Raw genomic sequence first — 230686 nt, 5'->3', positions numbered from 1 at the left:
AAACACCAGATCACACGTCACATAGGCATCGACATCCCCGTGAAAGTGCCCGGCACTGCCTGCCAGGGCATCACGTAGCGCCTGCAGGTCGGCGTCGGTACGTCGCAAGGCCGCCAGGCCGATAGCCTCGGTTTCGAGGATATGGCGGGTTTCACGGGCCTGCTCGGGGGTGCAGCGCGACATTGCCTGCACCGCCTGCAGCGGGTCCTGGGCCGTGCGCAGGTAGCTGCCATCACCCTGGCGGATTTCTACCAGGCCACTGAAAGCCAGCACGCGCATGGCCTCACGGACGGTGTTACGGCTGATGCCCAGCTGCAGGGCCAGTTCCGGTTCGGTCGGCAGGCGCTGGCCGACCTGCCAGTCGCCCAAAACGATGCGTTCGCGCATACGTTCAACCGCCAGTTCCACCAAGGAACGCTTGGTCAATTCTGTACTCATGCCACTCAACCAATCATCCGATGAATTTGCGCAGCTTACTGGATAGCGGGCAACGCCGTAAACCACCTGTCATTTCTGCCAGTTGTGGGCATAGGCCTTTGTTGCAACGCTCACAACGTACTCTCAAGGTATACGTTGATGCGACGCGTGAACCTGTTGTTACTGCTGCTCCTGGCCCTGCTGCCGGGCTGCGAGCCGGCCCGGCATCCAAGCCAGCCCAAAGCCTTGTTCATTGGCCTTGGCGGCGTGCAATTGCAGCAGTACCTGCAACTGGGCGACGCCACCAACTTGGCGCAACGGCTTTACTACGGCAAGGCCTACGCCGGTGGCATCAATGGCACGGCCAGCGAACAACCGACCTTGAGCGGTCCCGGCTGGGTCACCTTGCTGACCGGCGTGTGGAGCAACAAACATGGCGTTGACTCAAACGCCGACTCACAGCGGGTAAACCCGGCCTTTCCCAGCCTGTTCAAGCGGTTACGCCAGGCTTTCCCTAACGCTTACCTTGCCAGCATCGTCAACTGGCCCCCCATCAACACGGCATTTCTGCTGGAAGACGCGCACGGCGCCGACGTGCGCGAAAGTGGTTTGACGGATGCACAGGTGACCGAACGTACGTTGCAGATCCTCGGCAATACACCTGCCGACTTCACCTTCATTCAACTGGACGAACCTGACCAAGTCGGCCACAACGAGGGTTACGGCCAGCGCTACCTGCAGGCATTGCGCAAGGTGGACATCGAGATCGGGCATTTACTGGACAAGGTGGACCAGCGGCGCCGCATGTTCCCGCAGGAAGACTGGCTGGTTATCGTCAGCACCGACCACGGCCGGGATTATTGGGGAAAAGGCCACGGCAGCGTTTCAGAGCAGGAGAAGAGCATCTTCATCGCCAGCAGCAAGCCGCTGAATCAGGAACTGACCGAACTGAGCATTCCCGCAGAAATGCCTGGCCCCAACAACCTGTATGGGCTACCTGCGCAAACCTCGGTAGCGCCCACGGTGTTGCGCCACATGGGCCTCAAGCTGCAGCCGGAGTGGCTACTGGACGGCACACCTTTGCTGGGCAACACCGGCGTACGCAAGGTGCGGGCCGATGAGAACACAGGGCGGCTGCGCTGGAACAGCAACGCCGATGGCTACCTGACGATCATCAAGAACGGGCAAGTGGTTGCCCAGGTAGCAGCCAGCGACGGGCAATGGACTGATCCGGAGGGCATGGGAAAGCAGAACGATTATGTGCTGGTGCTCGATGGTACACCGGCGGCGGTGCGCAACCGGCCGGCGGCCAAGGCGTTCGTCACCCCAGGCCGCCCCGCGAAGGCTGCGGATACAGTCAGCTCAACGCGTCCAGCAGCGCCTGGTTCATCTCCGGTGTACCGATGGTGATACGCAGGAACTGGGCGATGCGTGGCTGTTTGAAGTGGCGCACGATCACGCCCTGCTCGCGCAGCCGTGCCGCCAGCTCGCCGGCATCCTGCTGCGGGTGGCGGGCGAAGATGAAGTTGGCCGCTGATGGCAACACCTCGAAGCCCTTGGCCTGCAGCTCGCCGACCAACACTTCGCGGCTTTCGATCACCTTGCGGCAGGTTTGCTCGAAGTACTCGCGATCCTCGAACGCCACCGCCGCGCCGACGATGGCCGCACGGTCCAACGGGTAGGAGTTGAAGCTGTTCTTGATTCGCTCCAGCGCCTCGATCAGGTCGGGGTGCCCAACCGCCAGGCCAACGCGCAAGCCTGCCAGCGAACGCGACTTCGACAGCGTCTGGGTCACCAACAGATTATCGTAGCGGTCCACCAGGCTGATGGCCGTTTCACCACCGAAATCAATGTAGGCCTCATCCACCACCACCACCGAATCACGGTTGGCCAGCAGCAATTGCTCCACCGCTTGCAGCGGCATCAAGCAGCCGGTCGGCGCGTTGGGGTTGGGGAAGATGATGCCTGCATTGGGCTTGTTGTAATCCTCGATGCGGATCTGGAACTGCTCGTCCAGCGCCACCTGTTCGAAGGCGATACCGTACAGGCCACAGTACACCGGGTAGAAGCTGTAGCTGATATCGGGGAACAGCAGCGGTGCATCGTGCTGGAACAGACCGTGGAAGATGTGCGCCAGCACCTCGTCCGAGCCGTTGCCGACAAACACTTGCGCCGGTGTCACGCCGTAGTACTCGGCCACCGCTTGTTTGAGGCGATCACCGTTCGGGTCCGGGTACAAGCGCAGGTTGTCGTTCAACTCGCCACGCATGGCCTCCAGCGCCTTGGGCGACGGGCCATAGGGGTTTTCGTTGGTGTTCAGCTTGACCAGGCGGGCCAGCTTGGGTTGCTCGCCCGGCACGTAAGGCACCAGGTCCTTGACGAAGGGGCTCCAGAATCGACTCATGCTCAGTTCCCCTTGTCTTGGGTCAGGATACGGTATTCGGCGCTACGGGCGTGGGCGGTCAGCGACTCGCCACGGGCCAGGACCGAGGCGGTGTGGCCCAATTCGGATGCACCCTGCTCGGAGCAGAAGATGATCGACGAACGCTTCTGGAAGTCATACACCCCCAGCGGCGACGAGAAGCGCGCGGTGCCGGAGGTGGGCAGCACGTGGTTGGGGCCGGCGCAGTAGTCGCCCAGCGCTTCGCTGGTGTGGCGGCCCATGAAGATCGCGCCAGCGTGGCGAATGTGCGGCAGCCAGGCCTGCGGGTCGGCCACCGACAACTCCAGGTGCTCCGGGGCGATGCGGTTGGCCACATCCATGGCCTGCTGCATGTCACGCACCTGGATCAGCGCGCCACGGCCATTGATCGACTTCTCGATGATCTCGGCACGCTCCATGGTCGGCATCAGCTTGTCGATGCTGGCGGCAACGCGGTCGAGGAAGGCGGCATCCGGGCTAACCAGAATGGCCTGGGCGTCTTCGTCGTGTTCGGCCTGGGAGAACAGGTCCATGGCGATCCAGTCCGGGTCGGTCTGGCCGTCGCAGACCACGAGGATTTCTGACGGGCCGGCGATCATGTCGATGCCTACCTGGCCGAACACGTGGCGCTTGGCGGTGGCAACGTAGATGTTGCCAGGGCCGACGATCTTGTCGACCTGCGGCACGCTTTCGGTACCGTAGGCCAGCGCAGCGACAGCCTGAGCCCCCCCGACGGTGAACACACGGTCGACACCGGCGATGCACGCGGCGGCCAGCACCAGTTCGTTGACCTCACCACGCGGGGTCGGCACTACCATCACCACTTCGGCCACGCCGGCAACCTTGGCCGGGATGGCGTTCATCAGCACCGACGACGGGTACGACGCCTTGCCGCCTGGCACGTACAGGCCAGCACGGTCCAGTGGGGTGACTTTCTGGCCGAGCACGGTGCCGTCGGCTTCGGTGTACTGCCAGGAGTCCTGCTTCTGCCGTTCGTGGTACATGCGCACACGGTTGGCGGCCTTTTCCAGGGCTTCGCGCTGGATAGGGGTAATGCGGGTCAGCGCCAGTTCCAGGCGTTCGCGGTTGAGGATCAGGTCTTCAATCGACTTCGCATCGACACCATCGAAACGCTGGGTGAATTCCACCAGCGCGGCATCGCCACGCTCACGCACGGCCTTGATGATGTCGAGCACGCGCTGGTTGACCGCGTCATCAGACACACTTTCCCAGCTCAGCAGATGATCCAGATGTCGGGCGAAATCCGGATCAGCAGCGTTGAGACGGGCAATTGCAGTGGACACGGTCATGGCGAGGGCCTCGATTATTAGCGAATGCTCAGGCGCCCTAGGCTACCAGTCCATCCGCGCGGGCACCTGAGAAAAATGGCTATGACGCGGATAGACGGGCGCGACAGCGAAGGCCGCGCTCAGGAATCAGCCGCGGTGTCGCGATTCGACCGCTTGGCGCAGCGTGTCGATCAAGTTCTGGATGCGGGCGTGCTGCATCTTCATGGAGGCTTTGTTGACCACCAGGCGCGAGCTGATCGTGGCGATCAGTTCCTGGGGCTCCAGGCCGTTGGCACGCAGGGTGTTGCCGGTGTCGACCACGTCGATGATCTTGTCGGCAAGGTTGATCAGCGGTGCCAGCTCCATCGAGCCATACAGCTTGATGATGTCGACCTGGCGGCCTTGTTCGGCGTAGTAGCGCTTGGCTACGTTGACGAACTTGGTGGCCACACGCAGGCGGCCCTTGGGCTCGGGTGCGCCGACCACGCCAGCGGTCATCAGCTTGCACTGGGCAATCTGCAGGTCCAGGGGCTCGTACAGGCCCTGGCCGCCGTACTCCATCAGCACGTCCTTGCCGGCCACACCCAGGTCGGCAGCACCATGCTCGACATAGGTCGGCACATCGGTGGCACGCACGATCAGCAGGCGCACGTCGTCCTGCGTGGTGGGGATGATCAGTTTGCGGCTCTTGTCCGGGTTCTCGGTCGGCACGATACCGGCCTCGGCCAGCAACGGCAGGGTATCGTCGAGAATACGGCCTTTGGAAAGCGCGATGGTCAACATTGGAACGTCGGTCCTTAAGCGGCTGCTGCCGGCCAGGTCATCGACCTGGCCGCATTCAATTCGAAAGGTGCGTCCTTGCACCAGCGGGCTATTTAGCCCGGTACGCGGCGGATTTTTGCGCCGAGCATCTGCAGTTTCTCTTCGATACACTCGTAACCACGGTCGATGTGGTAGATGCGATCGATCAACGTATCGCCTTCGGCAACCAGCGCCGACAATACCAGGCTGGCGGAAGCTCGCAGGTCGGTGGCCATGACCGGCGCGCCTTTCAGCGCCTTGACGCCGGTGACGATGGCAGTGTTGCCTTCGACCTGGATCTGCGCGCCCATGCGGTGCATTTCGTAAACGTGCATGAAGCGGTTTTCGAAGATGGTCTCGATCACCGCGCCAGTGCCTTCGGCAATGGCGTTCAGCGAGATGAACTGCGCCTGCATGTCGGTCGGGAACGCCGGGTACGGGGCCGTACGCAGGTTGACGGCTTTGGGCCGCTTGCCGTGCATGTCCAGCTCGATCCAGTCTTCGCCAGTGTTGATGTCAGCGCCGGCTTCCTTGAGTTTTTCCAGTACGGCTTCAAGGATGGTCGGGTCGGTGTCCTTGACCTTGACGCGGCCACCGGTCACGGCGGCGGCGACCAGGTAGGTACCGGTTTCGATACGGTCCGGCATCACACGGTAGTTGGCCGAGTGCAGGCGCTCGACGCCATCGATGGTGATGGTATCGGTGCCAGCGCCCTGGACGTTGCCGCCCATGGCGTTGATGAAGTTGGCCAGGTCAACCACTTCAGGCTCGCGCGCGGCGTTCTGCAGCACGCTGCGGCCCTTGGCCAGGGCTGCGGCCATCATGATGTTCTCGGTACCGGTCACGCTCACGGTGTCGAAGAAGAAGTGCGCGCCACGCAGGCCACCTTCAGGTGCCTTGGCCTTGATGTAGCCGCCTTCTACTTCGATCTTCGCACCCATGGCCTCAAGGCCGCGGATGTGCAGGTCGACCGGGCGCGAACCAATGGCGCAGCCGCCAGGCAAGGCCACTTCGGCTTCGCCGAATCGGGCAACCATCGGGCCCAGCACCAGGATCGAGGCGCGCATGGTCTTGACCAGTTCGTAAGGCGCAACCAGGGTCTTGATGGTACGTGGGTCGATCTCCACCGACAGCTTTTCGTCGATCACAGGCTCGATGCCCATGCGCCCGAACAGCTCGATCATGGTGGTGATGTCGTGCAGGTGTGGCAGGTTGCCCACGGTGACCGGGCCATCGGCCAGCAGGGTCGCCGCCAGAATCGGCAGGGCTGCGTTTTTCGCGCCCGAAATGCGGATCTCGCCGTCAAGACGAGCGCCGCCAGTAATAATCAGTTTGTCCATTGGAATCTCGCCGCCAAGTTGGCTCAGGTGCGCTCAGCCCAGGCTGCGCTGCTGAAAAATTTCATGGTTACCGCATGGATGCTGCCATTGGCGATCCACGGATTCAGGTGAGCATAGATCGCCTGCTGGCGTTTGACCGGGCTCAGGCCAGCCAACTCGTCGCTGATCACGTTCAACTGGAAGTTGCAGCCTTCGCCTTCAACTTCGACCCGGGAACCCGGCAATTTCTCTTCAAGGAAGCTTTTAACTTCTACGGCCTGCATGCTCAACCTCAATCGGCGCCCGATGCGCACGGGTCGGCCATCATACAAAAAAGCCCCTCGCCTGCGAAGCCCAACGAAGGCTTCGCTGACCGAGGGGCCATCATCCGCGCCGGGCCATCAGGTTGCCAGCACTTCATCAAGGTCGTAGACCCCGGCAATTTCCCGCATGTCGTCGGGCATGCCACGTACCTCGCACGCCTTGCCGGTGGCCTGCGCGTCGCGAATGTACGCAAGCAATAGCGACAAGCCGACACTCGACGACTTCTCGACAGCCGAGCAATCAAGCACCAGACGTGGCTCGCGAGAACCGTCGATCAGCGCCTTGCCCTGCTTGCGCAAGGCCGGGCCGCTGCGGTAGTCCAGCACACCCGCCAGGCGCAGTACGCCCGGCTCGGCCATGCTCACACCGGCCTCACTCATTGGACGGTCTTCTCTGGCGAGTTGTCGGCCGCCTGCTTGGCCTTGGCCACTTCGCCGGCCCAGCCATCGATGGTCTTGTCCAGGTCGTTGCCGTTGCGCTGCATGGCATCGGCGAACTGATCGCGGAACAGTTTGCCAATATTGATGCCATTGACGATCACGTTACGCACCTTCCACTCACCGCCGATGTTTTCCAGGGTGTACTGCACCGGGTACACGGCACCGTTGTTGCCGGTCACCTTCATGCCGACACTGGCGCGCTTGCCGTCATCGGCCTTGGCCGGATCGACAACGATACCCTGGTTGTTGTATTCGAGCAGGGCATTGCCATAGAACTGCATCAGGCTGCGCTTGAAGTTTTCCTGGAAGCGCTGCATCTGCTCCGGGGTAGCCTTGCGCGAGTACTTGACGGTCATGATGCTGCGGGAAATACCGTCTGCGTCCACCACCGGCCCAAGAATGCGGTTCAGCGATTCATAGAAGGCGTTGGGGTTGGACTTGTACTGCTCCTTGTTGGCCTTGAGGTCGCCGAGCAGTTCATTGGTGGTGCCCTGGACCACATCGTGCGGTGTCTGCGCAGCCATGGTCAGCAAGGGGAAGGCCGCCAGCAGGACCAGCAAGCCACGTCGCAGGATCGAAATCATGGAAACTCCTTAATTAGCCGGTTGCGCTTCTTTCGGTTCCTTGCCAACAGAGTTGAGCAGGAACTTGCCAATCAGATCTTCCAGCACCAGTGCCGACTGGGTGTCATGGATGGTCGCGCCCTCCTTGAGCACCTGGTCTTCACCGCCCACGCTGATGCCGATGTACTTCTCGCCAAGCAGACCTGCGGTCAGGATCGAGGCAGTGGAGTCGGTCGGCAGGTTGTCCACCGACTTGTCCAGTTGCAGCGTCACCCGACCGGTGTAGGAATCACGGTCCAGATCGATGGCGGTGACCTTGCCGATGGTCACACCGGCCATTGTCACTTTAGCTCTGACCGTCAAACCGGCGATATTGTCGAAGTAGGCATAAACTTTATAGGTATCGCTGCTCGGGCTGGCCGACAGCCCGCTGACTCGCAGGGCCAGCAGCAGCAGCGCCAGGATCCCGGCCAGGAGGAACAGGCCGACACCGATTTCCAGGGTGCGGTTTTGCATCAGAAATCTCCAAACATCAAGGCGGTCAGAATAAAGTCCAGACCCAGCACTGCCAACGAGGCATAGACCACGGTCTTGGTGGTGGCACGGCTGATCCCTTCTGAGGTGGGCTCACAGTCGTACCCCTGGAAAACGGCGATCCAGGTTGTGACGAAAGCGAACACCAGGCTCTTGACCAGCCCGTTGAGCACGTCGTCAGTGAATGAAACACTGTTCTGCATGTTGGCCCAGAACGAGCCCTCGTAGACGCCCAGCCAGTCCACCGCCACCCACGAGCCACCCCAGATACCGACCACGCTGAAGATCAGCGCCAGCAGCGGCAGCGAGATGAAACCGGCCCACAAACGTGGCGCAACGATGTACTTGAGCGGGTCGACGCCAATCATTTCCAGGCTCGACAACTGCTCGGTGGACTTCATGTTGCCGATTTCGGCGGTCAACGCGGAACCGGCACGGCCCGCGAACAGCAGCGCCGTCACCACCGGGCCAAGCTCACGCAGCAGGGTCAGGGCAACCATTTGCCCTACCGCCTGTTCCGAGCCGTATTTGGTCAGGATGCTGTAACCCTGCAGCGCCAGCACCATGCCGATGAATACCCCGGACACGACAACGATCGCCAGCGACAGCACACCCACCGAGTACAGCTGCTTGGTCAGCAGTTGGAAGCCGCCGCCAATGCCGCCGCGACCGACCAGCGCATGGAACAGGAACAGGCACGAACGCCCGAGCACGGCCAGCACGTCGATTGCCGAACGGCCCAGCAGACGGACACGTTCGAGTAAGGATTTTCTGCGCATCAACGCGCCCCCAGCAGGTCGGCGCGGTAGTCAGGCGCGGGAAAGTGGAAGGGTACCGGGCCGTCCGGGTCGCCTTTCATGAATTGGCGAATCCGTGGGTTGTCCGAGCCCATCAGCTCATCAGGCGTGCCCTGGCCCAGCACCTGGCCATCACCTACCACGTAGATGTAATCGGCAATGCTGGCGGTTTCTGCCAGGTCATGGGAAACCACGATGCTGGTGATGCCCAGGGCGTCGTTGAGCAGGCGGATCAGGCGCACAAGTACCCCCATGGCGATCGGGTCCTGGCCGACGAACGGTTCGTCGTACATGAGGATCTGCGGGTCCAGGGCAATCGCCCGAGCCAGCGCCACTCGGCGCTTCATGCCACCGGACAGCTCGTCGGGCATCAGGTCGATGGCGCCGCGCAGGCCCACGGCCTGCAGCTTCATCAACACGATGTCACGGATCATTTCATCCGACAGCTGGGTATGCACGCGCAGCGGGAACGCGACGTTCTCGAACACGTCGAGGTCGGTGAACAGCGCGCCGCTCTGGAACAGCACACCCATCTGCTTGCGGGCGTCGAACAGGTCGCTGCGCGACAGCGTCGGCAGGTTCTGGCCGGCCACCCATACCTCACCGCTGGAAGGGCGCAGCTGCGCACCCATCAGGCGGAGCAACGTGGTCTTGCCGCAACCCGATGGTCCCATGATGCCGGTGACCTTGCCGCGCGGGATGCGGATGTCGACGTTGCTGAAAATGCTGCGCGAACCGCGTTTGAAGGTAACCCCCTTCAACTCGACCGCGTAGGCGCTATCCACACTCATCTAGACTCCTTGCTAGTGCAGCCTCGTCCTAATGGACGCCGGCCTCCATCAGGAAGGCACACGCACCCCTGGCAGGCCGAATAGCGGCGAACTATAGCACCGCTGACAGCGCCGCCCCAAGGCCAGGCAAGCAGTCGTTCAGCCCCGAGACAGGCTTTGATGACATTCGCTACAGCAATCGAAGGGGTGAGGGTTTTCTTCATTGCGCGTATAATCGCGGCCTTTTCATCAGGCACTGCTTTTTCGACATGAGCCAATCCAGCGAGCTGATCCAATCCGCCCAACGCACCCTGCGCCTGGAACTCGAGGCCGTAGAGGCCCTGCTGGCGCGCATCGACGACAATTTCGTCAAGGCCTGCGAACTCATCCTGGCCAGCAAGGGCCGGGTTGTCGTGGTCGGCATGGGCAAGTCCGGGCACATCGGCAACAAGATCGCCGCAACCCTCGCCAGCACCGGCACCCCGGCGTTTTTCGTACATCCGGCCGAAGCCAGCCATGGCGACATGGGCATGATCACCCGCGATGATGTCATCCTTGCCCTGTCGAATTCCGGCAGCACTGCCGAAATCGTCACCCTGCTGCCGCTGATCAAACGCCTGGGCATCAAACTTATCAGCCTGACCGGCAACCCGGACTCGCCGCTGGCACAGGCCGCCGAGGTCAACCTCGACGCCCGTGTCGAGCAAGAAGCCTGCCCGCTCAACCTGGCGCCCACCTCCTCCACCACGGCATCGCTGGTACTGGGTGACGCGCTGGCCATCGCCCTGCTCGAGGCCCGCGGCTTCACCGCCGAGGACTTCGCCTTCTCGCACCCAGGCGGTGCGCTGGGCCGCCGCCTGCTGCTGAAGGTCGAGAACGTCATGCACAGCGGCGATGAGCTGCCTCAGGTACCTCGCGGCACCCTGCTCAAGGATGCGCTGCTTGAAATGTCCCGCAAAGGTTTGGGCATGACCGTGATCGTCGAGCCCGATGGCAAGCTGGCCGGGATCTTCACCGACGGCGACCTGCGCCGCAGCCTGGACCGCAACATCGATGTGCACACCACCCTGATCGACCAGGTCATGACCGTTCATGGCAAGACCGCGCGGGCCGAAATGCTCGCCGCCGAAGCCCTGAAGATCATGGAAGACCACAAGATCGGCGCCCTGGTGGTGGTGGACCGCGAGGACCGCCCGACCGGCGCCCTGAACATGCACGACCTGCTGCGCGCCGGCGTAATGTAAAGGAGCGATGGAATGAACCAGGACCTCATGCAACGCGGCAAGAGCATCAAGCTCGCGGTATTCGACGTGGACGGCGTGCTCACCGACGGGCGCCTGTACTTCCTCGAGGACGGCAGCGAATTCAAGACCTTCAACACGCTCGATGGCCAGGGCATCAAGATGCTCATGGCCTCGGGGGTGACCACCGCCATCATCAGCGGGCGCAAGACCCCGGTGGTCGAGCGTCGCGCCAAGAACCTCGGTATCCCGCACCTGTATCAGGGGCGCGAGGATAAATTGGTGGTGCTTGACGGCCTGCTCGCCGAACTGGGCCTAAGCTATGATCAAGTGGCCTACCTGGGGGATGACCTGCCCGACCTGCCGGTGATTCGCCGGGTGGCACTGGGCATGGCTGTAGCCAACGCCGCACCGTTCGTACGCCAGCACGCTCATGGCGTGACCCAGGCACGCGGTGGCGAAGGCGCGGCCCGTGAATTCTGCGAACTGATCATGCAGGCCCAGGGCACCCTGGACGCTGCCAACGCCAACTACCTGTAAGGCTGCCCATGTTCAGCAAGAAAGCCCGAAACATTGTGCTGCTCGGGGCGATCGCCGCCCTGCTGGTAGCCATTGGCTACTGGAATGTCAGCCCGGAAAGCTTCCTCGACAAGCCGGTGGCCCAAGTCGACGAAAGCGCCATCGACTATTACGCGATCAACGCCCACAGCGTGCAGTTCCTGCCCGACGGCAAGCTGCAGTACGAAATGACCGCCGACAAGGTCGAGCACCTCAAGGCCAGCGAAATTACCCTGCTGACCACGCCGGACCTGCACATGTACCGCGGCACCGAATACCCGTGGCACGTACAAAGCACCCGCGCCGAGGTCAACCCGGACGGTACCGAGGTCGAGCTGATCGACAAGGTACGGGTTGCCCGCACCGACGAAAAGCAGCGTGAAACCATCATTACCAGCTCACGCATGACCGTGTTCCCGCAGAAGCAATATGCGCAGACCGAGCAAGCCGTTAGAATCGACGGCGCCGGTGGCACAACTACGGGCAAAGGAATGAAAGCGTATTTGAAAGAAGGCAAGATGGACTTGCTCTCTAACGTAAGAGGACAGTATGAGGCTCGTTAAAACCCTCCCCCTTTTGCTCAGCCTGAGCGCAGCACTGGGAAGCGCGAGCGCCCTCGCCCTGCCGAATGACCGTGACCAGCCTATCCGCATCCAGGCCGATAACGCCCACCTGGATGACAAGCAAGGCGTGGCCACCTACACCGGCGACGTGATCATCACCCAGGGTTCGATGATGATCAAAGGCAACACCGTGACCATCACCCGTTCCGCCTCCGGCGATATCGACGTGGTGACCTCGGTGGGCAACCTGGCCTACTTCGAGCAGCAGCAGAGCGCAGCCAAGCCGGACAAGATGAAGGGCTGGGGCGTGACCATCCAGTACCAGTCGCAGAAGGACCTGGTGATCCTCACCGACCGCGCCAAGGTCGAGAACGAAGGCAACACCACCGAAGGCGAGAAGATCGTCTACAACACCCAGACCCAGGTGGCGACCGCCGGTCGCGGTGGCAACGTGACTACACCGCGTCAGCGTATCGACATGGTGATCCAGCCCAAGAAGAAGGCCGAGTAAATGGCAACCCTCAAAGCCCAGCACCTGGCCAAGAGCTACAAGGGCCGGCAGGTGGTACGTGATGTCAGCCTGTCGATCGACAGCGGCCAGATCGTCGGCCTGCTCGGCCCTAACGGCGCCGGCAAGACCACCTGCTTCTACATGATCGTCGGGCTGGTCCAGGCCGAACAGGGCCGGGTACTGATCGACAACCTCGATGTCAGCCATCAGCCCATGCATGGCCGTGCGCGCGCCGGTATCGGCTACCTGCCGCAGGAAGCTTCGATCTTCCGCAAGCTGTCGGTGGCCGACAACATCATGGCCATCCTCGAAACCCGCAAGGACCTGGACCGCGAAGGCCGCCGCAAGGAGCTGGAAAGCCTGCTGCAGGAGTTCCACATCAGCCACATCCGCGACAACCTCGGCATGAGCCTGTCCGGCGGTGAACGCCGCCGCGTCGAAATTGCCCGCGCCCTGGCGACCGCACCCAAGTTCATCCTGCTGGACGAACCGTTCGCAGGTGTCGACCCGATCTCGGTCGGCGACATCAAGCAGATCATCCACCACCTCAAGGCCAAAGGTATCGGTGTACTGATCACCGACCACAACGTGCGTGAGACCCTGGATATCTGCGAAACCGCCTACATCGTCAACGATGGCCGGTTGATTGCCGAAGGCGACGCCGAAACCATCCTTGCCAACGATCTGGTCAAAGAGGTTTACCTGGGCCACGAGTTCCGCCTCTGACCCGAGGCGCGCCTGGAGTACCGGCAAATAGCCCCAAAACTACGGGTAAAGTTGTTACGGTACTCTAGGCAAACGCTACAATTTAAGGCATAAAACTTGCTTGATCTGGCGCCTCGGCGCCCTCGTGTAGTGGATGGCGCATGCGCGCCGGCGAACAAGGTATTAAGCCCCAGCCATGAAACCATCGCTCGTCCTAAAAATGGGCCAGCAACTGACGATGACACCGCAGTTGCAACAGGCCATCCGTCTGCTCCAGCTTTCCACCCTGGACCTCCAACAGGAAATCCAGGAAGCGCTGGAGTCGAACCCGATGCTCGAACGTCAGGAAGACGGCGACGACTTCGACAACAGCGACCCGATGGCGGACAACGCCGAAAACAAGCCGGCCGCCGAAGCCCAGGACAATAGCTTCCAGGAAAGCACTGTCAGTGCCGACAGCCTGGAAGACGGTGAGTGGAGCGAGCGCATCCCCAACGAGCTTCCGGTCGATACCGCCTGGGAAGACATCTACCAGACCAGCGCCAGCAGCCTGCCGAGCAACGATGACGACGAGTGGGACTTCACCACCCGCACATCGGCCGGCGAGAGCCTGCAAAGCCACCTGCTGTGGCAGCTGAACCTGGCGCCGATGTCCGATACCGACCGCCTGATCGCCGTCACCCTGATCGACAGCATCAACGGCCAGGGGTATCTGGAAGACACCCTCGAGGAAATCTGCGCAGGTTTCGACCCTGAGCTGGATATCGAGCTGGACGAAGTCGAAGCGGTACTGCACCGCATCCAGCAGTTCGAGCCAGCTGGCGTGGGCGCACGTAACCTGGGCGAATGCCTGCTGCTGCAACTGCGCCAGCTGCCCGCCAGCACCCCGTGGATGACCGAAGCCAAGCGCCTGGTCACCGATTTCATCGACCTGCTCGGCAGCCGCGACTACAGCCAGTTGATGCGGCGCATGAAAATCAAGGAAGACGAGCTGCGCCAGGTCATCGAGCTGGTGCAAAGCCTCAACCCGCGCCCCGGTTCGCAGATCGAATCCAGCGAGCCCGAGTACGTAGTGCCTGACGTCATCGTGCGCAAGGACAGCGAGCGCTGGCTGGTGGAGCTGAACCAGGAAGCCATCCCACGCCTGCGCGTCAACCCACAGTACGCGGGCTTCGTACGCCGTGCCGACACCAGCGCCGACAACACCTTCATGCGCAACCAGCTGCAAGAAGCGCGCTGGTTCATCAAGAGCCTGCAAAGCCGCAATGAAACACTGATGAAGGTTGCCACGCAGATCGTCGAGCACCAGCGCGGCTTCCTCGACCACGGCGATGAAGCAATGAAGCCGTTGGTGTTGCACGACATCGCCGAAGCGGTGGGCATGCACGAGTCGACCATTTCGCGGGTTACCACGCAAAAGTACATGCACACACCGCGTGGCATCTACGAACTGAAATACTTTTTCTCCAGCCACGTCAGCACCTCCGAAGGCGGAGAATGCTCGTCCACGGCGATCCGCGCGATCATCAAAAAACTGGTTGCAGCGGAAAATCAGAAAAAGCCATTGAGTGACAGCAAGATCGCTGGTTTACTGGAGGCACAAGGCATCCAGGTAGCCCGTCGCACCGTCGCCAAGTACCGCGAGTCCCTCGGCATCGCACCGTCGAGCGAGCGCAAGCGACTGATGTAGCCCCTGAGATGTGCCACAGCGTTTGTGGGGCAGGTGCAAGACCTGCTTCTTTATGCACGGGCAACAAAGGAGAAGCTGTATGCAAGTCAATATCAGTGGACAGCATGTAGAAGTCACCCAGCCACTTCGCGATTATGTGCTTGAAAAGCTCGCTCGCGTGGAAAGTCACTTCGACAAGATCACCAACGTGCAGGTCATCATGAAAGTCGAGAAGCTGCAGCAGAAGGTCGAAGCGACCCTGCAGATTCCCGGCGGCGAAGTGGTAGCCAACGCCGAACACGAAGATATGTATGCAGCGATCGACGCCTTGGCCGACAAGCTCGACCGCCAACTGAAAAAACACAAGGAAAAACAGCAAAGCCTGCTGCAAGGTGCAGCTGCCCGCTGATCCCCCTCATCCATGATCCGACTTGAAACCATCCTGACCCCCGGCCGTTCCCTTGTGAACGTGCCGGGCGGCAGCAAGAAGCGCGCCCTGGAAAAGGTCGCCACCGTCATCGCCGATCAAGTGCCAGAACTGGAGATGCAGGACGTCTTCGAAAAACTGGTCGCCCGGGAAAAACTCGGTTCTACCGGTTTCGGCAATGGCATCGCCATTCCGCACTGCCGGCTTGAAGGATGTTCCGCTCCTGTCAGCGCCCTGCTGCACCTTGAAGCACCTATCGATTACGACGCCATCGATGGCGCGCCGGTGGACCTGATGTTCGTCCTCTTGGTGCCCGAAGCCGCTACCGATGCGCATCTGGAACTGCTGCGTCAGATCGCCAGCATGCTCGATCGCAAGGAGGTCCGTGATCGCCTGCGTGCGGCCACCAGCAGTGAGGCCCTGTTCCAGGTTGTCCTGGACGTACAGAACGAGCACTGAACATGCGCCTGATCATTGTCAGCGGCCGGTCCGGCTCCGGCAAGAGCACTGCCCTCGATGTCCTGGAAGACAACGGTTTCTACTGCATCGACAACCTGCCGGCCGGGCTGCTGCCGCAGTTGGCGGAAGACGCACTGATCAACACCGAACTGCTGCAACCGAAGGTTGCCGTGTCGATCGACGCACGCAACCTGCCCAGCCACCTGACGCGCTTCCCCGAATTGCTCGAAGAAGCCCGCGCGCGGAACATCCAGTGCGACGTGCTGTTCCTGGATGCCGACGAAGATATGCTGCTCAAGCGCTTCTCGGAAACCCGCCGCCGCCACCCGCTGACCAACGCCAACCGCTCGCTCGCGGAAGCAATCCGCGTGGAAAGCGATTTGCTGGGGCCGATCGCCGACCTGGCCGACCTGAAAATCGACACCACCAACCTGAACCTGTATCAGCTGCGTGACTCGATCAAGCTGCGCCTGCTCAACCAACCCGAGCCTGGCACTGCGTTCCTGGTCGAGTCGTTCGGCTTCAAGCGCGGCATGCCGGTCGACGCCGACCTGGTGTTCGATGTGCGCTGCCTGCCCAACCCCTACTGGAAGCCCGAGCTGCGAGAGCACTCGGGCCTCGACCAGCCAGTGATCGACTACCTGGCTGCCCAGCCGGATGTCGAAGACATGTACAACGACATTTCGGGCTATCTGCTCAAGTGGTTGCCCCGCTTCGCCGCCAGCAACCGCGCTTATGTCACCATTGCCATCGGCTGCACCGGCGGCCATCACCGTTCGGTGTACATCACCGAGCGCCTTGGCCAACACCTGCAGCAAACCCTGAAAAACGTCCAGGTCCGCCACCGCGACCTCTAGCCCAAGGATCCGCCCCACGATGCCCGCCCGCGAAATCACCATCATCAACAAGTTGGGCCTGCATGCCCGGGCGGCAGCCAAGTTCGTCGGCGTGGCCGGCCGCTTCCCCTGCCAGGTACGGGTTGGACGTGCGCCGGACAAGCTGGTGGATGGCAAGAGCATAATGGCGGTGATGATGCTGGCAGCGGGCAAAGGCACCCAGGTGCACCTGCATACCGAGGGTGAGCAAGACAGCGATGCCATGGACGCGCTGGTCGAACTGATCAACAACTTCTTCGACGAAGGCGAATAAAGCCGGCACACTCCTTGTTGGAGTGCGCGCCAACCTGATGATGAATCAGGACATCGCGGTATCCATCACCATCATCAGACAGAAGCCGATACACAACCCCAGGCTAGCCAGCCGATGGTGGCCATTGCTGCGCGACTCCGGGATGATTTCCTGGGTGACCACTAGCAGCATCGCCCCCGCCGCACAGGCCAAACCCAGCGGCAGCAGGAGTTCGGCAACATTCACCAGCCAGGCACAGATCACTGCGGCCACCGGTTCGACCAGCCCTGACGCAGCGCCTATCAGGAAAGCTTTGAAACGCGGCATGCCCGCCCCGGCCAGCACCAGCGCAATCACCAGCCCCTCAGGCACATCCTGCAACGCAATGCCCATGGCCAGGCTGTCGGCGTCGGCCATGCCGCCACCGGCCGACACTCCAATCGCCATGCCTTCAGGGATGTTGTGCGCAATGATGGCAATGACAAACAGCCAGATACGTGCAGCAATCACCGGCTGATTGTCGGGGCCAACCAGCGCTTCTGGCGAGGCGCCAGACACCTTGAGGTCGACCAGAAACAGGCACAGCGCACCGAACAACAAGCCGAAGCTGATCAGGCCACCCGCGCCCCAAGGGCTGAACCCGATGGACTGGGCGGCATCCAACCCCGGAATGATCAGGGAAAACGCGGTGGCTGCCAGCATCACACCGGCGCCGAAACCCAGCAGCGTGTCGGCCAGCGCCACTGGCATGTTGCGAATGACCAGTACCGGTACTGCGCCCAGTGCAGTGCCCAGCGCACATAGCGCACCGCCCTCAAGGGCGCGAAGCATGCGCGGCTCCAGGTCCAGCCAGGCGAGGCCACGCGCTACCAGCAGCGCGGTGCCAGCCAGCAACAGCAAGGTCCCAAGCGCCAGGCGGAACAGGCGCACACTGCTGACAGACATCACCTCAGAGCGCATACCGGTTCGACTCACTTCAGGGCTTCGAGGTAACGGCGCTCCACTTGCGCCCAGTCAATGACGTTGTAGAAGGCGCCGATGTATTCCGGACGACGGTTCTGGTACTTGAGGTAATACGCGTGCTCCCACACGTCCAGGCCGAGGATTGGCGTATTGCCGTGCATCAACGGGCTGTCTTGGTTGCCACTGCTCTCTACCACCAGGGTTTTCTGCGGTGTCACGCTTAGCCAGGCCCAGCCGCTGCCGAAGCGCGTCAGCGCAGCCTTGGTGAAAGCCTCCTTGAAAGCCTCGAAGCCGCCCAGTTGCGCGGTGACAGCTTGCGCCAGCTGGCCCACAGGCTCACCGCCACCCTGTGGCGACATGACGGTCCAGAACAGGCTGTGGTTGGCGTGGCCGCCGCCGTGGTTGGTCACTGCGCCACGCAGGTTTTCCGGAAGTTGCTTGACGGCGCCAACCAGCTTCTCAACCGGCCATTCGGCCCACTCGGTACCTTCGATAGCGGCGTTGAGACCATTCACGTAGGTCTGATGATGCTTGGTGTGGTGGATTTCCATGGTCTGGGCGTCGATGTGCGGCTCCAGCGCGTCATAGGCGTATGGCAATGCAGGCAGGGTATGTGGCATGTCAGTGAATTCCGTAGGCATGGGTTCTGGGTGCCAGGTCCCGCTGGGCAGCGAGCTCGCTGGCCCCGGCGCTGTGGCGACTTAGCAGGCGCTCGGTACGCGGGTACTGGCCGTACTCGGCGATGAAACTCAGCAGTTCGGTGTAGGTGCGCCCGCTGTGGCGCAAGGCCGCATCACGCAGCGCCTGCGGCAGGCGCGTCTCCTGGCTGGCCTGCAGCAGCCGCTGGTGAGCGGCGCACAAGTAGTCGGCGCTTTCCTGCGGCTGGTTCAGGCGCAGGTGCAAGTCGGCCAGGTTATGGTGGGCGATGACGAAAGCGGCCACCGCTTCGTCGACGTCATGCCAGCGCTCGAACAGCACCTGGGCCAGCGCCAGGGCTTGCAGGTAGTGTTCCCGGGCGTCGACCAGCTCGCCTTGATCGAACAGGCGGTTGGCGGTTTCCGTGGTGCGTTTCCAGTGCTGCATGGCAAATCTCCTTGGCGGTGACGCAGGGTCAGATTCCGCCGGCGGTGAGTTTTTCCGGGTCCAGCAGTGCTTCGAGCTGGTCACGCGACAAATCGGTGTGCTCCAGCGCCACATCGATGATCGGGCGACCTTGCTTGTACGCGGTCTTGGCGATTTCGGCGGCCTTGAGGTAGCCGATGATCGGGTTCAGCGCAGTGACCAGGATCGGGTTGCGCGCCAGGGCTTCCTTGAGCTTGCCCTCGTTGACCTTGAAGGTGGCGATGGCCTTGTCGGCCAGCAAGCGGCTGACGTTGGCCATCAGCTCGATGCTTTCCAGCAGGTTGCGGGCGATCACCGGCAGCATCACGTTCAGCTCGAAGTTACCGGACTGCCCCGCGATGGCGATGGTGGCGTCGTTGCCGATCACCTGGGCGGCGACCATGGCAGTGGCCTCCGGGATCACCGGGTTGACCTTGCCCGGCATGATCGAAGAGCCAGGCTGCAGGCCTTGCAGCTCGATTTCGCCCAGGCCGGCCAGCGGGCCGGAGTTCATCCAGCGCAGGTCGTTGGCAATTTTCATCAGTGCCACAGCGGTAGTCTTGAGCTGGCCAGACAGGGCCACGGCGGTATCCTGCGAACCGATCAGGGCAAACAGGTTTTGCCCTGGGGTGAACTCGACTTGGGTCAGGCCACTGAGTTGGCGGGCAAACACGCCAGCGAACCGGGGGTGGGCATTGATGCCGGTACCCACGGCGGTGCCGCCCTGGGCCAGCGCCTGCAGGCTCGGCAAGGTGGCTTCGAGGTGTGCCTTGGCGCCGTTGATCTGTGCCGCCCAGCCATCCAGCACCTGGCTCATGCGCACCGGCATGGCGTCCATCAGGTGGGTGCGGCCCGTTTTCACATACTGATGCACTTGCGCCGACTTGGCCTCGATCACCTGTACCAGGTGCGCCAAGGCTGGCAGCAACTGTTCGTGCAGGGCCAGCGCGGCACTGACGTGGATAGTGGTCGGGATGATGTCATTGCTGCTCTGGCCACAGTTGACGTGATCATTGGCATTGACTGCCTCACCCAGTACGCGGCTGGCCAAGGTCGCGATCACTTCGTTGGCGTTCATGTTCGAGCTGGTGCCGGAGCCGGTCTGGAACACATCGACCGGGAAATGCTGGATGAAGTCTTCGGCCAACAGTTGCTCGACAGCCTTGACGATGGCTTGGCCCTGCGCGGCGGACAGTTGTTCCAGCTCGATGTTGGCCTTGGCCGCGGCTGCCTTGGCCAGCAGCAGAGCACGAATGAACTGGGCCGGCATGCGCTGGCCGCTGATCGGGAAGTTGTCGACCGCGCGTTGGGTCTGGGCGCCGTACAGGGCCTGGGCAGGCACCTGCAGTTCACCCATGCTGTCACGCTCGATACGGGTATCACTCATCATAAAATCCTTGCATCAGTTCATCGGGAGAAATCGACGGCAGCAGGCGGCAATTGGCCAACTGCAGGGCGTAGGGTTGCCAGCGCTGGTTCTGCTCCTGGCGGTCGAGGTTGCGCAGGTCCAGCAGCGGTCGCCAGGCCTGGTCCAGGCACTGGCAGCGCCAATGCCAGGGCAGCATGCGGTCGCAGGCGGTATCCAGCAGCAGGCGGAAGGAGGTCAGTGCCACCGTCCATGACGAGGTTTGCGTACAGCACACCAGGTAGCGGCCTTCGGCCAGGTAATGCTCGATCAGCCGTGGCTCGTCAGGCTCGAGCGCACAGCGAATGCGCCGGCTGAGCCAGCGCCAGTTTTCCAGGTAGGGCAGTTCGCGGAGGACGGGTTTCATGAACATCATCGCCGGGTGACTGGATAATGATATTCATTATTAAGTGATAAATAGAATCACTTCAAGTATCCGTTAGTGAAAGAAAAACCCGGCACGATGGCCGGGTCTTCGATTTCACTGCATGTTTCTGGCGGCAATTAGCTACCCGCGACGGTCATCCGCTCGATCAGCACCGACCCGGTATGGATATTGCTGCGCGTTTCAAGATCGTTACCGATCGCGACAATTTGCTGGAACATGTCTTTCATATTGCCGGCGATGGTCACTTCTTGAACCGCGTGCTGGATCTCGCCATTTTCGACCCAGAAGCCAGCTGCACCACGGGAATAATCCCCCGTCACCATGTTCAGCCCATGCCCCATCAGCTCGGTCACCAGCAGGCCGCGGCCCATACGGCGAATCAACGCGGCCTGGTCTTCGACGCCGTGGGTGACGAACAGGTTGTGCACACCACCGGAGTTGGCCGTGCTTGGCAAGCCCAGCTTGCGCCCGGAATAGGTGCCCAGCAGGTACGACACCAGCTCGCCTTTGTCGACGAACGGCTTGGCGTAGGTGGCCAGGCCATCACCGTCGAACGCGGCGCTACCCAACGCGCGCGGAATGTGCGGGCGCTCGTCGAGGGTAAGCCAGGAAGGGAACAGGCGCTGGCCAATGGTACCTTCGAGGAAGGACGACTTGCGGTACAGGTTGCCGCCGGAAATAGCCGACAGGAAGCTGCCGAACAGGCCACCGGCCAGTTCGGCCGAAAACAGCACCGGCACCTCGCAAGTGGGAACCGGCCGGGCACCCAGTCGGCTGGCAGCACGCTGTGCAGCGCGAACGCCAATGCTGCGCGGGTCGGCCAGCAAGTTGCCCCGACGGTTCACGTCGTACCAGTAGTCACGCTGCATCTGCCCTTCGCCTTCGGCGATCATCACGCAGCTCAGGCTGTGCCGGGTCGAGGCGTACCCACCGATGAAGCCATGGCTGTTGCCATACACGCGGCAGCCCTGGTGGGTATTGAGGGTGGTGCCATCGGCGTTGAGGATGCGCGGGTCGGCATCAAACGCCGCCGCCTCGCAGGCCAGGGCCATTTCGATGGCCTTTTCGGGTTCGATATCCCAATCGTGGTACAGGTCCAGATCAGGAATTTCACGGGCCATCAGCGCCGCGTCGGCCAAGCCCGAACATTCGTCTTCGGAAGTATGCTTGGCAATGGCCAGGGCAGCGGCAACGGTTTCGCGGATCGCGTCCGGGCCACTGGCCGAAGTGCTGGCCGAGCCTTTGCGCTGGCCAACATAAAGGGTGATACCAAAGCCCTGGTCGCGGTTGAATTCGACCGTCTCGACTTCACGCTGGCGTACCGTGGTGGACAAGCCCTGCTCCAGCGAAACTGCCACTTCGCAGGCACTGGCCCCTTGGCGGCGCGCCTCGGCGATGATCGCCTCGACCTGCTCCTGCAATGCTGGCAGGTCTTTCGGACCTACGCTCTGGACTGCACTCATGGTTCTCTCCACTCAAATTCTGCGTACGGCTTGGGGTCATTCTACGACCGGGCCGGACAAGCGGCCCCCGACTGGTTATCATGGCGACGATTTCTAGCGGACTGCCACCATGGTTGATTCAAACAACGACGCCTTCGACGGCGAAAAAAGCAAAACCCAGATCAAGCGCGAACTGCATGAGCTGGTCGAACTCGGTGAGCGCCTTACCACGCTCAAAGCCGATACCCTGGCCCGCCTGCCGTTGACCGACGAGCTGCGCAAGGCCCTGGCCGAGGCCAGCAAGCACACCGCTCATGGTGCCCGTAAACGCCACATGTCGTTTGTCGGCAAGCTCATGCGCGTGCAGGACCTCGATGCCATCCACGCCCTGCTCGAGCAGATGGACAGCTCGAGCCGCCAGTACAACGAGCGTTTCCACAGCCTGGAGCGCTGGCGCGACCGGCTGATCGACGGCAACGACGAGGACCTCGAGCGCTTCGTCAACGAGTACCCCGACACCGACCGCCAGCAGCTGCGCTCACTGGTGCGCCATGCCCAGCACGAAAAGGCCCGGAACAAGCCGCCAGCCGCCGCGCGCAAGGTATTCAAGTACATCCGCGACCTCGACGAGTTGCAGCGCGGGTTGCGCTGACATACGGGACCGATGTGGCAGCGAGCATGCCCGCTGCCACATCGGTCCCCGCAGCCATCACGCCCCGGTACCGCCCACGGTAATCGCATCCAGCTTCAAAGTCGGCTGCCCGACCCCCACTGGCACCGACTGCCCGTCCTTGCCGCATGTCCCTACCCCGCTGTCCAGCGCCAGGTCGTTACCGACCATCGACACACGGCTCATCGCCTCCGGCCCATTGCCGATCAGGGTCGCGCCCTTCACCGGGGCGGTAATCTTGCCGTCTTCGATCAGGTAGGCCTCACTGGTCGAGAACACGAACTTGCCGCTGGTGATGTCCACCTGGCCACCACCGAGGTTGGCGCAGTAGATACCCTTCTTCACCGACGCAATGATTTCCTGCGGGTCGCTTTCGCCGGCTCGCATGTAGGTGTTGGTCATGCGTGGCATCGGCAGGTGCGCATAGGATTCACGGCGGCCGTTGCCGGTCACCGCCATGCCCATCAGACGCGCGTTCAGCTTGTCCTGCATGTAGCCCTTGAGTACGCCGTTCTCGATCAGCGTGGTGCATTCGGTCGGGGTGCCTTCGTCATCCACGCTCAGCGATCCACGGCGGCCTTCCAGGGTGCCATCGTCCACGATGGTGCACAGGCTCGACGCCACTTTCTCGCCGATGCGGCCACTGAATGCCGAACTCCCCTTGCGGTTGAAGTCGCCCTCCAGGCCATGGCCGACCGCCTCGTGCAACAGCACGCCCGACCAGCCCGAACCCAACACCACCGGCAAGGTACCGGCCGGCGCCGGGATGGCCTCCAGGTTCACCAAGGCCTGGCGCAGCGCCTCGCGGGCATACCCCATCACCCGCTCTTCGGTGAAGAAACGGTAATCGGTACGCCCGCCACCGCCCTGCCCACCGCGCTCGCGACGGCCGTTCTGCTCGACGATGACGCTGACGTTGAAGCGCACCAGGGGGCGCACGTCGGCGGCCAGGCTGCCATCGGCCGCCGCGATCAGGATGCGCTCCCAGACTCCGGCCATGCTCACGCTGACTTGCTGAATGCGGGGGTCCAAGGCGCGGGTAGCGGCATCGACACGCTTGAGCAGCTCGACCTTTTCGGCACGGCTGAGCACGTCCAGCGGGTTGTCCGCGGCATACAGGGCAGTCACCTCCTGGCTGCGGAAGGCCTGCACCGTGCCGTTCTGCCCAGCGCGGGAAATCGAACGGGCCGCACGGGCTGCCGAAGTCAGTGCTTCGAGGTTGATGGCATTGCTGTAGGCGAAACCGGTTTTTTCATCGGATTGGGCACGCACGCCCACGCCTTGGTCGAGGTTGAAACTGCCCTCTTTGACGATGCCGTCTTCCAGCGCCCAGGTTTCCGAGATCTGGCCCTGGAAATACAGGTCGGCGGCGTCGATGCCGGGGCCGGCCAACTCACCCAGTACGCTCTGCAGGCTGTCCAGGGTCAAGCCGCCTGGGGCCAGGAGCTGCTCACTGACGGTGGATAACATCTGGCTCATAGTCACTCCGAGGTGTGCGCAGGCCGCAACGCGCCCTGCGAAAAAAAGCGCCGGTGCGAAACCACCGGCATGCGCGCCCGAATGGACGCTTGTTCTTCAATGTCGCGCTCGGCAAGCAGTACCGCTTCGCCTTGCGCCTGTTCTGCGACGATGCGCCCCCAAGGGTCGACGATCGCCGCATGGCCATGGGTTTCCCGTGGGCCTGGGTGGGTGCCTCCCTGCGCCGCAGCCAGCAGGTAGCACTGGGTTTCGATGGCCCGGGCGCGCACCAGCACCTCCCAATGTGCCGCGCCGGTCACGGCGGTAAAAGCAGCCGGCGCAGTGATCAGCTCCGCGCCGGCAGCACGCAATGCGCTGTACAGTTCGGGGAAACGCAAGTCGTAGCACACGCTAAGCCCCAGCCGCCCGACGGGCGTGTCGGCCACCACCACTTGGTCGCCATGGGCGTAGTCGTCCGATTCACGGTAGCGGCCGCGATTATCGGCAACGTCCACGTCGAACAAGTGCAGCTTGTCATAACGCGCCACCACCTCGCCGTGTTCATCGATCAGCAGCGAGCAGGCATGGGCCTTGGACTCAGGCCGGCCGACCGGTGGCAAAGGCAAGGTACCGGCAACAATCCATAACTTGAGGTCGCGGGCGGTGCGTTTCAACCATGGCAGAATCGGCCCATCACCCAAGGCTTCGGCACGGCCAATGGCTGCGGCGTCCTTGCGGCCCATGGCGGCGAAGTTTTCCGGCAGTACCGCCAGCCGTGCGCCGCCCAACGCTGCCTGCTCCAGCAGGGCACCGGCACGCTGCAGGTTGGCCAGCACGTCATCCTGGCTGACCATCTGGATTACCGCTGCCTTCATGGGTACTCCTAGCGGGATTTCTCGAAAGGTTTCACAAATGTGATTCTAGGCTCTTTCCACGGGCCTTCGACACGGTAGTGAACGCTGGCAAAGCGCGACACACGATCACCGATCAGTCGATCGACCAGGAACAGCGCCCCGCCCACAGCGGGTGCGCCGACGATCAGCGCCGCCAGCGGCAGATTATTGGTCACCGGCAGGCTCACCTGCAGGTTGGCATCCACCCGGTCGCGCACCATGTCCAGCGTGCCATCCAGCTCGAAGTTGCTCGATGGGCCGGTCACGGTGATCGGTTCGCGGGTCACGTACACGCCGCTACTGGCTACCAGCAAACCCTTGACCCGGTCATAGGCCAGGCCCTTGTCGAACAGGTCGGAGAAGTCCAGACGCAGGCGCCGGCCAATCGAGTTGAAGTTGAGCAGGCCGAACACCCGCAGTGCCTGGGCGCTGCCTTCAACCTCGACGAATTGGCCCGTACGCAGCGCCGCATCCATGCTGCCCGAAAAACGCGTCAGGCTCACCGCGGCAGGCGAACCCGGCCAGCGGCCATCTACATCCAGGCGGAAGTCGCGGCTGGTCACGGTGGGAGCGAAGCCCCAGGCCTTGAGCACATCCGCCAGGTTCTTGCCGTCCAGACGCCCTTTGTACCAGCTGCTGGTTTTGCCGGTTTCACCTTCCCAGCCGCCACCGCCATCGATGCGCAAGCCTTTGAAGTCAAGGTCGATGTCGCTGGCGGTAACGCCACGCGCAGTCGGCCGCAGCTTGATCGAGGCGCTGCCGAACAGGTCGTCACCGCGGTAGAGCTTGTCGATGCTCAGGTCCAGCGCCGGCACCTTGCGCGGATCGAACGAGGCCAGCGGGTCCGGGCCTTCTTCAGCCTGCTGCTCTGCGGCGCTGGCGGCAGGCAGGCGCAAGGTCTGCATGCGCACGACCATTGGCGCGCCCTTGGCATCCGGTACGCGGGCGTTGCCGATGACTTCCTTGCTATCGAGGCGCAAATCCCAGGCCGGGCCGCCTCGAGCCAGCCGCACTACAGCCTGATTCAGGTCCATGCCGAAGGCTTTCAACTGGCCGATGCTCAGGTCGACGCTTTGCAGGTTCTGCCGCGCACTGCCACCGGGGTCGTCACCGGCCAGGCGGGCCGCCTGTTCTTGCCAGGGAGCCAGGTCCAGCGCCTCCAAACGCCCGCGCACCCTCAGGCCTTGGCTGGCAGGTAGCTGGGCGTCACCGGTACCCAACAGTAGCTCGCCACGGCCCTGTGCCAGCTTGTCGGCCGGTGCGGCATAGGCAAAACGTGCAAGGTCGGTATAGGAGGCATCGAAGCGCCGCTCCGGGCCTTGCAGGTTCATGCTGAAGCGGCTGTCGCGGGTATCCGCCGCTGCTTTGCCGAACGGCGCTGGCAGGTCGATCGCCAGGCCCTTGAGGCTGGAGGTGACGCTCAGGCTGTTTTCCCGGCTGCCCAGGCTTAGCTGCAACTGGTACGGCAGGTCGCCGGACGCCGGCAAGGACGGGGTGAACTGCAGCCAGTCGGTCAACGCTTTGAGCGATACCTGGCCATTGGCATTGATACGGGTCTGCATCTGCCCCGCTTGGCCTTCAGCGGAGATTTGCGCCGTCACTGGCTTGCCGAAGGCCTGCAAGCTGATGCCCTTGCCACTCAGGCCCTTGTCGAAGTCGAAGCTGAAGTCACCCTTCAGGCGGTTCAATTCCAGGCTCGGCGGGGCGACTTTCAGCCGCGCATCGCTGGTGGCGAAGTCCACCTGCACTTTCGGCCGCTGCCCATGGGCCAGCGGGATGTCGAGTTTGACCTTGCCCTTCAGTGGCCCCTCACCTTCCCAGCCGGCGAAAATCTCACCGGTGCCGATTGGTGCTTCCTTGAGGATTTTCAGGCCATCGCCCAGGCTGCCGTCGAAATCGCCATCCAGGTAAAGGTGGCTGTGCTGATCACCCTCGACATGCGGAATATCGACCTGTACATCGCTGACTTTGGTGTCGAGCAACACACCGCGCTGGGCCTTGATGCGCACGCCGCTGTCCTCGATGAACACATCGCCATCCACATGCTGCACCTGCGGCCAACCGGGCTGGAAATCCAGGGCCGCGTCATGCACCTTGAAGAACAGGCTGATACTGCGTGCCTCTGGCACCGCGCCATGATTCAACGACCCCTGGTACTGGAAGTAACCTTCATCCACCGCGCCTTTGACGATGGCGCTGCGCAGCCACTCGTCGAGCGCCGGGCTAAGCACTTCAGGCAGGTATTTGGCGGTATAGCGACCATCGCCCTCGGTCAGGCCGACGCGCAGGTCCATGTAATCCTCGCGGCCTTCCTCGAACAATAGGCGGATCAGGAAGTCACCGGCGATCTTGCCTTCTTCGCCCAGCACCTTGAGGTACGGCGCGATCAGGGTGAAACCGTCTTTGTCCAAGGCCCAGGTCAGCTGTGCATTGGCCTTCTGGTAGTGCCAGGGTTTGGCGAAGATCGGGTACAGATGCAGCATGAACGCATCGGTATCCAGGCGCAGCTCGCCGTGGCCCAGGTCACCACTGATGCTGCCACTGACGTTACCGGCGGCTGGCGCACTGTGATAAGCCTCAAAACCCACCTTCTCCAGGTTGGCGGCGAACTGCAAGCGCTGATCACCCTCGGCCTTGGGCCTGGCCTCGAGGCGCACATTGCGCAGCGCACCGGTCACCTTCAAGCCATTTACCACGTCCATGACGTTGTCTGGCAGCGGTGCCAAGGCATCGATCAACGGGGTCAGCGGCGTGAGGTCGAGACGATCAGCCTGTACCTGCCAGCTTTCATCGGCAGCACTCTGGCCAGGGCGCTGCTGCAACTGCAGGTGCGACTCCCAGCGACGCTTGCCGATGTCCATGGCCAACGAGTCGACCACCACATCGAAGCCCTGCTCGCGACGCTGGAACCAGGCGCCCAAGGCCAGGTTATCAAGCTTGGCGGCCTTTCGTCCGGCATAGGCGCCTTGTAGCTCAGGCGCATTGAGCCGTACTACGGCCTGCTGCAGCTGCCCTTTGCCCCAGTCGACCCAGAACTCACCACCTGCGCGCAGGGTGTCAGCTTGCCACTGTCCCAGCAGACTTGGCGGCAGCCAGTGCGACCAGTCACTTTGCGGCAGGCTCAGATAAGCTTCGACCTCGCCATCGCGCCAGGCCTTGGCCGACATACGGCTGTGCAGGGTGAGTGCCAGAGGCTGGCCGTCAGGCAAGGTCGCCCGCAGGTCCACCGCCTGGCGTGCTGGGCCGGCCTGCAGGCCAGCGCTCACATAAGTCAGGGTAAGCGGGTCGCGCTGCCAGGGGTGCAGGGTGACCTGGCTGTCGAATACATCGACGCGGCCTAGCTGGCGCAGGCGCTGCAACAGGTCGGCCGGGTCCAATGGCGCATCGTCCTTCTTGGGTAGGCCTTCGAGGTCCCAGACGCCCTGCTCGTTCTCACGCAGGATCAACTGCAAGCCGCCCAACTGGATGCGTGCCAGGCGCACTTCGCGGGCGGTGAGGCTGGCCCAGACGTCGGGCACCACCATCACGTCATCCAGGCGCAGCGCGGTGGCGCCTTCGCCCAATTGCAGGTCGCGCACCCGCAGCACCGGTGCCAGCCCGCTCCAACGGCCTTCCAAGGCACCCACATGTACAGGGAGGCCCAGCGCCTGCTCGGCCTTGCGCTCTACATCGGCGCGGTACTCGGCGACCAGCGGCACCAGTTCGCGGCCGAGGCTGACATACAGCGCCACCAAAACCGCCAACAGGGCGCATACGCCCAGCCCCCAGCGGGTCAGGGCGACAAGAACGCGGGTCAGACGTCCCATGGCCATGGCCCTCCAAGTCGTTTATCCATGATGGCCCGTAGTGCCGGTTTTGCCAGCCAGACCATCCAGCTGCGTGTTCGAGAAGACCTCAGAGCAGCACCACGTCGTATTGTTCCTGCGAATACATCGACTCGACCTGGAAGCGAATGGTTCGGCCGATGAAGGCTTCCAGTTCCGCCACGTTGCCCGATTCTTCATCCAGCAGGCGATCGACCACCTTCTGGTTGGCCAGCACACGGTAACCCTCGGCCTGATAGGCACGGGCCTCGCGCAGGATCTCGCGGAAGATTTCGTAACAGATGGTCTCGGGAGTCTTCAGCTTGCCGCGCCCCTGGCAGGCCAGGCACGGCTCGCACAGCACCTGCTCCAGGCTTTCCCGCGTACGCTTGCGGGTCATCTGCACCAGGCCCAGCTCGGTGATGCCGATGATGTTGGTCTTGGCGTGGTCGCGCTCCAGCTGCTTTTCCAGGGTACGCAGCACCTGACGCTGGTGCTCTTCGTCTTCCATGTCGATGAAGTCGATGATGATGATGCCGCCAATGTTGCGCAGGCGCAGTTGCCGGGCGATGGCGGTGGCGGCTTCGAGGTTGGTCTTGAAGATGGTTTCTTCGAGGTTGCGATGGCCCACGAACGCCCCGGTGTTGACGTCGATGGTGGTCATCGCTTCGGCCGGGTCGACCACCAGGTAGCCGCCGGACTTCAGCGGCACCTTGCGTTCCAGGGCACGCTGGATCTCGTCTTCGACGCCGTACAGGTCAAAGATAGGCCGCTCGCCTGGGTAGTGTTCGAGGCGGTCGGCGATTTCCGGCATCAGCTCGCCGACGAACTGCGTGGTTTTCTGGAAGGTTTCCCGCGAGTCGATGCGGATCTTTTCGATCTTCGGGTTGACCAGGTCACGCAGGGTACGCAGGGCCAGGCCCAGGTCTTCGTAGATGACCGTGGGTGCGCCGCAGGTCTTGATCTGGGTGCCAATCTGCTCCCACAGGCGGCGCAGGTAGCGGATGTCCTGCAAGATTTCTTCGGCACGCGCGCCCTCGGCTGCGGTGCGCAGGATGAACCCTCCGGCATCCTTGATGTTCTCGCTGTCCATGCAATCGCTGACCACCTGCTTGAGGCGCTCGCGCTCGGCTTCGTCCTCGATTTTCAGCGAAATACCGACATGGCTGCTGCGCGGCATGTACACCAGGTAGCGCGACGGGATCGACAGCTGAGTGGTCAGGCGTGCACCCTTGGTGCCGATCGGGTCCTTGGTCACCTGCACCACAAGGGCCTGGCCTTCGTGTACCAGTGCGGTGATGTTCTCTACCGCCGAACCTTCGCGCTGGGAAATTTCCGAGGCATGGATGAACGCTGCGCGCTCCAGGCCGATGTCGACGAAGGCCGCCTGCATGCCCGGCAGCACGCGTACCACCTTGCCCTTGTAGATATTGCCGACGATGCCACGGCGCTGGGTGCGCTCGACGTGCACTTCCTGCAGCACCCCGTTTTCCACCACCGCCACACGTGACTCCATCGGCGTGATGTTGATCAGGATCTCTTCACTCATGGCAGGCTCTCGTCAAAGGTCTTTTGTAATGATGGATGGCGTATGCACTGCTGGCTACTACGGGTTTGTTACCTCTGGCGTATGCACGGGCGCTTGCCAGCAGGCGATGCCGAACTGGCCAAGCACGTCGGCCGTTTCACTGAGCGGCAAGCCAACCACCGCCGAGTAGCTGCCGGAAAGGTCGGTGACGAACACCGCGCCCAGGCCCTGGATGGCGTAGCCGCCAGCCTTGTCCGCTGGCTCGCCGCTGGCCCAGTAGCGCTGCGCTTCACCGGCGCTGATAGCGCGAAAACGTACTGTGCTGGTGACGCAAAAACTGTGCACGCGCTGGCCATCATCGAGGGCGACAGCGGTCAGCACCTGATGCTCACGGCCTGAAAGGTCTGCCAGCATGGCCAAGGCATCTTCGCGGTTTTCCGGCTTGCCGAGAATACGACCATCGAGCACCACGGCAGTGTCTGCGCCGAGCACTACAGCGGGGCCATCGACACTGGCCAGGCCGGCCGCAGCCTTGGCCCGAGCCAGGCGTTCGACGTAGGCCGGTGCGCTTTCGTTGGCTAGCGGGGTTTCATCGATGGGGGCGCTGATGACGCTGAACGGCACACCGATCTGGGTCAGCAGTTCACGACGACGGGGCGAGCCGGAGGCCAGGTATAGCGGGTTCATGCAGACATCTCCCTGTCAGTGGCGCGTCGCCGTCAATTGATATGCAAACGTCGGCGCAAATCGCGCAGGGCGAAACTGATCCACGGCCAGAGCAAGGCACTGATCACCGCCGACCAGACTAGCGCCAGGGTAGGCAGGCGATTGCCGGTCAGTGCGCTGAGCCATAGCTGAATCAGCTGGGCGATGCCGAAGATCACCAGGATGACCAGGCTTTGCTGCCACATGGGGAACATGCGCAGGCGTTGCTGCAGGGACAGCACCAGGAAGGTGATGAGGGTAAGGATCAGCGCGTTCTGCCCCAGCAGGGTGCCATACAGCACATCCTCGGCCAGGCCCAGCAAAAACGCGGTGGTCATGCCGACCTTGTTCGGCACGGCGAGGGTCCAGAACGACACCAGCAATGCCAGCCACATGGGCCGGAACACTTCCATGAACTGCGGCATGGGCGAAACGCTGAGCAGCAAGCCGATGGCGAACGTCAGCCAGATGACCCAGCCATTGTTGCGGCGTGATGCAGCCATCATTGCCTCCGGGTGTGAGCGGGTGCGGCCGGCGTGACAGGTGCAGCAGCTGGGGCTGCTGACTGCGCGGGCGGTGTAGCCGGCGCTGCCGGGGTGGCTGGCACGGCAGGTGCAGCCTGCTCGCCGGTAGCGGCCGGCTGGCCAGCAGGCGCGTTGCCCTTGCGGTCGGCCTCTTCCTGGGCAATGGCGGCATCGGTGGCACGCTGCTCCGGGCTACGCCGATCACTGAACACCAGCAGCATATAGCGGCTGCGGTTGAGCGCGGCGGTGGGGATGGCACGGACAATGGCAAATGGCTGGCCGGAGTCGTGGATCACTTCGTTGACCGTAGCCACCGGGTAACCGGCCGGGAAGCGCTGCCCCATGCCGGAACTGACCAGCAGGTCGCCTTCCTTGATGTCGGCGGTGTCGGCCACATGGCGCAACTCCAGGCGCTCCGGGTTGCCGGTGCCGCTGGCGATGGCACGCAGGCCGTTGCGGTTGACCTGCACCGGAATGCTGTGGGTGGTATCGGTCAGCAACAGCACCCGCGAGGTGTAGGGCATCAACTCGACCACTTGGCCCATCAGGCCACGGGCATCGAGCACTGGCTGGCCCAGGAACACACCATCACGCTCCCCCTTGTTGATCAGGATGCGGTGGGTGAACGGGTTGGGGTCCACACCGATGAGCTCGGCCACTTCGACCTTTTCGTTGACCAGGGCCGAGGAATTGAGCAGCTCGCGCAGCCGCACGTTCTGCTCGGTCAGGGCCGCCAGCTTCTGCAGGCGCCCCTGCAGCAGCAGGGCTTCGGTCTTGAGCTTCTCGTTTTCGGCTATCAGCTCGGTGCGGCTGCCGAACTGGCCGGCCACACCTTGCCAGGCACGCTGCGGCAAGTCGGTGATCCAGTACGATTCCATCAGCACCAGGCCCATCTGGCTGCGCACGGGCTTGAGCACGTCGAAGCGCGCGTCGACAACCATCAACGCGACCGACATCACCACCAGAACGAGCAGGCGAACGCCCAGCGAAGGGCCCTTGGAGAAAAGCGGTTTAATGGGCCGTTCCTCGTGGACGACTCAGGAGGTCATTGGACATGGGACAACGCACCAGCCTGGTTGCGGGTTGACGGATACGGCGCCCCAAACGGGCGCCAGCCCAGCACATACAGGTAGCACTGTGCGTACTACCTGTAAACCGGGCGCTCGTGAACAGCGAGTGGGATCACTCGCTGGAGAGCAAGTCCATCGCGTGCTTGTCCATCATCTCCAGGGCGCGACCGCCGCCACGGGCGACACAGGTCAGCGGGTCCTCGGCGACGATCACCGGCAGGCCGGTTTCCTGGGCCAGCAGTTTGTCGAGGTCACGCAGCAGCGCACCACCACCGGTCAGCACCAGACCACGCTCGGCGATGTCCGAAGCCAGCTCCGGCGGCGATTGCTCGAGGGCGCTCTTGACCGCTTGGACGATGGTCGCCAGCGACTCTTGCAGCGCTTCGAGCACTTCGTTGGAGTTCAGGGTGAAGGCACGCGGTACGCCTTCGGCCAGGTTGCGGCCGCGAACGTCGACTTCACGTACTTCGCCACCGGGGTAGGCCGTACCGATTTCCTGCTTGATACGCTCGGCGGTGGATTCGCCGATCAGGCTGCCGTAGTTGCGGCGCACGTAGGTGACGATGGCTTCGTCGAAGCGATCGCCGCCAACGCGCACGGATTCGGCATAGACCACGCCGTTCAGCGAGATCAGGGCGATTTCGGTGGTACCGCCACCGATATCGACGACCATCGATCCGCGAGCCTCTTCGACCGGCAGGCCGGCACCGATGGCAGCAGCCATCGGCTCTTCGATCAGGAACACTTCACGGGCACCGGCACCCAAAGCCGACTCGCGGATGGCGCGGCGCTCGACCTGGGTCGACTTGCACGGCACGCAGATCAGCACGCGTGGGCTTGGCTGCAGGAAGCTGTTCTCGTGAACCTTGTTGATAAAATATTGCAACATTTTTTCGCACACGCTGAAGTCGGCGATGACGCCGTCCTTCATCGGACGAATGGCAGCAATGTTGCCAGGCGTACGGCCCAGCATGCGTTTGGCTTCGGTACCGACGGCGACGACGCTTTTCTGGTTGCCATGGGTACGGATGGCAACAACCGAGGGCTCATTCAGGACGATACCGCGCTCACGCACGTAAATAAGGGTGTTGGCAGTACCCAGGTCGATGGAAAGATCGCTGGAAAACATGCCACGCAGTTTCTTGAACATGGGAAAGTGACCCTGGGGAAAGCGTGGGTAAAAAAGTGCGGCAAACTCTAACAATGGCAGGGATTTTGGGCAAGGAGCCAATATGTTAAATTGGCTGTTTTTCCGAGCACGCCAGCAGAATTTCGCGGCCGTTAGACCGCCAGAAAGCTGACATGTTCCTCACTACGGACCTAAATTCCGTTCTTTGTTTCCCTTGGAGATCCTCATGGCGCTTGAACGCTGCGACGTGGAAAAGATCGCCCATCTGGCCCGCCTGGGCCTCAATGATGGCGAACTGCCACGCATTACCGACGCCCTGAACAGCATTCTCGGCCTTGTAGACCAGATGCAAGCGGTCGACACCACTGGCATCGAGCCACTGGCCCACCCGCTGGAGGCCAGCCAGCGCCTGCGCCCTGACCAGGTCACCGAAAGCAACCAGCGCGACGCCTACCAGGCGATCGCACCGTCGACCGAAAGCGGTCTGTACCTGGTTCCCAAAGTCATCGAGTAAGGGATAGAACCTGCCATGCATCAATTTACCCTGGCCGAGATCGCCCGCGGACTCGCCGACAAATCGTTTTCTTCCGAAGAGCTGACCCGCGCGCTGCTGGCGCGCATCAAACAGCTCGACCCGCAGATCAACAGCTTCATCAGCGTCACCGAAGACCTGGCCCTGGGCCAGGCACGTGCCGCCGACGCCCGTCGCGCCGCTGGCGAAACCGGCGCGCTGCTGGGGGCGCCGATCGCCCACAAAGACCTGTTCTGCACCAACGGCGTACGCACCAGCTGCGGCTCGAAGATGCTCGACAACTTCAAGGCGCCGTATGACGCCACCGTGGTCGCCAAGCTGGCCGAAGCCGGCATGGTCACCCTGGGCAAGACCAACATGGACGAATTCGCCATGGGTTCGGCCAACGAATCCAGCCACTACGGCGCGGTGAAGAACCCGTGGAACCTCGAGCACGTACCCGGCGGCTCGTCCGGTGGCTCGGCCGCTGCAGTGGCCGCGCGCCTGCTGCCCGCCACCACCGGTACCGACACCGGCGGCTCGATCCGCCAGCCAGCTGCACTGACCAACCTCACCGGCCTCAAGCCGACGTACGGTCGTGTGTCGCGCTGGGGCATGATCGCCTACGCCTCCAGCCTCGACCAGGGCGGCCCGCTGGCCCGCACCGCCGAGGACTGCGCCCTGCTGCTGCAAGGCATGGCCGGTTTCGACGCCAAGGACTCCACCAGCATCGAAGAGCCAGTGCCGGACTACAGCGCCAACCTGAACGCTTCGCTGCAGGGCCTGCGCATCGGCCTGCCGAAAGAGTACTTTGGCGCAGGCCTCGACCCACGCATCGCCGAACTGGTCCAGGCCAGCGTCAAGGAGCTGGAAAAGCTCGGTGCGGTGGTCAAGGAAATCAGCCTGCCGAACATGCAGCACGCCATCCCGGCCTACTACGTGATCGCCCCGGCTGAAGCCTCTTCCAACCTGTCGCGCTTCGACGGCGTGCGCTTCGGCTACCGCTGCGAAGAGCCCAAAGACCTCACCGACCTGTACAAGCGTTCCCGCGGCGAAGGCTTCGGCGTTGAAGTACAGCGCCGCATCATGGTCGGCACCTACGCGCTGTCGGCGGGCTACTACGACGCCTACTACGTGAAGGCGCAGCAAATCCGCCGCCTGATCAAGAACGACTTCATGGCCGCCTTCAACGATGTCGACCTGATCCTCGGCCCGACCACGCCAAACCCGGCCTGGAAGCTCGGCGCCAAGAGCAGCGACCCGGTCGCCGCCTACCTGGAAGACGTCTACACCATCACCGCCAACCTGGCGGGCCTGCCGGGCCTGTCGATGCCCGCTGGCTTCGTCGACGGCCTGCCAGTCGGCGTGCAACTGCTGGCGCCGTACTTCCAGGAAGGCCGCTTGCTCAACGTCGCGCACCGCTACCAGCAAGTGACCGACTGGCACACCCGCGCCCCCAACGGCTTCTGAGGAATTCACACATGCAATGGGAAGTTGTGATCGGGCTGGAAATCCACACTCAGCTCGCCACCCAGTCGAAGATTTTCTCCGGCAGCGCCACCACCTTTGGCTCCGAGCCGAACACCCAGGCCAGCCTGGTTGACCTGGGCATGCCCGGTGTACTGCCGGTGCTGAACCAGGAAGCCGTGCGCATGGCGTGCATGTTCGGCCTGGCCATCGACGCCGAAATCGGCAAGCGCAACGTGTTCGCGCGCAAGAACTACTTCTACCCGGACCTGCCCAAGGGCTACCAGATCAGCCAGATGGACCTGCCGATCGTCGGCAAGGGCCACCTGGACATCGCCCTGGAAGACGGCACCATCAAGCGCATCGGCGTAACCCGTGCGCACCTGGAAGAAGACGCCGGCAAGAGCCTGCACGAAGACTTCAGCGGCTCCACCGGCATCGACTTGAACCGTGCCGGCACGCCACTGCTGGAAATCGTCTCCGAGCCTGACATGCGCAGCGCCAAGGAAGCCGTGGCTTACGTCAAGGCGATCCACGCGCTGGTACGTTACCTGGGCATCTGCGATGGCAACATGGCCGAAGGTTCGCTGCGTTGCGACTGCAACGTGTCGATCCGCCCGAAAGGCCAGACCGAGTTCGGCACCCGCTGCGAGATCAAGAACGTCAACTCGTTCCGCTTCATCGAGCGCGCGATCAACAGCGAAATCCAACGCCAGATCGACTTGATCGAAGACGGCGGCAAGGTGGTGCAGGAAACCCGCCTGTACGACCCGAACAAAGACGAAACCCGCTCCATGCGCAGCAAGGAGGAAGCCAACGACTATCGCTACTTCCCCGACCCGGACCTGCTGCCGGTGGTGATCGAGGACAGCTTCCTCGACACCATTCGCGCCGGCCTGCCAGAGCTGCCGCCACAGAAAGTCGAGCGTTTCCAGAGCCAGTACGGCCTGTCGGCATACGACGCCAACGTGTTGGCCTCCAGCCGCGAACAGGCAGATTACTTCGAAGAGGTAGTGAAGATCGGTGGCGACGCCAAGCTGGCGGCCAACTGGGTCATGGTCGAACTGGGCAGCCTGCTGAACAAGCTGGGTGTCGAAATCGACCAGGCGCCGGTCAGCGCCGCGCAACTGGGCGGCATGCTGCTGCGCATTCGCGACAACACCATCAGCGGCAAAATCGCCAAGACCGTGTTCGAGGCCATGGCCGCCGGTGAAGGCGATGCCGACAGCATCATCGACAGCAAGGGCCTGAAACAGGTTACCGACACCGGTGCGATCGACAAGATGCTCGACGAAATGCTGGCAGCCAATGCCGAGCAGGTCGAACAGTACCGCGCAGCCGATGAGGCCAAACGCGGCAAGATGTTCGGCTTCTTCGTCGGCCAGGCCATGAAAGCTTCCAAAGGCAAGGCCAACCCGGGGCAGGTGAACCAATTGCTCAAAGCCAAGCTCGAAGGGTGATTGTTTTACCCCCGTAATGCTGCGAGGGCTTTGCCCTCGTTCGCGGCAACAGCCGCTTCCAAAGCTACGGCGACGCGCCCAAGGGCTGCGCCGTAGCTTTGGAAGCGGCTGTTGCCGCGAATGGCCGCACTAGGAGAGCACCTGACTTGCTAAAACGATCCCTCGGCACACTGGCCCTCTTCTCCTTCCTGGCCGGCTGCGCCAGCCACGACATCGACCCACGCGGTTACGACCAGACGGGCACCGCTTCCTATTACGGCTCGCGCCACCACGGCAAACGCACCGCCAGCGGCGAACCATTCAACCAGCACGGCCTTACCGCCGCCCACCGCAGCCTGCCTTTCGGTACCCGCGTACTGGTCACCAACATGGCCAACCAGCGCAGCGTGGTGGTACGCATCAACGACCGAGGCCCGCACACCCGTGGCCGATTGATCGACTTGTCTCGCGCCGCAGCAGAAAAAATCGGCATGCTCCGTAGCGGAACAGCGCGCGTGCGAGTACAAGGGCTTAGCGACTGACGCGACAGGAGTCCGACCATTTTCGACCTGGCCACCCTTCCCACCTTTAGCCTGCTGCAACTGGGCATTGCCCTGCTGTTGCTGATCGGCGGCGCCGAGCTACTGGTGCGCGCCGCGTTGCGCCTGGCACAGCGCCTGCACGTGCGCCCACTGATCATCGGCCTGAGCCTGGTGGCGTTCGGCAGTACCGCGCCACAATTGACCGTGAGCCTGCAGGCTGCCTACCAGGGAGCACCCGATGTGGCGGTCGGCAGCGTGGTCGGCAGCAACATCTTCAACATCCTGGTCATTCTTGGCCTGGCCGCGCTGATCATCCCGCTGCGCGTGTCACGCCAACTGGTGCGCCTGGACATTCCGTTGATGATCATCGCCAGCGGGCTGGTGTACGCATTGTCCACCAACGGTCACCTGGGCCGAGTGGAAGGGGCACTGCTACTGCTGGGCCTGGCTGGTTACCTGGCAATGCTCTGGCACCAGTCCCGCCACTATGCACGCACTTACCCCGCCCCGGATGCTGCCAGGTCCAGCGCCGGGCGCTTCTGGTCAGGCACGCTGCTGCAGGTGTTGGTCGGCCTTGGCCTGCTGAGCCTGGCGGGCCACTTACTGCTGGAAGCCGCCGTCGAAGTGGCTACCGACCTGGGCCTGTCCGAGCGCATCATCGGCCTGACAGTCGTCGCCGTCTGCACCTCCCTGCCGGAGCTGGCCGCAGCGCTGATTGCCGCCCTGCGTGGCGAACGGGAGATTGCCGTGGGCACGGTCATCGGCAGCAACCTGTTCAACCTGCTGGCCGTGCTGGGCCTGACCGCGCTGATCGCCCCAGAACCGCTGTCGATCTCGCCCAACGCGCTGTCTTTCGACTTGCCTGTAATGCTCGGCGTTGCCCTATTGAGCCTGCCAGTGTTCTATTCCGGCTACCGCATCACCCGCGCCGAAGGCCTGGTGTTTCTTTGCCTGTACCTGGTCTATGGCCTGCATGTGGCAGCCTTTACCATGGGCATGCCGCTGGCCGGCCGCCTGGAACGATTGATGCTGTTCTATGTACTGCCGGTGCTCGCCATGGTGTTGCTGTACACCACCGTACGTGCCTGGCGCCGCCAACACTAAGGAAAACAACATGGCTGATAGCAACAAGACCGGCGAGCAAATTCGCCGTCAGGTAATGGGCGATGCATTCGTCGATCGCGCACTGGGCAATGCCACCGACTTCACCCAGCCGCTGCAGGACTTCGTCAATGAACATGCCTGGGGCAGTGTGTGGGCGCGTGACGGATTACCTCTGAAGACTCGCAGCCTGATTACCTTGGCCACGCTGACGGCACTGAAGTGCCCGCAGGAGCTCAAGGGGCATGTGCGCGGGGCGTTGAACAATGGCTGTACGGTCGAGGAAATCCGCGAGGCGTTGCTGCATTGTGCAGTGTATGCGGGCGTGCCGGCGGCGATTGATGCCTTCAGGGCCGCGCAGGAAGTGATCGACAGCTACCAAGGCTGACGCAGCCTTTTCCAGTACCAGCCTCTTCGCGGTCACGCCCGCGAAGAGGCTGGTACTGCCTTGCCTATTTGGCCTGGCGAGCCTTCTTCAGCTTGAAGGCCACCCACAGTACGGCAATCCAAGCCGGGATCAGCATCACCGAGATGCGAATCGGCGGGGTCAGGTACATCACCACCAATATCAGCACGATGAACGCCAGACACAGGTAGTTGGTCAGCGGGTGCCCCAGGCTTTTGTAGAAGGGGATGATGCCGGCAGCCAGCTTGGCCTTGCGGAATTTCAGATGAGTAATGCTGATGCTCGCCCAGTTGATCACCAGCGCCGACACCGCCAGCGCCATCAGCAAGCCAAAGGCCTCGCCCGGCATCAGGTAGTTGATCAGCACGCACAGGCCGGTCGCGAAGGCCGACACGCCCAGCGCGGTCAGCGGTACACCGCTGCGGCTTACCTTCAGCAGCTGGCGCGGCGCATCACCTTGGCTAGCCAGGCCGAACAGCATGCGGCTGTTGGCGTACACACAGCTGTTGTACACCGACAGCGCAGCCGTCAGCACCACGATATTGAGGATGGTCGCCACCAGGTCGCTGTCCAGCTCATGGAAGATCATCACGAACGGGCTACCGCCCTGCACTACCTTCTGCCACGGGTACAGCGACAACAGCACCGCCAGGGCACCGATGTAGAAGATCAGGATGCGGTACACCACTTGGTTGGTGGCTTTGGGGATGCTCTGGCGGGGGTTGTCGGCTTCGGCGGCGGTGATACCCACCAGCTCCAGGCCGCCGAACGAGAACATGATCACCGCCAAGGCCATCACCAAGCCGCTGACGCCGTTAGGGAAGAAGCCGCCGTACTGCCACAGGTTGGCCACGCTGGCATCCGGGCCGCCATGGCCGCTGCTCAACAGCCAGGCGCCAAAGCCGATCATGCTGACGATGGCCACCACCTTGACCAGGGCGAACCAGAACTCCATCTCGCCGTAGACCTTCACCTGGGTCAGGTTGATCAGGTTGATCGCCACGAAGAAGATCGCCGCGGTGGCCCAGGTAGGAAACTCCGGCCACCAGTACTGCACGTAGATGCCGACCGCCGTCAGTTCGGCCATGCCGACCAGCACGTACACCACCCAGTAATTCCACCCCGAAACGAAGCCGGCGAACTCGCTCCAGTACTGGTGGGCGAAGTGGCTGAAACTACCGGCGACCGGCTCTTCCACGACCATTTCGCCCAACTGGCGCATGATCAGAAAGGCCATCAGGCCGGCGATGGCATAGCCCAGCAGCACGGAGGGGCCGGCCAGCTGGATGGTCTGGGCGATGCCCAGAAACAACCCGGTACCGATGGCCCCGCCCAGCGCGATCAGCTGGATATGGCGATTCTTCAGCCCGCGCTGTAACCGCTCGGGCGTGCTCTGGTCTTGCATGAAGTGTCCTTTAGCTCAGTGAGGCAGTGCTGTTGCTGTTATTTGCAGTCAAGGATCTAGATCCATCCGCCCCACTGCAAGATGAAAATACCAATGTTGGTGGTGATTGCCGCCATTAGCGTGGTAATGACGATGATCGACGCCGCCAGCTCATGGTTACCATTGGCCGCCCGCGCCATCACGTAGCTGGCCGCAGCGGTCGGGCTGCCGATGTAGAGGAACAGGATGCCCAACTCCGCACCGCGAAAGCCACACAACCAAGCCCCCAGGGTACCGAGCAACGGCAAGCAGACCATCTTCACCAGGCTGGCATCGATGGCCAGCCGGCCACAGTCACGCAGCGCCGCCAGCGACAAGGTGCCACCGATGCAGATCAGCGCCAGCGGCAGGGTCATCTGCGCCAGGTAGTCGCCCGAGGTCAGCAGCCAGTTGGGCAACGGCACCTGGCCGTAAGCCATCGGGGTAGCCACCAGCACGCTGATGATCAACGGGTTGCTGAAAATGCTCTTGCAGATGCTCCATGGGTCGGACTTGAGGTCCGGGCTGTACACCGCCAGCACCACCGCCGACAGCGAGTTGTACATGAGGATGACCAGGCCCGCGAGCACCGCCCCCAGGGAAATACCATAGTCACCGTACAAACTGGCGGCCAGGGCCAAGCCGATCACGCCGTTGTTGCCGCGAAATGCGCCCTGGGTATAGATGCCCCGGTCGGCCAGCGGGCTGCGCCAGATGGCCAGGCCCCAGGCAATGGCGAAGCCGACCAGGGTGGCAGCGATGAAGTACAGCATGACACCGGGTTTGACTGCTGCGGCCAGGTCGGCGTGATAGATACCGAGGAACAGCAGCGCCGGCATGCACACGTTGAACACCAGCTGCGAGGCGACGCGGTTGAAGTTGTCGTCGATCAGGTGGATGCGTTTGAGCAGCACGCCCATGAACAGCATGGCGAAAACCGGTGCCGTGATGTTCAGCGTCTGGATAAGAAGGGCGAGCATGCGCAAGCGATCCTGGAGGGGGTTGCCATTAGGCGGCTAATAATACGCCAACGGCCGGAATTTGCGGGGATCGCGGGGTGTTATACATAAATTTCTGTCAGTGCCGGCTTCTTCGCGGATAAACCCGCGAAGAAGCCGGCCCTTTGAGCAAAGAATCAGCGCCGAACCGGCCGTTTCTGCAGCTTGCGCTGCAAGGTCCGCCGGTGCATGCCCAGCGCCCGCGCGGTGGCGGAGATATTGCCCTCGTGCTCGTTCAGAACGCGCTGGATGTGCTCCCACTGCAGGCGGTCGACCGACATCGGGTTTTCCGGCACCAGCGTATCCAGGTCGGTGTGCTCCGACAGCAGTGCTGCCAGCACATCATCGGCGTCAGCCGGCTTGCACAGGTAGTTGCAGGCACCGCGCTTGACCGCCTCCACCGCAGTGGCAATGCTCGAATAGCCGGTCAGGATCACCACGCGCATTTCTGGGTCCAGCTCAAGCAGCTTGGGCAGCAGCACCAGGCCCGAGTCGCCGTCCATCTTCAGGTCCAGCGTGGCGTAGTCCGGCAGGTCCTGCTGAGCCAGGATCAAGCCTTCCTCGGCAGAACTGGCAGTGCTCACGCGGAAACCGCGACGGCTCATGGCCCGGGCCATGACCCGGGTGAAGGTGGCATCGTCATCCACCAGCAGCAGGTGCGGCAGCTCTTCGCTTTCGACCTGGTTTTCTTCGCTCATCATTCATCTCCTCGCTTGCCATAGGGCAGGCGCAGTTCGGTCAGGGTGCCACCCTGTTCATGACTATAGAGTTTTACCGAACCGCCCGCACGGGTCACGCTGGCCTTGCTCAAGAACAGGCCCAGGCCGAAGCCTTTGCCCTTGGTGGTAATGAAGGGTTTGCCGATGGCTTCGGCAATGGCCGGCGGCACGCCGGGGCCGTGGTCGCGGATGCTGATGACGATGTCCTGGGCGTCCCAGTCAAGGCGCACTTCCAGGTCATCGGGGCAGGCATCGGCAGCATTGTTCAACAGGTTCAGCAGCGCCTGGGTAAGGTCCGGTGGCGGTGTCAACCGAGGCACCTTGCCGTCGCGCAGACGCTGGAAGCGGTAACTGGCTTCCGGGCGCATCAGGTGCCAGCGGTTCAGCGCTTCGTCCAGCCATGCAGTCACATCCTGCTCGACGATCGCCAGGCGTCGGTTGGCTTCGGCAGCGCGCACCAGCTGTTGCAAGGTTTCCTTGCACAGCTTTACCTGGTCCTGGAGGATCTGCAGGTCCTCCTGCAACAGCGGGTCGGTATGGTCCTGGCGCATTTCGTTGATCAGCACGCTCATGGTCGCCAGCGGCGTACCCAGCTCATGGGCGGCACCGGCAGCCTGGGTGGCCACGGCCAGCAACTGCTCGTCGCGCAGGCTTTCTTCACGCCGTTCGGAACGCAGCTGCTCCTGGCGGCGCAGCTCTTCGGCCATGCGCGCGGCAAAGAAGGTGATCACGGCCGCCGCCAGGGCAATACTCAGCCACATGCCGTAGACCTGCATCTTGTCCCGCGCCATGGGCAAGCCTTCGAGCGGGTAGAACTGCACCAGCAGCAGGCTGTAGGCCGTCAGGGCGATGCCAGACAGGATCAGCGAATACAGCCACGGCAAGGTCACCGCAGCAATCGCCAGCGGCACCAGGTAATACGAAACGAACGGGTTGGTCGAACCGCCGGAGTAATACAGCAAGGCGCTGTGGATCAGCAGGTCACAAGCCAGCTGCAGGGCATACTCCATTTCGGTGACGGGCAGCGACAAGCGCAGGCGCAGGGCCGTGAAGGCACACAGCAGCGAAGACAAGGCCAAGGTGCCGGCCAGCGACAGCCAGGGCAACGGCAGCAGTTCGGTCCAGTAGGCAACGCCCACCGAGCCAGCCTGGGCAGCCAGGACCAGGACCCGAATGACGGTCAGGCGCCAGAGGTTCTGACGGGTAGCGGACAACGGTTGTACGGCAGCGAGCATGAGCTCTCCTGATGAGTGCTCCAGAAAATCGGCTGGAGTATACCGAAGCCTGGCGCCTAGCTGCAGCGATGCGGCAAAGCGCCACACTTTGTCACAGGTTGATGATGGCACTTTTGAACCCACTACACTGTTGCCGGTCTGATGGGCCATGCGTGGAATGGACAACCAGACGCCACGCCTTTTATTGCCAAGGAGTACCACATGCAAATCCCACGTCGCGGCACCGCCTTCATCCTGTCTTGCGGCCTGCTCGCCAGCCTGCCGGCGCTGGCGGCCGATGAACCGCGTTTCAACCAGGTATCGCTGCGTGCCGAAGTCAGCAAGGAAGTGGCGCGCGACCTGATGGTCGTGACCTTGTACAGCGAAGCGCAGAACAGCGACCCGGGCAAGCTCGCCAAGCAGATCACCGAAACCATGAACAAGGCCGTGCAGCAGTCGCGTCAGGTCAAGGACGTGAAGATCAGCCAGGGAAGCCGCAACAGCTACCCGGTATATGACAGCAAGGGCCAGAAGATCACCGGCTGGCGCGAGCGCGCCGAACTGCGCCTGGAAAGCGCCAACTTCCCGGCCTTGTCCCAGCTGACCGCCGACCTGCTGCAAGAGCTGAAAATGGGCGGCATGGACTTCTCCATCGCCCCGGCCACGCGCAAGGCCAGCGAAGATGCACTGCTCAAGGATGCGGTCGATGCCTTCAAGGCACGCGCGCAGCTGGCCACAGAAGCGCTGGGCGGCAAGGGCTACAAAGTGGTCAACCTGAACCTCAACAGCAGCGGCTACCCACGCCCGTACCTGCGTAGCGCACCGATGGCGATGAAGGCCATGGGGGCTGATGAAGCGGCACCAGCGCCGGATATCGAAGCAGGCACCAGTGAAGTGAGCATGAATGCCGATGGCCTGATCGAAGTGCAGATGCCTTAACGGGTTCACGAAACACCTGTGGGAGCGGCTGCGCTCGCTCTCCCAGGTATCGCGTCAAATTCAGATTTTCAGAAGCTTCCTACGCACCATTAAGGTGCCTCCTACATATACTCCCGCCTCGAAACATCCTGCAAAATGCCATCATTTTGCCCGCGCAAACGTTTAACTTCGCCGAAAGTTATACCGATGCGACATCCATGTACGGCCGTACCACTTTTCCGGCGCCAACTATCCTTCTTCCTGTTGCATTGGGAACACCCCCTGCATAAGTATCCGCAGGTCGGCTCACGAGGCCACCTCATCCAAAAAATGACAACAATGAGGCCACCATGCTCAAACACGCAGTCATTCCGTTCCTGCTTGGCGCAGGCTTGCTCACCGGTGCACCGTCGGCCTTGGCCGCGTCCAACCTGGTGTTCTGCTCCGAGGGCAGCCCGGCCGGTTTCGACCCGGGGCAGTACACCACCGGGACCGACTTCGACGCCTCGGCCGAGACCGTGTTCAACCGCCTGACCCAGTTCGAACGTGGTGGCACGGCCGTCATCCCGGGCCTGGCGACCAAATGGGAAGTGTCCGACGACGGCAAGACCTACACCTTCCACCTGCGCGAAGGGGTCAAGTTCCATACCACCGACTACTTCAAGCCCAGCCGCCCGTTCAACGCCGACGACGTGTTGTTCACCTTCAACCGCATGCTCGACAAGGAGCAACCGTTCCGCAAGGCCTACCCCACCGAGTTCCCGTACTTCACCGACATGGGCATGGACAAGAATATCGCCAAAGTGGAGAAGCTCGACGAGCACACGGTGAAGTTCACACTCAACGAAGTCGACGCCGCGTTCATCCAGAACCTGGCCATGAGCTTCGCCTCGATTCAGTCCGCCGAATACGCCGACCAGCTGCTCAAGGACGGCAAGGCCGCCGACATCAACCAGAAGCCTATCGGCACTGGCCCGTTCGTGTTCAGCAAGTACCAGAAGGACGCGCAGATCCGCTTCAAGGGCAACAAGGACTACTGGCAACCCGATGACGTGAAGATCGACAACCTGATCTTTGCCATCACCACCGATGCCTCGGTGCGCATGCAGAAGCTGAAAAAGAACGAGTGCCAGGTCACTTTGTTCCCCCGCCCGGCCGACATCGAGCCACTAAAGCAAGACCCCAAGCTAAAAATGCCTGACCAGGCCGGTTTCAACCTTGGCTACATCGCCTACAACGTGATGGACAAGATCAAGGGCAGCAACGACGCCAACCCCATGGCCCAGTTGAAAGTGCGCCAGGCGCTGGACATGGCCGTGGACAAGAAAAAGATCATCGAGTCGGTCTACCAAGGTGCCGGTCAGCTGGCAGTCAATGCCATGCCACCCACGCAATGGTCCTATGACACCAGCATCAAGGACGCCCCGTTCGACCCCGAAAAAGCCAAGCAACTGCTCAAGGAAGCTGGCATCAAGGAAGGCACCGAAATCACCCTGTGGGCCATGCCGGTGCAACGCCCGTACAACCCCAATGCCAAGCTGATGGCCGAAATGCTCCAGTCCGACTGGGCCAAGATCGGTATCAAGGCGAAGATCGTCAGCTACGAATGGGGCGAGTACATCAAACGCTCCAAAGGCGGCGAACAGGGCGCCATGCTGATTGGCTGGAGCGGTGACAACGGTGACCCGGACAACTGGCTGGGCACCCTCTACGGCTGCGATGCCGTGGATGGCAACAACTTCTCCAAGTGGTGCTACAAGCCCTACGACGACCTGATCAAGCAGGCCAAGGCCACTTCCGACCAGGCCAAGCGCACCGAGCTGTACCAGAAGGCGCAGCACATCCTCAAGGAGCAGGTACCGATCACACCGATCGCTCACTCCACCGTCTACCAGCCCATGAGCGCCAAAGTGAAGGATTACAAGATCAGCCCATTCGGACTGAACTCCTTCTACGGCGTCAGCGTGGACAAGTAGGCTGACCCGGGCACCCGCTGAGCGGCGGGTGCCCTTCCATCCTTGCCACCCTTTCATGTCGTCCTGCTGCTATCCGCCGCGGGAGCGGCGAACTGTTGCCGTCATTCGTACAACGAGGCGGCGCAAACAGACGAAAAAGGACTTGCCATGCGTCACGCTACCCGCCTTTCGACCCTATTGGCCCTGGGCCTGATCAGCCAGTCCCCGGCCCTGCTGGCCAACAACCTGGTGTTCTGCTCCGAGGGCAGCCCAGCCGGCTTCGACACCGCTCAGTACACCAGCGCCACCGACAACGACGCCGCCGAACCCATCTACAACCGGCTGGTCGAGTTCGAACGGGGTGGCACCGCCGTGCAGCCTGCCCTGGCAACTCGCTGGGAAGTGTCCGACGACGGCCTGCGCTACACCTTCCACCTGCGTGAAGGGGTGAAATTCCACAGCAACAAGGCCTTCAACCCAAGCCGCGAGCTCAACGCCGACGATGTGTTGTTCACCTTCAACCGCATGCTCGACAAGGGTCATCGGTTCCGCCAGGCCTACCCTACCGAGTTCCCCTATTTCATCAGCATGGGCCTGGACAAGAATATCGCTCGCATCGAGAAGGCCGGCCCGCTGACCGTGGTGTTCACCTTGAACACGGTCGATGCTGCGTTCATCCAGAACCTGGCCATGAGCTTCGCCTCCATCCTCTCCGCCGAGTACGCCGACCAGTTGCTGGCCAGCGGGCGCCCCAGCGACATCAACCAGCAGCCGATCGGTACCGGGCCGTTCGTGTTCCAGCGATACCAGAAGGATTCGCAGATCCGCTACAAGGGCAACAAGGACTATTGGGCACCGAATGAGGTGAAGATCGACAACCTGGTGTTCTCGATCAACGTCGACCCCTCGGTGCGCATCCAGAAGCTGCGCCGCAATGAGTGCCAGGTCACCCTGCACCCGCGCCCGGCCGACCTGCCGGCGCTCAAGGCCGACAGCACGTTGCAGGTGTTGCAGCAACCAGGCTTCAACCTCGGCTACATCGCCTACAACACCCAGCACCCACCATTCGACCGCCTGGAAGTGCGCCAGGCAATGGACATGGCGGTGAACAAGCAAGCCATCATCCAGGCGGTGTATCAGGACTCCGGCCAACTGGCGGTGAACGCCATGCCACCCACCCAGTGGTCCTATGACGAAAGCCTCAAGGACGCCCCCTACAACCCGGAAAAGGCCAGACAGCTGCTGCAGCAGGCCGGTGTCAAACCTGGCACCGAGGTCACCCTGTGGGCCATGCCGGTGCAGCGCCCATACAACCCCAACGCCAAGCTGATGGCCGAAATGCTTCAGGCCGACTGGAACAAGCTCGGCTTCAAGGTACGCATCGTCAGCTATGAATGGGGCGAATACCTCAAGCGCATGAAAAGCGGTGAGCACGACATCGCCCTGATCGGCTGGACCGGTGACAACGGCGACCCGGACAACTGGCTGGGCACCCTCTACAGCTGCGATGCCATCGGCAGCAACAACTATTCGCTGTGGTGCGACCCGCAGTACGACAGCCTGGTCAAGCAGGCCAAGCAGGTGACCGACCGTACGCAGCGCACCGCCCTGTACCAGCAGGCCCAGCAGCGGCTCAAGCAGCAGGTACCGATTACCCCGGTGGCGCATTCCACGGTGAACCAACCGCTCAGCGTCAAGGTTTCCGAATTCAAGGTCAGCCCGTTTGGGCGCAATGACTTTTCCGGTGTGAGTGTTGACTGATCTTTAGCCCTCAAGGGCCACTTCGCGGGTGAACCCGCTCCCACAGAGATCTTCACAAACCAGGCGTCTGCGCAGATCCCTGGGGGAGCGGTTTACCCGCGAAAAGGCCAGCACAGGCAGCACGCCCCCCCAACTCAGCCCGGCGATCCCGTGGCAACCCAGGCAACACCGCAACACCCACCCGGCCCACAAGGCCGGCAATAACTAGAAAACAATGGGAGCTTCAACCTTGAGAATATTCACCCTGACCGCACTGGCGTTATCCATCAGTGCCTTATCCACCGTGGCCCAGGCCGACCCGCAAAGCCAGGCCTACATCCCGCTCACCCTCAAAGGCAGCAGCGAGCAGGCGCAGGCCAGCGGCTTCATCGACGGCCAGAGCCTGTCTGGCAGCACCCGCAACTGGTACGCCCGCGAACGCGCCGCACGCGCCCCGCTGTGGAAGTACTACAAAAGCGACGGCACCCGCCACCCCACCCACAGCCGGGAAAACTGGGTACAAGGCAGCATCCTCAACTACAGCTCCGGCTTCACCCAAGGCACCGTGGGCATCGCCGTCGAGGCCGCTGGCTACAACGCCATCGCCCTGCAACAGAGCCGCGAAGCTGTCGCCGGCCCCAACAACCGCACCCTGACCCACAGCGATGGCGACCCCATTGGCCAGTGGAGCAAACTGGGCCTGGGCAACATCAAGGCACGGGTGTCCAACACTACCCTTACCCTCGGCCGCCAGTCGGTTGACACCCCGATGATCGCCTACATCGGCAACCGTGCCCTGCCGTCGAGCTTCCAGGGCGCGTTCCTGCACAGCGCCGAGTTCGATAACCTCAGCTTCGACCTGGGCACCTTCGACCGCGTCTCGCCACGTACCGAGCAGAGCCTCAGCAAGTTCCGCAGCGAATACAGCGCCACTGGCGTGGAAACCGACCGCGCCAGCACCGCCGGCATCAACTACCAGCCGTTCAAGAGCCTGAGCACCAGCCTGTACGCCACCAAGGTCGACGATTTCTGGAACCAGTACTACTTCGGCGCCAACCACGTGCTCGGCGACAGCGCAGTGCTCAGCCTGAGCACCGGCCTGAACTACTACAAGACCGTCGACGCCGGCAGTCAGAAAATGGGCAAGATCGACAACGACACCTACAGCCTGTCGTTCGACCTGACCCACCAGGCCCACACCCTCGGTGCCTCCTGGCAGCAGGTCAACGGTAACGAGTACTTCGACTACCTGCACGAAACCAACGGCATCTACCTGGCCAACTCACTGCTGTCGGACTTCAACGGCCCCAACGAAAAATCGCTGAAGATCTCCTACGTACTGAACATGGCGCCCTACGGCGTACCAGGCCTGAAGTTCAACCTGTACAACGCCCGCGGCTGGGGCATCGACGGCACTCACTATCGCGGTACAGCCTACGACGTGAATGGCCTGGATGGCGAAACCCACTACGAGTGGGGGATCGGCACCAGTTACGCGGTGCAGAGCGGGCCGCTGAAAGACACCAGCATCCGCGCCACCTACACCACCCACCGCGCCAGCAAGGCCCAGGGTGATGGCAGCCTGGATGAGTTCCGCGTGGTGACCACCATCCCATTCAACATTCTCTGACCGCCGGCGCCACGGCCCACTTCGCAGCGGGCCGTGGCGACTACGCTGGAATCAATGCAAGCAGGGAGCCTTCAACCCATGCAGAGAGCTTTCATGAAATCGCTACCGCTACGCCTGGCCCTGGCCGCCCTGGTGCTGGGCAGCACCACGCAACTGGCCGCCAAACCACTGGTGGTGTGTACCGAGGCCAGCCCGGAAGGGTTCGACGTTGTTCAGTACACCACGGCGGTCACTTTCGACGCATCGTCCGAAACCGTGTTCAACCGCCTGGTCGATTTCAAGCCCGGCACCACCGACATCCAGCCGGCACTGGCCGAACGCTGGGACATTTCGCCAGACGGCCTGACCTACACCTTCCACCTGCGTCACGGGGTGAAGTTCCACACCACCGACTACTTCAAGCCAACTCGCGAATTCAATGCCGACGATGTGCTGTGGAGCCTGAATCGCCAGCTTGACCCGAATCACCCATGGCATGACAAGACCAGCGTGGGCTATCCCTACTTTGAAAGCATGGCCTTCAAGGAACTGCTCAAGTCGGTGAGCAAGAGCGACGACAACACCGTGGTGATCACCCTCACCCGCCCGGAAGCCCCGTTCCTGCATGACATGGCAATGGGCTTCACCTCGATCTATTCCGCCGAGTACGGCGACAAGTTGCTCGAAGCTGGCAAAACGGCCGAGCTGAACAGCAAGCCGATCGGCACTGGGCCGTTCATCTTCCAGCGCTACAACAAGGATGCACAGGTCCGTTTCAAACCGAATCCCGAATACTTCCGCGGCAAACCACCCGCCGATGCCCTGGTCTTCGCCATCGCTACCGATAGCAACGTACGACTGCAAAAGCTACGCGCCAACGAATGCCAGGTCGCGCTCTACCCCAAACCGGATGATGTGCCGTCGATCAAGGCTGACCCCAAGCTCAAGGTGGCCGAGATCGAAGCGCTGGTCACCGGTTACATCGCCATGAATACCGAGCACCCATACCTGAGCGATGTGCGCGTGCGCAAAGCCATCAACATGGCCTTCGATCGCCAGACCCACGTCGATCAGCTGTTTGGCAAGGGCAACGCGCTGGTGGGCGTCAATCCATACCCGCCGACCATGATCGGTTACAACACCAGTAACAAGAACCCGCCGCGCGACCTCGACAAAGCACGCGCCCTGCTCAAGGAAGCTGGCGTTCCGGAAGGCACGGTGATCACGCTGTTCACCCGCAACGGTGGCGGCATGACCAACCCTAATCCGCGCCTGTCCGCCGAGATGTTACAGGCCGACCTGAAACAGATCGGGCTGAAGCTGGATGTCCGCGTGATGGAGTGGGCGGAAATGCTGCGCCGCGCCAAGAAGGGCGAAGCGGACCTGGTGTCCACCGGCTGGGCAGGCGACAACGGTGACCCGGATAACTTCCTTACCCCGCTGCTCAGCTGTGACGCGGCCAAAACCGGCGAGAACTACGCCCGCTGGTGCAACTCGAAATTCCAGGAACTGATTACCCGCGCCCGCGAGGTGATCGACAACGACGAACGTGCAAGGCTCTATAGCGAGGCATTGAAGGTGTACGATGACGACCAACCCTGGATCAGCATGGCCCATCCGAAGATGTTCACCGCCATGCGTGACAACGTTGAGGGCTACGTGATCAGCCCTCTGACCAACAACAACTTCGCCACCACCAAGGTGAAGTAGAACAACAACGACCGCCGGCAACCCACACGGGCACCGGCGGCACTGCCGTACCGGGCTGATCGCCCCACGGCCTGATGAGGTAACCCCGACAATGTTGAGTTTTATTGCCCGGCGCCTTGGCCTGCTGATACCGACCTTTTTCGGCATCACCTTGCTGACCTTCGCGCTCATACGCCTGATCCCCGGCGACCCGGTGGAAGTGATGATGGGCGAGCGCAGGGTCGACCCCGAAATGCATGCCCAGGCCATGGAGCGCCTGGGCCTGAACAAGCCACTGCCGGTCCAGTACCTGGACTACATCGGCAAGCTGGCCCAAGGTGACCTCGGCGAATCGCTGCGCACCCGCGAAAGTGTGTGGAACGAGTTTCTCACCCTGTTCCCAGCCACCCTGGAGCTGGCCTTCGCCGCTTTGCTATTCGCCGGCATTGTCGGCCTGCTGGCCGGGGTGATCGCCGCACTCAAGCGCGGTTCGCTGTTCGACCACGGTGTAATGGGCATTTCACTGGCCGGCTATTCGATGCCAATTTTCTGGTGGGGCCTTATCCTGATCATGTTCTTCTCGGTGAGCCTGGGCTGGACGCCGGTGTCCGGGCGCATCGACCTGCTCTACGACATCGAGCCGAAGACTGGCTTCATGCTGATCGATACCTTGCTCAGCGACGAAGAAGGTGCGTTCAAGGACGCGGTGATGCACCTGATTCTGCCGGCCATCGTGCTCGGCACCATCCCGCTGGCGGTGATCGCCCGCATGACCCGCTCGTCGATGCTCGAAGTGCTGCGCGAAGACTACATCCGTACCGCACGCGCCAAAGGCCTTTCGCCAGCCCGCGTGGTGTTCGTGCACGGCCTGCGCAACGCCCTGATCCCGGTGCTGACCGTATTCGGCCTGCAGGTCGGCACGCTGCTGGCCGGTGCGGTACTGACCGAAACCATCTTTTCCTGGCCGGGCATCGGCAAGTGGCTGATCGAAGCCATCGGTGCCCGTGACTACCCCGTGGTCCAGAACGGCATCCTGTTGATCGCCTGCCTGGTGATTCTGGTCAACTTCGTCGTAGACATCCTCTACGGCCTGGCCAACCCACGCATCCGTCATCAGCGCTGAGGCCCTTGCCATGACTAGCCCGATTGCAAAATCCGTGTCGCCGGCCAGCCCGGTGGACCAGAGCCTGCTCTACCCCTCGCCGTACAAAGAATTCTGGCAAGCCTTCGCGCGCAACAAGGGCGCGGTGATGGGCCTGGCCTTCATGTGCCTGGTGGTGTTCTGCGCCCTGTTCGCGCCGTGGGTCGCCCCGCATGACCCGAGCGAGCAGTACCGCGATTTCCTGCTGACCCCGCCGGTGTGGCTGGAAGGCGGCACCTGGCAGTTCATCCTCGGCACCGACGAACTTGGCCGCGACCTGCTTTCGCGGCTGATTCAGGGTGCACGGTTGTCGCTGCTGATCGGCCTGTCGTCGGTCGTGATGTCGCTGATCCCTGGCATTTTCCTCGGCCTGCTGGCCGGTTTCTTCCCGCAACTGCTCGGCCCATCGATCATGCGCCTGATGGATGTGATGCTGGCGTTGCCGTCGCTGCTGCTGGCGGTGGCCATCGTCGCTATCCTCGGCCCTGGCCTGATCAATACGGTGATCGCCATCGCCATCGTGTCCCTGCCCTCCTACGTGCGCCTGACCCGCGCCGCCGTGATGGGCGAGCTGAACCGCGACTACGTCACCGCCGCACGCCTGGCCGGTGCCAGCCTGCCACGGCTGATGTTCGTCACCGTGCTGCCCAACTGCATGGCGCCACTGATCGTGCAGGCCACCCTCAGTTTTTCCTCGGCCATCCTCGACGCCGCCGCGCTGGGCTTTCTTGGCCTCGGCGTACAACCGCCAACCCCCGAGTGGGGCACCATGCTGGCTTCGGCCCGAGACTACATCGAGCGTGCCTGGTGGGTGGTCAGCCTGCCCGGCCTGACCATTCTGCTCAGTGTGCTGGCAATCAACCTGATGGGCGACGGGCTGCGCGATGCGCTGGACCCTAAACTCAAGAACGCCGCCTGAGGAGAACGCCATGTCACTGTTGCAGATCAACAACCTCAACGTGCGCTTCGGCGACGCCAATGCGGTACCGGTCGTCGACGGCCTGGACCTGGCGGTGGAGGCCGGCGAAATCCTGGCCATCGTCGGCGAGTCCGGCTCGGGCAAATCGGTCACCATGATGGCCTTGATGGGCCTGATCGAAGCCCCTGGGCGTATTACCGCCGACGCCCTCACCTTCGATGGCACGGACATGCTCAAGCTCAGCGGCCGGCAACGACGCAAAGTGGTTGGCAAGGATATCGCCATGGTCTTCCAGGACCCGATGACCGCACTCAACCCCAGCTATACCGTGGGTTTCCAGATCGAAGAAGTGCTGCGCCAGCACCTGGGCCTGAAGGGCAAGGCCGCGCGCCAGCGTGCCCTCGAACTGTTGAAAAAAGTCGAGATCCCGGCTGCAGAAAGTCGCCTGGATGCTTACCCGCACCAACTGTCCGGCGGCATGAGCCAGCGTGTGGCGATAGCCATGGCGATTGCCGGCGAGCCCAAGCTGTTGATCGCCGACGAACCGACCACCGCGCTGGACGTGACCATCCAGGCGCAGATCATGGAGCTGCTGGTCAACCTGCAGAAAGAGCGCAACATGGCGCTCATCCTGATCACCCACGACCTTGCCGTGGTCGCCGAAACCGCCAGGCGGGTGTGCGTGATGTACGCCGGCCAAGCCGTGGAAGTGGGCCAGGTGCCGGAGCTGTTCGACGTGCCCGCCCACCCGTACAGCGAAGCCTTGCTGGCAGCAATCCCCGAGCACAGCATCGGCGCCGAACGCCTGGCCACCCTGCCTGGCATTGTCCCTGGGCGCTACGACCGCCCTGTCGGCTGCCTGCTGTCGCCGCGTTGCCCGTACGTGCAGGACACATGCCGGCGCCAGCGCCCGCCTCTCGACCCACAGGCCCATAGCCTGGTGCGTTGCTTCTACCCGCTGAACCAGGAGGTGGCGTAATGGCCGTCGTTCTATCCGCCCGGGAGCTTACCCGGCATTACGAAGTCTCCCGCGGGCTGTTCAAGGGCCACGCGCTGGTCCGTGCGCTGAATGGCGTGTCGTTCGAACTGGAGGCGGGCAAGACTCTGGCCGTGGTCGGCGAGTCCGGCTGTGGCAAGTCGACCCTGGCACGCGCCCTGACCTTGATCGAAGAGCCATCGTCCGGCTCACTGCAAATTGATGGCACCGAAGTGAAAGGCGCCAGCAAGGCTGAGCGCAAGCAACTGCGCCGCGATGTGCAGATGGTGTTCCAGAGCCCCTACGCCTCGCTCAACCCACGGCAAAAGATTGGTGACCAGCTGGCCGAGCCACTGTTGATCAACACCTCGCTGAGCAAAGCCGAGCGCCGCGACAAGGTGCAGAAGATGATGGAACAGGTTGGCCTGCGCCCCGAGCACTACCAGCGTTACCCGCACATGTTCTCTGGCGGCCAGCGCCAGCGTATCGCCCTGGCGCGGGCGATGATGCTGCAACCCAAGGTGCTGGTAGCGGACGAACCGACCTCGGCGCTGGACGTGTCGATCCAGGCGCAGGTGCTGAACCTGTTCATGGACTTGCAAAAAGAGTTCAACACCGCCTACGTGTTCATCTCGCATAACCTGGCGGTGGTACGGCATGTGGCAGACCAGGTACTGGTGATGTACCTGGGGCGGCCGGCGGAAATGGGGCCTAAAGAGGATATCTACGAGAAGCCGCTGCATCCCTATACCCAGGCGCTGCTGTCGGCGACACCGGCCATTCATCCCGACCCGCTGAAGCCGAAGATCCGCATTGTCGGGGAGCTGCCCAACCCGCTGAACCCGCCGGATGGGTGTGCATTTCACAAACGTTGCCCGTATGCGACGGAACGGTGTGCCAAAGAGGTGCCGGCGTTGCGGCAGGTGAGTACGCGGCAGGTGGCTTGTCACTATGCCGAGCAGTTCCTTTAGCCTTTAGATAGCTGGGGCCGCTTTGCGGCCCCAGGTTCTCAATGCATGAAGAACCAGATCAGAATGATCACCGGAATCGGCACCCCAATCATCCAAAGCAGTATCGAGCGCATGGCCTTTCTCCTTGTTCGATGGTGACAAGAAAGGTGCAGCCCTCATGCCAGCTGTATCAAAAAATTACATCCATATGAATCAACGGTTTACTCCAAAGGCCGCTTGAGCGAACCGTGCAATATGCAGGATCCACACCCTTGCACCTGGGTGTTCTGCAATGCACTATCTCCCAATGACCGCCACCGCCCTTCCTGACGGCCCCGAGCAAACCCCGCTCACCGCCGACACCGTGCTGCGCTACCACCTGTGCTGGAAGCACCGCGACCTCGACGGCGTCATCGCGCTGTACCACCCCGACATCCAGTACCACGACTTCTTCCAGAACCGCGTGCTCGGCTACCAGGCGCTGCGCGACTACGTACGCGCCTGCCTGCCCCACGAAGCCGGCGAAGACATCGTCCACAGCGACCGCATCCGCGTCGATGGCTGCACCGCGTTCATCCAGTACCAGGTCACAGTCCAGGGCGGCGACGGCCTGGTGGCGTTCCAGTCCAGCGAAGCCATCACCGTCAAAGACGGGCTGATCTGGCGGGTCAACGAATACGCCACGCTTGTTCGCCAGAACGGCAGCGGCCACGCCGGCAGCGGCCCACGCCCGGCCACCAGCCGCCTGGGCCTGTCACCCCGGCAGTTGTCGACCATGGCCCAGGACCTGGAGCACTACTTCCAGCGCCAGCGCCCCTACCTGGACCCGGAGCTGGACCTGCAGCAAGTGGCCGACGCCAGTGGCTATAGCCGCAACCAAATCTCCTACCTGCTGAACCAAGTGCTGGGGCAAAGCTTCTACCGCTACGTCAACCAGGCCCGCCTGCAGCACCTGATGGCCAGCCTCGACGACGACCGCGTCGAGGCGACGATCGACGAGCTGGCGTTCAGCGCCGGCTTCAACTCGCTGTCAGCGTTCTACAAGTGCTTCCGTGAACACACCGGGCTCACGCCCAAGGCCTACCTGAAGCAAATTTCCCTGCGTGCACGCACGTAAGACAGCCGCCTACCGACATCACTAGGATCGCCCACAGACCTCGATGGACGTGGAGCCGAACCCGATGCAACCCCTGCGCACACTAAGCCTGTGGATGGACCAGCTTGACGAGCCATTGTGCGCCCGCCCGGCCCTGCGCGAAGAGCTGACAGCGGATGTGTGCATCATTGGCGCCGGCTATACCGGTTTGTGGACCGCCTACTACCTCAAGCGCCAGGCGCCACAGCTGAACATCGCCGTGATAGACGCCAACATCGCCGGTTTTGGCGCCTCGGGGCGCAACGGTGGTTGGCTGATGGGTAACCTGCTGGGCGAAGACCGCCTGCTCGCCACCCTGTCGCCGCAACAGCGCCGTGCCAGCATCGACCTGCTGCACGGTATTCCCGATGAAGTGCACAGCGTGCTGCTACGCGAAGGCATCGATTGCGACTACCGCAAAGGTGGCGTGCTGTACTGCGCTGCGCGCTACCCGGAACAGGAGCGCAGCCTGCGCGCATACCTCGACGACTTGTATCGCCAGGGCATGACCGAGGACGACTACCGCTGGCTACGCCCCGAGCAACTGGACGCGCAGCTGCGGGTCAGTAATGCGTTTGGCGCCATCTACAGCCCGCACACCGCGACTATCCAGCCGGCCAAACTGGTGCGCGGCCTGGCTCGGGCAGTGGAGGCGCTGGGTGTACCGATCTACGAAAACACCCCGGCCATCGACTGGCAGCCGGGTGAGGTGCGTACGCCACTGGCACGGATTCGCTGCCAGTGGATGGTGCCCGCCGTGGAAGGCTACGCTGCCAGCCTGCCGCCGTTGGGCAAACATCAGCTGCCGGTACAGAGCCTGCTGGTGGCCACCGAGCCGCTGCCGGAGGCCACCTGGGCACAGATCGGCCTGAGCCAGGGGCAAGCGTTCAGCGAAAGCAGCCGCCAGGTCACCTACGGCCAGCGCACCGCCGACAACCGCCTGGTGTTCGGCGCCCGCGGAGGTTACCGCTTCGGTGGACGCCTGCGGGAAAACTTCAACCTCCACGAGCACGAAGTCGAGCTGCGTCGCTACTTGTTCGGCGAGCTGTTCCCACAGCTCAGGCACGTGCGCATCACTCACTCCTGGGGCGGCAATCTGGGCATGGCGCGGCGCTTCCGCCCGCACATGCTTTGCGACCGCCAACGCGGTATCGCCCTGGCTGGCGGTTACGGCGGCGAAGGCGTGGGCGCCACCAACCTGGGCGGGCGCACCCTGGCCGCGCTGATCCTCAACCAGCACAACGAACTGACCGCACAGCCCTGGGTACTCGACAACCGCCCGCTTTCCAGCCTGGCCAGCTGGCCGCCCGAGCCCTGCCGTTGGTTGGGCTACAACGCAATCATCCAAAGTTTCGTCCACGAGGACCGGACCCTCGCCAACCCCGCCAGCGCGCCGTGGAGGCGGCGCCTGGCCAGCTCGCTTGCGGACTTCATGGAAGGCTTCATGCACTGACTTCCCTTATCACCTGCACAGGATCCACCGGTCATGAGCATCACCCAGTTCAAGAACACCGCCAGCGCCGTGCTGGACAGTTCCAACCCCGTCGCGGTACCGCTCGGCGAGCCCATTGCAGTGGCCTCGGTCACCTGCGTGGAGCGCAGCGATGGCGTCGAAACCGGCATCTGGGAATGCACCCCCGGGCGCTGGCGGCGGCAGATCGTGCAGCAGGAGTTCTGCCATTTCATCAAGGGCCGCTGCACCTTCACCCCCGACGGTGGCGAGACCCTCTACATAGAAGCCGGAGACGCACTGATGCTACCGGCCAACAGCACCGGCATCTGGGACATCCAGGAGACCGTGCGCAAGACCTACGTACTAATTTTCTGATCCGCTGATCGCCTGCCTTCGATAACAACAGACAAAGCAAGGTAAACCCGACATGCGCACGCTCCTTCTCGCACCCCTGATGCTGGCCGCCAGCGTGGCCAGCGCCGCTGAAACGGTGAAGATCTACAACTGGTCCAGCTACGTCGCTCCCGATACGCTGAAAAACTTCCAGCTCGCCAGCGGCATCGTGCCGACGTACGACGTGTACGACAGCAACGAAACCCTCGACGGCAAGCTGATGACCGGCAACTCCGGCTACGACGTGGTGTTCCCTTCCAACCACTTCATGGCCCGGCAAATCCAGGGCAAGGCGCTGAAGCGCCTGGACAAGTCGCAGTTGCCCAACTGGAAAAACCTCAACCCGGTACTGCTCAAGGCGCTGGAAGTGAACGACCCGGGCAACCAATACGGCTTCCCGTACCTGTGGGGCAGCACCGGCATCGGCTACAACATCGACAAGGTCAAGGCTGTGCTCGGCGACAACGCGCCACTGGACTCGTGGGACCTGATCTTCAAGCCCGAATACATGAGCAAGCTGAAAAGCTGCGGCGTCGCCGTGTTGGACAACGGCCCCGAACTGCTGCCCATCGCCCTGCACTACCTGGGCCTGCCGCACCACAGCCAGAACCCGGCCGACTACGACAAGGCCAAGGCACTGTTGATGCAGGTGCGGCCATACATCAGCTACTTCCACTCATCGAAGTACACCGGCGACCTGGCCAACGGCGATATCTGCGTGGTGGTGGGTTTCTCAGGGGATGTGCTGCAGGCGAAAAACCGGGCTGAAGAGGCGAAGAACGGGGTGAAGGTGGGTTACTCGATACCCAAGGAAGGCGCGCCGATGTGGTTCGACATGGTGGCCATGCCGGCCGATGCACCGGATGAGAAGGCCGGGTATGCCTACATGAACTACCTGCTGCAGCCGGAAGTGATGGCCAACATCAGCAACCATGTGCAATACGCCAACGGCAACCTCAAGGCGGACGGGCTGGTGGACCCGGCGATGAAGGGTAATACGATGATTTACCCGAGCGACGAGGTGATGGGCAAGCTGTATGCGCTGGAGGCGATGCCGGCGAAGATCGACCGCATCAGGACGCGGATCTGGACCAGCATCAAAGCCGGAAATTGAAATGGGGCCGCTTCGCGGCCCCAACTCCAATACTCAATGATGCTCGCGGGTAGCGCGGAACTTGATGTCCGGCCAGCGCTCTTCCATCAGCGCCAGGTTGACCCGGGTCGGCGCCAGGTAGGTCAGGTGCCCGCCACCGTCGATGGCCAGGTTTTCCATGGCCTTGGTCTGGAATTCCTCGAGCTTCTTCTTGTCATCGCAGCTGATCCAGCGCGCCGACCATACGGTGATCGGCTCGTAGGCGCACTCGACCTTGTATTCTTCCTTCAGGCGGCTGGCGACCACGTCGAACTGCAGCACACCCACCGCACCGAGGATGATGTCGTTGCTGCGCTCCGGGAAGAACACCTGGGTCGCACCCTCTTCGGCCAACTGCTGCAGGCCCTGACGCAGTTGCTTGGATTTCAGCGGGTCCTTCAGGCGAACGCGGCGGAACAGCTCCGGAGCGAAGTGCGGGATACCGGTGAAGCCCAGCGCCTCGCCTTCGGTGAAGGTGTCGCCGATCTGGATGGTGCCGTGGTTGTGCAGGCCGATGATGTCACCGGCAAAGGCCTCTTCCAACTGCTCGCGCTCGGAGGAGAAGAAGGTCAGCGCATCGCCGATACGCAGGTCCTTGTTCAGGCGAACGTGGCGCATTTTCATGCCCTTCTCGTACTTGCCCGAGCAGATACGCATGAAGGCGATACGGTCGCGGTGTTTCGGGTCCATGTTTGCCTGGATCTTGAACACGAAACCGGTGAACTTCTCTTCCACAGGCTCCACGGTACGCTCGTGGGCAACACGGCCCAGCGGGCGCGGCGCCCAGTCGACTACCGCGTCGAGCACGTGGTCGACACCGAAGTTGCCCAATGCGGTACCGAAGAACACCGGGGTGAGCTGGCCGTTGATGAACTCGTCCTGGTTGAACTCGTGGCAGGCGCCCTGCACCAGCTCCAGTTGCTCGACGAACGAGTCGTACTGGTCGCCCAGGTGGGCGCGGGCTTCGTCCGAGTCCAGGTTCTGGATGATCTTGGCTTCGGTGCGCTCGTGGCCGTGGCCTGGGGTGTACACCACGATGTAGTCACCGGTCAGGTGATACACGCCCTTGAAATCGCGGTAGCAACCGATCGGCCAGGTAATTGGCGCGGCCTTGATCTTCAGAACGGCTTCGATCTCGTCGAGCAGCTCGATCGGGTCGCGAATGTCTCGGTCGAGTTTGTTGATGAAGCTGACGATTGGTGTGTCGCGCAGGCGGCACACGTCCATCAGGGCGATGGTACGCGGCTCTACACCTTTACCGCCGTCGAGCACCATCAGCGCCGAGTCCACCGCGGTCAGGGTGCGGTAGGTGTCTTCCGAGAAGTCTTCGTGGCCGGGGGTGTCGAGCAGGTTGATCATGTGCTCGCGGTACGGGAACTGCATCACCGAGGTGGTGATGGAGATGCCGCGCTGCTTCTCCATTTCCATCCAGTCGGAGGTGGCGTGGCGGTCGGACTTGCGCGACTTCACGGTACCGGCGACGGCAATGGCCTTGCCCATCAGCAACAGCTTCTCGGTGATGGTGGTCTTACCAGCGTCGGGGTGGGAAATAATTGCGAAAGTGCGGCGCTTCGCGACTTCGGCGGCCTGGTTGGTCATGGGAAATCGCCTGACTGGGGGATTCAAAAAGGGGCGATATCATACCTGAAGTTGGGCCCAGACCAAAACTTGCTGAACCAGTGACACCTGTCCCGGCCCTTTCGCGGGCACGCCCGCTCCCACAGGTTCTGCAAAAGGCTTGAGGACAATAGAGAGCCCTGTGGGAGCGGGCGTGCCCGCGAAGGGGCCGGGACAGGCACAACAAATTCAACAGGCAATCGCTTTATCACGACAGATGGCCGCAGCGCAGTTATTTCAACGCCTACAGTGCATTAAGCCGCTGTTTTTTCTCGCCAAAAAACCCACCACCCAGTGATTAACGCTGGCCAAATGCCGCCTCAGATGGGAACCTTTACGCCCACGGAGACGTCCACTCCCCTGCAACCCGCTTCGGTTGGGGACTGGTTTCATCAGCATTTTCGGGCCCGACGGGGTTCGGCTCATGGCCTGATCGCAGCCTTCGGCGTGCGTCACGCTGCTACTCGCGAACACACCAATCGCCGCCAGGACTGGCCGGCAAAAAAGAAGTGTGCTCGCCGACAACACAAGGAGTCCGCCTGTGGCTAAACGCTACGGTAAAGGGCTGTTGGGATGCGCCACCGTGCTCGTCATCCTGGCCCTGCTGATCCACTGGATCGGCATCGACACGATCGCGCGTTATCGCGACGATCTTGGGTTCTACCTGCAAGCGCACCTGATACTGGTGCTGGCTTCGATGGCGGCGGCGTTGGCCGTGGGCATCCCCGCCGGCATTGCGTTGAGTCGACCGCACCGGGTCGACAAAGCCGAGCGCTTCATGCAGTTTTTCAACGTTGGCAACACCATCCCCCCCTTGGCCGTTCTGGCCATCGCCCTGAGTATTCTGGGCATCGGCGCCGGGCCTGCGATCTTCGCACTGTTCCTCGCCTCCCTCCTGCCTATCGTGCGCAACACCTACGAGGGCCTGAAAAACGTCCCCGCCTCGCTCAAGGAAGCCGCCACCGGCATCGGCATGACCCCGCGCCAGCAACTGTGGCAGGTGGAACTGCCCAACGCGGTGCCGATCATCGTCGGTGGTGTACGCGTGGCCCTGGCGCTGAACGTGGGTACCGCACCGCTGGCGTTCCTGATTGGCGCCAACAGCCTGGGCAGCCTGATCTTCCCCGGCATCGCCCTGAACAACCAGCCGCAGCTGCTGCTGGGTGCCGCGTGCACCGCACTGCTGGCGTTGGTGCTGGATGCCGCGGTGAGTTTCTCCAGCAAGCGCTGGCTGGAACGTGGCCTGGCCCAATAAGGATAGGGAACGTTATGAAGAAGAGAATCGCCTTGCTGCTGGGCGCGGCCCTGCTGTTCGCAGGATTTGCCCAGGCGGCGGAAAAACCGCTGATCCGCATCGGCGCGCGGGTGTTCACCGAACAGACCGTGCTTGCCGAAATCACCGCGCAATACCTGCGCGCCAACGGCTTCGACGTACGCGTCACCACCGGCCTTGGCAGCAACATCGCGCGCCAGGCCCAGGAAACCGGCCAGCTCGACCTGATGTGGGAATACACCGGCGTGTCGCTGGTGTCGTACAACCACATCGATGAGCGCATGCCCAGTGCCGAAGCCACCTTCGCCAGGGTGAAGGCGCTGGATGCGAAAAAGGACCTGATCTGGCTGACCCCGTCGAAGTTCAGCAACACCTACGCGCTGGGCCTGCCCAAGCAAGTGGCTGACGCCTACCCGCAGGTCAACACCATCAGCGACCTCAACCAGGTGCTGCGCGACGAAAGCCAGCGTACCCACCTGGTGGCGCTGGACACCGAGTTCGCCAACCGCCCCGACGGCCTGGTCGGCCTGCGCGAGATGTACGGCCTGCCGCTGGACCGGCGCAATATCCGCCAGATGGACGGGGGCCTGGTGTACACCGCCATGCGCAACAACCAGGTGTTCGCCGGCCTGGTGTACACCACCGACGGCCGCCTTAACGCCTTCGACCTCAAGCTGCTGGAAGACGACAAGCACTACTTCCCTGACTACACCGCAGCACCCGTTGTGCGCAAAGCCGTGCTCGACGCCAACCCGCAGCTGGTCGCCCTGCTCAAGCCGCTGGCCGAGCAGTTGGACGACGAAACCATGCGCCAGCTCAACGCCAAGGTCGATGTCGAGCACCAGAACCCCACCGCCGTGGCCACCACTTTCCTGCGTGAGCACCCACTGAACAGCGAGGGCCAGCCATGAACCTGATCGATACCTTCAGCCACCTGGACTGGGCACAGGTGCTGCAACTGACCTGGCAGCACATCACCCTGGTGGGCATTGCCGTAAGCCTGGCAATCCTCGTGGGGGTTCCGCTGGGCATCCTGATGACCCGCTTCCCAACCCTCGCAGGCCCGCTGCAAGCCAGCGCCACGGTGCTGTTGACCATCCCTTCTATCGCCCTGTTCGGCTTGCTGTTGCCGTTCTACTCCAAGTTCGGCCAGGGCCTGGGGCCGTTGCCGGCGATTACTGCGGTGTTCCTGTATTCGCTGCTGCCAATCCTGCGCAACACCTACCTGGCCCTGACCAATGTCGAGCCCGGAATCCGTGAAGCCGCACGCGGCATCGGCATGACTTTCGGCCAGCGCCTGCGCATGGTCGAGCTGCCCATCGCCGTACCAGTGATTCTCGCCGGTGTGCGCACCGCCGTGGTGATGAACATTGGCGTCATGACCATTGCCGCCACCATCGGCGCCGGTGGCCTGGGCGTGCTCATCCTCACCTCCATCAGCCGCAGCGACATGTCGATGCTGCTGGTCGGCGCCGTGCTGGTCAGCCTGCTGGCCATCATCGCCGACCTGCTGCTGCAAACCCTGCAACGTGCCCTGACTCCAGAAGGACTGCGCTCATGATCGAACTGAAGAACCTCAGCAAAACCTTCAACGTCAACGGCAAGGACGTCAAAGCCGTCGACTCGGTAAGCCTTACGGTCAACGAAGGGGAAATCTGCGTGTTCCTCGGCCCTTCGGGCTGCGGCAAGAGCACCACGCTGAAAATGATCAACCGCCTGATCACACCGACCTCCGGCCAAGTGTTCATCAATGGCGAAGACACCACCGGGCTGGACGAAGTGACCTTGCGCCGGCACATCGGTTACGTGATCCAGCAGATCGGTTTGTTCCCCAACATGACCATCGAAGAGAACATCACCGTAGTGCCGCGCCTGCTTGGCTGGGACAAGCAAAAGTGCCATGAACGCGCCCGCGAGCTGATGCACATGATCAAGCTCGAACCTAAACAGTACCTGCAGCGCTACCCACGCGAACTTTCCGGTGGCCAGCAGCAGCGCATTGGCGTGATCCGCGCGCTGGCTGCCGAAGCACCGGTACTGTTGATGGACGAGCCGTTCGGCGCGGTCGACCCGATCAACCGCGAAATGATCCAGAACGAGTTCTTCGAAATGCAGCGGGCGCTGAACAAGACGGTGATCATGGTCAGCCACGACATCGACGAAGCGATCAAGCTGAGCGACAAGATTGCCATCTTCCGTGCCGGCAAGCTGTTGCAGCTGGACCACCCGGACACCCTGCTGGCCCACCCGGCCGATGAGTTCGTCAGCAACTTCGTTGGCCAGGACAGCACCCTCAAGCGCCTGCTGCTGGTGCGTGCCGAGGATGCCGCAGACAACGCGCCGTCGGTAAGCCCGGAAACGCCTGTAAACGATGCACTGGAACTGCTTGATGAACACGACCGCCGCTATGTGGTGGTGACCGATGCGCAGAACAAGGCGCTGGGCTATGTGCGCCGGCGCGACATGCACCGCCAGCAAGGCACCTGTGGCGACTTCCTACGGCCGTTCAATGCCACGGCATCGCACGATGAACATTTGCGCATCCTGCTGTCGCGCATGTACGAGTTCAACCGGGCGTGGTTGCCAGTGCTGGATGCCGAACAGGTGTTTTTGGGCGAGGTGACGCAGGAGTCGATTGCGGCCTACCTGAGTTCAGGAAGGTCGCGCGGGGCGAAGACTTCGATCGTGTCGCCGGCTGAAGCAGTGATTTCCTGAACCGGCCTCTTCGCGGGCAAGCCCGCTCCCACAGGGCTCGCGCTTACCCTAGGCTTTGCGCAATCCTGTGGGAGCGGGCTTGCCCGCGAATCAGGCGACGCGGTGTCAGAACCCTACACTGGCCTGCACATAGAAGGTCCGCGGCTCACCCACATAGATGCCGGCATTGTTGTCGCTGGAGCGGGTGAAGTACTGTTTGTCGAACAGGTTCTTCACCCCCGCCGCCAGCTTCAGGTTGGACATTTCTGGCCCGAACTCATACCCGCCACGGGCATGCCAGGTCACATAGCCCGGAATATCGCCATACTGCCCATCGGCACTCGGCTCGGTAATGTAGTCGCCATTGAAGCTGCCATCGGCATTGATCCCGGTGCCCGGCGCACGCTGCTTGGATTGGGCGTAGGCGTCCAGGTTCCAGGTCCAGCGGTTGACCGCGTAACGCACCCCGGCAGTAGCCACCTGGCGTGAATAGAACGGCAGGTCACGCCCCTTGAAGCCCGGAATATCCCCTTCATAGGTTGCACGGGTGTAGGTGTAGCCACCACTCACCGACAGCCCGTCCAGGCGCGGGTCCAGCCCGGCCAGGTCATAACGTACCGAGGCCTCGATACCCTGGTGCTTGGTGGCGCCGAGGTTGGTCCAACCCACATCGTTGCTGATGTACTGCAGCTCGTCATCGAAGTCGATGTAGAACGCGGTCAGCTCACCGGCAAAGCCGCCATCGTCATAGCGCGTGCCGATTTCGTAGGTCTTGGCCTTCTCCGGCTCCAGGCCATTGGCCGTGTTGTTGCCGCTACCGCCCTGGCCCAACTGGAAGTACTGCAGGCTGCCGAACGAAGTCTCGTAGTTGGCGAACACGTTCCACGCATCGGAGATGTGGTACATCACGCTCAGCGCCGGCAGCGGCTCGTTGCTGGTGATGCTGCGCTTCTTCTCCGGCACCGGGCGGTTGTTGGCATCCAGCACCGGGCGGTCGCGCCAATCGGTGTTGATGTGCTCGAACCGGACGCCAGGGGTGATGGTCCAGTTACCCACGTCGATCTTGTCGTCGATGTAGTAGGCACTGGCCTCGGTGCCGCCGCTGCGGTCCTGGAACACGTGGCCATCGGAAGTCGGGGTATACGTGGGCACGTTGTCGATCAGCGCCAGGCGCGTCGATTGCTCGCGCATCGCTTCCTTCAGGTAGCGATAGCCCACGCTGACTTCCTGAGTAGTCGGGCCAGCGAAGAAGATTCGCGAGACGCGGGGTTCGATGGCGAAGGTGTGGTAGTTGCGCGGGTACGACGACAGGGTCTTCATGTCCCGCGAGGCGATGGCGCTGCCGCGGAAGCTGTCGGTGTAGTAGGTCAGCACTTCGAACTGGGTGGCATCGTCGAGCTGGCGCTGCCACTTGAACGATACATCCTTGCGCCGGCCGGCAAAGTAGTCGTAGTCGCGCAGGGACTGGTACGGGTTGCTGTCGTACTGGGCCTGGGTCAAACCGCCGGGCATGTCGGCACGGCCATCGTAATAATGGAAGTTGAGCCAGAACTCGTCGACGTCGGTGGGCGCCCAGTGAGTCTTGAGGATGACGTCGTCGATGTCGTTGCCGTTGTTGCTTTCACGGTAACCGTTGCCGTTAACCCCGGTGTACAGCAGCGCCACGCCCATGCCGTTGTCCGCCGTGCCGCCGACGAAGGCCGACTCGGTGTGTTTCCAGCCGCCATGCTGGGAGGTTTCCAGGGTGGTAGACAACTCCGCCGAGGCTTTCTCGGGGATTGCCCGGGTCACGAAGTTGATCACCCCACCGACGTTTTGCGGGCCATAGCGCACCGAGCCGGCCCCCCGCACCACGTCGATGCTGTCGAGGTTGCCCGAGGAAATCGGCGCCATCGACAGCTGTGGCTGACCATACGGTGCGAAAGCAGCCGGGATGCCATCGATCAGTACCGTGGAGCGCGGCGACAGGCGCGAAGTAAGGCCACGCACACCCACGTTCAGCGACAGGTCGCTGCCGCCGGTGCCGTTGGAGTCCTGCACTTGCACGCCGGGGATACCGCGCAGCACGTCGCGCACGTTCATTGCGCCCTTCTCCACCATCGCCTCGCGGCGCACCACGGTGCGTGCGCCAGGGTGGTTCTGCACCACGCTTTGCTGGGCATCACCCAGCCAGTCACCGACCACTTTAATGTCGGTGGGTGCCAGCTCCAGGCTGCCGCTGCCCAGCTCAAGGGTGGTCGGCAGAGGCTTTATTACAACGGTGTCCTGGGACATCTCGAAGGTCAGCCCGCTGCCTTGCAGCAACTGTTGCAGCGCCTGCACCGGCGCCAGGTTGCCGGACACCGCAGGGGCCTGCTTGCCGGCGACCAGCTCGGGGCTGAAGAACAGCTGCAGGCTGGTCTGCTGACCGAGCTGGGTCAGCGCCGAGCCCAACGGCTGGGCCTGGATCTGGATGGTGTTGCCGGCCTCTGCGGCCTGGCTGTTGACGGCCACGGCACTGACCGCCAGGGCCAGCGCCAAGGCGCGCAAGCGTGGGAAGGGTTTGTTGTTGTTCACGTCGTCGAAACATCCTGGAGAGCGGAATAAACGCCAACCGCATGCAAATGGAAATGCTTGGCAGTTGCAGCTGGCGAGGAAGACGAACGAGCGAAAAAAAACCTGAATCTATTTCGCGATTATTTCGCTGGAGCCGTCTTCATGGGCCTTGATGGCCACGGGGAGGATGCTCGGCAAGGCCCGCAACAGGGCGTCGGTGTCATCGACATTGAAGGTGCTGGACAGGCGCAGTTGGGCGACTTTACCAGGGGCGACCCGTAATGGCTGGCTACGGTAGCGCGAGGCTTCGGCCACGACTTCGGCGAGGGTGGCGTTGTCGAACACCAGCTTGCCCTGGCGCCAGGCCGTCACAGTGGCGGCATTGACTGCGTAGGGTGCGGTGACCAGGCCTTGTGCATCGATATGCGAGCCCTGCCCTGCCGTGAGCTGCGCCAACGAGGCACCCTTGCCCTGCACACGCACTGAACCCTGCTCCACCGCCACACGGGTGCTGGCCGGGTCCAGGCGCACGTCAAAGCGGGTACCGGTTACCGTCACGCGGCCTTGAGCGGTGTCGATGACGAACGGCCTGTCACTGTCGTGGGCGACGCTGAACATGACCTCACCGGCATTCAGGCGAATATGCCGCTGGCCGGCACTGAAGTCGACCTGCACCTGTGTACTGCCATTGAGCTCCAGCTGCGAGCCATCCGGCAGTTCGACCTGACGACGCTCATTGAAAGCCGTCTGCAAGCTGCCCTGATGGTTCAGATGCTGATAGTGCCAACCGCCCCAACCCAGGCCCAGTGCCAATACCGCGACACTGGCGGCCAACGCCTGGCGCACGAACCGCCGACGTGGCAACTGCTGCACCGGGTCTGGTTGGCACAGCGCCTCCAGGCGCTGGCGTGGAATGAAAGCGGCGGCCTGCCACACGCGGTCGAGGTGTTCGTATTCTTCCCGGTGGCGCTCGTCGCTCGCCAGCCAGGCACGCAACTGTTTCTGCAGCCCGGCATCCCGAGGCGCATCCTGCACGCGGGCAAACCATGCGGCCGCCTGCTCGCGGACGGTATCGGTACCGTGCTGTTTCATCGAAAAGGTCTCCTGACTCATCATGCCGACACATCCAAGTGCTCACGCAAATGCCGGAGCGTGCGGATCATATACTTTTCGACCATGTTCTTGCTCAACCCCATGCGCTCGGCGATCTCGGCCTGGGTCAGGCCTTCGAGCTTCTGCCAGATGAACACCTGCCGGCAGTTGAGCGGCAACTCGGCCAATGCCCGCTCGACGCTGTCGGCCAGCTCCAGCGCATGCACGTAGGCCTCTGGGTCACCACTGCCGGTGCTGCCCTCGTCAAAGGCTTCCAGCGCCAGGGCCTGGCGGCGGTCTTCGCGGCGAAAACCATCCACGGCAATGTTGCGTGCGGTCTGGTGCAGGTAGGCGCGTGGCTGCTCGACCTGCTCGCGCGGGTTTTCCAGTACCCGGACAAAGGCATCATGGGTGAGGTCTTCGGCCTGCTGACGACAGCGCAGCTTGCGCGTCCAGGTGCCTATAAGCTCATGGTAATGGTCGAAGAAGCCTTTGTGTCCGGACACGGTCTGGGTCATCAGGGAGGCGGATAAGGGTGCGAATAGTAATGTTTCTCATCAAAACCAGCAAATCCGCCAGTCGGTAACAAAAAATTTATGGGCCATTTCCTGTACGTGGGTACCAGGAAAATGTGGCCATAAATATGAACACCTACGCCCCCTTCACGGGTAGACATGCAGGCACAGGAACAGCAAAAACCCTGTGGGAGCGGGTTTACCCGCGCGGGGGCCGACAGGGTCCATTCCACAATTTTTTACGCTTGAAACATCGTGGGGAACATCAGCCGGTCACACGAGTCGGTTATTCAAATGGCTGGTCGTCGATCCACGCCGATCACGCCCGGATTGCCTGTTGATTCTGCATTCTTCACGCCCTAAAGTGCGCGCCGAACGTCCATGCTGGAAACGATCCATCCGGCTCAAGTACTGAGTAGGCGAACCAAAGTGGGGATACGGAGGACGTTCAGTTTGCAGCCACTTAATCTTTCAGTTTGCCCATGGAGTCCCTGAGCATGTCGATCCAGGTCGAAGACTATTTCGCGCGTGACACCTTCCAGAAAATGAAGGCGTTCGCCGACAAGCAGGAAACCCCGTTCGTACTCATCGATACCCAGATGATCAGCCAGGCCTATGACGACCTGCGCGCCGGTTTCGAATTCGCCAAGGTCTACTACGCGGTCAAGGCCAACCCGGCCGTCGAGATCATCGACCTGCTCAAAGAGAAAGGTTCGAGCTTCGACATCGCCTCGATCTACGAACTGGACAAGGTGATGGACCGTGGCGTCAGCGCCGACCGCATCAGCTACGGCAACACCATCAAGAAGTCCAAGGACATCCGCTACTTCTACGAGAAGGGCGTGCGTCTGTACGCCACCGACTCCGAAGCCGACCTGCGCAACATTGCCAAGGCCGCACCGGGCTCGAAAGTGTACGTGCGTATCCTGACCGAAGGCTCCACCACTGCCGACTGGCCGCTGTCCCGCAAGTTCGGCTGCCAGACCGACATGGCAATGGACCTGCTGATCCTCGCCCGCGACCTGGGCCTGGTACCTTACGGCATTTCCTTCCACGTGGGCTCGCAGCAGCGTGACATCAGCGTGTGGGACGCCGCCATCGCCAAGGTCAAGGTGATCTTCGAGCGCCTGAAAGAAGAAGACGGCATCGAGCTGAAGCTGATCAACATGGGTGGCGGCTTCCCGGCCAACTACATCACCCGCACCAACAGCCTGGAAACCTACGCTGAAGAAATCATTCGCTTCCTCAAGGAAGACTTCGGTGACGAGCTGCCGGAAATCATCCTGGAGCCAGGCCGTTCGCTGATCGCCAACGCCGGCATCCTGGTCAGCGAAGTGGTGCTGGTGGCGCGCAAGTCGCGTACCGCCGTCGAGCGCTGGATCTACACCGACGTGGGCAAGTTCTCCGGCCTGATCGAAACCATGGACGAAGCCATCAAGTTCCCGATCTGGACCGAGAAAAAAGGCGAAGCTGAAGAAGTGGTCATCGCCGGCCCGACCTGCGACAGCGCCGACATCATGTACGAGAACTACAAGTACGGCCTGCCGTTGAACCTGGCCATCGGTGACCGCCTGTACTGGCTGTCGACCGGCGCCTACACCACCAGCTACAGCGCAGTGGAATTCAACGGTTTCCCGCCGCTGAAGGCTTACTACCTGTAATGCAAGACGGGGCCGCAAGGCCCCGTTTTCAATGCTCGCTCAGCGCCGAAACATTGAATAGCTGTCGAAGTACGGCACGTTCACCTCGCTGATACACATCTGCATGATCAGTTTGTTCGGCGCACCTGCGCTGACATAGTGATCCTCCCACGATTTACGATCACGAACCCCCAGCGGTACGCTACCAACTGCGGCAATCGTCACCCCTGAATACTCGGAAACCTCTGGGATCGCCAGCGCTTGGCCACTGACCCAAATGCGCCATAACAATGGCTTGGCGACTTTCGGGTAGTAACCCACGCAATTTCCGCTGCCCAGGTCCCAGGTATCACGATGGGACGCCCCCGCCTCCGACTCCACGGTGACAATCCTGTAGCCAGGCCTGTCGCCCTCGAAGTAACCAAACCAAAAGCGTTGCTGTGCCCGGACTGAATACGGTGATGCAACGGTGAGCCAGTTGTTACAACGCGAGGCAGGCATAGTTTTGAACTCGACAGAATCGAGAATGCCCTGGTAGCCAGGCGTAGTGGAAGTCAGCGTGGCAATGAAAGAACGTTCTTGAATGAATGACATGTCAGCCCCTCGGGAAATGGGCTTTCAGCATGATCATCACGCGCACCGAAGGTAATGTGGAACGGCTACCGGCGCCCACAGGTACCGGGCAGCCCTTCGGGCCGCGCCATCACGCCCCGCGCCGCTCGATCTCCTCGGCATACCGCGCCGCAAAAGCCATCAACACCGGCCCGGCGGCCTGCAAGGTTACCAACGCAGCGCGCAGGAAGTTCATGTTCCCTTCAACCCGCGCGTGTTCCAGCCACTGCCCAGCCTCGGCCAGTTGCCCACGCTCGACCAGCACCAGCGCCAGGCTGAACATCCCACGGAAATCCCCCGCCTCGGCCGAACGCCGATACCAGCGTACCGCCCGCGCCGGGCTGGGCGCCGTGGCAATGCCCTGCTCCAGGTAACGCCCATACAGGTTCATCGACTTGGCATGCCCCATTTGCGCAGCCTTCTCGTAGCACATCAGTGCCTGCCCCTGATTGGCCGGCACACCGCGCCCGGTCGCCAGTAGGTTGCCCAGGTTGTACAGGCCCCAGTCCAGCCCCGCGTCGGCGGCACGCGCATAGTGAACGGCCGCTTGCGACAAACTCACCTCGCCACCCCAGCCATGTTCCAGGCAACGCCCGAGCATGTTGTGCGCCATGGCACTGCCGCCCTGTGCGGCAATGCCAAACCAACGCCGGGCCACGGTTGCATCTTCTTCAATACCGCGGCCATCCAGCAGGATCTGCCCCAACAGCAACTGCGCCTCGACCGCGCCCTGCCCCGCCGCCGCCAAGATCGCCTGGGCGGCCTTGCCGGGGCTTTCTTCGAGCATGGCCTGCAAGCCGGCCACATCCACCACTTCTTCACGTCGCAACAGATAGGACACGGCTCAGACCTCAGCCCAGCGGCGCAGCAGGTTGTGGTAGGTGCCCGTCAGTTGCAGCAGCGAAGGATGGTCTGGCACATCGGCAGTCAGTTGCTGGATGGCGTTGTCCATCTCGAACAGCAGTGCCCGCTGGCTGTCCTCGCGCACCAGGCTCTGGGTCCAGAAGAATGCGGCATAGCGCTGCCCACGGGTCACCGGGTTGACCTTGTGCAGGCTGGTGCCGGGGTACAGCACCAGGTCACCGGCGGCCAGCTTGACCTGCTGCACGCCATAGGTGTCCTGAATCACCAGCTCACCGCCGTCGTAGCTGTCTGGGTCGCTGAGGAACAGCGTGGAAGACAGGTCGGTACGCACCCGCTCCGGGCTGCCCTTGGGCTGGCGCAGGGCGTTGTCGATGTGGAAACCGAAGTTGCCACCTTCGCGGTAGCAATTGATCAGCGGCGGGAACACCTTGTGCGGCAACGCTGCAGACATGAAGCGCGGGGTTTTCCACAAGCGGTCGATCAGCGCAGAGCCGATCTCCTTGGCCAGCGCGTGCCCTTCCGGCAACTGCAGGTTGTGTTTGGCCTTGGCCGACTGATAACCAGCCGTGACCTTGCCATCGGCCCAGTCGGCCTGCTCCAGCGCCTCGCGGATACGGGCCAGTTCATCAGCGTCGAACAGGCCTGGGATGTGAAGCAGCATGGCGGCAGCACCGTTAGGAAATGTAAAGGCGCCAATGATATTGATTCCCTTTTGCGCTGCACAAGCCCCGTTCGCCGCTTAAGACGTTTCAGCTGTATGAAACCGTAAGGGCAAATTGTAAAGATTGTAAATTCTTCACGAATGGTAACGACTCTCAATTGTTAGTCACAATTGCTTACATTAGTATCCGCCGCCTCAACACCTTGGGGAAGGTCCTAAGCAATGCGCCAGTACGTACCATCTGCAGTGAGTTCGCCACGCCTGATCGTGTCTGCCATCGGTGTCGCCCTTAGCGCCTCGTCGGTGTATGCCGCCGACCCGGCCGCCAGCAGCGCCATTACCCTCGATGCCACCAGCGTCAACGGCAAGGCTGAACAAGCCAGCACCGATTACAAGGTCGAGAAGGCCGCCTCGCAGAAGTACACCGCGCCGCTGGTGGACACCCCGCGCTCGGTCACCGTGATCCCGCAGCAAGTGATCAAGGACACCAATGCCCTGACCCTGCAGGACGCCTTGCGTACTGTGCCGGGCATCACCTTTGGTGCCGGCGAAGGCGGCAACCCGCAAGGTGACCGCCCGTTCATTCGCGGCTTCGACGCCCAAGGCGATACCTATCTGGATGGCGTGCGTGACACTGGCGCACAAACCCGCGAAATCTTTGCCATCGAATCGGTTGAAGTGGCCAAGGGCCCGAACTCGGCCATCGGTGGCCGCGGCGCGGCCGGCGGCACCATCAACCTGGTGAGCAAGCGTGCGCACCTGGGCAACTCGCTGGACGGCGCCTGGACCTGGGGCAGCGACCAGACCCAACGCTACACCTTCGACGGCAACTACCAATTCAGCGACACCGTTGCCGGCCGCCTGAACCTGATGACCCACGAAAGCAACGTCGCCGGCCGCGACAAGGTCAACTACGACCGCTGGGGTATCGCCCCATCGCTGGCCTTCGGCCTGGGCACCCCGACCCGCGTCAACCTCGACTACTACCACCTGGAAAGCGACGACCTGCCGGATTCGGGCATCCCGTACAGCATTCCGACCAATGGCAGCGGTGGACGCACCTCGGCGCACCCGAGCAAACCGGACGACGGCGGCGACAGCGATAACTTCTATGGCTTGACCGGTCGTGACTTCCGCAAGAGCCGCGTGGACATCGCCACCTTCGCCATCGAGCACGACCTGACCGACTCGCTGACCATCAAGAACACCCTGCGTCACGGCAACAGCATGCAGGACTACATCCTGACCCAGCCTGACGACAGCAAGGGCAACGTCAACAACGGTAGCGTCTGGCGCCGTGCCAACACCCGTGTCGGCAACACCGCCACCACCACCAACCAGACCGACCTGTTCGGCGAGTTCTACCTGGGCGGCCTGAAGAACAGCTTCTCCACCGGTATCGAACTGAGCCGTGAAGAGAGCAAGCGCTCCACCTACAACGTCGACACCAATACCCGTGGCTCGACCGCCACCACCTGTAACCCAAGCCTGATCGGCGCGAACAGCGGCTACAACTGCACCTCGCTGGGCAACCCGAACCCGGACGACCCATGGAACGGCGCGATCTCGCGCAACTACGCCGGCACCGATACCAAAGGCACTACGCGCGCCCTGTATGTGTTCGACACCCTGGAGCTAACGCCTGATTGGCTGCTGAACATGGGGCTGCGCTACGACCACTTCGACACCCAGTACCGTACTTATGACGCTGCTGGCGCGACCGTCGTGAACACCAAAGGAATCGCAGCCAAAGGTCGAGACAAGAGTGAATTCGTAACGGGCCAACTTGGCCTGGTCTGGAAGCCAGCCGAGAACGGTAGCATCTACGTTTCCTATGCCACCTCCGCGACACCTCCAGGCGCGATGCTTGGCGAAGGCATGGAAGGCAACCCGCCACCAAACAGCACTGACCGCAACGGCAACCTGTTGAGCAGCGACATGGAGCCGGAAGAAACCACCAACTACGAAATCGGCACCAAGTGGGACCTGCTCGACCAGCGCCTGTCGCTGACCGCCGCACTGTTCCGCACCGAGAAGGAAAACGCCCGCGTCCAGGTGGACACCACCACCTACGAAAACGTCGGCGAAACCCGCGTGCAAGGTATCGAACTGTCGGCCAGCGGCAAGATCACCGACAAATGGCAGGTATTCGCCGGTTACACCTACATGCAGGCTCGCCAGATCGACGGCGGCCCGCTGGGCAAGGCCAACGACGGCAACCAGCTGCCGAACACACCGAACAACAGCGCCAGCCTGTGGACGACCTACTCGATCACGCCGAAGCTGACCGTCGGTGGCGGTGCCTTCTACGTGGATGACGTGTACGGCAGCGTGGCCAACACCACCATGGTCGACAGCTACGTACGCTACGACGCCATGGCCGCCTACAAGCTGACCAAGAACGTCGACCTGCAGTTGAACGTGCAGAACCTGACCAACGAGGTGTACTACGACAAGGCCTTCTCCACCCACTTCGCCAACCAGGCGGCCGGGCGGACTGCACTGTTGACCACCAGCGTCCACTTCTGACGAAACACCCTCAAGCCCCGTTCATTCCTGTGAGCGGGGCTTTTGCGTATCAAGGCATAATGCACGCCGCGCAGTGTGCGGCAGTAAGACAAGGTGATCGATGTGGTGAAGAAGACGCTGTTCCAATTGCACTGGTTCTTTGGCATCACCGCAGGCCTGGTACTGGCCTTGATGGGCATTACCGGCGCCCTGTACTCGTTCCAGGAAGAACTGCTGCGTGCGTTCAATGCCGATGTGCTCAAGGTAGAAGTGCGCGCCGAAGGCGTGCTGCCACCGGCCGAACTGGTGCAGCGGGTCGAAGCCCAGCAACATGACAAAGTGTCGATGCTGTGGGTGGACGTGCGCGAAGGCAATGCCGCACGCATCTTCTTCATGCCACCACCGGGCGAACGCCGTGGCGAGCTGCGCTATGCCGACCCGTACACTGGCGAACTAAAAGGCGAAGTAGCCGGGCAAGGCTTCTTCAATCTCATGCTCAACCTGCACCGTTTCCTGGCCATGGGCGACACTGGCCGGCAGATCACCGGTGCCTGCACCCTGATGCTGGTGTTCTTCTGCCTGTCCGGCCTGTACCTGCGCTGGCCGCGCAAGGCGCTGGACTGGCGCACCTGGCTGACCTTCGACTGGGCCAAGAAAGGCCGTGCCTTCAACTGGGACCTGCACGCCGTGGCCGGCACCTGGTGCCTGCTGTTCTATCTGCTGTTCGCCCTGACCGGGCTGTTCTGGTCCTACGAATGGTACCGCGAAGGCCTGAACAAGCTGCTGGCCGACGCGCCAGCGGCCGGCCAGCAGCAGAAGCGCGGCGAAGGCCGTGGCCGCCACGGGCCGCAGAAAGTCGACAAGAATGCCCCGCCGCTGGTGGTCGACTACGACGCCATCTGGTCCAACCTCAAGGACGCCGCAGGCCCAGGCCTTGCCGCCTACAACCTGCGCCTGCCACCGGCTGGCGGCCAGCCGGCCAACCTGTTCTACCTGCTGGACAACGCCGATCACCCTCGCGCCTTCAACACCCTGGTGCTGGACCCGGCCACCGGCCAGGTGAAAAACCACGACCGCTACACCGACAAATCCTTCAAGGCCCAGCTGCTGCAAAGCGTCTACGCCCTGCACGTCGGTGAGTACTTTGGCCTGCCGGGGCGCATCATCGTCACCATCGCCAGCCTGACAATGCCGTTGTTCTTCGTCACCGGCTGGCTGCTGTACCTCGACCGTCGCCGCAAAAAGCGCCAGGTACGTGAGGCCCGTGGCAACGTCGCCAGTAGCAACGGCAGTGGCGATAGCTGGCTGATCGGTTTTGCCAGCCAAAGCGGCTTTGCCGAACAGCTGGCCTGGCAGAGTGCCGGGCAATTGCAAGCCGCCGGCCTGCCAGTGCAAGTGCGCGCCCTGGCCGAGTTGGGCGAAAACGACCTGCGCCAGGCCCGCCGTGCGCTGTTCGTGGTCAGCACGTTCGGCGATGGCGAAGCCCCCGACAGCGCCCGCGCCTTCGAGCGCAAGGTGCTCGGCCAGCCCTGGGTACTGAACGACCTCAGCTATGCCCTGCTCGCCCTCGGTGATCGCCAGTACCCGCACTTCTGCGGCTTTGCTCGACGCCTGCAGGCGTGGCTGGGTGAGCGCGGTGCCAGCAGCGCCTTCAGCCCGGTGGAAGTGGACAACGCCGACCAGGCTGCCCTGCAGCAGTGGCAGCAGGAACTGGCACAACTAACCGGTGCCCAGCCGGTAGCTGCATGGCAACCGCCGAGCTTTGGCAACTGGTCGCTGGTGCACCGCGAACTGCTCAACCCGGGCAGTCAGGGCCAACCGGTGTACCTGCTAGGCCTGCGCCCAGAGGCGCCTGCCAGCTGGGAAGCCGGTGACCTGGTGGAGATCCTGCCGCTCAATGGTCAGCCACGGATCGACGCGTTCCTCAAGGGCATGGCACTGGACGCCAACACCCAGGTGCAAGTGAATGGCCTGAGCGAAACACTGGCCCAAGCCCTGGCTGGCCGCCAGCTGCCAACACGCCGCGATCACCTGATCGGCTTGCAGCCGCAAGCGCTGATCGACGCACTGGTGCCAATCGGCAGCCGCGAATACTCCATTGCCTCGATCGCCAGTGATGGTGTGCTGGAGCTGATCGTGCGCCAGGAACGCCACGCCGACGGCCACCTGGGCCTGGGTTCCGGTTGGCTGACCGAGTACTTGCCGTTGAACGGCACATTGAGCCTGCGCCTGCGAAGGAACAGTGGCTTCCACCTGCCCGAAACCGCTGCCCCACTGATCCTGATCGGCAACGGCACAGGCATTGCCGGCCTGCGCAGCTTGATCCGGGCCCGGGCAAATGCAGGTGAGCAGCGCAACTGGCTGCTGTTTGGCGAGCGTAACCGAGCGCATGACCTGTTGTGTGGGGATGAACTGCAGGGCTGGCTGGACAGCGGCGACCTGGCACGGCTGGACCTGGCGTTTTCGCGGGATCAGGCCGAGAAGGTGTATGTGCAGGATGTGTTGCTGCAGCAGGCTGACGCGTTCAAACGCTGGGTCGCGGAGGGTGCCTGTGTGTATGTCTGCGGCAGCCTGCAAGGCATGGCTGCGGGGGTAGATGCGGCGCTCAACGGCATGCTTGGGGAAGCCGCTGTGCAGCAACTGATCGAGGATGGGCGGTATCGGCGGGATGTTTACTGATCAGACATTGATGGAAAGGCATCAGGCCCCTTGTGCTACAAGGGGCCTGACCTGCTGTCAGTGCAACTCGAAGGTATCGGCATCCAGGTTGGCCGGGAATTTGGCCCGGTACGCCGCCAGTTCCGCCGCACTCAACACAGCAGTAAATACCCCGTCCGCCTCGCCGGCGCTCAGCAGGCTCTCGCCCTGGAAGTCCAGCACCTGGCTGTCACCCGAATACGCAAAGCCTTTGCCATCCGTGCCCACCCGGTTCACCGCAGCCACATAACACAGGTTCTCGATACCCCGCGCCGGCAACAGGCGGTTCCAGTGCTGGCGGCGCGCTGCCGGCCAGTTGGCGGTGTACAGCAGCAGGTCGGTGTCCTGGGCATCGCGGCTCCACACCGGGAAGCGCAGGTCATAACAAATCAGCGGGCGAATCCGCCAGCCCTTTACCTCGAACTGCACCTGGCGCTCGCCTGGGGTGTAATGCTTGTGCTCACCGGCCATGCGGAACAGGTGGCGTTTGTCGTAATGCAGGATCTCGCCGTCCGGTCGCGCCCACAACAGACGGTTGCGGTGGCTACCATCGGCCGCCTGGATGATTACGCTGCCGGTAATCACCGCGCTGTATTTCTTCGCCTGGGCTTTCAGCCATTTGTAGGTCGGGCCGTTCTCCGGCTCGCACAAGCTTTCCGACTGCATCGAAAAGCCGGTGGTGAACATTTCCGGCAGGATCACCAGGTCCACTTCGCCCACCTGCTCCAGCAACTCCTCGAAGTGTGCATAGTTGGCCTCGCGGTCGTGCCAGGCCAGGGTGGTTTGCACCAGGGCGACTCTCAGGTTCGGCAGTGTGCTCAGATCGCGCATAGTCGTTCCGCTGCCTGACGCAGCGTCTCCTCTCGTTTGGCAAAGCACAGGCGCACCAGGCGTTGCTCGGGGATGGGTTGCTGGTAGAACACCGACACCGGGATGGTCGCCACGCCGTGCTCACGGGTCAGCCACAGCGACATGTCGACATCGTTCAGGTCCGGGCGGATCTGCGAATAATCCACCAGCTGGAAATAAGTGCCCGCCGTGCGGGCAAAGCTGAAGCGCGAGCCCTCCAGCAAACCGCAGAACAGGTCGCGCTTGGCCTGATAGAACGCCGGCAGTTCATCGATATGCTCGGGGTGCTCGGCCATGAAGTCGGCCAGCGCACACTGCAGCGGTGTCACCCCGCAGAAGTTGACGTACTGGTGCACCTTGCGCAGCTCTGCGCTCAGCGCGGGCGGAGCGATCACGTAGCCTGTCTTCCAGCCGGTAACGTGGTAGGTCTTGCCGAACGAGCTGACCACGAAGGCACGTTGGTACAGCTGCTCGTGGGCCAGCACGCTGGCATGGCGAACGCCGTCATAAACCAGGTGCTCGTACACTTCATCGCTGACCAGGTAAATATCGCGGTCGGCAACGAGCTTTGCCAGCTGGTCAAGGTCTTCGCGGGTGATCAAGGCACCGCTGGGGTTGTGCGGCGAGTTGAGGATGACCATGCGCGTGCGCGGGCTCAGCGCATCGCTGAACTTCTGCCAGTCGATACGGAAATTGCCGTCGCTCAGTTGCACATGCACACAGCGGCCACCGGCCAGCTCCACGGACGGCTCGTAGCTGTCGTAGCACGGGTCGAAGACAATCACCTCGTCACCGGCATGCACCACCGCCTGGATGGCACAAAAGATCGCCTCGGTGGCACCCGGGGTGATGGTCACTTCCTGGTCCGCATCCACCCTGGCGCCATACAGGCGCTCGACCTTGGCCGCCACCTGCTGGCGCAGGGCCGGCAAGCCGGTCATCGGCGAATACTGGTTATGCCCGGCGGCCACGTGCCGGCCTACCGCATCGAGCAGTGCCTGCGGGCCATTGAAATCGGGGAAGCCTTGGGACAGGTTGAGCGCGCCAGTCTGCACGGCGAGCTGGGACATGGTGGTGAAGATGGTCGTGCCGACATTCGGCAGTTTGCTGCGGATCATGGAGCCCTCTTTCCTGGGGTGTATCCGGCACGGGGTGGAGTCCGAGCATAGCGGATCGAGCGGTCAGGAAAAAGGTTGAAACAATAGGGGGATTGCGGTGGATCAAAAACGGGGCCGCATAGCGGCCCCGTTATCACTGCTAGCGCTTGTCGCGGCGCTTCTTCTCGGCCTTCTTGTGGTGCGACATCAAGCGGCGCTTCTTGTTGACCTGGCGGTCGGTGAGGGTGTTCTTCTTGCCCTCGAACGGGTTCTCACCGCCCTTGTACTCGATACGGATCGGCGTACCGACCAGTTTCAGTACGCGGCGGTAGGTGTTTTCCAGGTAACGCGAGTACGACTTGGGAATGCTCTCGGTCTGGTTGCCGTGGATCACGATCAGCGGCGGGTTGGCACCCCCGAGGTGGGCATAGCGCAGCTTGATGCGGCGGCCATTGACCAACGGCGGCTGGTGCTCGCTCACGGCATCTTCGAGGATCTGCGTCAGGCGGCTGGTCGGCCAACGGGTGACCGCCGACTTGAACGCGGCCTGCACCGACTTGTACAGGTTGCCTACACCTGTGCCATGCAAGGCGGAAATGAAGTGAATGTCGGCGAAGTCGACGAAGAACAGCCGGCGCTCCAGCTCGGTCTTCACGTAGGCACGCTCGCCCGGTTCCATGCCATCCCACTTGTTCAGGGCGATGACGATGGCGCGGCCGGCTTCCAGGGCGAAGCCCAGCAGGTTGAGGTCGTGGTCAACCACGCCTTCGCGGGCATCCATGACGAAGATGACCACGTTGGCGTCCTTGATCGCCTGCAGCGTCTTCACCACCGAGAACTTTTCGACTTCCTCGTGGATCTTGCCGCGCTTACGCACCCCGGCGGTGTCGATGAAGGTGTACTTCTCGCCATCGCGTTCGAACGGGATGTAGATACTGTCGCGGGTGGTGCCTGGCTCGTCGTAGACCACCACACGCTCTTCGCCGAGCATGCGGTTGACCAGGGTCGACTTACCAACGTTGGGGCGGCCGATGATGGCGATCTTGATGCCATCCTTTTCGCTTGGGCCAGGAATGCGCACGGCTTCCTCGCCTTCGGCGACTTCCTGGTCGAGGGCTTCGTCTTCGGCATCACGCGGCAGGTGGCCGAGCACGGCTTCCATCAGGGCATTGATACCACGGCCCTGGGAACCCGCCACCGGAATGGCGTTACCCATGCCCATTGGCGAGAATTCGGCGCGGGCAACGTCGGGGTCGATGTTGTCGATCTTGTTGGCAACCAGAATCGCCGACTTGTTCCGCTTGCGCAGGTGCTCGGCGATCATCTGGTCTGCTGCGGTCATGCCCGCACGGGCATCGACCAGAAACAGCACATAGTCGGCTTCTTCGATGGCCATGAGCGACTGCTCGGCCATTTTCTCGTCCATGCCCACTTCGTCACCGGTGATACCACCGGTGTCGATCAAAATGAAGGAACGACCCTGCCAGGTGGCGTCACCGTACTGGCGGTCACGGGTCAGGCCCGACAAGTCACCGACGATGGCATCGCGGGTTTTGGTCAGGCGGTTGAACATGGTGGATTTGCCGACGTTCGGGCGGCCCACCAGGGCTATTACGGGAACCATCGGCTCTCCACTCTCGAATTCTTGAAAATGCAAAGGCCGCTGCAAGGCAGCGGCCGGAGTACGGGCGGCGTTTCCTACGCCGCGGCTTGAAGCCCGCCAAGGCTCCAAGCATAGCTTCAGCGGACGGTCAGTGCCTCGAGCTTGCCGCTGTTGCCGAAGACGTAGATGGTGTCACCGACCACAAGTGGCCGGGCGCGCAGGCCATCGCTGTCGATACGCTCACGGCCGACGAAACGGCCATCGACCTGGCTCAGCAGGTGCAGGTAGCCTTCGAAGTCCCCTACAGCCACGTAGCTGGAGAACACTTCCGGTGCCGACAGCTGACGGCGGGCCATGGTGTCGTTGCTCCACAGGGCGCTGGAAGAGCGCTCGTCGACACTCTCGACAGTACCCGAGGCTTCGCTGACATAGACGTTGCCGTAACCCTGGGCGACACCCACATAGCTGGAGGCATCGCGCTGCCACAGCACGCGGCCGCTTTCCAGGTCCAGGCCCGCTACGCGGCCCTGGTAGGTGCTGACGTAGAGGGTTTCACCGGACAGCAGCAGGCCGCCGTCGATGTCGACCACACGGTCCAGCTCGGAACGGCCCTGCGGGATGGCCACGCGGCTTTCCCACACCGGCACGCCGTTGTTGATGTCCACCGCGACCACCTTGCCAGTGGACAGGCCGGCAATGGCCAGACGGTTGGTGGCGATCGGCGCACCGGTGCCACGCAGGGTCAGTACGGCCGGGGTGTTTTCGTAGATCCAGCGGCGGTCGCCAGTGGCGGCATCCAGGCCGATCAGGCGGTCGTCCTGGGTCTGTACCACCACCACATCACCGTTGTTGGCCGGTGGGGCCAGCACTTCGCTGGTCACGCGGGAGCGCCAGCGCTCTTCACCGGTGCTGGAGTCCAGGGCAATGACTTCACCCTTGAGGGTACCGAGCATGACCAGGCCGTAGCCCACGCCAACAGCGCCGGAAACCTGCAGCTCCAGGTCTTTCTTCCACACCACGTCACCGTTGATGCGATCAAGGGCAAAGACTTCGCCATTGACGTCGGAAGCGTAGATACGGTCGTTTTCGATGGCCGGTACCAAGGTGTTGTAGGTTTTACCCTGGCCGTCACCGATCGAACGGCTCCACTGCTTTTTCAGCACCACTTCCTCGGTGAACTTGGTCAGCTCGGCCGGGGGCAGTTCTTTCTTGCTGTTGCTGCTGCAACCTGCGGCCAGTACGGCCAGGGTCAGCACTGCTGCATGTTTCCAACCGATCACTTACGCGTCCCCTTTAGCCAGGTCATCCAGCTTCAATTGCAGGCCACCGACCGCCGCGTCATCGGACAGCGCAGCCTTGGCTTTTTCGTAAGCGCTGTGCGCGTCGTCGGCGCGACCCAGCTGTACCAGCAGGTCACCCTTCAACTCTTCACGGCTGGCCAGGAAGGCTTTGTCGGCGTCGCCGTCAAGCAGCTTCAGGGCGTCCTCGGCCTTGTTCTGGGCGGCCAGTACGCGAGCCAGACGCTGGCGCGAAATCTCGCCCAGGGTCACGTCGGCCGGCTTGTCCAGCACGCTTTTCAGCTCGGCGGCAGCGTCGTCGAGCTTGCCGGTCTCGACCGCTACCTTGGCCACGAACAGGCTGCCGTACTGGGCGTAGGCGGTGCCGCCGAACTCGCTCTTGAGCTTGCCGGACAGCTCCGCGACCTTGGTGGCGTCTGGCTGGCCAGTCGGCGTCAGGCTGGTTTCAAGCAAAGCCTGATACAGCTGCGAGGCACCTTGCGACTGGTTGTTCTGGTACTTGTGCCAGGTATTCCAGCCCAGCACCACCACGCCAGCCAGCAATGCGCCGGTCAGCAGCGGCTTGCCGTTGCGGTTCCACCAGTCCTTGACCCCTGCCAGGTCATCATCATCGGTACTCGACACCCCAATACTCCTTTTCGCCTATTCGCTTGTTGAACCGCGTTACGCCTGCGCGATCGCGGTTTCCAGGTGCTCTGCAAGAGCATCCCAGGCAATGTTCTGTTGTTCGCCCTGGCCACGCAGGGGCTTCAAGCCAATCTCTTGCTTGGCCAATTCGTCGTCGCCGAGGATCAGGGCAAACAGCGCGCCGCTCTTGTCGGCTTTCTTGAACTGGCTTTTGAAACTGCCACCGCCGGCGTTGACTGCCAGGCGCAGGCCCGGCAGGCGGTCGCGCAGGCCTTCGGAAAGGCGCAGGCCAGCCAGTTCCGCCTGCTCGCCGAAGGCGCACAGGTAAACGTCGATCTGGCGGCTGATGGACTCTGGCACCTTGCCCAGGGTTTCCAGCAGCAGGATCAGGCGCTCGATGCCCATGGCGAAACCAACACCCGTGGTTGGCTTGCCGCCCATCTGCTCGACCAGGCCATCGTAGCGGCCACCGGCACACACGGTGCCCTGGGCACCGAGCTTGTCGGTCACCCACTCGAACACGGTCTTGCTGTAGTAGTCCAGGCCACGCACCAGCTTGGTGTTGATCACGAACGGAATACCGGCGGCGTCCAGGCGGGCCTTGAGGCCTTCGAAGTGCACGCGGGATTCTTCGTCCAGGTAGTCTTCCAGCTTCGGAGCGCCAACCAGCACCGCCTGGGTGTTCTGGTCCTTGCTGTCGAGAATGCGCAGCGGGTTGCTCTTCAGGCGGCGCTGACTGTCTTCGTCCAACTGCTCCAGGCGCGCCGAGAGGAACTCGACCAACGCGTCACGGTAGCGTGCACGGGCTTCACTGGTGCCGAGGCTGTTGAGTTCGAGCTTGACCGCATCCTGGATACCCAGCAGGCCCCACAGGCGCCAGGTCAGCATGATCAGCTCGGCGTCGATGTCCGGGCCGTCCAGGTTGAACACTTCCACGCCAATCTGGTGAAACTGGCGGTAGCGGCCCTTCTGCGGGCGCTCATGGCGGAACATCTGCCCGATGTACCACAGCTTCTGCACCTGGCCGTTGCCGGTGATGCCATGTTCGAGCACAGCGCGCACGCAGGCCGCGGTGCCTTCAGGGCGCAGGGTCAGCGAATCGCCGTTGCGGTCCTCGAAGGTGTACATCTCCTTTTCGACGATGTCGGTCACTTCACCGATCGAGCGCTTGAACAGCTCGGTGAACTCGACGATCGGCGTGCGGATCTGGCTGTACCCGTAGGTGTCCAGCAGGCCGGCCACGGTGCCTTCGAAGTAGCGCCACAGTGGCGACTGTTCTGGCAGGATGTCGTTCATGCCACGGATGGCTTGCAGCGATTTGCTCACGAAAAGTCCTTACGAATTCTGTGTGTCAGCCACGGACGATCAGCGCCGCGTCGGCCTCGACCTTTTCGGCCGCTTTCTGGCGGATGAGTTTTTCCAGCTCATCGACCAGGTTGTCATTGGTCAGTTTCTGCGCAGGCTTGCCGTCGATGTAGATCAGGTTCGGCGTGCCGCCGGTCAAGCCTACATGGGCTTCCTTGGCTTCACCTGGGCCGTTGACCACGCAACCGATCACCGCCACGTCCAGCGGCACCAGCAAGTCTTCCAGGCGCCCTTCCAGCTCGTTCATGGTCTTGACCACATCGAAGTTCTGCCGCGAGCAGCTCGGGCAGGCGATGAAGTTGATGCCACGCGAACGCAGGTGCAGCGACTTGAGGATGTCGTAGCCGACTTTCACTTCTTCGACCGGGTCGGCCGCCAGCGAGATACGGATGGTATCGCCAATGCCTTCGGCCAGCAGCATACCGAGGCCGACGGCAGATTTCACCGTCCCCGAACGCAGGCCACCGGCTTCGGTGATGCCCAAGTGCAACGGCTGCACGATCTGCTTGGCCAGCAGCCGGTAGGCTTCGACGGCCATGAACACGTCGGAGGCCTTGACGCTGACCTTGAAGTCCTGGAAGTCCAGGCGGTCGAGGTGCTCGACGTGGCGTAGGGCCGACTCGACCAGCGCTGCCGGGGTTGGCTCGCCGTACTTCTTCTGCAGGTCTTTTTCCAGGGAACCGGCGTTGACCCCGATACGGATCGGGATACCACGGTCGCGGGCGGCATCGACCACAGCGCGCACACGGTCTTCACGGCCGATGTTGCCTGGGTTGATACGCAGGCAATCGACGCCCAGCTCGGCAACGCGCAGAGCGATCTTGTAGTCGAAATGGATGTCGGCGACCAGCGGCACGCTGACCAGCTGCTTGATCTTGCCGAAGGCTTCGGCGGCGTCCATGTCCGGTACCGAGACACGTACGATGTCCACGCCGGCATCGACCAGGCGCTGGATTTGCGCCACGGTGGCGGCTACATCGTTGGTATCGGTGTTGGTCATGCTCTGCACCGCGATGGGTGCGTCACCACCCACCGGCACATTGCCAACCCAAATTTTGCGGGATTCGCGACGTTTGATCGGAGATTCGCCGTGCATGACTTACTGTCCCAACTTCAGGCGAGCGGTCTCGCCACTGGTGAACGGGGCAACATCGACGGCCTGGCCGTTGTAGCTGACCTGGGCGCCACGGGCAAAGCCCAGACGCACCGCGAACGGCGGCTTGCCGGTCAGCTCGAGGTTGTCCCCCTTGCGCTTGATGGCGCTGAACAGCACCTTGCCGTTGCCGTCGCTGACCTGGGTCCAGCAATCGGCGGTGAACTGGATGGCAACCTTGGCACTGCCAGCCGGTATTGCGGCAGGCTCGGCGGCGACCACGGTAGACGCGGGCGCCGCAGGCGCAACAGCGGCAGGTGCTGGGGTAACCGGTGCTACCGGGGCAGGCGCAGCAGCAGGCGCGGGTTGCGCGGGTGCTTGCTGGCCCGCTGCCGGGGCCGGCACTGCGGCAGCGGCTGGGGCCGCGCTGGTCGGCGCCTGTTCAGCGGCCGCGGCAGGCTGCTCGGTTGCGCCCTGCTCCAGCGCCAACGGCGCGCTTTCGGCCTGCTGGCCGACGGAAACGGCCTGGTCTTCAGGCTCATCGAGCGGGTGAATCTGGGTGGTGCCGTCGGCGCTTTCGACTTCGACGTGCTCCAGGGCAATCTTGGCCAGGTCCTTGCCACGCAGGCTGCCCTGGTCCTGCCACCAAACAAAGCCGCCACCGACCACGGCCACCAGCAACAGCAGGCTGACGCCGCGCAGGATGTTATGCGACAGGCGCACCGGCTCTTCGATGCGGCCCAGCGAATGCACTTCGCTGCCCTTGGCGTGAGTACCGGTGTAGCGGTCGAAGGCCTCTACCAGGGCGGCCTGGTCGAGCTCCATCAACTTGGCATAGGCGCGAATATAGCCACGCGCGAAGGTATGCCCGGGCAGCTTGTCGAAGGCGCCGGTTTCCACGTGGTTCAACGAACTGACAGTGAGGTTGAGCTTGCGGGCCACCTCGGCTTGAGACCAGTCCCGTTTCTCACGGGCCAGGCGCAAAAGCTCACCGGGGTTCTGGCCAGGCGCTACTGCTACTTCGGGATGCGCGGCGTTCATCGTTGCTCCGACAGGTATTGCTGGTATTCCGGCGTACCGGGATAAAGTCGTTGTAATTGCTGGCCCAGTTCGGCCAGTGCGCCCTGCTCGTCGAACACTCTGGCAAGGCGGCTGCCCAGCAGCAGGCTACGGGCGTCGTGGTCGCTCAACTGGCTGAAACGATCGTAGTAGTCCCGGGCCTGCACATAATGCCTGTTTTCGTAGGACAACTCAGCCATTTCCAGCAACGCTTTCGGTTGCCGCTGGTTGAGTTGCAACGCTTTCAACAGATAGGCATGCGCCTGGTCGCGGCGCTCGAGCTTGAGGGCGGTCAGGCCCAGGTTCTCGTACACGCGTGAGCGCTCAGGATACAGGGTATCGGCACTGGCCAGGCGAAACATCTGCTCGGCCTCGGCAAATCGCCCCTGAGCATAAAGGAAACTGCCGTAATTGTTGCTAATTCGTGTGTCGCCGCTGCTGATCTGCAGGGCCTTGCGAAAGTGCGTTTCGGCCAGCGCCGGTTCGCCTTCGGCCTGAAACACCAGCGCCAGGGCAGCGTGCGCGTCGGCATCCCGCCCATCCAGCGCCAAGGCCTTGCCCAGTGGTGCCTTGGCCTGCTCGGTCAAACCCTGTTGCAAATAACCCAGGCCAAGCTGCACATAAGCTCGCCCCGCTTCCACCTTCCCCTGGCGACTGGCCAGGGGGTCGCCCACGCCACCCGACACGCAGCCGGCCAGCAGCGAAAGCGCAAGGATCGACAGCGCGGTGCGCAGGCTCATGGGCGAGGTCCCGGTCAGTGGCTGGCGGCGCTGTCTTGCAGCTCGACGTCTGCGGAAAGCTGGCGAACAGCGATATAGCGTTCACTGCGGCGGGTACGGTCGTTGACCTGGCCAACCAGCTGGCCGCAGGCAGCGTCGATGTCGTCGCCACGGGTGGTACGGGTGGTGACGTTGAAACCACCGTGGTGCAGCAGGTCCTGGAAGCGACGAATGGCGTTGTTGCTTGGCCGCTCGTAGCCCGAATGCGGGAACGGGTTGAACGGGATCAGGTTGATCTTGCACGGTACGTCGCGCAGCAACTCGATCATTTGCGCGGCATGCTCAGGCTGGTCATTGACGTCCTTGAGCAAGGTGTACTCGACGGTGAGCACGCGCTTGCCGCCCAAGGTAGACATGTAGCCCATGCACGATTCCAGCAGCATCTTCAGCGGGTACTTCTTGTTGATCGGAACCAGCTTGTTGCGCAGTTCGTCGTTCGGCGCGTGCAGCGAAAGGGCCAGCGACACGTCGATGTGCTTGGCCAGTTCGTCGATCATCGGTACCACGCCCGAGGTGGACAGCGTGACGCGACGCTTGGAAATGCCATAGCCAAGGTCATCCATCATGATTTTCATGGCGGCGATGACGTTGTCGAAGTTCAGCAAGGGCTCGCCCATGCCCATCATCACCACGTTGGTAATCGCGCGGTCGACTTTGGCAGGGACGGTCCCGAAGGATTTGTTGGCAAGCCACACCTGGCCGATCACTTCGGCGGCGGTGAGGTTGCTGTTGAAGCCTTGCTTGCCGGTGGAGCAGAAACTGCAGTCCAGGGCACAGCCGGCTTGCGACGATACGCACAGGGTACCGCGGTCGTCGGTAGGAATGTAGACGGTCTCGACGCAGCTGCCGGAGGCAACGCGGATCACCCATTTGCGGGTGCCGTCGGCGGAAATGTCTTCACTGACCACTTCCGGTGGGCGAATCTCGGCAACGGCCTCGAGCTTTTCGCGCAAGACCTTGCCTACGTTGGTCATGGCCGCAAAGTCGGACACGCCAAAATGGTGAATCCATTTCATCACCTGGCCGGCACGGAAGCGCTTCTCCCCGATAGAGTCGAAGAATTGTTCCATTTCCGGCTGGGTCAGGCCCAACAGGTTGATTTTGCCAGTAGATGTCGTCATGGATTCACCCTCACCCGTAAGCTTTCGCTTAGCGAGTGGTTACCTCGGTAGCAGCGAAGAAGTAAGCGATTTCGCGAGCAGCGGCAGCTTCGGAGTCCGAACCGTGAACGGCGTTGGCGTCGATCGACTCGGCGAAGTCAGCACGGATGGTGCCGGCAGCAGCTTCTTTAGGGTTGGTAGCGCCCATCAGCTCACGGTTCAGAGCGATGGCGTTTTCGCCTTCCAGAACCTGAACAACAACTGGACCGGAAGTCATGAAGGCAACCAGGTCACCGAAGAAGCCGCGAGCGCTGTGCTCAGCGTAGAAGCCTTCGGCTTCGGCTTTGGACAGTTGCTTGATTTTCGAGGCAACGATTTTCAGGCCAGCTTCTTCGAAGCGAGTGGTGATCTTGCCGATGACGTTTTTGGCAACAGCGTCAGGCTTGATGATCGAGAAAGTACGTTGAACAGCCATGGAAAACTCCAGAATATGAGTGTTACGAAAAATTAAACCCGCGAATTATACGCGGGTTCTGGGGGATTGCCTAACCTGCAAGTGACGCTTAGTCGGCTTCGTCGATCCAGGCAGCCTGGATGGCCTCGAGCACTTTCTCACCGCCGCGTGACGGATCGTCGCTGAATTCTGGCAATGCCAGCACCCAACGGTGCAGGTCTACGAAATTCACATAACGAGGATCGACCTCCGGCTTGCTTTCTGCAAGCTGGATTGCGATCTCAAGTACATCAACCCATTTCAGACTCATGTACAGATCCTCAGTGCGGTGCTTCGGCAGCGTGGTTGAGCGAATACTTGGGGATCTCGATGGTCAGGTCTTCGTCAGCGACGACCACCTGGCAGCCAAGGCGCGACTGCGCTTCCAGGCCCCAGGCCTTGTCCAGCATGTCCTCTTCCAGCTCGTCGGCTTCTTCAAGCGAGTCGAAACCCTTGCGTACGATGCAGTGGCAAGTGGTGCAGGCCTTGACACCGCCGCAGGCGCTTTCCATCTCGATGTGATGATCGTGGGCCAGTTCCAGGATGTTGGTCCCGGTCGGCACCTCCACGGTCAGCCCTTCCGGGCAAAACTTCTCATGCGGCAGGAATGTCACCAGCGGCATCGGTTACTCCTCGATCTCATTCAGGTTGCGCCCGGCCAGTGCGGCTTTGACCGTCGAATCAAGGCGACGGGCGGCAAAAGCATCGGTCACCTGCGACAGACGCTTGGTCTGTTGCTCGATGGCAGCGCCATCGGTGCCGGCCAGCAAATCACGTAGTTCTTGCATCTGGAATGCAATGGCGTCGCGCTCGTCACTGCTGAGCAGGCGTTCGCCATCGGCGTCCAGGGCGCCCTGTACCGCTTCGAGCAGGCGCTCGCCGTCCACCTGGTGCTCGCGCAACTGGCGGGCGTGCTTGTCGGAACCGGCATGCTCGAAGGAGTCTTTCAGCATGCGGGCGATTTCGCCGTCGGTCAGGCCATAGGACGGCTTGACCTGGATACTGGCTTCCACGCCCGAACCCAGCTCGCGGGCGGCGACACTGAGCAGGCCATCGGCGTCCACCTGGAAGGTAACGCGAATTTTTGCCGCGCCGGCCACCATGGCCGGAATACCACGCAGCTCGAAGCGGGCCAGCGAGCGGCAGTCGCTGATCAGCTCGCGCTCGCCCTGCAGCACATGGATCATCATGGCCGACTGGCCATCCTTGTACGTGGTGAACTCCTGGGCGCGGGCCACCGGAATGGTGGTGTTGCGCGGGATCACCTTCTCCATCAACCCGCCCATGGTTTCAAGGCCAAGCGACAACGGGATGACATCGAGCAGCAGCAGTTCACCACCTTCACGGCGGTTGCCAGCCAGGGTGTCGGCCTGGATGGCGGCGCCGATGGCCACCACCTGGTCGGGGTCGATCGACGTCAACGGGGTGCGCCCGAACAACGCGCCCACGGCTTCACGCACACGCGGGACGCGAGTCGAACCACCGACCATGACCACGGCGCTGACTTCTTCCAGCTCGACGCCACTGTCGCGCACGGCGCGGCGGCAAGCCTTGAGGCTGCGGGCAACCAGCGGTTCGATCATGGCTTCGAAGGCGGCGCGGCTCAGCTCGCCCTGCCAGGCGCCATGGCTGACACTGACCACATCGGTGTCAGTCAACGCTTCCTTGGCCGCGCAGGCGGTTTGCAACAATGCGCGCTGGGTAGCTGGGTCCAAGTCGGACGACAAGCCAGCCTGCTCGATGATCCAGCCGGCAATGGCGTGGTCGAAATCGTCGCCACCCAAGGCGGTATCACCACCGGTGGCAAGCACTTCGAAGACACCAGCGGTCAGGCGCAGGATGGAAATATCGAAGGTGCCGCCGCCCAGGTCATAGATGGCCACCACGCCTTCGGCGTTCTGGTCCAGGCCGTAGGCCACTGCAGCCGCAGTGGGCTCGTTGAGCAGGCGCAGCACGTTCAGCCCCGCCAGGCGCGCAGCGTCCTTGGTGGCCTGGCGCTGGGCGTCATCGAAATAGGCGGGCACGGTAATCACCGCACCTACCAGTTCGCCACCCAAGGTCGCTTCGGCGCGCTCGCGCAGCACCTTGAGGATATCGGCAGACACTTCCACCGGGCTTTTCGGCCCTTGGACAGTGTCGATGAACGGCATGTGCGACTCACCACCAACAAAGCGGTATGGCAGCTGCTCGCCCAGTTGCTTGACGTCGGCCAGGCCGCGCCCCATCAGGCGCTTGACCGACAGCACGGTGTTCAGCGGGTCGCTGGAAGCGGCATCACGCGCGGCCTGCCCCACTTCGTTGCGCCCTTCGAGGTAGCGCACCGCGGACGGCAGAATGACGTTACCCTGCGCGTCAGGCAGGGGCTCGCTACGACCGCTGCGCAATGCAGCGACCAGAGAGTTGGTGGTACCCAGGTCGATCCCCACCGCCAGGCGGCGCTGGTGCGGCTGAGGGCTTTGACCGGGTTCGGCAATCTGCAGTAGGGCCATGCTTATCTGAATACCTTAGGTGCCATCACGGGCAGCACCGGGTTAATCGTCGAGGCGCTCTTCCAGTTGGCGCACTTCTTGGGCGAGCTTGTCGAGGAACTGCATGCGGCGCATCAGGCGCTCGGCCTTGTCGCGCTCGCCTGGGGCATCCCAGCAGGCGGCAAAGTCCTCGTTCAGCGTGTCCTGGGCAACCTTCAGGCGCTTCTTGAACACACCGACACCATCAAGGTCGGCTTCGTCCTGCAGCTCTTCGAGCTCTTCACGCCACTGCATCTGCTGCAGCAGGAAGTCGGGGTCGTGGACCGTGACCTCCTGGGGCACTTCGTGGCCGCTGATGGCCAGCAGGTAGCGCGCGCGACGCGGCGCACTGCGCAGCGTCTGGTAGGCGTCGTTGAGGGCCGCGGATTTTTCCAGCGCTATACGTTGCTCTCGCTCGGAGGCGTCGGCAAAGCGGTCGGGATGGACTTCGCGGGCCAGCTCGCGATAGCGAGTGGCCAGCTTGTCGAGATCCAGGCGGAAGCTTGGCTGGAGGTCAAACAATGCGTAATGACAAGGAGTACCCACAGCCAGCCTCAAACGTTGAAGCTTTCGCCGCAGCCACACTCACCGCGCACGTTGGGGTTGTTGAACTTGAAGCCTTCGTTCAACCCTTCCTTGACGAAATCCAGCTCGGTGCCGTCGAGGTAGACCAGGCTCTTGGGATCGATGATCACCTTGACGCCGTGGTTTTCGAACACCTGGTCTTCGTCCGCCAGTTCGTCGACGAACTCCAGCACGTAGGCCAGGCCCGAGCAACCGGTGGTGCGCACGCCCAGGCGAATGCCCTCACCTTTGCCGCGCCCGTCGAGGGAGCGGCGAATGTGGTTGGCGGCGGCTTCTGTCATGCTGATAGCCATCAGAACTCCTTACCTCGCAGGCGACTTAGATCAAGCCTTTCTTCTGCTTGTAATCGCGCACGGCTGCCTTGATGGCATCCTCGGCGAGTACCGAGCAGTGGATCTTGACCGGCGGCAACGCCAGTTCTTCGGCCAGCTGGGTGTTCTTGATGGTTTCGGCTTCGTCCAGGGTCTTGCCCTTCATCCACTCGGTGGCGAGGGAGCTGGAAGCGATGGCCGAACCGCAGCCGTAGGTCTTGAACTTGGCGTCTTCGATAACGCCTTGCTCGTTGACCTTGATCTGCAGACGCATCACGTCACCGCACGCTGGGGCGCCGACCATGCCGGTACCGACATCCGGGTCCTCGGCATTCATCTTGCCGACGTTGCGTGGGTTTTCGTAGTGGTCGATGACCTTTTCACTGTATGCCATGGTGCAATTCCTTCCTCATCAGGGAGCCGCTCTTGCCGGCGACTGCTTAGTGGGCGGCCCACTCGATCTTGGAGATGTCAACGCCGTCTTTGTACATGTCCCACAGCGGCGACAGCTCACGCAGTTTGTTGACGGCCTCGCAGACTTTCTGCGCGGCGTAGTCGACTTCTTCTTCGGTGGTGAAACGGCCGAAGGAGAAGCGGATCGAGCTGTGCGCCAGCTCGTCGTTGCGGCCCAGAGCGCGCAGTACGTACGACGGCTCCAGCGATGCCGAGGTGCAGGCCGAACCGGACGATACGGCGATGTCCTTCAGCGACATCAGCAGCGATTCACCTTCGACGTAGTTGAAGCTCAGGTTCAGGTTGTGCGGAACACGGGCAGTCTGGCTGCCGTTGACGTACAGCTCTTCAAGGTCCGAGACCTGCTTGAAGAAGCGGTCGCTCAGGGCCTTGATGCGCGCGTTTTCCGCAACCATTTCCTGCTTGGCGATGGCGAACGCTTCGCCCATGCCGACGATCTGGTGGGTTGGCAGGGTGCCCGAACGCATGCCGCGCTCATGGCCGCCACCGTGAATGATGGCTTCCAGGCGTACACGCGGCTTGCGGCTGACGTACAGCGCACCGATGCCTTTAGGGCCGTAGACCTTGTGAGCCGAGAACGACATCAGGTCGACCTTGAGCTTTTGCAGGTCGATTTCGACCTTGCCGGCCGACTGGGCGGCGTCGACGTGGAACAGTACGCCGCGCGAGCGGGTCAGCTCACCGATGGCGGCGATGTCGTTGATCGAGCCAACTTCGTTGTTCACGTGCATCAGCGAGACCAGGATGGTGTCGTCGCGCAGCGCCGCCTCTACCATGGCCGGGGTGACGATGCCGTCTTCGCCTGGCTCAAGGTAGGTGACTTCGAAACCTTCACGCTCCAGCTGGCGAGCGGTATCCAGGACCGCCTTGTGCTCGATCTTGGAGGTGATGATGTGCTTGCCCTTGGTCTGATAGAAGTGCGCGACGCCTTTGAGTGCGAGGTTGTCGGACTCGGTAGCACCGCTGGTCCAGACGATTTCGCGCGGATCGGCATTGATCAGCTCGGCAACCTGGCGGCGACCGTTCTCGACCGCTTCTTCGGCTTTCCAGCCGAATACGTGGGAACGCGAAGCCGGGTTACCGAAGTTCCCGTCAACCAGCAGGCAGTCGGCCATCTTCTGGGCCACGCGTGGGTCGACCGGGGTGGTCGCGGAGTAATCAAGGTAGATCGGCAACTTCATTTGTCTCTCCTATCAGGCGGTGGCGTCGCTCGTCGTCCCAAAGGGATCAATCGACGGCGGACGTCTCAATCTTGTCCAACTGGGCGGTTCGGCCTGCGACACGACGCAGGTCCTGGCGCTGGGCGACTTCCTGCACCTCACGGCGCATGACGAGGTCGGCCAGGCTGATGCCGCTGAGGAATTCATGGATCTGCTGGCTGAGGTCGCACCACAAGTGGTGGGTCAGGCAGGTATCACCGGCATGGCAGTCCCCGAGACCCTGGCAGCGGGTAGCATCGACCGATTCGTTGACCGCATCGATGACCTGGGCCACCTGGATGGTTTCCATGCCTCGCGACAGCTGATAGCCACCGCCTGGACCGCGCACACTGGAAACCAGGCTGCTGCGGCGCAGCTTGGCGAACAGCTGCTCCAGATAAGAGAGGGAAATGCCCTGGCGCTCGGAAATGTCGGCCAAAGACACCGGCCCATGCTGCGCGTGCAACGCCAGGTCAAGCATGGCGGTCACGGCGTATCGGCCTTTGGTAGTCAGTCGCATGGCTATTGGGTACCACGGGAGTTTCGGGATGTGTGCGAGTATGCGATTCCCGAGCATTTAAGTCAACTATTAGACCTAGTGCTTTAGTCGGGTTTGGCATCGGGAGGCGGGCGCGATTGTAGCAGACGAGGGGCGTGAGCACACGCCCCGTATGTCACTATGATTTCAGTGCGGCGCAATCAATGCGACTGAGTGTCGCGCTTGGCCACCAGGGCGGCTTCGGTGAAGTCATCCTCCGGCAAGGCCGGCAGCTCCTTGGCACAGTAGTCACTGCCCATCTTGGTCAGGGCACCGCACATACCCTCCAACCGCTCGTCGACCGCCTGCAGATGATCGAGCATCTGGCCGATGGCACGCGCCACCGGGTCGGGCATGTCGCCGCTGACACCGTAGGCATCGAAGCCGATCTTCTCGGCCATGGCCTTGCGCTTGGCCTCGACTTCGGTGTCTTCGCTCTTGACGATGATTCGCCCAGGAATACCCACCGCCGTGGCCCCGGCCGGCACCGCCTTGGTCACCACGGCGTTGGAGCCGATCTTGGCCCCGGCACCGACGGTGAACGGCCCCAGCACCTTGGCCCCCGCCCCTACCACCACACCGTTTTCCAGGGTGGGGTGGCGCTTGCCTTTATTCCAGCTGGTACCGCCCAGCGTCACACCCTGGTAAAGGGTGACGTCATCGCCAATTTCGGCGGTTTCGCCAATGACGATGCCCATGCCGTGGTCAATGAAAAAGCGCCGACCGATGGTGGCGCCGGGATGGATCTCGATGCCGGTCAGCCAACGGCCAAAGTTCGACACCAGGCGGGCCAGCCATTTGAAATCACGCTTCCACAGGGCGTTGCCCAGCCGGTGCAGCCAGATGGCGTGCATGCCGGGGTAGCAGGTGAGCACCTCGAAGGCATTGCGCGCAGCCGGGTCACGGTGGAATACGCTTTGAATATCTTCACGCAGGCGTTCGAACATCTATCAGTCCTTCCGTTTATGCGGCTCGCCCCGGACCACTTTCTGGGTCTCGGTCAGGATGCCGCGCAAAATGCTCATTTCCGAACGCTCGACCGCCACCCGCCCATACAGCCGGCGCAGGCGCGGCATCAGGTGCTTGGGCTTTTCGGGGTCGAGGAAGCCGATGCCCACCAGGGTTTTCTCCAGGTGGTCGTAGAACAGCTCCATTTCGTCCATGGTCGCCAGCTCGGTGGCGTCAACCTTCTCGACTTTTTCGGGTGCTTCACCGGCAGCCAGCCAGGCCATGCGCACCTCGTAAGAGAGCACCTGCACAGCAGCGGCCAGGTTCAGCGAACTAAAGTCGGGGTTGGAGGGAATGTGCACGTGGAAGTGACATCGCTGCAGTTCTTCGTTGGTCAGGCCGGCGTGCTCACGCCCGAACACCAGGGCGATCTCCTCGCCGCCATTGGCATGCTCCACCGCCTTGGCCCCGCACTCGCGCGGGCCGATCAACGGCCAGGGAATGCTGCGCTCGCGGGCGCTGGTGCCCATCACCAGGTTGCAGCCGACCAGTGCCTGTTCGAGGCTGTCGACCACCAGGGCGTTATCCAGCACATCGTCGGCGCCCGATGCACGGGCGCTGGCATCCACGGCGGGGAATTCTTTCGGCTGCACCAGCACCAGACGCGACAAGCCCATGTTTTTCATGGCACGCGCAGCGCCGCCGATGTTGCCGGGGTGGCTGGTATTGACCAGAACAACACGAATATTTTGCAGCAAGGTGTTGTGCTCACAGATGCAGGAATCAAGGCCTTCGATCTTACAGAACCGACAGACGTAACGCTATGAAAGCAAATGTGACACTTCTGCCGCCAAAGTTTTCTGCTAGAATGATCGGCTTTCTTCTTTAACATCTCCAGGTGACCCGCCCATGCAGCCTATGCTGAATATCGCCCTGCGCGCCGCTCGCAGCGCCAGTGAACTGATTTTCCGCTCCATCGAACGCCTGGATAGCATCAAGGTGGACGAGAAAGAGGCTAAGGACTACGTTTCCGAGGTTGATCGTGCCGCCGAGCAGAAAATCGTCGACGCGCTGCGCAAGGCCTACCCGAACCACTCCATCCAGGGTGAAGAGACGGGCATGCACGCGGGCACCGGCGAAGAAGGCAAAGACTACCTGTGGATCATCGACCCACTGGACGGCACCACCAACTTCCTGCGCGGCATCCCCCACTTCGCCGTCAGCATCGCGTGCAAATACCGCGGTCGCCTTGAACACGCCGTGGTACTCGACCCAGTACGCCAGGAAGAATTCACCGCCAGCCGTGGCCGTGGCGCCCAACTCAACGGTCGTCGCCTGCGTGTCAGCTCGCGCACCAGCCTGGAAGGCGCCCTGCTCGGTACCGGTTTCCCGTTCCGTGACGGCCAGATGGCCGACATGGACAACTACCTGGGCATGTTCCGCGCCCTGACTGGCCAGACCGCCGGCATCCGCCGTGCAGGCTCCGCCAGCCTGGACCTGGCCTATGTGGCCGCTGGCCGCTTCGATGCCTTCTGGGAGTCGGGCCTGTCGGAATGGGACATGGCAGCTGGCGTACTGCTGATCCAGGAAGCCGGCGGCCTGGTGAGCGACTTCAACGGTGGCCACGACTTCCTCGACAAGGGCCACATCGTTGCAGGCAACATCAAGTGCTTCAAGGCCGTGCTGACCGCTATCCAGCCGCACCTGCCAGAAAGCATGAAGCGCTAACCGCAGATTGCCGAAACGCAAAAAGCACCCCTCGGGGTGCTTTTTTTGTGCCCGGCGCCCTCTCCCCCGGCTTTGCGCGATACTTGCGGGGGCAAACGGCGTACGGCTTACTGACCCGCTTCGCTCAGGATCAACTTGCCATTCTTGTCCAGCGGAATGGTCGAGCCCGGCTCACGGTCCATCTTCACCTTGCCTACCTGATCACCAATGGAGTAGGTGACGTTGTAGCCCACCACCTTCTCACTGATGTCGTTGACCGTGTTGCAGCGGGTTTGCGTGGTGGTGTAGGTGTCACGCTCCTGCATGCCCTCCTGCACCTTGTTACCGGCATAACCACCACCTACCGCACCAGCCACGGTGGCGATTTTCTTGCCGGTACCGCCACCAATCTGGTTACCCAGCAGGCCGCCGGCAATGGCACCCACCACGGTACCTGCAATCTGGTGCTGGTCCTTGACCGGCGCTTGGCGTGTGACGGCGACGTCCTTGCAGACCTCGCGCGGGGTTTTTACCTGCTGTTTGATCGGCTGCACGTCGGTAACCTGCGCATACTCAGGCCCCTTGTTGACCAAGCTGTAGGTCGCGACAGCACCTCCGGCAGTCACACCGACAGCACCCAGTACCGCACCCACCAGCATTGATTTGTTCACATGAACCTCCTGATCATACTTGCGGGTCCCACCCGCTTCTCCCAGCCTTGGAGCAAAAAAAAAGGCGCGAGTTCAATACTCGCGCCTTTCGGGCCGCCAAACGGCGTGGAACAGAAGCTTATGGACGCTCGTCCACGCCCTCTGCCTTGGTCGGCGGGATGAGGTCTTCGCTGTTCAGGTTCAGCCAGATCAGTACCACGTTGGCGATGTAGATCGACGAGTAGGTACCGGCCATGACGCCGATGAACAAGGCCAGCGAGAAGCCGAACAGGTTGTCACCACCAAAGAACAGCAGCGCGGCAATGGCCAATAAGGTCGAAACCGAGGTAGCGATGGTACGCAGCAGGGTCTGGGTGGTGGAAACGTTGATGTTCTCGATCAGCGAGGCCTTGCGCATGACGCGGAAGTTCTCACGCACACGGTCGAACACGACGATGGTGTCGTTCAACGAGTAGCCGATGATCGCCAGCACCGCTGCCAGCACCGTCAGGTCGAAGGTGATCTGGAAGAACGACAGGATACCCAGGGTCACCACCACGTCATGGATCAGCGAGATGATCGCACCCACGGCGAACTTCCACTGGAAGCGGAAGGCCAGGTAGATAAGGATGCCGCCCAGGGCCAGGAGCATGCCCATGCCACCCTGGTCGCGCAGCTCTTCACCCACCTGCGGGCCGACGAACTCGACACGCTTGAGGGTTGCCGGGTTGTCGCCGCCAGCCTTCTGCAGCGCGGCAGCTACCTTGTTGCCCAGCTGTGGGTCATCGCCCGGCATACGCACCAGCAGGTCGGTGGTAGCGCCAAAGCTCTGCACCACCGCCTCGTGGAAGCCCGAATCGACCAGCTCGGCCCGCACCGCCTTGAGGTCGGCCGGGCGCTCGTAGGTCAGCTCGATCAGCGTACCACCGGTGAAGTCCAGGCCGAAGTTCAGGCCTTTCTGCCACCAGCTGAACAGCGCCAGCACGGTGAGGAGCACGGTAATGGCGAACGCGACATTGCGTACGCCCATGAAATTGATGGTTTTCATCGCAGCTCCCTCAAACCCACAGCTTCTTGATGTCACGCCCGCCGCAGGTCAGGTTGACCATTGCACGGGTCACCATGACGGCGGTGAACATCGAGGTGAAAATCCCGAGAGACATGGTGACCGCAAAGCCCTTGACCGGGCCGGTCCCCATGGCGAACAGGATGCCGCCGACCAGCAGGCTGGTCAGGTTGGCGTCGATGATCGCGGTGTAGGCGCGGTTGAAACCTTCGTGGATGGCGCGCTGCACCGACATGCCGGCTTTGAGCTCTTCGCGAATACGCGAGAAGATCAGCACGTTGGCGTCCACCGCCATACCCATGGTCAACACGATACCGGCGATACCCGGCAGGGTCAGGGTGGCACCCAGCAGCGACATCAGCGCCAGCAGCAGCACCATGTTGCCCGCCAGGGCGATGGTGGCGATCACGCCGAAGCCGCGGTAGATGGCGATGATGAACAGCGAGACGAACAACATGCCCCACAGCGACGCATCGATACCCTTGGTGATGTTGTCAGCACCCAGGCTTGGGCCAATGGTACGTTCTTCAGCGAAGTACATTGGCGCGGCCAGACCACCGGCACGCAGCAGCAGGGCCAGCTCCGACGATTCGCCCTGGCCGTTCAGGCCGGTGATGCGGAACTGGCTGCCCAGCGGCGACTGGATGGTCGCCAGGCTGATGATTTTCTTCTCTTCCACGAAGCTTTGTACGGCAACGTCCTTCTCGACGCCGTCGACGGTCTGCTTCACATAGCGAGTGACCGGCTTCTGCTCGATGAAGATCACCGCCATGCTGCGACCGACGTTGCTGCGGGTAGCGCGGCTCATCAGCTCGCCACCGTGGCCATCCAGGCGGATGTTCACTTGCGGGCGGCCGTGCTCGTCAAAGCTGGCCTGGGCGTCGGTAACCTGGTCACCGGTAATGATCAGGCCGCGCTCGACCGGGGCGGAACGGCCGCCTTCACGGAACTCGAACACTTCGGTAGTGGCCTTGGAAGCGCCCGGCTCGGCACCGAAGCGGAACTCCAGGTTGGCGGTTTTACCGAGGATACGCTTGGCTTCGGCAGTGTCCTGCACACCTGGCAGCTCGACCACGATGCGGTTGGCGCCCTGGCGCTGTACCAGCGGCTCGGCCACGCCCAGCTCGTTCACGCGGTTGCGCACGGTGGTAAGGTTCTGCTTGATCGAGTATTCGCGGATCTCGGCGACTTTCGCCTGGGTCAGCGCCAGACGCAGCACCGCAAGCTCGTTGCGCTCGGTGGTGGTCAGGTCGAAATCATTGAAATTCTTGCGGATCAGGACACGTGCCTGTTCGCGGGTAGCATCGTCAGCGAAGCCCAGCATGATGCCGCCATCCTGCTGAGGCAGGCTGCGGTAGCGGATGCGCTCTTTGCGCAGCAAGGTCTTGACCTCGCCTTCGTAGACTTTCATGCGGGCAGTCATGGCCTTGTCCATGTCCACTTCCAGCAGGAAGTGCACACCACCGGACAGGTCCAGGCCCAGCTTCATCGGGCTTGCACCCAGGTTGCGCAGCCATTGCGGGGTAGTCTGAGCCAGGTTGAGGGCCACGACGTAATCATCGCCCAGTGCCTTGCGCACGACATCTTTGGCTGGCAGTTGGTCTTCCTGATTGGTCAGGCGGATCAGCCCGCTGCCCTTCTCACCCAGGCTGGCGCCCTTGACGGTGATTTTGGCATCGACCAGCGCCTTGCTGACGCGATCGAGGTCGGCCTGGTTCACCTGCAGCGCCGAGCTGGCACCGCTGATCTGTACTGCCGGGTCATCCGGGTAAAGGTTGGGAGCGGAATAAATGAAACCGACCACCAGTACCAGCACGATCAGTGCATATTTCCACAGAGGGTATTTGTTCAGCATCACGCCGCCCGTTCAAGACGCGGGGCGCGTTGCGCGCCCCGACTGGAAAATAAAACCGGTAACTCAGATAGCCTTGAGCGTACCTTTTGGCAGGGTCGCAGCGATCGCGCCCTTCTGGAACTTCAGCTCGACGGTGTCGGACACTTCCAGTACCACGAAGTCATCGGAAACCTTGACGATCTTGCCGGCGATGCCGCCGTTGGTGACAACTTCGTCACCCTTCTGCAAGTTGCTCAGCAGGTTCTTCTGCTCTTTGGCGCGCTTGGCCTGTGGGCGCCAGATCATCAGGTAGAAGATGACCAGGAAACCGACCAGGAAGATCCACTCGAAGCCGGTACCGGCTGGGCCAGCGGCAGGTGCTGCAGCGTCCGCGTATGCGGCGGGGATGAAGAAGCTCATTGGGCACTCCTAATGTAATTTTCTAATAATGGATGCGGACAGTCAGTCCAAGGGCGGAACAGGAAGCCCGCGCTTGGCGTAGAAGGCGTCGACAAAGGCGGCCAATTTACCCTGTTGAATAGCCTCGCGTAAACCGGCCATCAAGCGCTGGTAATGGCGCAAGTTGTGGATGGTATTCAGCATGCTGCTCAGCATTTCGCCGCACTTGTCCAGGTGATGCAGATAGGCGCGCGAGAAGTTGGTGCAGGTGTAGCAGTCACAGGTCGGATCCAGCGGCGATTCATCATGGCGATGGAACGCATTGCGGATCTTGATCACCCCTGTATCGACGAACAGATGACCGTTGCGCGCGTTACGCGTCGGCATCACGCAGTCGAACATGTCGACGCCGCGGCGCACACCCTCAACGAGATCTTCCGGTTTGCCTACCCCCATAAGGTAACGAGGTTTGTCAGCAGGCATCTGGCCCGGCAGGTAGTCCAGCACCTTGATCATTTCGTGCTTGGGCTCGCCCACCGACAGGCCACCAATGGCCAGGCCATCGAAACCGATGTTTTCCAGGCCTTCGAGCGAGCGCATGCGCAGGTCCTGGTACATGCCGCCCTGAACGATGCCGAACAACGCCGCGGTGTTGTCGGCGTGAGCGTTCTTCGAACGCTGAGCCCAGCGCAGCGACAGCTCCATGGAGGTGCGCGCCACATCGTGCTCGGCCGGGTACGGGGTGCACTCGTCGAAGATCATCACCACGTCCGAGCCCAGGTCACGTTGCACCTGCATCGACTCTTCAGGGCCCATGAACACCTTCGAGCCATCGACCGGCGAGGCGAAGGTCACGCCCTCTTCCTTGATCTTGCGCATGGCACCCAGGCTGAACACCTGGAAGCCACCGGAATCGGTGAGGATCGGGCCTTTCCACTGCATGAAATCGTGCAGGCCGTTGTGCTTCTTGATCACCTCGGTACCTGGGCGCAGCCACAGGTGGAAGGTGTTGCCGAGGATCATCTCGGCACCAATGGCCTCGATATCGCGTGGCAGCATGCCCTTGACCGTGCCATAGGTGCCCACCGGCATGAACGCCGGGGTTTCCACGGTACCGCGTGGGAAGGTGATGCGACCACGACGGGCCTTGCCGTCGGTGGCCAGCAGTTCGAAGGACATTCGACAGGTGCGACTCATGCTTGATCCTCGGGGCCGCGTGGCGCCGGATTGCGGGTGATGAACATGGCATCACCGTAACTGAAGAAGCGGTACCCGTGCTCGACCGCCGCCGCGTAGGCGGCCATGGTCTCGGGGTAGCCGGCGAAGGCCGAGACCAGCATCAGCAGCGTGGACTCCGGCAGGTGGAAGTTGGTGACCAGGGCATCGACCACATGGAACGGCCGGCCCGGGTAGATGAAGATGTCGGTATCGCCACTGAAGGCCTTGAGCACGCCATCGCGCGCGGCGCTCTCCAGCGAGCGCACGCTGGTGGTGCCGACCGCAACCACTCGACCACCACGGGCCCGACAGGCCTCGATGGCATCGACCACATCCTGGCCCACTTCGAGCCATTCTTTATGCATGTGGTGGTCTTCGATCTTGTCGACCCGCACCGGCTGGAAGGTGCCGGCGCCCACGTGCAAGGTGACGAAGGCTCGCTCGACGCCCTTGGCGGCGATCTTTTCAAGCAGCGCCTCGTCGAAGTGCAGGCCTGCGGTAGGCGCGGCGACCGCACCGGCGCGCTGGGCGTACACGGTCTGGTAGCGTTCACGGTCGGCGCCCTCGTCGGGGCGGTCGATGTACGGCGGTAGCGGCATGTGGCCGACGCGGTCGAGCAGCGGCAGCACCTCTTCGGTGAAGCGCAGTTCGAACAGCGTATCGTGGCGCGCGACCATCTCGGCCTCGCCACCGCCATCGATGAGGATGACCGCGCCCACTTTCGGCGCCTTGCTGGCACGCACATGGGCCAGCACCCGGTGGCTGTCGAGCACGCGCTCGACCAGCACTTCCAGCTTGCCGCCGGAGGCTTTCTGGCCAAACAACCGCGCTGGGATCACCCGGGTATTGTTGAACACCATCAGGTCGCCGGGGCGCAGGTAGTCGAGCAGGTCGGGGAATTGCCGGTGCGAAAGCGCGCCGGTCGGCCCATCGAGCACCAGCAGACGGCTGCCATGGCGCTCGGCCAACGGGTGGCGGGCGATCAGGGAATCAGGGAGTTCGAAGGAGAAATCGGCGACGCGCATGATGATGTTCGGTTCGGCAGGGCCGGGAAGTTTAGCCCAATGTGTGAAAATTGACCATGAAAGCCGATTGACCGACCAGCGGCAGCTCTCTATACTGCGCGCCACTGCCCTGATGGCGGAATTGGTAGACGCGGCGGATTCAAAATCCGTTTTCGAAAGGAGTGGGAGTTCGAGTCTCCCTCGGGGCACCAAAATCCGGAAAAAACCGACCTTATGGTCGGTTTTTTTTCGCCTGCACTTTGTTGAACTGCTGCCTCAGCAAATCCCTGTAGGATCGGGCACGCCCACTCCCACAGCTCAATCGTGGCTGGCTTTAGAAATCCGCTCGCAGGGTCAAGGTGTAATTACGCGGATCTCCGTAGTAGTTGGCCGCATACAGCCAACCGACGCTGGAGAAGTACTTCTTGTCGAACAGGTTGTTGCCGTTCAACGAAACGCTGAGGTTCTTGTTGATCTGGTAGGCCACCCGAGCGTTCCAGATGGCGTACCCCGCCTGCTCGATCTTCCCTACCCCGTCCGTACCACCAAAGTTGCCGTGGTAGTTGCGGCTCTGGATGTTGGCGCCAGCACCCACGGTCCACGGGTCCAGTTCGCCAGGCAAGTTGTAATCCGCCCAAAACCGGAACAGGTGCTTGGGCGTATAGGTGTTGAAGGTGCCGCCGGCCTCCGACTCGCCATCGGCTGGGTCGTTGCGGTACTCGGTATGGGTGTAGGTGTAGCCAGCGAACAATTGCAAGCGGTCCAGCACTTCACCGCTGATTTCGGCATCGAAACCTTGGGTGCGCACCTTGCCACCCGCTACGTAGCAATTCTCGCCGCCATTATCGCCGCACAGAGTGGCCTGGGCGCGGTTTTCCTGGTCGACCTGGAACAGCGCGAAGCTGGTATTGACGCGGCCGTCGAACAGTTCGCCCTTCAGCCCCATCTCATAATTGGAGCCGACGATAGGTTTCAGCGGCGCGTTGTCCACGCTCAGCTCGGTCTGCGGCTTGAAGATATCGGCGTAGCTCAGATAAGCCGACCATTGCTCGTTCAGCGCATAGATCAGGCCACCATAGGGGGTGAACTCACCGCTTTCCCGCGAATGAGCCGGGGTTGGCGACACACCGTTGAACCGGTTTAGCTCATAGTCGTAGCTGTAGTTGCTGCTACGCCCGCCGAGCACCAACGTCAGCGGGTCGCTGAGTTTGTAGCGAGTCACCGCGTAAATGCCGCTCTGGCGGATATTGGCCTTGGAAGTACCGGGGTAGGTGTTGGTCCCTTCGGCACCCAATAGCTGATCCATGGTCGGGCGCTGTGGCGAAACCGGGTCGTAGATGTTCATCGGGCCCAGGTTGATGAAGCCGCCTTGCAGGTCGTCAGTCTGCAGATCGCTGGCATTGGCCCCCACCACCACTTCGTGCTCGCGGCCAAATGCACGCCACTTGCCGGTCAGGTTGATGTCGCCGCCCTTGTTGATGTTTTCGAAGTCGTACAGGTAGGCACGCGAACGCATGCCGTTACCGGTAGCCGGGTCTACAGCGCCGCGGCCAAAGCTGTAGAGGATGTAGTTGGTTTCGCGCATGTAGCTGCCAGAAGCTTTCAGGCGCCAGTCTTCGTTGAAATCGTGGGTAACATCGGCGAAGTAGGTGGTCTGTTTGTTATCCCACTTGTTCCAGTCGGCACCGGTGTAGGTGGACCGGCTGACGTTGACCGCACTGCCATCCTTGTTGCGCGGCAGGCCGCTGAAGAACGGCGTTGAGTGCAGGTCTTCCACGCTGGCGCCCGCCGCTACCGTGGTGCGGTCGCTGAGGTCGTATTCAAGGATGCCGTAGAGTACGTTCTTGCGGCTCTCGGCAGTGTCGTAGAAGTAGTTCTGGTCTTCATGGCCTGCCACCAGGCGGCCGCGTAGCGAGCCGTCGGCGTTGAGCGGGGCACTGCCGTCGATGGTCTGCCGGTAGGTGTCCCACGAACCGGCGCTGGCGGTTACCGACAACGAAGGCTCGGCTTTCGGCCGCTTGCGCACCAGGTTGATGGCCGCACCAGGGTTGCCGCTGCCCTGCAGCAGCCCGTTGGCGCCGCGCAAGATTTCGACACGGTCGTACAGCAAGGTGTCGGAGGTGAAGCTGCTGCCGATTGCATAGTAGCGGCGATCGAGCGGCACGCCGTCGTACTGAATGGTTTCCACCTCGAAACCACGGGAGTAGATGTACTTGCCGCCCGATGGGCTCTGCAGGGTGGTGATGCCAGTGGTCTTTTCCAGCACTTCATCCAGCGTGTCCAGGCGCTGGTCGTCCATGGCCTTGCGCGTGACCACGCTGACCGACTGCGGAACATCCTTGAGGCGGTGGGTGCCTTTGCCGATGGTGACGGCATTGGCGGTATAGCTGCCCGAGCCCTCGGTGGTTGCATTGTCCTGGATACCGTTGATATTCAGCGGCTCCAGGTTAAGCGCCTCGCCACCAGAAGCCGCGCTCAGCGGCAAGGGCTGCAGGCCATAGACGTTATTGCCGCGACGCACGGCTTGCAGGCCGGTGCCCGCCAACAAATGCTGGAAACCTTCCTCGATACCGTATTGCCCCTGCAACCCAGGGCTAGAAAGGCCACGGGTCAGCTCCGAGGTATATTGCAGGGTAAACCCTCCCTCACTGGCGAAGCGGGCAAGCACCTGGGCCAGGCTGCCAGAAGCGATGCTATAGGCTTGTGGCGCCTGGACGGATGCGGCCTGGGCGTGCACGCCAGCACCCAGCAAGGCGATGGCCAGCGCACTCAGGGCGAGCGCACGTCGATAACCAGGCACGCGAGCGTTGCCCATGCTGCGATCGGTCATGACGACCGCTGAAGAAGAGCGAATCATTGAGAAATTGTCCCTTTATGTGTGGCAGTTTCACAGGTAAGGACTGATGAGTTTCAAGATCGGGCCAATTCTCATTAACGTTTGTTCACGGTAACCCAGTAGCGGGTGCGGTAATCCACCTGAACCGGCAACGTGGCGGGCAGCGCAGCCAGGATGGCGTCGGTGTTTTCCAGCTGGAAAGCGCCGCTGATCAGTAGTTGCGCCACATCGGATTGGCAGCGCAGCCAACCTGGCCGATAACGCCCCAGCTCACCGAGGAACTCGCGCAGCGGCATCTCGTCGACCAGCAGTTGCCCACGAATCCATTGGCTGTCTTGTTCCCGCGCAGGGGTCACGGCCCCCTGCCCTGCTGCATCGAAAGTGACTTGCTGGCCGGCGTCGAGGGTTTGCCGTGGGCCATGGCTGGGCGTGACAAGCACCGCCCCTTGAAATACGGTCAGTTGGGTCGCCCCCTCGCGCTGGCGGACCAGGAAGCGCGTACCCAAGGCCTCCAGCAACCCCTGCTCGCTGGCAACCCTAAGTGGCCGATGCTGAGGGCTGCTGCTGTCGCGCCCGCTGTCTATCAGGATCTCACCACGACGCAGACTGATCAGGCGCTGATGCGCATCGAAATTCACATCCACCGCAGTATCGGTATTGAGGTCGAGCAATGTGCCGTCGGCCAGCGTCAGCTGTTTGTGCTGGCCCACGTCGGTTGCATAAGCGTTCTGCGGTGCAAGCTGGCGATAACCCACATAGCCAAGTGGCGCGACGATGGCCAACGCCAACAACTGTTTCATCACCTGGCGGCGCTCGCGGTTCAAGGTGCCCATGGCCAGTTGTGGCGGCAGCAGGCCCAGCTGCGCTTGCACCCGCAACGCTTTCTGCCAGGCCCGCTCATGCTCGGGCGCAGCCGAACGCCAGCGGTTGCAGGCAGCACGCTGGGCCGGGCTGACGGCGTCTTCGAGCATCAGCATGTGCCAATTGGCTGCTTGCCGAGCCACTTGCGCAGTGATTCGAGGCTGTTGGTTGGGCATCAGAAGTCTTCTTCGAACAGGATGCAGGCTTGCAGGGCGTTGGCCATGTGCCGCTTGACCGTGCGCTCGCCAATGCCCAGGCGGCGTGCCACCTCGATGTAGGTCAAGCCCTCCAACTGCACCAGCAGGAACACCGAGCGCACCACCGGTTTGAAGGTGTCGAGCAGTGCGTCCAGTTGCTGCAGGGTTTCGCGCATGGACCACTGCTCTTCGGCGGACAGCGCGAACAGCTCGGGAAGTTGCTCGAGCATCTCCAGGTAGGCGCGTTCCAGTGACTGACGGCGGAAATGGTCGTAGACCAACCGCCGGCTCACCGTTGCCAGGTAGGCGCGGGGGCGCTGCAGGCTCAGCTTGGCGCCGGCCTTCTGCTGGGCCTGAAGAATACGCAGGAAGGTATCTTGTGCCAGGTCGGCAGCTTGCGCCGAGCAGCCCAACCGGCGGTAGAGCCATTGCTTGAGCCATCCATTGTGCTCGACATAGACCTGACTCAGATCGTCGTTCATCACGGGTATCCCTCCGGGCGAGGACAGCACCTTAAATGATAACGATTATCAGATCAATTATTCATTGAATGCGCCTTCACAGCGGCCGCAGCGCCATCAGGATTTGACGCCGCACCAATGACTTCAGGGCTTGCAGCCATACCTGCAATCTATTGGTCGCACACAGGATTAGCTCTTAAGCTGTCATTCATCGGATATATGCCGAAAGTATTGTTAGAGTAATAGCACTTAGCCATAGTTGCGCTCCCATTTCTCCACCCCCGTGTGTCTCATGAAAACAATCGCGCCCTGCATGGCGGCAATGATGCTGCTCAGTGGGTGCAATGGAGTGCCAACGTCGTACGTTTCAGATCCTGTCTACAACCAGGCTTTCGTGGTCACCTCCGGTGCCCCACTGCCGATGTTGCTGATGGCCAGCGCCATCCAGTGGAACGAGGATTACGCAGTAACCGCCAAACACACCCCCTTCCTGCGCAACGTGGTCCACGAGGGCCTCGGCGATGTGGTGTTCTTCAAGCACAAGGCCAGCAGCGTGCCGCTGTGGCGGCAGTACGTGCCGGGGGAAGCGGTGACGGCGGTAGGTTTCAACAGTTTGATGATGCCGATGCAGGGCAAGGGCCATGCCCTGCCGTCGTTGGTTCGGCTGGAAGGTACACCGGGCAGCGTCTTCTACTCGGTGCATGACGGCCCGATCACCAAGGGCATGTCGGGCGGGCCGGTGTTCGCCGATGATGGCAAGGTGGTGGGCATCAACGTCGCCATCATTCCCACCCGCGAGATCGACGCCGGCAAGCGCCCAGACCTGGCCGGCAAGGCGCGCATCAGCGTATTCATGTCGTTCAACGAAATCGACAAGGAATGGCGGCGCTATCAGTACCTGCTGGCGCACAAGGCCAAGCCCCAGGCACCGGCTTCGGTCAAAGGCTACGTGGCGGTGGCGGCCAAACCTTGAGTTGAATATGCCGATGCAAAGCGGCTTATGATGCAAGGCTGATGACCTGTTCGTGGGCTTGCCCGCCAATAGGGCCTACCCGCCAGCGCACGAAGGACCTGCCATGCATCTGACCCACCGCCCTGTCCGGCCTGAGGACATCCCTGTCATCTGCGGCTTCCCGCAGAGCCCGGACGAACTGTTCTACATGTTCCCCAAAGCCACCTACCCACTCACTCCCGCACAGTTGAGCGACGCCGTCGCCCAACGCAGCGGCTCCACAGTGGTGGAAGGCAACGGCGCAATTCTGGCCTTTGCCAACTTCTACAAAGCCGAACATGGCGGCGTATGTGCATTGGGCAACGTGGTAGTGGCACCTGGCGCCCGTGGCCACGGTGTAGCACGCTACTTGGTGACCGCCATGGTCGATCTGGCTCGGGAGCAATTCGCAGCCCAAGAACTGTGGGTGTCCTGCTTCAACCACAACACAGCGGGCTTGCTGCTTTATCCACAACTGGGCTTTGTGCCGTGCGGCATCGAGCAGCGGCAAGCGTGGGACGGCACACGGGTGGCATTGGTGCAGATGAAACAAATATTCAGCTAGTAAGATACGTTTGCTCACACACCTCGACGAACAGCACCGAACCATGCCCCCGCCTCGACGTCCGATCCTGCATCCCCTGCGTTTCGAGGCCCTCCGCGTGAAAGACATCATCACTCGCAAGTACCGCCTGGTCGTGAAGACCATCGGCTACATCGGCTGGTCGCTGTTCTGGCTGTTGATCTGGGATGTGCTGGTCACCATCGATTTCATGCTGTTCTTCAACAGCAAGTTCACCCTGCCGCTGATCCCGTTGACCTTGCTGGGTTCAGCGCTGGTGGTGCTGGTGAGCTTTCGCAACAGCAGCGCCTACAACCGCTGGTGGGAAGCCCGCACGCTGTGGGGGGCGTTGGTGAACGGTTCGCGCAGCTTCGCCCGGCAGACATTGACCCTGATCGATGACCCGGATGAAGGCCCGAACCCGGTCAAAGCTACCCTGCTGCGCCGGCATATCGCTTATGTGAACTGCCTGGCGGCGCACTTGAAGGGCGAAAAATGCCCGGACGAACTGATGGCCTTCATACCGCCAGGGGAGTTCGAACGGCGCAACCGCTCGAACAACTTCGCCAACGACATCCTCGGCGGCTCGGCGGCCTTGCTGGCGCGTGAATACCAGGCCGGGCGGCTGGACAGCATCCGCCTGGCCCGGCTGGAATCGACCCTGGTGGACCTGTCCAATGCCCAGGGCGGCATGGAGCGGATTGCCAACACACCGCTGCCCTACCCCTATGTGTATTTCCCACGGCTTTTCATCACCCTGTTCTGCTTGATCGTGCCGGTAGGGCTCGTGGAGTCGCTGGGCTGGTTCACCCCCCTGGCGTCGACGGTAGTTGGCTTCATGCTGCTGGCTATCGAGCGGATCGGGACTGATTTGCAGAGCCCGTTCAGGTTCAGTGAGCACCAGATTCAGATGGACACCATTTGCGAAACGATCGAGCGCAACCTGGAGTCGATGCAGCGGGAGGCGCAGCATGGGGAGCTGGCTTAGGGCCCGGTTATTGGTCAGGCCCGCACGTAACGCTGGCGCAGCACATCGCTCAACGCGTCCACCAGCAACACCAGCACCAGCATCCCGATAATCACCGTACTGGCCTGGGCCTCCTGGAAAAGGCTCAAGGTGGTGTACAACATCTGCCCCAACCCACCGGCACCGACAAACCCCAGCACGCTGGCCATGCGGATGTTGTTTTCCCAGCGGTACAAGCTGTAGGCCAGCAACTGCGGCCACAGGTTGGGCAAGGTACCAAAGCAGAACGCCGCCACCTGGCTACCGCCCTGCAGGCGGATCGCCGCCGCAGGCTCCGGCGGCGCATTTTCCAAGGCCTCGGCAAACAAGCGCCCCAGCACACCAGCGGTGTGCAGCGCCAAAGCCAGGGTACCGGCATTGGGCCCAAGGCCGGCCGCCAATACCGTCAGCGCGGCCCACACCAGCTCTGGAATGGCGCGCAGAGCATTCAGCAGCAACCGCGCGGCGCCCTGCAACGGCCAACCGAAGCGGCCAGCCGCCGGCAGCGCCAGCAACATCCCCAATACCATCGCCAACAAGGTGCCCAGGCCAGACATGGCCAGTGTCTCCAGCGCCCCACGCCATACTGCCTTCAGGTGCCCGGCAGACAGGTCCGGGTGCAGAAAACGCCCGGCGTATTCGCCCATCTGCCCCAGCCCGCCGTTGCCGACCAGGGCTTGCAGGTCCAGCTCCAGGTAAGTGAACGAAGCCACCACCGACGCCACGATTGCAGCCAGCAGCAACAGGTTGATCACCCGGTTCATGCCAGCCTCCAGCGCAACAGGCGGCTCAGCAGGTCGGCCAGAATCACCAACAGCAGGAACGTCAGCAGCATGCTGGCTACCTCCGCACCCGCGAACATGCGCATCGACAGGTCGATCTGCTGCCCCAGGCCGCCAGCGCCGACAAAGCCCATCACCACCGAAGCCCGCACCGCGCATTCCCAGCGGTACACGGTGTACGACACAACTTCGGAAGCGGCATTGGGCAGGATGCCGTATAGAAACGCCGCCAGCCGGCCACTGCCCGCCTGCAACAACGCGTGGGCCGGACGCTGGTCCACCGATTCGAAAATCTCGGCGTAAACCTTGCCGAGCATGCCGCTATAGGTGATGGCGATCGCCAGAACACCCGCCGTCGGCCCCAGCCCCACGGCCCGTACGAACAACAGCGCCCAGACAATTTCCGGCACGCTACGCAGGAAAATCAACAACCCGCGCACCGGCAGGCGCAGCAGCCGCGACCACAACCCAGCGCGACCTCCACGAGAGGCGGCGCGCAACGACAAGGCGCGGCTGGCCAGCAGCCCTGTCGGGACTGCAAGCAGCAACGCCAACGCCATGCCAGCGGTGGCCACGGCCAGGGTCTGCAGCGTGGCTTCATACAACAGCGCGATAAAATCAGCATCATGTGCCGGCGGCCAGAAGGCGCTAGTGAAACTGGCGATCTGCTGACGGTTGTCCGCCTGCAACAGCACCCAAGGGTTCAGTTCGCTCAACTGGATACCCGGCCATAGCACCGCCACGGCCAGCAAGGCCAGCAGCAACCGTGGCAACGATGCCGGGTCGCGGGCGTCGGCCCTCAACATCTCGGGATCTGCACGGTCAGGGTAGGCCCCTGGGTTGGTGGCGAAGCCAGTTGTTCGTTGGCGTACAGTGCATCGAGCATGTGCTCGGTAACCGCTTGGGCCGGGCAGTCGAATACCACCTGACCTTCACGAATACCGATCACCCGCGGGAAATGCGCCAGCGCCAACTCGACGGCATGCAGGCTTGCCACCAGGGTCACGCCGTTAGCCTGGGCATGGCGATTGAGCAAGGCCAGGCTGTGATCGGCCAGCACCGGGTCCATGGCCGACACCGGCTCGTCGGTCAACAACACCTGCGGCCGCTGATACAACGCGCGGGCAATGCCCACCCGTTGCAACTGGCCACCCGACAATTGCCCACACTGCACGAACAGCTTGTCGGCCAGGCCCAGCTCGGCCAACACCTGGCGCGCACCCGGCACATCGCTGGGGTATAGCAGGTTAAGCAAACCGCGCAGCACACCCCACTGCCCCAGGCGGCCAGCCAACACCGCTGTCACCACCCGCTGACGCGGCGGCAAAGGCGGCGCCTGATGCACCAGGCCAACCCGCGCGCGCAGGCGCTGACGAGCCCTTGCCGACAACGCCCAAGGCTGCTCACCGAGCAGTTCCAGGCGCCCGCCGCTGGGCTGGATGGCCGTGGCCATCACATGCAGCAAGCTGGACTTGCCCGCCCCCGACGGCCCGATGATGGCGATGCGTTCACCCTGCCCGATGCGCAGGCTGATCGTTTCAAGCGCACGTACCTGGCCATGGCGCAGGCTGGCAGCGTGCAGATGGATTGCCACGTTCGAAGCGGTCACTTGAGCAGGCCGGCCTCGCGTGCGGCTTGTTCGGTGCCCACGTAGTTCTCAGGCTTGGTTTCGATGAAGCGGCTGGCGGCCTGCAGGTCGAGGATCGCCTTGTGCTCCGGGTTGGCCGGGTCAAGGCCAAGGAAGGCTTGCTTGATCTTCTCTTTCAACGCCGGGTCCATGTTGCCGCGCACGGTCCAGTTGTAGTCGAAGTAGGTCGGGGTGGTGGCGAACACTTTCACCTTGCTGGTATCGACCTTGCCTGCATCCACCAGCTTCTGCCACACACTGGCGTTGAGCACGCCACCATCGACCTTGCCAGCCTGTACCCAGGCCACGGTGGCGTCATGGGCGCCGGAATAGGCAACGCGGCTGAAGTACTCTTCAGGCTTGATGTTGTCTTGCTTGAGCATGAAGTAACGCGGCATCAGGCTGCCCGACGTGGACGAAATGGAACCAAAAGCAAACGACTTGCCCTTAAGGTCCGCCAGGCTTTTCACGTCGGGGTTGGCAGTGATGAACTTGGAGGTGAACTGCGCGTCCTGTTCACGCTGCACCAGCGGTGTGGCGGTTGGGTCCTTCAAGTGCACCTGGACGAACGTGAAGCCGCCCAGCCAGGCCAGGTCGAGGCGGTCCGCGGCCAGCGACTCGACCACCGCCGGGTAATCGGCCACCGGTACGAACTTCACGTCCATGCCCAACTGCTTGGCCAGGTATTCGCCCAAGGGCTTGAACTTGCGCTGCAGTTCGGTCGGTGCTTCGTCGGGGATGGCGCTGACCCGCAAGGTTTCAGCGGCCTGAACGACAACGGCGCAGCAAGACAACACAAGGCCGGCGGCGAGCGCCAGGGGGCGTTTGAGCATGGGTGTTCTCCGGTTCAATAACGGGACGATGCCAACAAATCCGCCGACAAGTCCGCCGACAGTGGGAATTATAAGAGGCAAAGGCCCAAAGGCCAGCTTTGCTACAATCGCGCAACAATTTGACCTGCTGAGGTACGTATGAGCGAGCCGATTCGCCTGACCCAGTACAGCCACGGTGCCGGCTGTGGCTGCAAGATCTCCCCCAAGGTGCTGGACGTGATCCTCGCCGAAAGCGGTGCCCAGGCCCTGGACCCGAACCTGTGGGTTGGCAACGCCTCGCGCGACGACGCGGCCGTGTACGCGCTGGACGACGAGCGCGGCGTGGTCTCGACCACCGACTTCTTCATGCCGATCGTCGATGACCCGTACGACTTCGGCCGCATCGCCGCCACCAACGCCATCAGCGACATCTACGCCATGGGCGGCGACCCGTTGATGGCCATCGCCATCCTTGGCTGGCCGGTCAACGTGCTGCCACCGGAAGTGGCGCGCGAAGTGATCCGCGGCGGCCGAGCGGTATGTGCCGAAGCCGGTATCCCGCTGGCCGGCGGCCACTCCATCGACGCCCCTGAGCCCATCTTCGGCCTGGCCGTCACCGGTGTGGTCAGCAAGCGCCATCTCAAGCGCAACGACACCGCCAGCGCCGGCTGCCAGCTGTACCTGACCAAACCGCTGGGCATCGGCATCCTCACCACCGCCGAGAAAAAGGCCAAGCTGCGCGCGCAGGACCAGGGCCTGGCCCGCGACTGGATGTGCACCCTCAACACCCCCGGCAGCCGCTTCGGCAAGCTCGACGGGGTCAAGGCCATGACCGACGTCACCGGTTTCGGCCTGCTCGGCCACCTGGTGGAACTGGCCGAAGGCAGTGGCCTCACCGCACACCTGGACTACACCGCCGTGCCGCGTCTACCCAGCGTCGAGCACTACCTGGCCGAAGGCTGCATCCCCGGCGGAACCCTGCGCAATTACGACAGTTACGGGCACAAGATCGGCGCCCTCAGCGACGAGCAGAAGCACCTGCTGTGCGACCCGCAAACCAGCGGTGGCCTGTTGGTGGCCGTTACCCCGAAGGGCGAAGCCGAGTTCCTTGCCGTGGCCGCCGAACTGGGCCTGCAGTTGTCGCCGATCGGCAAGCTGGTCGAGCGACAGAGCCACGCGGTCGAGGTGATCTGATGCGCCCCGACTGCACCGACTTCCGTCAGCTATTCCTCGACGACGTGCCGATGATGGACATGCGTGCCCCCGTCGAATTCGCCAAGGGCGCCTTCCCCGGTGTCGTCAACCTGCCGCTGATGAACGACCAGGAGCGGCAAAAGGTCGGCACCTGCTACAAACAGCAGGGCCAGGCCGCCGCCATCGCCCTTGGCCACCAGCTGGTCAGCGGCACCACCAAACAGGCACGCATGGACGCCTGGGTGGCGTTCACCCAGGCCAACCCGCAAGGTTACCTGTACTGTTTCCGTGGTGGCCTGCGATCGCAGATCGTGCAAGGTTGGCTACGCGATGAGGCGGGCATTCAGTACCCCCGTGTCAAAGGTGGCTACAAGGCCATGCGCACCTTCTTGCTGGAGACCACCCAACAGGCAGTGGCGCAATGCGATTTCGTATTGCTGGGCGGCCTGACGGGTACCGGCAAGACCGATGTATTGCACCAGTTGGACAACGTGCTCGACTTGGAAGGCCACGCCAACCATCGCGGTTCCAGCTTCGGCAAGCGCGCCACTGCGCAGCCGGCGCAGATCGATTTCGAAAACCAGCTGGCCATCGATGTACTGAAAAAACGCGCCCGCGGCTGCGAGCAGTTCGTGCTGGAAGATGAAGGCCGCATCGTCGGCAGTTGCACTGTGCCGCTGGAGTTGTACCAAGGCATGCAGCAATACCCGCTGGTGTGGCTTGAGGACAGCTTTGCCAACCGCGTTGAGCGCATCTTGCGCGACTACGTGGTCAACCTAAGTGCCGAGTTTATCGCCGTGCATGGCGAGGAAGATGGCCGCCGCTTGTTCGCCGAGCGCATGCTGCAAAGCATGGCCAACATCTACAAGCGCTTGGGTGGCGAACGTTATCAGCGGCTGTCGGAGATCCTGCGCCTGGCCTTGGAAGAACAGCAGCGCAGCGGTGCAGTGGACCTGCACCGGGGCTGGATCGAAGGTTTGCTGAACGAGTACTACGACCCGATGTATGCCTACCAGCGTGCGGCGAAGGCCGAGCGCATCGAGTTTGCCGGGGATGCAGTGGAAGTGCGCGAGTACCTGAAGGCACGGGCGCGGCGACAACCTCACCATTAACACCGGTAGAGCCGAACTCATCAACCGCGTCGCCTGCTTCGCGGGTAAACCCGCTCCCACAGGGACCGCGCTGCACTTGAGAACTGCACCCTACCTGTGGGAGCGGGTTTACCCGCGAAGAGGCCGGTGCAGGCCACCTCATTGCCCCGGGCTGAGCACCCGTTCCAGCTCCGCAGCCCGGTCGCGGGTCATGCTCATCACGCAGGTACCGCCTTCGAGCTGCGCCAGGGTCCCGCCACTGGCCTGCACATGGAACTGGCAATTGCCATCGCGGTAGGCCATCCACTTGCGTTGTACCTCCCGCAGGTTCTTCTGCTGCCCGGCCTCCAGCTTGCCCATCAATTGCTTGTACACCCGGTTCAGGCGCTGGTCCTGTACTTGCGTTTCAGCGTTGATGCACGCGCTCATGGCCACCGTGCTGGAAGCCTTGTCCATGCATTGCCCGTAGGCCGCCGTATAATCTTCTGCCACGGCCAGCGGCAGCACGCAGGCCAGTGCCAGGCCTGCCAGGTAATGCTTGATCATGCTAACCCTCCTTGTGGGAATCAAAGTGACTGCGGCTGTTCTGGCGGCATCAACACCTTGCCCGGCTCGAAGCGCAGCGACGGTATCTGCGTTGCCCAGTAGAGCGCAACGGCCAGCGCCGCAATCAACGCCACATCGAGCCAATTCCAGCCCGGCATGTCGTCGGCGCTGCGCGCCTTCCAGCAATGCCAGGCCTGGCCCAGGCAGAACACCCCCATTGCCGCCAGCCACAGGTAGAAACCGGCGCCAAAGCCGACCCGCTCATGAAACGCGTAGCTCTGGTTGTCCGGCAAGCGGTCAATTCCGAAACTACTGGCGGCCAGGTAGACAGCAGCCAGCCCTGCCAGCAAGGCCAGCCTGCGGAACCGTCGGTGGGCAAGAACCGCCAGGGCCAGCAGCGGGTTGGCGAACCATTGGTACAAACCGAAGGGCATGCCCCATGGCCCGTACAGCAGCATCTGCAAGGCCGGCATGTGGCGCTCGCCGCTCAGCAGCGCGCCATCGAAAAACAGGGCGAGCAGATACAGCAGCAGGCTGATGCTCAAGTAGAAAACGGGCAAGGGACATACCTGGGGAAGCGGGACAGGCTACGACCTTAACTCAGGCCCTGCCCCGCTTCCAAACCTTCAATAAGTGCCGCGCAGGGTCACCATGAAGTTGCGTGGCTCGCCATAGTAGTTGCCGTAGGTCGAGGTACCCACGGTTTCGTAGTACTTCTTGTCGAACAGGTTGTTGCCGTTGAGCGTGACGTTCCAATGGTCGTCGACACGGTATTCGACCAAGGCGTTCCAGATGGCGTAGCCGCTCTGGTCGAAATCGAAGGGCACATTCTGTTGCACCAGCTTGCCGCTGCTGTCGTAGCGGTTGACTTCACCAGTGGCGTAGGTAGCGCTTTGCACCTGCACACCTCCACCCACTTTGAAGTCGCTGAAGATGCCCGGTAGGCGGTAAGTGGTGTACAGCTTGAACAGGTGCTTGGGCATTACCGTGCTCAGCGGGGCGTCGGAGCTGCGGTTACGGTTGAGGTTGAAGGTGTAGCCACCCACCAGCATCCAGTCAGGCAACAGCTCGCCGGACAGCTCCATGTCGATGCCCTTGCTCACGACCTTGCCGTTGGGCACATAGCAGCAGCTACCGGAGAAGCCGGCGAAACTCGCCGGGAAGTTCGGGTCCTGGACCGCTTCGTTTTCGCGGGTGGTGTAGTACAGCGCCACGCTGGCATTGAGCGCACCATTGAACAACTCGCCCTTTAGGCCGGTCTCGTAGGTTTTTCCGGTCATAGGCTCAAGCGCCGTACCGGTTTCGGCGGGGCCGCTGATCTTGCTGGACTGCGGCCGGTAGATCTCCGAATAGCTGGCATAGGCCGACCATTGATCGTCCAGGTCGTACACCAGGCCACCGAACGGCGTGACCTTGGTGCCAATGCGCTGCTCGGGGCTGGTCCTGGACACATTAGTGGTCAAGGCATTGGTGTAGGTCTGCCAGAAGTGGAAGCGCTGGGCACGCGCCCCGACGATCAGGTGCAGCGGCTCGGCCAGCTGCAGGCGCAGGCTGCCATACAAACCATACTGGCGTTGCGAATTGGGGCTGTAGTCACGCTTGTAGTCACGCCCGTTGCCAGGGTCGTCGAACGCCGAGCTGTCGGGGTCGAACACGTTGGCCGGCGAGCCCGATGCAGCGTAGGGGGCGGTGCCCAGCCAACGGCTGTCGATCTTCTGGTAGTCGGCCCCGAAAACCACTTCGTGGTCCAGGCCAAAGGCCTGGAAGTGCCCGGACACGTTAGCGTCGTACAGGTGCTGCTCGTTCTCCTGGCGGGTCGACGTGCCGTACCAGGTCGCGCCGGTATTGGTCACCGGGTCCACCGCGTTCAGGGTGGTGGCGGTCTTGAACAGCCCGAGGTCCCAAGTGTTGGTGTAACTGAGATTGAGCTTCCAATCGTCGTTGAAGCGGTGGTCTACCTTGGCGAAGTACTCGCGCGCGGTGGCATCCAGGTAGGCCCAGTTCTTGGTCAGGCCAGTGTGCCGCGGCAGGTTCAGATCAGCACCGTTGCTATAGCGCGGCACCGCGCTGTTGCTGCCGGTTTCGTGGGACTTGTTGTAACGGGCGCCGAAGGTAAGCATGGTGTCGTCGGTAACGTCCGCCTCAAGCACGCCATACACCAGCGGCCGCTCGGTGGCGCGGTTGTCGGTGAAGTACTGTCGGTCGGTATTGGACATCACCAAGCGCCCACGTAGGCGGCCATCCCAGCCCAGCGGGCCGGACAGGTCGAACTCCTGGCGATAGTTGTCCCAACTGCCGGCCGACAGGGTCAGCTTGAGCTGGTTGTAGGCGGTGGGCCGCTTGCGCACCATGTTGATGATGCCGCCCGGGTCACCCGAGCCGCCATACAGTGCAGCGGTACCTCGCAGCACTTCGATGTGGTCGAACTCGGCCAACTCGAAGATGTTCGACGAGTAGAACGAGCCCATGGCGGTGCCCAACGCCTGCGGCGCAGCGCCGTCGATCTGCAGGTTCTGGATGCTGAAGCCGCGTGAAAGGAAGTCCTGGGTACGGAAGGTGGTGCTCTGGGTGACGATGCCCGGCGTTACTTTCATCGCCTGGTTGATGTCGGTCAGTTGCTGGTCTTCGATCAGTTGGCGGGTCACCGTCGACACCGATTGCGGCGTCTGGCGCAGGCTGGTGGGGCTCTTGGAGCCGACGCTGATCAAGCCTGGCGCATACGAGCCGGTGTTCTCGGTACTCTCGCCCATGCCCTGCCCGGCCACGGTGGTCACGCCCAGTTCCAGCGCGTCACCACTCACGGCCACCAGCGGCTCTGCCACCAGCCGGTAGCCGTTGTCGCTGCGTGCCACCCGGTAGCCGCTGCCAGCCAGCAGCACGGCAAAACCGCTGTCCACCGAATACAGGCCATGCAGGCCACTGCTTTGCAAACCGGCCAGCGCTTCGGGGGTGAAGGCCAGCGACACGGCGGCTTGCTGGGCATAGCTGCCAAGGGCCTCGGCCAGGTTGCCGGCAGGCACATCGAAGCTACGGCGGGCGGCCTCCTCGGCCACGGCCGGCAAGGCCGCAACGGAGAAGACCAGCCCGGCGCAGGACAGGCGCAAGGCCAGGGCTAGCGGGCTGAGGACGGGGTGGCCAGGAAATCGGCGCATGGTGGATCGGCTCCTTGTTCTTGATCGGTTGGCCTCTTGTTTGACGGGCCAGCGCACAGAAGCGGAACCACCTTGATCAATTTTCTCGCGGCGCTGGCTCGACCGTGGTCCACCAGCGACCAAAACCACCGATGCGAATCGGCAGCGCTTCGGCCAGCAGTCTCAGGGCGCGTTCGCTGTCATCCAGCGGCAGTACCGCCGATACCTTGATGGCCTGCATTGCCTGGCGGTCGAAGCGCAGCACGCCGCGCCTTTGCTGCGACAACGCGTCCAACACCTGATCGAGCGGCACGCCTTCGGCCACCAATTGGTGACGCTGCCAGGCTTGGTCCACACGTGCCGGATCGATAGCCGGCAGCGGGCCAAGCCCGTCGCGTGCCACCCAGGCCCGCTCACCGCGCCCCGCGACCAGTTGATCGCCGGACACGGCACTGCGCGCCTCGACACGGGATTCGAGCATGGTCAGCTCGCTGCGTTCGCGCCCTTGGCCGACCACGAAGCGAGTACCCAAGGCCTTGAAGCTGCCCTCGTCGGTTTGCACCACGAACGGCCGCGCCGGGTCATGGCTGACATCCACCAGTACCTGGCCGTGCAGCAGGCGGATACGCCGCTCGCCAGCACTGAACTCGACATCCACGGCGGAATTGCCCGCCAAAGTCAGTTGCGAGCCATCGCTCAGGGTTTGACTGTGCCACTCGGCCGGCGCGGTGTGCAGGTCGGCTAGCCAGTCTCGTGGCGACACACCGGCAAGCGGCAAGGTGCCCAGCAACGAACCCGCCAGCACCAGGCCGAGCAAGGTGCGCCGCGCCAGCGAACGTGGCGCCGAGGGCTGCATGCCGGCGCGTAACCCTGCGCCAACCGGCCCGCGTTGCTGGCGCAGGGCATGCATCTGGCTGATCACCCCTTGCATGCGCCGCAAGGTCGCACCGTGGCGCGGGTCGGCCTGCAGCCAGGCCTCGAACTCACGCGCCTCGGTGGCACCCAGTTCGCCCTCCCCCAGGCACAGGGCCCACTCGGCGGCCTCCTGCTCGATACGGGACGGGTTCACGGTGCGGCAATGTCCAGCGTGCGGTGGCAATGAATCAGGGCTTGGGCCAGGTACTTGCGCACCATACGCGGGGAAATCTGCAGGCGCTGCGCGATCTGTGGCTGGGTCAGCTCGTCCAGGTAGTAACCCACGAATGCTTCGCGTGCGTTTACATGCAGGCCTTCAAGCAGGAAGGCGATCTGTTCCAGCGCCTCGAGCGTGATGAGGATGTTTTCGGGGGGCTGATGCCCTTCCAGCAACTCGGCAGTCAGGGCCAGCTCGCTGAGGTAGGCCTCTTCGATCTGCCGCCGACGGGCCTGGTCAATCAGCAGGCGGCGCGCGGTGGTACTGAGGTAGGCGCGAGGCTCGCGCATGCCCAGCAGGGCATCGCGCGAGGCCAGGATACGCACGAAGGTGTCCTGGGCAAGGTCGGCTGCGCTGTGCGAGCAGCGCAGCTTGCGCCGTAACCAGCTGAACAGCCAGCCGTGGTGCTCGCTGTACAGCTGTTCGAGCGGGTACGGGCTCGGTGAGTCGGCTACGGGCATGGGGCACCGGGACACAAGTGAGAATTGTTCCCGAATAGTAGCTATTCGCCGTAAGACTATGCAACAGGTGGTTCGAGCAACAAGCCGTAGATACCCGAGTCGGACAGCTCGCCGGCCACGCACCAGCGCGCCCGCAGGGTGCCTTCGAGCACGAAGCCCTGGCGCTCCAGGGTGCGGGCCGAGCCCTGGTTGCGCGGGTCGATTTCGCCTTCAAGGCGGCGCATGTGCAGGGTGTGGGCAAGGTAGTCGATGAAGCAAGTCAATGCTTCGTCCATGTAGCCCCTGCCCTGCACCGCGCTGGCCAGGCAATAGCCGATTTCGCCACGGCGGGAGACGTCATCGATGTTGAACAGCTGGACCATGCCGATCAGCTCGCCGTTGTCACGGCGGTACATGCCGAGCTTGAGCTGGTCGCCATTGGCATAGGCTTCACGGTCTGCGGCCAGAGCGCTTTCGGCCTCGGCCAGGTCTTGCCAGGGGGCATGGTGCCAATAACGCATGACCTCGGGGTCGGCCATGATCGCCAGCCACTGCGCGGCATCGGCATGGCGCATGGGGCGCAATTGCAGGCGCGGGCTGTCGAGGCAGAGGTCACTGGGGAAACTGCGGGGTGGGGTCACGCCGGATCTCCTGTCCATTGCTGGGGAGATGACAGTTTAACTACATGCGGGGGTGGATGGGCATGGCTTGGGTCTTTTGGTGATGCAGAGATCGAGCGTCGCGCGGGCGGCGCTCGATTTCAAAATCCCCGCAAACGTTCCGACATGCACATGCCAGCCGTTACTGGCAACCTTGCAGTATCAGGCCACCTCAGCGCCATCATCCGGCCAATGCGGCTCGTTGGCCCCTGGCGGCGTGAGCGGTGGCAGCCCATACGCCGCCCGTGCATCGTCGCAGCTTGGGTTGTGCACCCCGCCTTCCCACGACGCCTCGAACTCACGGCAAGGGCTGGAACGGTTGGCATAAATGGTACAAGCCACTTCCTTGCCGATCTCGCCATCAAGGCTGACGCAGCGGCATGGCTTGGCATCGGTGCCGATCATGGCAACGCGGGTGGGGTTGATCTGCACCACCAGGTCATCCGGCACAACGCCCCCGGCAGACTGGCATTCGCCCCAGAAGAAGGACACACGAAAGTACCCGCAGCAGGCGCCGCAGTCAAGGCAAGGGTTATATTCAGACATGATGTCACGGAGGGAAGGTTGTTGTTATCGGGGCTGGCCCGCTGCGCCATTTTCAATCGAATCCGGGGCGGCTGGATAGAGGGCGCCTGCAAAAAAAATTGCCACTGATCCGGCCGCCCGTTTCATTTATCGCAGTGCCTTGTAGGTCGTGGTATCCCAACGCTGCAGGGCTAGGCCCTCGATCGGATCGTAGTCATCACCACACACCTTGCTGAAACCCGTGCGGGTCTCGCCGCAATGTACCAACCGGTCGTGCTTGTCACCCTCGGTCAGTACGGTGTACGACTTACTTCGCATGGCTTGGTACTGCCCCTCGGCAGCGGCCATGGCCTGGTGGTACGCCATCAGTTGCGTGTCGTTCAAGGCCAGCCGCTTGCCCAGCTGAACACCCCAACGGGTCAGGCAGACTTCGGCGAGATGGCGAACGATCAGCCCCGGTTCCTTGAGCACTTTGCCGTCGCTCGCACCATCGCCGGATGCATTACCCACCAGCGTGGCATGGCGCCCCGGCATCGGGTAAACGCAGATCCGCGTGCCACTGGCAATTGACGGGATCACGCAGGCAAACCCTTTGGACCGTTCATCCCGCGAGTAGAAGCCGACGTACTCTTTGACGTTATCAGCCAAAGTGACGCGCTCGGTTTGCACATTGCCGACCCCAGGCACCGGGTCGATGGCAAATATGTTCACCGGGATGGCGCGCAGTACAGGGTCTTGCGCCATGGCATTGGCCAGCATGTGGCAACTGATTCCTCCCCTGCTCCAGCCGACCAGGTTGACCTGGGTTGGAATGCGTGGTTTGCGGAACATGCTGATGATGCGCTCTTGCAGTTCCTGCGGGGTTGGGTGGCGCTCGCCGTAGTCGTAAGTGCGCCAGAACCAGGAGGCTGTGGAGGAAGGGTCCGGGATGGGTACGCCGGCGCTCTTCAGCCGCTCGTAATCCTCTTCGCTGAGTTTGGTGCGCTGCCAGCTGCTCTCCCCTTTGATCACCTGCAGCACATGGTTGACGTTTTCTTCCCAGCCGCGACCGAACAGCTGGCCCGTCCAGTTGAAGTAGCCGCCGGGCTCGACGAACAGGTTGTCATCCTGCAGGTTGCCGCTGCCAGGGCCGTCTACGGCGATCCAGTGGGCGAATTCGCGGCCCTGGTCGTTGCTGGCCAGGGTCGAGACCAGCTCGCCGTTCCAGAAGTTGGGGTTGGTATCGTCGAAGCGGTGGGAGCCGGTGCCGCAGAAATAGGCGGTGAAGACACTCATTCGTGGATCTCTGTGGTGAGAAATGAGTGCTGAAGATAGGTAGGCAGATCGATGGAATGCAGGCGGAAAGCTCTCACCTGAAGAAAGGGGGCCGCAAAGCGGCCCCCTGATAATTACTTGTTGGTCAGCCCGTCAGCCCGGAACATCTGCCGGATCCCGCGAATGGCCTGGCGAATACGGTCCTGGTTCTCGATCAGGGCGAAGCGCACATGGTCATCGCCATAGTCACCAAAGCCGATCCCCGGCGAGACGCAGACCTTGGCCTCGGCCAGCAGCTTCTTGGAAAACTCCAGCGAACCCAGGTGCGCGTATTGCTCGGGGATCTTCGCCCACACATACATCGATGCCTTGGGGTTCTCGACCATCCAGCCCAGCTCGTGCAGACCTTTCACCAACAGGTTGCGGCGCTGGCGGTACTGCTCGGCAATGTCGCGTACACACTGCTGGTCGCCCTCCAGCGCAGCGATGGCTGCCACCTGCAGCGGGGTGAAGGTGCCGTAGTCGTGGTAACTCTTGATCCGCGCCAGGGCGTTGACCAATTCGGGGTTGCCGACCATGAAGCCGATCCGCCAGCCTGCCATGTTGTAGCTCTTGGACAGGGTGAAGAATTCCACCGCAATGTCCTTGGCACCAGGCACCTGCATGATCGACGGGGCCTTCCAACCGTCGTAGACGATGTCGGCGTAAGCCAGGTCGTGTACCACCAGCACGTTGTACTGCTTGGCCAGGGCCACCACGCGCTCGAAGAAGTCCAGCTCCACGCACTGGGCGGTGGGGTTGGACGGGAAACCGAGAATCATCATCTTCGGCTTGGGAATCGACTCGCGGATGGCCCGTTCGAGTTCGTTGAAGAAGTCCACACCCGGCACCAGTGGTACCGAACGCACCTGAGCGCCGGCAATGACCGCACCGTAGATGTGGATCGGGTAGCTGGGGTTGGGCACCAGCACCGTGTCGCCCTGGTCAAGGGTGGCCAGCATCAGGTGGGCCAGGCCTTCTTTGGAGCCAATGGTGACAATGGCTTCGCTTTCCGGGTCGATGTCGACCTCGTAGCGTTCCTTGTACCAGTTGGAAATGGCCCGACGCAGGCGCGGAATGCCACGAGAGGTGGAGTAGCCGTGGGTGTCTTCACGCTGGGCAACCTGCACCAGCTTCTCGACGATGTGCGGCGGGGTGGCGCCATCGGGGTTGCCCATGCTCAGGTCGATGATGTCCTCGCCACGGCGGCGGGCAGCCATCTTGAGTTCGGCAGTGATGTTGAAGACGTATGGGGGGAGACGATCGATGCGCGCAAAGCGGCGCGGCGAACCTGGGATGGCCATGGCTTCCTCTGAGTACGTAAGCGCCCGGAACCGTCCGAGCGACGCTGGCCGATGTGGCGGCCTGAATCAGAAGATAATGCCGAAACAGGATATCTGTAAAGGAAGATTTCCTGTTTATATATATTTTTTCAGACGTATTTTTTGAAAATACGAAATCTATGTTTCAGGACTGGCCTCTGGTTCATCCGCGAAGAGGCCGACACTGGAAAACACCCATAAAAAAACCCCGGCACATGGCCGGGGTTTTCGTGAAACAGGCAGCAGTATCAGCGTGCGTAAGTCATCAGCACGTCCGCAGCGGTCTGGCTGTCCACACCCATCATCACGCTCAGGGCAGTGACGGTGAGGATGGAGAAGCCGAATACCTTACGGGCCCACTTGCTGTCGTCCTCGGCCTTGTAGCCACCCCAAGCCATGTACAGCCAGTACAGGCCCATGGCAGCCGCCACGGCCAGGTAGCCGAGGCCGGCGTAACCGCCGAGGGTAAGCATCAAGGTGGCGAGCACGAAGGCCAGCACGTACAGCACGATCTGCTTCTTCGCCGCAAGAACACCGCGCGCCACCGGCAGAACCGGAATGTTGGCAGCACTGTAATCCTTGAAGCGGAAGATCGCGATGGCAAAGCTGTGCGGCATCTGCCACAGGCTGAACATCACCAGCAGGGTTACCGCAGCCAGGTCGAAGCTGTTGCTGACGGCGCAGTAGCCGATCACCGGAGGCATGGCACCGGACAGGCTGCCGACCAAGGTGCCGTGCACCGATTTACGCTTCAGCCACAGGCTGTAGAAACCGACGTAGACGATGAAGCCGATCAGCGCGCAGAACGCCGACAGCGGGTTGGCCTGAACATACAGCAAGCTGAAACCCGCCACCCCGAGCAGGGTGGCGTAGATCAGCGCGAGGGGCAGCGACATGCCGCCCTGCACCATGACGCGGTTCTTGGTGCGCTCCATCTTGTGGTCGATGTCACGGTCGATGCAGTTGTTGAACACGCATCCGGACGCGACCACCAGCGAAGTACCGATCACCACCGCCAGGAACAGGGCGAAGTCCACATGGCCCTTCGAGGCAAGGAAGAAACCGCCTGCCACGGAAAGCACGTTACCGAAAATGATCCCCGGTTTGGTGATTTGGATAAAGTGCTTAACGGACATGCAGTCTTACCTCACTTGGCCAACATTTCGAAGTGGATGCTGAACATGATCCACAGCGACAGGCCGACAAGCAGAGCGATCACCATGGTGGTGAACAGGAACGTCGATACGTTGTTGCGTTGCTCTTTCGAGCGGTCCATGTGCAGGAAGTAAACCAGGTGAACAACTACCTGGATCACGGCCATGGCAACGATGATCAGTACGGTCAGGTTCTTCGGCAGGCTGGCGGTCATGGCCAGGCCGAACGGGATCGCAGTCAGGATGATCGACAGTACGAAGCCGATCATGTACGACTTGACGCTGCCGTGGTTACCTTCGTGATGAGTGTCGTGTGCGTTAGCCATTACAGAACTCCCAGCAGGTAAACGACGGTGAATACGCAGATCCAGACCACGTCCAGGAAGTGCCAGAACAGGCTCAGGCAGCTCATGCGGGTCTTGGCGGTCGGCGTGATGCCGTGCTTGTTGATCTGGTACATCATGATTGCCATCCAGATCAGACCAGCAGTCACGTGCAGACCGTGGGTACCTACCAGGGCGAAGAAGCCCGACAGGAAGCCACTGCGCTGCGGGCCGAAGCCTTCGCTGATCAGGTGATGGAATTCATAGATTTCCATCGCGATGAAGCCTGCACCGAACAGGAAGGTCACAGCCAACCAGCCCAGTACACCCGCTTTCTTGCCATCGAACATCTTCAGCATGGCGAAGCCGAAGGTGATCGAGGACAGCAGCAGGAACAGCGTTTCAACAGCTACGAAATCGAGCTGGAAGATGTCATGACCCGACGGGCCGCCGGCAAAACTGCCGGACAGCACCGCGTAGGTGGCGAAGAGCGACGCAAACAGGATGCAGTCGGTCATCAGGTACAGCCAGAAGCCCAGTACGGTCATCTGGCCCGAGTCGTGGTGGTGGTCGTCATGCCCATGGTCGTGACCATGAGCAGCGCCGCCGTGCATTACTTGACTGGACATTGATTACACCCGCTCAAACGATTCGACACGTGCGCCGGCAGGCAGAGCACCTGCTTTGGCCAGCGCTTTCATACGCTCGCCTTCGATGCGCGCCACTTCTTCGGCCGGAACCATGTAGCCCTGGTCGTCACGGGCAGCGTGGCGAACGAAGACAGCGATGGTTGCAACCAGGCTTGCGCCAACCAGCCACCAGATGTGCCAGATGAAGGCAAAGCCGAAGACGGTCAGGAACAGGCCCATGAACAGACCCGTCGAGGTGTTGCTTGGCATGTGGATGGCGTCGAACTTGGTCGCCGGCTTGTAAGCCTTGCCGGTTTCCTTGGTTTCGTGCCATGCATCCAGGCCAACCTGCTCAGGCATGTGGGCGAAGTTGTAGAACGGAGGTGGCGACGAAGTCGACCATTCCAGGGTACGGCCGCCCCATGGGTCGCCGGTCACGTCCAGGTTCTGGTTGCGGTCGCGAACCGATACGTACAGCTGGATCAGCTGGCAAGCGATACCGAACAGGATCAGCACGGCGCCGACAACGGCTACGTACAGGTAGGGTTCCCACAGTGGGTTGTCGGAGTGGTTCAGACGACGGGTCATGCCCATGAAGCCCAGGGCGTACAGCGGCATGAACGCAACGTAGAAGCCCGACAGCCAGAACCAGAAGGCAGCTTTGCCCCACTTCTCGTTCAGGGTGAAGCCGAAGGCTTTCGGGAACCAGAAGGCGAAACCGGCGATGTAGCCGAATACCGCGCCACCGATGATCACGTTGTGGAAGTGCGCAATAACGAACAGGCTGTTGTGCAGAACGAAGTCAGCACCCGGAACGGCCAGCAGTACGCCGGTCATGCCACCGATGGAGAAGGTGACCATGAAGCCCAGGGTCCAGAGCATCGGTGCGGTGAAGCGCACACGGCCTTGGTACATGGTGAACAGCCAGTTGAACAGCTTCACACCGGTCGGGATGGAGATCAGCATCGTCGCCAGGCCGAAGAAGGTGTTGACGCTGGCGCCGGCACCCATGGTGAAGAAGTGGTGCAGCCATACCGCAAAGCCCAGGATGGCGATCGCGCCCGATGCGTAGATCATCGAGTGGTGGCCGAACAGGCGTTTGCCAGAGAACGTCGAAGTCACTTCCGAGAACACGCCGAAGGCCGGCAGGATCAGGATGTAAACCTCAGGGTGACCCCACGCCCAGAACAGGTTGACGTACATCATCGGGTTCCCACCAAGCTCGTTGGTGAAAATGTGGAAGTCCAGATAACGGTCAACAGTCAGCAGTGCGAGTGCAGCGGTCAGAATCGGGAACGAAGCGACGATCAGTACGTTGGCCCAGGTGCAGGTCCAGGTGAAGATCGGCATGTCCATCAGCTTCATGCCAGGTGCGCGCATCTTCATCACGGTGACGAGGAAGTTCACGCCGGTAAGCGTCGTACCCAATCCGGATAGCTGTAGCGCCCAGATGTAGTAGTCGACACCCACCCCAGGGCTGTACTGAATGCCCGCGAGCGGCGGATAGGCAACCCAGCCGGTCTTAGCGAATTCACCAACGCCCAGCGAGATGTTGACCAGCAGCACGCCTGCCAGCAGCAGGTAGAAGCTCAGGGAGTTCAGGAACGGGAAGGCAACGTCACGTGCACCGATCTGCAGAGGAACCGCCAGGTTCATCAGGCCGGTGAAGAACGGCATCGCCATGAAGATGATCATGATCACACCGTGAGCGGTGAAGATCTGGTCATAGTGTTCAGGCGGCAGGTAGCCTTCGGAGCCACCGGTTGCGGCAGCCAGCTGGGTACGCATCATGATGGCGTCGGCAAAGCCGCGCAGCAGCATGATCATCGCGACGATGATGTACATCACGCCGATCTTTTTGTGGTCGACAGTAGTCAGCCACTCGCTCCACAAGTAGGTCCACTTGCGGAAATAGGTGATAAGACCGACGACAGCGATACCGCCGAGCGCGATCATGGCAAGCGTCACCATGACTATCGGCTCGTGATAGGGTATCGCCTCCAGGCTTAGTTTACCGAACATCTCTTACTCCTCTGCACCGGCAGCTGGTTGCATACTCGATTCCACACCCTTGGTTGTGGCCAGATCTTTGCTGCCTGCTTCTTCGTGGCTACGGCCGCGGTTCATGCCTTCGTACTTGTCGACGATCAGCTGGAACTGCTCAGGCGAAGCCTCGCTATACAGCGCGACTGGGTTGTTTTCGCTTGGTTTGGCCAAGGCGTCGTATTCGGCCTTGTCCAGCTTCTTCGGCGACTGCTTGACCTCGGCGACCCACTTGTCGAAGTCTTCCTGAGAGGTGGCAGTAGCCTTGAATTTCATGCCGGTGAAGCCAGCACCGCTGTAGTTGGCGCTGATACCGTCGAACTCGCCGTTTTCGTTGGCGATCAGGTGCAGCTTGGTGGTCATGCCGGCCATGGCGTAGATCTGGCCACCCAGGCCCGGGATGAAGAACGAGTTCATCACGGCGTCGGAAGTGACGCGGAAGTTGACCGGGGTGTTAGCTGGGAAGACGATCTTGTTGACCGTGGCAATGCCCTGCTCCGGGTAGATGAACAGCCACTTCCAGTCCAGCGCGACCACGTCGATCTGCACCGGCTTCACATCGGAATCCAGTGGACGGTATGGGTCCAGCTTGTGGGTGGAGTGGTAGGTGACGTAACCCAGGGCGATGATGATCAGGATCGGGATGATCCACACCGCAGCCTCGATCTTGGTCGAGTGCGACCAGTCAGGGGTGTAGGTGGCTGCCTTGTTGGAAGCACGGTACTTCCAGGCGAACGCCAAGGTCATGATGATGACAGGGATTACCACCAGCAGCATCAGGCCGGTAGCGATCAGGATCAGGTTCTTTTGCTCAATGCCGACCTGGCCCTTCGGGTCGAGCAGGGTCCAGTTGCACCCACTGAGTAAAAGCATGCCTAAAAAGGGCAATATGCCAAACAGTCTGGGGTAACGCTTTTTACTCATCTCACGACCTCTAGATCAGCTTGCTTCAATGCAATTTGTGTTTTGGTAGCCAACACTTCGTCCTGCCAAGTGAGGCATTTCGCGCCCGTACTCGCTCCTGCCTGGGGTCCGACTGCAGGACCTTGGCTTCAAGCGGGTTAGCGGTGCTTATGGTTTCGTAGGCAACAGGCCTGTACTTCAGACCAAGTCCATTTGGTGCGGGAAAACGCGGAGGGGTGTCCGCCCGGTATCGCCGTTGGGCGAAACTTGACGAAGTCAGCAAAAAGGAGCGCTGGGGCTTCCTTCAATCCTGCGACTCGCAAGCAGTGCCGAACGGAAATTGGGGGCGATTGTAGATAGGTCGCCAACCCTTGACTATGACTTATTGAGCAACAGTCTTTTACAGAATACGTAACAATGCTGCTCAATAATTCAACTTCGCGACAGTTTGTCGCACCCCGCTTGCTAGGCCTCAAAGCCGCATTCTGCAAGGCCTAGAGGTTGATCTGGATCAAGCGGTGCGCAACTTTTCGCTCTTCTCATGCGGTGTAAAAGACCCCATGCAATTCGGGACTTTTGTCTAAGCCTGGCGTCGGTTGCGGTAGATCCCGAGCGGAACCAGCACAGCAGTCAGCACGAACGCCACAAGTGCCCATTGCGCCAGCGACAGGCCGAGGATCGGCGGGTACGGCGTGCTGCAGAAGCCATCGACCTGGAACGCCAGCGGCCACAGCTTGGCCAGTGGCAGGTCATCCACGATCGGCTGCAGGGTATCGATGCCGCAACTGACCATGGGGTTGGCGAGTATATACACATGGTTGCCGGCCGCAACGACTCCGCCAATGGCACTGAGCACCACCAGCGCTTCGAAGAAGCTCAAGCTGCGGCGCCCAGGCATCGCTGCGGCGATGAAGGCAAACACGGCAATGAACAGCAGCGCATAACGCTGCAGGATGCACAATGGGCAAGGTGCCTCGCCCAGCACCACTTGCATATAGAGAGCGCCGCCGATCAGCGAGAGGCAGATCAGGCCCAGCAGCACCAGAAAGCGCCGTTCCCGATTCAGGCGCGATGTTTGTTCGTTCATTACCGGTTCCTTCGATGGATAGTGGCAGCGTGGTCCGCCTGCCTGAGCGCAAGTCTACACGCTGGGCAAGGCCTGTGAGCGTGCCGAGGAAGCGGCGTGATAGCGCTGCGCAGGGCTATCCGGTGTGGCTGAGACCGGCCGCAACGACGTCGGTTCAACGCCGAGCGGCAAAAAAACGGCTGCCCGAGTGCCGCGCAGGGGCAAGCCCCTCGACACCCGGGAGTGAAGGATACCGTGATTAAAGGAGGATTAAAGATGAAAGCGCTGTGCCCGGTTTCATCTTTCCTTATATATAGGCAGGAAGGTGTAGTGCCGCAGGGATAACGATATTTGCCTGTACCGGCCTTTTCACGGGCTTGCCCGCGAAAGGGCCGGTACAGGTTTCACATCACTCCAAGGCAGCCGCCGGCCCGAAGAACTCATAACGGCTCTGCTGCTCCGGCACACCCAGGCCCTTCAGCTGGCGCTTGACCGCGGCCATGAAAGCCTTGGGCCCCAGGAAGTAGGCATCCACATCACGCTCCTGCGGCAGCCATTCGGCCAGCAGGTCTTCGCTCAGCAAGCCCACGGCATCGGCTGCAGCGCCACCTTCTGGCTCGGCATAGCAGTAGAAGCGCTTGAGTTGCGGATGACGCGCTGCCAGCCCATCGATCCAGTCACGGAAGGCATGCACCGCGCCGTTACGCGCACAGTGAATGAAATGCACCTCACGGCGGGTTTGCAACGCTGCCTGCAGCATCGCCAAGGTCGGAGTAATGCCTACGCCACCGCTGATCAGCACCAGCGGCTTGTCGCTGGCGGCCAGGGTAAAGTCACCCGCCGGCGGGAACAGCTGCAGGGTATCGCCCACCACCAGCTCATCGTGCAGGTAATTGGAGACCTTGCCACCCGCCTCGCGCTTGACGCTGATCCGGTACTCCTTGCCATCGCACAGCGCCGACAGGGAGTAGTTACGGCGCTGCTCGGCGCCGTCGATGTCCAGCTTCACGCCGATGTACTGGCCAGGCTCGGCCTTGAGTACCGGTTTGCCGTCCACCGGGGCAAAGTAGAACGAGACGATCTCGCTGCTTTCCTGCTCGCGGCGCACCAGGCGGAATTCGCGAGTACCGCGCCAGCCGCCTTCGGCCTCTTCCTTCTCTTTATAGAGGTTCTCTTCAGCACCAATCAGGATGTCGGCCAACTGGCCATAGGCCGCACCCCAGGCATCGATCACGGCAGGGGTGGCGATGTCCTTGCCAAGCACCTCCTCGATGGCGCGCAGCAGGCAGCTGCCGACGATCGGGTAGTGCTCCGGCAGAATCTGCAGGGCAACATGCTTGTTGATGATCTGCCCGACCAGGCCACCCAGTTGTTCCAACTGGTCGATATGGCGGGCATACATCAGCACGCCGTTGGCCAGCGCACGCGGCTGGTCACCGCTGGCCTGGTGGGCCTGGTTGAACAGCGGCCGTACCTCCGGGTACTCACTAAGCATCATCTTGTAAAAGTGAGTGGTCAGTGCTTCGCCGCCGCTTTCCAGCAGGGGTACAGTGGCTTTGATGATTGCACGTTGTTCGGCATTGAGCATTGCAACAACTCCTGAGCCTGTGGCTTCAAATGACTGTTCCTGCTACTACAGCAATCGTGCCAACTTTTATCGCCCGCAAAATCAGGGGTTTGACGCAGGTCATGTCAAAACGACCCACCCCAGCGTATAGTCATATCGACCTACAGGAGTCCATATGACCACAAAGCCGCTGCTGACCGCCCTGCTGCCTCTGGTAAGCGACCTGTCCCGTGATTTGCCCGACCAGGAACGCTACCGCCGCCTGCTGCAGGCCATGCGCAGCCTGCTACCGTGCGATGCTGCCGCACTGCTGCGCCTGGATGGTGAATGGCTGGTGCCGCTGGCAGTGGATGGGCTGAGCCCGGACACCTTGGGCCGGCGCTTCCGGGTCAGCGAGCACCCACGGTTCCAGATACTGCTCAGCCGCCCGGAACCCACCCGCTTTGCCAGCGACTCCGAACTGCCCGACCCTTACGACGGCCTGGTCAACGCCACCGATGCCGACCTTGAAGTGCACGACTGCATGGGCTGCCCGTTGATGGTCGATGAGCGCCCCTGGGGCCTGGTCACCCTTGACGCCCTCACCCCCGGGCAGTTCCAGAGCCTGGAGCTGGACGCCCTGCAGGCCTTCGCCAGCCTGGCTGCCGCCACCGTTACCGTGGCCGAGCGCATCGAGCACCTGGCCCTGCGCGCCGAAGACGAACACCACCGCGCCGAGATCTACCGCCAGGCCAGCGGCCAGGATAAAGAGCTGATTGGCCAAAGCCCCGCGCACAAACGCCTGGTAGAGGAAATTCGCCTGGTCGGTGGCAGTGACCTGACCGTGCTGATTACCGGCGAAACCGGCGTCGGCAAGGAGCTGGTGGCCCAGGCCCTGCACCAGGCCAGCAGCCGCGCCGACAAGCCGTTGATCAGCCTCAACTGCGCTGCCCTGCCCGACACCCTGGTGGAAAGCGAACTGTTCGGCCATGTGCGCGGTGCCTTCACCGGCGCGCATGGCGAGCGCCGTGGCAAGTTCGAACTGGCCAACGGCGGCACGCTGTTCCTCGATGAAGTGGGCGAACTGCCCCTGACGGTGCAGGCCAAGCTGTTGCGCGTGCTGCAAAGTGGCCAGTTGCAGCGCCTGGGCTCGGATCGCGAGCACCGGGTGGACGTGCGCCTGATCGCCGCTACCAACCGCGACCTGGCTGCCGAAGTGCGTAACGGCAACTTCCGCGCCGACTTCTATCACCGCCTCAGCGTGTACCCGTTGCACGTGCCGCCGTTGCGCGAACGTGGACGGGACGTGCTGCTATTGGCTGGCTATTTCCTCGAACAGAACCGTTCACGGTTGGGTCTGAACAGCCTGCGCCTGAGCAATGAGGCCCAGGCCGCACTCATCGCCTACGACTGGCCGGGCAATGTGCGCGAGCTGGAGCACCTGATCGGCCGCTCGGCACTCAAGGCGCTGGGCCAGCACCCCGACCGGCCACGCATCCTCACCCTCGAAGCCATCGATCTGGACCTGCGCGTATCGCCGGCAATGCCAGGTTCGCCGCCCTCCCCCGCGGCCCCGTCGCCAGCGGCCACCCTGCCTGAAGGCGGCCTGCGCGAAGCGGTCGATATCTACCAGCGCCAAGTGATCGAGGCCTGCTTGCAAAAGCATCAGGACAACTGGGCAGCAGCGGCGCGTGAGCTTGGCCTGGACCGCGCCAATTTAAGCCGATTGGCCCGCCGGTTGGGGCTTCGCTGAGACCTACTCACAAAAGGATTAACCCAGAAAGCCATCTGGTTGCTTCCACCCTGGCTGCTATATCTCCCTAACCACCCCATTCTCGACTGCCTGGTCGAGGCTGTGCGTAAAAAGCCCGGAAATGGCTCTGCTACGCAGGTTGTGGCCCGAACAGTCGGGCCGGGGGATCCGGATACCAGCAGGGAGCATCCATGGACAACATCGTCGTCGCCGATAAGCAATCCGAAGTCGCCACTCAGAGCGCCTGGGGCAACATCAATCTCAAAGGGCCAGGCGTCGTGCAGATGCCGGTATCGCCCGACAAGGTGGCCACCGTTACCCAGCGCGGGCAAGACTTGATCGTGACCCTGAAATCCGGTGAAAAGGTCACCATCGGCAACTTCTTCGCCGTGGACCAGGCCGGGGTTGGCAGCGACATCGTCTTCGTCGGCGAAGACGGCACCCTGTGGCACGCCCAGTATGACGCGGCAGCGTTCACCGGTTTCACCTTCGAGGACGTGGCTTCGCTGGACGAACTGGTTGCAGGGATCGGCACCGCCGGTAGCGCCATGTCGACCTTCGCGATTGCCGGGCTCAGCCTGCTCGGTGTCGGGGGTGTGGCGGCTGCGGCCAATCACAGCGGTGGCGGCAGCAGCGGTGGCTCGGACCCTGACACCACAGCACCGGCCACGCCCATCGACCTGCTGGTTTCGCCGGATGGCCTGCGCCTGACCGGCCGCGGCGAAGCGGGCACCACGGTGAACATCCGTGACGCCGCCGGCAACCTGATTGGCAGCGGCACCGTGGCAGCCGACGGCAGTTTCAATGTGGCGTTGAACCCGCCACAGATCAACAACGAAAACCTTGAAGTCACCCTGACCGATGGCGCGGGCAATGTCTCGGCGCCCGGCACTGTCACCGCCCCGGATGTGACGGCGCCGCTGGCACCGACCGACCTGGTCATCGACGCACAGGGCACCACCCTTACCGGGCGTGCCGAACCGAGCTCGACGGTTTCGGTACGGGGCACTGGCGGCGTGCTGCTGGGCACTGGGGTGGCCGGTGCGGACGGCCAGTTCAGCATAACCCTGCAACCGCCACAAACCGACGGCCAGGCCCTTGAAGTCAGCGCGGCAGACGCGGCCGGCAATACGTCGCCTGTGGCCAGCGTCACCGCACCCGACGTCGACAACCCTGACACCACCGCCCCCGACCAGCCGACCGATCTGGCCTTGGCCAATGGTGTAACCCTCACTGGACGTGGCGAGCCCGGCGCCACCGTGCAGGTGCGTGATGCGGCCGGCAACCTCATCGGCAGCGGCCTGGTGAATGCCGACGGTAGCTTCAGCCTTACGCTTTCGCCTGCCCAGGCCAACGGTGAAGCCTTGGATATCCGCCAGGTCGACGCCGTCGGCAACAGCTCGATACCGCTGGAATTCACCGCCCCCGACATCACCCCGCCCGATGCTGTCAGCAATATTTTGGTTGGCCCGGGTGGCGCGGCGCTCAGTGGGCGTGGCGAACCGGGTGCCACCGTCGAAGTGCGCGATGCCAACGGCACCGTGATCGGCACGGGCGTGGTCGGTGCCAACGGCACTTTCCTGATCGACCTGAATCCCGCCGCGCAGCCGGGTGAACACCTGAGCCTGGTGCAGACCGACCCAAGCGGCAACGAATCCGTGGCCCTGGAGTACGACGTTCCGCTGACCACCGCCCCTGATAGCCCGAGCAATCTGGCCATCGATGCCGACGGCACAACGCTCACCGGTACTGCGCCGGCTGGCAGCCGCGTGGAAGTGCATGATGCCAACGGCACCCTGATCGGCAGCGCCATCGCCAATGCCGATGGCAGTTTCAGCATCGAACTGAATCCGGCCCAAGCCAATGGCGAACTGCTGGACGTGGTCGCCATCGATGGCAGCGGCCTTTCGTCGCTGCCAGCGCAGGTCACCGCACCGGACATCACTGCGCCAGCTGCACCAACCGAACTGACAGTCAATGCCAACGGTACTGTGGTTACCGGCCGCGCCGAACCGGGCAGCACCGTGCGCATCCTCGCACCAGACGGAAGCGAGCTGGGCAGCGCCGTGGTCGGCCCGACTGGCGTGTTCAGCATCAACCTGACTCCGCCACAAGTAGACGGCGAAGTGCTGCAAGCGACCGCCACCGATGCCGCTGGTAACACCTCTGTGGCCAGTTCGGTCACCGCGCCGGACATCGATGGGGTCGATACCACGCCACCAGATGCCCCAACCAACCTGGTCATCGGCCTGGCCGGCAGCCAACTCAGTGGTCGCGGCGAAGCCGGGACCACCGTCCAGGTGCGAGACGCCGCAGGCAACATCATCGCGAACGGCACCGTCGGCCCGGATGGCACCTTTACCGTCACCCTGGACCCTGCCGTCATTGACGGCAGTAGCTTGCAGGTGACCCTCACCGATGCTGCTGGCAACGTGTCGCAGCCAGGCTCGGTCACCTCGGCCGACCTGCTGCCGCCCGCACAACCGACAGACCTGGCCCTGGCCGACGGCGTGACCTTCACCGGGCGCGGTGAGCCCGGCGCCACTGTGCAAGTGCGCGACGCTGCAGGTACGGTCATCGGCACAGGTATCGTCGGTGCCGACGGCCTGTTCAGCCTCACCCTGTCGCCTGCCCAAGCCAACGGCGAAGCGCTCGACGTGCGCCTGGTGGATGCTGCCGGCAACACCTCGGCCCCGCTGCAGTTCGATGCGCCGGACATCACCCCGCCCGAGGCCGTCAGCAACATTACTGTCGGTGCCAGCGGCCTGGCCCTGAGCGGCCGTGGCGAGCCGGGTGCCACCGTCGAAGTGCGCGATGCCAACGGCAACGTGATCGGCACGGGTGTGGTCGGTGCCAACGGCACCTTCCTGATCGACCTGAATCCCGCCGCGCAGCCGGGTGAACACCTGAGCCTGGTGCAGACCGACCCAAGCGGCAACGAATCCGTGGCCCTGGAGTACGACGTTCCGCTGACCACCGCCCCTGATAGCCCGAGCAACCTGGCCATCGATGCCGACGGCACAACGCTCACCGGTACCGCGCCGGCTGGCAGCCGCGTGGAAGTGCATGATGCCAACGGCACGCTGATCGGCAGCGCCATCGCCAATGCCGATGGCAGTTTCAGCATCGAACTGAATCCGGCCCAAGCTAATGGCGAACTGCTGGACGTGGTCGCTATCGATGACAGCGGGGTGTCCTCGCTGCCAACACAAGTCACTGCACCCGATATCACTGCGCCTGCGGCCCCGACCGAACTGGCCGTCAGTGCTGACGGTACGGTGCTCACCGGCCGTGCCGAACCCGGTAGCACGGTACGTATCTTGGCAGCCGATGGCACTGAACTAGGCACTGCCGTGGTCGGCCCGACCGGCGTGTTCAGCATCAACCTGACTCCGCCACAAGTAGACGGCGAAGTGCTGCAAGCGACCGCCACCGATGCCGCTGGTAACACCTCTGTGGCCAGTTCGGTCACCGCGCCGGACATCGACGGCGGTGATACCACGCCACCAGATGCCCCAACCAACCTGGTGATCGGCCTGGCCGGCAGTCAACTCAGTGGTCGCGGCGAAGCCGGGACCACCGTGCAGGTCCGCGATGCGGCAGGTAATCTACTGGCCACCGGCACTGTCGGCCCGGATGGCACGTTCGTGGTAGCCCTGAGCCCCGTGGTGAACGACGGCAGTACCCTGCAAGTCACCTTGACCGATGCTGCTGGTAACGTTTCCCAACCGGGCTCGGTCACCTCAGCCGACCTGCTGCCGCCCGCACAACCGACAGACTTGGCCCTGGCCGACGGCGTGACCTTCACCGGGCGCGGTGAGCCCGGCGCCACTGTGCAAGTGCGCGACGCTGCAGGTACGGTCATCGGCACAGGTATCGTCGGTGCCGACGGTCTGTTCAGCATTTCCCTGTCGCCTGCCCAAGCCAACGGCGAAGCGCTTGACGTGCGCCTGGTGGATGCTGCCGGCAACACCTCGGCCCCGCTGCAGTTCGATGCGCCGGACATCACCCCGCCTGCTGCGGTGAGCAACATTACCGTCGGTGCAGATGGCCTGGCACTGAGCGGCCGTGGCGAGCCAGGTGCCACTGTCGAAGTACGCGATGCCAACGGCACTCTGATCGGCACGGGTGTGGTCGGTGCCAACGGCACCTTCCTGATCGACCTCAACCCAGCCGCGCAGCCGGGTGAACACCTGAGCCTGGTGCAGACCGACCCGAGCGGCAACGCCTCCGTGGCGTTGGAGTACGACGTACCGCTGACCACCGCCCCCGATAGCCCGAGCAACCTGGCCATCGATGCCGACGGCACAACGCTCACCGGTACCGCGCCGGCTGGCAGCCGCGTCGAAGTGCACGATGCCAACGGCACGCTGATCGGCAGCGCCATCGCCAATGCCGATGGCAGTTTCAGCATCGAACTGAACCCGGCTCAAGCTAATGGCGAACTGCTGGACGTAGTCGCTATCGATGACAGCGGGGTGTCCTCGCTGCCAGCACAAGTCACTGCACCCGATATCACTGCACCTGCGGCCCCGACCGAACTGGCCGTCAGCGCTGACGGTACGGTGCTCACCGGCCGTGCCGAACCCGGTAGCACCGTACGTATCTTGGCAGCCGATGGCACTGAACTGGGCACCGCCGTGGTCGGCCCGACCGGCGCGTTCAGCATCAACCTGACCCCGCCACAAGTAGACGGCGAAGTGCTGCAAGCGACCGCCACCGATGCCGCTGGTAACACCTCTGTGGCCAGTTCGGTCACCGCGCCGGACATCGATGGGGTCGATACCACGCCACCAGATGCCCCAACCAACCTGGTCATCGGCCTGGCCGGCAGTCAACTCAGTGGTCGCGGCGAAGCCGGGACCACCGTGCAGGTCCGCGATGCGGCAGGTAATCTACTGGCCACCGGCACTGTCGGCCCGGATGGCACGTTCGTGGTAGCCCTGAGCCCCGTGGTGAACGACGGCAGTACCCTGCAAGTCACCTTGACCGATGCTGCTGGTAACGTTTCCCAACCGGGCTCGGTCACCTCAGCCGACCTGCTGCCGCCCGCACAACCGACAGACTTGGCCCTGGCCGACGGCGTGACCTTCACCGGGCGCGGTGAGCCCGGCGCCACTGTGCAAGTGCGCGACGCTGCAGGTACGGTCATCGGCACAGGTATCGTCGGTGCCGACGGTCTGTTCAGCATTTCCCTGTCGCCTGCCCAAGCCAACGGCGAAGCGCTCGACGTGCGCCTGGTGGATGCTGCCGGCAACACCTCGGCCCCGCTGCAGTTCGATGCCCCCGACATCACCCCGCCCGATGCTGTCAGCAATATTCTGGTTGGCCCGGGTGGCGCGGCGCTCAGTGGGCGTGGCGAACCGGGTGCCACCGTCGAAGTGCGCGATGCCAACGGCACCGTGATCGGCACGGGTGTGGTCGGTGCCAACGGCACCTTCCTGATCGACCTGAATCCCGCCGCGCAGCCGGGTGAACACCTGAGCCTGGTGCAGACCGACCCGAGCGGCAACGAATCCGTGGCCCTGGAGTACGACGTTCCGCTGACCACCGCCCCTGATAGCCCGAGCAATCTGGCCATCGATGCCGACGGCACAACGCTCACCGGTACCGCGCCGGCTGGCAGCCGTGTCGAAGTGCACGATGCCAACGGCACGCTGATCGGCAGCGCCATCGCCAATGCCGATGGCAGTTTCAGCATCGAACTGAATCCGGCCCAAGCCAATGGCGAACTGCTGGACGTGGTCGCTATCGATGACAGCGGGGTGTCCTCGCTGCCAGCACAAGTCACTGCACCCGATATCACTGCACCTGCGGCCCCGACCGAACTGGCCGTCAGCGCTGACGGTACGGTGCTCACCGGCCGTGCCGAACCCGGTAGCACCGTACGTATCTTGGCAGCCGATGGCACTGAACTGGGCACCGCCGTGGTCGGCCCGACCGGCGCGTTCAGCATCAACCTGACCCCGCCACAAGTAGACGGCGAAGTGCTGCAAGCCACGGCGACCGACGCGGCCGGCAATACATCGCCAACCAGCGTAGTCACAGCACCGGACATCGATGGGGTCGATACCACGCCACCAGCAGCCCCGACCGACCTGGTCATCGGCCTGGCCGGTAGCCGGCTGAACGGGCGCGGCGAGCCAGGCACCACCGTCGAGGTACGCGATGCCGCAGGTACTGTGCTGGCCACTGGCACCGTCGGCGCCGATGGCAGCTTCGTAATTACCCTGGCCCCTGCCGTAAATGACGGCAGCACCCTGCAAGTGACCCTGACCGATGCCGCCGGGAATGTTTCGCAACCGGGCTCGGTCACCTCGGCCGACCTGCTGCCGCCCGCACAACCGACAGACCTGGCCCTGGCCGACGGCGTGACCTTCACCGGTCGCGGTGAGCCGGGCGCCACTGTGCAAGTGCGCGACGCTGCAGGTACGGTCATCGGTACGGGTATCGTCGGTGCTGACGGCCTGTTCAGCCTCACCCTGTCGCCTGCTCAAGCCAACGGCGAAGCGCTCGACGTACGCCTGGTGGATGCCGCCGGCAACACCTCGGCCCCGCTGCAGTTCGATGCGCCGGACATCACCCCGCCCGATGCTGTCAGCAATATTCTGGTTGGCCCGGGTGGCGCGGCGCTCAGTGGGCGTGGCGAACCGGGTGCCACCGTCGAAGTACGCGATGCCAACGGCACCGTGATCGGCACGGGCGTGGTCGGTGCCAACGGCACTTTCCTGATCGACCTGAATCCTGCCGCGCAGCCGGGTGAACACCTGAGCCTGGTGCAGACCGACCCGAGCGGCAACGCCTCCGTGGCGTTGGAGTACGACGTACCGCTGACCACAGCCCCTGATAGCCCGAGCAACCTGGTCATCGATGCCGACGGCACAACGCTCACCGGTACTGCGCCGGCTGGCAGCCGCGTGGAAGTGCATGATGCCAACGGCACCCTGATCGGCAGCGCCATCGCCAATGCCGATGGCAGTTTCAGCATCGAACTGAATCCGGCCCAAGCCAATGGCGAACTGCTGGACGTGGTCGCCATCGATGGCAGCGGCCTTTCGTCGCTGCCAGCGCAGGTCACCGCACCGGACATCACTGCGCCAGCTGCACCAACCGAACTGACAGTCAATGCCAACGGTACTGTGGTTACCGGCCGCGCCGAACCGGGCAGCACCGTGCGCATCCTCGCACCAGACGGAAGCGAGCTGGGCAGCGCCGTGGTCGGCCCGACTGGCGTGTTCAGCATCAACCTGACCCCGCCACAAGTAGACGGCGAAGTGCTGCAAGCGACCGCCACCGATGCCGCTGGTAACACCTCTGTGGCCAGTTCGGTCACCGCGCCGGACATCGATGGGGTCGATACCACGCCACCAGATGCCCCAACCAACCTGGTCATCGGCCTGGCCGGCAGCCAACTCAGTGGTCGCGGCGAAGCCGGCACCACCGTGCAGGTCCGCGATGCCGCAGGTACTGTGCTGGCCACTGGCACCGTCGGCGCCGATGGCAGCTTCGTAATTACCCTGGCCCCTGCCGTAAATGACGGCAGCACCCTGCAAGTGACCCTGACCGATGCCGCCGGGAATGTTTCGCAACCGGGCTCGGTCACCTCGGCCGACCTGCTGCCGCCCGCACAACCGACAGACCTGGCCCTGGCCGACGGCGTGACCTTCACCGGTCGCGGTGAGCCCGGCGCCACTGTGCAAGTGCGCGATGCTGCAGGTACGGTCATCGGCACGGGTATCGTCGGTGCTGACGGCCTGTTCAGCCTCACCCTGTCGCCTGCTCAAGCCAACGGCGAAGCGCTCGACGTACGCCTGGTGGATGCCGCCGGCAACACCTCGGCCCCGCTGCAATTCGATGCGCCGGACATCACCCCGCCAGCGATCGTCAGCAATATCGTGGTCGGCGGTGACGGCCTGGCCCTGAGTGGTCGCGGCGAAGCCGGCGCCACCGTGGAGGTGCGCGATGCCAATGGCACCTTGCTCGGCAGCGGCGTGGTCACGGCCAATGGCACCTTCCTCGTCGACCTTTCACCCGCCGTGCAGCCAGGCGAGCAACTGAGCCTGGTACAGACCGACCCAAGCGGCAATGCCTCTGCGCCACTGCAGTTCGAAGTGCCGGTCACCACTGCACCTGCCAGCCCCACCGACCTGGTGTTCGCCGAGGACGGCAGCAGTATCAGCGGTACGGCACCTGCCGGCAGCCGTGTGGAAGTGCATGATGCCAACGGCACGCTGATTGGCAGTGTGATAGCGGGCCCCGATGGCAGCTTCACCGTCACCCTCGCCCCAGCCCAGGCCAATGGCGAACTGCTGGATGTGCTGGCCATCGATGGCAACGGCGCTGCGTCGCTGCCGGTGCAAGTCACCGCGCCAGACATCACCCCACCGGTTACCCCGAGCGAACTGGTGATCAATGCCGACGGCAGCGTGGTCACTGGCCGCGCCGAGCCGGGCAGCACCGTACGCGTGCTGGCCGCCGACGGCACCACCGTGCTGGGTAGCGTGGTCGTTGGCGCTACCGGCAGCTTCAGCATCACCCTCGACCCGCCACAGGTAAACGGCGAGGTGCTGCAAGTCACTGCTACCGATGCGGCGGGCAATGCTTCCACCGCTGGCAGCCTTACCGCGCCAGATATCGACGGCGGCGACACCACCCCACCGGATGCCCCGACCAACCTGGTGATCAACGCTGCCGGCAACCAGCTGAGCGGTCGTGGCGAAGCCGGTGCCAGCGTTCAGGTGCGCGATGGCGCTGGCACCGTAGTGGCCACGGGCACGGTCAACCCGGATGGCACTTTCGCCATCACGTTGAGCCCAGCCATCACCGACGGCAGTACCCTGCAAGTCACCCTGACCGACGCTGCCGGTAACGTCTCGCAACCCGGCGCTGTCGCCGCGCCAGACCTGCAGGCCCCGGCGCAGCCAACCGAGTTGGCCCTGGCCGATGGTGTCACCTTCACCGGCCGTGGCGAGCCCGGCGCCACCGTGCAGGTGCGCAATGCCGCCGGCAGCCTGATCGGCACTGGCCTGGTCAACGAGGACGGCACTTTCACCGTCACCTTGTTCCCGGCCCAGGCCAATGGTGAAGCACTGGACATTCGCGTGGTGGACGCCGCTGGCAACAGCTCGACGCCGCTGGCGTTCACCGCACCGGACATTACCCCGCCAGCCGCCGTCAGCAATATCGTGGTCGGCGCCGATGGCCTGGTGCTCAGTGGCCGTGGCGAGGCCGGTGCCACCGTACAAGTACGTGACGCCAACGGCACTGTCATCGGTACCGCCACCGTTGGTGCCAACGGCACCTTCCTGATCGACCTCGACCCCGCCGCGCAGCCGGGCGCTCAATTGAGCCTGGTGCAGACCGATGCCAGCGGCAACGCCTCCGTGGCCCTGCAATATGAAGTGCCGGTAACCACCGCGCCAGCCAGCCCAGGCGACCTGGTTGTGGCTGCGAACGGCAGCAGCATCACCGGTACAGCGCCGGTGGGCAGCCGGGTGGAAGTACACGATGCCAACGGCACGCTGGTCGGCAGTGTGGTGGTGGGTGCTGGTGGCACCTTCACCGTCATCCTCAACCCGGCACAGGCCAACGGCGAGCTGCTGGATGTGGTGGCCATCGACGGCAGCGGCGCTTCGTCGCTGCCTGTGCAAGTCACCGCGCCAGACATCACCCCACCGGTTACCCCGAGCGAACTGGTGATCAGTGCCAACGGCAGCATGGTCACCGGCCGCGCCGAAGTGGGCAGCACCGTGCGCGTGCTGGCCGCCGATGGCACCACTGTGCTGGGTAGCGTGGTGGTGGGCGTCACCGGCAGTTTCAGTATCACCCTCGACCCACCACAGGTGAATGGTGAAGAGCTGCAAGTCACCGCCACCGACGCAGCCGGCAATGCCTCCACCGCCGGCAACATCACCGCGCCGGACATCGACGGTGGCGATACCACGCCACCAGATGCCGCCACCAACCTGGTAGTCGGGCTGGCCGGCGCCCAGCTCAATGGCCGTGGCGAGGCCGGTGCCAGCGTGCAAGTGCGCGATGCCCAGGGCACTGTACTGGCCAGCGGCACGGTTAACCCCGACGGCACCTTCCAGATCACCCTCAACCCACCGGTGAAGGATGGCAGCACCCTGCAAGTGGTGCTGACCGACGCCGCTGGCAATGCCTCCACACCGGCTACGGTGGTTACCCCAGACCTGCAGGCCCCGGCCCAGCCGACCGGCCTGGCCTTGGCCGACGGTGTGACCCTGAGCGGCAGCGGCGAGCCAGGCGCGACCGTGCAGGTACGCGATGCCTCGGGCAACCTGCTCGGTACCGGCCTGGTCAACGAGAATGGCAGCTTCAGCGTCACCCTGTCGCCGGCCCAAGCCAATGGCGAAGTGCTCGACGTCCGCCTGGTCGATGCCGCTGGCAACGTTTCTTCCCCACTGCAGTTCGACGCCCCGGACATCACCGCGCCCGCCGTGGTCAGCAACATCGTGGTCGGTGCCGACGGCCTGACCCTGAGTGGTCGCGGCGAAGCCGGTGCCAGCGTGGAGATACGCGATGCCAATGGCACGCTGATCGGTAGCGGCACCGTGACTGCGAACGGCACCTTCCTGATTGGCCTCGACCCGGCAGCGCTGCCGGGTGAACGCCTGAGCCTGGTGCAGACCGACCCGAGCGGCAACGCTTCCCAGGCCCTGACCTACGACGTGCCACTGGTGGTCACGCCGACCAGCCCAAGTGAACTGGTGGTGGCCGCTGACGGCGGCAGCATCAGCGGCGCTGCCCCGGCTGGCAGCCGCGTGGAAGTGCACGACGCCAACGGCACGCTGGTTGGCAGCATCGTGGTCGGTGCCGAGGGCACCTTCACCGTGGTGCTCACGCCGGCCCAGGCCAATGGCGAGTTGCTGGACGTCGTGGCCATCGACAACAACGGCACCTCGTCGCTGCCGGTGCAGGTCACCGCACCCGACATCACGCCACCTGTAGCGCCGAGCGACCTGGCAATCAATGGCGACGGTACCGTCGTCAGCGGCCGCGCAGAAGCCGGCAGCACCGTGCGTGTGTTGGCCGCCGATGGCACTACTGTGCTGGGCAGCGTCGTGGTGGGGGCCAGTGGCGCCTTCAACATCGGCCTCACACCGCCACAAGTGGCGGGCGAACAATTGCAAGTGACCGCCACCGACACCGCAGGCAATGCCTCCACGGCCGGCACAGTCACCGCACCGATCGTGGACAATGGCGGCGACACCACGCCACCGGCGCCGGCCACCGACTTGGCCATCAGCAACGATGGCCGCACGGTCTCCGGCCGTGGCGAAGTGGGTGCCACTGTAGAAGTGCGCAACGATCAGGGCCAAGTGCTGGCAAGCGGCACCGTTCAGCCCGATGGCAGCTTCAACGTGCAACTGCCAAGCCCGGTGGTGGATGGCTCGGCCCTGCAGGTGACCCTGACCGATGCCGCCGGCAACGTCTCCACGCCCAGCCCGCTGACAGCGCCAGACCAGGTGGCACCACTGCAACCGACCGGCCTGGTGCTGACCAATGGCGACAGCCTCGCCGGCATTGCCGAAGGGGGCGCAAGGGTGGAGGTGAAAGATGCCTCGGGCAACCTGATCGGCAGCGTCATCGTCGCACCGGATGGCAGTTTCAGCCTGACCCTCGACCCGCCACAGGCCAATGGCGAAACCCTGTCCATCACCGTGACCGACGCAGCAGGCAACACCTCGGTGCCGCTGAGCTACGTGGCCCCGGACATTACCGCACCGACGATCGTCACCGAGGTGGTGGCAGGTGATGGCAGCCTAACCGTGTCTGGCCGTGGCGAACCCGGTGCCACGGTGGAGGTACGGGATACGCAGGGCGCCGCCCTTGGTAGCGGGATTGTCGGGCCAAACGGTACCTTCGTGGTCGATCTGGATGTACCACTGACCGCAGGCCAAACCATCGTCCTGGTGCAAACCGATGCCGCCGGCAATATCTCGGTGGGTGTCAGTGTGATCGTTACCGATACACCGCGGCCCGAAAGCCCGAGCGACGTGGTGGTGGCCGCTGATGGCTCCAGCGTTTCCGGTACCGCACCGGCAGGTACGCAGGTGCAGGTGCGTGACGCGCAGGGCAATGTGCTGGGCAGCGTCCAGGCCGGCCCGGATGGCAGTTTCACCATCGGCCTGACCCCAGCCCAGGCCAACGGCGAGGCTCTTGCTGTCGTGGCGGTCGATGGCGCTGGCAACAGCTCGCTGCCTACCCCGATCACCGCCCCCGACATCACCCCGCCCAATGAGGCCAGCGAACTGCAACTGAGCGCCGATGGCGGCCTGCTCACCGGCCGTGGCGAACCGGGCACCACCGTGCAGGTCATCAGCGCCGACGGTACCGTGCTGGGCAACGCCCAGGTCGGTGCCGATGGCGTGATCAGCGTGGTCCTGACCCCGCCGCAGACCGACGGCCAGGAGCTGGACGTGGTACTGCGCGACGCTGCCGGCAACAGCTCGACCGCCACCATCGTCGCGCCCGACACCGATGGCCCGCTGCAACCCTCGGGGCTGGCCATCGATACCGCTGGCCTTCACCTCACCGGCCAAGGTCAAAGCGGTTCCATCGTCACCGTGCGCGACGCCAACGGCAACGTGCTCGGCACCGCCACCGTGGGCGGCGACGGCCGCTTCGACGTCACCCTCAATGCAGCACAGCGCAATGGCGAAAGCCTGACCGTCGAAGCCACCGACACCCAGGGCAATAGCGCCGGGCCGGTGAACTTCACCGCACCGGACTCAACCCCACCGCAAGTAGTCACCAGCCCTGCCATCGACGGCACCGGCACCACGGTCACCGGCAACGGCGAACCGGGCGCCACCGTTACCGTGCGCGGGCCAGATGGCAGCGTACTGGGCAGCACGCTGGTCGGCGCTGGCGGCGCGTTCGAAATCACCCTCGACACGCCGCAGACCAACGGCCAGGCACTGACCGTGGAGCAACGCGACGCCGCTGGCAACCTTTCGGCGGCAGTCGACTTGGCGGCACCGGATACCCAGGCACCCGATATACCTACCGGCCTGATCCTGGCTAGCGACGGCAGCAGCCTGAGCGGCAGCGGCGAGCCAGGTGCGCAGGTGACCGTAACCGGCACTGGCGGCGCAGTACTGGGCACCGCAACGGTCCAGCCCGATGGCACCTTCCAGGTCACAATCGACCCGCCTCAGCTCAACGGCCAGACGCTGTCTGTCACCCAAGCGGACAATACGGGCAACGGCTCACTCGCGGGCACCGTGACCGCGCCTGACCTCGAGGCGCCACTGCCGGCGCAAGGCCTGGGCCTTGACCCTACCGGCACGCAGCTCAGCGGCCAAGGCGAGGCTGGCAGCACCGTAGAGGTACGCAACGCTGCAGGCGATTTGCTGGGTACCATCCAGGTGGGTGCAGGCGGCACATTCGAAGTGCCGCTTAGTCCCGCCCAGACCAACGGCGAAGTATTGTCCGTGGTGCTGATCGATGGCGGCGGCAATGCCTCGCCCTCGGCCAGTTTCACCGCTGACGACAGCACGGCGCCAAACGCGCCGGCCGGGCTCACCATCACCCCAGGCGGCAGTGCCATCCAGGGTACCGGTGAAGCAGGCGCCACGGTTGAAGTGCGGCTTACCGATGGCACGCTGGTAGGCACCATCGTGGTACCCGTAGGCGGAAGCTTCACAGTGCCACTGTCGCCCGCCCAGCTGGACGGCCAGGCCCTCAACGTGACCCTGACCGATGTGGCTGGCAATGTATCGCAGCCCGGCCAGATCAATGCACCGGACATCACGCCACCGGCACTGCCCACCGACGTGGCCGTCAGCGGCGATGGCACGGCTGTCACTGGCAACGCACCTGGCGCCACCTCGGTGACCGTGAACGATGGGGCCGGCAATGTGGTCACCGTCGCGGTCAACCCGGACGGCAGTTTCAGCGTGCCGCTGAATACCCCGCAAAACAATGGCCAGACCGTGACCGTGGTGGTGACCGACGCAGCCGGTAACAGCTCGGCGCCGGTCCCTGTCACCGCCCCTGACACAACCAACCCGGAACCTGCGACCGGCCTCACCGTGAGCCCGGACGGCAGCACGGTCGGCGGCACCGCCGAGCCTGGCAGCACAGTGGAAATCCGCAACCCGGATGACACCGTGCGCGGTACGGCAACCGTGGGGCCGGACGGCACCTTCGTGGTAGAGGTCGACCCACCGCTGACGACAGGCGAAACGGTCGATGTGGTCGTGATCGACCCTACCGGCAACCAATCGCCCGAAGTATCGCTGGCTGGCCCGGCCGGTACCGAAGCGGCCACGCCGTCGGCCCTCTCCATCAGCGCCGACGGCTTCCTGCTGACCGGCCAGGGCACGGTCGGCTCGCTGATAACCGTGACCTCCGGGGGCGTCACCCTGGGCACCGCCACGGTCGGCAGCGACGGCACCTTCCGAGTGTTCTTCCAGAATGCCCAGCTCAATGCCCAGACCTTGCAAGTCAGTGCCAAGGTTACCGTCGATGGCCTGCCTTCGGTGCCAGCCATCATCGTGGCCAATGACACCACGGCACCGAACGCACCGACCCAGGTAAACCTCAACGCCACCGGCAGCACGCTGACCGGTCAGGGCGAAGTGGGCGCAACCGTGCGCGTGACAGACGCGCAAGGCACTTTGCTGGGGACTACCACCGTCGGCAGCAACGGCCTGTTCAGCATCAGTTTCTCGCCAGCTGTGGCCAATGGACAGAACCTGATCGTCACCCAGGCCGACGCCGCCGGCAACGTTTCGCTTGCAGCCACCCTGCAGGCACCCGACCTGCAGGCACCGCTTGCAGCCAGCAACCTGAGCCTCAACAGTGCGGCCACCGTGCTCAGCGGGCAGGGCGAAGCCGGTGCCAGCGTTACCGTACGCGATGCCAGTGGCGCGATCCTGGCCACCGGCACGGTCAACCAGAGCGGCCAGTTCCAGGTCACCCTGCCCAGCGCGCAGGTCACCGGCAGCCCGCTGCAAGTCACCCTCAGCGATGCTGCGGGCAACGTGTCCGGCCCGGCCAGCCTGGCCACGCCAGACCGCACGCCACCCACGGCCATCAGTAACCCGCTGTTGAGCCAGGACGGCCGGCAGCTGTCCGGCAGCGGTGAAGTGGGCGCTACCGTGCAGGTACGCAACGCCGCCGGCACCGTGCTCGGAACCGCCACGGTGGGCGCCGACGGTCGCTTCACGGTGACCTTCGACACCCCGCAAACCAGCGGCCAGCCCATCGGCGTTACGCAAGTGGATGCCGCCGGCAACACTTCGCCAGCGATCAACGTGCCAACCCCGGACCTCACCCCGCCAGCGCCGCTGACCAACGTGGCGCTGAACAACAACGGCCTGACCCTGACTGGCCTGGGCGAAGCCGGCGCCACGGTCACCGTTCGCGGCCCGGACGGCACCATCATCGGCACCGGCCTGGTGGCAGCCAATGGCAGCTTTACCCTTACCCTCAACAGCGCCCAGCTCAACGCCCAGCACCTGAGCGTCACCCAGACCGACGCGGGCAACAACACCTCCACCCCCGTGGCCGTCACCGCGCCGGACTTCACCCCACCTGCGGCGCCGACAGCCCTGGCCCTGTCCGGTACCGGGCTGCAACTGACCGGTAACGCCGAGGCCGGCAGCACCGTGACCGTGCGCGATGCCAGCGGCAATGTGCTGGGCACTGCGTTAGCCAGCAGCAACGGCACTTTCCAGGTCACCCTGAACAGCGCCCAGACCAATGGCCAGACCCTGCAAGTGACCGCCACTGACGCCGCCGGCAACGTGTCGACGGCCGCGCCTTACACCGCCGCCGATACCACGCCACCAGCAGCCGTGACCAACCTGGCGGTCTCCGCCAATGGCGTCACCCTGACAGGCAACGGCGAGGCAGGCGCAACGGTTACCGTACGGGCACCGGACGGTACCGTGCTGGGCAACGCCACGGTCGCGGCGGACGGTCACTTCAGCGTGACCTTGTCGCCGGCCGCGATCACGGGTGAAAGCCTCAGCGTGGTTCAAACCGATGCTGCACAGAACGTTTCCCCTGCGCAAAGCGTCACCGCGCCGGGCGTGCTGGCACCGGCCACACCGGACAACCTGGTACTGGCGGCCGACGGCCTGTCGGTGACCGGCACCGCCGCAGCGGGTAGCACGGTCAAGGTGTATGGCCCCAATGGCGTACTGCTGGGCAGCAGCCCGGTCGCCAACGACGGCACCTTCACTGTCAACCTGGGCAGTGCCCAGGCCAATGGCGAAGTGTTGCAAGTGAACGCCACCGGCAGTGACGGCGCAGTTTCGCTGCCGGCTACCTTGCAGGCGCCGGACACCACGGCGCCGCAACCACTGACCAACCTGGTGCTGTCCAACGACGGCCTGGTGCTCAGTGGCCACGGTGAGGCAGGCGCGACCGTTACCGTGATTGGCGAAGGCGGTATCGACCTGGGTACCGCCCTGGTCGACGCCAACGGCAACTTCAGCGTCAACCTGAGTGCTGCGCAGATCAACGGCGAACAGCTCAGCGCCAGCCAAGCCGATGTGGCCGGCAACGAGTCCAATAGCGTCAGCCTGACAGCCCCTGACCGCGTCGCGCCGGATGCTGCTGGCAACCTGGCTTTTGCCGGGGGTGGCAGCCTGCTCAATGGCACCGGCGAAGCGGGTGCGGCTGTGCGTGTTATCGCCGCCGATGGCACGGTGCTGGGCAATGCCACGGTGCGACCCGATGGTACCTTCCAGGTCAACTTCACCTCGCCTCAAGCCAACGGCCAACAGGTGCAAGTGGTGCTGACGGACGCCGCTGGCAACCAGTCTGCCGCCAGCGCCATTACCGCCCCCGATACCACACCACCAACAGCACCCAGCGAACTGGCCGTTTCCGGTGATGGCGTCACCCTCACCGGGCGCGGCGAAGCTGGCGCGCTGGTAACCGTGACCAACCCGGCAGGCGAGGCCATTGGCAGTGCCACCGTCGATGCCAGCGGCCACTTCACCATCACGCTGAACCCTGCGCTGGGCAACGCCGAGCTGCTCAGCTTCACCCAGGCCGATGCGGCCGGCAACGTGTCGCCAGTGGCCACCCTGCAGACCCCGGACTTCACCCCACCGGCGCCGCTCACCCAAGTGGTGATCAATGCCGACGGCAGCGTGGTCAGCGGCCTGGGCGAAGCCGGTGCGACGGTGATCGTCAGCAACGCCGCGGGGGTCGTACTGGGCACGGGCACCGTGCTTGCCGACGGCAGCTTCCACGTCGAACTGTCTCCTGCACAAATCAACAATCAGACACTGTCGGTGCTGCAGGCCGACCCACCTGGCAACGTCAGCCTGCCGGTCAATGTGCAGGCGCCGGACCTTACGCCGCCTACCGCGGCAACCGAGCTGCGGCTCAATGCAGCGGGCGATGAACTGGTTGGTGTCGGCGAAGTGGGCGCCACGGTGCGCGTGTACGTCGGCACTACGCAGATCGGTACCGCCGTGGTGGCAGCCAATGGCACCTTCGTGGTCGAGCTGACGACAGCGCAGCTCAATGGCCAGGTTCTGCAAGTGACCCTGACCGATGCCGCCGGCAACGTCTCGCCAATCAGTTCGGTCACGGCGGTTGACACCACGCCACCGGCCACCGTGATTGCGTCCATCAACGACGGCGGCACACAAGTGGTGGGTACCGCTGAAGCCGGCACCCGCGTCACCGTGATCAACAACAATGGCGACCTGCTCGGCCAGGTGACGGTCGACCCGGACGGCACCTTCGTCCTTGACCTGAACCGCCCGCAAATCAACGGCGAGACACTGACCATCATCGCCCAGGACGCCACCGGCAACCCGTCGGCGCCACTGACAGTGACTGCGCCAGACCTGACGCCACCCGTGCAGCCGACCAACCTGCTGCTCAACCCTGCAGGTACGTCGATGACGGGTACGGCCGAAGCCGGCACCACCATCACGGTACGTGGCCCGAACAACAACATCGTAGGCACGGTGGAAGTCGGTGAAAACGGCCAGTTCACGGTGCCGATCAGCCCGGCGCAGAACAACGGCCAGCTGCTGACGGTGGTATCCACGGACGATGCCGGCAATGCTTCGGTGGCTGTCCCCTACCAGACCAATGACACCTCGCCACCCGACGTGGTAACCAACCTGGCGATCAACAACGCCTATAACGTGCTGACTGGCAAGGGCGAAGCCAATGCCACAGTTACCGTCAGTTTCGGCGGCGTCGTGATTGGGACGGGAGTGGTGGATGCCGCTGGCAACTTCCAAGTAGCGCTTTCGCCAACACCGGGCTCAGCCGCAACCCTGACAGTGACACAGTCCGACGGTATCAACACGTCTGCGGTCGCATCGTATGTCACCCCGCTGATCCCGCCACCGGAGCCACCTACCAACGTGATACTGGGCGGCAACGGCCTGACCTTGACGGGCAGTGCAACTACCGGCGCAAGCATTCGCGTCTACGATGCCGCAGGCAACCTGATCGGCTCAGGCGTGGCTAACCTCGGCGGCACCTTCACCTTGACGCTGAATGCGGCACAGCTCAATGGCCAACACATCTCGGTGACGGCAGTATCGCTGCTGGGCGGCGAATCGCAGCCGGTCTTCCTGCAAGCGACTGACATTACACCACCGGCCAATCCGCTGGTGACCGGCTTGTCCATCAATGGCCTGGTGCTGACCGGCACGGGTGAAGCCGGTGCCACGGTGACAGTGCGCGACGCCAGCAACAACGTGCTCGGCACCGCGCTGGTGAATGGCGGAGGCGTGTTCACCGTCAACCTGAACGCCGCGCAACTCAACGGCCAGGTACTGGGCGTGAGCCAGGCTGACGCCGCGGGCAATGTGTCCGGCAGTACCAGCTACACCGCCGCCGACCTGCAGCCACCTGCCGCGCCGAACAACGTCACCATCAACGGCGCGGGTACCGTACTCACCGGTAACGGCGAAGCAGGCGCGATCGTCACGGTCCAAGGCCCGAGCGGTCAGGTCGGTACTGGCGTGGTCCTCGCCAATGGCACCTTCAGCATTACGCTGACGTCGCCACAGAACGACGGGCAATTGCTGGTAGTGCGCCAGTCGGACGCTGCGGGCAATTTGTCGGCCAGCACCAGCTTGACCGCACCGGACACCACCCCGCCCGCCGCCCCGCTGGCCACCATCAACGCCAACGGCACCGCGGTCAGTGGTTCTGGCCAGATCGGCAGCACGGTCACCGTGCGCAACAGCGCCGGCACCGTGCTGGGAACCGCGACGGTGGGCAGCAACGGCCTGTTCGTGGTCAGCCTGACGGCGGCGCAGATCGACAACCAGGCGCTGAGCGTCACCCTCACCGACAGCGCCGGCAACGTGTCCACCAGCACGGGGCTGACCGCACCGGACCTGACCCCGCCTGCGGCTGCCGGCAACCTGCTGTTCAGTGCCGACGGCAGTACCCTCACCGGTACTGGCGAAGTGGGTGCCACCGTGACCGTACGCAGCGCCAGCGGTACCGTGCTGCAAACCGCAACGGTGCAGGCCAACGGTACCTTCAGCGTGACCCTGAGCCCGCCTCAGGACAACGGCCAGGTCGTCTCGGTGACCCTCAGCGACCCGCGCGGCAACGTGTCGGGCAACGTCAACGTCACCGCGCCGGATGTGGATGCCAACGCGCCGGTCATCGCCAGCGACAACCTGGCCACGGCCACGGTCAACCTGGCACCGGTCACCGCCACCAAGACCTACACCGACAGCTTCACCACGCTGCTGTCTGGCTTCACCAAGACCTACACCTGGACGGTGGCGGCCGGTACCACGGCCGACCCGACCCTGACACTGACCACCAACAGCGTGCTGGCCCTGCTCAACAACTCCAGCTTCACCCTGCAGGTGAAAGACGCCAGCGGCGCCTGGGTGACCATCGCCACCGGCAACACCCAGGGGTTGCTCGACCTGATCGTGCTGCCGCTTGGCCTGCAGGTGGATATCGGCGTGCTGCAAGCCGGTGACTACCGCCTGACAGTCGGCAGTGGCGGCATTGGCCTGGTCACCAACGTCACCACCTCGCTGGACATCACCTCCACTAGCCTGACCCAGTTCACCGGCACCGGCACTGCCACCTCGGGCAACGTCATCACCGATGTGGGCACCGACGGCGCCGTGGACGCCCGTGGCCCGGACAGCGCCGCCGTGCTGCAAGTGTTGAAAAACGGCAGCTACGTCTCGGCCGGTACGTCCACCACGGTGCAGGGCCTGTATGGCACCCTGGTGATCAGTGCCGACGGCAGCTACACCTACACGCCGAACGGCAGCCCGAACAGCGTCGGCAAGGTAGACGTGTTCAGCTACCAACTGGTGCACCCGAACGGCCTGTCCGATACCGCCAACCTGTACGTGCGTATCGACAGCCCGCAGGCCAACGAGGTGTGGAGCAACATCAACTACGCAGCGCCCGCCACGGTGGTCGACGCGGTCAACGATGTCGGCTTCAGCCACCTCACCCTGGCCAACCGGGTGGACACCAGCAGCAGTACGCTGGGTTCGCTGAGCCTGCCCTTGGTTGGTTCGCGCCAGGCGACCTACACCACCACGGTGGCCGCCGATACCACCGCAAACCTACAGGTGGTGGTCAACTCCACCAACCTGTTGAGCTTGCTCAACGGCACCACCATCGAACTGCTCAAGCTCAACCCGGCCACCGGTCAGTACGTGCTGGTGCAGTCGGTGCCGGGTGGTTCGCTGATCAGCCTGCTGGGTGGCGGCGCCGGCTATACCTTCCAGAACCAGGGGGCCGGCACCTACCACGTACGTGTCACCGCCGGCGGCATCGGCCTGCTCAGCTCCATCACCACCAGCCTGAACGCCACCACCACGCACCTGACCGAGTTCGTGGTCAGTGGTGCAACGGCAGCTACCGGTAACCTGCTGACTGACGACAACGTAGGTTCGGCACTGACCGTGCTGAGCGTGCTGACAGCGGCCAACACCTACACCATCCCGGGCTACAACGGGGTGAGCGTTGCCGGCACCTATGGCACCTTGCTGGTGCATGCCGACGGCAGTTACACCTACACCCTCAACGCGGGGCTCACCTCGGCGGCGGTCGGCCAGCATGACACCTTCACCTACGAGCTGACCCACCCCAACGGCACCACCGACACCGCAACGCTGACCATCAACCTGGACAATGCCGCCGGCCTGGTCACGACTACATCGCTGCTGGCCGACAGCGGTGACGAAGCCGTGGCGCTGGCCAGCCTGGCAGCCGCCACCGATGTGATCGCCGGCACCGACGGCAACGACCACCTCGATGGCAGCCAGGGTGGCCACATCACCCTGCAGGGTGGTGCGGGTGACGACACGCTGGTGGTGGTCGACCAGAACTTCGCCAGCGTTGACGGCGGCACGGGGACCGACACCCTCCTGTGGGGCGGCGGTGATGCCAGCATCGACCTGGGCAATCTGGCCGGGCGGGTGCACGACATCGAAATCATCGACCTCAACGACACCAGCTCGGTGGCGCTGACCCTCAACCTGGCGGACGTGGTGGCAATCACCGAAACCGGCACCGACACCCTGGTCATCAAGGGGGACGACAAAGACTCGGTTCACATGACGGACAACTGGACGCTGGTCGGGAACCAAACCGTCGACGGCATCGACTATAACCAATACACGGCTCAGGAGGATCCAAGCCATCACCTGTGGGTACAGAACGGTATCCATGTGGTCTGAAGCCGCTGCAAACCCGCCGAGCCTATGCCCGGCGGCATGGACGACCAGCAGTAAGGGAACTATGTGAAGCGAAGCAGTCCGCTGTCACCGCTGTTGCTGGGAGCCTTCGGGCTCCTGGCCCTTGACTTCCACCCGGTTGCCCACGCAGCCGATGACATAGACCCCCAACTACGCCAGATCGGGCCATCGCTGTTACGCGATGCGCCCGAAGCGGTGCCCGCCCGCCCGCCCATCGGCATGGCCCCGGTCGCCAGCGGCGAGCGCCTGGGGTTGACCGATGCGGTGCTGCAGGCCGCACAGTGGCACCCAAGCATCGCCGAGGCCGTCGGCAACCTGTACAAGCAGGGCGAAGGCATCAACGTCGCCCGCGCCGGGTACTACCCGCAAATTTCCGGCGGTATCCGCACCGGTTATGACACCGGCTACGGCGGCGACCGCAACAGCCAGGCCTTGAACCTGTCGCTCAAGCAAATGCTCTATGACTTCGGCAAGGTCGACAGCGCCGTCAGCGCGGCCCAGGCCGCCGCCGCTCGCGCCCAGGCCAATATCCTGCTGGTGGTCGACGAACTGGCTCGCGACACCGCCTATGCCTGGATCGAAACCCGCCGCTACGAGCAACTGATGACCATCGCCCGCGACCAGGTTCGCGGGGTTGGCGACATTGCCGGCATGGCCCGCCAGCGCAGCGACATGGGCGCCAGCACCCGTTCCGACGTGGTGCAGGCCGAATCTCGTGTGGAAAGCGCCCGCGCCACGCTCGAGGAGTACCAGTCGCAGTACGAGCGCTGGCGCTCGACCCTGGCGGCGCTGATGGGGCGTGTTACCCCACCAGCTCTGACCGAGGATTCACCCGCCGAGCTGAACCAGGCCTGCAAGCGCCCCGCGCAGGGCGATGACCGCCTGCCTGCGGTGCTGATGGCCCTGGCCCAGCGCGCCCAAGGCCAGGCCGAGCTGGCCCAGGCCAAGGCGGAGGCCTACCCGACGGTGTCGTTGCAACCGCAGGTCAACCATTACCTGGACAACGACTACAACCGCGACAACTCACGCATGGACCGCACCCAGGCGGGCATCTACCTCAACGTCGAAGTGCCCATTTACCAGGGCGGTGCCATCAGTGCCCGCACCCGCGCTGCCGGCCATGCGCTGACCGCCGCCGATTCCGCCGAAGATGCAGCACGCCTGCAGGCGCGTCGGGGCCTGGCCGAGGCCATGGCGCAAACCTCCGGGCTGGGCCGCCGGCTGACGTCGCTGGAAGCGCGCCAGGTCAGCATCCAGGAAGCACGCATGCTTTACGGCCGCCAATACCTGGACCTGGGCACGCGGCCACTGCTCGACCTGCTCAACGCCGAGCAGGAGATCTACCAGTCACGCTTCGAACTTGCCGGCACCCGCTCCGACCTGCTGCGCCTGGATGTCGACTGCCTGTACAACACCGGCGCCCTGCGCACGGCCTTTGGCCTTGAGGGGCGCAACCTGCAAGGTGTGGAGATCCAGCCATGAGCGATCCGATCAATGTAACCCTGCCCAACCAGGCGCCTGCCCCAGCGGCCGAAGAAGCTCATCGGCCAGACCTTGGGCCGTGGCTGGAAGTGATGCTTCAGGTCGCACACCACTACCGCCTGGACGTGTCGCCCCAGCGCATTCGCCTGGCCGCCGTGGAGGATGCTCGCCCACTGGACGAAATCCTCCGGCACATGGCCCGCCAGGCCGGGCTGGCCCTGCGCTTCGTGCGCTTCGATGCCAAGGGCCTGCGGCAATGGCGCACGCCGCTGGTGCTGGAGCTGGACGATGGCCAGCTGGCAGTGGTCGAGTCGGTGACCGAAGAGGACGACGTGGCGGTGGTGTTCGCCGGCGACCAGGGCCTGACCTCGCGCCTGCCACGCGACACCCTCAAGGGCCGCATCAACCGCGTTGCCCTGCTGCGCCCGGCAAGGCCGCTGCGTGACGTGCGCACCGACGACTACACCGCGCCCTACGACCGCCACTGGTTCGCCCGCATCGTGCTGCGCGACCTACGCCCCTATGGCCAGGTGATGGTCGCCTCGCTGGTGGCCAACGTGCTGGCGCTGGCCGGGGTGCTGTTCTCGATGCAGGTGTACGACCGGGTGATCCCGGCCGAATCCCTGCCAACCCTTTACGTGCTGTTTGGTGGCGTGGTGCTGGCACTGGTGTTCGACTTCAGCATGCGCCTGCTGCGGCTGAAGGTGACCGACCTGCTCGGCAAACGCGCCGACTTGCGGGTAAGCGACCTGGTCTACGGGCATGCCCTGCGCCTGCGCAACTCGGTGCGGCCGAAATCCACTGGCTCGTTCATCTCGCAACTGCGCGAACTGGAGTCGATTCGCGATCTGATCACCTCAAGCACCGCCACGGCGCTGGCCGATCTGCCGTTCTTTCTGCTGTTCCTGTTGGTGTTCTGGCTGATCGGCGGCGTGCTGGTGTTCATCCCACTGGTCGCGTTGCTGGCCATGGTCCTGCCCGGGTTGCTCGCGCAACGGCGCCTGGCACGGCTTGCCAATGCCTCGATGCGCGAGTCGGCGCTGCGCAACGCCATGCTGGTAGAGAGCATCCAGGGCCTGGACGAGATCAAGGCACTGCAGGCAGAGGCACGCTTCGAGCGGCAGTGGAACCAGTACAACGCCGCTTGCGCGCACACCAACCTGCGCCTGCGCACCCTCACCAACGGCCTGGTGACCTGGACGCAGAACGTGCAGGGCGCGGTGTTCGCCGTGGTCATCGTGATCGGTGCACCCATGGTCATCGCCGGCGACCTCACGACCGGTAGCCTGGTGGCGGCGTCGATGCTGTCGTCGCGGATGATGGCCCCGCTGGCGCAACTGACCCATGTGCTGACCCGCTGGCAGCAAGCCAAGGTAGCCCTCCAGGGCCTGGACAAGCTGATGCAGTCGCCGGTCGACCACCCCGAAGGCGAAGCCCGCGTGCACCTGCCGGCCATCCGTGGCGAGTACCGCTTGCGCCAGGCCAACTTCCGCTACAGCGAAGAGTCCCCACCGGTACTGAACATCGGCCAGCTGGATATCCAGCCGGGCGAGCGCATTGCCGTGCTTGGGCGCAACGGTGCTGGCAAATCGACCTTGCTGCAAGCCTTGGGCGGGGCCATGGACCTGGTACAAGGCGAGATCAGCCTGGACGGCATCGCCATGGCCCACCTCGACCCTGCCGACCTACGCCGTGATGTGGGCCTGCTGCCGCAATACGCGCGGCTGTTCCACGGCACCCTGCGGGAAAACCTCACCCTTGGCGCCGGCCAGGCCAGCGACCAGGAACTGGTGGCCGCGCTGGCCACCACCGGCGCGCTGGACTTCGTCCGCCGTCTGCCCAAGGGCATGGACCACCTGATCCTCGAAGGCGGCCTGGGCTTGTCCGGCGGCCAACGCCAGGCCCTGGTGCTGTCGCGCCTGCTGGTGCGCCAGCCGCAGGTGCTGCTGCTGGACGAGCCGACCGCGTCGCTGGACGACATGACCGAGCGCAAGCTGCTGGATAACCTCGAACGCTTCTGCCAGGGCCGCACCCTGGTGATCGCCACCCACCGTCTGAGCGTGCTGCAACGGGTCGACCGCATTCTGGTGCTGGATGCCGGGCGCATCGTCATCGACGACGCGCGCGACGCCGCCCTGGCCAAACTGCAAGGAGCCCAGGCATGAGCAACCATGAACTTCCGGCCTCCTACCTGGACGGGCAGGACGATCAGGCGGTATTCCGCGCCGGCCGCATCATCACCCTTTGCGCGCTGATGCTGGCGGCGTTCCTGGCCTGGGCGGCCTGGTTCGAGGTGACCGAAGTGTCCACCGGTACCGGTAAGGTCATCCCCAGTTCGCGCGAGCAGGTGATCCAGTCATTCGAGGGCGGCATCGTCGCGCAGATGAGCGTGGCCGAAGGCGACCTGGTCGAGCGCGGCCAGGTGCTGGCCCAGCTCGACCCGACCAAAACCGCTTCCAGCGTTGGCGAAAGCGAAGCCAAGTACCGTGCCGCCAAGGCGAGCCAGGCCCGCCTGCAGGCAGAAGTGACCGGCAAACCGCTGACCTTCCCGGAAAGCCTGCGCGACTCTCCCGACCTGATCGATGCCGAAACCGCCCTGTACCAGACCCGACGCCGTGGCCTGGAACAGACCCTGGCTGGCATTCAGGACTCGCTGCAACTGGTGCGCAGCGAGCTGCAGATCACCGAGAACCTGGCGAAGATGGGCGCCTCCAGCCGGGTCGAGGTGATCCGCCTGAACCGCCAGCGTTCAGAGCTCGAGCTCAAGGCCAACGAAGCCCGCTCCGACTACCTGGTACGTGCCCGGGAAGAACTGGCCAAGGCCAGCGCCGAAGCGGACAGCCTGTCGGAAGTGATCCGCGGGCGCAGCGACTCGCTCACCCGCCTGACCCTGCGCTCGCCGGTGCGCGGCATCGTCAAGGACATCGAAGTCAATACCTTGGGCGGCGTGGTGCAACCGGGCGGCCAGGTAATGAAAATCGTGCCGATGGACGAGCGCCTGTTGATCGAAACCCGCATCGCCCCGCGTGACATCGCCTTCATCCACCCCGACCAGGCGGCCAAGGTCAAGATCAGTGCCTATGACTACTCGGTGTATGGCGGGCTGGATGGCAAGGTGGTGGGGATTTCGCCGGATACCCTGCAGGATGAGGTGAAGCCGGAGATCTACTACTACCGCGTGTTCATCCGCACCGAGCAGGACAGCTTGCAGAACAAGGCCGGCAAGCATTTCGCGATCGTGCCGGGGATGATTGCCACGGTGGATATCCGCACCGGTGAGAAGACCATCCTCGATTACCTGATCAAGCCGCTGAACCGGGCCAAGGAGGCCCTGCGCGAACGGTAGTGCATGCCTTGAGTTTTGTGTTGTTGGGGCGACCGAGCGCCGCCCCAACAACACAAAACTCAAGACAATCCCACCAACCCTAAAGCCCAACCCAAACAGGCCGATAACCGGTTATTCCCTGTTCCCCACCGAAGGTCACCATGGCCACGCAAAATGCCCGCGCGGACTCGCTGTCCCTGCTGCTGTTCACCCTGCGCAGCGGCAAGCTGATGGCAATCAACCTGCTCAAGGTCAGCGAGATCATTCCCTGCCCGTCTCTGACCAAGCTGCCCGAGTCGCACCCCCATGTGAAAGGTGTGGCAACCCTGCGCGGCCATTCGCTGTCGGTCATCGACCTGTCCCGCGCCATCGGTGAACAACCACTGGCCGACCCGCAGGGTGGCTGCCTGATCGTCACCGAGATCAGCCGCTCGCGCCAGGGCCTGCATGTGCAGGCGGTCAGCCGCATCGTGCATTGCCTGAGCACCGACATCAAACCGCCGCCCTATGCCTCGGGCAACCGCTCGTTCATCACCGGCGTGACCCGCGTCGACAACACCCTGGTGCAGGTGCTGGACATCGAGAAGGTCATTCACGCCATCGCCCCGCCCGTGGCGGAGCCTGCGCACGGCACCTTGAGCGAAGAAGACGCAAGCCTGCTGGCCGCCGCCAACATCCTGGTGGTGGACGACAGCCAGGTGGCCCTGCAGCAGTCGGTGCACACCCTTCGCAACCTGGGCATAGAGTGCCACACCGCACGCAGCGCCAAGGATGCCATCAACGTGCTGCTGGAGCTGCAGGGCACCGCGCAGGAGATCAACATCATCGTCTCCGATATCGAAATGAGCGAAATGGACGGCTACGCCTTCACCCGTACCCTGCGTGAAACACCCGACTTCCAGCACCTGTACGTGCTGCTGCACACCTCGCTGGACAGTGCCATGAGCAGCGAAAAGGCGACCCAGGCCGGGGCCAATGCCATCCTTACCAAGTTCTCTTCACCGGAACTGACCGATTGTCTGGTGGTGGCCGCGCGTACCGTGGTATTCGCCGAGCACTGATATATTCAGAGACAATCTCCCCGGCTTGCCGTCGGGGGTGAGTCGGGCATAATTTGCGCCCTTCGCAAGAAAATTGCCGGAATCACGTATGAAGTTTTTCAGCGCCATCCTGATCAGCTGTGCCCTCTTCAGCGGTATTGCCCAGGCCTCAAGCAGCCAGGCCTGGAACGAGCAGCGCCAGCAGATGCTAAAAGCCTGCTTGGCCGCCAGCCAGTTCAAGGACGCCCACGCCCGCGGCAAGCCCGCCGAGTTCGATGACCAGGTGGGCATGAGTGCCCTGCTCATTGAAGGCGTGTACCCGCAAAAGCACATGCAGAAGCGCACCGGCACCGAACTGTGCCTATACGACCGCCAGCACCAGCGTGCCTTCGTCAGCGAATGGAGCCCGGAAGCCAAGTGACCGACAGCTTGCGTTTCGGCTGTACCGGCTGCGGCAAATGCTGCACCGGGCACCATGTACCTTTGACCCTGGCCGAAGCGCGCCGCTGGGCGCAGGATGCAGGCCAGGTAATCGTGCTGATCGAGGCCTTCGTGACCGACGGCCCCGGTATGCCGCTGGAGCAGCGTGATCATGTGCTGCGCCGTTCCCATCCGGTGCAGTGCGGCGACGGCGAGGCACGCGTTTCGGTGACCTTTGCCGCATTCAACCCTGGGCGTTGCCGCAACCTCGACGACAACGACCTGTGCACCATCTATGACCAGCGCCCGCTGGTCTGTCGCATCTATCCGGTGGAAATCAACCCCCATATTCCGCTACGCCCGGACACCAAGGACTGCCCGCCGGAGGCCTGGCAACAGGGCCCGGAGCTGATCCATGGCACGCAGTTGGTCGACGCCGAGCTAAAGGCGCTGGTACAAGCCTCGCGCCAGGCCGACCGCGACGACATTGCCATCAAGGTGGCGGTGTGCCAGGCACTGGGCATGACGACCAGTGCGCTCAAGGGCAATGGGTTTACCGCGTACCTGCCAGACATGGGGGCGTTTGCCACGGCCCTGGCACAGGTGCAGGGAGATGACGCAGCGCAGTGGACCTTGCATGTGCAGGATGAAGCGCTGGCGGGGAGCTTGCAGGGGCTTGGTTTGCGCACGACCAACGAAACCCCGCTGTACTACGCCTTTATCGGTTTCTAGCCAAGACGCACGCCCCCCTTGTAGGAGCGGCCTTGTGTCGCGATCGGGCTGCGAAGCAGCCCCCGGATTTCAGCGTTACCCCATAGATTGCCGGGGCCGCTTCGCGGCCCGATCGCGACACAAGGCCGCTCCTACACGGAATCGTATTCTGCGGCAGGCGAAACTGACAGCGCTGTCAGCCAGCGGTCACGCTGCCGACCCGGTTGGGGGGCTATAAGATTGAATACCGACAACCGTTCCCTCCTACCTGGTCAAGGTGCCCGCACCGATGCGACGTCCGTCCCGCTCAGTCATCCTCGCCGCCTTGGCGCTTCTGGTCCTGGTGGTAGCGGGCATCTGGTTCGGCCAGCGCCAACCCGAACCGGCCGCCCGCGCACAAACCGCCATCCCTGTGCGCGTTGTCAGCGTTGCCCAGCAAGACGTGCCGCGCTATGCCAGCGCCATCGGCTCGGTGCTGTCGTTGCACAGCGTCGAGGTCAGGCCGCAAGTCGAGGGGATACTCACGCAAGTGCTGGTCAAGGAAGGTCAGTGGGTCAAGGAGGGCGACCTGCTCGCCACCCTCGATGATCGCAGCATCCGCGCCAGCCTCGACCAGGCCCGCGCCCAGCTCGGCCAAAGCCAGGCTCAGATCCAGGTGGCCGGCGTCGACCTCAAGCGCTACCGCCTGCTCAGCAGCGATGACGGCGTGTCCAAGCAGACCCTTGACCAGCAACAGGCGCTGGTCAACCAGTTGCAGGCCACGGTCAAGGGCAACCAGGCCGCCATCGCCAACGCCGAGGTGCAACTCTCCTACACGCAGATCCGCTCGCCGGTCACCGGGCGCGTCGGCATCCGCAACGTCGACCCTGGCAACCTGGTGCGCACCAGCGATACCCAAGGGCTGTTCAGCGTCACCCAGATCGACCCGATCGCCGTCGAATTCGCCCTGCCACAGCAAATGCTGCCAACCCTGCAGAGCCTGCTGAAGGCGCCAACCCCGGCGCTGGTGCAGGCCTATATGGACGCCGATGGCGAACGCAGCCTGCTCGGCGAAGGCCATCTGGCACTGATCGACAACCAGATTTCCGCCACCACCGGCACCGTGCGGGTAAAAGCCGAGTTCGACAACAAGGACGGCCGCCTGTGGCCAGGCCAGTTGGTCACCATTCGCCTGCGCACAGCTGTGGAAGAAAACGCCCTGGTGGTGCCGCCGCCCGTGGTGCAACGCGGCGTCGACGGGCACTTCGTCTACCGCCTGGACGGCGACAAGGTCACCAGCGTGCCGGTCAAGGTGCTGTACCAGGACAGCGGGTTGAACATCATAGCCGGGGTCAAGCCGGGCGAGCGCCTGGTGCTCGATGGCCAGTCGCGGCTCAAGCCGGGCTCACGGGTCGAGATCACCCATGACGCCCCCGTGCCGTCGGAAATGGCGGATCGCCGGAGCCAGCCATGAACACGCGCAACGGTGTTTCGGCCTGGTGCATCGACCATCCCATCGCCACCTTGCTGCTGACCTTCGCCCTGGTGCTGCTGGGAGCCATCGCCTTCCCGCGCCTGCCGGTGGCGCCACTGCCCGAGGCAGACTTCCCGACCATCCAGGTCACGGCCCAACTGCCCGGCGCCAGCCCGGAAACCATGGCCTCGTCGGTCGCCACGCCCCTGGAAGTGCAGTTCAGCGCCATCCCCGGCATGACCCAGATGACCAGCAGCAGTGCGCTGGGCTCGACCACCCTGATCTTGCAGTTCACCCTGGACAAGAACATCGACACTGCCGCCCAGGAAGTACAGGCAGCGATCAACACCGCCACTGCGCGCCTGCCGCAAGACCTGCCCAACCCGCCGACCTGGCGCAAGGTCAACCCAGCCGACAGCCCGGTGCTGGTAATGACGGTCAGTTCCGACCAAATGCCCGGCAACGAGCTCAGTGACTACGCCGAAACCCTGCTGGCCCGCCAACTGAGCCAGATCGAAGGGGTGGGCCTGATCAACATCACCGGCCAATTACGCCCGGCCATCCGCGTGCAGGCGCAGCCCGAAAAACTGGCCGCCATCGGCCTGACCCTGGCCGACCTGCGCCAGGCCATCCAGCAAACCAGCCTGAACCTGGCCAAGGGCGCGCTGTACGGCGAGCACAGCGTGTCGACCATCGCCGCCAACGACCAGCTGTTCCACCCCGAGGACTACGCGCAACTGATCGTCTCGTACCGCGACGGCGCCCCCGTGCACCTGAAGGACGTGGCCAAGGTGATCAACGGCGCCGAAAACGCCTATGTCAAAGCCTGGTCCGGCGACCAGCCGGGGCTGAACCTGGTGATCTTCCGCCAGCCTGGGGCCAACATCGTCGATACCGTGGACCGGGTACTGGCCGCCCTGCCCAAGCTGCAAGAGATGCTGCCGGCCTCGGTCGAGGTGTCGGTGCTGCAGGACCGCACCCAGACCATTCGCGCCTCGCTGCACGAAGTGGAGCTGACCCTGATGATCGCAGTGGCCCTGGTGATCGGGGTCATGGCGCTGTTCCTGCGCCAGTGGTCGGCGACAATGGTGGTGTCCAGCGTGCTCGGTGTATCGCTGATCGCCAGCTGCGCGCTGATGTACGTACTGGGTTTCAGCCTGAACAACCTCACCCTGGTGGCCATCGTCATCTCGGTGGGCTTCGTGGTGGATGATGCCATCGTGGTGGTGGAGAACATCCATCGCCACCTGGAGGCCGGCGACGACAGCCGCACGGCGGCGCTCAAGGGCGCTGGGGAAATCGGCTTTACCGTGGTGTCGATCAGTTTCTCGCTGATTGCCGCGTTCATCCCGCTGCTGTTCATGGGCGGTGTGGTCGGCAGGCTGTTCAAGGAATTCGCCCTCACTGCCACCGCCACCATTTTGATTTCGGTGGTGGTCTCGTTGACCTTGGCGCCAACCCTGTGCGCACTGTTCATGCGCCGCCCGCCCGGCGAGCACAAGGGTGGGTTTGGCGAGCGCCTGGTCAAGTGGTATGAAAAAGGCTTGAACCGGGCCCTCGCCCACCAGCGCCTGACCCTCGGTGTATTCGGTGTGACCCTGGCGCTGGCGGTGGCAGGTTACGTGGGCATCCCCAAGGGCTTCTTCCCCCTGCAGGACACCGGCTTCATCCTGGGCACCAGCGAAGCGGCGGCGGATGTGTCATACCCGTCGATGATCGAGAAGCACCAGGCACTGGCCAAAATCATCGGCGCAGACCCTGCGGTGCGTGCGTTCTCCCATTCGGTGGGCGTTACCGGCAGCAACCAGACCATCGCCAACGGCCGCTTCTGGATCGCCCTCAAGCCGCGCGGCGAACGCGATGTCTCGGCCAGCGAACTGATCGACCGGCTGCGGCCCAAGCTGGCCCAGGTACCGGGCATCGTGCTGTACATGCGCGCCGGTCAGGACATCAACCTCAGCTCCGGGCCCTCGCGCACCCAGTACCAGTATGTGCTCAAGAGCAACGATGGCGACGCGCTTAACCTGTGGACCCAGCGCCTGACCGAACGCCTGCGGGAAAACCCGGCGTTCCGCGACTTGTCCAATGACCTGCAGTTGGGCGCCAGTGTCACCCGCATCGATATCGACCGCCAGGCCGCAGCACGTTTCGGCCTGACCACCACCGACGTCGACCAGGCCCTGTACGACGCCTTCGGCCAGCGGCAGATCAGCGAATTCCAGACCGAGACCAACCAGTACAAGGTGATCCTGGAACTGGACGCGCGCCAGCGCGGCAAGGCCGAAAGCCTCAACTACTTCTACCTGCGCTCGCCGCTGACCAGCCAAATGGTGCCACTGTCGGCCGTGGCCCACGTGGCACCGCCCAGCACCGGGCCCCTGTCGATCAGCCACGATGGCCTGTTCCCAGCCGCCAACCTGTCGTTCAACCTGGCGCCAGGCGTGGCCTTGGGCGATGCGGTAAGCATCCTTGATCGCACCCAGCGCGAACTGGGCATGCCCGACTCGATCAGCGGCAACTTCCAGGGTGCGGCGCAGGCATTCCAGAGTTCGCTGTCGAGCCAGCCTTGGCTGATTCTGGCGGCACTGGTGGCGGTGTACATCATTCTCGGTGTGCTGTACGAAAGCTTCGTCCACCCGCTGACGATCATCTCCACCCTGCCCTCGGCCGGCCTGGGTGCGCTGATTTTGCTGTGGGCCATGGGCCAGGACTTCAGCATCATGGGGCTGATTGGAGTGGTGCTGCTGATCGGTATCGTCAAGAAAAACGGCATCCTGCTGATCGACTTCGCCCTCGAAGCGCAGCGCCATCACGGCCTGACACCTGAACAGGCGATTCACCAGGCGTGCCTGACGCGCTTCCGGCCGATCATCATGACCACCCTGGCAGCCTTGCTCGGCGCCGTGCCGCTGATGTTCGGTTTTGGTACTGGGGCCGAGCTGCGCCAACCGCTGGGCATTGCGGTGGTCGGCGGCCTGCTGGTGAGCCAGGCGCTGACGCTGTTCACCACCCCGGTCATATACTTGGCCCTGGAGCGCCTGTTCCACCGCCGCCAGGCTGCCCGAACGGCAGCGCCAAGTGCCAGTTAGGACAAGACCATGCGTGTGCTGATCATCGAAGACGAAGAAAAAACCGCCGACTACCTGCATCGCGGCCTGAGCGAACAGGGCTTTACCGTGGACCTGGCGCGGGACGGCATCGATGGCCTGCACCTGGCCCTGGAGGGTGACTACGCGGTAATCGTGCTGGATGTGATGCTGCCAGGCCTGGACGGTTATGGCGTGCTGCGCGCCTTGCGCGCTCGCAAGCAAACGCCGGTGATCATGCTGACCGCCCGCGAGCGTGTCGAAGACCGCATCCATGGGCTGCGTGAGGGCGCTGACGATTACCTGGGCAAGCCGTTCTCGTTCCTCGAACTGGTCGCCCGCCTGCAGGCCCTGACCCGGCGCAGCAGCAGCCACGAACCGCTGCAGGTGCAGGTGGCAGACCTGTGGATCGATCTGATGGCGCGCAAGGCCACTCGCGCCGGTCAACGCCTGGACCTGACGGCCAAGGAGTTCTCGTTATTGAGCGTGCTGGCCCGGCGGCAGGGTGAAATCCTGTCGAAGACGGCGATTGCCGAGCTGGTCTGGGACATCAACTTCGACAGCGATGCCAACGTCGTGGAAGTGGCGATCAAGCGCCTGCGCGCGAAACTCGACGGGCCTTTCGACAACAAGTTGCTGCACACCATCCGAGGCATGGGCTATGTCCTGGAAAACCGTGCGGGGTAACTCCATCGCGCTGCGCCTGTCGGCGTTGTTCATCCTGGTGGCGCTGGGTGTGTTCGTGCTGATCGGCTCGGCGCTGTACCGCCAGGTCGATCGCAGCCTCGACTTGCTGCCACAGGCGGAGCTGGATGCGCGCTTCAGCGTGCTCGAATCCACCCTCAACCGCTATGGCACACCCGACCACTGGGCCAAGATCAACAACAAGCTCAACCTACTTAGCGAAGAGGACAAGCGCATTCGCTTCTGGGTGGTCAGCAGCAACCCGGCCTATGAATACGGCCACCCCAGCGAGCTGGTGCGTGCCTTCGCCGAAGGGCCGCAAGGCATGCGCGACTTGCGTCTGCCTGACCGGCCCTACCCATACAAAGTACTGGTCAGCGAACTGCCGGCGCTGGGCGAGCGGCCGGCGTTGCGTTTTCTGATCGGCATTGACACCGAAACCTTCTGGCAGGCACAGCACAGCCTGCTGGTGGCGATTGTCGGGCTGGCCGTGCTTGGCGTGCTGCTGGCTTCAGTGCTGGGCTACTGGGTGGCGCGCATTGGCCTGCGGCCGCTGCTGGCGTTGTCCAACGAGGCCCAGGCACTGGCGCCACCTCGCCTGGACGGGCGCTTGCAGACCCACGCGCTGGCCCCGGAGCTGGCGCAGTTTGCCGGCGCCTTCAACGCTGCGCTCGACCGCGTCAGCCAGGCCTATTCGCGGCTGGAAGCGTTCAACGCCGACGTAGCCCACGAACTGCGTTCGCCGCTGACCAACCTGATCGGCCAGACCCAGGTGGCGCTGACCCGTGGCCGCAGCGCCGAGCACTACTTCGAAGTGCTGCAATCGAACCTGGAAGAGCTGGAGCGCCTGCGCAGCATCATCAACGACATGCTGTTCCTGGCCAGCGCCGATCAAGGCAGCAAGGCCACCGCCCTGACCCAGGCCTCGCTGGCCGAGGAAGTAGCGACCACCCTCGACTACCTGGATTACATCCTCGAAGACGCGCAGGTCAGCGTGAGCGTGACCGGCGACGCCCAGGCGCCGATTGAAAAAGCCCAGCTGCGCCGGGCGCTGATCAACCTGCTGAACAACGCCGTGCAGCACACCGCACCACACCAGGTGATCCAGGTGCAGATCGATGCCGGGCCGGAACAGGTCAGCATTGCCGTGAGTAACCCGGGGCCGGCAATTGATGATGAGCACCTGCCGTTACTGTTCGAACGTTTCTACCGGGTGGATGCTGCACGCAGCAACAGTGGTGGTGGCAACCATGGGTTGGGCTTGGCGATCGTCAAGGCGATCGCGCTGATGCATGGTGGGGAGGTGTTTGTACGCAGTGCAGCGGGGGCCAATACCTTCGGTATCCAGTTACCCACCCACAGGGACCGCGTCTAGGACGGTGGTTTGCGGCGAAAGTACTATTGCTTTCTCATGGATCGTTACCTTTTGCGCAACAGTGCTTATCGCACTTCGCTCTGTTTCAAGTGCATTGAAAGGGCTAACTTTACCCCCGTCCTCATTAGCACTTGCACCGCAAGAAGGTAGTTTCAAATGTCCAACAGTATGGGTATTGCCAGCGTCTTCGTCCTGTCTTCCCTGTTGTTGTCGCCCCTGGCCATGGCCGAAGAATCCCAGGCTTTCGTCGCCCGTAATGCTGAGTTCGCCGCTGTCCATCAAGAGGCCCGCGACGCGGTAGCCGCAAATAAGGCAGACGCCGCCAAAGACGCAAAACAGACAGCTTCCAAAGTTTCTGTCGATGCCAATGCCGACAGCTGATCACGCGCTGTCACTGCTCCCGTTTTCCCTTGGCTACGCCATGGGCACCACCGGTGCCGATATGTTAGCCTTTTAAAGCCGCTGCCAATCAGCGGCTTTTTTTATGTGCTTTAACTCTCAGCCCGGCTGTAACGTCACCCTATAAAAAAGACGCACATTCAAAAATAAAAACTGCCCCACCGTCAGACCAAAGGAGCTAGTACCGGTGCCTTCCGCGTTTCGTTTTACCCCGCTTTTCATTGCGTTGACTGCAACGATCCCTTTCGCCGCCCAGGCAGATGAAGACAAGGCTGATGGCTTCATCGAAGGGTCGTCCTTCAACCTGCATTTTCGTAATGCCTACTTCAACCGCGACAACCACAACGCTGGCGTGCGCGACACCCGCGAATGGGGCCAGGGCGCGGTTGCGCGCTTCGAGTCGGGTTACACCCCCGGTGTCATCGGCTTTGGCCTGGACGCCCATGCCATGTTGGGCCTGAAGCTCGACGGCGGTGGCGGCCATGCCGGCACCAGCATCCTGCCTGAGCACATCAAGGACGACGGCGAACTGGGGGCTGCCCCGCACTCGTTCTCCACGGCTGGCGCTGCAGTCAAGCTCAAGGCCTTCGACACCGAACTGAAAGCTGGTGACCTGTTCCTCACCAACCCGGTGATCGCCGGCGGCGAAACCCGCATGCTGCCGCAAACCTTCCGTGGTGTGAGCCTGACCAACACCAGCATCGACGGCCTGCTGCTCGAAGGCGGCCAGGTGAGCTTCACCCACCCCTACAACCAGAGCGGCCACCGCCGCATCGACACCTACTACGGGTCGCTGGACGAGCACGACAAGAGCAAGCACCTGAACTGGGCCGGCGCATCGTGGAGCGGTACCGAGAACATCACCGCCAACCTGTACGCCGCCGAGCTGAAGGACATCTGGAACCAGTACTACGCTGACTTCGACTACACCTACGTGGTCAACGACCTGGTCAGCCTGAACCCGGGCGTGCACTTCTACCACACCCAGGACACCGGCCAGGCCCTGCTGGGCAAGATCGACAACAACACCTACAGCGTGCACTTCACCGTGAACGCCGGGTTCCACAGCATCACCGCCGCCTACCAGCGCGTGAACGGCAACACGCCGTTCGACTACATCAACCTGGGCGACAGCGTGTACCTGGACAACTCGCGCATGTACTCGGACTTCAACGCGCCGAACGAGCGCTCGTGGAAGCTGCAGTACGACTATGACTTCGCCGGTGTCGGCGTGCCAGGCCTGACCACTTCGCTGTCGTACTCGCGCGGTGAAGCCGACCTGACCAAGGCCGCCCAGGACACCACGCATTACGACTACTACCGGGAAGATGGCAAGAACGCCATGCACTGGGAACGCGACCTGGACGTGAAGTACGTGTTCCAGGCGGGTGACCTGAAGGACCTGTCGGTACTGGTGCGCTACGCCACCCACCGTGGCAGCCAGGGTTATGCGTCGATCGACAGCAACAGCGACAACGACGAAGTACGCGTGATCGTGGATTACCCGCTTAACGTGTTCTGATCGCCGTTTGTAAACAATACATATGACTCTGTGGGAGCGGGTTCACCCGCGAACACCGGCGAAGCCGGTGCCAAGCACCGCGGTGGATTCTTCGCGGGTAAACCCGCTCCCACAGGGTTCGGCGTGAAGCCGAAATACAGCTCTGCGCGATTCCGTCGGACAAATCTTGTCCGACAATCTCTGCTTCCCTAGAATATTGCCGCCGCGAATGGCCCTGCCCACGCAGTAGCGAGCATGCCCACCCAATCCCCGCGTTTCCCAGTCTACAGGTCGCACCCCGAACTGATCCTCAACCTGGGCAGTTGCCTTGCCGTGCTCGCCATCGTGGCTATCGTCAGCTACCTGCTGGCCCGCGAGCGCGACAGCGTCGAGCTGTCGGCGGTGCGCGCGTCGAACAACATCGTCCAGCTGATCGAAAGCGACATCCTGCGCAACGCCGAACTGTACGACCAGTCGCTGCAAGGCCTGATCTGGGCCGTCGGGCGCAAGGAGCTGGCGCAAACTCCTGGCCCACTGCGCCAGCGCCTGCTGTTCAATGAAGCGTTCGTCGACCGCAAGCGCGGTGACGTGCTGTGGCTGGACAAACAAGGCAACGTCGTCGGCGATTCCACCAGCAGCGTGCCGCGCAAGGCCAACTTCGGCGACACCGGGGTGTTCAAGGCTCACCAGCACAATGCCAACCTCGGCCTGCTGGTAGGCCCGCCGTTCAAGGCCAAGCTCGGCGACCTGGACTGGTGCATCAGTTTCAGCCGGCGTATCTCCGGCCCCAATGGCGAGTTCGCCGGGTTGGCGGCGGGTGCGCTGCGCCTGTCGTACTTCAGTGAACTGTTCCAGCGCCTGGACATCGGGGATGACAGCAGCATCAACCTGTTCAATACCGACGGGCAGTTGCTCGCCCGCCAGCCCTCCCGCGTGCACGACCCGCTGATCGGCAGCAACTACGCCGAACGGCCCAACTTCAAGCGCATCCTCAGTGAACGCAGCGGCAGCTTCACCGCCCGCTCCGGCGGCAGCGGCAAACCGCGCATGTATACCTTCGCCCGTGTCGCGCAATTGCCCCTGATCGTGTTGGTGGTGCACTCGGCCGACGAGGTGTTTCAATCCTGGCGCCGCACCGCAATTCTGGTCAGCGTCGCCACCGGGGTGCTGTGCGTGGGCATTCTCTGGCTGACGCTGCTGCTGGGCCGTGAATTGCGCCGCCGCCACGAAGCCGAAGAAGGCCTGGCCACGCTGGCGGCCACTGACAGCCTGACGGGCCTGGCCAACCGCCGCCGACTGGATCAGGTGTTGCGCCAGGAATGGGCGCGCGCCCAACGTAACCGCAAGCCACTGGCGGTGCTGATGGTCGATGTGGACCATTTCAAGGCATTCAACCAACGCCATGGCCACGCCGGTGGCGACCACGCCCTGCGCGAAGTGGCCAAGACTATCGAGGCATGTATCCGTCGCCCGGCGGACCTGGCTGCGCGCTATGGAGGGGAGGAGTTTCAGGTGGTGCTGCCAGAAACCGACCTGGCCGGTGCGCAGCTGCTGGCTGAACGCATCCGTGCGAGCGTCGAGGCGCTGGCGCCGTTTGCCGATGATGCCCACGCGGTTACGGTGAGCATTGGCATCGGCCTGTCCGGCACCCAGCATGACCTGAGCAGGGTGCTGGGTGCCGCGGATGAAGCGCTCTACCGGGCCAAAGCCAAAGGCCGCAACCGGGTAGAGAGCCCGGCCGATTAGGAACGGGCGCGGGCGGAGTCGCGCAGGGCTTTGACCTGGTCATGGTTGCGCTGCACGCCTTGCAGCTGCTTTTCTACCAGGCTGTAGGTCGTGTCGCTGGCAGTGCGGCCCAGCTTCACCAGTTTTTCGCGGGCTTCCTTGTAGGCTTTGAGGGCGTGGTCTTCACCGCGCTCCACTTCGTTCAGCACCGCTTCTTCGTCCTTGCCAGTAACCATCGACTTGAGGTTGACCCAGCCGCGGTGCAGGTCGCCGCTGATGCTGGTGGAGGTTTCCGGGTCGCCGCCCAGGCGGCGCACTTCGCTCTGCAGTTCACCGGCCGCGTTGGCGCACTCGCTGGCACGCTGGACGAAGAACGCTTTCAGCTCGGCGTTCTTCACATCATCGGCCGAGGCCTTGAAGCCCTTCTCGCCATCCTTGCTGTACTCGATCAGGTCGTTGAGCACGTCAATCACGTCTTTGTTGGGGTTGCTCATGGTCGAACTCCTTGGCAGGTGATAGTCATCTACACAGGTGCAGCGTTCGTGCCATGCTGCAAGATAAAGAAAAACTCTTATTATTCAGATAGTTACAAAACAAATGACGCGAACTGGCAACGGCGTTCTGCATGATTGCCGCTTGGGGCTTCGTGCAGATTGCAGTATGGTCGGCGCTTTTGAACAACCAGGTGCGCCGTAGATGAAGCCGGAAACCCTCGAACTGCTGGTGACCCGCAGCATGCCGTTCGGCAAGTACCAAGGGCGAATCATTGCCGACCTGCCCGGGGACTACCTGGCGTGGTTCGCGCGCAAGGGTTTCCCGGCGGGAGAACTGGGTGGGTTACTGGCGTTGATGCATGAGATCGACCACAACGGGCTGGGTGATCTGTTGGTGCCGTTACGCAAGAAACATGGGCGCTGACAGGTCAAATCGGGCTTAGTGGGAGCGGCCTTGTGTCGCGAAAGGGCCGCAAAGCGGCCCCAGCAATCTATGCGGCGAAGCTGAAATCTGGGGCTGCCATGCAGCCCTTTCGCGACACAAGGCCGCTCCCACAGGACGGGGTCAGCTCAGGCACTTTTAACCGGCGCCACCGCCAGCTCCACCTGCTCGCTCTTCTTGATCACCGCATACACCACCGCCGTCAACAGGCTGCCCGCCACGATCGCCAGCAAGTACAGCAGCGCATGGTTGATCGCATTGGGGATCAACAGCACGAACAAGCCGCCATGCGGTGCCATCAGCTTGCAGCCAAAGTACATCGACAATGCACCGGTCAGCGCACCGCCGACGATACTGGCCGGGATCACCCGCAGCGGGTCCTTGGCGGCAAACGGGATAGCCCCCTCGGAGATAAAGCACAAGCCCAGCGCCAGTGCCGCCTTGCCCGCCTCACGCTCGCTCTGGGCGAACTTGCGCCGGGCCAGGAAGGTGGCAATACCCAGGCCGATCGGCGGCACCATGCCAGCGGCCATGGTCGCCGCCATCGGCGCGTAGCTCGACGAAGCCAACAGCCCCACCGAGAACGCATAGGCGGCCTTGTTGATCGGCCCGCCAAGGTCGACGCACATCATGCCGCCCAGCAACAGCCCCAGCAGAATGGCATTGGTGGTGCCCATGCTGTCGAGGAAGTGCGTAAGGCCTTCGAGCATCGCCGCTACCGGCTGGCCAACCACGTAGATCATCACCAGGCCGGTGAACAGGCTGGCCAGCAGCGGAATGATCAAGATCGGCTTGAGCGCTTCCAGGCTGCTCGGCAAGCGCGCCCAACGGGCAATTGCCTTGGCGCTGTAACCGGCAAGAAAACCCGCGACGATGCCACCGATGAAACCAGCCCCCAGGGTGCTGGCCAGCAAACCGCCGATCATGCCTGGGGCCAACCCCGGTCGGTCGGCAATGGACCAGGCGATGTAACCGGCCAGCAAAGGCACCATCAGCTTGAACGCAGCCTCGCCGCCAATCTGCATCAACGCCGCCGGCAAGGTGCCCGGCTGTTTGTAGGCCTCGATGCCGAACACGAACGACAGGGCAATCAGCAGGCCACCGGCCACCACCATCGGCAGCATGAACGACACGCCAGTGAGCAGGTGCTTGTATACCCCACTCTTCTCGCCTTTGGCTGCCGTGCTGGCCGCCGCAGCCTCTGCACTGTTTTCCACCTTGGCTTCGGCCAAGGCTTTGTCCAGCGTGGCGCGGGCCTGCTTGAGGGCGATGCCGGTGCCGCAGCGGTAAATACGCTTGCCGGCGAAACGCGCGGTGGGTACTTCGATGTCGGCGGCCAGCAACACCACGTCTGCTGCAGCGATGGCTTCGGCGGACAACGGGTTGCGCGCACCGACCGAGCCCTGGGTCTCGACGGTGAGCTGGTATCCCAGTTGCTGTGCGGCTTGCTGCAAAGCTTCTGCAGCCATGAAGGTGTGCGCAACGCCGGTCGGGCAGGCAGTGACGGCAACGATACGAGCAGCGCCGCTGCCAGCTGCGGCCGGGGTGTCTGGCAATGCGGTCAGCAGTTGGGCGTTGGCGGCCGCTTCGTCGAGGAAGCCCTCGCGATCAGCCAAGGCCTGGGACGGCGTACTCTTGTATAGGCGCTTGCCGACGAAGCGGGCCAGGTCCACCGGGCCGGTGCTGACCACCAGCACCCAGTCGGCCTCGGCGATCTGTGCCGCACTCAGTTGCCGCTCAGGGTGCTCGGCATCCAGCACTTCGACACTGGTGCTCCAACCACGTCGCTGGGCAGCGGCAGCCAGCAGGCGCGCGCTCAGCACACTCGATACCTGGCCGTTGGGGCAGGCGGTGACAATGGCAATGTTCATCGGCAACCCTCTTGTTGTTCTGTCAGTTGCACGGCGGCTTCCAGACATTCCAGTTGCTCGCGGTCACGGATGCCGAAGCCAACCTGGGTGACGGCCTGGGCGGCAATTGCAGTGGCACGAATCAAGGTCTGCGCGGGGGCCTCGCCCTGCAGCAGGCCATGAACCATGCCGGCCACCAGCGAATCCCCCGCCCCCACCGTGCTGGCGACCCGCACCTTGGGCGGGCAGGCATGCACGGCCAGATCGCGGCGGAACCAGCTGACGCCCTGCTCCCCTGCAGAGACCACCACGTGCTCAACGCCAGCGGCCAGCAGGCGCTCGGCGGCAGCGCGCTGCTGCGCCGGATTATCCACAGCCAGACCAAGCACCTCGCCCAGCTCCTCGGTATTGGGTTTCACCAGCCAGGGCGCAGCCTGCAGGCCAGCACGCAGGGCTTCACCGCTGCTATCCAGGGCCACCTTGAGGCCTTGCGCCTTCAGCTGTTCGAGCAACTGACGGAACCAGTCGGCACTGATCCCACGCGGCAGGCTGCCGGCCACCACCACCGCATCATGACCTGGGGCGACCTGCTGCAGCCTGCGCAGCAAGGCGCTGCGTGCCGCCTCATCGACCTCCGGGCCCTGGCCGTTGATATCGGTGACGCGGCCATCGGCCTCGACCAGCTTGATGTTGCTACGGGTTTCGCCCGGCACGCGGACAAAACAGTCGGCAAAGCCGCGCCAGGCGATCAACGCCTCGAAGGGCTGCAGGTTGTCCTGCCCGAGGAAACCGCCGACGGTCACGCTGTGCCCCAGGTCGGCCAGTACCTGGGCAACGTTCAGCCCCTTGCCCGCTGCGTGACTTTGCTGCGCTTGACTACGGTTGACCTGCCCAGGGCGCAGGGTGTCCAGGCCGACGGTGATATCCAGCGCCGGGTTCAGGGTAAGGGTGAGGATCTTGGCCATTCAGTAACGCTCCACCAGCGCGCGAACTGCCGCAGCGCTGTCCTGTTGCAAGGCTTCGCGCGCCAGGGCGCGGGCCGTCTGGTGATCGGCCTGGCGAACCAGTGCCTTGACTTCGGCGATGCTGCGCGCGGATACACTGAGCTCGTCCACGTCCAGGCCCAGCAGCACGGCGACCGCCTGCGGGTCGGCCGCCAGCTCGCCACACACGCCCACCCACTTGCCTTGGGCATGGGCGGCACGCACCGTCATGTCGATCAGGGTCAATACTGCCGGGTGCAGGCCGTCGGCCTGGGCCGAGAGGCTGGGGTGGCCACGGTCGATGGCCAAGGTGTACTGGGTCAGGTCATTGGTGCCGATGCTGAAGAAGTCCACTTCGCGCGCCAATTGCGCTGCCAGCAGGGCCGCCGAAGGCACCTCGACCATGATGCCCAGTTGCAGGTCGGCGACCGGGATTTCTGCACGCAGGCGCTCGACCATGGCCCGAGCCTCGCGCCATTCGTGCACCTGGCCAACCATCGGGAACATGATGCGCAGCGGTCGCTGGTCGGCGGCCCGTAGCAAGGCGCGCAACTGGTCTTCCATGATTTGCGGGCGCTGCAGCGTCAGGCGTACGCCACGTACACCAAGGAACGGGTTTTCCTCGGCGGCGATGGGCCAGTAAGGCAGCGGCTTGTCGCCACCGACATCGAGGGTGCGCACCACCAGTGGCCGCCCGCCCAGGCCATCAAGCACACGGCGGTACTCGGCCTCCTGGGTGGCCACGTCCGGCGCTTGAGGGTGGGCCATGAAAATCAGTTCGGTGCGCAGCAGGCCAACGCCTTCGGCGCCCTGCTCCACCACCTTGGCGATGCCGTTGCTGTCGCCAATGTTGGCGAACACCTCGACGGCATGACCATCACGGGTGACGGCTGGCTCGAAGCGGTTGGCCCAGGCAGCCTGCAGGCGCTGCTCACGCAGGTCGCGCTCGGCCAGCGCCTGTTGCAACTCATCCACTGGCGGCGCCACGCTGACCACTCCACGCTGGCCATCGAGCAGCAGCGGCGTGCCACTCTCCAGCAGCAGAATCGACGCACCTGCGCCGACCACCGCCGGAATGCCCAATGCACGGGCGACGATGGCACTGTGGGCCGTGGCACCGCCTTGGGCGGTGACGATGCCGGCAACCCGGTTCGGGTCCAGGCGGGCGACATCGGACGGGCCGACTTCAGTCATCACCAACACATAGGGTTGCTCGGGTTCAACCTGCGCCTGCACTCCACACAGCTGCGCCAGCACGCGGCGGCCAATGTCGCGCAGGTCGGCGGCGCGCTCGGCGAGCAGGGCATCGTGCAACGACTCCTGCTGACGGGCTGCGGCTTCGATCACGGCCATCCAGGCGGCCGCAGCGCTTTCGCCCTGGGCCAGGCGCTGTTCGATATCGTCGGTCAGGGCCGGGTCGGCAAGCATTTCCTGATGGGTGACGAAAATTTCGCCAATGGCCTTGTCGCTGCGCAGCACCAACGCCTGCAGTTCGCCGTTCACACTGGCGATGGCTGCGCGCAGCTTCTGCCGCTCCTGGGCGCAGGATTCGCCACGCAACGGATAGTCGAACTCACGCTCGACACAGACATGCGCCGGGCCACTGGCAATGCCGGGCGCTGCGCCCACACCCTGGATACGGCTGCCGGCGGCTGGGGCCTGCAGCACTTCGGGCGGGTGATCGGCCATGGGCGTGACGCTCTGCGGCAGCGGTTCAACCTCTTCGCCAAGGCCTTGTTCGATAGCGGCCAGCAGCACCGGCAAGGCATCGGCGGCGATGCCAGGCTCGGCGACCAGCTCCAGCACCTGACCCCGGCGGGCGCCCAGGCTCAGCAGCTTGCTCAGGCTCTTCAGCGACACCGCTGGCTGCGCGCTGTCGACCAGGCGCACACGGATTTCCCCTTCAAAGCCTTTGGCCAGCTGTGCCAGCACCTTGGCCGGGCGGGCATGCAGGCCATGAGGGTTGGCCAGCACAATACGCGCGCTGGGCCAATCCGCCGGCGCTTCGCCGCCCAGCACTTCCAGTACCGCGCGGCTGCTGGTGGCCTGGTAGAGCATCTGCCCACGGCCTTCAATCAGCACTTCGCACAGGCGCTCGAGCAAGGCTTGGTGAGCGGCGCCTAGGCTCGCCAGGCAGAACAAACCGTTGAGCGGTTGGTCGCGATAGCGCAACGGCTGCTGGGGGGTGATGAACGCCAGGCCCGGCTGACGTACCTGACGCTCGCTGTGCAGCCACCAAAGGCCCTCACCCAGCGGCAGCGGCTCGGCTTGCTGCAATACGGCGGCAAAGCCGCTGTCGACACAATCGGCACGTTGCAACAGGCGGGCACCGCGCCAGGCCAGTTCGTCGAAGTCTTCAGCCGGCAGGTTCAGGCCAACCAGCTGCGCATCCAGCGCCAGTGCCTGTGGTGCGCCCTGCAGCAGCTTGAGCAGCGCTTCGGCGGAACTGGCCCGGCGCAGCGCTTCGGCCAGGTCGGTCTCGCCCAGGGCGCGGGTGAGCAGCTGCAGCAGGCGCAGGTGTTCGTCGGAGCGAGCGGCGATACCGATGGCCAGGTAGACCATTTGCCCGTCACCCCAGTCCACACCCTCGGGGAACTGCAGCAAACGCACGCCGGTGGTATACACCAGATCACGGGTTTGCGGCGTGCCATGGGGGATGGCGATGCCCTGGCCAAGGAACGTCGAGCCCTGCACCTCGCGGGCTTGCAGCCCTTGCAGGTAACCCTCGGCGACCAGGCCGTCCCCGACCAGCCGGTCCGCCAGCAGGCTCAATGCCTCGGCCTTGTCGGCGGCCGTCTGGCCCATGGCTATCTGCTCCTTGGCGAGCTCGAGCATGACCTTCTCCTTTTGCAGTTCCCGTTCGGGTACTGGAGTATTGTTGTGAAATTCACATAAAGGGCCAGTTCCGCAGCCTTGCACGGATGGCAGCCGAGGCAGAAAATTCGGCAGCTGAAACGTTTAACCTGACCAGACGGCCACGTTACTCGATAATCTGCCCGGTAAAAAGCCCCATCCTGTCGGACAATTGCGACAATGGTCGTCTGCGCGTGATGCCCGTGCCGGGTCAAACTACCCGGTCCGGCCTTACAGCCAGCCCCGGTAATAACAAGGAAAATTCGGTGAAACTCAGCGATATCGCCCGTCTGGCCGGTGTGTCCGTGACCACTGCCAGCTACGTCATCAACGGCAAGGCTGAACAGCAGCGCATCAGCAACAGTACTGTCGAGCGGGTACGCGCGGTGGTCGAAGCCCACGGCTTCACCCCCAACCCGCAGGCTGCTGGGCTGCGCAGCCGGCATACCCGCACCCTGGGCTTCATTCTCCCGGATCTGGAGAACCCCAGCTACGCCCGCATTGCCAAGCAACTGGAGCAAGGCGCCCGCGCCCGCGGCTACCAGTTGCTGATCGCCAGCAGCGACGACCAGCCCGACAGCGAGCGCCAACTGCAGCAGCTGTTCCGTGCGCGCCGATGCGATGCATTGTTCGTTGCCAGCTGCCTGCCGCCAGAAGATGACAGCTACCGTGACTTGCAGGACAAAGGCCTGCCGGTGATCGCCATCGACCGCCGCCTGGACCCTGCGCACTTCTGCTCGGTGATCAGCGATGACCGCGATGCCAGCCGCCAACTGGCCGCCAGCCTGCTCAATTCGGCCCCACGCAGCATTGCCTTGATCGGCGCACGCCCCGAGCTGTCGGTCAGCCAGGCGCGCGCAGGCGGTTTCGACGAAGCCCTGCAAGGTTATGCCGGCGAAGTGCGCCGCTACCAGGGCGAAGCGTTCAGCCGCGAGTGCGGCCAACGCCTGATGCAGCAGCTGATCGAAGACCTGGGTGGCTTGCCGGATGCCCTGGTGACCACCTCCTATGTGCTGCTGCAAGGGGTGTTCGACACCCTGCAGGCACGCCCTGCCGATTCGCGTCAGCTGCAACTGGGCACCTTTGGCGACAACCAACTGCTCGACTTCCTGCCGCTACCGGTCAATGCCATGGCCCAGCAGCATGGCCTGATTGCCGCCACCGCGCTGGAACTGGCCCTGGCCGCAATTGAGGAAAAACGCTACGAACCCGGCGTGCATGCCGTTGGCCGCACCTTCAAGCAACGCATCACAGCGGCCTGAAAATGCGCCTGATCGACACCCACACTCACTTGGACTTCCCCGACTTCGACGCCGACCGCTCGCGCCTGCTGGCCAACGCGGCGGCACGCGGGGTGGAACGGATGGTGGTGCTGGGGGTTTATCAGGCAAATTTCCAACGGGTGTGGGACCTGGCCTGCGCCAATGAACGCCTGTTTGCGGCACTCGGCCTGCACCCGGTGTACCTCGACGAGCATCGCCCAGAGCACCTGACGCAATTACGCCAATGGCTGGAGCGCCTGCGCGGCGACCCGCGGCTATGCGCCGTGGGCGAGTTTGGCCTGGACTATTACCTTGAGGACCTGGACAAAACGCGCCAACAGGGCCTGTTCGAAGCGCAACTGCAAATGGCCTGCGACTTCGACCTGCCCGCGCTGTTGCATGTGCGCCGCAGCCATGCCCAGGTAATTGCCACGCTCAAGCGTTACAAACCGGTGCGGGCGGGGGTGATCCATGCGTTTGCCGGCAGTTACGAAGAAGCCCGTGAGTACATCAAGCTGGGCTTCCGCCTCGGGCTTGGCGGCGCCGGCACCTGGCCGCAGGCGCTGCGGCTGCGCAAGACGCTGGCGCGGCTGCCGCTGGAGAGCGTGGTGCTGGAGACCGATGCGCCGGATATGGCGCCGGTGATGCACCCAGGGATGCGCAACAGCCCGGAACACTTGCCGGACATTGCCGGGGCGCTGGCCCAGGTGATGGGCTTGGATGTAGAAGAGCTGGCGCAGGCCAGTAGCCGCAATGCCTGCGAGTTGTTTGGCTGGTGAAATCCAGGTGAGCGTGGTTTTTGTGGCGGCGGCCATGAATCAAACCAGCACGGTCCACAGCGCGAACCCGGCATACCACAACACCGCACAGCGCAGCAGCAGCTCCCACAGGCTGTCCAGCCGCCCCAGCCCACGCTGGCTGTCTTCTTCCTCTGGAATGTCATCGGCAATACGCCCGACCCGGGCCACCAGGTGCGCGGCGCTGATGTGCCAGTTGAGCACCTCGTGCAGCATTACCCGTGTCACGGCGAGGAAGTTGCCCACCAGGGCAAAGCTCAGCGCCAGCACCCGTACTGGCAGCCAGTCCATGATGTGCCGCAGCTGCTCGGCACGCGCCTTGAGCGTCGGCTGCTTGCTGTGTTCGCCACACAGTGCCAGCAGTCGATAAGCCAACGCCGCACCGGGGCCCAACACGAAATACCAGAAGATCACCGCGAAAAAGCCCTGGTACACCTGCCACAGCAGGTTGCCTTGTACCCGTACCAGCAGGCTGTGCGGCTCATCGGCCACCAGGCCCAGGTCACGCTCGGCCACATGCAGCGCCGCCTGGTCGTCGCCCCGCCGCCAGGCATCGCGGAACGGGCCCATCGAGGCCTTGGCATCGCCACGGCCCAGGCTGTAGATCAGCACCAGCAGGTGCACCGGCAAGGCCAGCAAGCCATAGGCCACTGGCTCCAGCACATGCAGCAGCAATACCAGCAGCGCGACCGGCGCCAAGACCAGAATGGCCAGCGTCCACCACGGGTGCACCTTACCGCTGCGCTCAAGGCGTACAAGTTCGCCAAGGAAGAACCCATCGCGCTGCACCTGATGGCGCAAAGCCGAGAACTTCTCGACCCACAGCGCCAGCAACAAAACCAGAAAACTCATGCCTCATCCTCATTGTGCTGCAGCGCCTGACGGTAGCGCGGCCAATCGAAGGCCGGGCCGGGGTCGGTCTTGCGCTGCGGGGCAATGTCGCTATGGCCCTGGATGCGGCTCAGGTCGATGGCCGGCCAAGCACCGCGGATGTGCCGGGTAAGTTGCTCCAGCACAGCGTACTGGGCATCGGTATAGGGCTGGTCGTCGGTACCCTCCAGTTCGATGCCGATGGAAAAGTCATTGCAGCCCTCGCGCCCGTCGAAGCTCGACACCCCCGCATGCCAGGCGCGGTCACGTAACGATACGAACTGGGTCACCGCACCGTCACGCTCGACGAACAGGTGCGCCGACACTGTCAGATGGTTGATGCTGGCAAAGTAGGGATGTTCATCGGGGTCCAGACAGTTCTGGAAGAACTGCTGCACCTTGCCGGTGCCGAAACAGGCCGGGGGCAAGCTGATGTTGTGGATCACCAGCAGGGAAATCGATTCGCCCTCTGGGCGCGCATTGAAGTTCGGCGAGGGGCAGTGGGTGATTCCGATTCCGTGGAACCAGCCAGTGGCACGGTCCAATTGCATGGGGCAGATCCTGAAAACGCCATGAACAAGACAACAGTATGCCCTGTGGCCAACACCGTGTGCATGTGAATGATTGTAATGCTGCCGCTACTGCACCAGCCCTTGCCGCAAGCCGTCGAGCACGGCCTCCAGTGCACGCTCGAACAGCAGCCCGTCATCCAGCACGCGCACTTCGCCCCGCTGCAGTGCCTGGGCCAGGCTGGTGCTGCTCCATTCGCGCACTTTCATGCCGGTGCGATTGGCGAACACCAGCCGGTCACTGCTGTTTATACGTGCCACCAGCTTGCAGCGCAGGGGTTCGTCTTCATCGAGCGCCTCGACCCAGGTGCCGATGCGCAGGCGCTGAGCCTGGTGTAACGCTGCAGCTTGCCCGTCGGCGATCTGCAGCGGCACACAGGCGGGCTCTTCGGCCATTGCCAGCACAATGTCTTCGGCCACCCGTACATCAGCCAGTGGTTGCCCATCGCCACTCGGCAGCACCTGGGCACCTGCGCAGGCGCGCAGGTGCAACTGCTCCAATTGCAGGAAGAACTCGCGGGTGGCCAGCGCGTCCAGGGCCACGCTGGCCAAGCCCCCACGCAGCGCCTTGAGCAGGCCCGGCACCTGCTGCAACAAGGCTTGTGGCTCATGGGGCGCAGTGATGCTGGCCAGCAGCGTGTCCATCGTCTGCAACGCGTCGCGCCATTCCTGGGAATTCTCGCCCTGTTTCAGCCAAGCCAGCAGCAACACCTGGCTCCAGGCCTGTACCAACATGTGTACCACCACCTGCGGCAATACTCGGCCGCGCAGGCGCTGGTTGAGCACATCTTGCACCTGTTGCCTGGCCTGCAGCGTCCGGGCTCGGCCTTCTTCGGCATCACGGGTGCGTTGTTCCAGCAACTCGTTGCGCCGCCGCTCGTCCTGGTTGAAAGCGAGGAAGTCGTCGAGCAGCTCGGTGAACAAGCCGACATCTTCGGCAAAATCATTGAGCAGGCGCTGGACGATTCGCTCTACCCGCAAGTGCAAGCTGTCACGCTGCCCTTCCCTGCCGTATTCCCAGCCAATCGCCGCACCGGCGACCTCGTTGAGCAGCCGGCGCGCCGGATGGCTCGCCCGGCTGAACAGCCCCTTGTCCAACAAGGCCACCTTGAGTAGCGGAATGTGCAAGCGGGCAATCAGCGCCCGCAGGCTGGCCGGCAGGTTGTCGTCGTTGTGGATGAAGGCGAACAGCATGCCAACCAGGTTGATCATGTCTTCGTCGGCCACGGCAAGGCGCCGGCGCGTGCCACTGCGCACGCTGACCCGCAACAACAGTTGCTCAAGCTGCTGGCCGAGCTCGAAATCATCGGCCTCGTGGGTGGCGGGCACGTAGTGCTGCAAATGCGATAGCAGCCGGAGCAGGTCGGCGCAGCTGATCGGCTGGGCGGCAGACACTGCCTGCAAGCGCGGGGCGAACTGCCCGCGCACCGGGGCCAGCAGCGCCTGCACCGAGGCAAAGAAAGCCTGCCCTGCCGCATCCGCGCCCACCGTCTGACCAAGGTTCGCGTGCCCCCTCCGTGCACGCATGCGCTGGTCTTCAGCCCGCCGCCGCGGTGCCGGCTGCAGTTCGGGCAGCACACCGGCGGCGGCCAGCAGTTGGTTGGCTTCGCCATAGATCACATCGGCATCGCGCAGCACATAGCGCTCGAACAGCTTGAGCAGCACCAGCTTGACCCGCAAACCAACCCCAAGGTTACGCCCGGCATCGAGGAAGTAACTGCATAATGCGGCAGGCCCCAACGGGTTGTGCGGCTCGTACAGCGGCCGGTCGAGCAGCGCCTGCAAACGCAAGCCCAACTGCTGCAAGGCAATGCCATCGCGTGACAACACCCGCGCCACCATGCCATCGATGGCGGCAGCCCGCTCCAGTTGGGCCTTGCTGCAAAGGTTGCCCGGCTCGACCTGCTGAGCCAGCAGGTCGATTTGGCCAATGCGCGCAAAGGTGTCGTAGAACGTATCGAGAAAACCACGTTCGATGCTTTTGCGCTTCAGGCGCAAGTCGCGCATGGCCTCGAAGTACAGGCTCTGGTCACAGCAGTCCAAGGCCTTGTCGGCCATTTCGAAAAGGGTGTCGTCGGCGTTGTCGAACAAGTCCTGCAAACCCTGACGCAACTGCAGAGCAGCCTTGTCGCGCACTTGCAGTAGCAAGACCGGAAGGCAAGGCAGAGGCGCACGCCCGCCTCGGTCGATGGCTGCCGCCAAGGGCACCACCTTGCCTTCTTTTTGCATCCTGGACTCCTTGCAGGGTGTCTTGCCCGGACGGGCCCATCATCGTCAAAGCTATGACGCCAAATACTGGTCGCTATTATCGATAAAATTTCGTACAGCTGCCAGCGCCGTTTTACAGGCTGTTCAGTGACCCTGTTTTGCACGGTCTGCTCACCACGCCCGACCAATGGTCATCATCAAGGCGGCTGTACACGCAAGCCCCCTGCCCTATAATCGCCGGCATCTAGCTTGTGGAGCCGAACATGCCGAACCTACGCCTTGCCGACCTGACCGCTGAAATTGAAGCCAACGTGCGCCGCGCATTGTTGGAGGACATCGGCAGTGGCGATATCACCGCGCAGTTGATCCCGGCCGAGCGCCTGGCCAAGGCCACCATCATCACCCGCGAGGATTGCGTAATCGCCGGCACCGCCTGGGTCGATGCCGTCTTCCGCCAGCTCGACCCGCGTGTTGCAGTGCACTGGCAGGTGGCCGACGGTGAACGGGCTACTGCCAATCAGCCACTGTTCCATCTGGAAGGCCCGGCCCGCTCGCTGCTCAGCGGTGAGCGCAGCGCGCTGAATTTCTTGCAGATGCTGTCGGGGGTCGCCACCCGTGCACGCTTCCTCGCCGACCTGGTGGCAGACACCCAGGTACGCCTGCTGGACACCCGCAAAACCCTGCCTGGCCTGCGCTTGGCGCAGAAGTACGCGGTGACCTGTGGCGGCTGCGACAACCATCGCATCGGCCTGTACGACGCCTTCCTGATCAAGGAAAACCATATTGCTGCCAGCGGCGGCGTAGCCCAAGCCGTGGCGGCGGCGCACCGCATCGCACCGGGCAAACCGGTGGAAATCGAGGTGGAGAGCCTGGAAGAACTGCGTGAGGCGCTGGCCGCTGGTGCAGACATCATCATGCTCGACGAGCTCAACCTGGACGAAATGCGCGAAGCGGTGCGTATCAACGCTGGCAAGGCCAAGCTGGAGGCCAGTGGCGGGGTAAACGAAACGACCTTGCGGGTGATTGCCGAGACTGGGGTGGACTACATCTCGATTGGCGCCATGACCAAGGATGTAAAGGCGGTAGACCTGTCGATGCGATTGAGCCTGTGAACTGAACGCAGGCAACAAAAAACCGGCCACTGAGCCGGTTTTTTGTTGCCTTGCTGGATCAGAACGAAGCGTTGGCCAACCCGTCCAGGTAACGCTCCACATCCAATGCCGCCATGCAGCCAGCGCCGGCCGAGGTAATGGCCTGACGGTAAACGTGGTCAGCCACGTCACCGGCGGCGAACACGCCCTCGACGTTGGTGGCGGTGGCATTGCCTTCACGGCCGCCATTGACTACCAGGTAGCCGTCCTTCAAGGTCAGCTGGCCTTCGAACAGCGAAGTGTTCGGGGTGTGTCCAATGGCGATGAATACGCCGTCGACCTTGATCTCGTCACTGCTGCCATCGTTGTTCTTCAGGCGCGCACCGGTCACGCCCATGTTGTCACCCAGCACTTCGTCCAGGGTGGCGTTGAGCTTGAGCTCGATCTTGCCTTCGGCCACGCGCGCGTTCAGCTTGTCGACCAGAATCTTCTCGGCGCGGAAGGTTTCGCGACGGTGTACCAAGGTCACCTTGCTGGCGATGTTGGCCAGGTACAGCGCCTCTTCCACGGCAGTGTTGCCACCGCCGACCACGGCGACCGGCTTGTTGCGGTAGAAGAAACCGTCGCAAGTAGCACAGGCCGAAACGCCTTTGCCCATGAAGGTTTCTTCCGACGGCAGGCCCAAGTAGCGAGCGCTGGCGCCAGTGGCGATGATCAGCGCGTCGCAGGTGTACTTGCCACTGTCACCCTGCAGGGTGAACGGCTTGTTGGCCAGGTCGACAGCATTGATGTGGTCGAAGACGATTTCGGTTTCGAAACGCTCGGCATGCTCTTGCATACGCTGCATCAGCGCCGGGCCGGTCAGGCCGTGGGGGTCGCCCGGCCAGTTGTCGACTTCGGTGGTGGTGGTCAGCTGGCCACCGGCCTGCATGCCGGTGATCAGCAGCGGCTTGAGGTTGGCACGGGCGGCATACACCGCAGCGCTATAACCGGCAGGGCCGGAACCGAGAATGATGACGCGCGAATGACGTACTTCAGACATGTCGAACTCCTGTCGAGCGGGCCGGTATCGGTGTACCGGCTGCGCCAGCTGGAAAATTAAAAAGGACCCACGCAGCACTTGGGGAAGGCTACAACGCGCAGGCCCAGAAAGCGGAAAGTTGAGCGCACTGTAGCGAGGTCGCAAAGATTAAGGAAATATCCTTCGACAATCCACCTCATAGGCATCGTCTATGCTGCGATTTCATCGATAGCCATGCCCCTGACGCTTTTGTTACAGCCCGTTTCCCGCCCGCTACCCGCCTTTCGTCGGCGCGGCAAACTCGGTAAGGTCAGCGCGTTTTCCTTCTGTGCGGAGTAACTAGATGCAAGCCCCTGTCCTCTCTGGCCCCCAGTACCTGCGTGAAGGCCTGAAACTGGTGCTGAGCCCCAACCTGCGGTTGTTCGTGCTGCTGCCGCTAACGGTCAACCTGCTGCTGTTCGGTGGCCTGATCTACTTCGCCGGCCACCAGTTCGGGCTGTGGCTCGATGCCTTGATGCCAACGCTGCCTGACTGGTTGAGCTTCCTCAGCTACATCCTTTGGCCGTTGTTCGTTGCCTTGCTGCTGCTGATGGTGTTTTTCACCTTCACCCTGGTGGCAAACATCATCGCCGCCCCATTCAATGGCTTCCTGGCGGAAAAGGTCGAGGTGGTGGTCCGTGGCGAAGACACCTTCCCAGCGTTCAGCTGGGGCGAACTGCTGGCCATGGTACCGCGCACCTTCAGCCGCGAAATGCGCAAGCTGGGGTACTTCCTGCCGCGGGCCATCGGCCTGTTCATCCTGTCGCTGATCCCGGTGGTCAACGTGGTGGCGGCGCCGCTGTGGCTCATCTTCGGTGTGTGGATGATGGCCATCCAGTACATCGACTACCCGGCGGACAACAACAAGATGAGCTGGCAGGACATGCTCGCCTGGCTGCGCCAGAAGCGCTGGCAAAGCCTGGGTTTTGGCGGCATCACCTACCTGGCGCTGATGATTCCGGGGGTGAACGTGCTGATGATGCCGGCGGCGGTGGCGGGGGCTACGTTGTTCTGGGTGCGCGAGCGCAACTGATCCCAGCGCCCGCCATACCCCTGCCGGGCTGGGGCGTCACTGCCCCAATCGGCTGGAGAACTGCCCCACCACATCCACCACTCGCTTCGCCCCATCCTGAATCTCGACAATCACGCTGCCCGTCTCGTCCGCCAGCGCCAGCCCCTGTTCGGCCTGGCGCTTGCTGGTGTCGATGATCGACACTGCCGCCTGCGCCAGTTGCTCGTTCTGCTGCACCACCCGAGCGATTTCCTCGGTGGCGGTGCTGGTGCGCGAGGCCAGTTGGCGCACTTCGTCGGCAACCACGGCAAAACCCCGCCCTTGCTCGCCCGCACGGGCCGCTTCGATGGCTGCGTTAAGCGCCAGCAGGTTGGTTTGCCCAGCAATGTCGCTGATGGTCTTGATGATCGAACCGATCACCCGCGACTGAGTATCAAGTGCCTGGATGCCCTCGGCCGCCTCTTGCATCGAGGCCTCCAGGCCACGCATCACGCTGACGGTCTGGGTGACTACCTCGGTGGCCTTGCGGGCACTGACATCGGTACCCAGGGAGGTGCTGTAGGCGACATCTGCCGCCTCGGCCACTGCCTGCTCCTGGTTGACCTGATCGGTAATCACCGTGGCGAACTTGACCACCTTGTACAGCACGTCGTGGGCATCGAAAATCGGGTTATACGAAGCCTCCAGCCAAATCACCCGGCCATGGGCATCAATGCGTTTGAAGCGCTCGGCAACGTATTCACCACGGCGCAGCTTGTCCCAGAAGGCCTGGTAGCCGGCCGAGTTGGCCTCCTCCGGCTCGCAGAATATGCGGTGGTGCTTACCGCGAATCTGCTCCAGACGATAACCGACGGTGGCGAGGAAACGGTCGTTGGCGGTGAGGATGGTGCCGTCGAGCTCGAACTCGATCACTGCGGTGGAGCGCATCAGCGCCTTGATCAGGCTTTCGTGCTCGCGCGAGGTCTCGATAGTACGGGTAAGGTCGCTGGAATGCAGGGTGAAGTACTTGATGCGCCCCTCGCTGTTCTTGACCGGCTGCAGGATCGAACGCAGCCAGGCCTCCTGCCCATTGCCGCGCAACAGACGGAACGCGCCGTTCAGGTGCTCGCCCCGGCTGATCGCGCTTTTCATGCGCTGGTAAAAGTCGAGGGTCTTCACATGAGCCGGGACGATGTCCTCGATATTGCGCCCAAGCAATTGTTCGGCACGGTAGAGCATCTCGCTCTCGAAGTTGCCGTTGACCATCTCGATCCGTCCTTGAGGGTCGAGCTGCAGTACCAGCATCTCGCTGTCGAGGCTACTCTTGACCTGTTCCATGGACATCAGGTCTTCGCGCAACTGCCGGATTTCTTGCTTGAGCTTGTTGTTGAACATCACCGCTCTCCTGGAGCGCATCACGTAGTCGAATGCATCTTCATCGGCTGCCGATGACACCTTCTTGAGTGCCGTGCGAGGAAATATTCATAAAGGCGAAAGCGTCAGCGGTCAGGCGTCATCTGTACGTCACATGGCAGTCACATTGGCGCAATCCTGCAGGCGGAAACTTTTTGTCATGAATACACCCGCCCTACGCATTACCCTGGTCAGTGAAACCTTCCCACCCGAGATTAACGGCGTGGCCAACACCCTTGGCCGCCTCAGTGAAGGCTTGCGTCAACGCGGCCATGAGGTCGAGGTGGTACGGCCGCGCCAGGCCGGCGAATCACCCGTGCAAAACGACCCGCACCTGATGCTGTGCCGTGGTTGGGCCCTGCCGGGGTATCCAGGTTTGCAGTGGGGCGAGGTATCGATGCACAAGCTGTTGCGGCGCTGGCGCCGGCAGCGCCCGGATGTGCTGTACATCGCCACCGAAGGGCCGCTAGGTCTCAGCGCCCTACGCGCAGCCAGGCGCCTGAGTATCGCGGTCGTCAGCGGCTTCCACACCAACTTCCCGCAGTACTCCGGCCAGTACGGTCTGGGCCTGCTGGCGCGCCTGCTCACCCACTATCTGCGCTGGTTCCATCGGCGCACGGCGATCACCTTGGTACCCAGTGTCAGCCAGCGCCTGGAGCTTGAACGCCGTGGGTTCGAGCGCCTGGAACTGTTGGCACGAGGTGTCGATGCCGGCCTGTTCAACCCGACCCGGCGCAACCAGGCGTTGCGTGAAAGCTGGGGGCTCGGCCCGGATGATATCGCCGTATTGCATGTCGGACGGCTGGCGGTGGAAAAGAACCTTGGCTTGCTGCGGCCTTGTCTCGAGGCATTGCAGAAAACTTATCCCCAGAAGCGCTTGCGTCTGATCATGGTCGGTGACGGCCCGCAGCGTGCCAGCCTCCAACAGCAGGTGCCAGATGCAGTGTTCTGTGGCGCCCAGCGCGGCGAGGTGCTGGCCGAGCACTATGCCAGCGGCGACCTGTTCCTTTTCCCCAGCTTGACCGAGACCTTTGGCAACGTGGTGCTCGAGGCCATGGCTTCGGGGTTGGCGGTGGTTGCTTATGACGAGGCGGCAGCTGCGCAGCATATTCGCCATGGACACAGTGGCGGGCTGGCCATGCCAGGGGATGAGGCCGCATTCATCGATGCCGCCTGCTGGCTGCTGGAAGAAGAGGAAACCTTGCGCCGGGTGCGCCTGAATGCGCGGCAGCATGCCAGCCGTCAGGGCTGGCCCGCGATTGTCGAGCAGTTCGAGGGGTATCTGCATTCAGCCCAGAACCCATCTGCTGCCGCACCTGCTTCAAGCTTGGGCCCCACGCGATCAGTGTAGGAGCGGCCTTGCCCCGCGAATGGGCCGTACAGCGGCCCCCGGATTTCAGCACTACCGCAACCATCGAGAGGCCGCGTTGCGGCCCTTTCGCGGCACAAGGCCGCGCCTACAGGAAGTGCGTAAAACTTCAGGCAAGTGCTTTTTCTATGGCCTGGACTACCGCCGGGTCATCCGGCGCCGTGCGCGGTGAAAAACGCGCCAGTACTCGCCCATCCTTGCCCACCAGAAACTTCTCGAAGTTCCAGGTGATGTCACCGGGGAACTCGGCCCCCTCACCCGCCAGCAGACGGTACAGCGAATGGCGCTGCGGGCCGTTGACCTCCAACTTGCCCCCCAGCGGGAAGCTCACCCCATAGTTGAGGCTGCAGAAGTCCTGGATTTCCTTTTCGCTACCCGGCTCCTGGCCGGCAAACTGGTTGCACGGCAGGCCAAGCACGTTGAAGCCCTTGTCCTTGTAAACCTGGTAGAGGTTTTCCAGGGCCTTGTATTGCGGCGTGAGACCACATTTGGAGGCAACGTTGACCACCAGCACCACTTGCCCCTTGAACGGTGCGAGCGGCAGCTCTCCGCCGTTCAGCGCGTCCAGTTTCAGGTCGTGAAATGCACTCATGATGAAATCCCCTCTCAGGTTCCCGGTTGCCGCGGGGGCGAATTGCGCCCACTAAAAAGGCGCTCGTCCAAACCGTCCACCTCCCGTAGGAAGGCAAATCGGCTTGCCCGAGCGCCTGGCGACTTTCTGAGCTTAGCGCAGAAAATCAGTGGTGATGGCCACCTTCACCGTGGATGTGGCGGTGAGCGATTTCTTCTTCGCTGGCGTCACGCACGTCGACAACCTTTACCTTGAAGGTCAGGCGCTGGCCGGCCAGTGGGTGGTTGCCGTCAACGGTGACGTCGTCGCCGTCGAGGTCGCGGATGGTGACGATCTGCATCTGGCCGTCCGGTGCCGAAGCGTGGAACTGCATGCCCACTTCCAGCTCGTCGACGCCTTCGAACAGGCTGCGGTTCAGGGTGCTGACCAGCTCGGCCAGGTATTCGCCGTAGGCGTCTTCCGGCTCGATGGTAACGTTCAGCTCGTCACCGGCCTGTTTACCTTCCAGGGCCTTTTCCAGGCCTGGGATGATGTTGCCGGCACCGTGCAGGTAGACCAGCGGCGCGCCACCGGCGGAGCTGTCGATGGTCTCCCCGGCGTCGTTGGTCAGGGTATAGTCGATGGAGACAGCCTTGTTGGCGGCGATCAGCATGGGGCAAGACCTTTTGCAAAAGAATGTAGAGCGGACAAGTGTAACCAAGCCATCGTCCGATTGCGAACGCACCGCGGACGAGCAACGGCCCATCAGTCGGATCACAGGCTTCCATCAGGACGAAGAAGGCCACTGGGTGGCCGAACTGTCCTGCGGCCACACCCAACACCTGCGCCACCAACCGCCGTGGCAGGCACGCCCCTGGGTGCTCGACCCGGCCCAGCGCGCGCAGCACATTGGCCAGCCTTTCGCGTGCGGCTGGTGCGCACAAGGGGCCGATAGCGCTACCCTTGGCCGTTAATTTCTTGCACCGCTTATTTCGAGAAGCACGCATGCAGACATTTTTCATTGCGCCGACCGACTTCGGTGTCGGCCTGACATCCATCAGCCTGGGCCTGGTGCGTACCCTGGAGCGCGCCGGCCTGAAGGTCGGTTTCTTCAAGCCGATCGCCCAACCCCACCCGGGTGACACCGGCCCCGAGCGCTCTACCGAACTGGTGGCTCGCACCCACGGTATCAAACCTCCGGTACCACTGAGCCTGGCCCAGGTCGAGCGCATGCTCGGCGATGGCCAGTTGGACGAGTTGCTGGAGGAAATCATCCGTCTCTACCAGCAAGCCTGTATCGGCAATGACGTGGTAGTGGTCGAGGGTATGGTGCCCACGCGCCACGCCAGCTACGCCGCGCGGGTCAACCTTCACCTGGCGAAAAGCCTGGATGCCGAGGTGATCCTGGTATCGGCACCGGAAAACGAAGTGCTCAGCGAACTGTCCGGCCGGGTCGAACTACAGGCCCAGCTGTTCGGCGGGCCGCGCGACCCGAAAGTGCTCGGGGTGATCCTCAACAAGGTTCGCACCGACGAGAGCATGGCCGACTTCGCCACCCGCCTGCGTGAACACTCGCCGTTGCTGCGCGGCAATGACTTCCGCCTGCTTGGCTGCATTCCCTACCAACCCGAGCTGAACGCCCCGCGTACCCGCGACGTGGCCGAGCTGCTCGGCGCCCAGGTGCTCAATGCCGGCGACTACGAGCAGCGGCGCATGAGCAAGATCATCATCTGCGCACGCACGGTCGCCAACACCGTGCCGCTGCTGACCTCGGGTACCCTGGTGGTCACGCCGGGCGACCGCGACGACATCATCCTCGCCGTCAGCCTGGCAGCAATCAATGGCGTGCCACTGGCCGGCCTGCTGCTGACCAGCGACAGCAAGCCCGACGCGCGCATCCTTGGCCTGTGCCGCGGCGCCCTGCAGGCCGGCCTGCCGATCCTGTCAGTCAGCACCGGCTCGTACGACACGGCCAACCAGCTCAACTCGCTGAACCGCGAGATTCCTGTGGATGACCGCGAGCGCGCCGAGTTCATCACCGACTTCGTCGCCAGCCACCTCGACGCAGCCTGGCTGCACCAACGCTGCGGCACCCCGCGTGAAATGCGCCTGTCGCCGGCAGTGTTCCGCTACCAGTTGATCCAGCGCGCGCAGCAGGCCAACAAGCGCATCGTTTTGCCAGAAGGTGCCGAGCCGCTGTTGGTGCAGGCCGCAGCCATCTGCCAGGCCCGTGGCATTGCCCGCTGCGTACTGCTGGCCAAGCCCGAAGATGTCGAGGCCGTGGCCCGCGCTCAAGGCATTGCCCTGCCGCCCGGCCTGGAAGTCCTCGACCCCGAGCTGATTCGCGGGCGCTACGTGGAGCCCATGGTGGCGCTGCGCAAGAGCAAGAACCTCAACGCACCGATGGCCGAGCAGCAACTGGAAGACCCGGTCGTGATCGGCACCATGATGCTGGCCCTGGACGAAGTGGACGGCCTGGTCTCGGGCCTGGTTCACTCCACCGCCAATACCATCCGCCCGGCGCTGCAGTTGATCAAGACCGCGCCAGGCTCAAGCCTGGTGTCGTCGGTGTTCTTCATGCTGTTCCCCGAGCAGGTACTGGTGTACGGCGACTGCGTGATGAACCCCCACCCCAGTGCTGCCGAACTGGCAGAGATCGCCCGCCAGAGCGCCGAATCGGCGCAGGCCTTCGGCATCGCGCCGCGGGTGGCGATGATCAGTTATTCAAGCGATTCGGCCAGCGATGAAGAAGTCGAGAAAGTGCGCGAAGCGACTCGCCTGGCGCAAGGTGCAGCAGAGGCGTTGCTGATCGATGGGCCTTTGCAGTATGACGCGGCAGCCAACCCGGCCATTGCTCGGGAGCTGGCACCAGGCAGCCCTGTGGCCGGGCGTGCCACGGTGTTCGTGTTCCCCGACCTGAATACCGGCAATACCACGCACAAGGCGGTGCAGCGTAGCACCGACGGGGTCAGCCTGGGGCCGATGTTGCAGGGTTTGCGCAAGCCAGTGAACGATTTGCCACGCGGGGCACAGGTTGACGATATCGTGCATACCATTGCCCTGACGGCGATTCAGGCCAGCGTGGTGCGCTAGCAAATCACTGGGGCCGCAAAGCGGCCCCAGGAATCAATCAGGGATACTGCTGAACCTGACCTTACTGCTGGTCATACTGCTGCCCCGGAATCGGCTTCAGGTTCACTTCCACGCGGCGGTTCTGCGCACGGCCATTGGCGTCGGCGTTGCTGGCGATCGGCTGGTCCGGGCCCATGCCACGTACCGAGATGCGCGAGGCATCCACACCCTGCGAGGTCAGGTAGGTGCTGACTGCCTGCGCGCGGCGCTGGGACAGGTCCATGTTGTGCTGGCGGCTGCCGGTGCTGTCGGTAAAGCCGACCACTTCGATGGTGTTCTGGTTGAACTGCTTGAACGAGCCCGCCAGGTTGTTCAGCGGCGAGTAGAAGCTTGGCGCGATGTTGGCCGAGTCGGTAGCGAAGGTGATGTTGCCCGGCATGATCAGTTTGATCTGGTCACCCTGGCGCTGCACTTCCACGCCAGTGTTGGCCATTTGCGCGCGCAGTTCGGCTTCTTGCTTGTCGGCGTAATAGCCATAACCGGCGGCGGCGGCACCCACTGCAGCAGCACCGATCAGCGCACCCTTGCCACGGTTGTTGTGGTCGATGGCGGCACCGGCGATGGCGCCGGCCAGCGCGCCCAGGCCGCCGTACTTGGCGGTCTTGCTCATCCCAGTGGAGCCCTGCGCCTGACCCTGGTTGTCGTAAGGATTCTGGCTGGCACAGCCAGTCATCAGGGCAGCGGCAGTTGCGACGATAATCAGACGACGCATGGTGAACATGGACAAGCTCCTACTAAAATTCGTAAATGCGGCAGATCTCAAACGGATCTATGCCAGCCTTGGATTGCATCGGCAACGAAAAATTCCATGAAAGTGCCTTCATGTGCCATCAGGCACGCACGAAGGGGTTTTCGCGCATCTCGTCGCCCAGACGGGTGTCAGGCCCGTGGCCGGTCACCACGATGGCCTCCTCGTCCAGCCGGTACAGCCGCTCCTTGATGGAGCGAACGATAGCCCGCTGGTCACCACCCCACAAATCGGTGCGGCCAATGCCACGGCGGAACAGGGTGTCGCCGGCAATCAGCAGTTTGGCGTCGGCGAACCAGAAGCTCATTGAGCCTGGCGTATGCCCTGGCGTGTGAAGGGCCACGCCGCAGCCGCAAGCCAGTTCTTCATCATCGCCCAGCCAGCGGTCTGGCGCCGGTACCGGCGTGTAAGGCACGCCGAACATCTGGCATTGCATCTCCAGGTTGTCCCACAGGGCCTGGTCGTCCTTGTGCAGGTGCAACGTGGCGCCCGTCAGCTCCTTGAGCTTGCCCGAGGCCAGGAAGTGATCGAAGTGCGCATGGGTGTGGATGATGCTTACCAGCGTGAGGCCGTGGGCTTGCAGGCGCGCGAGGATCTTGTCCGGGTCACCGCCCGGGTCGACGACGATGGCTTTCTTGGTCAATGGGTCGCCAATCAGCGTGCAGTTGCACTGCAAGGGGCCTACGGGAAAGGTTTCGCGGATGAGGGTGGTCGGGGCAGTCTTCATGAAGGGCCTGTCTTGGACGCTGCAGCGCCTGTGAGATCGAGCGCCGCCCGCGCGGCGCATCGCGAGCTGGCGCTCGCTCCTACGCTTGTTTCGGGCCAATTGTACCAGCGAGATTTGCGCGCGAACCCTCTGGTGCATGTCTTGATATTGTGCCGTACGAAAAAAAGCGGTCGCGCGCGTCTGTAACAGGCATAACTGGCCCGAAACAAGCGTAGGAGCGAGCACCAGCTCGCGATGCGCCGCGCGGGCGGCGCTCGATCTGAAGGGCGCTGAAAATCCAACGCCATGCTCTGCCGGCCTAAGGCAGGAACAACCTGAACAACCCACCCCCCAGCGCCCCGCCATTGGAGATCTCGATCCGCCCGCGCACCCCGCCGCTTTCATGCAGTGCCGCGATCCGCGCCGCGAAGTACAGGCCAAGGCCGGTGCTGCCGCTGGTCGAGTCGATGCCCTGGATGTACTCCTCCTGGCGCTCGAGCATGTGCTTGGGATAACCCGGGCCGTCATCGTTGACGCAGATAGCCAACTGGTTGTCGGCCTCTTCGATGGTAATCAGCAAGGCGTGCCCGGCAAAGCGGGTGGCGTTGGTGATGACGTTGGCGATTACCGAGGCCACCAGCTCACGGTCGAAGAAGCCAAGCGGGTTGTCGGTGTCGATGCGCCAGGTGGCGAGGATGTCGTTGTGCTTGAGCACTTCCTGGTGCGCCGCCAACTGCGCTTCAATGAAATCATCCAGTTCGTGGTAGTCCGGGCACACCGGCAACTGGTTGATGCCCAGTTTGTACAGCCCAAGCAGCTGTACCAGCATGCCGTTGAGGTGGCGAAACTCGTGCTCCATGATCCCCTGCTCGGCACCACCGCGCAGCTCTTCGGGCAAGCGCTCCACCCACTGGCTATGGGACTGGATCAGCGCTGACAGAGAGCTTTTGAGGTCGTGCACGGTGGAGGCGATCACCGTGGAAAAATCCAGCCCCTGATTGTCTTGATTCATGCGCCGAACACTCGGATGTGCAGTTTGCGGTAACGGTCATAGCGATTGTCGCTGGCAGGGATACCGGCGACGCTGGTCAAGGCGTCCTGGCATTCCTGCATGATCGCGGGCTGAGGGTTGTCACCGCCGATGCGCAGCAGCGCCTGGGCGGTGTTGAGGGCGATGCTGATGTTCTTCGGCTGCATACCCAGCGCTTTGCGGAACAGTTGCAACGCCTCGCCAAGCTGCCCTCCCTGGTAACTGCGTACACCCTGGCGATTGAGGGTGACCGCTTCGGTAATGGCGTTGAGCACGCTGGGGTCGTCCGTCAGCTTGCCCACTTTTTCCATGACCTTCGGGTCATCGCCATAACTTTCCACACAGCTCTTCAGCACGCCGATGGCGGCGGCTTCCTGCCCCATTGCCTGCAACTGCGCAGCAACGGTCAGGGCCGAATCGACCGAGAAGAACTGGTTCATCTTGTCCAGGCGCTGGATCGCCTGTTCGGTCAGCTTGCCGGCTGTTTCCGGGTCGCCCGCCTGCTGCAGGCTGGCAGCCTTCATCATCCGCGCACGCACTTGCAAGCCCTGGTCCTCGGGGTTTTCCTTGGCCACTTCGCTGAGCGTGGTGTTGATTTCGACACGGGTACGGGCATCCAGGCCGAAGCCTGCGTTCTTGCTCATCAGCGCCTGCACCAGGCCGAGGTTGTTTTCGGCATCCTTGTAGCGCGAGCTCTGGCCCTGATTCACCGCATGGCGGAACGCCTTCGATGCACTCTCGAAGTCTTCGTTTTCCAGCGCCAGCTTGCCCAGCGTCGATTGCCGACGCACAGACAGAGGCGATAAACGTACGGCTTCTTCAAGCAGGTTCTGCGCGCGTCGGGTATCACCCTGAGCCACCAGCACCTCGGCCATGCCATCGTAAAGGCCTGGCATGATCGGGAACGCCTTGAGCGCCTGCTCGTAGACACCTTGGGCCTGGGCGTTCTGGCCACGCTTGTGCATCAGTGCGCCCAACGCGGCGTACACCCACGGCTGCGGGCGGCTGGCCAGGATGGCCTTGAGGAACTTTTCAAGTTCCTCAAAACGGTTGAGGTTGCGCAGGGCATCGGCCCGGTAGCGCAAGCACAGCGGTGCCAGGCGCGGGTCCTTCTTGCACAACTCGGCACAAGCGGCCAGCACTTCAGCCGGGCGATTGCGGTCCAGCGCCTGCAGGATCGGTTTGAGCAGCGTCTTGCGCTGGAACAGTTTCTCGACGCGCTGCGCCAGGCCAACCCGGTTGAAGGGTTTGGTCAGGTAAGCATCGGGCTCGTGCTCGATGGCGCTGAGCACGATGGCCTGGCTACTCTCGGCAGTGACCATGATGAACACGCACTCATGGCTGATGTGCTTGTCGATGATCAGGTCTTCGAGCACCTGTTGGCCGTTCTTCTTGCCGTCACCCAGGTGGAAGTCCTGCAGGATGAAGTCATAGCGCTTCTGCGCGCACATGCGCAGCGCCTGCTCGCCGCTGTCAGCGGTGTCCACGTCGCGCACGCCCAACTCACGCAACATGGAACGGGTCGACGTGCGAAAGTCGGTAAAATCGTCGACGATCAGAAAGCTCTTTTGCCCGTACTGCAGCATCAACACGACCTGCCTTGGAATGATTGAAAAATCGCGCGAGGCGATGCCACCGATCGCTGTATCGGCAGCCGGTCGGGAAAGATGAGGGTAGAGCATTACCGGCCACAAACCATGGCCTCATGCCATCACTTTAACGAGCAATGACCTGCAGAGCCAGTATCACGCCAGCAACCCCAGCGTTTTTGCCTTTGCCACCGCCTGGGTGCGTCGCTCAACCCCCAACTTGCTGTTGATGTGGCTGGCGTGGGTCTTCACGGTGTGCAAGGAAATGAACAGCCGCTCGCTGATCTGCTGGTTGGAACAGCCCTGGGCAATCAGTTCGAGCACGGCCAGTTCGCGGCCGCTCAGCGCCTCGCCGGTGCCTGTGCTGGCGGAGGGCACTGGCGGCAGGTGCTTGAGCAGTTCGGCTTGAACCGGGCAAGCGGCCGCTGGCTGCAGTTGCTCATGAAGCCATTGCGGGTGCTTTTCCAGAATTGGCTGGAACGGTTGCAGCACACCGCCATGGGCTGCCTCCAGCAAACCTGGCAGCAACTGCGCGGCCTGCCCTTCCCTGCCTTCGTCCAGCAGTTGGGAAAGCCATTGGCAAAGGGCACTGACGGTGAGCATCATGCCGCCACTGGCCTGGCCACGCGCTACCAGGCTTGCCAGGCGTTGCACGGCATCCTCGCCACGCAACTGGATGCGCTCGAGCAAAGCCTGCTGCAACGCAATATGCAACGGCAGCAGCGGGTGGAACTCCGGTGCTGCTGCCGGTTGCTCGCCACCGTAGGTCTGGCCCAGACGCAGCAGCCAGGACTCGGCCAGATCGGTTCGCCCCTGGGCCAGCCACAGTTCGCATTTGACCAGGGTAATCATGGCCAGGTAATAGACCGGGGGCACATCCCAGATATGCATCAGGCGCTCGGCCTCGGCCAATTCGGCAAAGGCTTCGGCAAAGTGCCCTTCCCGGCCATCGAGCGTGGCAATCACGCAATGACCGATGAGCACACTGATGTCTCGGCACGCCCGCGCCTCGCCCAGCCCTGCACGCAAGCGTGCTCGGCCCTGGGCCGGCTGCAGGCGTGAGACCAGCAGGTAGCCTTCGTAAAGCGTCAGGCGCGCACGCACGGCATACAGCCGCTGCGCCGAAAGCCCCTGCAGGCGTTGCAGGCCCTGGCGCACTTCGTCCAGTGCGCGCAGCACCTCGCCACGGGCGTGCAGCACTCGCGCCCGGTCGTAATGGGCCAGGGCCTCGAACAACGGGTTGCCGACCCGTTGGGCCAGCTCCAGGGCTTCGCGGTTCCAGCCTCGGGCCCGCCAGAAGTCTCCATCGGCAATGGCCAGGTTGGACAGCGTCGACAAACACACCAGGCGTTGGCCATAACGCTTGCTCGGCAGGCTCTGTAGCGCCTCGCCGCAATAGGCCAGGGTGCGTTCGCGGTCGCCACGGCCACGGGCAATGACCCCACTCAGCGCCAGCCACTGGGCCAGCATCGACTTTTGCGCGGTTGCCGAAGGCGCGGGTAGAAAACGGCTGAGGTAGCCGGCCAGTTCCTCGGCTGCGTCCAGCTGGCAAGCCAGGCCCAACGCCCAGCTGTACAGCACGATCAACCGTGGCGTGCTGATCAGCAGGCTGTCGGGCAGGTCCATCTTCCAGCGCAGCAACATACCGACGTTCTGTTCGGCCAGCAGTTGCTCCTCGGACAGGCTCTGCACCAGGTCTGCGGCGACATCCAGGTGGCCGGCACGCAAGGCCTGCTCCACAGCTTCGTCCAGCAGGCCCTGGGTTTCGAACCAACGGCAGGCCCGTATGTGCAGGCCAGCTAGCGGCTCGCTGGCCTGGCGGCTGCGCAACAGGTCGGAGAACAAGTGGTGATAGCGGAACCAGTGGCCATGCTCGTCCAGCGGCACCAGGAACACCTGATGCGCCTGCAGGAAGCGCAGGATCGCGGCACTGTCGTGGCGGCCCCGCAGCGCATCACATAGCGGGGCGCAGAAACGCTCCTGGCAGGCGGTTTCGTACAAGAAGGCCTGCACGTCCACGGGCAGCATGTCGATGACTTCTTCGAGCAAGTAGTCGCGGATCAGGCCCTCGCCGCCATGCAGCGCCTGGGGCAAGGCTTGCTCGTCAGCGCTGTCGCTGGCCGCCAGCTGCCAGAAGCGCAACCCGGCCACCCAGCCGTCGCTGCGCTGAATAAGGTTGTCCAGGGCCTGACCGCGCAGGCCCGTGGGCTGGCGGCCAATCACTGCCAGCGCCTCATCCGCGGTGAGGCGCAGGTCCTGCTCGTTTAGCTCGACCAGCTGCCGTGACAGGCGCAGGCGCGCCAGGTGCCAGTCTGGCCGCTGGCGGCTGGTAACCAGCAACACAAGGCCGGGGGGCAGGTGATTGAGGAAGAACTGCAGGCAGCGGTCAAGCACCGGCCCCTGGGCCAGGTGATAGTCGTCCAGCACCAGCAGCAGCGGCGTATCGGCTTGCAGGTACAGCGCCAGCTCGTCGAGCAGGCCGTCGAGCCACTCTTCGAAGGCGAACGGCTGGTGGCGCTGGCGCATTTTCAGCAGCCCCATGGCCTGGCCGCCCAGTGCTGGGCAGTACTGCTGCAGGCCTTCGAGCAGGCGTTCAAGGAAGCGGCCAGGGTCGGCGTCGCGCTGGCTCAGGCCTAGCCACAAGCTGCGCCAGTGTTCGGGCAGCGCTTCGGAAAATTCGATGGCCAGGGAGCTTTTGCCGAAACCTGCCGGGGCATTGACCAGCAGCAGCCGCCCGCCCAGGCCGGCGTGCAGACGCTGACACAGACGCTGGCGCGGCACATGGCCGTCCGGCAACGGAGGCCGGAAGAAACGCCCGTCCAGCAGGCCCAGGGCCTGACTCGCGAATCCATGCGTACGGGACAGATCTGTCATGGCCGGCTCGTTCTGGTTGGAAGACTACGGCGGTATGGATGTTTGCGAGACTAGCGGGTAACGCGGCGCATTTGAAGATGATGGGCGCAATTGCCACGGAAAAGACTGCGACAAAAAGCAACATGGCTGATGGACAGAGGCCGTAGCGGGGGTGTGGGTGGGTATTCAGCAGATTTATTGCCTGTTCTGGCCTCTTCGCGGGCAGGACCGCGTAGAGGCCAGAACAGAAAAATAGAAACGCCCCGGCAAGCCGGGGCGTTCTGGGGATCACACGGAGTTAGTGGTGTTCAGCTTAGCGAATACCCGACTGGCGCAGCGCCGCTGGTTGGAAGTCGGCCTTGCTGGCACTGAAACCGAAGTCGTAGGCACGCTTCTCTTCGTTCTTCATGCCCAGGGCCAGATAACGACCGGACTGCAGGTCGTAGATGGCTTCCAGGGTGTACCACGGCACCTCGACGTTGTAATACGGCTGGGCGTGGGCCTCGGACACGCGCCACAGCTGGCCACGGCCGTCGTACTGGTCGATGACGGCAGCCTGCCAGGTGTCTTCATCGATGTAGAAGTCTCGCTTGGCATAGATGTGTCGCTGGCCCGGTTTGAGGGTTGCGACCACGTGCCACACGCGGCGCAGCTCGTAACGGGTCAGGTCCTGGTTGATGTGCCCGGCCTTGATGATGTCGGCATATTTCAGCTTGGGGTCATCGAGTTTGAAGGCGTTCGACGCGATGTACAGCTCCTTCTTGCCTTCCAGCTTCCAGTCATAGCGGTCAGGTGCACCGTTGAACATGTCCAGGTTGTCGGAGGTACGCAGGCCATCGGCAGCGGTACCCGGGCCGTCATAGGACACTTGCGGCGCCTGGCGCACGCGACGCTGGCCGGCGTTGTAGATCCACGCCTTGCGCGGCTCCTTCACCTGGTCGAGGGTTTCGTGCACCAGCAGCACGGTCCCAGCCAGGCGCGCGGGCGCGGTCACTTCCTGCTTGAAGTAGAACAGGATGTTGCCTGGGTTGTTCGGGTCGTAGTCCTTCATCTTGTCACGGAAGACGAACTGGTCGGAGAAGTACACCGGGTTGAACGAGCCGTTCTGCTGCGGCGTAGCTTGGGTGACCAGGCGGCTGACACTGCCGCCACGGTAGCGGGTGATGTGGTTCCAGATCACTTCCAGGCCGGTTTTCGGGATCGGGAACGGTACCGCCGTGCGGAAGTTGTTCAGGCCGTTGCCGCCCTCGACCAGGGTGGTCTTGGTGGCGTTTTCCTTGATGGCCGCGAACACATCGGCCGGGACGGTTGAACCTCGATGGGTTTTGAACACCGGGATCTTGAAGGTGTCCGGGTAGCGCTTGAGCATGGCCAGCTGGCCTGGCGAGAGCTTGTCCTTGTACTGGTCGGCGTTTTGCGCCGTGATGGTGAACAGCGGCTTGTCACTGCCGTACGGGTCGGACAGGAAGCCCTTGCCGTCGACGCTGCCCGCCGTTTTCGACAGCGGCTCCCACGCGCCGATGGAGCCGTCGGCATTGCCGGCCTTTTCCGCCCCCATTGGGGTCAGGGTGCTACCCAGCTTGGCCGCCTCGTCAGCGGATACCGCAGCCATGACACTGGTCGCCAGCAGGGACAGGCCCAGCACACCGGCTTGCAGCAGACTTCTGGTCTTGTTCATGTCGTGTCGTCCTGGATCTGAATGCTTAGAAGTTCACGCCGAAGCTGAGGGCGACGAAGTCGCGGTCATCCACGGTGCTGTACTTGCCGTCGAAGAAGTTGGTGTACGACAGGCTTGCCGTGTAGGTGTTCTGGTATTCGGCATCCAAGCCCAGGCTGACAGCCTTGCGGCCTTCCTCGAAGTTGGCGCCAGGGCCCGGCGAGTAGCCGGACACGTCATGCGACCAGGCCACGCTCGGTTTCAGGTTCACCCCAGCGAATACGTCGTTGTAATCCCAGATGACACGGGCGCGATAACCCCAGGACGTGCTGGTGGTGTAGCCATCGTTCTCGCATTTGCGGTTCAGGTTGGTGGTGGATGCACCGGCACCGGCGCCGGCGATGGTGCTGGCGTTGAGCGCCTGGCAGGTGTCCGCTCCGCCCGTGGACGGCAATGGGCCAGGGCCGAACACCGGGTCGCGGCCATAACGGGTATCGTGCGCATTCTCCAGGCCGCCGACGTGGGTGACGCCCAGTTCGCCCACCACGGTCATGCGGCTAGCGCCCATCACTTGGTCGAAGAAGTGCGTCAAGGTGGTCTGGAACTGGGTGATCTCTTTACGGCGATAGCCGTGCAGGTCCTGGCCCGGTGTACCCGCCAGCAGCGAAGCATTGGTCAGTGCGCCGCCCAGAGGACGAACACCGGCAAACAGGATATCGGTGGTGTTCAACTGTACCGGCGCGTTGGGCCGGTAGCTGATCTCACCGCTCCATGCCGTGCCGGTTGGCAAGGTGGTGGAGAAACTGAGGCCGTAGAGTCGAATATCTTCCGGGTACTCGACGAAGTACTGCGAATTACCCGCCACGATCAAGGGTGCCAAGGCTCGCAGCTGTGCCGGCAGGCCGGCGATACCGGAGAACACCGAAGCCGGGGCGCCGGTGGCGCTGAAGATTGGCGCACGGCTGTGGTAGTTCATGAAGTAGGCACCGAATTCGGTGTCCAATGGCTCGAACATGTAGCGCATGGCCACGCCGAACTGCCCGCTGTCACGCGCGTCGCGGTCAGCGCCACGGCGCACCATCACACCCTCTTCGTTGATGTTCACGCCCTGGGTAGCAAGGAATTGCTGGGCCGCGCCCGGCACCGTACGGCTGCTGTTCAGCACGCGCAGGTTGTCGGTACAGCCGTCGGCAATGATGTCCGGCTGCGAGAAGAAGGTGCCGCAGTTGTCGACGACCGTCTGGTCCCATTCAAGCTGGTAGAAGGCCTCAGCCGACAGGTTGTCGGTCAGGCTCTGGGAGATGTAGAACATGTTGACCGGGATCAGGCCTTCCTTGATCTCGGCCCCTGGGCGGCGAAACGCCGACACGTCGATGGGGTTGATCGAGTTGATGCCGCCGCCGATGAAGGTACTTTCACCCCAGCTCACCACCTGCTTGCCAAAGCGCACCGAACCGGGCTGATCGCCGATGGAGTAGTTGTGGTAGACGAAGGCGTCGAGCAGCTCGGCGCCGGACGACTTGGCGCCCTCCTTGCGGTTGGAGTCGCTGATGTCCTTGAACTCGCGGCCTTCGTCCTTCAGCTCGAAGTCGTACCAGTACTTGCCACGCACGAACACGCCGGTGTCGCCGTACTTGAGCTCCAGGTCATGGATGCCTTTGAATATCTTGGAGAAGGTTTCGCCCTTCTTGAAGTTCAGGTGGCCATCGTCGGATGTCTGCGACAGGCCCTTGCCGCCGTTGTTCACCCCGATCAGGTTCTTGTTGGGGTTGGCCGTCGACCAGCTGGCGCCGATGGAGAGCGACGAGTCGAACTGGCCTTCGATTTCACCCATGTTGAAGCTGACAGCGAAAGCAGGACTTGCGAGCGTGGAAGCAAGGCTGACGGCCAAGGGCAACTTGGCCCGGCGCCAGAACAGGTTTGCAGATTTCATCGACGCTACTCCATGTACTTTATTGTTATGGCAGTGAGTCCTTTCAAGAACGGCCCGAGCGACCGGTTTGCAGGTTTGCACCCGCGGCGACACGGCTTGCGCGTGTTGCCCTCCCCCATTCCTGAAAATCCCCTGGCCCCGACTATAGCCAGCAAGGCACAGGCGCTTGATCCCTCTAAAGTGTGATTTGCGCTCCATGCCGCCAACTCGCTGCTATTTGTCCCGATTGCGTGCTGGCAGTGCTCAAGGATGGCGCATTTTTGCCATTTGGCAAGGCGCCAGCCTCTCTAGCATGCGGGTCGCGTTCTGACGCACACGACCCGCAAAGCAGTTACAAGGTGGAAAGGAACGCGCTGTTGCTGGCCTGCCATTGGACGATGTCCTGGCGGATGCGTTTCTTGTCGAGCTTGCCGACGCTGGTCTTGGGAATTTCAGTAACAACGGCGATCTGGCTTGGAATCGCCCACTTGTTGATGTGACCTTGCTCGACAAACGGCTTGAGGTGCTCCTTCAGCGACTTGGCGTCGATGGCGTGGCCATCACGCACCACCAGCAGGGCAAACGGACGCTCACCCCATTGCGGGTCGGCCACCCCCACCACCGCCACTTCGCGCACCGCCGGGTGGCGGCTGACCAAGTCTTCCAGGTCGAGTGAGGAGACCCACTCGCCACCGGTCTTGATCACATCCTTGATGCGATCGCGGATGTCGATGTAACCCATACCGTCGAGGGTGGCGACATCGCCGGTGTGTAGCCAGCCACCCTGCCACAGCTCCTCGCTCTTTTCCGGTTCCTTGAAGTAACCCATGGTCAGCCACGGCGCACGCAACACCAGCTCGCCTTGTGTCTCACCGTCTGCTGGCAGGAAGTTACCGTCGCCATCGACGATGGCTGCCTCGACCAGTGGCACCGGCACACCGGCCTTGATGCGGTAGGTAACACGCTCATCCTCGCTGCCGGCCTGCAACTCATCGTTAAGGTGGGCGGCGGAGATCAGCGGGCAGGTTTCCGACATGCCATACGCAGCAGTCAGCTGGATGCCACGTGCCAGAGCGGCCTGATACAACGAGCGGTTGAGCGAGCTGCCGCCAATGATGATCTTCCAGCCGCCGAAATCCTGCCCTTGCGAAGCCGGGCAGTTGAGCAGCATCTGCAGGATGGTCGGCACGCAATGGGAGAAAGTGACCTTCTCCTCGCGCCAGAGCTTGACCAGCATGTCTGGCTCGTAGCGCCCAGGGTACACCTGCTTCATCCCGAGCATGGTGGCAGCGTAAGGGATGCCCCAGGCATGCACATGGAACATCGGAGTGATCGGCATGTACACGTCGTTACTGCCCAGCAGCCGCACGCTGTCGATACTGCCGGTGACCGAGGCCTCGGCCAGTGTGTGCAGCACCAGCTGACGATGACTGAAATACACACCCTTGGGGTTACCGGTGGTGCCGGTGGTGTAGAAGGTGGTGGCCACCGAGTTCTCGTCGAAGTCAGGGAAGTCGTAGCGCGGGCTGGCGGCGGCCAGCAGTTGCTCGTACTCGCCGACCAGGTCGGGCAAATCGGCGGTCTTGTCCGGGCCGTCGGTCAGCAACAGGGTCTTGTCGACGGTGGTCAACTGCCCGGCGATGGCCTGGTACAAGCCGACGAAGTCGCTATTGAGCAGCACCACGCGGTCTTCGGCGTGGTTCATGGTGTAGAGGATCTGCTCGGGCGACAGGCGCACGTTGATGGTGTGCACCACGGCGCCGATCATCGGAATGGCGAACATGCATTCCAGGTAACGGTGGCTGTCCCAGTCCATCACCGCGACGGTGTCACCGGCCTTTACCCCGGCCTCGGTCAGCACATTGGCCAGGCGTGCGATGCGCTCGTTGAGCTGTGGATAAGTGAGCCGCAACTGGTCGCGGTAGACGATTTCGCGGGTCTTTTCATAGCGGCAGCCAGACATCAGCAGGCGTTTGATCAGCAGTGGGTAGGCGTAGGCGCCCTCGGCGGGCTTGATGATGCGGGTCTGCAACATGGGTATCCCTTTTCTGAAAAGCGGGCCAGACAAATGTGGTAACCACTGTAGTTCGCCAATGTGACGGCTAAATCAGCCGAAGGAATGATTTGGCTACGCGGGGTATGAGTGGCATTGTCCGAGTGATGGATCATCCCTGCCCTGCCAACGGAGCCTTACTGATGCCCAGCCCGCGTCGCGCTGTGTTTCTCGACCACCAATCCCTAGATCTTGGTGACCTCGACCTTTCCCCGTTACGAAGCCAGTTCGATGAGCTCGAACTGTTCGATGCAACCCGCCCGGACCAGGTAAGCCAACGCCTGCAGGGCGCCGTCGCGGTGGTCAGCAACAAGGTCATGCTCGACGCCGCGACCCTGGCCGCCAACCCGCAGCTCAAGCTGATTCTGGTGGCCGCCACCGGCACCAACAATGTCGACTTGGCAGCAGCCCGCGCCCAAGGCATCACGGTGTGCAACTGCCAGGGCTACGGCACGCCGTCAGTCGCTCAGCATACCCTCGCCCTGTTGCTGGCCCTGGCGACGCGTCTGTGCGACTACAACCAGGCGGTTGCCGACGGCCAGTGGGCCAAGGCCAGCCAGTTCTGCCTGCTGGACTTCCCCATCGTCGAACTGGAAGGCAAAACCCTCGGCTTGCTCGGCCACGGCGAACTGGGCGGCGCGGTGGCACGGCTGGCCGAAGCCTTCGGCATGCGCGTGCTGAGCGGACAGATTCCCGGTCGCCCGGAGCGCGCCGACCGGTTGCCGCTTGACGAACTGCTGCCGCAAGTCGATGCGCTGACCCTGCACTGCCCGTTGAACGAGCATACCCGGCACATGCTCGGCGCTCGCGAACTGGGCCTGCTCAAGCGCAATGCACTGGTTGTCAACACTGCCCGTGGTGGCCTGATCGACGAACAGGCACTGGCCGACGCCCTGCGCAGTGGCCACCTGGGCGGCGCGGCCACCGACGTGCTGAGTGTGGAGCCGCCGGTCAATGGCAACCCATTGCTCCAACCCGACATCCCGCGCCTGATCATCACCCCGCACAGCGCCTGGGGCGCGGTGGAATCGCGCCAGCGCATCGTTGGCCAGCTCAGCGAAAACGCCCAGGCCTTCTTCGCTGGTCAGCCACGCCGCGTGGTCAGCTGAGCCCGGCGCCGGCCTCTGCTACACTGCGCCACTTTTTTCCAGGAGGCGTCGTCCATGGACCCGCGCAGTGAAGTGTTGCTCCGCCAGGCAGAGCTGTTCCAGGGGCCGCTGCTGATCGCTGGCGCCCCCGCCGACGACCTGCTCGGCCAGTTGCCCCAGGCCCAGGCCTGGACCTGGCATGCCGGCGATCAGGCCATGCTCGACAGCCGCTTTGCCGGCCGCAGCCACTATGCGGTCGAGCCGCCCGACCTGCCCTTCGACAGTGCCGTGCTGTTCCTGCCCAAGTCCCGCGAGCTGGCCGCCTACCTGCTCAACGCCCTGGCGTCGCGCCTGGCCGGCCGCGAGCTGTACCTGGTCGGCGAAAAACGCGGCGGCATCGAAGGGGCGGCCAAGCAGCTGCAGGCCTTTGGCAAGCCACGCAAGCTGGACAGCGCTCGCCATTGCCAACTGTGGCAAGTGACCATCGACCAGGCACCGCAGGCAAAACCGCTGGAAAGCCTGGCCGAGCGCTTCGAGCTGGCCCTGGAAGACGGCCCGCTGCAAGTGGTCAGCCTGCCGGGTGTATTCAGCCATGGTCGCCTCGATCGGGGTACCGCCCTGCTGCTCAAACACCTCGATGGCCTACCCGACGGCCACATGCTGGACTTTGGCTGTGGTGCCGGGGTGCTGGGTGCCACGCTCAAGCGCCGTTACCCACAAAGCCGGGTGACCATGCTGGATGTGGATGCCTTCGCCGTGGCCGCCAGCCGCCTGACGCTGGCCGCCAACGGCCTGGAAGGCGACGTGATCAGCGGAGATGGCATTGACGCAGCCCCCACCGAACTGAGCCTTATCCTGAGCAACCCGCCGTTCCACACCGGCGTACACACCAATTATCAAGCTTCGGAGAACTTGCTGAAAAAATCAGCCGTTCATCTGCGAAAAGGTGGCGAAATGCGCCTGGTGGCCAACAGCTTCCTGCGCTACCAGCCGCTGATCGAAGGGGCATTGGGCAACTGCCAGGTACGCGACGAGGCCGATGGTTTCCGCATCTATCAGGCAACGCACGGATAAAAACAGCGCTTGCCGAAAGCGTTTTGCCTAGGCAGAATCCGCACCGTCCTAGGGGAGTAGTCTCCCGCGAGCACCCAGCTCGCCCGGTACGCGTCAACATACTTGGTCCACAGACCATGGCGCGTGCGACCCGCCATGCCAGCCTGCATGGAGAGATCCGCATAGACGGATCCAGGGTTTGACAAGACCTATGACACGCACACCTTACCCGGGGCGGGGAGGCTGTACGTGTCATAGCCGTGTCGACCCGCCCCCGTAGGAATCCTGATGCTGGAATCTCTGCTGGTCCCCACCGCTATCGTTGCCCTCGCCGAAATCGGCGACAAGACGCAACTGCTCGCGCTCATTCTCGCGGCTCGCTTTCGCAAACCCTGGCCGATCATCGCCGGCATCATCGCCGCCACCTTGGCCAACCATGCGGCGGCCGGTGCCGTAGGGGCGTGGTTCGGCAGTTTCTTCAGCGACTCGGCACTGCACTGGATCCTGGCCGCGAGCTTTACCGCCACAGCGCTGTGGACCCTGGTACCGGACAAGATGGATGACGACGAGAACCCGGCACGCCGCTTCGGGCCGTTCCTGACCACGCTGATTGCGTTCTTCCTGGCCGAAATCGGTGACAAGACCCAGGTTGCCACGGTGATGCTGGCAGCACAGTACCCGCACCTGATCATGGTCATCCTCGGCACCACCCTGGGCATGCTGATTGCCAACGTGCCGGTGGTTCTGGCGGGTAACTTCGCGGCAGACAAACTGCCGTTGACGCTGATTCGTCGCCTGGCGGCCACGGCGTTCTTCGTCCTGGCGATCGTGGCCGTGTACTCGGCAATGAAGGCCAGTGGCTGGGTAGGTTAAGCAGGGAAGCGGGGCCGCAAAGCGGCCCCAGGGTTCACACAGTTACGGCTTGGCCGCGGCCTGATACAGCGGCATCACCTTCGGAATTGCCGCCTGCAGCGAAGCAATGCGGCTTTCCGACGCCGGGTGAGTGCTCATGAACTCAGGCGGTGCACCCTCGGAAGCCTTGCTCATCTTGTTCCACAAGGTGATCGCGGCATTCGGGTCATAACCGGCACGCGCCGACAGCTCCAGGCCAATCAGGTCGGCCTCGTTTTCGTTGGCCCGGCTGTTGGGCAAGGTCATGGCGTAGTTCACCACGGTGTCGGCCATGGCCATGCTGCTCTGGCCGAGGCCGAAGATGGCACCGGCACCCTGACGGGCCATTTCCACACCGTACGCCTTGGACATGGCCTCGCGGCTGTGCTCACGCAGGGCGTGGGCAATCTCGTGCCCTACCACTGCGGCAATTTCCGCATCGCTGAGCTTGAGCTGATCGATCAGGCCGGTATAGACGATAATCTTGCCGCCCGGGCCGCAGTTGGCGTTGAGTTCGTCGCTCTTGATCACGTTGACTTGCCAGTCCCACTGCGCGGCATCCGGGCGGAACTTGGGCGCCTGGGCGATCAGTCGGTTGGCAATGACCTGCACCCGCTTGGCATCGGCACTGGACTTGTCGAGCACACCCTTGCTCGAGGCCTCACCCAGGGTTTGCTGGTACGACTGGGCGTACATCTGGTTGACCTCATCGGTCGAGAGCATGCTGAACATGTACTGCTGACGCTCGACGCCAACAGCACCTCCGCTGGTGGTGTTCACCGCCTGGCAGCCGGCCAGCAGGATGCCAGCACTCAGCAGGCTGACGACAAAAGACTTACGCATGAAAACACTCCCTATCCACATGCGGCGTATCCTAGGCCGAGTCGCCATTGGCTGCCATAGCCACAGGGAAGATTTATCAAACCGGGGTGAGGCACTCCGGCGCATCCAGTTTCGGGTCATTGACGAAATTGGCCAAGGCCCGCTCACGCAACACCGCAGGCGGGCTGGCCAGCAGCTCGTGCAGGCGGGCAATTGGCGTATCCGGGTCAAGCCAGGCCGCCTGCCCGGCCTCATCCAGTATCAGCGGACGGCGCTGGTTCATGGCCGCCTGGGTCACCACCGCGCAGCTCAGCCACACCTGGTCCTGCACCGGGTAGGCTTCCCACACCGCCGCGAAGTACAGCGAGGCGCCCTCCCCCGGGGTCAACCAGTATGGGCGCTTACGCACGCTGCCCCGCCACTCGTAAAAGCCGTTGGCCGGCATCAGGCAGCGGCGCTGGCGAAATGCTTCACGAAACATCGGCTGCTCTGCCAGGGTTTCAGCGCGGGCGTGGGCCGGGGTGCGGGACAGGTCGGTGAGCCAGGCCGGGGTCAGCCCCCAGCGCGCCTTGACCAGTTGCTGCTGGCCGTCGAGCTGACGCTGGATCAGCACCGAAGCCCCGGGCGAGATATTCCATTGGGCCGGCTGACCGACGGGAAAGCCCGGCAGACTGGCAAGGGCCTGGGGCCAGCGAAACAGGGCGTAACGTCCACACATGGGCGAATTCAGAACCTAGCAGATCAAGGTACCGGGGAAACTCTCCGGTTCGTCGCCAACCAGTGGCTGGGCGTCATTGTACGCATCGATCAGTTGCCGTGCGTACTCGGCCTGCTCATCGGCCACCGCAAGCCCCAGCAGCCCTTGCAGCGGCAGCTCGCCCACACCGCCCATCAAGTCACGGCCCACCAGTTGCACGTCGACGCCCTCACTGGCCAGCATACCGACCAGCATTTCGGCTTCGAGCAGGTTTTCCGGTTCGTAGATCCGCCGCATCAGTCATTCTCACCAAAGACATCCAGCATCCACTCCTCGCCATGCACCTGCAGCACGAAACGGATAGGCTTGCAGCACACCTGGCAATCCTCGATGTACTCCTGATCGCCACCGGACAGGTCCACCGTGGTTTCGACTTCTTCGCCACAATAAGGGCAATCGTAGATCGCAGTTTCCAGCATCGCGGCCTCCGGGGTGACTTATGCGTATAATTGCCGGTCTGTTTACAGGGCCTATGTGCGTCCGAGCCGTTTTTCGGAGCCCGCCCCTACCTATTACCCTAGCCGTTTCCAACAAGAGAGCATGATGGGCGAATTCGATGCCATCCGACCGTACGACGACGCTGAGGTCCCTGCCGTTCTGGCACGCCTGCTCAGCGACCCGGCATTCCTCGATATCCTCACCCACTTCCGCTTCCCGCGTGCGGCTGGTGCTCTCGGCTGGTTGCTCAAGCCGTTGATTGCACGCCGCCTGCGCAAGGAATTCGCCGGCGTCACCTGCGTTTCCACCCTGCAGGACAAAGTCGAGTATTACGTCGACCAGACCATCGACCGCGCCACTGACGGCGTTACCTATTCCGGCGTGGAACAACTCAAGGCCGGCACCGCCTACCTGTTCCTGGCCAACCACCGCGACATCGTCATGGACCCGGCCTTCGTCAACTACGCGGTGTACCATGCCGGCCTGCCCACGCCACGCATCGCCATTGGCGACAACCTGCTGCAAAAGCCCTTTGTCAGCGACATGATGCGCCTGAACAAGAGCTTCATCGTGCACCGCTCGATCAGCGGCCGGCGTGAGAAGCTGGCGGCTTACCAGCTGCTTTCGGCCTATATCAACCACTCGATCCGTAACGATGCTACGTCGATCTGGATCGCCCAGGCAGAAGGCCGGGCCAAGGACGGTGACGACCGCACCGACTCGGCGATCCTCAAGATGTTCCACATGAGCCGCAAGGACGAGCCGTTCGGTGCGGTGATCCAGAGCCTGAACCTGACGCCGGTGTCGATCAGCTACGAATACGACCCGTGTGACCAGGCCAAGGCCCGCGAGCTGTACATCCGCGCCACCACCGGTACCTACAAGAAGGCGCCAGGCGAGGACGACAACAGCATCGCCAAGGGCATTACCGGCTACAAGGGCCGGGTGCACATCAACTTCGCCCCGCCAGTGACCGCATACCACGAAGACACCAAGCAGCTGGCGTCGGAAATCGACCGGCAGATTCTGGGTGGCTACCGGCTGTTCCCGGTGCATTACCTGGCGTATGCGATGTGGGATGCCAAGGATGAGGCGTTGCAGGTGCCGAGTGCCGAGAAGGTGTTCCCGACGGATGAGCTGGCAAAAGCCAAGGAAGAATGGCAGCGCCGTCTGGATGCCTGCCCTGAAGAGCAGCGGCCATACCTGGTGTTGCAGTATGCGACGCCGGTGCGTAACCAGTATCAGGTCAAGCAGCAGGCACCTGTGGCCTGAAGGATTGTCGGGGCTGCTTTGCAGCCCAATCGCGACACAAGGCCGCTCCTACAGGGGACCGCGATCTCCTGTAGGAGCGGCCTTGTGTCGCGATGGGCCGCAAAGCGGCCCCAATGGTTCTCAGACCCAGGTACTGAACCAGGACAGCAACAACGCCATCGCCAGGCACGAAAAACCGAGAATATAGAAGTACTTCGGCACCCGCAGGTCGAACGCGTCCACTACCCCTTCGTCCACAGCCATGTATTCGCGGGTCTCGGCCTCGCGTCGCCGTGCACTGTGCAGCAGCAAACCGCCTGGGCAGGTCAGCAGCAGCGCCAGCAGGTTGATCAACTTGGTGGGATGGGCGGCCAAAAACCCCCAGAGCACTTGCAAGGACATCACGCGACCTCGGTGTGAGCAGCGGCAAAGGCCCGCATTCTACCCAAGTCGATCTCCGGCGCCCGGTATGGGCGACAAAGTGTCATTAAATTTCATCTGTCATCCGCTCGTCATCTGAGCAGGCCACCCTGTCGGCCTTTCATGACCCGGAGCTTGTTCATGCTGCACGCCGAAAACCAGGACCGCCTCTACCTCGTTGCCCAGAGCGATGAACAACAGGCGTTGATCGATGGTTTTGCCATCAATGTGCAGGACCGCCAGTGGCTGGTCTACTGTGCGCTGGGCGGGCATATGCATGAAGACTTGCCCGAGGTGGATACCGGGACTGGTTTCAGCTTGCTGGATTTTCACATTGCAGCAGCTTGAGCCAGCAATAAAAAAACCCGCTGCCTGGCAGCGGGTTTCTTTTATGCGCCTAAACGCTTACTGGCCCAGCACCTGCCCAATGGTTGGGTCCTTGAACATGCGGGTCAAGGCATCGCTCAGCACGTCGCCCACCAGTTGGGTGTTGGTGTCCTGATTCGGCGCCATGCCGAAACGCTGGTCCAGCGAAGCACCGTAACGGCCGCTGTAGCTGCGACCGCCGTTACGTACGTCGGCACGGAAGGTGGCGCCGATGGTGGCCTCGGTCACGTACAGGTTGTCTTTCGGCGACTGATATTTCAGTTCGGCCAGGGTCACGGTCAGCTGTGGCGCGTTGTAGGCGTTCGCCGTCGGGGTGAAGCCGAGCAGGCGCACAGCGGCTTCGGCTTGAGCCTGCAGCTTGGGCACCACGTCGTTACCGCTGACGCTGATGGTGCTGGTTTCGGGGTACATGCCACCGCGAGTGCCCAGGGACTGCGATGGGCGGCCATCAACTACCCGGACCACCACTGGCTGGCCATGGCCGACCGGGGCGAGCTGGGCCTTGAGCGTGGGTTGCGGGTTGAGTTGTTGCGGGCTGTGGGCACAACCGACCAGGCTGAGGCTGGCCACGGCGATCAAACCGAACAACAGACGTTGCAACATGCGCGTTTCTCCAGAAAATGCGGCAAAGGCCCACAGTATACCTAGCCAGGCACAGACCAGTCATCGGCCAGCCTCGCTTGTCACAATCGTTTCATGGCCACGCCCTTATCCTTGCGCCAAGCCCTAACGCAAAGGACTCACTGCCATGGCCTCGCTCTGGACTCTGCTCTTCCAACGCCCGCGCCACAACGCCTACGCCCGCCTCGACGCCCAAGGCAAATGCCTGGCCTTCAAGCAATGCAGCCAGGCGCCAAGCGGCAGCGGCTGGGTCCAGGTCGGTGAAATTCAGCTGGCCTGGCTGGGCCGCGAGCTGCCCGCCGACGCCCGTGTTTGCGCGCGTGCAAGCCGCCGTTGGCATCAACGCCTCCTCGCGGCCTGACAAACGCTGCAATAAAAACCACGAATGGCGACATTTCTGCCCGCGACATCGCTATAATCTCCCCCCGATTATAAGGACGTCTCCTGATCGGGCCCCGCACTCGCCGATTGACCCCGGCAACTTCACCGCTTCGCCCACAGAGAGCCTTCCACTCAGGTCTTGCATCGGCTGTCGTGCCTGCTTTTCCGGCCCTTCACACTGCATGAACCTGCGGGTTGCCATCGCGCAGTCCCCTTTTGAGGTTCACGTCTCCAAAAGAGCGTGAAAAAACGGTTTTCACAACTTCACAAGAGTGTGGCGAGCAAATGAACAGTCTGGCATGTGCAAAAGCGGCAGATGTGTCCCGAACAGCCCTGAACAGGCGGCAAATGCGCTCATCCCGTATGAGTGTCTGAACCGTTCCATAACGCACGCACGACACCTTGACCATAAGTCGAATTGCCGCACCTGTGGCAAACGGCGTTCAATACACGAACCCGAAGACTGATTGGCGGTGTCCGCGGAAGTTGCAAGAACTGCGAAAAGTCGGACATGGCGACCCTGGCAAACCCAGGTCCTATGCTGTCAATTAGGTAGCTGTAGATTGTGGAGACGCGTTAAATGGCGCAGAACGAATCGGTTGATGTGGTACTGGTAGGCGCGGGCATCATGAGTGCCACCCTGGCCGTACTGCTCAAGGAGCTTGACCCGACCCTGAAGCTTGAGGTCGTCGAGGCGATGGACTCCGGAGCCGCGGAAAGCTCCAACCCCTGGAACAACGCAGGCACCGGCCACGCCGGCCTGTGCGAGCTGAACTACACGCCGCAGGCCGCCGATGGCAGCATCGACATCAAGAAGGCCGTGCACATCAACACCCAGTTCGAGGTTTCGCGCCAGTTCTGGGCCTACCTGAGCAAGAAGGGCAACTTCGGCTCGGCGCGTGCTTTCATCAACCCTGTCCCACACCTGAGCTACGTCGAGGGTGACAAGGGTGTTTCCTTCCTCAAGAAGCGCTTCGAGCTGCTCAAGCAGCACCACGCCTTCCATGAGATGGAATACACCGAAGACAAGGCCGTGATGAACGACTGGATGCCGCTGATGATGCCTGGCCGCCCGGCCGACCAGCACATCGCCGCTACCCGCGTGGCCAAAGGCACCGACGTGAACTTCGGGGCACTGACCAACAAGCTGCTCAAACTGCTGGGTGACTCGCCGGACGCGCAGGTCAAATACAGCAAGAAGGTTGTCGGCCTGCGCCGTAATGGCAGCGGCTGGACCGTGAGCATCAAGGACGTCAACAGCGGCGGCAGCCGTGAAGTCGACGCCCGCTTCGTCTTCCTCGGTGCTGGCGGCGCGGCCCTGCCGCTGCTGCAATTGTCCGGCATCCCGGAAAGCAAAGGCTTCGGCGGCTTCCCGGTCAGCGGCCAGTGGCTGCGCTGCGACAACCCGGAAATCGTCAAGCAGCACCAGGCCAAAGTGTACAGCCAGGCCGCCGTAGGTGCCCCGCCGATGTCAGTTCCGCACTTGGACACCCGCGTAGTGGACGGCAAGACTTCGCTGCTGTTCGGCCCCTATGCCGGCTTCACCACCAAGTTCCTCAAGCACGGTTCGCTGATGGACCTGCCGCTCTCGGTGCGCATGGGCAACATCGGCCCGATGCTGGCCGTGGCCCGCGACAACATGGACCTGACCAAGTACCTGGTCAGCGAAGTGATGCAGTCGATGGAGCAGCGCCTGGAAGCCCTGCGTCGCTTCTATCCACAGGCCAAGGCCGAAGACTGGCGCCTGGAAGTGGCTGGCCAGCGCGTGCAGATCATCAAGAAAGACCCGAAAAAAGGCGGCGTGCTGCAGTTTGGTACCGAGCTGGTCTCGGCCCAGGACGGCAGCCTGGCCGCGCTGCTCGGCGCATCGCCGGGTGCCTCGGTGACCGTGTCGATCATGCTGGAACTGATCGAGCGCTGCTTCCCCGAGCAGGCCAAGGGTGCCTGGGCTGCCAAGCTCAAAGAAATCTTCCCGGCTCGCGAGAAGACCCTGGCAACCGATGCCGCCCTGTACCACAAGATCAGCGCCGACAACGACGTGGCGCTGGAGCTGGTAGAAAGCAGCCCGGCAGCCAAGCATTACGCCTGATCCGCCCGGTAACGAAAAAACGCCCCTCGGGGCGTTTTTTTGTGGCTGGACCTTGGTCAGCCGCGGGCGTTGTCGATAATCTCGATGTACTCAGGTGCATTGCGCTGGTCGGCAATCTGCTCGACGAAGGTTTTGCCGTGCTCGTCCTTGCCATCCAAGTCCAGGCCTGCTTCGACGAAGAAACCGACAAATCGCTCGAAATCGTCGACGCGCAGGCCACGGTAGGCTTTGACCAGCTTGTGCGCCGACGGCGAGGTCACACCATCGGCCGGCTCGAACTGAAGGAACGACTTGATGTAGTCGTCGCTGATTTCGTCACCGATTACCTGTTTCTTGTCTTTACGCATTGCCGACTCCAACTGGACCATCACGGAATTTCGAAGGCCGGCAGTTTACCCCCCGCAGGCTACGCGCCTCAACGCGTACGTACGGTACCGGTGTGCAGGTCGGCCCAGATGTGGCCGTTGCCGTAGGTGAGAAATTGCACGTACAGGGTTTCGTTGCGCAACAGGTCCATGATTACGCGGTAATCGCTAACCGGGTAATTCAGGCTCAAGGTGCGGCTTTTTTCGTCATACACGGGCTTTTTAAGGCTCTTGGCGGCTTCACCGTCGAAGGTCAGCAGCACCTGAGCGATGGTCGCGCCCTTGCTCAGCGGTTTGCCCTTCAGGCGCACCTGCAACGACGAGGTGATCGGGATCGGTTGCTGGTCGGACTGGCGCTGGGCACCTACGACCACCGAATAGTCGGTCACTTGCAGCAATTGCTGGCTGGTCGGTGCTTCCTGGCGCAGGGACTGATCATCGGGTGGCAGGAACTGGCTGTGCAGTGGTGCGGCGGCGAGTGGCAGGCTGACGGCCAGCAGGAGGGGAAGAATCGCACGCATGTGAGGCTCCTTGTATGAAGGAGCACTCTAGCATGCCGGGTACAAGCAACATCAATCGAACTGCGCAAGCATCCAGGCCTGGTATTGGGCGACGCCGTCTTCGCCTTCACGTGGCGCCCAGTGTGCATGTTCACCTTCGCCCACCGGCCGGTATGGGCCGGCCTTGCATTCGAACAGGATGCTGTCCGGCTCCAGCACCACCAACCCATGGTAGGTACCGGGCGCCAGGTCCACACCCAGACAGTCGCCACCCGCTTGCAGCACCCGCTTGTCGGTCACGGCGCCCTGCTCGTCGAAGATCAACAGGCCGAAGCGCCCCTTGAGCACGAGCAAGGTCTCCGCCTTGTCGTCGCTCAGGTGGCGGTGCGGTGGAATGTAGGTGCTCGGCTGCAGCCCGACCGCCATGCGGTGGCAAGGATCTTCCATTTCATGGAAGTTGTGGTGCTGCCGCCCACGCGGGTTGGCAGCAGCCTTTTCGGCCAGCCCGGCGAACAGCGATTGGTCGATGAACGCAGGCTGGCGCATGGTCACAGCCCCTTTACGGCGAAGATGCCGTTAGCGTTGCGCCAGTAACCTTTGTAGTCCATGCCATAGCCGAAGATGTAGCGATCGACACAAGGCAGGCCTACGTAGTTGGCTTTGAGGTCCGGGCTGGCCTTGCGGTCGTGATCCTTGTCGATCAGCACTGCGGTGTACACCGAGCGCGCGCCGGCATGCTTGCAGAACTCGATGATGGCGCTGAGGGTGTGGCCCTCGTCGAGGATGTCGTCGACGATCAGTACGTCGCGATCGATGAAAGAGACTTCCGGCTTGGCCTTCCAGAACAGCTCACCGCCGCTGGTCTGGTTGCGGTAACGAGTGGCATGCAGGTACGAGGCTTCCAGCGGGAACTGCAGGTGGGTCAGCAGTTTGCCGGAGAAGATCAGGCCGCCGTTCATCACGCAGAACACCACGGGGTTCTTGTCGTGCAGGTCCTTGCAGATTTGCTCGCCGACATTGGCGATGGCCGCTTCGACTTCGGCTTCGGTGTACAGGCAGTCAGCTTCACGCATGACTTGACGGATATGCTCGAGATCGGCGGACATGGCGCTCTCCGGGGGGTGCATTTTGGAAAAGCGGGCAAAGGTACGCATCCGCTCGTCACAGATCAAGCATTTATGGACTAACGTCCAGAATGACCAGACGACAGCACAGGCTGAATAGATTAATCTAGCGCGGTTTTTTTGCCCGCCTTTCGGAGCCCCCCTATGCCCACTCGTGAGATCCGCCATCCGCTGATCCGCCACAAGCTCGGCCTGATGCGCCGTGCCGATATCAGCACCAAGAATTTTCGCGAACTCGCCCAGGAAGTCGGCGCGCTCCTGACGTATGAAGCCACCCAGGACCTGCCCCTCGAAACCTACGAGATCGATGGCTGGTGTGGCAAGGTCTCGGTTGAAAAAATCGCCGGCAAGAAGATTACTGTAGTACCGATCCTGCGCGCCGGCATCGGCATGCTCGACGGCGTGCTCAGCCTGATCCCTGGGGCGAAGGTCAGCGCCGTCGGTGTTGCCCGTAACGAAGAAACCCTCGAAGCCCACACCTACCTGGAAAAGCTCGCGCCGGACATCAACCAGCGCCTGGCCCTGATCATCGACCCGATGCTGGCCACCGGCGGCTCGATGGTCGCCACCATCGACCTGCTTAAAAAGGCCGGCTGCAAAGAGATCCGCGCCATGGTGCTGGTCGCCGCGCCAGAAGGCATCGAAGTGGTGGAAAAAGCCCACCCGGACGTGAAGATCTACACCGCCTCGATCGACCAGCGCCTGAACGAACACGGCTACATCGTGCCGGGCCTGGGCGATGCCGGTGACAAGATCTTCGGCACCAAGCAAAAGGACGCCTGACCATGCAGGACGGCTTCAACGACCCGCTGTGGCGCCAGGTCGTTTCGGGCGCGCAGATGCTCTTCGTGGCATTCGGCGCGCTGGTGCTGATGCCCCTGATCACCGGCCTCGACCCGAACGTCGCGCTGTTCACCGCCGGCATCGGCACGCTGCTGTTCCAGCTGGTCACCGGCCGCCAGGTGCCGGTGTTCCTGGCCTCGAGCTTTGCCTTCATCACCCCGATCATCCTCGCCAAGGGCCAGTTCGGCCTGGCCGAGACCATGGGCGGCGTGATGGCTGCAGGCTTCGTGTACACCTTCATGGGCCTGATGGTAAAAATCAAAGGCACCGGCTTCATCGACCGCATGCTGCCACCGGTGGTGATCGGCCCGGTGATCATCTCCATCGGCCTGGCCATGGCGCCAATCGCCGCCAATATGGCGATGGGCAAGGGTGGCGACGGCGCGGCACTGATGCCGTACAAGACCGCCATGCTGATCTCCATGCCAGCCCTGCTGACAACCCTGGTCGTCGCCGTGTTCGGCAAAGGCATTTTCCGCCTGGTACCGATCATTTCCGGCGTACTGGTGGGCTTTGCCCTGTCATTCGCCTTTGGCGTGGTCGACACCGCCAAGATCGCCGCTGCACCGTGGCTGGAAATTCCCAATTTCACCGCACCTGCGTTCAACTGGCAGGCCATTCTGTTCATCGTACCGGTTGCCTTGGCGCCAGCGATCGAGCATATCGGCGGGGTGATCGCGGTCGGCAGCGTGACTGGCCGTGACTACCTGAAAAAACCCGGCCTGCACCGCACCCTGCTGGGTGATGGCCTGGCTACCACTGCAGCCGGCCTGTTCGGCGGCCCGCCCAACACCACCTACGCCGAAGTGACCGGCGCGGTGATGCTGACCAAGAACTACAATCCGAAGATCATGACCTGGGCGGCGATTTTCGCCATCACACTGGCATTCATCGGCAAGTTCGGCGCGCTGCTGCAGAGCATTCCGGTACCGGTGATGGGCGGTATCCTGTGCCTGCTGTTCGGCTCGATTGCGGCAGTGGGCATGAACACCATGATCCGCCACAAGATCGACCTGGCCGAAGCACGCAACCTGGTGATCGTGTCGGTGACCCTGGTGTTCGGCATCGGCGGCGTGCTGATCGGCAGTGGTGACGGCCCGGATGACTGGGGCCTGAAGGGCATCGCCCTGTGCGCCATCGTGGCTATTGCCCTGAATCTGATCCTGCCGGGCAACGATGGCTGGAAGCACAAGAAGCTGGATGACCAGTTGCCTTAAGATCGCGGGGCTGCTCTGCAGCCCTTTCGCGACACAAGGCCGCTCCTACAGGGGATCGCGATCTGCTTGTAGGAGCGGCCTTGTGTCGCGATAGGGCCGCAAAGCGGCCCCCAGCTATTCAGGCCTTTTCACACATATCCGCCAACACCCTCACCCATTCCGGGTGATCATTCAGGCACGGCACCAGCACCAGCTCTCGCCCACCCGCCTCTACAAACTGCTCGCTGCCCCGCATGCCGATTTCTTCCAGCGTTTCGATGCAATCGGCGACGAACGCCGGGCACATCACCAGCAGCTTCTTCACGCCCGCCTTGCCCAGCTCGTCCAACCGCGCCTCGGTATAGGGTTCGATCCACTTGGCCCGCCCCAACCGCGACTGGAACGACACCGACCACTTACCATCGGGTATGCCCATTTTCTGAGCAAAGGCCTTGGCTGTAGCCAGGCATTGCCCGCGGTAGCACACAGCGCGCATCTCGGCGCTGGCATCCTTGCAGCAGTCAGCTGCCTGGAAGTCGTGATTACCGGTCGGGTCCAGCTTCTTCAGGTGCCGCTCCGGCAAACCGTGGAAGCTCAGCAGCAGGTGGTCGTAATCCTGCTCCAGGTACGGCCGGGCGCTGGCAGCCAGTGCCTCGATGTAGTCAGGGTGATCGTAGAACGGCCGCAGCACGCGCATCTGCAACGGCAACCCGCGCTCACTGACCGTCTGTTTCGCCAGCTCGACCACCGTGGTCACCGTACTGTCGGCGAACTGTGGATAAAGCGGTGCCAACGTCACCTTGCGCACGCCTTGGGCGGCCAGGCGCTCCAACACTTCGGGCAAAGCCGGCAGGCCATAGCGCATGGCGATTTCCACCGGGCCATGGGGCCAGTGTTCGACCATTGCCGCCTGCAGGCGACGGGTCAGCACCACCAGTGGCGAGCCCTCCTCCCACCAGATCGAACCATAGGCATGTGCCGACTGCTCCGGGCGCTTGACCAGGATCAGTGACACCAGCAAGCGCCGCACCGGCCAAGGCAGGTCGATCACATAGGGGTCCATCAGGAACTGGTTGAGGTAGCGGCGCACATCGGCCACCGAGGTGGAGGCCGGGGAACCCAGGTTGACCAGCAGCAGGGCGTGATCGGTCATGCAGCGTCCTATGTCAGAGGCGGCTGGACAGGTTGTCCAGCGCCGATTGCAGATCGTTGAAGCGGAAGGTGAAGCCCGCCGCCAGCAAGCGCACCGGGCGCGCGCGCTGGCCGCCCAGCAGCAAGGTCGACATTTCGCCAAGGCCGGCCTTGAGCAGCAGCGCCGGTACAGGCAGCAGCGCCGGCCTATGCAGCGCACGGCCCAGCCGCCTGGCGAACTCACGGTTGCGCACCGGCTCTGGGGCGCAGGCATTATAAGGACCGCTGGCATCCTTGTGCTGCAAGAGAAAATCAATCAGGGCGACCTGGTCGTCTATATGCACCCAGGGCATCCACTGCCGCCCACCGCCCAAAGGCCCACCCAGCCCCAGTTTGAAGGGCACGCGCAGGCGCGACAAAAAGCCGCCATCGCTGGCCAGCACCAACCCGGTGCGCACCAATACCACGCGGATTCCTTGCGCTTGAGAACGCTGTGCCGTCTCTTCCCAGGCAATACACAACTGGCTGGCGAAGTCTTCCCGCACCGGTGGTGAGGCCTCGGTCAGCTCGCGTTCGCCGCCGTCACCGTACCAGCCTACCGCAGAGCCGGAAATCAGCACTTGCGGGCGCTGTTCACGGGAGCCCAGCCACGCCAGCAGCTGCTCGGTGAGGGTGACGCGGCTGGCCCACAGCACGTTGCGCCGGGCCGCCGTCCAGGGCCTATCCGCGATTGGCGCACCGGCAAGGTTGACCACCGCATCAAGATGATCGTCTGCTTCCAGTTGCTCCAGGCGGGCGATGCCACGCACGCCACTACCGCAAATTTTCGCCACCTGCTCAGGACGCCGGCTCCATACCGTGAGCCGATGCCCCTGGCCAAGCCAGTACTGGCACAGATGCTTGCCAATCAAACCGGTGCCACCTGTCAGCAATATATGCATGGCTGTGTCCTCGCAGAGTGCGGCGGTGGTCTATTTTTAACATCAAGGCACTTTTTTGACCCGACGCTCTCGGATAAACATAGGCCAACCTACCACCAAAGCGGAATAACCTTATACAAAAGTTCTGCATTGTACAGGTTTGCCTGACAGCGTAGTCTGCTCACAGCAAGGTTTGAAGAGGCCATCATGACAGTACCTATCGCCATCATCGGGGCCGGTATCGCCGGTTTGTCAGCCGCCCAGGCCTTGCAGAAGGCCGGACAATCCGTGCATTTGTTCGACAAAGGCCACGGCAGTGGCGGGCGCATGGCCAGCAAGCGCAGCGAGGCTGGCGCACTCGACCTCGGCGCCCAGTACTTCACCGCCCGTGACCGGCGCTTTGTCGATCAGGTGCAACAATGGGTTGCCGCTGGCTGGGCCGAGCAGTGGAAGCCGCAGCTGTACAACTACCGTGATGGCGAACTCACCCCCTCCCCCGACGAGCAGACGCGCTGGGTAGGCGTGCCACGCATGAGTGCGATCACCCGTGGCCTGCTCAAGGACGTGACGGTCAACTTCGGCTGCCGTATAGCGGAAGTGTTTCGCGGCAAGCAGTATTGGCACCTGCAGGATACCGAAGGCTGCAGCCATGGCCCCTACAGCCGCGTGGTAATCGCCGTACCGGCCCCGCAGGCCACACCACTGCTGGCGGCAACCCCCAAATTGGCCGCCGTGGCCGCCGGTGTACAGATGGAACCGACCTGGGCCGTCGCCCTGGCCTTCCAGTCACCGTTGGATACCCCGATGCAAGGCTGCTTCGTGCAGGACAACCCACTCGACTGGCTGGCCCGCAATCGCAGCAAACCCGGCCGCGACGAGCACCTGGATACCTGGGTACTGCACGCCACCTCGGACTGGAGCCGGCAGCACATCGACCTGTCCAAGGAAGAAGTGATCGAACAGCTGTGGGGCGAATTCGCCGAACTGGTCGGCTGCGTGGTACCGGCGCCCACCTTCGCTCTGGCGCACCGCTGGCTCTACGCCCGCCCCAGCAGCAACCATGAATGGGGCGCATTGGCCGATGCCGATCAGGGCTTGTACGCCTGCGGTGACTGGTGCCTTTCCGGGCGTGTCGAAGGCGCGTGGCTCAGTGGCCAGGAAGCCGCGCGACGTTTGCTCGAACACCTTGAGTGATGTAGCGCTATACAAAAATACTGGTTTGCATAACGGCTAGGCTGTGCTGGAATAAACCTGTACAAGTTTTTAGTAATGTACAGGTTTTTCGGAGGCAGCCATGCTCGACTCTTTCGCCTGCAGCAAGCCGCGTATCGCCATCAGTGCCTGCCTGACTGGGCACAGCGTGCGCTACAACGGCGGCCACAAGGCCTCCGATCTTTGCCGTACACAGCTGGAACAACACTTCGAATGGCTGCCCGTGTGCCCGGAAGTGGCAATCGGCCTGGGCATTCCGCGTGACCCCATTCGCCTGGTAGGCAACCCCGAACAACCCGAAGTGGTCGGCACCCGCGACCCTGGCATGGACCTGACCGGCCCGCTGCGCACCTATGGCGAACAAATGGCGGCTGAGCTCGACGACATCTGCGGCTACATCTTCATGCAGAAGTCACCTTCTTGCGGCCTGGAACGGGTCAAGGTTTACCAGGCCAACGGCCACCCAGCCTTGCATGGCGGGCGTGGCGTCTATGCCCACGCTTTCTGCGCTCTGCGCCCGGACCTGCCCGTTGAAGAAGAAGGCCGCCTGCATGACCCCGTGCTGCGCGAGAACTTCATCAGCCGCGTATACGCCTACGCCGACTGGCAGCGCCTGCTGGCCGAAGGGCTGAGCCGTGGCGCCCTGGTGCGCTTTCACTCGCGCTACAAGTATTTGCTGATGGCCAACAACCCGCAGGCCTATCGCACCCTCGGCCGCCTGCTTGGCAGCATGAGCAAGGATGACGACCCGCTCAGCTTCGGCCCGCGCTATTTCAGCCAACTGATGCAGGCCCTGCGCCGCTGCGCCAGCCGCGGCACCCACTGCAACGTGCTGCAGCACCTGAGCGGTTACTTCAAGGATGCCCTGACGCAGCAGGACAAGGCCGAGTTGCAGACGGTCATCGGCCAGTACCAACAGGGCGTCGTGCCGCTGGTAGTGCCCCTGACCCTGCTCAAGCACCATCTGCGCAAGCACCCTGACCCGTACCTGCAGCAGCAGGCCTACCTGCAACCGCACCCTGAAAGCCTGGGCTTGCGCAATGCAGTCTGAAACCTTGCTGCCCATCGGTGAACTGGCCCGCCGTACCGGCGTCAATCCGGTCACCTTGCGCGCCTGGGAACGCCGGTATGGCCTGCTCAAACCCCAGCGCACCGCCAAGGGGCATCGCCTGTACCCCTTGGAACAGCTCGAGCGGGTCGAGGCGATCCTTGGCTGGTTGCAGCGAGGCGCATCGGTCGGTCAAGTACGCGAGCTGCTCGACAAACCCTCCAGCACGCCACCCAAAGGCGACTGGCAGGCCAGGCAGTTCCAATTGACCGAGGCCATCGCCAACCTGTCGCAGCGCACGCTGGACCAACGGCTCAACCAGGCCATGGCCCTGTACCCGGCCGTCACCCTGTGCGAGCAATTGCTGCTGCCACTGCTCGATCTGCTCGACCTGCGGTGGCGCAACTACTTCAATGCGCGGCTTGAGCAAGTGTTTTTCCACAGTTGGCTGCGCAGCAAGCTCGGCGCCCGCATTTACCACGACAACCAATTGCTGCAAGGCCCCGCCGTATTGCTGGTGGAGGACTGCGAGCGGGCCTTCAGCCCAGGCCTGTGGTTGTGCGCCTGGCTGTTCACCAGCAACGGCGTGCCGGTCGAAGTGTTCGAGCACCCAGTCGCCGGCCCGCAACTGCACCACGCGGTCAATGCGCTCAAACCACGGGCCGTGCTGCTGCATCTGGGCCCACGCATCGATGACAAGGCGCTGCTACGCACCCTGCAAGGCATGCCCGGTATCACGCTGCTGGGCGGCGCTACGCTGCCCCTGCACGAAGCCCGCTTGCAGGCTTGCGCGCTGCCCGATGTTTTTCTGTTCGATACCCCGCAGGCGGCATTGCGCTTGCTTCAAGCCCATGACCGTCAGCCTGTAGAGATGAATACCCCATGCACCTGACCTGGCTGCGCAGCGACCTGCGCATCGATGACAACACTGCACTCAGCGCCGCCACCGAGCGCGGGCCGACCATCGCCCTGTGGCTGGTCAGCCCAGGGCAATGGCAAGCCCATGACGACGCCGCCTGCAAGGTCGACTTCTGGCTGCGCAACTTGCGCGCCCTGCGCCAATCGCTCGAAGGCCTGAATATCCCCCTGCTGATCCGCAAGATCGACACCTGGGACCAGGCCCCCCAGGCGGTGCTCGATGTATGCCGCCAACACCAGGTGCAAAGCGTGCACTGGAACGAAGAGTACGGCATCAACGAACAGCAACGCGACGATGCGACCCGCGCGCTGCTGGAGAAGTCGTCCATCCAGGCCTGCAGCCACCTCGACCAGCTGTTGTTCCGCCCTGGCACCATCCTTACCCGCAGCGGCGACTACTTCCAGGTCTTCAGCCAGTTCAAGAAGACCTGCCTGGAACACCTGCACCGCAGCCTGCCTGCCCTGGCCCGCCGGGTGGAGCGTCAGGCACCGCTGCAAATCCAAAGTGACCCGATTCCACAACACGTAGACGGTTTTGAAACCCCCACGCGCGCCTTGCGTGAGCATTGGCCGGCGGGTGAGGCCGAAGCGCAGGCGCGCCTGTCCCGCTTTCTGGACGAAACCATCGACGACTACCAACAATTGCGTGACCTGCCTGCCAAGCCCGGCACCAGCCAACTCTCCACCTACCTGGCCGCTGGCGTGATCTCGCCGCGCCAATGCCTGCACGGCGCACTGGCCAGCAACCGGGGCGAGTTCGACAGCGGCAGTACGGGCGTGCAGACCTGGATCAACGAGCTGCTCTGGCGCGAGTTCTACAAGCACATCCTGAACGGTTACCCACAGGTCTCGCGCCACCGCGCCTTTCGCGCCCATACCGAAGCCCTGCCCTGGCGTGACGCCCCGGCGGACCTGGAAGCCTGGAAACAGGGCCGCACCGGGTTCCCGATCATCGATGCGGCCATGCGCCAACTGCTGCACACCGGATGGATGCACAACCGCCTGCGCATGGTCGTGGCCATGTTCCTCAGCAAGAACCTGCTGATCGACTGGCGCAAGGGCGAGCGACACTTCATGCGCCACCTGATAGACGGCGACCTGGCCGCCAACAACGGCGGCTGGCAGTGGAGCGCGTCCACCGGCACCGACGCTGTGCCTTATTTCCGCATTTTCAACCCAGTTTCTCAGTCTCAGCGTTTCGACCCACAGGGGCGCTTCATCCGGCACTGGCTGCCCGAATTACGCGACATGGATGAGAAAACTATCCATGAGCCGATGAAATCTGATGATCTTTTTGCTAATAATTCGTATCACCGTCCAATGGTCAATCTCGGCAGCAGTCGCCAGCGTGCACTGGAAGCCTTCAAAGGCCTACCACGTCGGCAGGATTAGAGGACAACGTCTTGGCTAACTCACGAAGTTTTTGGGTTACAGGCGCCAGCAACGGACTTGGTCTGGCTTTGGTGGAACGTTTGCTCGAACAAGGGCATCGCGTTGCCGCCAGCGCAAAGGAAAGCGATGAGTTGAATGCTTTGGCAGCACGGCATGGTCGGCACTTTTTGCGCCTGCCCTGGCAGTTGCATGCCGAAGGACAAGCAGTAGCGGCCTGCCAACAAATATGCAATGCGTGGTGTTCGCTGGATGGGTTGATCATCAACGCCGGTACCTGCGATTACCTTGCAGACAATTTGGCCGATAGCGAACTGATAGAGGCCATCGTCACCAGCAACCAACTAGCGGGCGAGCATTGCCTCACACAGGCATTGCCTTTGCTGGCGAAGGGCGTCTCAGCGCAAGTGATGGCGGTGTTCAACCGTTATTCGGCATTGCAGCTGTATGCGCCCACCCAAACGACCGCAGGGTGGAACAACACACCGCAGTGGCTGCGCGAGCAGCGCAAGGCCCTGATGGACCAAGGGATAGCGTTGACCATCGTGGCGCCACAGTCGCTCAAGGTGCCGGTGACGTCGGCACAGGCGATACCGGAGGAGTGGACGGCACAGAGTGTCGCTGAGGAGTTGCTGCGACGGTTGCCGCAGCAAGAACCAGAACTGGTACTGGAGACGCTGGACATCAGTAGCCTGTGGCCTTTGACGCGATAAGGCCTCAAACCGGCCTCTTCGCGGGTAAGCCCGCGAAAGGGCCGGTGCAGGCGAATTCAAAGCGCCATGCGGTAATGCAGGCTGTAGCTCTCTACGCCATCGTTGGGCTGCTTGATTCCCGCGTTGGAATAGTGAATCGCCCGCACTCCGATCTCATGCCCGCCGGCAAAGCGCAGACCAAAACCAATGCGGTCCTCGAACTGGAAGGCCGAGCCTAGCTCATTGCTTTCCAGCTCGGTGCTGGAGAACGCCGCCACGCCGATCCCCGCTTCGATATAGGGTTTCACCGACTCCCCGGCAAATTCGTAGACGAACACTGGCGCGAACGACAGGCTATGGTTGCTCGCGGTTTTGTCGCCATCCCAGTAGGTGTAGGCCCCATCCCAGTAGCCGGTCAGGCGGCCGACACTGGTCTGCCACCAGCTGGCATCCCAATTCGATTGCAGCCCCAGACGGTAGACCATGGTCGAGTCACCGGTCTGCCCCACCGA

General features: G+C 63.0%; 198 protein-coding genes, 1 tRNA gene, 2 pseudogenes and 1 riboswitch (2 of these 202 cut by a window edge). Of the genes and pseudogenes, 82 read left to right on the top strand and 119 right to left on the bottom strand.

Annotation, left to right across the window (positions count from 1 at the left end; all coding sequences use genetic code 11):
* Window positions 1–438 carry the 5' portion of a FadR/GntR family transcriptional regulator gene (locus ACNQP3_RS05000; protein ID WP_012270672.1) on the bottom strand. It extends 213 nt beyond the left edge of the window, so the window shows 438 of its 651 coding nt (coding positions 1–438); it begins with the start codon at window positions 436–438; its stop codon lies off the left edge, out of view.
* Between the two features lie 138 nt (window positions 439–576).
* Between ACNQP3_RS05000 and ACNQP3_RS04995 the strand changes: the two genes are divergently transcribed.
* Window positions 577–1827, top strand: a complete 1251-nt coding sequence (locus ACNQP3_RS04995) for an alkaline phosphatase family protein (RefSeq protein ID WP_069942220.1) — start codon at window positions 577–579, stop codon at window positions 1825–1827.
* Here the strand turns inward: ACNQP3_RS04995 and hisC are convergent.
* The 10 genes from hisC to ACNQP3_RS04945 all read right to left on the bottom strand — a co-directional run bounded on the left by hisC (window position 1775) and on the right by ACNQP3_RS04945 (window position 9697).
* On the bottom strand, window positions 1775–2821 hold the full coding sequence (gene hisC / locus ACNQP3_RS04990; RefSeq protein ID WP_060493436.1) for a histidinol-phosphate transaminase: 1047 nt from the start codon (window positions 2819–2821) through the stop codon (window positions 1775–1777). The two genes, ACNQP3_RS04995 and hisC, sit on opposite strands and share 53 nt — an antisense overlap.
* A gap of 2 nt (window positions 2822–2823) precedes the next feature.
* Window positions 2824–4149, bottom strand: a complete 1326-nt coding sequence (gene hisD / locus ACNQP3_RS04985; RefSeq protein ID WP_012270669.1) for a histidinol dehydrogenase — start codon at window positions 4147–4149, stop codon at window positions 2824–2826.
* Window positions 4150–4275: 126 nt separating this feature from the next.
* Complete coding sequence (gene hisG, locus ACNQP3_RS04980; RefSeq protein ID WP_012270668.1) at window positions 4276–4911, bottom strand: ATP phosphoribosyltransferase; 636 nt, start codon at window positions 4909–4911, stop codon at window positions 4276–4278.
* A gap of 92 nt (window positions 4912–5003) precedes the next feature.
* Window positions 5004–6269: a UDP-N-acetylglucosamine 1-carboxyvinyltransferase gene (gene murA / locus ACNQP3_RS04975; RefSeq protein WP_012270667.1), complete on the bottom strand. Its 1266-nt coding sequence runs from the start codon at window positions 6267–6269 to the stop codon at window positions 5004–5006.
* Between the two features lie 23 nt (window positions 6270–6292).
* A complete protein-coding gene (locus tag ACNQP3_RS04970; protein WP_003255121.1) occupies window positions 6293–6532 on the bottom strand; it encodes a BolA family protein in 240 nt (79 codons plus the stop codon).
* A 117-nt stretch (window positions 6533–6649) separates the two neighbouring features.
* Window positions 6650–6952, bottom strand: a complete 303-nt coding sequence (locus tag ACNQP3_RS04965) for an STAS domain-containing protein (RefSeq protein WP_012270666.1) — start codon at window positions 6950–6952, stop codon at window positions 6650–6652.
* Window positions 6949–7596 carry an MlaC/ttg2D family ABC transporter substrate-binding protein gene (locus ACNQP3_RS04960; protein ID WP_012270665.1) on the bottom strand — a complete coding sequence of 216 codons (648 nt, stop codon included), beginning with the start codon at window positions 7594–7596 and terminating at the stop codon, window positions 6949–6951. Before ACNQP3_RS04960 ends, ACNQP3_RS04965 begins: the two co-directional genes overlap by 4 nt.
* A gap of 9 nt (window positions 7597–7605) precedes the next feature.
* The gene (gene mlaD / locus ACNQP3_RS04955; RefSeq protein ID WP_012270664.1) at window positions 7606–8091 is read right to left on the bottom strand and encodes an outer membrane lipid asymmetry maintenance protein MlaD; all 486 of its coding nucleotides are present in this window, start codon (window positions 8089–8091) and stop codon (window positions 7606–7608) included.
* A complete protein-coding gene (gene mlaE, locus ACNQP3_RS04950; protein ID WP_012270663.1) occupies window positions 8091–8888 on the bottom strand; it encodes a lipid asymmetry maintenance ABC transporter permease subunit MlaE in 798 nt (265 codons plus the stop codon). The genes mlaD and mlaE overlap by 1 nt, the downstream gene beginning before the upstream one ends.
* Entirely contained in the window at window positions 8888–9697 is an 810-nt protein-coding gene (locus tag ACNQP3_RS04945) for an ATP-binding cassette domain-containing protein (RefSeq protein WP_012270662.1), read from the bottom strand. Before ACNQP3_RS04945 ends, mlaE begins: the two co-directional genes overlap by 1 nt.
* 248 nt (window positions 9698–9945) lie before the next feature.
* Here ACNQP3_RS04945 and ACNQP3_RS04940 point away from each other — a divergent pair, with 248 nt between their 5' ends.
* The 10 genes from ACNQP3_RS04940 to ACNQP3_RS04895 all read left to right on the top strand — a co-directional run bounded on the left by ACNQP3_RS04940 (window position 9946) and on the right by ACNQP3_RS04895 (window position 16958).
* On the top strand, window positions 9946–10920 hold the full coding sequence (locus tag ACNQP3_RS04940) for a KpsF/GutQ family sugar-phosphate isomerase (RefSeq protein ID WP_012270661.1): 975 nt from the start codon (window positions 9946–9948) through the stop codon (window positions 10918–10920).
* A 12-nt stretch (window positions 10921–10932) separates the two neighbouring features.
* Window positions 10933–11457, top strand: coding sequence for a KdsC family phosphatase (locus ACNQP3_RS04935; RefSeq protein WP_012270660.1), 525 nt, complete (start codon window positions 10933–10935; stop codon window positions 11455–11457).
* Window positions 11458–11465: 8 nt separating this feature from the next.
* A complete protein-coding gene (gene lptC, locus ACNQP3_RS04930; protein WP_012270659.1) occupies window positions 11466–12038 on the top strand; it encodes an LPS export ABC transporter periplasmic protein LptC in 573 nt (190 codons plus the stop codon).
* Entirely contained in the window at window positions 12025–12549 is a 525-nt protein-coding gene (gene lptA, locus ACNQP3_RS04925; RefSeq protein ID WP_012270658.1) for a lipopolysaccharide transport periplasmic protein LptA, read from the top strand. Before lptC ends, lptA begins: the two co-directional genes overlap by 14 nt.
* Complete coding sequence (lptB, locus tag ACNQP3_RS04920) at window positions 12550–13275, top strand: LPS export ABC transporter ATP-binding protein (protein ID WP_012270657.1); 726 nt, start codon at window positions 12550–12552, stop codon at window positions 13273–13275.
* 175 nt (window positions 13276–13450) lie between these two features.
* Window positions 13451–14944, top strand: coding sequence for an RNA polymerase factor sigma-54 (locus ACNQP3_RS04915; RefSeq protein WP_041166385.1), 1494 nt, complete (start codon window positions 13451–13453; stop codon window positions 14942–14944).
* A 79-nt stretch (window positions 14945–15023) separates the two neighbouring features.
* Complete coding sequence (hpf, locus tag ACNQP3_RS04910) at window positions 15024–15332, top strand: ribosome hibernation-promoting factor, HPF/YfiA family (protein ID WP_003255135.1); 309 nt, start codon at window positions 15024–15026, stop codon at window positions 15330–15332.
* 12 nt (window positions 15333–15344) lie between these two features.
* On the top strand, window positions 15345–15809 hold the full coding sequence (gene ptsN, locus ACNQP3_RS04905; protein ID WP_060493438.1) for a PTS IIA-like nitrogen regulatory protein PtsN: 465 nt from the start codon (window positions 15345–15347) through the stop codon (window positions 15807–15809).
* Between the two features lie 2 nt (window positions 15810–15811).
* Window positions 15812–16666, top strand: a complete 855-nt coding sequence (gene rapZ / locus ACNQP3_RS04900) for an RNase adapter RapZ (protein ID WP_012270654.1) — start codon at window positions 15812–15814, stop codon at window positions 16664–16666.
* 19 nt (window positions 16667–16685) lie between these two features.
* Window positions 16686–16958 (top strand): HPr family phosphocarrier protein, encoded by a 273-nt coding sequence (locus ACNQP3_RS04895; RefSeq protein WP_010952144.1) that lies wholly within the window; start codon window positions 16686–16688, stop codon window positions 16956–16958.
* A gap of 45 nt (window positions 16959–17003) precedes the next feature.
* Here ACNQP3_RS04895 and ACNQP3_RS04890 read toward each other — a convergent pair whose 3' ends face one another.
* The 6 genes from ACNQP3_RS04890 to pmbA all read right to left on the bottom strand — a co-directional run bounded on the left by ACNQP3_RS04890 (window position 17004) and on the right by pmbA (window position 22257).
* Complete coding sequence (locus ACNQP3_RS04890; protein WP_264317282.1) at window positions 17004–17897, bottom strand: ZIP family metal transporter; 894 nt, start codon at window positions 17895–17897, stop codon at window positions 17004–17006.
* 11 nt (window positions 17898–17908) lie between these two features.
* Complete coding sequence (locus ACNQP3_RS04885; protein WP_012270652.1) at window positions 17909–18520, bottom strand: superoxide dismutase; 612 nt, start codon at window positions 18518–18520, stop codon at window positions 17909–17911.
* Between the two features lies 1 nt (window position 18521).
* Window positions 18522–18983 (bottom strand): hypothetical protein, encoded by a 462-nt coding sequence (locus tag ACNQP3_RS04880; protein ID WP_012270651.1) that lies wholly within the window; start codon window positions 18981–18983, stop codon window positions 18522–18524.
* A 28-nt stretch (window positions 18984–19011) separates the two neighbouring features.
* Window positions 19012–20388 (bottom strand): class II fumarate hydratase, encoded by a 1377-nt coding sequence (locus ACNQP3_RS04875; protein WP_060515350.1) that lies wholly within the window; start codon window positions 20386–20388, stop codon window positions 19012–19014.
* A complete protein-coding gene (locus tag ACNQP3_RS04870; protein ID WP_264316851.1) occupies window positions 20381–20782 on the bottom strand; it encodes a FagA protein in 402 nt (133 codons plus the stop codon). The genes ACNQP3_RS04875 and ACNQP3_RS04870 overlap by 8 nt, the downstream gene beginning before the upstream one ends.
* A 128-nt stretch (window positions 20783–20910) precedes the next feature.
* Window positions 20911–22257, bottom strand: a complete 1347-nt coding sequence (pmbA, locus tag ACNQP3_RS04865; protein WP_012270648.1) for a metalloprotease PmbA — start codon at window positions 22255–22257, stop codon at window positions 20911–20913.
* 109 nt (window positions 22258–22366) lie between these two features.
* Between pmbA and yjgA the strand changes: the two genes are divergently transcribed.
* On the top strand, window positions 22367–22888 hold the full coding sequence (yjgA, locus tag ACNQP3_RS04860; RefSeq protein ID WP_012270647.1) for a ribosome biogenesis factor YjgA: 522 nt from the start codon (window positions 22367–22369) through the stop codon (window positions 22886–22888).
* Between the two features lie 57 nt (window positions 22889–22945).
* On the opposite strand, the gene tldD is transcribed toward yjgA, so the two are convergent.
* The 8 genes from tldD to mreB form a co-directional block, all read right to left on the bottom strand.
* Window positions 22946–24385: a metalloprotease TldD gene (gene tldD, locus ACNQP3_RS04855; protein WP_060494440.1), complete on the bottom strand. Its 1440-nt coding sequence runs from the start codon at window positions 24383–24385 to the stop codon at window positions 22946–22948.
* Between the two features lie 2 nt (window positions 24386–24387).
* Window positions 24388–25239, bottom strand: a complete 852-nt coding sequence (locus ACNQP3_RS04850; protein WP_060494441.1) for a carbon-nitrogen hydrolase family protein — start codon at window positions 25237–25239, stop codon at window positions 24388–24390.
* Window positions 25240–25247: 8 nt separating this feature from the next.
* Window positions 25248–29069, bottom strand: coding sequence for a YhdP family protein (locus tag ACNQP3_RS04845; protein WP_069942222.1), 3822 nt, complete (start codon window positions 29067–29069; stop codon window positions 25248–25250).
* An 82-nt stretch (window positions 29070–29151) separates the two neighbouring features.
* On the bottom strand, window positions 29152–30609 hold the full coding sequence (gene rng / locus ACNQP3_RS04840; protein WP_012270643.1) for a ribonuclease G: 1458 nt from the start codon (window positions 30607–30609) through the stop codon (window positions 29152–29154).
* Window positions 30610–30666: 57 nt separating this feature from the next.
* Complete coding sequence (locus ACNQP3_RS04835) at window positions 30667–31275, bottom strand: Maf family protein (protein ID WP_264316850.1); 609 nt, start codon at window positions 31273–31275, stop codon at window positions 30667–30669.
* Between the two features lie 32 nt (window positions 31276–31307).
* Window positions 31308–31796 (bottom strand): rod shape-determining protein MreD, encoded by a 489-nt coding sequence (gene mreD, locus ACNQP3_RS04830; RefSeq protein ID WP_012270641.1) that lies wholly within the window; start codon window positions 31794–31796, stop codon window positions 31308–31310.
* Window positions 31796–32773: a rod shape-determining protein MreC gene (mreC, locus tag ACNQP3_RS04825; protein WP_012270640.1), complete on the bottom strand. Its 978-nt coding sequence runs from the start codon at window positions 32771–32773 to the stop codon at window positions 31796–31798. The genes mreD and mreC overlap by 1 nt, the downstream gene beginning before the upstream one ends.
* 226 nt (window positions 32774–32999) lie before the next feature.
* Window positions 33000–34037, bottom strand: a complete 1038-nt coding sequence (gene mreB / locus ACNQP3_RS04820) for a rod shape-determining protein MreB (RefSeq protein ID WP_003255163.1) — start codon at window positions 34035–34037, stop codon at window positions 33000–33002.
* Between the two features lie 205 nt (window positions 34038–34242).
* Here mreB and gatC point away from each other — a divergent pair, with 205 nt between their 5' ends.
* The 6 genes from gatC to ACNQP3_RS04790 all read left to right on the top strand — a co-directional run bounded on the left by gatC (window position 34243) and on the right by ACNQP3_RS04790 (window position 39464).
* Window positions 34243–34530: an Asp-tRNA(Asn)/Glu-tRNA(Gln) amidotransferase subunit GatC gene (gene gatC, locus ACNQP3_RS04815; protein WP_003255165.1), complete on the top strand. Its 288-nt coding sequence runs from the start codon at window positions 34243–34245 to the stop codon at window positions 34528–34530.
* Between the two features lie 15 nt (window positions 34531–34545).
* Window positions 34546–35997 carry an Asp-tRNA(Asn)/Glu-tRNA(Gln) amidotransferase subunit GatA gene (gene gatA / locus ACNQP3_RS04810; protein WP_060494444.1) on the top strand — a complete coding sequence of 484 codons (1452 nt, stop codon included), beginning with the start codon at window positions 34546–34548 and terminating at the stop codon, window positions 35995–35997.
* 11 nt (window positions 35998–36008) lie between these two features.
* A complete protein-coding gene (gatB, locus tag ACNQP3_RS04805; RefSeq protein ID WP_012270638.1) occupies window positions 36009–37454 on the top strand; it encodes an Asp-tRNA(Asn)/Glu-tRNA(Gln) amidotransferase subunit GatB in 1446 nt (481 codons plus the stop codon).
* 146 nt (window positions 37455–37600) lie between these two features.
* The gene (locus tag ACNQP3_RS04800; RefSeq protein WP_012270637.1) at window positions 37601–37975 is read left to right on the top strand and encodes a septal ring lytic transglycosylase RlpA family protein; all 375 of its coding nucleotides are present in this window, start codon (window positions 37601–37603) and stop codon (window positions 37973–37975) included.
* Between the two features lie 60 nt (window positions 37976–38035).
* Window positions 38036–39079, top strand: a complete 1044-nt coding sequence (locus ACNQP3_RS04795) for a calcium/sodium antiporter (RefSeq protein ID WP_041166382.1) — start codon at window positions 38036–38038, stop codon at window positions 39077–39079.
* Between the two features lie 10 nt (window positions 39080–39089).
* Window positions 39090–39464: a carboxymuconolactone decarboxylase family protein gene (locus ACNQP3_RS04790; protein WP_012270635.1), complete on the top strand. Its 375-nt coding sequence runs from the start codon at window positions 39090–39092 to the stop codon at window positions 39462–39464.
* Window positions 39465–39528: 64 nt separating this feature from the next.
* On the opposite strand, the gene ACNQP3_RS04785 is transcribed toward ACNQP3_RS04790, so the two are convergent.
* The 4 genes from ACNQP3_RS04785 to ACNQP3_RS04770 form a co-directional block, all read right to left on the bottom strand.
* On the bottom strand, window positions 39529–40887 hold the full coding sequence (locus ACNQP3_RS04785) for an amino acid permease (RefSeq protein ID WP_012270634.1): 1359 nt from the start codon (window positions 40885–40887) through the stop codon (window positions 39529–39531).
* Window positions 40888–40943: 56 nt separating this feature from the next.
* Window positions 40944–41885, bottom strand: coding sequence for an AEC family transporter (locus ACNQP3_RS04780; protein WP_012270633.1), 942 nt, complete (start codon window positions 41883–41885; stop codon window positions 40944–40946).
* 155 nt (window positions 41886–42040) lie between these two features.
* Window positions 42041–42601 (bottom strand): response regulator transcription factor, encoded by a 561-nt coding sequence (locus tag ACNQP3_RS04775; protein ID WP_003255244.1) that lies wholly within the window; start codon window positions 42599–42601, stop codon window positions 42041–42043.
* A complete protein-coding gene (locus ACNQP3_RS04770; protein WP_012270632.1) occupies window positions 42601–43857 on the bottom strand; it encodes an ATP-binding protein in 1257 nt (418 codons plus the stop codon). Before ACNQP3_RS04770 ends, ACNQP3_RS04775 begins: the two co-directional genes overlap by 1 nt.
* Window positions 43858–44058: 201 nt before the next feature.
* Here ACNQP3_RS04770 and ACNQP3_RS04765 point away from each other — a divergent pair, with 201 nt between their 5' ends.
* The 13 genes from ACNQP3_RS04765 to ACNQP3_RS04705 all read left to right on the top strand — a co-directional run bounded on the left by ACNQP3_RS04765 (window position 44059) and on the right by ACNQP3_RS04705 (window position 59828).
* Window positions 44059–44775: an SIMPL domain-containing protein gene (locus ACNQP3_RS04765; protein ID WP_012270631.1), complete on the top strand. Its 717-nt coding sequence runs from the start codon at window positions 44059–44061 to the stop codon at window positions 44773–44775.
* Window positions 44776–45104: 329 nt separating this feature from the next.
* The gene (locus tag ACNQP3_RS04760; RefSeq protein WP_264316849.1) at window positions 45105–46730 is read left to right on the top strand and encodes an ABC transporter substrate-binding protein; all 1626 of its coding nucleotides are present in this window, start codon (window positions 45105–45107) and stop codon (window positions 46728–46730) included.
* A gap of 147 nt (window positions 46731–46877) precedes the next feature.
* Window positions 46878–48470 (top strand): ABC transporter substrate-binding protein, encoded by a 1593-nt coding sequence (locus tag ACNQP3_RS04755; RefSeq protein WP_069942224.1) that lies wholly within the window; start codon window positions 46878–46880, stop codon window positions 48468–48470.
* Window positions 48471–48699: 229 nt separating this feature from the next.
* Window positions 48700–50079: an OprD family porin gene (locus ACNQP3_RS04750; protein WP_012270628.1), complete on the top strand. Its 1380-nt coding sequence runs from the start codon at window positions 48700–48702 to the stop codon at window positions 50077–50079.
* Between the two features lie 78 nt (window positions 50080–50157).
* Complete coding sequence (locus ACNQP3_RS04745) at window positions 50158–51768, top strand: ABC transporter substrate-binding protein (protein WP_264316848.1); 1611 nt, start codon at window positions 50158–50160, stop codon at window positions 51766–51768.
* 91 nt (window positions 51769–51859) lie between these two features.
* Window positions 51860–52870 (top strand): ABC transporter permease subunit, encoded by a 1011-nt coding sequence (locus ACNQP3_RS04740; RefSeq protein ID WP_060515691.1) that lies wholly within the window; start codon window positions 51860–51862, stop codon window positions 52868–52870.
* Window positions 52871–52880: 10 nt separating this feature from the next.
* On the top strand, window positions 52881–53807 hold the full coding sequence (locus tag ACNQP3_RS04735; RefSeq protein ID WP_012270625.1) for an ABC transporter permease subunit: 927 nt from the start codon (window positions 52881–52883) through the stop codon (window positions 53805–53807).
* Window positions 53808–53817: 10 nt separating this feature from the next.
* Window positions 53818–54786, top strand: a complete 969-nt coding sequence (locus tag ACNQP3_RS04730) for an ABC transporter ATP-binding protein (RefSeq protein ID WP_012270624.1) — start codon at window positions 53818–53820, stop codon at window positions 54784–54786.
* The gene (locus tag ACNQP3_RS04725; protein WP_012270623.1) at window positions 54786–55754 is read left to right on the top strand and encodes a peptide ABC transporter ATP-binding protein; all 969 of its coding nucleotides are present in this window, start codon (window positions 54786–54788) and stop codon (window positions 55752–55754) included. Before ACNQP3_RS04730 ends, ACNQP3_RS04725 begins: the two co-directional genes overlap by 1 nt.
* Window positions 55755–56025: 271 nt before the next feature.
* Window positions 56026–56850: an AraC family transcriptional regulator gene (locus ACNQP3_RS04720; RefSeq protein ID WP_012270622.1), complete on the top strand. Its 825-nt coding sequence runs from the start codon at window positions 56026–56028 to the stop codon at window positions 56848–56850.
* Window positions 56851–56914: 64 nt separating this feature from the next.
* Window positions 56915–58321 (top strand): NAD(P)/FAD-dependent oxidoreductase, encoded by a 1407-nt coding sequence (locus ACNQP3_RS04715; protein ID WP_041166638.1) that lies wholly within the window; start codon window positions 56915–56917, stop codon window positions 58319–58321.
* A gap of 33 nt (window positions 58322–58354) precedes the next feature.
* Window positions 58355–58696: a cupin domain-containing protein gene (locus ACNQP3_RS04710; RefSeq protein ID WP_012270620.1), complete on the top strand. Its 342-nt coding sequence runs from the start codon at window positions 58355–58357 to the stop codon at window positions 58694–58696.
* A 52-nt stretch (window positions 58697–58748) separates the two neighbouring features.
* Window positions 58749–59828, top strand: coding sequence for a polyamine ABC transporter substrate-binding protein (locus tag ACNQP3_RS04705; protein ID WP_012270619.1), 1080 nt, complete (start codon window positions 58749–58751; stop codon window positions 59826–59828).
* A gap of 33 nt (window positions 59829–59861) precedes the next feature.
* On the opposite strand, the gene ACNQP3_RS04700 is transcribed toward ACNQP3_RS04705, so the two are convergent.
* A complete protein-coding gene (locus ACNQP3_RS04700; RefSeq protein ID WP_012270618.1) occupies window positions 59862–61445 on the bottom strand; it encodes a peptide chain release factor 3 in 1584 nt (527 codons plus the stop codon).
* A 559-nt stretch (window positions 61446–62004) separates the two neighbouring features.
* Here ACNQP3_RS04700 and ACNQP3_RS04695 point away from each other — a divergent pair.
* Genes ACNQP3_RS04695 through ACNQP3_RS04680 form a run of 4 tightly spaced genes read left to right on the top strand, consistent with a single transcriptional unit; the run spans window position 62005 to window position 65451 of the window.
* On the top strand, window positions 62005–62718 hold the full coding sequence (locus tag ACNQP3_RS04695; RefSeq protein ID WP_012270617.1) for an ABC transporter permease: 714 nt from the start codon (window positions 62005–62007) through the stop codon (window positions 62716–62718).
* Between the two features lie 14 nt (window positions 62719–62732).
* On the top strand, window positions 62733–63647 hold the full coding sequence (locus ACNQP3_RS04690; RefSeq protein ID WP_264316847.1) for a glycine betaine ABC transporter substrate-binding protein: 915 nt from the start codon (window positions 62733–62735) through the stop codon (window positions 63645–63647).
* Window positions 63644–64297: an ABC transporter permease gene (locus ACNQP3_RS04685; RefSeq protein ID WP_012270615.1), complete on the top strand. Its 654-nt coding sequence runs from the start codon at window positions 63644–63646 to the stop codon at window positions 64295–64297. The genes ACNQP3_RS04690 and ACNQP3_RS04685 overlap by 4 nt, the downstream gene beginning before the upstream one ends.
* Window positions 64294–65451: a betaine/proline/choline family ABC transporter ATP-binding protein gene (locus tag ACNQP3_RS04680; RefSeq protein ID WP_264316846.1), complete on the top strand. Its 1158-nt coding sequence runs from the start codon at window positions 64294–64296 to the stop codon at window positions 65449–65451. The genes ACNQP3_RS04685 and ACNQP3_RS04680 overlap by 4 nt, the downstream gene beginning before the upstream one ends.
* Window positions 65452–65556: 105 nt before the next feature.
* Here the strand turns inward: ACNQP3_RS04680 and ACNQP3_RS04675 are convergent, their stop codons facing one another.
* From ACNQP3_RS04675 to ACNQP3_RS04665, 3 genes are all read right to left on the bottom strand, one after another.
* Window positions 65557–67986 carry a TonB-dependent siderophore receptor gene (locus ACNQP3_RS04675; protein WP_264316845.1) on the bottom strand — a complete coding sequence of 810 codons (2430 nt, stop codon included), beginning with the start codon at window positions 67984–67986 and terminating at the stop codon, window positions 65557–65559.
* Between the two features lie 108 nt (window positions 67987–68094).
* Window positions 68095–69057, bottom strand: coding sequence for a FecR family protein (locus ACNQP3_RS04670; RefSeq protein ID WP_264316844.1), 963 nt, complete (start codon window positions 69055–69057; stop codon window positions 68095–68097).
* Window positions 69058–69077: 20 nt separating this feature from the next.
* Window positions 69078–69575 carry a sigma-70 family RNA polymerase sigma factor gene (locus tag ACNQP3_RS04665; protein ID WP_012270611.1) on the bottom strand — a complete coding sequence of 166 codons (498 nt, stop codon included), beginning with the start codon at window positions 69573–69575 and terminating at the stop codon, window positions 69078–69080.
* 494 nt (window positions 69576–70069) lie between these two features.
* Between ACNQP3_RS04665 and ACNQP3_RS04660 the strand changes: the two genes are divergently transcribed.
* Complete coding sequence (locus ACNQP3_RS04660) at window positions 70070–71233, top strand: type III PLP-dependent enzyme (RefSeq protein ID WP_012270610.1); 1164 nt, start codon at window positions 70070–70072, stop codon at window positions 71231–71233.
* A gap of 39 nt (window positions 71234–71272) precedes the next feature.
* On the opposite strand, the gene ACNQP3_RS04655 is transcribed toward ACNQP3_RS04660, so the two are convergent.
* The 3 genes from ACNQP3_RS04655 to ACNQP3_RS04645 all read right to left on the bottom strand — a co-directional run bounded on the left by ACNQP3_RS04655 (window position 71273) and on the right by ACNQP3_RS04645 (window position 73349).
* Window positions 71273–71806, bottom strand: coding sequence for a hypothetical protein (locus ACNQP3_RS04655; protein ID WP_012270609.1), 534 nt, complete (start codon window positions 71804–71806; stop codon window positions 71273–71275).
* 109 nt (window positions 71807–71915) lie between these two features.
* Complete coding sequence (locus ACNQP3_RS04650) at window positions 71916–72665, bottom strand: tetratricopeptide repeat protein (RefSeq protein ID WP_012270608.1); 750 nt, start codon at window positions 72663–72665, stop codon at window positions 71916–71918.
* Between the two features lie 3 nt (window positions 72666–72668).
* On the bottom strand, window positions 72669–73349 hold the full coding sequence (locus ACNQP3_RS04645; RefSeq protein WP_060493213.1) for a Fe2+-dependent dioxygenase: 681 nt from the start codon (window positions 73347–73349) through the stop codon (window positions 72669–72671).
* A 222-nt stretch (window positions 73350–73571) separates the two neighbouring features.
* On the opposite strand from ACNQP3_RS04645, the gene ACNQP3_RS04640 reads away from it, so the two are divergent.
* On the top strand, window positions 73572–75878 hold the full coding sequence (locus ACNQP3_RS04640) for a TonB-dependent receptor (protein ID WP_012270606.1): 2307 nt from the start codon (window positions 73572–73574) through the stop codon (window positions 75876–75878).
* A 102-nt stretch (window positions 75879–75980) separates the two neighbouring features.
* Entirely contained in the window at window positions 75981–78536 is a 2556-nt protein-coding gene (locus ACNQP3_RS04635) for a sulfite reductase flavoprotein subunit alpha (RefSeq protein ID WP_264316843.1), read from the top strand.
* Between the two features lie 57 nt (window positions 78537–78593).
* Here the strand turns inward: ACNQP3_RS04635 and ACNQP3_RS04630 are convergent, their stop codons facing one another.
* From ACNQP3_RS04630 to trmJ, 21 genes are all read right to left on the bottom strand, one after another.
* A complete protein-coding gene (locus tag ACNQP3_RS04630; RefSeq protein WP_012270604.1) occupies window positions 78594–79385 on the bottom strand; it encodes an amidohydrolase in 792 nt (263 codons plus the stop codon).
* A complete protein-coding gene (locus tag ACNQP3_RS04625; RefSeq protein ID WP_012270603.1) occupies window positions 79373–80521 on the bottom strand; it encodes a pyridoxal phosphate-dependent aminotransferase in 1149 nt (382 codons plus the stop codon). The genes ACNQP3_RS04630 and ACNQP3_RS04625 overlap by 13 nt, the downstream gene beginning before the upstream one ends.
* A gap of 139 nt (window positions 80522–80660) precedes the next feature.
* The gene (gene der, locus ACNQP3_RS04620) at window positions 80661–82124 is read right to left on the bottom strand and encodes a ribosome biogenesis GTPase Der (RefSeq protein WP_012270602.1); all 1464 of its coding nucleotides are present in this window, start codon (window positions 82122–82124) and stop codon (window positions 80661–80663) included.
* A 116-nt stretch (window positions 82125–82240) separates the two neighbouring features.
* Complete coding sequence (bamB, locus tag ACNQP3_RS04615; protein ID WP_264316842.1) at window positions 82241–83383, bottom strand: outer membrane protein assembly factor BamB; 1143 nt, start codon at window positions 83381–83383, stop codon at window positions 82241–82243.
* Window positions 83384–84025, bottom strand: a complete 642-nt coding sequence (locus ACNQP3_RS04610) for a tetratricopeptide repeat protein (RefSeq protein ID WP_012270600.1) — start codon at window positions 84023–84025, stop codon at window positions 83384–83386.
* A gap of 39 nt (window positions 84026–84064) precedes the next feature.
* Window positions 84065–85354, bottom strand: a complete 1290-nt coding sequence (gene hisS, locus ACNQP3_RS04605; RefSeq protein WP_003248516.1) for a histidine--tRNA ligase — start codon at window positions 85352–85354, stop codon at window positions 84065–84067.
* Between the two features lie 25 nt (window positions 85355–85379).
* A complete protein-coding gene (gene ispG, locus ACNQP3_RS04600; RefSeq protein WP_012270599.1) occupies window positions 85380–86489 on the bottom strand; it encodes a flavodoxin-dependent (E)-4-hydroxy-3-methylbut-2-enyl-diphosphate synthase in 1110 nt (369 codons plus the stop codon).
* A gap of 3 nt (window positions 86490–86492) precedes the next feature.
* Complete coding sequence (locus ACNQP3_RS04595) at window positions 86493–87527, bottom strand: RodZ domain-containing protein (protein WP_012270598.1); 1035 nt, start codon at window positions 87525–87527, stop codon at window positions 86493–86495.
* Window positions 87524–88285 (bottom strand): type IV pilus biogenesis/stability protein PilW, encoded by a 762-nt coding sequence (gene pilW, locus ACNQP3_RS04590; RefSeq protein WP_264316841.1) that lies wholly within the window; start codon window positions 88283–88285, stop codon window positions 87524–87526. The genes ACNQP3_RS04595 and pilW overlap by 4 nt, the downstream gene beginning before the upstream one ends.
* Before the next feature lie 14 nt (window positions 88286–88299).
* Window positions 88300–89445 carry a 23S rRNA (adenine(2503)-C(2))-methyltransferase RlmN gene (gene rlmN, locus ACNQP3_RS04585; RefSeq protein ID WP_264316840.1) on the bottom strand — a complete coding sequence of 382 codons (1146 nt, stop codon included), beginning with the start codon at window positions 89443–89445 and terminating at the stop codon, window positions 88300–88302.
* Between the two features lie 28 nt (window positions 89446–89473).
* Window positions 89474–89899, bottom strand: a complete 426-nt coding sequence (ndk, locus tag ACNQP3_RS04580; protein WP_008092560.1) for a nucleoside-diphosphate kinase — start codon at window positions 89897–89899, stop codon at window positions 89474–89476.
* Between the two features lie 88 nt (window positions 89900–89987).
* The gene (gene iscX, locus ACNQP3_RS04575; protein WP_003248529.1) at window positions 89988–90188 is read right to left on the bottom strand and encodes a Fe-S cluster assembly protein IscX; all 201 of its coding nucleotides are present in this window, start codon (window positions 90186–90188) and stop codon (window positions 89988–89990) included.
* 10 nt (window positions 90189–90198) lie between these two features.
* Window positions 90199–90540, bottom strand: a complete 342-nt coding sequence (fdx, locus tag ACNQP3_RS04570) for an ISC system 2Fe-2S type ferredoxin (protein ID WP_012270595.1) — start codon at window positions 90538–90540, stop codon at window positions 90199–90201.
* A gap of 3 nt (window positions 90541–90543) precedes the next feature.
* The gene (gene hscA, locus ACNQP3_RS04565; protein ID WP_179028165.1) at window positions 90544–92406 is read right to left on the bottom strand and encodes a Fe-S protein assembly chaperone HscA; all 1863 of its coding nucleotides are present in this window, start codon (window positions 92404–92406) and stop codon (window positions 90544–90546) included.
* Window positions 92407–92448: 42 nt separating this feature from the next.
* Window positions 92449–92970 (bottom strand): co-chaperone HscB, encoded by a 522-nt coding sequence (gene hscB, locus ACNQP3_RS04560; protein ID WP_060493217.1) that lies wholly within the window; start codon window positions 92968–92970, stop codon window positions 92449–92451.
* 8 nt (window positions 92971–92978) lie between these two features.
* Window positions 92979–93302 carry an iron-sulfur cluster assembly protein IscA gene (gene iscA, locus ACNQP3_RS04555; protein WP_003248536.1) on the bottom strand — a complete coding sequence of 108 codons (324 nt, stop codon included), beginning with the start codon at window positions 93300–93302 and terminating at the stop codon, window positions 92979–92981.
* A 25-nt stretch (window positions 93303–93327) separates the two neighbouring features.
* Window positions 93328–93714, bottom strand: coding sequence for a Fe-S cluster assembly scaffold IscU (gene iscU, locus ACNQP3_RS04550; protein ID WP_003248539.1), 387 nt, complete (start codon window positions 93712–93714; stop codon window positions 93328–93330).
* 46 nt (window positions 93715–93760) lie between these two features.
* Window positions 93761–94975, bottom strand: coding sequence for an IscS subfamily cysteine desulfurase (locus ACNQP3_RS04545; RefSeq protein WP_060493218.1), 1215 nt, complete (start codon window positions 94973–94975; stop codon window positions 93761–93763).
* 46 nt (window positions 94976–95021) lie between these two features.
* Window positions 95022–95513, bottom strand: coding sequence for a Fe-S cluster assembly transcriptional regulator IscR (gene iscR / locus ACNQP3_RS04540; RefSeq protein WP_008092572.1), 492 nt, complete (start codon window positions 95511–95513; stop codon window positions 95022–95024).
* 179 nt (window positions 95514–95692) lie between these two features.
* The gene (gene cysE / locus ACNQP3_RS04535) at window positions 95693–96478 is read right to left on the bottom strand and encodes a serine O-acetyltransferase (protein WP_012270590.1); all 786 of its coding nucleotides are present in this window, start codon (window positions 96476–96478) and stop codon (window positions 95693–95695) included.
* A 3-nt stretch (window positions 96479–96481) separates the two neighbouring features.
* Window positions 96482–97237, bottom strand: a complete 756-nt coding sequence (gene trmJ, locus ACNQP3_RS04530) for a tRNA (cytosine(32)/uridine(32)-2'-O)-methyltransferase TrmJ (RefSeq protein ID WP_012270589.1) — start codon at window positions 97235–97237, stop codon at window positions 96482–96484.
* Window positions 97238–97388: 151 nt separating this feature from the next.
* Here trmJ and suhB point away from each other — a divergent pair, with 151 nt between their 5' ends.
* Complete coding sequence (gene suhB, locus ACNQP3_RS04525; protein ID WP_012270588.1) at window positions 97389–98207, top strand: inositol-phosphate phosphatase; 819 nt, start codon at window positions 97389–97391, stop codon at window positions 98205–98207.
* A gap of 107 nt (window positions 98208–98314) precedes the next feature.
* On the opposite strand, the gene ACNQP3_RS04520 is transcribed toward suhB, so the two are convergent.
* The 6 genes from ACNQP3_RS04520 to queA all read right to left on the bottom strand — a co-directional run bounded on the left by ACNQP3_RS04520 (window position 98315) and on the right by queA (window position 104378).
* Window positions 98315–98857 (bottom strand): glycine zipper 2TM domain-containing protein, encoded by a 543-nt coding sequence (locus ACNQP3_RS04520; RefSeq protein WP_041166378.1) that lies wholly within the window; start codon window positions 98855–98857, stop codon window positions 98315–98317.
* Window positions 98858–98975: 118 nt separating this feature from the next.
* Window positions 98976–99884: a protein translocase subunit SecF gene (gene secF, locus ACNQP3_RS04515; RefSeq protein ID WP_012270586.1), complete on the bottom strand. Its 909-nt coding sequence runs from the start codon at window positions 99882–99884 to the stop codon at window positions 98976–98978.
* Between the two features lie 10 nt (window positions 99885–99894).
* Window positions 99895–101757, bottom strand: coding sequence for a protein translocase subunit SecD (gene secD / locus ACNQP3_RS04510; RefSeq protein ID WP_012270585.1), 1863 nt, complete (start codon window positions 101755–101757; stop codon window positions 99895–99897).
* 63 nt (window positions 101758–101820) lie between these two features.
* Window positions 101821–102156: a preprotein translocase subunit YajC gene (yajC, locus tag ACNQP3_RS04505; RefSeq protein ID WP_003248556.1), complete on the bottom strand. Its 336-nt coding sequence runs from the start codon at window positions 102154–102156 to the stop codon at window positions 101821–101823.
* A gap of 42 nt (window positions 102157–102198) precedes the next feature.
* Window positions 102199–103314: a tRNA guanosine(34) transglycosylase Tgt gene (gene tgt / locus ACNQP3_RS04500; protein WP_014589748.1), complete on the bottom strand. Its 1116-nt coding sequence runs from the start codon at window positions 103312–103314 to the stop codon at window positions 102199–102201.
* Window positions 103315–103328: 14 nt separating this feature from the next.
* Window positions 103329–104378 carry a tRNA preQ1(34) S-adenosylmethionine ribosyltransferase-isomerase QueA gene (gene queA / locus ACNQP3_RS04495; RefSeq protein ID WP_012270583.1) on the bottom strand — a complete coding sequence of 350 codons (1050 nt, stop codon included), beginning with the start codon at window positions 104376–104378 and terminating at the stop codon, window positions 103329–103331.
* Between the two features lie 106 nt (window positions 104379–104484).
* Here queA and ACNQP3_RS04490 point away from each other — a divergent pair.
* Window positions 104485–104569 (top strand) — tRNA-Leu (locus ACNQP3_RS04490).
* 122 nt (window positions 104570–104691) lie between these two features.
* Here ACNQP3_RS04490 and ACNQP3_RS04485 read toward each other — a convergent pair.
* The 3 genes from ACNQP3_RS04485 to ACNQP3_RS04475 form a co-directional block, all read right to left on the bottom strand.
* Complete coding sequence (locus ACNQP3_RS04485) at window positions 104692–107187, bottom strand: TonB-dependent siderophore receptor (protein WP_264316839.1); 2496 nt, start codon at window positions 107185–107187, stop codon at window positions 104692–104694.
* Between the two features lie 101 nt (window positions 107188–107288).
* Window positions 107289–108230: a FecR domain-containing protein gene (locus tag ACNQP3_RS04480; RefSeq protein WP_060515059.1), complete on the bottom strand. Its 942-nt coding sequence runs from the start codon at window positions 108228–108230 to the stop codon at window positions 107289–107291.
* Window positions 108230–108733, bottom strand: coding sequence for a sigma-70 family RNA polymerase sigma factor (locus ACNQP3_RS04475; protein ID WP_041166377.1), 504 nt, complete (start codon window positions 108731–108733; stop codon window positions 108230–108232). The genes ACNQP3_RS04480 and ACNQP3_RS04475 overlap by 1 nt, the downstream gene beginning before the upstream one ends.
* A 304-nt stretch (window positions 108734–109037) precedes the next feature.
* On the opposite strand from ACNQP3_RS04475, the gene ACNQP3_RS04470 reads away from it, so the two are divergent.
* From ACNQP3_RS04470 to ACNQP3_RS04460, 3 genes are all read left to right on the top strand, one after another.
* Window positions 109038–109685, top strand: coding sequence for a trypsin-like peptidase domain-containing protein (locus ACNQP3_RS04470; protein ID WP_041166376.1), 648 nt, complete (start codon window positions 109038–109040; stop codon window positions 109683–109685).
* A gap of 103 nt (window positions 109686–109788) precedes the next feature.
* Complete coding sequence (locus ACNQP3_RS04465; protein ID WP_012270578.1) at window positions 109789–110268, top strand: GNAT family N-acetyltransferase; 480 nt, start codon at window positions 109789–109791, stop codon at window positions 110266–110268.
* Between the two features lie 97 nt (window positions 110269–110365).
* Window positions 110366–111253, top strand: a complete 888-nt coding sequence (locus ACNQP3_RS04460) for a bestrophin family protein (RefSeq protein WP_012270577.1) — start codon at window positions 110366–110368, stop codon at window positions 111251–111253.
* A gap of 14 nt (window positions 111254–111267) precedes the next feature.
* Here the strand turns inward: ACNQP3_RS04460 and phnE are convergent, their stop codons facing one another.
* The 4 genes from phnE to ACNQP3_RS04440 are packed head-to-tail and all read right to left on the bottom strand — an operon-like array spanning window position 111268 to window position 114513.
* On the bottom strand, window positions 111268–112035 hold the full coding sequence (phnE, locus tag ACNQP3_RS04455; RefSeq protein WP_012270576.1) for a phosphonate ABC transporter, permease protein PhnE: 768 nt from the start codon (window positions 112033–112035) through the stop codon (window positions 111268–111270).
* Entirely contained in the window at window positions 112032–112859 is an 828-nt protein-coding gene (locus ACNQP3_RS04450; RefSeq protein ID WP_012270575.1) for a PhnE/PtxC family ABC transporter permease, read from the bottom strand. Before ACNQP3_RS04450 ends, phnE begins: the two co-directional genes overlap by 4 nt.
* On the bottom strand, window positions 112853–113662 hold the full coding sequence (locus ACNQP3_RS04445; RefSeq protein ID WP_060494632.1) for a phosphonate ABC transporter ATP-binding protein: 810 nt from the start codon (window positions 113660–113662) through the stop codon (window positions 112853–112855). The genes ACNQP3_RS04450 and ACNQP3_RS04445 overlap by 7 nt, the downstream gene beginning before the upstream one ends.
* Window positions 113659–114513, bottom strand: coding sequence for a putative selenate ABC transporter substrate-binding protein (locus ACNQP3_RS04440; protein ID WP_012270573.1), 855 nt, complete (start codon window positions 114511–114513; stop codon window positions 113659–113661). The genes ACNQP3_RS04445 and ACNQP3_RS04440 overlap by 4 nt, the downstream gene beginning before the upstream one ends.
* A 138-nt stretch (window positions 114514–114651) precedes the next feature.
* Between ACNQP3_RS04440 and selD the strand changes: the two genes are divergently transcribed.
* Both selD and mnmH read left to right on the top strand, forming a co-directional pair.
* Window positions 114652–115686: a selenide, water dikinase SelD gene (selD, locus tag ACNQP3_RS04435; protein ID WP_069942238.1), complete on the top strand. Its 1035-nt coding sequence runs from the start codon at window positions 114652–114654 to the stop codon at window positions 115684–115686.
* The gene (mnmH, locus tag ACNQP3_RS04430) at window positions 115686–116798 is read left to right on the top strand and encodes a tRNA 2-selenouridine(34) synthase MnmH (protein ID WP_012270571.1); all 1113 of its coding nucleotides are present in this window, start codon (window positions 115686–115688) and stop codon (window positions 116796–116798) included. The genes selD and mnmH overlap by 1 nt, the downstream gene beginning before the upstream one ends.
* Window positions 116799–116936: 138 nt before the next feature.
* Here the strand turns inward: mnmH and ACNQP3_RS04425 are convergent, their stop codons facing one another.
* From ACNQP3_RS04425 to hmpA, 16 genes are all read right to left on the bottom strand, one after another.
* Window positions 116937–117323, bottom strand: coding sequence for a lysozyme inhibitor LprI family protein (locus tag ACNQP3_RS04425; protein WP_012270570.1), 387 nt, complete (start codon window positions 117321–117323; stop codon window positions 116937–116939).
* A gap of 20 nt (window positions 117324–117343) precedes the next feature.
* Window positions 117344–117883, bottom strand: a complete 540-nt coding sequence (locus ACNQP3_RS04420; protein WP_012270569.1) for a hypothetical protein — start codon at window positions 117881–117883, stop codon at window positions 117344–117346.
* A 66-nt stretch (window positions 117884–117949) separates the two neighbouring features.
* A complete protein-coding gene (locus ACNQP3_RS04415; RefSeq protein WP_060494635.1) occupies window positions 117950–120475 on the bottom strand; it encodes a TonB-dependent siderophore receptor in 2526 nt (841 codons plus the stop codon).
* Window positions 120476–120551: 76 nt separating this feature from the next.
* Window positions 120552–121523, bottom strand: a complete 972-nt coding sequence (locus ACNQP3_RS04410) for a FecR family protein (RefSeq protein ID WP_264316838.1) — start codon at window positions 121521–121523, stop codon at window positions 120552–120554.
* Window positions 121520–122047: a sigma-70 family RNA polymerase sigma factor gene (locus tag ACNQP3_RS04405; protein WP_012270566.1), complete on the bottom strand. Its 528-nt coding sequence runs from the start codon at window positions 122045–122047 to the stop codon at window positions 121520–121522. The genes ACNQP3_RS04410 and ACNQP3_RS04405 overlap by 4 nt, the downstream gene beginning before the upstream one ends.
* 56 nt (window positions 122048–122103) lie before the next feature.
* Window positions 122104–122667, bottom strand: coding sequence for a GNAT family N-acetyltransferase (locus ACNQP3_RS04400; protein WP_012270565.1), 564 nt, complete (start codon window positions 122665–122667; stop codon window positions 122104–122106).
* Between the two features lie 180 nt (window positions 122668–122847).
* Window positions 122848–123231: a YkgJ family cysteine cluster protein gene (locus ACNQP3_RS04395; RefSeq protein ID WP_012270564.1), complete on the bottom strand. Its 384-nt coding sequence runs from the start codon at window positions 123229–123231 to the stop codon at window positions 122848–122850.
* 126 nt (window positions 123232–123357) lie between these two features.
* Window positions 123358–124485, bottom strand: a complete 1128-nt coding sequence (locus tag ACNQP3_RS04390; protein WP_060515056.1) for a hypothetical protein — start codon at window positions 124483–124485, stop codon at window positions 123358–123360.
* 113 nt (window positions 124486–124598) lie between these two features.
* A complete protein-coding gene (alaC, locus tag ACNQP3_RS04385; protein WP_012270562.1) occupies window positions 124599–125807 on the bottom strand; it encodes an alanine transaminase in 1209 nt (402 codons plus the stop codon).
* 266 nt (window positions 125808–126073) lie between these two features.
* Window positions 126074–126961, bottom strand: a complete 888-nt coding sequence (cyoE, locus tag ACNQP3_RS04380; RefSeq protein WP_012270561.1) for a heme o synthase — start codon at window positions 126959–126961, stop codon at window positions 126074–126076.
* 11 nt (window positions 126962–126972) lie between these two features.
* The gene (gene cyoD, locus ACNQP3_RS04375) at window positions 126973–127305 is read right to left on the bottom strand and encodes a cytochrome o ubiquinol oxidase subunit IV (RefSeq protein ID WP_012270560.1); all 333 of its coding nucleotides are present in this window, start codon (window positions 127303–127305) and stop codon (window positions 126973–126975) included.
* Window positions 127305–127931, bottom strand: a complete 627-nt coding sequence (cyoC, locus tag ACNQP3_RS04370) for a cytochrome o ubiquinol oxidase subunit III (RefSeq protein ID WP_012051225.1) — start codon at window positions 127929–127931, stop codon at window positions 127305–127307. Before cyoC ends, cyoD begins: the two co-directional genes overlap by 1 nt.
* 3 nt (window positions 127932–127934) lie before the next feature.
* On the bottom strand, window positions 127935–129953 hold the full coding sequence (gene cyoB, locus ACNQP3_RS04365; RefSeq protein ID WP_012270559.1) for a cytochrome o ubiquinol oxidase subunit I: 2019 nt from the start codon (window positions 129951–129953) through the stop codon (window positions 127935–127937).
* Between the two features lie 3 nt (window positions 129954–129956).
* The gene (gene cyoA, locus ACNQP3_RS04360; protein ID WP_012270558.1) at window positions 129957–130898 is read right to left on the bottom strand and encodes a ubiquinol oxidase subunit II; all 942 of its coding nucleotides are present in this window, start codon (window positions 130896–130898) and stop codon (window positions 129957–129959) included.
* A gap of 559 nt (window positions 130899–131457) precedes the next feature.
* Window positions 131458–131964, bottom strand: coding sequence for a disulfide bond formation protein B (locus tag ACNQP3_RS04355; protein ID WP_012270557.1), 507 nt, complete (start codon window positions 131962–131964; stop codon window positions 131458–131460).
* Window positions 131965–132352: 388 nt separating this feature from the next.
* A complete protein-coding gene (hmpA, locus tag ACNQP3_RS04350) occupies window positions 132353–133531 on the bottom strand; it encodes an NO-inducible flavohemoprotein (RefSeq protein ID WP_060515055.1) in 1179 nt (392 codons plus the stop codon).
* Window positions 133532–133685: 154 nt separating this feature from the next.
* Here hmpA and norR point away from each other — a divergent pair, with 154 nt between their 5' ends.
* The 15 genes from norR (at window position 133686) to ACNQP3_RS04275 (ending at window position 174177) form a co-directional block, all read left to right on the top strand.
* Window positions 133686–135242: a nitric oxide reductase transcriptional regulator NorR gene (gene norR / locus ACNQP3_RS04345; protein WP_060494574.1), complete on the top strand. Its 1557-nt coding sequence runs from the start codon at window positions 133686–133688 to the stop codon at window positions 135240–135242.
* A 191-nt stretch (window positions 135243–135433) separates the two neighbouring features.
* A complete protein-coding gene (locus ACNQP3_RS04340) occupies window positions 135434–156937 on the top strand; it encodes a BapA/Bap/LapF family large adhesin (RefSeq protein ID WP_264316837.1) in 21504 nt (7167 codons plus the stop codon).
* A 63-nt stretch (window positions 156938–157000) separates the two neighbouring features.
* Window positions 157001–158437, top strand: coding sequence for a TolC family outer membrane protein (locus tag ACNQP3_RS04335; protein ID WP_060493617.1), 1437 nt, complete (start codon window positions 157001–157003; stop codon window positions 158435–158437).
* Window positions 158434–160602: a type I secretion system permease/ATPase gene (locus tag ACNQP3_RS04330; protein ID WP_264316836.1), complete on the top strand. Its 2169-nt coding sequence runs from the start codon at window positions 158434–158436 to the stop codon at window positions 160600–160602. The genes ACNQP3_RS04335 and ACNQP3_RS04330 overlap by 4 nt, the downstream gene beginning before the upstream one ends.
* Window positions 160599–161783 carry an HlyD family type I secretion periplasmic adaptor subunit gene (locus tag ACNQP3_RS04325; protein WP_060493619.1) on the top strand — a complete coding sequence of 395 codons (1185 nt, stop codon included), beginning with the start codon at window positions 160599–160601 and terminating at the stop codon, window positions 161781–161783. Before ACNQP3_RS04330 ends, ACNQP3_RS04325 begins: the two co-directional genes overlap by 4 nt.
* A 140-nt stretch (window positions 161784–161923) precedes the next feature.
* Window positions 161924–162823, top strand: coding sequence for a chemotaxis protein (locus ACNQP3_RS04320; protein WP_012270550.1), 900 nt, complete (start codon window positions 161924–161926; stop codon window positions 162821–162823).
* A gap of 88 nt (window positions 162824–162911) precedes the next feature.
* Window positions 162912–163223: a hypothetical protein gene (locus ACNQP3_RS04315; RefSeq protein WP_012270549.1), complete on the top strand. Its 312-nt coding sequence runs from the start codon at window positions 162912–162914 to the stop codon at window positions 163221–163223.
* On the top strand, window positions 163220–163954 hold the full coding sequence (locus ACNQP3_RS04310; RefSeq protein ID WP_012270548.1) for a YkgJ family cysteine cluster protein: 735 nt from the start codon (window positions 163220–163222) through the stop codon (window positions 163952–163954). The genes ACNQP3_RS04315 and ACNQP3_RS04310 overlap by 4 nt, the downstream gene beginning before the upstream one ends.
* A gap of 268 nt (window positions 163955–164222) precedes the next feature.
* On the top strand, window positions 164223–165386 hold the full coding sequence (locus tag ACNQP3_RS04305; RefSeq protein WP_012270547.1) for an efflux RND transporter periplasmic adaptor subunit: 1164 nt from the start codon (window positions 164223–164225) through the stop codon (window positions 165384–165386).
* Entirely contained in the window at window positions 165383–168475 is a 3093-nt protein-coding gene (locus ACNQP3_RS04300) for a multidrug efflux RND transporter permease subunit (RefSeq protein WP_060515255.1), read from the top strand. The genes ACNQP3_RS04305 and ACNQP3_RS04300 overlap by 4 nt, the downstream gene beginning before the upstream one ends.
* 9 nt (window positions 168476–168484) lie before the next feature.
* Window positions 168485–169159, top strand: coding sequence for a heavy metal response regulator transcription factor (locus ACNQP3_RS04295; protein ID WP_012270545.1), 675 nt, complete (start codon window positions 168485–168487; stop codon window positions 169157–169159).
* Window positions 169134–170531, top strand: coding sequence for a heavy metal sensor histidine kinase (locus ACNQP3_RS04290; protein WP_264316834.1), 1398 nt, complete (start codon window positions 169134–169136; stop codon window positions 170529–170531). The genes ACNQP3_RS04295 and ACNQP3_RS04290 overlap by 26 nt, the downstream gene beginning before the upstream one ends.
* 156 nt (window positions 170532–170687) lie before the next feature.
* Window positions 170688–170912: a hypothetical protein gene (locus tag ACNQP3_RS04285; RefSeq protein ID WP_012270543.1), complete on the top strand. Its 225-nt coding sequence runs from the start codon at window positions 170688–170690 to the stop codon at window positions 170910–170912.
* Between the two features lie 205 nt (window positions 170913–171117).
* Window positions 171118–172452: an OprD family porin gene (locus ACNQP3_RS04280; RefSeq protein ID WP_179026967.1), complete on the top strand. Its 1335-nt coding sequence runs from the start codon at window positions 171118–171120 to the stop codon at window positions 172450–172452.
* A 234-nt stretch (window positions 172453–172686) separates the two neighbouring features.
* Complete coding sequence (locus ACNQP3_RS04275) at window positions 172687–174177, top strand: sensor domain-containing diguanylate cyclase (RefSeq protein ID WP_060493625.1); 1491 nt, start codon at window positions 172687–172689, stop codon at window positions 174175–174177.
* Here ACNQP3_RS04275 and ACNQP3_RS04270 read toward each other — a convergent pair.
* The gene (locus ACNQP3_RS04270; protein WP_012270540.1) at window positions 174174–174650 is read right to left on the bottom strand and encodes a ferritin-like domain-containing protein; all 477 of its coding nucleotides are present in this window, start codon (window positions 174648–174650) and stop codon (window positions 174174–174176) included. The genes ACNQP3_RS04275 and ACNQP3_RS04270 overlap by 4 nt on opposite strands.
* A 202-nt stretch (window positions 174651–174852) precedes the next feature.
* Here ACNQP3_RS04270 and ACNQP3_RS04265 point away from each other — a divergent pair, with 202 nt between their 5' ends.
* Entirely contained in the window at window positions 174853–175074 is a 222-nt protein-coding gene (locus tag ACNQP3_RS04265; RefSeq protein WP_060493627.1) for a DUF3820 family protein, read from the top strand.
* A gap of 146 nt (window positions 175075–175220) precedes the next feature.
* Here the strand turns inward: ACNQP3_RS04265 and ACNQP3_RS04260 are convergent, their stop codons facing one another.
* From ACNQP3_RS04260 to ptsP, 3 genes are read right to left on the bottom strand one after another with little or no spacing between them, the layout of a single operon-like run.
* Complete coding sequence (locus ACNQP3_RS04260) at window positions 175221–176963, bottom strand: PTS fructose-like transporter subunit IIB (protein WP_060493628.1); 1743 nt, start codon at window positions 176961–176963, stop codon at window positions 175221–175223.
* Window positions 176960–177907, bottom strand: a complete 948-nt coding sequence (gene pfkB / locus ACNQP3_RS04255; RefSeq protein WP_264316833.1) for a 1-phosphofructokinase — start codon at window positions 177905–177907, stop codon at window positions 176960–176962. Before pfkB ends, ACNQP3_RS04260 begins: the two co-directional genes overlap by 4 nt.
* The gene (gene ptsP, locus ACNQP3_RS04250; protein WP_069943250.1) at window positions 177908–180760 is read right to left on the bottom strand and encodes a phosphoenolpyruvate--protein phosphotransferase; all 2853 of its coding nucleotides are present in this window, start codon (window positions 180758–180760) and stop codon (window positions 177908–177910) included.
* A gap of 284 nt (window positions 180761–181044) precedes the next feature.
* Here ptsP and cra point away from each other — a divergent pair, with 284 nt between their 5' ends.
* Both cra and ACNQP3_RS04240 read left to right on the top strand, forming a co-directional pair.
* A complete protein-coding gene (gene cra, locus ACNQP3_RS04245; protein ID WP_012270535.1) occupies window positions 181045–182040 on the top strand; it encodes a catabolite repressor/activator in 996 nt (331 codons plus the stop codon).
* Window positions 182041–182042: 2 nt separating this feature from the next.
* Window positions 182043–182819, top strand: coding sequence for a TatD family hydrolase (locus ACNQP3_RS04240; protein WP_060493631.1), 777 nt, complete (start codon window positions 182043–182045; stop codon window positions 182817–182819).
* Between the two features lie 39 nt (window positions 182820–182858).
* Here ACNQP3_RS04240 and ampE read toward each other — a convergent pair whose 3' ends face one another.
* The 3 genes from ampE to ACNQP3_RS04225 all read right to left on the bottom strand — a co-directional run bounded on the left by ampE (window position 182859) and on the right by ACNQP3_RS04225 (window position 186505).
* A complete protein-coding gene (ampE, locus tag ACNQP3_RS04235) occupies window positions 182859–183689 on the bottom strand; it encodes a regulatory signaling modulator protein AmpE (protein WP_012270533.1) in 831 nt (276 codons plus the stop codon).
* Window positions 183686–184258, bottom strand: a complete 573-nt coding sequence (ampD, locus tag ACNQP3_RS04230; RefSeq protein ID WP_060515252.1) for a 1,6-anhydro-N-acetylmuramyl-L-alanine amidase AmpD — start codon at window positions 184256–184258, stop codon at window positions 183686–183688. Before ampD ends, ampE begins: the two co-directional genes overlap by 4 nt.
* 87 nt (window positions 184259–184345) lie before the next feature.
* The gene (locus tag ACNQP3_RS04225; protein WP_264316832.1) at window positions 184346–186505 is read right to left on the bottom strand and encodes a DUF1631 domain-containing protein; all 2160 of its coding nucleotides are present in this window, start codon (window positions 186503–186505) and stop codon (window positions 184346–184348) included.
* A 242-nt stretch (window positions 186506–186747) separates the two neighbouring features.
* Here ACNQP3_RS04225 and nadC point away from each other — a divergent pair, with 242 nt between their 5' ends.
* Complete coding sequence (nadC, locus tag ACNQP3_RS04220) at window positions 186748–187596, top strand: carboxylating nicotinate-nucleotide diphosphorylase (RefSeq protein WP_012270530.1); 849 nt, start codon at window positions 186748–186750, stop codon at window positions 187594–187596.
* Window positions 187597–187654: 58 nt separating this feature from the next.
* On the opposite strand, the gene trxB is transcribed toward nadC, so the two are convergent.
* Window positions 187655–188617, bottom strand: a complete 963-nt coding sequence (trxB, locus tag ACNQP3_RS04215; RefSeq protein ID WP_003247318.1) for a thioredoxin-disulfide reductase — start codon at window positions 188615–188617, stop codon at window positions 187655–187657.
* Window positions 188618–188939: 322 nt separating this feature from the next.
* Between trxB and cysZ the strand changes: the two genes are divergently transcribed.
* Window positions 188940–189668, top strand: a complete 729-nt coding sequence (cysZ, locus tag ACNQP3_RS04210) for a sulfate transporter CysZ (protein ID WP_012270529.1) — start codon at window positions 188940–188942, stop codon at window positions 189666–189668.
* 36 nt (window positions 189669–189704) lie between these two features.
* Here the strand turns inward: cysZ and ACNQP3_RS04205 are convergent.
* Together ACNQP3_RS04205 and ACNQP3_RS04200 are read right to left on the bottom strand one after the other, a co-directional pair.
* Window positions 189705–190118 (bottom strand): annotated as a pseudogene (locus ACNQP3_RS04205) (methyl-accepting chemotaxis protein); the annotation flags it as partial.
* A 174-nt stretch (window positions 190119–190292) separates the two neighbouring features.
* Window positions 190293–190892: pseudogene (locus ACNQP3_RS04200) on the bottom strand (PAS domain-containing protein); the annotation flags it as partial.
* Between the two features lie 307 nt (window positions 190893–191199).
* On the opposite strand from ACNQP3_RS04200, the gene ACNQP3_RS04195 reads away from it, so the two are divergent.
* Entirely contained in the window at window positions 191200–192390 is a 1191-nt protein-coding gene (locus tag ACNQP3_RS04195) for a glycosyltransferase family 4 protein (protein WP_264316831.1), read from the top strand.
* A gap of 127 nt (window positions 192391–192517) precedes the next feature.
* Here ACNQP3_RS04195 and ACNQP3_RS04190 read toward each other — a convergent pair whose 3' ends face one another.
* Both ACNQP3_RS04190 and ACNQP3_RS04185 read right to left on the bottom strand, forming a co-directional pair.
* Window positions 192518–193000: a glutathione peroxidase gene (locus ACNQP3_RS04190; RefSeq protein ID WP_012270526.1), complete on the bottom strand. Its 483-nt coding sequence runs from the start codon at window positions 192998–193000 to the stop codon at window positions 192518–192520.
* Window positions 193001–193145: 145 nt separating this feature from the next.
* Entirely contained in the window at window positions 193146–193631 is a 486-nt protein-coding gene (locus ACNQP3_RS04185; RefSeq protein ID WP_012270525.1) for an FKBP-type peptidyl-prolyl cis-trans isomerase, read from the bottom strand.
* Here ACNQP3_RS04185 and ACNQP3_RS04180 point away from each other — a divergent pair.
* Together ACNQP3_RS04180 and pta are read left to right on the top strand one after the other, a co-directional pair.
* Window positions 193630–193932, top strand: a complete 303-nt coding sequence (locus ACNQP3_RS04180) for a DUF3565 domain-containing protein (RefSeq protein WP_041166374.1) — start codon at window positions 193630–193632, stop codon at window positions 193930–193932. The genes ACNQP3_RS04185 and ACNQP3_RS04180 overlap by 2 nt on opposite strands.
* A gap of 31 nt (window positions 193933–193963) precedes the next feature.
* On the top strand, window positions 193964–196051 hold the full coding sequence (gene pta / locus ACNQP3_RS04175) for a phosphate acetyltransferase (RefSeq protein ID WP_264316830.1): 2088 nt from the start codon (window positions 193964–193966) through the stop codon (window positions 196049–196051).
* Window positions 196052–196112: 61 nt separating this feature from the next.
* Here the strand turns inward: pta and ACNQP3_RS04170 are convergent, their stop codons facing one another.
* The 8 genes from ACNQP3_RS04170 to ACNQP3_RS04135 form a co-directional block, all read right to left on the bottom strand.
* A complete protein-coding gene (locus ACNQP3_RS04170; protein WP_264316829.1) occupies window positions 196113–196811 on the bottom strand; it encodes an OmpA family protein in 699 nt (232 codons plus the stop codon).
* A gap of 109 nt (window positions 196812–196920) precedes the next feature.
* The gene (locus ACNQP3_RS04165; RefSeq protein ID WP_060515248.1) at window positions 196921–197565 is read right to left on the bottom strand and encodes an MBL fold metallo-hydrolase; all 645 of its coding nucleotides are present in this window, start codon (window positions 197563–197565) and stop codon (window positions 196921–196923) included.
* Window positions 197566–197863: 298 nt separating this feature from the next.
* Window positions 197864–198556, bottom strand: coding sequence for a sensor histidine kinase (locus ACNQP3_RS04160; RefSeq protein WP_012270520.1), 693 nt, complete (start codon window positions 198554–198556; stop codon window positions 197864–197866).
* Window positions 198553–200160 carry a tetratricopeptide repeat-containing response regulator gene (locus ACNQP3_RS04155; protein WP_012270519.1) on the bottom strand — a complete coding sequence of 536 codons (1608 nt, stop codon included), beginning with the start codon at window positions 200158–200160 and terminating at the stop codon, window positions 198553–198555. The genes ACNQP3_RS04160 and ACNQP3_RS04155 overlap by 4 nt, the downstream gene beginning before the upstream one ends.
* A 159-nt stretch (window positions 200161–200319) precedes the next feature.
* A complete protein-coding gene (locus ACNQP3_RS04150) occupies window positions 200320–203037 on the bottom strand; it encodes a LuxR C-terminal-related transcriptional regulator (protein ID WP_060494157.1) in 2718 nt (905 codons plus the stop codon).
* 292 nt (window positions 203038–203329) lie between these two features.
* On the bottom strand, window positions 203330–204694 hold the full coding sequence (locus ACNQP3_RS04145) for a DUF1329 domain-containing protein (protein ID WP_012270517.1): 1365 nt from the start codon (window positions 204692–204694) through the stop codon (window positions 203330–203332).
* Between the two features lie 25 nt (window positions 204695–204719).
* Window positions 204720–206606, bottom strand: a complete 1887-nt coding sequence (locus tag ACNQP3_RS04140; protein ID WP_012270516.1) for a DUF1302 domain-containing protein — start codon at window positions 206604–206606, stop codon at window positions 204720–204722.
* Window positions 206607–206937: 331 nt separating this feature from the next.
* Complete coding sequence (locus ACNQP3_RS04135; RefSeq protein WP_264316828.1) at window positions 206938–208620, bottom strand: fatty acid--CoA ligase; 1683 nt, start codon at window positions 208618–208620, stop codon at window positions 206938–206940.
* 161 nt (window positions 208621–208781) lie between these two features.
* On the opposite strand from ACNQP3_RS04135, the gene ACNQP3_RS04130 reads away from it, so the two are divergent.
* The 3 genes from ACNQP3_RS04130 (at window position 208782) to ACNQP3_RS04120 (ending at window position 211652) form a co-directional block, all read left to right on the top strand.
* Window positions 208782–209747 carry a 2-hydroxyacid dehydrogenase gene (locus tag ACNQP3_RS04130; protein ID WP_012270514.1) on the top strand — a complete coding sequence of 322 codons (966 nt, stop codon included), beginning with the start codon at window positions 208782–208784 and terminating at the stop codon, window positions 209745–209747.
* A gap of 54 nt (window positions 209748–209801) precedes the next feature.
* Window positions 209802–210800: a class I SAM-dependent methyltransferase gene (locus ACNQP3_RS04125; protein ID WP_012270513.1), complete on the top strand. Its 999-nt coding sequence runs from the start codon at window positions 209802–209804 to the stop codon at window positions 210798–210800.
* A gap of 39 nt (window positions 210801–210839) precedes the next feature.
* Window positions 210840–210979: riboswitch (yybP-ykoY riboswitch) on the top strand.
* Window positions 210980–211067: 88 nt separating this feature from the next.
* Window positions 211068–211652 carry a TMEM165/GDT1 family protein gene (locus ACNQP3_RS04120; RefSeq protein WP_012270512.1) on the top strand — a complete coding sequence of 195 codons (585 nt, stop codon included), beginning with the start codon at window positions 211068–211070 and terminating at the stop codon, window positions 211650–211652.
* 42 nt (window positions 211653–211694) lie between these two features.
* Here the strand turns inward: ACNQP3_RS04120 and ACNQP3_RS04115 are convergent, their stop codons facing one another.
* From ACNQP3_RS04115 to ACNQP3_RS04100, 4 genes are all read right to left on the bottom strand, one after another.
* Window positions 211695–212513, bottom strand: a complete 819-nt coding sequence (locus ACNQP3_RS04115) for a M48 family metallopeptidase (RefSeq protein ID WP_012270511.1) — start codon at window positions 212511–212513, stop codon at window positions 211695–211697.
* A 76-nt stretch (window positions 212514–212589) separates the two neighbouring features.
* Window positions 212590–213210, bottom strand: a complete 621-nt coding sequence (locus tag ACNQP3_RS04110; protein WP_060515594.1) for an SOS response-associated peptidase — start codon at window positions 213208–213210, stop codon at window positions 212590–212592.
* 15 nt (window positions 213211–213225) lie between these two features.
* Window positions 213226–213486, bottom strand: coding sequence for a putative signal transducing protein (locus tag ACNQP3_RS04105; protein ID WP_012270509.1), 261 nt, complete (start codon window positions 213484–213486; stop codon window positions 213226–213228).
* On the bottom strand, window positions 213486–213668 hold the full coding sequence (locus ACNQP3_RS04100) for a CPXCG motif-containing cysteine-rich protein (RefSeq protein ID WP_012270508.1): 183 nt from the start codon (window positions 213666–213668) through the stop codon (window positions 213486–213488). The genes ACNQP3_RS04105 and ACNQP3_RS04100 overlap by 1 nt, the downstream gene beginning before the upstream one ends.
* 121 nt (window positions 213669–213789) lie before the next feature.
* Here ACNQP3_RS04100 and ACNQP3_RS04095 point away from each other — a divergent pair, with 121 nt between their 5' ends.
* Window positions 213790–214959 carry a 1-acyl-sn-glycerol-3-phosphate acyltransferase gene (locus tag ACNQP3_RS04095; protein ID WP_171577254.1) on the top strand — a complete coding sequence of 390 codons (1170 nt, stop codon included), beginning with the start codon at window positions 213790–213792 and terminating at the stop codon, window positions 214957–214959.
* Between the two features lie 120 nt (window positions 214960–215079).
* Here ACNQP3_RS04095 and ACNQP3_RS04090 read toward each other — a convergent pair whose 3' ends face one another.
* Window positions 215080–215340: a hypothetical protein gene (locus ACNQP3_RS04090; RefSeq protein WP_060494159.1), complete on the bottom strand. Its 261-nt coding sequence runs from the start codon at window positions 215338–215340 to the stop codon at window positions 215080–215082.
* 159 nt (window positions 215341–215499) lie between these two features.
* Between ACNQP3_RS04090 and ACNQP3_RS04085 the strand changes: the two genes are divergently transcribed.
* Window positions 215500–215706: a hypothetical protein gene (locus tag ACNQP3_RS04085; RefSeq protein ID WP_060494160.1), complete on the top strand. Its 207-nt coding sequence runs from the start codon at window positions 215500–215502 to the stop codon at window positions 215704–215706.
* Window positions 215707–215763: 57 nt separating this feature from the next.
* Here the strand turns inward: ACNQP3_RS04085 and ACNQP3_RS04080 are convergent, their stop codons facing one another.
* Window positions 215764–216348, bottom strand: coding sequence for a YajG family lipoprotein (locus ACNQP3_RS04080; protein ID WP_012270504.1), 585 nt, complete (start codon window positions 216346–216348; stop codon window positions 215764–215766).
* Window positions 216349–216493: 145 nt separating this feature from the next.
* Here ACNQP3_RS04080 and ACNQP3_RS04075 point away from each other — a divergent pair, with 145 nt between their 5' ends.
* Complete coding sequence (locus ACNQP3_RS04075; RefSeq protein ID WP_012270503.1) at window positions 216494–216727, top strand: hypothetical protein; 234 nt, start codon at window positions 216494–216496, stop codon at window positions 216725–216727.
* 600 nt (window positions 216728–217327) lie between these two features.
* Complete coding sequence (mqo, locus tag ACNQP3_RS04070) at window positions 217328–218836, top strand: malate dehydrogenase (quinone) (protein ID WP_012270502.1); 1509 nt, start codon at window positions 217328–217330, stop codon at window positions 218834–218836.
* A gap of 56 nt (window positions 218837–218892) precedes the next feature.
* On the opposite strand, the gene ACNQP3_RS04065 is transcribed toward mqo, so the two are convergent.
* From ACNQP3_RS04065 to ACNQP3_RS04050, 4 genes are all read right to left on the bottom strand, one after another.
* Window positions 218893–219183, bottom strand: coding sequence for a PA4642 family protein (locus ACNQP3_RS04065; RefSeq protein WP_012270501.1), 291 nt, complete (start codon window positions 219181–219183; stop codon window positions 218893–218895).
* A 68-nt stretch (window positions 219184–219251) separates the two neighbouring features.
* Entirely contained in the window at window positions 219252–219722 is a 471-nt protein-coding gene (locus ACNQP3_RS04060) for a hypothetical protein (RefSeq protein ID WP_012270500.1), read from the bottom strand.
* Between the two features lie 51 nt (window positions 219723–219773).
* Window positions 219774–220247: a WbuC family cupin fold metalloprotein gene (locus ACNQP3_RS04055; RefSeq protein WP_012270499.1), complete on the bottom strand. Its 474-nt coding sequence runs from the start codon at window positions 220245–220247 to the stop codon at window positions 219774–219776.
* Between the two features lie 2 nt (window positions 220248–220249).
* Entirely contained in the window at window positions 220250–220807 is a 558-nt protein-coding gene (locus ACNQP3_RS04050; protein WP_012270498.1) for a hypoxanthine-guanine phosphoribosyltransferase, read from the bottom strand.
* A 162-nt stretch (window positions 220808–220969) separates the two neighbouring features.
* On the opposite strand from ACNQP3_RS04050, the gene upp reads away from it, so the two are divergent.
* Together upp and ACNQP3_RS04040 are read left to right on the top strand one after the other, a co-directional pair.
* A complete protein-coding gene (gene upp / locus ACNQP3_RS04045; RefSeq protein ID WP_003247366.1) occupies window positions 220970–221608 on the top strand; it encodes a uracil phosphoribosyltransferase in 639 nt (212 codons plus the stop codon).
* Between the two features lie 2 nt (window positions 221609–221610).
* Window positions 221611–222885: a uracil-xanthine permease family protein gene (locus ACNQP3_RS04040; protein ID WP_012270497.1), complete on the top strand. Its 1275-nt coding sequence runs from the start codon at window positions 221611–221613 to the stop codon at window positions 222883–222885.
* A 118-nt stretch (window positions 222886–223003) separates the two neighbouring features.
* Here the strand turns inward: ACNQP3_RS04040 and hemH are convergent, their stop codons facing one another.
* Window positions 223004–224017 carry a ferrochelatase gene (gene hemH, locus ACNQP3_RS04035; RefSeq protein WP_060494161.1) on the bottom strand — a complete coding sequence of 338 codons (1014 nt, stop codon included), beginning with the start codon at window positions 224015–224017 and terminating at the stop codon, window positions 223004–223006.
* Between the two features lie 13 nt (window positions 224018–224030).
* Window positions 224031–224936, bottom strand: a complete 906-nt coding sequence (locus ACNQP3_RS04030) for a TIGR01777 family oxidoreductase (protein WP_069943243.1) — start codon at window positions 224934–224936, stop codon at window positions 224031–224033.
* Between the two features lie 186 nt (window positions 224937–225122).
* On the opposite strand from ACNQP3_RS04030, the gene ACNQP3_RS04025 reads away from it, so the two are divergent.
* The 5 genes from ACNQP3_RS04025 (at window position 225123) to ACNQP3_RS04005 (ending at window position 230195) form a co-directional block, all read left to right on the top strand.
* Window positions 225123–226109: an NAD(P)/FAD-dependent oxidoreductase gene (locus tag ACNQP3_RS04025; protein WP_012270494.1), complete on the top strand. Its 987-nt coding sequence runs from the start codon at window positions 225123–225125 to the stop codon at window positions 226107–226109.
* A gap of 100 nt (window positions 226110–226209) precedes the next feature.
* A complete protein-coding gene (locus ACNQP3_RS04020; RefSeq protein ID WP_012270493.1) occupies window positions 226210–227178 on the top strand; it encodes a YbgA family protein in 969 nt (322 codons plus the stop codon).
* Window positions 227168–228067, top strand: a complete 900-nt coding sequence (locus ACNQP3_RS04015) for a MerR family transcriptional regulator (protein WP_264316827.1) — start codon at window positions 227168–227170, stop codon at window positions 228065–228067. The genes ACNQP3_RS04020 and ACNQP3_RS04015 overlap by 11 nt, the downstream gene beginning before the upstream one ends.
* Window positions 228058–229485 (top strand): deoxyribodipyrimidine photo-lyase, encoded by a 1428-nt coding sequence (phrB, locus tag ACNQP3_RS04010; protein ID WP_060494164.1) that lies wholly within the window; start codon window positions 228058–228060, stop codon window positions 229483–229485. Before ACNQP3_RS04015 ends, phrB begins: the two co-directional genes overlap by 10 nt.
* 11 nt (window positions 229486–229496) lie before the next feature.
* Entirely contained in the window at window positions 229497–230195 is a 699-nt protein-coding gene (locus ACNQP3_RS04005; RefSeq protein WP_060494165.1) for an SDR family oxidoreductase, read from the top strand.
* A gap of 56 nt (window positions 230196–230251) precedes the next feature.
* On the opposite strand, the gene ACNQP3_RS04000 is transcribed toward ACNQP3_RS04005, so the two are convergent.
* On the bottom strand, window positions 230252–230686 hold the 3' portion of the coding sequence (locus ACNQP3_RS04000; protein ID WP_041166373.1) for an acyloxyacyl hydrolase. It continues 84 nt past the right edge of the window; 435 of the gene's 519 nt are visible here — the last part of the coding sequence; its start codon lies beyond the right edge, outside the window; its stop codon occupies window positions 230252–230254.

The sequence above is a fragment of the Pseudomonas sp. LFS074 genome, from assembly GCF_047978165.1.
In the GTDB taxonomy this organism is placed as follows: Bacteria; Pseudomonadota; Gammaproteobacteria; order Pseudomonadales; family Pseudomonadaceae; genus Aquipseudomonas; species Aquipseudomonas putida_P.
The sequence above is the reverse complement of the archived record's forward strand: the minus strand, read 5'-3'. Positions and strand labels throughout refer to the sequence as shown.

Coding starts and splice junctions, on each gene's coding strand:
- ACNQP3_RS04305 (WP_012270547.1), top strand. CDS start 164,223: ATGCGACGTCCGTCCCGCTCAGTCATCCTCGCCGCCTTGGCGCTTCTG.
- ACNQP3_RS04895 (WP_010952144.1), top strand. CDS start 16,686: ATGCCCGCCCGCGAAATCACCATCATCAACAAGTTGGGCCTGCATGCC.
- ACNQP3_RS04440 (WP_012270573.1), bottom strand. CDS start 114,513: ATGCTCAAACGCCCCCTGGCGCTCGCCGCCGGCCTTGTGTTGTCTTGC.
- ACNQP3_RS04765 (WP_012270631.1), top strand. CDS start 44,059: ATGCAAATCCCACGTCGCGGCACCGCCTTCATCCTGTCTTGCGGCCTG.
- rng (WP_012270643.1), bottom strand. CDS start 30,609: ATGAGTGAAGAGATCCTGATCAACATCACGCCGATGGAGTCACGTGTG.
- cysZ (WP_012270529.1), top strand. CDS start 188,940: ATGCAAGCCCCTGTCCTCTCTGGCCCCCAGTACCTGCGTGAAGGCCTG.
- ACNQP3_RS04850 (WP_060494441.1), bottom strand. CDS start 25,239: ATGAAGGCAGCGGTAATCCAGATGGTCAGCCAGGATGACGTGCTGGCC.
- ACNQP3_RS04685 (WP_012270615.1), top strand. CDS start 63,644: ATGAACCTGATCGATACCTTCAGCCACCTGGACTGGGCACAGGTGCTG.
- mreC (WP_012270640.1), bottom strand. CDS start 32,773: ATGTCGGTCGCGTTGATGGTTGTCGACGCGCGCTTCGACGTGCTCAAG.
- cyoC (WP_012051225.1), bottom strand. CDS start 127,931: ATGTCCAGTCAAGTAATGCACGGCGGCGCTGCTCATGGTCACGACCAT.
- ACNQP3_RS04465 (WP_012270578.1), top strand. CDS start 109,789: ATGCATCTGACCCACCGCCCTGTCCGGCCTGAGGACATCCCTGTCATC.
- ACNQP3_RS04125 (WP_012270513.1), top strand. CDS start 209,802: ATGGACCCGCGCAGTGAAGTGTTGCTCCGCCAGGCAGAGCTGTTCCAG.
- ACNQP3_RS04330 (WP_264316836.1), top strand. CDS start 158,434: ATGAGCGATCCGATCAATGTAACCCTGCCCAACCAGGCGCCTGCCCCA.
- ACNQP3_RS04055 (WP_012270499.1), bottom strand. CDS start 220,247: ATGCGCCAGCCTGCGTTCATCGACCAATCGCTGTTCGCCGGGCTGGCC.
- ACNQP3_RS04320 (WP_012270550.1), top strand. CDS start 161,924: ATGGCCACGCAAAATGCCCGCGCGGACTCGCTGTCCCTGCTGCTGTTC.
- ACNQP3_RS04050 (WP_012270498.1), bottom strand. CDS start 220,807: ATGTCCGCCGATCTCGAGCATATCCGTCAAGTCATGCGTGAAGCTGAC.
- der (WP_012270602.1), bottom strand. CDS start 82,124: ATGGTTCCCGTAATAGCCCTGGTGGGCCGCCCGAACGTCGGCAAATCC.
- ACNQP3_RS04285 (WP_012270543.1), top strand. CDS start 170,688: ATGTCCAACAGTATGGGTATTGCCAGCGTCTTCGTCCTGTCTTCCCTG.
- ACNQP3_RS04715 (WP_041166638.1), top strand. CDS start 56,915: ATGCAACCCCTGCGCACACTAAGCCTGTGGATGGACCAGCTTGACGAG.
- gatA (WP_060494444.1), top strand. CDS start 34,546: ATGCATCAATTTACCCTGGCCGAGATCGCCCGCGGACTCGCCGACAAA.
- ACNQP3_RS04680 (WP_264316846.1), top strand. CDS start 64,294: ATGATCGAACTGAAGAACCTCAGCAAAACCTTCAACGTCAACGGCAAG.
- ACNQP3_RS04625 (WP_012270603.1), bottom strand. CDS start 80,521: ATGATCCGCAGCAAACTGCCGAATGTCGGCACGACCATCTTCACCACC.
- cysE (WP_012270590.1), bottom strand. CDS start 96,478: ATGTTCGAACGCCTGCGTGAAGATATTCAAAGCGTATTCCACCGTGAC.
- ACNQP3_RS04775 (WP_003255244.1), bottom strand. CDS start 42,601: ATGAGCGAAGAAAACCAGGTCGAAAGCGAAGAGCTGCCGCACCTGCTG.
- ACNQP3_RS04995 (WP_069942220.1), top strand. CDS start 577: ATGCGACGCGTGAACCTGTTGTTACTGCTGCTCCTGGCCCTGCTGCCG.
- ACNQP3_RS04665 (WP_012270611.1), bottom strand. CDS start 69,575: ATGACCCAGACCGTGTCCGGACACAAAGGCTTCTTCGACCATTACCAT.
- ACNQP3_RS04655 (WP_012270609.1), bottom strand. CDS start 71,806: ATGTCATTCATTCAAGAACGTTCTTTCATTGCCACGCTGACTTCCACT.
- selD (WP_069942238.1), top strand. CDS start 114,652: ATGAGCGAGCCGATTCGCCTGACCCAGTACAGCCACGGTGCCGGCTGT.
- mnmH (WP_012270571.1), top strand. CDS start 115,686: ATGCGCCCCGACTGCACCGACTTCCGTCAGCTATTCCTCGACGACGTG.
- ACNQP3_RS04475 (WP_041166377.1), bottom strand. CDS start 108,733: ATGAACGACGATCTGAGTCAGGTCTATGTCGAGCACAATGGATGGCTC.
- tldD (WP_060494440.1), bottom strand. CDS start 24,385: ATGAGCCAGATGTTATCCACCGTCAGTGAGCAGCTCCTGGCCCCAGGC.
- ACNQP3_RS04020 (WP_012270493.1), top strand. CDS start 226,210: ATGCTCGACTCTTTCGCCTGCAGCAAGCCGCGTATCGCCATCAGTGCC.
- ACNQP3_RS04755 (WP_069942224.1), top strand. CDS start 46,878: ATGCGTCACGCTACCCGCCTTTCGACCCTATTGGCCCTGGGCCTGATC.
- ptsP (WP_069943250.1), bottom strand. CDS start 180,760: ATGCTCGAGCTCGCCAAGGAGCAGATAGCCATGGGCCAGACGGCCGCC.
- ACNQP3_RS04390 (WP_060515056.1), bottom strand. CDS start 124,485: ATGAGTGTCTTCACCGCCTATTTCTGCGGCACCGGCTCCCACCGCTTC.
- ACNQP3_RS04095 (WP_171577254.1), top strand. CDS start 213,790: ATGATGGGCGAATTCGATGCCATCCGACCGTACGACGACGCTGAGGTC.
- hemH (WP_060494161.1), bottom strand. CDS start 224,017: ATGACCGATCACGCCCTGCTGCTGGTCAACCTGGGTTCCCCGGCCTCC.
- ispG (WP_012270599.1), bottom strand. CDS start 86,489: ATGCACGGCGAATCTCCGATCAAACGTCGCGAATCCCGCAAAATTTGG.
- ACNQP3_RS04115 (WP_012270511.1), bottom strand. CDS start 212,513: ATGCGTAAGTCTTTTGTCGTCAGCCTGCTGAGTGCTGGCATCCTGCTG.
- ACNQP3_RS04015 (WP_264316827.1), top strand. CDS start 227,168: ATGCAGTCTGAAACCTTGCTGCCCATCGGTGAACTGGCCCGCCGTACC.
- cyoB (WP_012270559.1), bottom strand. CDS start 129,953: ATGTTCGGTAAACTAAGCCTGGAGGCGATACCCTATCACGAGCCGATA.
- ACNQP3_RS04730 (WP_012270624.1), top strand. CDS start 53,818: ATGTCACTGTTGCAGATCAACAACCTCAACGTGCGCTTCGGCGACGCC.
- queA (WP_012270583.1), bottom strand. CDS start 104,378: ATGCGCGTCGCCGATTTCTCCTTCGAACTCCCTGATTCCCTGATCGCC.
- pfkB (WP_264316833.1), bottom strand. CDS start 177,907: ATGGCCAAGATCCTCACCCTTACCCTGAACCCGGCGCTGGATATCACC.
- ACNQP3_RS04120 (WP_012270512.1), top strand. CDS start 211,068: ATGCTGGAATCTCTGCTGGTCCCCACCGCTATCGTTGCCCTCGCCGAA.
- phrB (WP_060494164.1), top strand. CDS start 228,058: ATGCACCTGACCTGGCTGCGCAGCGACCTGCGCATCGATGACAACACT.
- ACNQP3_RS04670 (WP_264316844.1), bottom strand. CDS start 69,057: ATGAAACAGCACGGTACCGATACCGTCCGCGAGCAGGCGGCCGCATGG.
- ACNQP3_RS04170 (WP_264316829.1), bottom strand. CDS start 196,811: ATGTTCACCATGCGTCGTCTGATTATCGTCGCAACTGCCGCTGCCCTG.
- ACNQP3_RS04395 (WP_012270564.1), bottom strand. CDS start 123,231: ATGTCTGAATATAACCCTTGCCTTGACTGCGGCGCCTGCTGCGGGTAC.
- ACNQP3_RS04785 (WP_012270634.1), bottom strand. CDS start 40,887: ATGCAAGACCAGAGCACGCCCGAGCGGTTACAGCGCGGGCTGAAGAAT.
- ACNQP3_RS04630 (WP_012270604.1), bottom strand. CDS start 79,385: ATGCGCGATCTGAGCACACTGCCGAACCTGAGAGTCGCCCTGGTGCAA.
- yajC (WP_003248556.1), bottom strand. CDS start 102,156: ATGAGCTTCTTCATCCCCGCCGCATACGCGGACGCTGCAGCACCTGCC.
- murA (WP_012270667.1), bottom strand. CDS start 6,269: ATGGACAAACTGATTATTACTGGCGGCGCTCGTCTTGACGGCGAGATC.
- ACNQP3_RS04415 (WP_060494635.1), bottom strand. CDS start 120,475: ATGCGCCGATTTCCTGGCCACCCCGTCCTCAGCCCGCTAGCCCTGGCC.
- ACNQP3_RS04165 (WP_060515248.1), bottom strand. CDS start 197,565: ATGAAGACTGCCCCGACCACCCTCATCCGCGAAACCTTTCCCGTAGGC.
- ACNQP3_RS04940 (WP_012270661.1), top strand. CDS start 9,946: ATGAGCCAATCCAGCGAGCTGATCCAATCCGCCCAACGCACCCTGCGC.
- ACNQP3_RS04970 (WP_003255121.1), bottom strand. CDS start 6,532: ATGCAGGCCGTAGAAGTTAAAAGCTTCCTTGAAGAGAAATTGCCGGGT.
- ACNQP3_RS04025 (WP_012270494.1), top strand. CDS start 225,123: ATGACAGTACCTATCGCCATCATCGGGGCCGGTATCGCCGGTTTGTCA.
- ACNQP3_RS04270 (WP_012270540.1), bottom strand. CDS start 174,650: ATGAGCAACCCCAACAAAGACGTGATTGACGTGCTCAACGACCTGATC.
- ACNQP3_RS04315 (WP_012270549.1), top strand. CDS start 162,912: ATGAAGTTTTTCAGCGCCATCCTGATCAGCTGTGCCCTCTTCAGCGGT.
- iscA (WP_003248536.1), bottom strand. CDS start 93,302: ATGGCTATCAGCATGACAGAAGCCGCCGCCAACCACATTCGCCGCTCC.
- ACNQP3_RS04240 (WP_060493631.1), top strand. CDS start 182,043: ATGCGCCTGATCGACACCCACACTCACTTGGACTTCCCCGACTTCGAC.
- ACNQP3_RS04090 (WP_060494159.1), bottom strand. CDS start 215,340: ATGTCCTTGCAAGTGCTCTGGGGGTTTTTGGCCGCCCATCCCACCAAG.
- ndk (WP_008092560.1), bottom strand. CDS start 89,899: ATGGCTGTTCAACGTACTTTCTCGATCATCAAGCCTGACGCTGTTGCC.
- ACNQP3_RS04185 (WP_012270525.1), bottom strand. CDS start 193,631: ATGCTGATCGCCGCCAACAAGGCTGTCTCCATCGACTATACCCTGACC.
- cyoE (WP_012270561.1), bottom strand. CDS start 126,961: ATGTCCGTTAAGCACTTTATCCAAATCACCAAACCGGGGATCATTTTC.
- mlaE (WP_012270663.1), bottom strand. CDS start 8,888: ATGCGCAGAAAATCCTTACTCGAACGTGTCCGTCTGCTGGGCCGTTCG.
- ACNQP3_RS04105 (WP_012270509.1), bottom strand. CDS start 213,486: ATGCGGCGGATCTACGAACCGGAAAACCTGCTCGAAGCCGAAATGCTG.
- ACNQP3_RS04690 (WP_264316847.1), top strand. CDS start 62,733: ATGAAGAAGAGAATCGCCTTGCTGCTGGGCGCGGCCCTGCTGTTCGCA.
- tgt (WP_014589748.1), bottom strand. CDS start 103,314: ATGTCCTTCGAACTGCTGGCCACCGACGGCAAGGCCCGTCGTGGTCGC.
- hscA (WP_179028165.1), bottom strand. CDS start 92,406: ATGGCCCTACTGCAGATTGCCGAACCCGGTCAAAGCCCTCAGCCGCAC.
- ACNQP3_RS04720 (WP_012270622.1), top strand. CDS start 56,026: ATGCACTATCTCCCAATGACCGCCACCGCCCTTCCTGACGGCCCCGAG.
- fdx (WP_012270595.1), bottom strand. CDS start 90,540: ATGCCGCTGGTGACATTCCTGCCGCATGAGAAGTTTTGCCCGGAAGGG.
- ACNQP3_RS04915 (WP_041166385.1), top strand. CDS start 13,451: ATGAAACCATCGCTCGTCCTAAAAATGGGCCAGCAACTGACGATGACA.
- hpf (WP_003255135.1), top strand. CDS start 15,024: ATGCAAGTCAATATCAGTGGACAGCATGTAGAAGTCACCCAGCCACTT.
- trxB (WP_003247318.1), bottom strand. CDS start 188,617: ATGTCTGAAGTACGTCATTCGCGCGTCATCATTCTCGGTTCCGGCCCT.
- ACNQP3_RS04735 (WP_012270625.1), top strand. CDS start 52,881: ATGACTAGCCCGATTGCAAAATCCGTGTCGCCGGCCAGCCCGGTGGAC.
- ACNQP3_RS04705 (WP_012270619.1), top strand. CDS start 58,749: ATGCGCACGCTCCTTCTCGCACCCCTGATGCTGGCCGCCAGCGTGGCC.
- ACNQP3_RS04640 (WP_012270606.1), top strand. CDS start 73,572: ATGCGCCAGTACGTACCATCTGCAGTGAGTTCGCCACGCCTGATCGTG.
- hisG (WP_012270668.1), bottom strand. CDS start 4,911: ATGTTGACCATCGCGCTTTCCAAAGGCCGTATTCTCGACGATACCCTG.
- ACNQP3_RS04195 (WP_264316831.1), top strand. CDS start 191,200: ATGAATACACCCGCCCTACGCATTACCCTGGTCAGTGAAACCTTCCCA.
- ACNQP3_RS04260 (WP_060493628.1), bottom strand. CDS start 176,963: ATGAACATTGCCATTGTCACCGCCTGCCCCAACGGCCAGGTATCGAGT.
- ACNQP3_RS04065 (WP_012270501.1), bottom strand. CDS start 219,183: ATGCGTAAAGACAAGAAACAGGTAATCGGTGACGAAATCAGCGACGAC.
- ACNQP3_RS04485 (WP_264316839.1), bottom strand. CDS start 107,187: ATGACCGATCGCAGCATGGGCAACGCTCGCGTGCCTGGTTATCGACGT.
- ACNQP3_RS04135 (WP_264316828.1), bottom strand. CDS start 208,620: ATGTTGCAGACCCGCATCATCAAGCCCGCCGAGGGCGCCTACGCCTAC.
- lptA (WP_012270658.1), top strand. CDS start 12,025: ATGAGGCTCGTTAAAACCCTCCCCCTTTTGCTCAGCCTGAGCGCAGCA.
- ACNQP3_RS04745 (WP_264316848.1), top strand. CDS start 50,158: ATGCAGAGAGCTTTCATGAAATCGCTACCGCTACGCCTGGCCCTGGCC.
- ACNQP3_RS04075 (WP_012270503.1), top strand. CDS start 216,494: ATGGCCTCGCTCTGGACTCTGCTCTTCCAACGCCCGCGCCACAACGCC.
- hisD (WP_012270669.1), bottom strand. CDS start 4,149: ATGACCGTGTCCACTGCAATTGCCCGTCTCAACGCTGCTGATCCGGAT.
- ACNQP3_RS04155 (WP_012270519.1), bottom strand. CDS start 200,160: ATGCTGCAGTACGGGCAAAAGAGCTTTCTGATCGTCGACGATTTTACC.
- ACNQP3_RS04725 (WP_012270623.1), top strand. CDS start 54,786: ATGGCCGTCGTTCTATCCGCCCGGGAGCTTACCCGGCATTACGAAGTC.
- cyoD (WP_012270560.1), bottom strand. CDS start 127,305: ATGGCTAACGCACACGACACTCATCACGAAGGTAACCACGGCAGCGTC.
- ACNQP3_RS04145 (WP_012270517.1), bottom strand. CDS start 204,694: ATGAACAAGACCAGAAGTCTGCTGCAAGCCGGTGTGCTGGGCCTGTCC.
- ACNQP3_RS04130 (WP_012270514.1), top strand. CDS start 208,782: ATGCCCAGCCCGCGTCGCGCTGTGTTTCTCGACCACCAATCCCTAGAT.
- ACNQP3_RS04935 (WP_012270660.1), top strand. CDS start 10,933: ATGAACCAGGACCTCATGCAACGCGGCAAGAGCATCAAGCTCGCGGTA.
- ampD (WP_060515252.1), bottom strand. CDS start 184,258: ATGCAATTGGACCGTGCCACTGGCTGGTTCCACGGAATCGGAATCACC.
- ACNQP3_RS04030 (WP_069943243.1), bottom strand. CDS start 224,936: ATGCATATATTGCTGACAGGTGGCACCGGTTTGATTGGCAAGCATCTG.
- alaC (WP_012270562.1), bottom strand. CDS start 125,807: ATGGCCATCCCAGGTTCGCCGCGCCGCTTTGCGCGCATCGATCGTCTC.
- iscX (WP_003248529.1), bottom strand. CDS start 90,188: ATGAGTCTGAAATGGGTTGATGTACTTGAGATCGCAATCCAGCTTGCA.
- pta (WP_264316830.1), top strand. CDS start 193,964: ATGCAGACATTTTTCATTGCGCCGACCGACTTCGGTGTCGGCCTGACA.
- secF (WP_012270586.1), bottom strand. CDS start 99,884: ATGAAAACCATCAATTTCATGGGCGTACGCAATGTCGCGTTCGCCATT.
- ACNQP3_RS04080 (WP_012270504.1), bottom strand. CDS start 216,348: ATGTTGCAACGTCTGTTGTTCGGTTTGATCGCCGTGGCCAGCCTCAGC.
- ACNQP3_RS04405 (WP_012270566.1), bottom strand. CDS start 122,047: ATGCCCGTAGCCGACTCACCGAGCCCGTACCCGCTCGAACAGCTGTAC.
- mreB (WP_003255163.1), bottom strand. CDS start 34,037: ATGTTCAAGAAACTGCGTGGCATGTTTTCCAGCGATCTTTCCATCGAC.
- hisC (WP_060493436.1), bottom strand. CDS start 2,821: ATGAGTCGATTCTGGAGCCCCTTCGTCAAGGACCTGGTGCCTTACGTG.
- ACNQP3_RS04880 (WP_012270651.1), bottom strand. CDS start 18,983: ATGCAGCACTGGAAACGCACCACGGAAACCGCCAACCGCCTGTTCGAT.
- mreD (WP_012270641.1), bottom strand. CDS start 31,796: ATGGCTGCATCACGCCGCAACAATGGCTGGGTCATCTGGCTGACGTTC.
- ACNQP3_RS04960 (WP_012270665.1), bottom strand. CDS start 7,596: ATGATTTCGATCCTGCGACGTGGCTTGCTGGTCCTGCTGGCGGCCTTC.
- suhB (WP_012270588.1), top strand. CDS start 97,389: ATGCAGCCTATGCTGAATATCGCCCTGCGCGCCGCTCGCAGCGCCAGT.
- ACNQP3_RS04355 (WP_012270557.1), bottom strand. CDS start 131,964: ATGAACGAACAAACATCGCGCCTGAATCGGGAACGGCGCTTTCTGGTG.
- ACNQP3_RS04100 (WP_012270508.1), bottom strand. CDS start 213,668: ATGCTGGAAACTGCGATCTACGATTGCCCTTATTGTGGCGAAGAAGTC.
- hmpA (WP_060515055.1), bottom strand. CDS start 133,531: ATGCTCAATGCCGAACAACGTGCAATCATCAAAGCCACTGTACCCCTG.
- mlaD (WP_012270664.1), bottom strand. CDS start 8,091: ATGCAAAACCGCACCCTGGAAATCGGTGTCGGCCTGTTCCTCCTGGCC.
- ACNQP3_RS04790 (WP_012270635.1), top strand. CDS start 39,090: ATGGCTGATAGCAACAAGACCGGCGAGCAAATTCGCCGTCAGGTAATG.
- iscU (WP_003248539.1), bottom strand. CDS start 93,714: ATGGCATACAGTGAAAAGGTCATCGACCACTACGAAAACCCACGCAAC.
- ACNQP3_RS04780 (WP_012270633.1), bottom strand. CDS start 41,885: ATGCTCGCCCTTCTTATCCAGACGCTGAACATCACGGCACCGGTTTTC.
- ACNQP3_RS04545 (WP_060493218.1), bottom strand. CDS start 94,975: ATGAAGTTGCCGATCTACCTTGATTACTCCGCGACCACCCCGGTCGAC.
- ptsN (WP_060493438.1), top strand. CDS start 15,345: ATGATCCGACTTGAAACCATCCTGACCCCCGGCCGTTCCCTTGTGAAC.
- lptC (WP_012270659.1), top strand. CDS start 11,466: ATGTTCAGCAAGAAAGCCCGAAACATTGTGCTGCTCGGGGCGATCGCC.
- ACNQP3_RS04085 (WP_060494160.1), top strand. CDS start 215,500: ATGCTGCACGCCGAAAACCAGGACCGCCTCTACCTCGTTGCCCAGAGC.
- ampE (WP_012270533.1), bottom strand. CDS start 183,689: ATGAGTTTTCTGGTTTTGTTGCTGGCGCTGTGGGTCGAGAAGTTCTCG.
- nadC (WP_012270530.1), top strand. CDS start 186,748: ATGCCGAACCTACGCCTTGCCGACCTGACCGCTGAAATTGAAGCCAAC.
- ACNQP3_RS04425 (WP_012270570.1), bottom strand. CDS start 117,323: ATGATCAAGCATTACCTGGCAGGCCTGGCACTGGCCTGCGTGCTGCCG.
- ACNQP3_RS04040 (WP_012270497.1), top strand. CDS start 221,611: ATGCAGGACGGCTTCAACGACCCGCTGTGGCGCCAGGTCGTTTCGGGC.
- ACNQP3_RS04740 (WP_060515691.1), top strand. CDS start 51,860: ATGTTGAGTTTTATTGCCCGGCGCCTTGGCCTGCTGATACCGACCTTT.
- mqo (WP_012270502.1), top strand. CDS start 217,328: ATGGCGCAGAACGAATCGGTTGATGTGGTACTGGTAGGCGCGGGCATC.
- ACNQP3_RS04340 (WP_264316837.1), top strand. CDS start 135,434: ATGGACAACATCGTCGTCGCCGATAAGCAATCCGAAGTCGCCACTCAG.
- ACNQP3_RS04870 (WP_264316851.1), bottom strand. CDS start 20,782: ATGATGTTCATGAAACCCGTCCTCCGCGAACTGCCCTACCTGGAAAAC.
- ACNQP3_RS04140 (WP_012270516.1), bottom strand. CDS start 206,606: ATGAAATCTGCAAACCTGTTCTGGCGCCGGGCCAAGTTGCCCTTGGCC.
- ACNQP3_RS04965 (WP_012270666.1), bottom strand. CDS start 6,952: ATGAGTGAGGCCGGTGTGAGCATGGCCGAGCCGGGCGTACTGCGCCTG.
- ACNQP3_RS04190 (WP_012270526.1), bottom strand. CDS start 193,000: ATGAGTGCATTTCACGACCTGAAACTGGACGCGCTGAACGGCGGAGAG.
- ACNQP3_RS04275 (WP_060493625.1), top strand. CDS start 172,687: ATGCCCACCCAATCCCCGCGTTTCCCAGTCTACAGGTCGCACCCCGAA.
- ACNQP3_RS04885 (WP_012270652.1), bottom strand. CDS start 18,520: ATGCCACATACCCTGCCTGCATTGCCATACGCCTATGACGCGCTGGAG.
- ACNQP3_RS04835 (WP_264316850.1), bottom strand. CDS start 31,275: ATGAACCCGCTATACCTGGCCTCCGGCTCGCCCCGTCGTCGTGAACTG.
- ACNQP3_RS04110 (WP_060515594.1), bottom strand. CDS start 213,210: ATGTGTGGACGTTACGCCCTGTTTCGCTGGCCCCAGGCCCTTGCCAGT.
- norR (WP_060494574.1), top strand. CDS start 133,686: ATGACCACAAAGCCGCTGCTGACCGCCCTGCTGCCTCTGGTAAGCGAC.
- ACNQP3_RS04290 (WP_264316834.1), top strand. CDS start 169,134: ATGTCCTGGAAAACCGTGCGGGGTAACTCCATCGCGCTGCGCCTGTCG.
- ACNQP3_RS04450 (WP_012270575.1), bottom strand. CDS start 112,859: ATGTTGAGGGCCGACGCCCGCGACCCGGCATCGTTGCCACGGTTGCTG.
- phnE (WP_012270576.1), bottom strand. CDS start 112,035: ATGAACCGGGTGATCAACCTGTTGCTGCTGGCTGCAATCGTGGCGTCG.
- lptB (WP_012270657.1), top strand. CDS start 12,550: ATGGCAACCCTCAAAGCCCAGCACCTGGCCAAGAGCTACAAGGGCCGG.
- ACNQP3_RS04660 (WP_012270610.1), top strand. CDS start 70,070: ATGTCGATCCAGGTCGAAGACTATTTCGCGCGTGACACCTTCCAGAAA.
- ACNQP3_RS04160 (WP_012270520.1), bottom strand. CDS start 198,556: ATGAATCAAGACAATCAGGGGCTGGATTTTTCCACGGTGATCGCCTCC.
- rlmN (WP_264316840.1), bottom strand. CDS start 89,445: ATGACGACATCTACTGGCAAAATCAACCTGTTGGGCCTGACCCAGCCG.
- ACNQP3_RS04760 (WP_264316849.1), top strand. CDS start 45,105: ATGCTCAAACACGCAGTCATTCCGTTCCTGCTTGGCGCAGGCTTGCTC.
- gatC (WP_003255165.1), top strand. CDS start 34,243: ATGGCGCTTGAACGCTGCGACGTGGAAAAGATCGCCCATCTGGCCCGC.
- ACNQP3_RS04265 (WP_060493627.1), top strand. CDS start 174,853: ATGAAGCCGGAAACCCTCGAACTGCTGGTGACCCGCAGCATGCCGTTC.
- ACNQP3_RS04595 (WP_012270598.1), bottom strand. CDS start 87,527: ATGAACGCCGCGCATCCCGAAGTAGCAGTAGCGCCTGGCCAGAACCCC.
- upp (WP_003247366.1), top strand. CDS start 220,970: ATGCCCACTCGTGAGATCCGCCATCCGCTGATCCGCCACAAGCTCGGC.
- ACNQP3_RS04945 (WP_012270662.1), bottom strand. CDS start 9,697: ATGAGTGTGGATAGCGCCTACGCGGTCGAGTTGAAGGGGGTTACCTTC.
- ACNQP3_RS04150 (WP_060494157.1), bottom strand. CDS start 203,037: ATGACAGATCTGTCCCGTACGCATGGATTCGCGAGTCAGGCCCTGGGC.
- ACNQP3_RS04890 (WP_264317282.1), bottom strand. CDS start 17,897: ATGCGCTCTGAGGTGATGTCTGTCAGCAGTGTGCGCCTGTTCCGCCTG.
- rapZ (WP_012270654.1), top strand. CDS start 15,812: ATGCGCCTGATCATTGTCAGCGGCCGGTCCGGCTCCGGCAAGAGCACT.
- ACNQP3_RS04470 (WP_041166376.1), top strand. CDS start 109,038: ATGCTGCTCAGTGGGTGCAATGGAGTGCCAACGTCGTACGTTTCAGAT.
- secD (WP_012270585.1), bottom strand. CDS start 101,757: ATGCTGAACAAATACCCTCTGTGGAAATATGCACTGATCGTGCTGGTA.
- pilW (WP_264316841.1), bottom strand. CDS start 88,285: ATGAGCCTGCGCACCGCGCTGTCGATCCTTGCGCTTTCGCTGCTGGCC.
- gatB (WP_012270638.1), top strand. CDS start 36,009: ATGCAATGGGAAGTTGTGATCGGGCTGGAAATCCACACTCAGCTCGCC.
- ACNQP3_RS04060 (WP_012270500.1), bottom strand. CDS start 219,722: ATGCGTGCGATTCTTCCCCTCCTGCTGGCCGTCAGCCTGCCACTCGCC.
- ACNQP3_RS04845 (WP_069942222.1), bottom strand. CDS start 29,069: ATGGCCATGGGACGTCTGACCCGCGTTCTTGTCGCCCTGACCCGCTGG.
- ACNQP3_RS04700 (WP_012270618.1), bottom strand. CDS start 61,445: ATGACCAACCAGGCCGCCGAAGTCGCGAAGCGCCGCACTTTCGCAATT.
- ACNQP3_RS04710 (WP_012270620.1), top strand. CDS start 58,355: ATGAGCATCACCCAGTTCAAGAACACCGCCAGCGCCGTGCTGGACAGT.
- iscR (WP_008092572.1), bottom strand. CDS start 95,513: ATGCGACTGACTACCAAAGGCCGATACGCCGTGACCGCCATGCTTGAC.
- ACNQP3_RS04300 (WP_060515255.1), top strand. CDS start 165,383: ATGAACACGCGCAACGGTGTTTCGGCCTGGTGCATCGACCATCCCATC.
- ACNQP3_RS04480 (WP_060515059.1), bottom strand. CDS start 108,230: ATGCCCAACCAACAGCCTCGAATCACTGCGCAAGTGGCTCGGCAAGCA.
- cyoA (WP_012270558.1), bottom strand. CDS start 130,898: ATGAGTAAAAAGCGTTACCCCAGACTGTTTGGCATATTGCCCTTTTTA.
- ACNQP3_RS04180 (WP_041166374.1), top strand. CDS start 193,630: ATGGGGCAAGACCTTTTGCAAAAGAATGTAGAGCGGACAAGTGTAACC.
- pmbA (WP_012270648.1), bottom strand. CDS start 22,257: ATGAGTGCAGTCCAGAGCGTAGGTCCGAAAGACCTGCCAGCATTGCAG.
- ACNQP3_RS04875 (WP_060515350.1), bottom strand. CDS start 20,388: ATGAGTGATACCCGTATCGAGCGTGACAGCATGGGTGAACTGCAGGTG.
- ACNQP3_RS04225 (WP_264316832.1), bottom strand. CDS start 186,505: ATGCAAAAAGAAGGCAAGGTGGTGCCCTTGGCGGCAGCCATCGACCGA.
- ACNQP3_RS04645 (WP_060493213.1), bottom strand. CDS start 73,349: ATGCTGCTTCACATCCCAGGCCTGTTCGACGCTGATGAACTGGCCCGT.
- yjgA (WP_012270647.1), top strand. CDS start 22,367: ATGGTTGATTCAAACAACGACGCCTTCGACGGCGAAAAAAGCAAAACC.
- ACNQP3_RS04770 (WP_012270632.1), bottom strand. CDS start 43,857: ATGCTCGCTGCCGTACAACCGTTGTCCGCTACCCGTCAGAACCTCTGG.
- ACNQP3_RS04325 (WP_060493619.1), top strand. CDS start 160,599: ATGAGCAACCATGAACTTCCGGCCTCCTACCTGGACGGGCAGGACGAT.
- ACNQP3_RS04295 (WP_012270545.1), top strand. CDS start 168,485: ATGCGTGTGCTGATCATCGAAGACGAAGAAAAAACCGCCGACTACCTG.